This window comes from Enterococcus sp. DA9, from assembly GCF_008000875.1.
Classification (GTDB): Bacteria; Bacillota; Bacilli; order Lactobacillales; family Enterococcaceae; genus Enterococcus_B; species Enterococcus_B lactis.
Genome location: NZ_CP042839.1, coordinates 1,310,172 through 1,540,857, shown reverse-complemented (window position 1 = coordinate 1,540,857; position 230,686 = coordinate 1,310,172). Strand labels below are relative to the sequence as shown.

General features: G+C 38.3%; 195 protein-coding genes, 2 tRNA genes, 16 pseudogenes, 1 riboswitch and 5 other annotated features (2 of these 219 only partly in view). Of the genes and pseudogenes, 53 read left to right on the top strand and 160 right to left on the bottom strand.

The annotated features are described in order from the left end of the window. Both FTX43_RS08295 and rpoN read right to left on the bottom strand, forming a co-directional pair. Window positions 1-87, bottom strand: partial view of a sugar-binding transcriptional regulator gene (locus FTX43_RS08295; protein ID WP_002316430.1) — the beginning only. The gene continues 1,005 nt to the left of window position 1, outside the view; 87 of the gene's 1,092 nt are visible here — the first part of the coding sequence; its start codon is at window positions 85-87; the stop codon falls past the left edge of the window. Window positions 88-236: 149 nt separating this feature from the next. Further along, window positions 237-1,568: an RNA polymerase factor sigma-54 gene (gene rpoN / locus FTX43_RS08290; protein WP_147606982.1), complete on the bottom strand. Its 1,332-nt coding sequence runs from the start codon at window positions 1,566-1,568 to the stop codon at window positions 237-239. Between the two features lie 59 nt (window positions 1,569-1,627). Between rpoN and FTX43_RS08285 the strand changes: the two genes are divergently transcribed. The 3 genes and pseudogenes from FTX43_RS08285 (at window position 1,628) to FTX43_RS08270 (ending at window position 3,955) form a co-directional block, all read left to right on the top strand. Then, window positions 1,628-1,699: transfer RNA gene (locus FTX43_RS08285), tRNA-Arg, on the top strand. 711 nt (window positions 1,700-2,410) lie between these two features. Further along, window positions 2,411-3,337, top strand: a complete 927-nt coding sequence (locus tag FTX43_RS08275) for an ABC transporter ATP-binding protein (protein WP_002313483.1) — start codon at window positions 2,411-2,413, stop codon at window positions 3,335-3,337. Continuing rightward, window positions 3,327-3,955: pseudogene (locus tag FTX43_RS08270) on the top strand (ABC transporter permease). Before FTX43_RS08275 ends, FTX43_RS08270 begins: the two are co-directional and overlap by 11 nt. 258 nt (window positions 3,956-4,213) lie before the next feature. Here FTX43_RS08270 and FTX43_RS15195 read toward each other — a convergent pair. The 7 genes from FTX43_RS15195 to FTX43_RS08225 all read right to left on the bottom strand — a co-directional run bounded on the left by FTX43_RS15195 (window position 4,214) and on the right by FTX43_RS08225 (window position 10,193). Beyond that, window positions 4,214-4,813, bottom strand: a complete 600-nt coding sequence (locus tag FTX43_RS15195; RefSeq protein ID WP_260319857.1) for a sensor histidine kinase — start codon at window positions 4,811-4,813, stop codon at window positions 4,214-4,216. Window positions 4,814-5,499: 686 nt separating this feature from the next. Beyond that, window positions 5,500-6,210, bottom strand: a complete 711-nt coding sequence (locus tag FTX43_RS08250) for a LytTR family DNA-binding domain-containing protein (protein WP_123838885.1) — start codon at window positions 6,208-6,210, stop codon at window positions 5,500-5,502. Between the two features lie 188 nt (window positions 6,211-6,398). Continuing rightward, window positions 6,399-7,289 carry a polysaccharide deacetylase family protein gene (locus FTX43_RS08245; RefSeq protein WP_002313476.1) on the bottom strand — a complete coding sequence of 297 codons (891 nt, stop codon included), beginning with the start codon at window positions 7,287-7,289 and terminating at the stop codon, window positions 6,399-6,401. Between the two features lie 82 nt (window positions 7,290-7,371). Further along, complete coding sequence (locus tag FTX43_RS08240) at window positions 7,372-8,271, bottom strand: RsiV family protein (RefSeq protein WP_002308550.1); 900 nt, start codon at window positions 8,269-8,271, stop codon at window positions 7,372-7,374. 16 nt (window positions 8,272-8,287) lie between these two features. Further along, window positions 8,288-8,794 (bottom strand): RNA polymerase sigma factor, encoded by a 507-nt coding sequence (locus FTX43_RS08235; protein WP_002292824.1) that lies wholly within the window; start codon window positions 8,792-8,794, stop codon window positions 8,288-8,290. Between the two features lie 265 nt (window positions 8,795-9,059). Beyond that, entirely contained in the window at window positions 9,060-9,680 is a 621-nt protein-coding gene (gene rpoE, locus FTX43_RS08230) for a DNA-directed RNA polymerase subunit delta (protein ID WP_002292825.1), read from the bottom strand. A 75-nt stretch (window positions 9,681-9,755) separates the two neighbouring features. Then, on the bottom strand, window positions 9,756-10,193 hold the full coding sequence (locus FTX43_RS08225) for a DUF1934 domain-containing protein (RefSeq protein WP_002346076.1): 438 nt from the start codon (window positions 10,191-10,193) through the stop codon (window positions 9,756-9,758). A gap of 162 nt (window positions 10,194-10,355) precedes the next feature. On the opposite strand from FTX43_RS08225, the gene FTX43_RS08220 reads away from it, so the two are divergent. Genes FTX43_RS08220 through yidA form a run of 3 tightly spaced genes read left to right on the top strand, consistent with a single transcriptional unit; the run spans window position 10,356 to window position 13,365 of the window. Further along, window positions 10,356-11,186, top strand: a complete 831-nt coding sequence (locus FTX43_RS08220; RefSeq protein ID WP_002313475.1) for a lipoate--protein ligase family protein — start codon at window positions 10,356-10,358, stop codon at window positions 11,184-11,186. Then, window positions 11,170-12,537 (top strand): HD domain-containing protein, encoded by a 1,368-nt coding sequence (locus tag FTX43_RS08215; protein ID WP_002308544.1) that lies wholly within the window; start codon window positions 11,170-11,172, stop codon window positions 12,535-12,537. The genes FTX43_RS08220 and FTX43_RS08215 overlap by 17 nt, the downstream gene beginning before the upstream one ends. Window positions 12,538-12,555: 18 nt before the next feature. Beyond that, window positions 12,556-13,365: a sugar-phosphatase gene (gene yidA, locus FTX43_RS08210; RefSeq protein WP_002292832.1), complete on the top strand. Its 810-nt coding sequence runs from the start codon at window positions 12,556-12,558 to the stop codon at window positions 13,363-13,365. 41 nt (window positions 13,366-13,406) lie between these two features. Here yidA and FTX43_RS08205 read toward each other — a convergent pair whose 3' ends face one another. Continuing rightward, window positions 13,407-13,856, bottom strand: coding sequence for an NUDIX hydrolase (locus FTX43_RS08205; protein WP_147606979.1), 450 nt, complete (start codon window positions 13,854-13,856; stop codon window positions 13,407-13,409). A gap of 133 nt (window positions 13,857-13,989) precedes the next feature. On the opposite strand from FTX43_RS08205, the gene FTX43_RS08200 reads away from it, so the two are divergent. Then, a complete protein-coding gene (locus FTX43_RS08200) occupies window positions 13,990-14,361 on the top strand; it encodes a VOC family protein (RefSeq protein WP_047927411.1) in 372 nt (123 codons plus the stop codon). A gap of 167 nt (window positions 14,362-14,528) precedes the next feature. Here the strand turns inward: FTX43_RS08200 and FTX43_RS08195 are convergent, their stop codons facing one another. Next, entirely contained in the window at window positions 14,529-15,311 is a 783-nt protein-coding gene (locus tag FTX43_RS08195) for a PhzF family phenazine biosynthesis protein (RefSeq protein ID WP_065772910.1), read from the bottom strand. Continuing rightward, window positions 15,308-16,279 carry an ornithine cyclodeaminase family protein gene (locus FTX43_RS08190; RefSeq protein WP_147606977.1) on the bottom strand — a complete coding sequence of 324 codons (972 nt, stop codon included), beginning with the start codon at window positions 16,277-16,279 and terminating at the stop codon, window positions 15,308-15,310. Before FTX43_RS08190 ends, FTX43_RS08195 begins: the two co-directional genes overlap by 4 nt. A 91-nt stretch (window positions 16,280-16,370) precedes the next feature. Here FTX43_RS08190 and FTX43_RS08185 point away from each other — a divergent pair, with 91 nt between their 5' ends. Next, the gene (locus tag FTX43_RS08185) at window positions 16,371-17,765 is read left to right on the top strand and encodes a PLP-dependent aminotransferase family protein (RefSeq protein WP_065772908.1); all 1,395 of its coding nucleotides are present in this window, start codon (window positions 16,371-16,373) and stop codon (window positions 17,763-17,765) included. Between the two features lie 198 nt (window positions 17,766-17,963). Here the strand turns inward: FTX43_RS08185 and FTX43_RS08180 are convergent, their stop codons facing one another. From FTX43_RS08180 to FTX43_RS08135, 10 genes are read right to left on the bottom strand one after another with little or no spacing between them, the layout of a single operon-like run. Then, a complete protein-coding gene (locus tag FTX43_RS08180) occupies window positions 17,964-19,319 on the bottom strand; it encodes a TrkH family potassium uptake protein (protein WP_002292840.1) in 1,356 nt (451 codons plus the stop codon). 29 nt (window positions 19,320-19,348) lie between these two features. After that, window positions 19,349-19,984, bottom strand: a complete 636-nt coding sequence (locus tag FTX43_RS08175; RefSeq protein WP_002292841.1) for a V-type ATP synthase subunit D — start codon at window positions 19,982-19,984, stop codon at window positions 19,349-19,351. 6 nt (window positions 19,985-19,990) lie between these two features. Beyond that, window positions 19,991-21,367, bottom strand: coding sequence for a V-type ATP synthase subunit B (locus FTX43_RS08170; RefSeq protein ID WP_002292842.1), 1,377 nt, complete (start codon window positions 21,365-21,367; stop codon window positions 19,991-19,993). Continuing rightward, on the bottom strand, window positions 21,360-23,141 hold the full coding sequence (locus tag FTX43_RS08165) for a V-type ATP synthase subunit A (RefSeq protein WP_002292843.1): 1,782 nt from the start codon (window positions 23,139-23,141) through the stop codon (window positions 21,360-21,362). Before FTX43_RS08165 ends, FTX43_RS08170 begins: the two co-directional genes overlap by 8 nt. Before the next feature lie 21 nt (window positions 23,142-23,162). After that, on the bottom strand, window positions 23,163-23,474 hold the full coding sequence (locus tag FTX43_RS08160; RefSeq protein WP_002292844.1) for a V-type ATP synthase subunit F: 312 nt from the start codon (window positions 23,472-23,474) through the stop codon (window positions 23,163-23,165). Beyond that, window positions 23,464-24,450, bottom strand: coding sequence for a V-type ATPase subunit (locus FTX43_RS08155; RefSeq protein WP_002292845.1), 987 nt, complete (start codon window positions 24,448-24,450; stop codon window positions 23,464-23,466). Before FTX43_RS08155 ends, FTX43_RS08160 begins: the two co-directional genes overlap by 11 nt. 14 nt (window positions 24,451-24,464) lie before the next feature. Next, window positions 24,465-25,049, bottom strand: coding sequence for a V-type ATP synthase subunit E (locus FTX43_RS08150; protein ID WP_002292847.1), 585 nt, complete (start codon window positions 25,047-25,049; stop codon window positions 24,465-24,467). Window positions 25,050-25,069: 20 nt separating this feature from the next. After that, the gene (locus FTX43_RS08145) at window positions 25,070-25,540 is read right to left on the bottom strand and encodes a V-type ATP synthase subunit K (RefSeq protein ID WP_002292848.1); all 471 of its coding nucleotides are present in this window, start codon (window positions 25,538-25,540) and stop codon (window positions 25,070-25,072) included. Between the two features lie 18 nt (window positions 25,541-25,558). Beyond that, entirely contained in the window at window positions 25,559-27,562 is a 2,004-nt protein-coding gene (locus FTX43_RS08140; protein ID WP_002314651.1) for a V-type ATP synthase subunit I, read from the bottom strand. After that, window positions 27,549-27,881, bottom strand: coding sequence for a hypothetical protein (locus tag FTX43_RS08135; protein WP_002320976.1), 333 nt, complete (start codon window positions 27,879-27,881; stop codon window positions 27,549-27,551). The genes FTX43_RS08140 and FTX43_RS08135 overlap by 14 nt, the downstream gene beginning before the upstream one ends. A 99-nt stretch (window positions 27,882-27,980) precedes the next feature. Continuing rightward, window positions 27,981-28,028, bottom strand: a sequence feature (sodium ion sensor (DUF1646 type); this cis-regulatory element may regulate processes involved in with the transportation of sodium ions). 189 nt (window positions 28,029-28,217) lie between these two features. Here FTX43_RS08135 and FTX43_RS08130 point away from each other — a divergent pair. Beyond that, a complete protein-coding gene (locus FTX43_RS08130; RefSeq protein ID WP_002292852.1) occupies window positions 28,218-28,937 on the top strand; it encodes a gamma-glutamyl-gamma-aminobutyrate hydrolase family protein in 720 nt (239 codons plus the stop codon). Between the two features lie 543 nt (window positions 28,938-29,480). On the opposite strand, the gene FTX43_RS08125 is transcribed toward FTX43_RS08130, so the two are convergent. From FTX43_RS08125 to zapA, 8 genes are all read right to left on the bottom strand, one after another. Further along, window positions 29,481-31,379 carry a fructose-bisphosphatase class III gene (locus FTX43_RS08125; protein WP_002290807.1) on the bottom strand — a complete coding sequence of 633 codons (1,899 nt, stop codon included), beginning with the start codon at window positions 31,377-31,379 and terminating at the stop codon, window positions 29,481-29,483. A 160-nt stretch (window positions 31,380-31,539) separates the two neighbouring features. Next, complete coding sequence (locus tag FTX43_RS08120; RefSeq protein WP_002290806.1) at window positions 31,540-32,802, bottom strand: ABC transporter permease; 1,263 nt, start codon at window positions 32,800-32,802, stop codon at window positions 31,540-31,542. Then, a complete protein-coding gene (locus tag FTX43_RS08115) occupies window positions 32,795-33,694 on the bottom strand; it encodes an ABC transporter ATP-binding protein (protein ID WP_002290805.1) in 900 nt (299 codons plus the stop codon). Before FTX43_RS08115 ends, FTX43_RS08120 begins: the two co-directional genes overlap by 8 nt. A gap of 143 nt (window positions 33,695-33,837) precedes the next feature. Further along, on the bottom strand, window positions 33,838-35,616 hold the full coding sequence (gene uvrC, locus FTX43_RS08110; protein WP_002290804.1) for an excinuclease ABC subunit UvrC: 1,779 nt from the start codon (window positions 35,614-35,616) through the stop codon (window positions 33,838-33,840). A gap of 181 nt (window positions 35,617-35,797) precedes the next feature. Continuing rightward, a complete protein-coding gene (gene trxA, locus FTX43_RS08105; protein ID WP_002290803.1) occupies window positions 35,798-36,112 on the bottom strand; it encodes a thioredoxin in 315 nt (104 codons plus the stop codon). A gap of 86 nt (window positions 36,113-36,198) precedes the next feature. Continuing rightward, complete coding sequence (locus FTX43_RS08100) at window positions 36,199-38,559, bottom strand: endonuclease MutS2 (protein ID WP_002290802.1); 2,361 nt, start codon at window positions 38,557-38,559, stop codon at window positions 36,199-36,201. Between the two features lie 142 nt (window positions 38,560-38,701). Next, window positions 38,702-39,250, bottom strand: a complete 549-nt coding sequence (locus FTX43_RS08095) for a CvpA family protein (protein ID WP_002333754.1) — start codon at window positions 39,248-39,250, stop codon at window positions 38,702-38,704. A gap of 57 nt (window positions 39,251-39,307) precedes the next feature. Beyond that, window positions 39,308-39,745, bottom strand: coding sequence for a cell division protein ZapA (gene zapA / locus FTX43_RS08090; protein ID WP_002290800.1), 438 nt, complete (start codon window positions 39,743-39,745; stop codon window positions 39,308-39,310). Between the two features lie 201 nt (window positions 39,746-39,946). Between zapA and rnhC the strand changes: the two genes are divergently transcribed. Then, entirely contained in the window at window positions 39,947-40,864 is a 918-nt protein-coding gene (rnhC, locus tag FTX43_RS08085; protein ID WP_002329499.1) for a ribonuclease HIII, read from the top strand. A 417-nt stretch (window positions 40,865-41,281) separates the two neighbouring features. Here rnhC and FTX43_RS08080 read toward each other — a convergent pair whose 3' ends face one another. The 13 genes and pseudogenes from FTX43_RS08080 to FTX43_RS08020 all read right to left on the bottom strand — a co-directional run bounded on the left by FTX43_RS08080 (window position 41,282) and on the right by FTX43_RS08020 (window position 57,264). Beyond that, window positions 41,282-42,196 carry an N-acetylmuramoyl-L-alanine amidase gene (locus FTX43_RS08080; protein ID WP_002290913.1) on the bottom strand — a complete coding sequence of 305 codons (915 nt, stop codon included), beginning with the start codon at window positions 42,194-42,196 and terminating at the stop codon, window positions 41,282-41,284. Between the two features lie 122 nt (window positions 42,197-42,318). Next, window positions 42,319-44,610 (bottom strand): glycosyl hydrolase family 18 protein, encoded by a 2,292-nt coding sequence (locus FTX43_RS08075; RefSeq protein WP_002336008.1) that lies wholly within the window; start codon window positions 44,608-44,610, stop codon window positions 42,319-42,321. A gap of 432 nt (window positions 44,611-45,042) precedes the next feature. Next, window positions 45,043-45,620, bottom strand: a pseudogene (locus tag FTX43_RS08070) (TetR/AcrR family transcriptional regulator). A gap of 19 nt (window positions 45,621-45,639) precedes the next feature. Continuing rightward, window positions 45,640-46,308 carry an ABC transporter ATP-binding protein gene (locus tag FTX43_RS08065; RefSeq protein WP_002290906.1) on the bottom strand — a complete coding sequence of 223 codons (669 nt, stop codon included), beginning with the start codon at window positions 46,306-46,308 and terminating at the stop codon, window positions 45,640-45,642. 14 nt (window positions 46,309-46,322) lie between these two features. Continuing rightward, entirely contained in the window at window positions 46,323-47,393 is a 1,071-nt protein-coding gene (locus FTX43_RS08060) for an ABC transporter permease (RefSeq protein WP_147606975.1), read from the bottom strand. Window positions 47,394-47,590: 197 nt separating this feature from the next. Then, complete coding sequence (locus FTX43_RS08055; protein ID WP_147606973.1) at window positions 47,591-48,955, bottom strand: NAD(P)/FAD-dependent oxidoreductase; 1,365 nt, start codon at window positions 48,953-48,955, stop codon at window positions 47,591-47,593. Beyond that, window positions 48,952-50,511: pseudogene (locus FTX43_RS15190) on the bottom strand (helix-turn-helix domain-containing protein). Before FTX43_RS15190 ends, FTX43_RS08055 begins: the two are co-directional and overlap by 4 nt. A gap of 55 nt (window positions 50,512-50,566) precedes the next feature. Beyond that, window positions 50,567-53,047 carry a WxL domain-containing protein gene (locus FTX43_RS08045; protein ID WP_147606970.1) on the bottom strand — a complete coding sequence of 827 codons (2,481 nt, stop codon included), beginning with the start codon at window positions 53,045-53,047 and terminating at the stop codon, window positions 50,567-50,569. Next, window positions 53,031-53,366 (bottom strand): hypothetical protein, encoded by a 336-nt coding sequence (locus tag FTX43_RS08040; RefSeq protein WP_002290899.1) that lies wholly within the window; start codon window positions 53,364-53,366, stop codon window positions 53,031-53,033. The genes FTX43_RS08045 and FTX43_RS08040 overlap by 17 nt, the downstream gene beginning before the upstream one ends. Before the next feature lie 10 nt (window positions 53,367-53,376). Next, entirely contained in the window at window positions 53,377-54,414 is a 1,038-nt protein-coding gene (locus FTX43_RS08035; protein ID WP_002290898.1) for a DUF916 and DUF3324 domain-containing protein, read from the bottom strand. 90 nt (window positions 54,415-54,504) lie between these two features. After that, on the bottom strand, window positions 54,505-55,185 hold the full coding sequence (locus FTX43_RS08030; protein WP_147606969.1) for a WxL domain-containing protein: 681 nt from the start codon (window positions 55,183-55,185) through the stop codon (window positions 54,505-54,507). 283 nt (window positions 55,186-55,468) lie between these two features. Further along, on the bottom strand, window positions 55,469-56,572 hold the full coding sequence (locus FTX43_RS08025; RefSeq protein ID WP_002314634.1) for an alpha-hydroxy-acid oxidizing protein: 1,104 nt from the start codon (window positions 56,570-56,572) through the stop codon (window positions 55,469-55,471). A gap of 221 nt (window positions 56,573-56,793) precedes the next feature. Next, window positions 56,794-57,264, bottom strand: coding sequence for a DUF4809 family protein (locus FTX43_RS08020; RefSeq protein WP_002290894.1), 471 nt, complete (start codon window positions 57,262-57,264; stop codon window positions 56,794-56,796). A gap of 327 nt (window positions 57,265-57,591) precedes the next feature. On the opposite strand from FTX43_RS08020, the gene FTX43_RS08015 reads away from it, so the two are divergent. Then, complete coding sequence (locus FTX43_RS08015; RefSeq protein ID WP_147606967.1) at window positions 57,592-59,232, top strand: malolactic enzyme; 1,641 nt, start codon at window positions 57,592-57,594, stop codon at window positions 59,230-59,232. A 153-nt stretch (window positions 59,233-59,385) separates the two neighbouring features. Then, the gene (locus FTX43_RS08010; RefSeq protein WP_002308483.1) at window positions 59,386-60,708 is read left to right on the top strand and encodes a 2-hydroxycarboxylate transporter family protein; all 1,323 of its coding nucleotides are present in this window, start codon (window positions 59,386-59,388) and stop codon (window positions 60,706-60,708) included. 60 nt (window positions 60,709-60,768) lie between these two features. On the opposite strand, the gene FTX43_RS08005 is transcribed toward FTX43_RS08010, so the two are convergent. The 7 genes from FTX43_RS08005 to FTX43_RS07975 form a co-directional block, all read right to left on the bottom strand. Then, a complete protein-coding gene (locus FTX43_RS08005) occupies window positions 60,769-61,203 on the bottom strand; it encodes a GNAT family N-acetyltransferase (protein ID WP_086307021.1) in 435 nt (144 codons plus the stop codon). 63 nt (window positions 61,204-61,266) lie between these two features. Further along, window positions 61,267-62,103: a sulfite exporter TauE/SafE family protein gene (locus FTX43_RS08000; RefSeq protein ID WP_047929448.1), complete on the bottom strand. Its 837-nt coding sequence runs from the start codon at window positions 62,101-62,103 to the stop codon at window positions 61,267-61,269. Between the two features lie 189 nt (window positions 62,104-62,292). Continuing rightward, entirely contained in the window at window positions 62,293-62,598 is a 306-nt protein-coding gene (locus FTX43_RS07995) for a DUF1292 domain-containing protein (RefSeq protein WP_002308458.1), read from the bottom strand. Window positions 62,599-62,623: 25 nt separating this feature from the next. Next, window positions 62,624-63,055: a Holliday junction resolvase RuvX gene (ruvX, locus tag FTX43_RS07990; RefSeq protein WP_002320247.1), complete on the bottom strand. Its 432-nt coding sequence runs from the start codon at window positions 63,053-63,055 to the stop codon at window positions 62,624-62,626. Next, complete coding sequence (locus FTX43_RS07985; RefSeq protein WP_002290885.1) at window positions 63,052-63,318, bottom strand: IreB family regulatory phosphoprotein; 267 nt, start codon at window positions 63,316-63,318, stop codon at window positions 63,052-63,054. Before FTX43_RS07985 ends, ruvX begins: the two co-directional genes overlap by 4 nt. Before the next feature lie 253 nt (window positions 63,319-63,571). Then, complete coding sequence (locus tag FTX43_RS07980; RefSeq protein WP_002290883.1) at window positions 63,572-64,297, bottom strand: DNA/RNA non-specific endonuclease; 726 nt, start codon at window positions 64,295-64,297, stop codon at window positions 63,572-63,574. A 364-nt stretch (window positions 64,298-64,661) separates the two neighbouring features. Beyond that, window positions 64,662-64,732 (bottom strand) — tRNA-Gly (locus tag FTX43_RS07975). Window positions 64,733-64,848: 116 nt separating this feature from the next. On the opposite strand from FTX43_RS07975, the gene FTX43_RS07970 reads away from it, so the two are divergent. Both FTX43_RS07970 and FTX43_RS07965 read left to right on the top strand, forming a co-directional pair. Next, entirely contained in the window at window positions 64,849-65,601 is a 753-nt protein-coding gene (locus FTX43_RS07970; protein ID WP_002290882.1) for a threonine/serine exporter family protein, read from the top strand. A gap of 15 nt (window positions 65,602-65,616) precedes the next feature. After that, on the top strand, window positions 65,617-66,096 hold the full coding sequence (locus FTX43_RS07965; protein ID WP_002290881.1) for a threonine/serine exporter family protein: 480 nt from the start codon (window positions 65,617-65,619) through the stop codon (window positions 66,094-66,096). 261 nt (window positions 66,097-66,357) lie between these two features. Here FTX43_RS07965 and FTX43_RS15185 read toward each other — a convergent pair. From FTX43_RS15185 to FTX43_RS07950, 3 genes and pseudogenes are all read right to left on the bottom strand, one after another. After that, a pseudogene (locus FTX43_RS15185) lies at window positions 66,358-67,133 on the bottom strand (LytR/AlgR family response regulator transcription factor). Window positions 67,134-67,397: 264 nt separating this feature from the next. Continuing rightward, window positions 67,398-68,240 (bottom strand): TIGR03943 family putative permease subunit, encoded by an 843-nt coding sequence (locus FTX43_RS07955; RefSeq protein ID WP_086307013.1) that lies wholly within the window; start codon window positions 68,238-68,240, stop codon window positions 67,398-67,400. A gap of 10 nt (window positions 68,241-68,250) precedes the next feature. After that, window positions 68,251-69,180 (bottom strand): permease, encoded by a 930-nt coding sequence (locus tag FTX43_RS07950; protein ID WP_002290877.1) that lies wholly within the window; start codon window positions 69,178-69,180, stop codon window positions 68,251-68,253. A 192-nt stretch (window positions 69,181-69,372) separates the two neighbouring features. Here FTX43_RS07950 and FTX43_RS07945 point away from each other — a divergent pair, with 192 nt between their 5' ends. Beyond that, window positions 69,373-69,726, top strand: coding sequence for a thioredoxin family protein (locus FTX43_RS07945; RefSeq protein ID WP_002290876.1), 354 nt, complete (start codon window positions 69,373-69,375; stop codon window positions 69,724-69,726). A gap of 73 nt (window positions 69,727-69,799) precedes the next feature. Here the strand turns inward: FTX43_RS07945 and FTX43_RS07940 are convergent, their stop codons facing one another. Continuing rightward, window positions 69,800-70,456 carry a redox-sensing transcriptional repressor Rex gene (locus FTX43_RS07940; protein ID WP_002290875.1) on the bottom strand — a complete coding sequence of 219 codons (657 nt, stop codon included), beginning with the start codon at window positions 70,454-70,456 and terminating at the stop codon, window positions 69,800-69,802. A gap of 225 nt (window positions 70,457-70,681) precedes the next feature. Here FTX43_RS07940 and FTX43_RS07935 point away from each other — a divergent pair, with 225 nt between their 5' ends. Continuing rightward, the gene (locus tag FTX43_RS07935; RefSeq protein ID WP_002314624.1) at window positions 70,682-72,616 is read left to right on the top strand and encodes an ABC-F family ATP-binding cassette domain-containing protein; all 1,935 of its coding nucleotides are present in this window, start codon (window positions 70,682-70,684) and stop codon (window positions 72,614-72,616) included. Between the two features lie 194 nt (window positions 72,617-72,810). Beyond that, window positions 72,811-74,424 (top strand): FAD-dependent oxidoreductase, encoded by a 1,614-nt coding sequence (locus tag FTX43_RS07930; RefSeq protein ID WP_147606965.1) that lies wholly within the window; start codon window positions 72,811-72,813, stop codon window positions 74,422-74,424. Window positions 74,425-75,074: 650 nt separating this feature from the next. Here FTX43_RS07930 and FTX43_RS07925 read toward each other — a convergent pair. The 6 genes from FTX43_RS07925 to FTX43_RS07900 all read right to left on the bottom strand — a co-directional run bounded on the left by FTX43_RS07925 (window position 75,075) and on the right by FTX43_RS07900 (window position 81,124). Beyond that, window positions 75,075-76,205 (bottom strand): 5-methyltetrahydropteroyltriglutamate--homocysteine S-methyltransferase, encoded by a 1,131-nt coding sequence (locus FTX43_RS07925; protein ID WP_002293466.1) that lies wholly within the window; start codon window positions 76,203-76,205, stop codon window positions 75,075-75,077. A 59-nt stretch (window positions 76,206-76,264) separates the two neighbouring features. Next, window positions 76,265-76,492 (bottom strand) — a binding site (T-box leader). 271 nt (window positions 76,493-76,763) lie between these two features. Beyond that, window positions 76,764-77,837 (bottom strand): ABC transporter substrate-binding protein, encoded by a 1,074-nt coding sequence (locus FTX43_RS07920; RefSeq protein WP_002293464.1) that lies wholly within the window; start codon window positions 77,835-77,837, stop codon window positions 76,764-76,766. Continuing rightward, window positions 77,834-78,661 (bottom strand): ABC transporter permease, encoded by an 828-nt coding sequence (locus FTX43_RS07915; RefSeq protein ID WP_002287036.1) that lies wholly within the window; start codon window positions 78,659-78,661, stop codon window positions 77,834-77,836. The genes FTX43_RS07920 and FTX43_RS07915 overlap by 4 nt, the downstream gene beginning before the upstream one ends. Next, window positions 78,662-79,468, bottom strand: coding sequence for an ABC transporter permease (locus tag FTX43_RS07910; protein WP_002287038.1), 807 nt, complete (start codon window positions 79,466-79,468; stop codon window positions 78,662-78,664). 11 nt (window positions 79,469-79,479) lie between these two features. Beyond that, window positions 79,480-80,565, bottom strand: a complete 1,086-nt coding sequence (locus tag FTX43_RS07905; RefSeq protein WP_147606963.1) for an ABC transporter ATP-binding protein — start codon at window positions 80,563-80,565, stop codon at window positions 79,480-79,482. A gap of 16 nt (window positions 80,566-80,581) precedes the next feature. Further along, window positions 80,582-81,124: a helix-turn-helix domain-containing protein gene (locus FTX43_RS07900; protein ID WP_002287040.1), complete on the bottom strand. Its 543-nt coding sequence runs from the start codon at window positions 81,122-81,124 to the stop codon at window positions 80,582-80,584. 257 nt (window positions 81,125-81,381) lie between these two features. Between FTX43_RS07900 and FTX43_RS07895 the strand changes: the two genes are divergently transcribed. From FTX43_RS07895 to FTX43_RS07870, 6 genes are all read left to right on the top strand, one after another. Further along, window positions 81,382-82,371, top strand: coding sequence for an oxidoreductase (locus FTX43_RS07895; protein ID WP_002327722.1), 990 nt, complete (start codon window positions 81,382-81,384; stop codon window positions 82,369-82,371). After that, a complete protein-coding gene (locus FTX43_RS07890; protein WP_147606961.1) occupies window positions 82,368-83,105 on the top strand; it encodes a phosphopantothenate--cysteine ligase in 738 nt (245 codons plus the stop codon). The genes FTX43_RS07895 and FTX43_RS07890 overlap by 4 nt, the downstream gene beginning before the upstream one ends. Continuing rightward, window positions 83,102-83,653, top strand: a complete 552-nt coding sequence (coaC, locus tag FTX43_RS07885; protein WP_002327720.1) for a phosphopantothenoylcysteine decarboxylase — start codon at window positions 83,102-83,104, stop codon at window positions 83,651-83,653. Before FTX43_RS07890 ends, coaC begins: the two co-directional genes overlap by 4 nt. 15 nt (window positions 83,654-83,668) lie before the next feature. Beyond that, window positions 83,669-84,301, top strand: a complete 633-nt coding sequence (locus FTX43_RS07880) for an ECF transporter S component (RefSeq protein WP_147606959.1) — start codon at window positions 83,669-83,671, stop codon at window positions 84,299-84,301. 84 nt (window positions 84,302-84,385) lie between these two features. After that, complete coding sequence (locus tag FTX43_RS07875; RefSeq protein WP_002340207.1) at window positions 84,386-85,033, top strand: NAD(P)-binding oxidoreductase; 648 nt, start codon at window positions 84,386-84,388, stop codon at window positions 85,031-85,033. 4 nt (window positions 85,034-85,037) lie between these two features. Next, window positions 85,038-86,021 carry an NAD(P)H-quinone oxidoreductase gene (locus FTX43_RS07870; RefSeq protein ID WP_002340208.1) on the top strand — a complete coding sequence of 328 codons (984 nt, stop codon included), beginning with the start codon at window positions 85,038-85,040 and terminating at the stop codon, window positions 86,019-86,021. A gap of 459 nt (window positions 86,022-86,480) precedes the next feature. On the opposite strand, the gene FTX43_RS07865 is transcribed toward FTX43_RS07870, so the two are convergent. Continuing rightward, a complete protein-coding gene (locus FTX43_RS07865) occupies window positions 86,481-87,995 on the bottom strand; it encodes a flavocytochrome c (protein ID WP_002340209.1) in 1,515 nt (504 codons plus the stop codon). 137 nt (window positions 87,996-88,132) lie between these two features. On the opposite strand from FTX43_RS07865, the gene FTX43_RS07860 reads away from it, so the two are divergent. Then, window positions 88,133-88,939: a hypothetical protein gene (locus FTX43_RS07860; protein ID WP_002287053.1), complete on the top strand. Its 807-nt coding sequence runs from the start codon at window positions 88,133-88,135 to the stop codon at window positions 88,937-88,939. Window positions 88,940-89,113: 174 nt separating this feature from the next. On the opposite strand, the gene FTX43_RS07855 is transcribed toward FTX43_RS07860, so the two are convergent. The 5 genes and pseudogenes from FTX43_RS07855 to FTX43_RS07835 form a co-directional block, all read right to left on the bottom strand. Further along, on the bottom strand, window positions 89,114-89,683 hold the full coding sequence (locus tag FTX43_RS07855; protein WP_002327717.1) for a GNAT family N-acetyltransferase: 570 nt from the start codon (window positions 89,681-89,683) through the stop codon (window positions 89,114-89,116). Window positions 89,684-89,765: 82 nt separating this feature from the next. Continuing rightward, window positions 89,766-91,825 (bottom strand): annotated as a pseudogene (locus FTX43_RS07850) (bacterial Ig-like domain-containing protein). A 266-nt stretch (window positions 91,826-92,091) separates the two neighbouring features. Beyond that, window positions 92,092-93,569, bottom strand: a pseudogene (locus FTX43_RS07845) (helix-turn-helix domain-containing protein). A 297-nt stretch (window positions 93,570-93,866) separates the two neighbouring features. Further along, complete coding sequence (gene murB / locus FTX43_RS07840; protein WP_002287058.1) at window positions 93,867-94,802, bottom strand: UDP-N-acetylmuramate dehydrogenase; 936 nt, start codon at window positions 94,800-94,802, stop codon at window positions 93,867-93,869. A gap of 72 nt (window positions 94,803-94,874) precedes the next feature. Then, on the bottom strand, window positions 94,875-95,795 hold the full coding sequence (locus FTX43_RS07835) for a Gfo/Idh/MocA family protein (protein WP_147606957.1): 921 nt from the start codon (window positions 95,793-95,795) through the stop codon (window positions 94,875-94,877). Window positions 95,796-95,907: 112 nt separating this feature from the next. Here FTX43_RS07835 and FTX43_RS07830 point away from each other — a divergent pair, with 112 nt between their 5' ends. Both FTX43_RS07830 and FTX43_RS07825 read left to right on the top strand, forming a co-directional pair. Next, the gene (locus FTX43_RS07830) at window positions 95,908-96,660 is read left to right on the top strand and encodes an exodeoxyribonuclease III (RefSeq protein ID WP_147606956.1); all 753 of its coding nucleotides are present in this window, start codon (window positions 95,908-95,910) and stop codon (window positions 96,658-96,660) included. An 862-nt stretch (window positions 96,661-97,522) separates the two neighbouring features. Next, a complete protein-coding gene (locus FTX43_RS07825) occupies window positions 97,523-98,056 on the top strand; it encodes a 3'-5' exonuclease (RefSeq protein WP_002291442.1) in 534 nt (177 codons plus the stop codon). A gap of 488 nt (window positions 98,057-98,544) precedes the next feature. On the opposite strand, the gene FTX43_RS07820 is transcribed toward FTX43_RS07825, so the two are convergent. The 4 genes from FTX43_RS07820 to FTX43_RS07805 all read right to left on the bottom strand — a co-directional run bounded on the left by FTX43_RS07820 (window position 98,545) and on the right by FTX43_RS07805 (window position 101,471). After that, complete coding sequence (locus tag FTX43_RS07820) at window positions 98,545-99,069, bottom strand: GNAT family N-acetyltransferase (protein WP_002287063.1); 525 nt, start codon at window positions 99,067-99,069, stop codon at window positions 98,545-98,547. After that, entirely contained in the window at window positions 99,062-99,535 is a 474-nt protein-coding gene (gene tsaE / locus FTX43_RS07815; RefSeq protein WP_002287066.1) for a tRNA (adenosine(37)-N6)-threonylcarbamoyltransferase complex ATPase subunit type 1 TsaE, read from the bottom strand. Before tsaE ends, FTX43_RS07820 begins: the two co-directional genes overlap by 8 nt. Window positions 99,536-99,657: 122 nt before the next feature. Continuing rightward, on the bottom strand, window positions 99,658-100,638 hold the full coding sequence (gene pta, locus FTX43_RS07810; RefSeq protein ID WP_002287068.1) for a phosphate acetyltransferase: 981 nt from the start codon (window positions 100,636-100,638) through the stop codon (window positions 99,658-99,660). A 152-nt stretch (window positions 100,639-100,790) separates the two neighbouring features. Beyond that, the gene (locus FTX43_RS07805) at window positions 100,791-101,471 is read right to left on the bottom strand and encodes a uracil-DNA glycosylase (RefSeq protein WP_147606954.1); all 681 of its coding nucleotides are present in this window, start codon (window positions 101,469-101,471) and stop codon (window positions 100,791-100,793) included. Between the two features lie 125 nt (window positions 101,472-101,596). On the opposite strand from FTX43_RS07805, the gene FTX43_RS07800 reads away from it, so the two are divergent. Both FTX43_RS07800 and FTX43_RS07795 read left to right on the top strand, forming a co-directional pair. Continuing rightward, window positions 101,597-102,466 (top strand): Cof-type HAD-IIB family hydrolase, encoded by an 870-nt coding sequence (locus FTX43_RS07800; protein WP_002287072.1) that lies wholly within the window; start codon window positions 101,597-101,599, stop codon window positions 102,464-102,466. Window positions 102,467-102,491: 25 nt separating this feature from the next. Continuing rightward, window positions 102,492-103,007: an LURP-one-related/scramblase family protein gene (locus FTX43_RS07795; protein WP_002291449.1), complete on the top strand. Its 516-nt coding sequence runs from the start codon at window positions 102,492-102,494 to the stop codon at window positions 103,005-103,007. Window positions 103,008-103,278: 271 nt separating this feature from the next. Here FTX43_RS07795 and FTX43_RS07790 read toward each other — a convergent pair whose 3' ends face one another. Further along, window positions 103,279-103,572: a hypothetical protein gene (locus tag FTX43_RS07790; protein WP_002340933.1), complete on the bottom strand. Its 294-nt coding sequence runs from the start codon at window positions 103,570-103,572 to the stop codon at window positions 103,279-103,281. Continuing rightward, window positions 103,573-103,963, bottom strand: a pseudogene (locus tag FTX43_RS15415) (hypothetical protein). It abuts the gene before it with no gap. A 139-nt stretch (window positions 103,964-104,102) separates the two neighbouring features. On the opposite strand from FTX43_RS15415, the gene FTX43_RS07780 reads away from it, so the two are divergent. Next, window positions 104,103-104,597 carry a hypothetical protein gene (locus FTX43_RS07780; RefSeq protein WP_002319036.1) on the top strand — a complete coding sequence of 165 codons (495 nt, stop codon included), beginning with the start codon at window positions 104,103-104,105 and terminating at the stop codon, window positions 104,595-104,597. 356 nt (window positions 104,598-104,953) lie between these two features. Here FTX43_RS07780 and FTX43_RS07775 read toward each other — a convergent pair whose 3' ends face one another. The 4 genes from FTX43_RS07775 to FTX43_RS07760 form a co-directional block, all read right to left on the bottom strand. After that, on the bottom strand, window positions 104,954-105,520 hold the full coding sequence (locus FTX43_RS07775; protein ID WP_002319037.1) for an N-acetyltransferase: 567 nt from the start codon (window positions 105,518-105,520) through the stop codon (window positions 104,954-104,956). A gap of 54 nt (window positions 105,521-105,574) precedes the next feature. Further along, a complete protein-coding gene (locus FTX43_RS07770; RefSeq protein WP_002291570.1) occupies window positions 105,575-105,754 on the bottom strand; it encodes a hypothetical protein in 180 nt (59 codons plus the stop codon). 76 nt (window positions 105,755-105,830) lie between these two features. Further along, the gene (locus tag FTX43_RS07765; protein WP_147606952.1) at window positions 105,831-106,340 is read right to left on the bottom strand and encodes a hypothetical protein; all 510 of its coding nucleotides are present in this window, start codon (window positions 106,338-106,340) and stop codon (window positions 105,831-105,833) included. 95 nt (window positions 106,341-106,435) lie between these two features. Further along, a complete protein-coding gene (locus tag FTX43_RS07760; RefSeq protein WP_002319038.1) occupies window positions 106,436-106,816 on the bottom strand; it encodes a VOC family protein in 381 nt (126 codons plus the stop codon). A gap of 330 nt (window positions 106,817-107,146) precedes the next feature. Between FTX43_RS07760 and pnuC the strand changes: the two genes are divergently transcribed. After that, a complete protein-coding gene (gene pnuC, locus FTX43_RS07755) occupies window positions 107,147-107,896 on the top strand; it encodes a nicotinamide riboside transporter PnuC (protein WP_002287078.1) in 750 nt (249 codons plus the stop codon). A gap of 184 nt (window positions 107,897-108,080) precedes the next feature. Here the strand turns inward: pnuC and FTX43_RS07750 are convergent. Further along, window positions 108,081-108,809, bottom strand: a pseudogene (locus FTX43_RS07750) (hypothetical protein); the annotation flags it as partial. 94 nt (window positions 108,810-108,903) lie between these two features. Between FTX43_RS07750 and FTX43_RS07745 the strand changes: the two are divergent. Next, entirely contained in the window at window positions 108,904-109,863 is a 960-nt protein-coding gene (locus FTX43_RS07745; protein WP_002330482.1) for an IS30 family transposase, read from the top strand. On the opposite strand, the pseudogene FTX43_RS07740 reads toward FTX43_RS07745, so the two are convergent. The 4 genes and pseudogenes from FTX43_RS07740 to FTX43_RS07725 form a co-directional block, all read right to left on the bottom strand. Beyond that, window positions 109,851-110,423 (bottom strand): annotated as a pseudogene (locus FTX43_RS07740) (hypothetical protein); the annotation flags it as partial. The gene FTX43_RS07745 and the pseudogene FTX43_RS07740 sit on opposite strands and share 13 nt — an antisense overlap. A gap of 78 nt (window positions 110,424-110,501) precedes the next feature. Then, complete coding sequence (gene pcp, locus FTX43_RS07735; RefSeq protein WP_002287081.1) at window positions 110,502-111,146, bottom strand: pyroglutamyl-peptidase I; 645 nt, start codon at window positions 111,144-111,146, stop codon at window positions 110,502-110,504. 198 nt (window positions 111,147-111,344) lie between these two features. Further along, window positions 111,345-112,289 (bottom strand): DUF979 domain-containing protein, encoded by a 945-nt coding sequence (locus FTX43_RS07730; RefSeq protein ID WP_002287082.1) that lies wholly within the window; start codon window positions 112,287-112,289, stop codon window positions 111,345-111,347. 1 nt (window position 112,290) lies between these two features. Continuing rightward, the gene (locus FTX43_RS07725) at window positions 112,291-112,977 is read right to left on the bottom strand and encodes a DUF969 domain-containing protein (protein WP_002313427.1); all 687 of its coding nucleotides are present in this window, start codon (window positions 112,975-112,977) and stop codon (window positions 112,291-112,293) included. Window positions 112,978-113,449: 472 nt separating this feature from the next. Between FTX43_RS07725 and FTX43_RS07720 the strand changes: the two genes are divergently transcribed. The 3 genes from FTX43_RS07720 (at window position 113,450) to FTX43_RS07710 (ending at window position 115,599) form a co-directional block, all read left to right on the top strand. Then, window positions 113,450-113,770, top strand: a complete 321-nt coding sequence (locus FTX43_RS07720) for a multidrug efflux SMR transporter (RefSeq protein ID WP_002287086.1) — start codon at window positions 113,450-113,452, stop codon at window positions 113,768-113,770. Window positions 113,771-113,923: 153 nt separating this feature from the next. Continuing rightward, window positions 113,924-114,829: an ABC transporter ATP-binding protein gene (locus FTX43_RS07715; RefSeq protein ID WP_002299964.1), complete on the top strand. Its 906-nt coding sequence runs from the start codon at window positions 113,924-113,926 to the stop codon at window positions 114,827-114,829. Then, window positions 114,826-115,599 carry an ABC transporter permease subunit gene (locus FTX43_RS07710; RefSeq protein ID WP_104857553.1) on the top strand — a complete coding sequence of 258 codons (774 nt, stop codon included), beginning with the start codon at window positions 114,826-114,828 and terminating at the stop codon, window positions 115,597-115,599. Before FTX43_RS07715 ends, FTX43_RS07710 begins: the two co-directional genes overlap by 4 nt. Before the next feature lie 180 nt (window positions 115,600-115,779). On the opposite strand, the gene FTX43_RS07705 is transcribed toward FTX43_RS07710, so the two are convergent. Continuing rightward, window positions 115,780-117,204, bottom strand: a complete 1,425-nt coding sequence (locus FTX43_RS07705) for a basic amino acid/polyamine antiporter (RefSeq protein ID WP_002319041.1) — start codon at window positions 117,202-117,204, stop codon at window positions 115,780-115,782. 210 nt (window positions 117,205-117,414) lie between these two features. On the opposite strand from FTX43_RS07705, the gene nrdI reads away from it, so the two are divergent. Then, window positions 117,415-117,861, top strand: a complete 447-nt coding sequence (gene nrdI / locus FTX43_RS07700; RefSeq protein WP_002287091.1) for a class Ib ribonucleoside-diphosphate reductase assembly flavoprotein NrdI — start codon at window positions 117,415-117,417, stop codon at window positions 117,859-117,861. Window positions 117,862-117,925: 64 nt separating this feature from the next. Here the strand turns inward: nrdI and FTX43_RS07695 are convergent, their stop codons facing one another. From FTX43_RS07695 to FTX43_RS07670, 6 genes and pseudogenes are all read right to left on the bottom strand, one after another. Further along, a complete protein-coding gene (locus FTX43_RS07695; RefSeq protein WP_002319042.1) occupies window positions 117,926-119,908 on the bottom strand; it encodes a glucose PTS transporter subunit IIA in 1,983 nt (660 codons plus the stop codon). 13 nt (window positions 119,909-119,921) lie between these two features. Next, window positions 119,922-120,818 (bottom strand): N-acetylmuramic acid 6-phosphate etherase, encoded by an 897-nt coding sequence (gene murQ, locus FTX43_RS07690; protein WP_002287094.1) that lies wholly within the window; start codon window positions 120,816-120,818, stop codon window positions 119,922-119,924. A gap of 2 nt (window positions 120,819-120,820) precedes the next feature. Continuing rightward, window positions 120,821-121,882 carry a DUF871 domain-containing protein gene (locus FTX43_RS07685; protein WP_002299967.1) on the bottom strand — a complete coding sequence of 354 codons (1,062 nt, stop codon included), beginning with the start codon at window positions 121,880-121,882 and terminating at the stop codon, window positions 120,821-120,823. Between the two features lie 211 nt (window positions 121,883-122,093). Continuing rightward, the gene (locus tag FTX43_RS07680; protein ID WP_002296174.1) at window positions 122,094-122,621 is read right to left on the bottom strand and encodes a histidine phosphatase family protein; all 528 of its coding nucleotides are present in this window, start codon (window positions 122,619-122,621) and stop codon (window positions 122,094-122,096) included. Window positions 122,622-122,687: 66 nt separating this feature from the next. After that, a pseudogene (eat(A), locus tag FTX43_RS07675) lies at window positions 122,688-124,189 on the bottom strand (ABC-F type ribosomal protection-like protein Eat(A)). A 257-nt stretch (window positions 124,190-124,446) separates the two neighbouring features. Continuing rightward, the gene (locus tag FTX43_RS07670; protein WP_002291594.1) at window positions 124,447-125,568 is read right to left on the bottom strand and encodes a glycerate kinase; all 1,122 of its coding nucleotides are present in this window, start codon (window positions 125,566-125,568) and stop codon (window positions 124,447-124,449) included. A 124-nt stretch (window positions 125,569-125,692) separates the two neighbouring features. Here FTX43_RS07670 and FTX43_RS07665 point away from each other — a divergent pair, with 124 nt between their 5' ends. Continuing rightward, window positions 125,693-126,634: a 2-dehydropantoate 2-reductase gene (locus tag FTX43_RS07665; protein ID WP_002302095.1), complete on the top strand. Its 942-nt coding sequence runs from the start codon at window positions 125,693-125,695 to the stop codon at window positions 126,632-126,634. A gap of 149 nt (window positions 126,635-126,783) precedes the next feature. On the opposite strand, the gene FTX43_RS07660 is transcribed toward FTX43_RS07665, so the two are convergent. After that, window positions 126,784-127,680, bottom strand: coding sequence for a hypothetical protein (locus FTX43_RS07660; protein WP_002302096.1), 897 nt, complete (start codon window positions 127,678-127,680; stop codon window positions 126,784-126,786). Window positions 127,681-127,948: 268 nt separating this feature from the next. Between FTX43_RS07660 and FTX43_RS07655 the strand changes: the two genes are divergently transcribed. Next, the gene (locus tag FTX43_RS07655) at window positions 127,949-129,289 is read left to right on the top strand and encodes an amino acid permease (protein WP_002296179.1); all 1,341 of its coding nucleotides are present in this window, start codon (window positions 127,949-127,951) and stop codon (window positions 129,287-129,289) included. Window positions 129,290-129,506: 217 nt separating this feature from the next. Then, window positions 129,507-129,950 (top strand): DUF305 domain-containing protein, encoded by a 444-nt coding sequence (locus FTX43_RS07650; RefSeq protein WP_002299975.1) that lies wholly within the window; start codon window positions 129,507-129,509, stop codon window positions 129,948-129,950. Window positions 129,951-130,211: 261 nt separating this feature from the next. On the opposite strand, the gene nhaC is transcribed toward FTX43_RS07650, so the two are convergent. The 7 genes and pseudogenes from nhaC to mgtA all read right to left on the bottom strand — a co-directional run bounded on the left by nhaC (window position 130,212) and on the right by mgtA (window position 139,949). Further along, window positions 130,212-131,630, bottom strand: a complete 1,419-nt coding sequence (nhaC, locus tag FTX43_RS07645; protein WP_147606949.1) for a Na+/H+ antiporter NhaC — start codon at window positions 131,628-131,630, stop codon at window positions 130,212-130,214. A gap of 402 nt (window positions 131,631-132,032) precedes the next feature. After that, window positions 132,033-133,256 (bottom strand): M20 family metallopeptidase, encoded by a 1,224-nt coding sequence (locus tag FTX43_RS07640; RefSeq protein ID WP_002319046.1) that lies wholly within the window; start codon window positions 133,254-133,256, stop codon window positions 132,033-132,035. A gap of 30 nt (window positions 133,257-133,286) precedes the next feature. Then, complete coding sequence (locus FTX43_RS07635) at window positions 133,287-134,126, bottom strand: MetQ/NlpA family ABC transporter substrate-binding protein (RefSeq protein WP_104866980.1); 840 nt, start codon at window positions 134,124-134,126, stop codon at window positions 133,287-133,289. A 16-nt stretch (window positions 134,127-134,142) separates the two neighbouring features. After that, window positions 134,143-134,823, bottom strand: a complete 681-nt coding sequence (locus FTX43_RS07630) for a methionine ABC transporter permease (RefSeq protein WP_002293786.1) — start codon at window positions 134,821-134,823, stop codon at window positions 134,143-134,145. 1 nt (window position 134,824) lies between these two features. Beyond that, window positions 134,825-135,897 (bottom strand): annotated as a pseudogene (locus tag FTX43_RS07625) (methionine ABC transporter ATP-binding protein). A gap of 55 nt (window positions 135,898-135,952) precedes the next feature. Next, window positions 135,953-136,191, bottom strand: a binding site (T-box leader). Between the two features lie 41 nt (window positions 136,192-136,232). Further along, window positions 136,233-136,466 (bottom strand) — a binding site (T-box leader). Window positions 136,467-136,542: 76 nt separating this feature from the next. Next, the gene (locus FTX43_RS07620; RefSeq protein WP_002319050.1) at window positions 136,543-137,214 is read right to left on the bottom strand and encodes an HAD family phosphatase; all 672 of its coding nucleotides are present in this window, start codon (window positions 137,212-137,214) and stop codon (window positions 136,543-136,545) included. Window positions 137,215-137,300: 86 nt separating this feature from the next. Next, window positions 137,301-139,949 carry a magnesium-translocating P-type ATPase gene (gene mgtA, locus FTX43_RS07615; RefSeq protein ID WP_002319051.1) on the bottom strand — a complete coding sequence of 883 codons (2,649 nt, stop codon included), beginning with the start codon at window positions 139,947-139,949 and terminating at the stop codon, window positions 137,301-137,303. Window positions 139,950-140,290: 341 nt separating this feature from the next. Continuing rightward, window positions 140,291-140,465, bottom strand: a riboswitch (M-box (ykoK) riboswitch). Window positions 140,466-140,637: 172 nt separating this feature from the next. On the opposite strand from mgtA, the gene ndk reads away from it, so the two are divergent. Beyond that, a complete protein-coding gene (ndk, locus tag FTX43_RS07610) occupies window positions 140,638-141,075 on the top strand; it encodes a nucleoside-diphosphate kinase (RefSeq protein WP_002293327.1) in 438 nt (145 codons plus the stop codon). A gap of 21 nt (window positions 141,076-141,096) precedes the next feature. Here the strand turns inward: ndk and FTX43_RS07605 are convergent, their stop codons facing one another. From FTX43_RS07605 to FTX43_RS07585, 5 genes are all read right to left on the bottom strand, one after another. Beyond that, entirely contained in the window at window positions 141,097-141,963 is an 867-nt protein-coding gene (locus tag FTX43_RS07605; RefSeq protein ID WP_002319053.1) for an Rgg/GadR/MutR family transcriptional regulator, read from the bottom strand. Window positions 141,964-142,122: 159 nt separating this feature from the next. Next, on the bottom strand, window positions 142,123-144,216 hold the full coding sequence (locus tag FTX43_RS07600; RefSeq protein ID WP_147606947.1) for an LTA synthase family protein: 2,094 nt from the start codon (window positions 144,214-144,216) through the stop codon (window positions 142,123-142,125). Window positions 144,217-144,691: 475 nt separating this feature from the next. Beyond that, window positions 144,692-145,315, bottom strand: coding sequence for a hypothetical protein (locus FTX43_RS07595; RefSeq protein ID WP_002293828.1), 624 nt, complete (start codon window positions 145,313-145,315; stop codon window positions 144,692-144,694). A 158-nt stretch (window positions 145,316-145,473) separates the two neighbouring features. After that, window positions 145,474-146,871, bottom strand: coding sequence for a glycoside hydrolase family 1 protein (locus FTX43_RS07590; protein WP_002306082.1), 1,398 nt, complete (start codon window positions 146,869-146,871; stop codon window positions 145,474-145,476). Window positions 146,872-146,902: 31 nt separating this feature from the next. Continuing rightward, the gene (locus FTX43_RS07585; protein ID WP_002299983.1) at window positions 146,903-147,874 is read right to left on the bottom strand and encodes a LacI family DNA-binding transcriptional regulator; all 972 of its coding nucleotides are present in this window, start codon (window positions 147,872-147,874) and stop codon (window positions 146,903-146,905) included. A gap of 373 nt (window positions 147,875-148,247) precedes the next feature. On the opposite strand from FTX43_RS07585, the gene FTX43_RS07580 reads away from it, so the two are divergent. Beyond that, window positions 148,248-148,673 carry a hypothetical protein gene (locus FTX43_RS07580; protein WP_002299985.1) on the top strand — a complete coding sequence of 142 codons (426 nt, stop codon included), beginning with the start codon at window positions 148,248-148,250 and terminating at the stop codon, window positions 148,671-148,673. A gap of 487 nt (window positions 148,674-149,160) precedes the next feature. Here FTX43_RS07580 and FTX43_RS07570 read toward each other — a convergent pair whose 3' ends face one another. The 3 genes from FTX43_RS07570 to FTX43_RS07560 are packed head-to-tail and all read right to left on the bottom strand — an operon-like array spanning window position 149,161 to window position 150,893. Beyond that, window positions 149,161-149,862, bottom strand: coding sequence for a deoxynucleoside kinase (locus FTX43_RS07570; protein ID WP_147606945.1), 702 nt, complete (start codon window positions 149,860-149,862; stop codon window positions 149,161-149,163). Between the two features lie 15 nt (window positions 149,863-149,877). Then, the gene (locus FTX43_RS07565) at window positions 149,878-150,318 is read right to left on the bottom strand and encodes a nucleoside 2-deoxyribosyltransferase (RefSeq protein WP_002293607.1); all 441 of its coding nucleotides are present in this window, start codon (window positions 150,316-150,318) and stop codon (window positions 149,878-149,880) included. Next, a complete protein-coding gene (locus FTX43_RS07560; protein WP_002293608.1) occupies window positions 150,318-150,893 on the bottom strand; it encodes a TIGR00730 family Rossman fold protein in 576 nt (191 codons plus the stop codon). Before FTX43_RS07560 ends, FTX43_RS07565 begins: the two co-directional genes overlap by 1 nt. A 240-nt stretch (window positions 150,894-151,133) precedes the next feature. Between FTX43_RS07560 and FTX43_RS15410 the strand changes: the two genes are divergently transcribed. Further along, window positions 151,134-151,343, top strand: a complete 210-nt coding sequence (locus FTX43_RS15410; RefSeq protein WP_002296192.1) for a phenylalanyl-tRNA synthetase subunit beta — start codon at window positions 151,134-151,136, stop codon at window positions 151,341-151,343. A 396-nt stretch (window positions 151,344-151,739) separates the two neighbouring features. Here the strand turns inward: FTX43_RS15410 and FTX43_RS07545 are convergent. The 9 genes and pseudogenes from FTX43_RS07545 to FTX43_RS07500 form a co-directional block, all read right to left on the bottom strand. Next, window positions 151,740-152,216, bottom strand: a pseudogene (locus FTX43_RS07545) (PTS fructose transporter subunit IIC); the annotation flags it as partial. A 161-nt stretch (window positions 152,217-152,377) separates the two neighbouring features. Continuing rightward, a complete protein-coding gene (locus FTX43_RS07540; RefSeq protein WP_002293839.1) occupies window positions 152,378-153,079 on the bottom strand; it encodes a GntR family transcriptional regulator in 702 nt (233 codons plus the stop codon). 107 nt (window positions 153,080-153,186) lie between these two features. Continuing rightward, window positions 153,187-154,629 (bottom strand): glycoside hydrolase family 1 protein, encoded by a 1,443-nt coding sequence (locus FTX43_RS07535; RefSeq protein WP_002313403.1) that lies wholly within the window; start codon window positions 154,627-154,629, stop codon window positions 153,187-153,189. A gap of 13 nt (window positions 154,630-154,642) precedes the next feature. Beyond that, window positions 154,643-156,508, bottom strand: a complete 1,866-nt coding sequence (locus FTX43_RS07530) for a beta-glucoside-specific PTS transporter subunit IIABC (RefSeq protein ID WP_002314601.1) — start codon at window positions 156,506-156,508, stop codon at window positions 154,643-154,645. A gap of 120 nt (window positions 156,509-156,628) precedes the next feature. Further along, window positions 156,629-157,480 carry a BglG family transcription antiterminator LicT gene (gene licT / locus FTX43_RS07520; RefSeq protein WP_047937861.1) on the bottom strand — a complete coding sequence of 284 codons (852 nt, stop codon included), beginning with the start codon at window positions 157,478-157,480 and terminating at the stop codon, window positions 156,629-156,631. A gap of 309 nt (window positions 157,481-157,789) precedes the next feature. Next, window positions 157,790-158,503: a class A sortase gene (locus FTX43_RS07515; protein ID WP_002318718.1), complete on the bottom strand. Its 714-nt coding sequence runs from the start codon at window positions 158,501-158,503 to the stop codon at window positions 157,790-157,792. Between the two features lie 67 nt (window positions 158,504-158,570). After that, window positions 158,571-158,897 carry a nucleotide pyrophosphohydrolase gene (locus tag FTX43_RS07510; RefSeq protein ID WP_002313399.1) on the bottom strand — a complete coding sequence of 109 codons (327 nt, stop codon included), beginning with the start codon at window positions 158,895-158,897 and terminating at the stop codon, window positions 158,571-158,573. A gap of 120 nt (window positions 158,898-159,017) precedes the next feature. Beyond that, window positions 159,018-159,272: pseudogene (locus FTX43_RS07505) on the bottom strand (winged helix-turn-helix transcriptional regulator); the annotation flags it as partial. A 294-nt stretch (window positions 159,273-159,566) separates the two neighbouring features. Continuing rightward, window positions 159,567-160,820, bottom strand: a complete 1,254-nt coding sequence (locus tag FTX43_RS07500; RefSeq protein ID WP_147606943.1) for a GHKL domain-containing protein — start codon at window positions 160,818-160,820, stop codon at window positions 159,567-159,569. A gap of 60 nt (window positions 160,821-160,880) precedes the next feature. Between FTX43_RS07500 and FTX43_RS07495 the strand changes: the two genes are divergently transcribed. Then, entirely contained in the window at window positions 160,881-161,621 is a 741-nt protein-coding gene (locus FTX43_RS07495) for a LytTR family DNA-binding domain-containing protein (RefSeq protein ID WP_002306055.1), read from the top strand. 85 nt (window positions 161,622-161,706) lie between these two features. Here FTX43_RS07495 and FTX43_RS07490 read toward each other — a convergent pair whose 3' ends face one another. The 3 genes and pseudogenes from FTX43_RS07490 to FTX43_RS07480 all read right to left on the bottom strand — a co-directional run bounded on the left by FTX43_RS07490 (window position 161,707) and on the right by FTX43_RS07480 (window position 166,681). Next, entirely contained in the window at window positions 161,707-162,465 is a 759-nt protein-coding gene (locus FTX43_RS07490) for a WxL domain-containing protein (RefSeq protein WP_002330033.1), read from the bottom strand. After that, a complete protein-coding gene (locus FTX43_RS07485) occupies window positions 162,462-163,490 on the bottom strand; it encodes a DUF916 and DUF3324 domain-containing protein (protein ID WP_002321096.1) in 1,029 nt (342 codons plus the stop codon). The genes FTX43_RS07490 and FTX43_RS07485 overlap by 4 nt, the downstream gene beginning before the upstream one ends. 19 nt (window positions 163,491-163,509) lie before the next feature. Then, a pseudogene (locus tag FTX43_RS07480) lies at window positions 163,510-166,681 on the bottom strand (Ig-like domain-containing protein). Between the two features lie 389 nt (window positions 166,682-167,070). Between FTX43_RS07480 and FTX43_RS07465 the strand changes: the two are divergent. Next, window positions 167,071-168,288 (top strand): IS110 family transposase, encoded by a 1,218-nt coding sequence (locus FTX43_RS07465; RefSeq protein WP_073490895.1) that lies wholly within the window; start codon window positions 167,071-167,073, stop codon window positions 168,286-168,288. A gap of 225 nt (window positions 168,289-168,513) precedes the next feature. Here the strand turns inward: FTX43_RS07465 and FTX43_RS07460 are convergent, their stop codons facing one another. The 5 genes and pseudogenes from FTX43_RS07460 to FTX43_RS07440 all read right to left on the bottom strand — a co-directional run bounded on the left by FTX43_RS07460 (window position 168,514) and on the right by FTX43_RS07440 (window position 174,057). After that, window positions 168,514-169,398, bottom strand: a complete 885-nt coding sequence (locus FTX43_RS07460) for a diacylglycerol kinase family protein (protein ID WP_002328522.1) — start codon at window positions 169,396-169,398, stop codon at window positions 168,514-168,516. 94 nt (window positions 169,399-169,492) lie between these two features. Next, the gene (locus tag FTX43_RS07455; RefSeq protein WP_002316481.1) at window positions 169,493-169,930 is read right to left on the bottom strand and encodes a hypothetical protein; all 438 of its coding nucleotides are present in this window, start codon (window positions 169,928-169,930) and stop codon (window positions 169,493-169,495) included. Window positions 169,931-170,146: 216 nt separating this feature from the next. Beyond that, the gene (locus FTX43_RS07450; RefSeq protein WP_002316482.1) at window positions 170,147-171,058 is read right to left on the bottom strand and encodes a peptidylprolyl isomerase; all 912 of its coding nucleotides are present in this window, start codon (window positions 171,056-171,058) and stop codon (window positions 170,147-170,149) included. A 375-nt stretch (window positions 171,059-171,433) separates the two neighbouring features. Beyond that, window positions 171,434-172,071 (bottom strand): annotated as a pseudogene (locus FTX43_RS07445) (ABC transporter ATP-binding protein). A gap of 3 nt (window positions 172,072-172,074) precedes the next feature. Continuing rightward, on the bottom strand, window positions 172,075-174,057 hold the full coding sequence (locus FTX43_RS07440; protein WP_002320142.1) for a DUF1430 domain-containing protein: 1,983 nt from the start codon (window positions 174,055-174,057) through the stop codon (window positions 172,075-172,077). A gap of 179 nt (window positions 174,058-174,236) precedes the next feature. Here FTX43_RS07440 and FTX43_RS07435 point away from each other — a divergent pair, with 179 nt between their 5' ends. Next, entirely contained in the window at window positions 174,237-174,902 is a 666-nt protein-coding gene (locus FTX43_RS07435) for a helix-turn-helix domain-containing protein (protein WP_002326331.1), read from the top strand. Between the two features lie 1,386 nt (window positions 174,903-176,288). Here FTX43_RS07435 and sufB read toward each other — a convergent pair. From sufB to FTX43_RS07365, 12 genes are all read right to left on the bottom strand, one after another. Next, a complete protein-coding gene (gene sufB, locus FTX43_RS07425; RefSeq protein WP_002287686.1) occupies window positions 176,289-177,680 on the bottom strand; it encodes a Fe-S cluster assembly protein SufB in 1,392 nt (463 codons plus the stop codon). 4 nt (window positions 177,681-177,684) lie between these two features. Continuing rightward, window positions 177,685-178,155 (bottom strand): Fe-S cluster assembly sulfur transfer protein SufU, encoded by a 471-nt coding sequence (gene sufU, locus FTX43_RS07420; RefSeq protein ID WP_104867148.1) that lies wholly within the window; start codon window positions 178,153-178,155, stop codon window positions 177,685-177,687. Continuing rightward, window positions 178,142-179,377: a cysteine desulfurase gene (locus tag FTX43_RS07415; protein ID WP_104867147.1), complete on the bottom strand. Its 1,236-nt coding sequence runs from the start codon at window positions 179,375-179,377 to the stop codon at window positions 178,142-178,144. The genes sufU and FTX43_RS07415 overlap by 14 nt, the downstream gene beginning before the upstream one ends. After that, window positions 179,374-180,660 carry a Fe-S cluster assembly protein SufD gene (gene sufD / locus FTX43_RS07410; RefSeq protein WP_070770453.1) on the bottom strand — a complete coding sequence of 429 codons (1,287 nt, stop codon included), beginning with the start codon at window positions 180,658-180,660 and terminating at the stop codon, window positions 179,374-179,376. The genes FTX43_RS07415 and sufD overlap by 4 nt, the downstream gene beginning before the upstream one ends. A 12-nt stretch (window positions 180,661-180,672) precedes the next feature. Beyond that, complete coding sequence (gene sufC / locus FTX43_RS07405; protein WP_002287679.1) at window positions 180,673-181,446, bottom strand: Fe-S cluster assembly ATPase SufC; 774 nt, start codon at window positions 181,444-181,446, stop codon at window positions 180,673-180,675. Window positions 181,447-181,642: 196 nt separating this feature from the next. Continuing rightward, the gene (locus FTX43_RS07400) at window positions 181,643-182,491 is read right to left on the bottom strand and encodes a MetQ/NlpA family ABC transporter substrate-binding protein (protein ID WP_104867145.1); all 849 of its coding nucleotides are present in this window, start codon (window positions 182,489-182,491) and stop codon (window positions 181,643-181,645) included. 23 nt (window positions 182,492-182,514) lie between these two features. Further along, window positions 182,515-183,201 carry a methionine ABC transporter permease gene (locus tag FTX43_RS07395; RefSeq protein ID WP_002287674.1) on the bottom strand — a complete coding sequence of 229 codons (687 nt, stop codon included), beginning with the start codon at window positions 183,199-183,201 and terminating at the stop codon, window positions 182,515-182,517. Further along, window positions 183,194-184,228, bottom strand: coding sequence for a methionine ABC transporter ATP-binding protein (locus tag FTX43_RS07390; RefSeq protein WP_002304234.1), 1,035 nt, complete (start codon window positions 184,226-184,228; stop codon window positions 183,194-183,196). Before FTX43_RS07390 ends, FTX43_RS07395 begins: the two co-directional genes overlap by 8 nt. A gap of 62 nt (window positions 184,229-184,290) precedes the next feature. Continuing rightward, window positions 184,291-184,547 (bottom strand) — a binding site (T-box leader). Between the two features lie 75 nt (window positions 184,548-184,622). Next, the gene (locus FTX43_RS07385) at window positions 184,623-184,961 is read right to left on the bottom strand and encodes a glycine cleavage system protein H (protein WP_002291179.1); all 339 of its coding nucleotides are present in this window, start codon (window positions 184,959-184,961) and stop codon (window positions 184,623-184,625) included. A 1-nt stretch (window position 184,962) separates the two neighbouring features. After that, window positions 184,963-185,319, bottom strand: a complete 357-nt coding sequence (locus FTX43_RS07380) for an arsenate reductase family protein (protein ID WP_002308244.1) — start codon at window positions 185,317-185,319, stop codon at window positions 184,963-184,965. 5 nt (window positions 185,320-185,324) lie between these two features. Continuing rightward, on the bottom strand, window positions 185,325-186,512 hold the full coding sequence (locus FTX43_RS07375) for an FtsW/RodA/SpoVE family cell cycle protein (RefSeq protein WP_002312069.1): 1,188 nt from the start codon (window positions 186,510-186,512) through the stop codon (window positions 185,325-185,327). A 193-nt stretch (window positions 186,513-186,705) separates the two neighbouring features. Further along, window positions 186,706-187,548 (bottom strand): LysR family transcriptional regulator, encoded by an 843-nt coding sequence (locus FTX43_RS07365; RefSeq protein ID WP_002375016.1) that lies wholly within the window; start codon window positions 187,546-187,548, stop codon window positions 186,706-186,708. 232 nt (window positions 187,549-187,780) lie between these two features. On the opposite strand from FTX43_RS07365, the gene FTX43_RS07360 reads away from it, so the two are divergent. Continuing rightward, on the top strand, window positions 187,781-188,749 hold the full coding sequence (locus tag FTX43_RS07360; RefSeq protein WP_002344550.1) for a TDT family transporter: 969 nt from the start codon (window positions 187,781-187,783) through the stop codon (window positions 188,747-188,749). A gap of 374 nt (window positions 188,750-189,123) precedes the next feature. After that, complete coding sequence (locus FTX43_RS07355) at window positions 189,124-190,167, top strand: YeiH family protein (RefSeq protein ID WP_002340967.1); 1,044 nt, start codon at window positions 189,124-189,126, stop codon at window positions 190,165-190,167. Between the two features lie 62 nt (window positions 190,168-190,229). On the opposite strand, the gene FTX43_RS07350 is transcribed toward FTX43_RS07355, so the two are convergent. Continuing rightward, window positions 190,230-190,694, bottom strand: a complete 465-nt coding sequence (locus tag FTX43_RS07350) for a methylated-DNA--[protein]-cysteine S-methyltransferase (RefSeq protein ID WP_104867144.1) — start codon at window positions 190,692-190,694, stop codon at window positions 190,230-190,232. Between the two features lie 245 nt (window positions 190,695-190,939). On the opposite strand from FTX43_RS07350, the gene FTX43_RS07345 reads away from it, so the two are divergent. Then, window positions 190,940-191,887 carry a glycosyltransferase family 2 protein gene (locus FTX43_RS07345; RefSeq protein ID WP_002340968.1) on the top strand — a complete coding sequence of 316 codons (948 nt, stop codon included), beginning with the start codon at window positions 190,940-190,942 and terminating at the stop codon, window positions 191,885-191,887. A 337-nt stretch (window positions 191,888-192,224) separates the two neighbouring features. Here FTX43_RS07345 and FTX43_RS07340 read toward each other — a convergent pair whose 3' ends face one another. The 3 genes from FTX43_RS07340 to FTX43_RS07330 all read right to left on the bottom strand — a co-directional run bounded on the left by FTX43_RS07340 (window position 192,225) and on the right by FTX43_RS07330 (window position 195,296). Then, the gene (locus tag FTX43_RS07340; protein WP_104867142.1) at window positions 192,225-194,297 is read right to left on the bottom strand and encodes a DNA topoisomerase III; all 2,073 of its coding nucleotides are present in this window, start codon (window positions 194,295-194,297) and stop codon (window positions 192,225-192,227) included. Beyond that, window positions 194,230-194,607 (bottom strand): DUF1033 family protein, encoded by a 378-nt coding sequence (locus tag FTX43_RS07335; protein WP_002312065.1) that lies wholly within the window; start codon window positions 194,605-194,607, stop codon window positions 194,230-194,232. Before FTX43_RS07335 ends, FTX43_RS07340 begins: the two co-directional genes overlap by 68 nt. 128 nt (window positions 194,608-194,735) lie before the next feature. Further along, complete coding sequence (locus FTX43_RS07330) at window positions 194,736-195,296, bottom strand: TetR/AcrR family transcriptional regulator (RefSeq protein ID WP_002325115.1); 561 nt, start codon at window positions 195,294-195,296, stop codon at window positions 194,736-194,738. A gap of 149 nt (window positions 195,297-195,445) precedes the next feature. Between FTX43_RS07330 and FTX43_RS07325 the strand changes: the two genes are divergently transcribed. Beyond that, complete coding sequence (locus tag FTX43_RS07325) at window positions 195,446-196,738, top strand: multidrug efflux MFS transporter (protein ID WP_002329559.1); 1,293 nt, start codon at window positions 195,446-195,448, stop codon at window positions 196,736-196,738. A 59-nt stretch (window positions 196,739-196,797) separates the two neighbouring features. Here FTX43_RS07325 and FTX43_RS07320 read toward each other — a convergent pair whose 3' ends face one another. From FTX43_RS07320 to FTX43_RS07305, 4 genes are all read right to left on the bottom strand, one after another. Continuing rightward, window positions 196,798-197,916 carry an aminotransferase gene (locus FTX43_RS07320; RefSeq protein ID WP_002329560.1) on the bottom strand — a complete coding sequence of 373 codons (1,119 nt, stop codon included), beginning with the start codon at window positions 197,914-197,916 and terminating at the stop codon, window positions 196,798-196,800. 13 nt (window positions 197,917-197,929) lie between these two features. Continuing rightward, window positions 197,930-199,351 (bottom strand): arginine-ornithine antiporter, encoded by a 1,422-nt coding sequence (arcD, locus tag FTX43_RS07315; RefSeq protein WP_002329561.1) that lies wholly within the window; start codon window positions 199,349-199,351, stop codon window positions 197,930-197,932. Between the two features lie 244 nt (window positions 199,352-199,595). Next, entirely contained in the window at window positions 199,596-200,717 is a 1,122-nt protein-coding gene (mnmA, locus tag FTX43_RS07310) for a tRNA 2-thiouridine(34) synthase MnmA (protein WP_002313365.1), read from the bottom strand. Window positions 200,718-200,923: 206 nt separating this feature from the next. Further along, window positions 200,924-201,541, bottom strand: a complete 618-nt coding sequence (locus FTX43_RS07305; protein ID WP_104867141.1) for a hypothetical protein — start codon at window positions 201,539-201,541, stop codon at window positions 200,924-200,926. Window positions 201,542-202,676: 1,135 nt separating this feature from the next. On the opposite strand from FTX43_RS07305, the gene FTX43_RS07290 reads away from it, so the two are divergent. Then, window positions 202,677-204,506, top strand: a complete 1,830-nt coding sequence (locus tag FTX43_RS07290) for a hypothetical protein (RefSeq protein WP_261801519.1) — start codon at window positions 202,677-202,679, stop codon at window positions 204,504-204,506. Window positions 204,507-204,775: 269 nt separating this feature from the next. On the opposite strand, the gene FTX43_RS07285 is transcribed toward FTX43_RS07290, so the two are convergent. Together FTX43_RS07285 and FTX43_RS07280 are read right to left on the bottom strand one after the other, a co-directional pair. After that, a complete protein-coding gene (locus tag FTX43_RS07285) occupies window positions 204,776-205,363 on the bottom strand; it encodes a metallophosphoesterase family protein (protein ID WP_002329566.1) in 588 nt (195 codons plus the stop codon). Between the two features lie 129 nt (window positions 205,364-205,492). Then, a complete protein-coding gene (locus FTX43_RS07280) occupies window positions 205,493-206,770 on the bottom strand; it encodes an MFS transporter (RefSeq protein WP_002308213.1) in 1,278 nt (425 codons plus the stop codon). A 190-nt stretch (window positions 206,771-206,960) separates the two neighbouring features. On the opposite strand from FTX43_RS07280, the gene FTX43_RS07275 reads away from it, so the two are divergent. Next, window positions 206,961-207,743 carry a hypothetical protein gene (locus FTX43_RS07275; RefSeq protein WP_002329567.1) on the top strand — a complete coding sequence of 261 codons (783 nt, stop codon included), beginning with the start codon at window positions 206,961-206,963 and terminating at the stop codon, window positions 207,741-207,743. Between the two features lie 108 nt (window positions 207,744-207,851). On the opposite strand, the gene FTX43_RS07270 is transcribed toward FTX43_RS07275, so the two are convergent. The 4 genes from FTX43_RS07270 to FTX43_RS07255 all read right to left on the bottom strand — a co-directional run bounded on the left by FTX43_RS07270 (window position 207,852) and on the right by FTX43_RS07255 (window position 211,831). Beyond that, the gene (locus FTX43_RS07270; protein WP_002286736.1) at window positions 207,852-208,196 is read right to left on the bottom strand and encodes a DUF1831 domain-containing protein; all 345 of its coding nucleotides are present in this window, start codon (window positions 208,194-208,196) and stop codon (window positions 207,852-207,854) included. Between the two features lie 136 nt (window positions 208,197-208,332). Then, window positions 208,333-209,478 (bottom strand): cysteine desulfurase family protein, encoded by a 1,146-nt coding sequence (locus tag FTX43_RS07265; RefSeq protein WP_002344559.1) that lies wholly within the window; start codon window positions 209,476-209,478, stop codon window positions 208,333-208,335. Between the two features lie 423 nt (window positions 209,479-209,901). Next, window positions 209,902-210,876, bottom strand: coding sequence for a ribose-phosphate diphosphokinase (locus FTX43_RS07260; protein WP_002286741.1), 975 nt, complete (start codon window positions 210,874-210,876; stop codon window positions 209,902-209,904). 79 nt (window positions 210,877-210,955) lie between these two features. Next, the gene (locus tag FTX43_RS07255; protein ID WP_147606939.1) at window positions 210,956-211,831 is read right to left on the bottom strand and encodes a dihydrolipoamide dehydrogenase; all 876 of its coding nucleotides are present in this window, start codon (window positions 211,829-211,831) and stop codon (window positions 210,956-210,958) included. Window positions 211,832-211,962: 131 nt separating this feature from the next. Between FTX43_RS07255 and FTX43_RS07250 the strand changes: the two genes are divergently transcribed. Continuing rightward, window positions 211,963-213,870 carry a M13 family metallopeptidase gene (locus FTX43_RS07250; RefSeq protein WP_002329570.1) on the top strand — a complete coding sequence of 636 codons (1,908 nt, stop codon included), beginning with the start codon at window positions 211,963-211,965 and terminating at the stop codon, window positions 213,868-213,870. Between the two features lie 297 nt (window positions 213,871-214,167). Here FTX43_RS07250 and FTX43_RS07245 read toward each other — a convergent pair whose 3' ends face one another. The 5 genes from FTX43_RS07245 to FTX43_RS07225 all read right to left on the bottom strand — a co-directional run bounded on the left by FTX43_RS07245 (window position 214,168) and on the right by FTX43_RS07225 (window position 219,830). Next, a complete protein-coding gene (locus tag FTX43_RS07245; protein WP_080344846.1) occupies window positions 214,168-217,437 on the bottom strand; it encodes a right-handed parallel beta-helix repeat-containing protein in 3,270 nt (1,089 codons plus the stop codon). Window positions 217,438-217,701: 264 nt separating this feature from the next. Next, entirely contained in the window at window positions 217,702-218,247 is a 546-nt protein-coding gene (locus FTX43_RS07240; protein ID WP_002314540.1) for a cysteine hydrolase family protein, read from the bottom strand. Between the two features lie 11 nt (window positions 218,248-218,258). After that, entirely contained in the window at window positions 218,259-218,951 is a 693-nt protein-coding gene (locus FTX43_RS07235) for a 5'-methylthioadenosine/adenosylhomocysteine nucleosidase (protein WP_002308200.1), read from the bottom strand. An 18-nt stretch (window positions 218,952-218,969) separates the two neighbouring features. Further along, window positions 218,970-219,254 carry a cell wall synthase accessory phosphoprotein MacP gene (macP, locus tag FTX43_RS07230; RefSeq protein ID WP_002286760.1) on the bottom strand — a complete coding sequence of 95 codons (285 nt, stop codon included), beginning with the start codon at window positions 219,252-219,254 and terminating at the stop codon, window positions 218,970-218,972. Between the two features lie 12 nt (window positions 219,255-219,266). After that, the gene (locus tag FTX43_RS07225) at window positions 219,267-219,830 is read right to left on the bottom strand and encodes an NUDIX hydrolase (protein WP_002329574.1); all 564 of its coding nucleotides are present in this window, start codon (window positions 219,828-219,830) and stop codon (window positions 219,267-219,269) included. Window positions 219,831-220,057: 227 nt separating this feature from the next. On the opposite strand from FTX43_RS07225, the gene FTX43_RS07220 reads away from it, so the two are divergent. Together FTX43_RS07220 and FTX43_RS07210 are read left to right on the top strand one after the other, a co-directional pair. Next, entirely contained in the window at window positions 220,058-220,720 is a 663-nt protein-coding gene (locus FTX43_RS07220) for a 5-bromo-4-chloroindolyl phosphate hydrolysis family protein (RefSeq protein ID WP_002329575.1), read from the top strand. Between the two features lie 122 nt (window positions 220,721-220,842). Next, window positions 220,843-222,039 carry a toxic anion resistance protein gene (locus FTX43_RS07210; RefSeq protein WP_147606937.1) on the top strand — a complete coding sequence of 399 codons (1,197 nt, stop codon included), beginning with the start codon at window positions 220,843-220,845 and terminating at the stop codon, window positions 222,037-222,039. Between the two features lie 99 nt (window positions 222,040-222,138). Here FTX43_RS07210 and FTX43_RS07205 read toward each other — a convergent pair whose 3' ends face one another. The 8 genes and pseudogenes from FTX43_RS07205 to FTX43_RS07170 form a co-directional block, all read right to left on the bottom strand. Continuing rightward, on the bottom strand, window positions 222,139-223,515 hold the full coding sequence (locus FTX43_RS07205) for an amino acid permease (protein WP_002312044.1): 1,377 nt from the start codon (window positions 223,513-223,515) through the stop codon (window positions 222,139-222,141). Window positions 223,516-223,551: 36 nt separating this feature from the next. Next, window positions 223,552-224,418, bottom strand: coding sequence for a GRP family sugar transporter (locus tag FTX43_RS07200; RefSeq protein ID WP_002291228.1), 867 nt, complete (start codon window positions 224,416-224,418; stop codon window positions 223,552-223,554). 88 nt (window positions 224,419-224,506) lie between these two features. After that, on the bottom strand, window positions 224,507-225,532 hold the full coding sequence (gene sapS, locus FTX43_RS07195) for a two-component system sensor histidine kinase SapS (protein WP_147606935.1): 1,026 nt from the start codon (window positions 225,530-225,532) through the stop codon (window positions 224,507-224,509). A 17-nt stretch (window positions 225,533-225,549) separates the two neighbouring features. Beyond that, window positions 225,550-226,224: a two-component system response regulator SapR gene (gene sapR, locus FTX43_RS07190; RefSeq protein ID WP_104866672.1), complete on the bottom strand. Its 675-nt coding sequence runs from the start codon at window positions 226,222-226,224 to the stop codon at window positions 225,550-225,552. A 183-nt stretch (window positions 226,225-226,407) separates the two neighbouring features. Then, window positions 226,408-227,301: a class C sortase gene (locus tag FTX43_RS07185; RefSeq protein ID WP_002291235.1), complete on the bottom strand. Its 894-nt coding sequence runs from the start codon at window positions 227,299-227,301 to the stop codon at window positions 226,408-226,410. A gap of 74 nt (window positions 227,302-227,375) precedes the next feature. Further along, window positions 227,376-229,094: a SpaH/EbpB family LPXTG-anchored major pilin gene (locus FTX43_RS07180; protein WP_002336033.1), complete on the bottom strand. Its 1,719-nt coding sequence runs from the start codon at window positions 229,092-229,094 to the stop codon at window positions 227,376-227,378. Further along, a complete protein-coding gene (locus FTX43_RS07175) occupies window positions 229,087-230,400 on the bottom strand; it encodes a pilin N-terminal domain-containing protein (RefSeq protein ID WP_104866670.1) in 1,314 nt (437 codons plus the stop codon). The genes FTX43_RS07180 and FTX43_RS07175 overlap by 8 nt, the downstream gene beginning before the upstream one ends. Window positions 230,401-230,407: 7 nt before the next feature. Beyond that, window positions 230,408-230,686, bottom strand: a pseudogene (locus FTX43_RS07170) (SpaA isopeptide-forming pilin-related protein) (its annotated part continues 4,278 nt past the right edge of the window); the annotation flags it as partial.

Sequence of the window (230,686 nt, the reverse complement as noted above, 5' to 3'; positions counted from 1 at the left end):
AACAGATTCAATCATTTTTATTTCATCTAGCATAGCGATCTCCTTAGTTGGACACTTTGCGTCCAATGTAGACTTAAAACGACCCATATACGATAAAAAAAAGAAATTAACTTTTCGAATTTCACATCAATAAAGGGAAATCTCAACCTCACGACTGTTAGTCTAACAGTTTTGCTTTCGTTTTTCAACTAAAAAGATCAGAAAAAGTAAAATACTTTTTCTGATTTTTTGGATGATTAATTATCATAACGTTTTCTTTTTGATGAACTCGGGATTCCTAATAAATCACGGTATTTTGCTACTGTCCGTCTTGAGATCGCTATCTCATCTTTTTTCAGCAATTCAACCAATTTCTGGTCCGACAACGGCTTGCTTTTGTCTTCTTGATCAACTAATTCCTGCAACTTTTTCTTCGCAGTATCTGCCGAAAGATCTTCTGTCTGTTCTGCACCGTTAGTAGGGATTCTTGCAGTGAAAAATTTCTTTAACTCAAATACACCGAAATCTGTTTCCAAATATTTCCCGTTGACTGCTCGACTGACCGTAGATTCATGCACATTTATCTCGGTCGCAACTTCCTTTAACGTAAGAGGTTTGATGGGCCGCTCCTTGTCGATAAAGAAAGCTTTTTGCCGAGAAACAATGACTTGAGCAACCCGCAAAATTGTATCCCCGCGTTGGAGGATCGTTTTCTTCAACCATTCGAATTCCTGTTTCCGTTCTTTTAAATAATTTTCAGTTTCTTTATCTGCTTGTTGTGACATTTGCTTGAAGTAGGTCTCTTGAAATCGGATATTCGGTTGTTTTTTTCGGTTTGAGATGACTTGTACATTTCCATCGTCCACTAATACCCGGACATCAGGAATAATGTACAATTCGCTACTACGGTCGAAAATTCGTCCAGGACTTGGGCTCAACGTTTGCAAATAGTCGAATATTTGCTGAACAGCGTGTAAATCAACAGAAAAACGCTGCGCAATCTCTTTCCATTTTCGCTCCACCAATTGCTCAAAACATTCTTCTAGCACGATGTAGGCTAGTTCCGGCGCATAATCATCCCGTTCCGTTTGAAGCATGAGACATTCTTGCAAACTACGTGCACCTACTCCAGCTGGTTCTAATTGCTGGATCAGTGTCAACGCATCGAGCATTTGGATAGGCGTCGCTCCGATCTCTTTTCCAGCTTCCTCTAAACTAATCGTCAAAAATCCGTTCAAATCGATGTATTCTACAAGATAAAGAACGATTTTCCTTAAAAAAGTATCTCGGTAATTCAAGTGGGCTTGTTCGATCAATGAATCAAATAAAGACCCTTTTGTATCAGGAATCTGATTTAGGTAATTTGTCTCTTCTCCATCATAAGAAGATGAAGAAGCTTTTATGTAATCTGGCTGCCATTCCGGCTCAACAACTTCCACCAATGGGTTTTCCATTGCTTGGTTCTCAACGAATGCCAACAGCTCTTCACTGTTATATTGTAAAACTTGGATGGACTGCTGCAACTGTTGCGTCATGGCTAGTTTCTGTGTCTGCTGCTGTTTTTGTGAAAAATTTTGCTCAAATTTCATTTTTTTGTCCAATCCCCTTGTAATTTTTTATCTGTTTAGTTACAATTATCCCAGTGCTTGCGTCCTTAGTGTAGTGGATATCACGTAAGATTCCGGTTCTTGAGACGGGGGTTCGATTCCCTCAGGACGCGTTCTATTTTTTTATAGTAGGATTCACGACACTTTCTACCAGAGACGGAAAGTGTCTTTTTTTTTTTGCTTTTCCTAAAATTTGCCTACCCATTAATTCCTACCCTCAACGTTACGCAAGTCACTTTTATTTTTGAAATGCTGATGTTTGAATGTCTTCCATAACAACATGCTAAAGTAGATACGCACTTATTATACCTGTTCATCTAACCACTTATCAATCACATTTCGACTAAATCACCAGAATCTATTCACTCCAACATAAAATGTACATATAATTGACTTTTATCCCTTTTGTTTATGGACATATTCTAACACTTCTAATTTTTTGTTGATTCATCTCTTTTGTATGAATAACTTTATTTTCAAGTTAAATCATCTTGTTTATACACTAAAGTTTGAATAAGGTTAAATATTACAGCTACTTGGTTAATTGTATCATTTAGATTGTTGAACGTATTTTTGTTTTATTATTAATTTATCGAATTTGGTGATAAAACATTGATTCGACGATCTTAATGCTTGGCAATTTCGAGTCTACAGTATAACTGACATACGTATAACTTTAAACATGATTAGGGATGATCCTTTTTTGTTTGATAACAAGACTTGCCATTCGAAATTAATCCTTGCTCTAGGAATGGGTGCAGATATATTCATTCTTTTAGTGTGGTTAATACCAACAATCAACTACTTTAGGACGTGATTTTACTATGAACAATCATTTAAGTATCCATTCTCTTTCAAAAAAATATAAAAATAGTAGTAATTTTGCCAATAAAAATATAACTATCGTTTTTTCCCCTGGAGAAATTGTTGCTGTAACTGGACACAACGGTGCAGGAAAAACAACTTTCTTAAATCAAATCATAGGCGTAACAAAACCTACTTCCGGTAGTATTACTTTTCAAGGCCATTCTTTAGATAAAAACTGGAAAATGGCTAGGCAATTTGCAGCAATGATGCCCCAATTTCATGCACCATTAGATGGGGTTACCATGCAACAGTCTATTGAAGCTATTTTAAGGATACGAGGATTGAATAAATCTGATACCCAGACTCACGTTATAGAGATTATGCAAGAACTTAAAATTTCGAAATGGGCACATGTACAAGGGCAGAAACTATCAGGCGGATTGCGAAGGCTTACTTCATTTGCCATGTCTATTGTTGCCCCTCCACCAATCTTACTGCTTGATGAACCTACAAATGATGTTGATCCGATAAGAAGAAAAATCATTTGGAATTCCTTAAGAAAATTAGCTCAAAAAGGACACATTGTAATTGTGGTAACTCACAATTTACTCGAAGTAGATCAATATGCAGATAGATATCTACTCTTTGATAAGGGAACTTTGATTAAAGATGCGTATGTTCGCGAATCGTTAGAAAAAACGTTGATCCAAATGCACCTTGTACTATTCTCTGATAAGGAATTTGAAATGCAAGAATTACCTAGAAATATTGGCTGTATCTTACAAAAGGGTGAGTTACGTTACGATGTCACTTTGTCACAAGAACAAGTAGTTGATGCAATGATATGGATTAATGAAAAGATTTCATCAAGAGAAGTAACGAACTATAGCTTATCACCTCAAACATTAGAAAACACATACGGAGGATTAACGAATGAAAAATAAGCAAAGCTACGATTCCTATTCACGCCCTTCCGATAGTTGATTATTTCAATTATACGCTTTACTTAGATGGAGTCTAGTAAGATACAAGGTACTTTTGCCAGTCTTTACAGTGGCCCAACTGCTACTATCATTAGCAATTGTTTACGGACTCACTTTTTTAATTCCTACAATGGATGATACAACCGCTGTCTATTTATCCTCTGGTGCAATAGTACTTGGGATTATTGCTGTTGGGGGCGTCTTATCGGCACAGATAGTAAGCACTGCTAAGCAAAATGGGATCGTTTCTTATCAAAGAACACTGCCCGTTTCCCGATTCAATCTCCTATTGGCTGATTTTATTATCTGGGGATTCGCTTCTTTACCAGGAATCCTGATGTCTTTTCTTGCTTCATCCCTAAAATTTGGTCTAGCGATTCATTTTTCTGTCCTGTCTGTCGCTTTATTGATTTTAGCTCAAATGTCGATGATTTCTTACCTTTTGTCCCAACAGCCAATTTGATTCGTACTTCTTTTTTTGGCTCTGGATTTATTCAACTAAAAAATATCCTAACAGTTAGTATTTGGTTAATCATCACCGGCGCATTGTCATTAAGAGCACTATCACGGAGGAATTGAAGATTTTGAGAAGAATTGAAATAGCTGAATTATATAAAACCACCTCTATCACTGCTGTTATAAACATTATAGGTGTTTCAAATATTGTCGTTTTAGGTGTATTGAATTACACAATATTAACATTTATACTGTCAGTTTTTATCGCTCTGATTATTGGAATGACACTAATCACCTTTACACAACGCATAGAAAAAACAGAAATACTTTAAATTCCAATAATGGAAAACCAGACAGACTAACTTTTAAATTCTGTAGTCTCTATTCATAAACATCAAACAATACGATGCTTGCAAAGTATCTATCAGCTTCAGTCCAAGTATGATAGATTCCACCATTTTTCTCGACTAAAGATCTTATACTTTTTGTACCTATACCAGCACTCTGTCTTTCCTTTCTTGTATATCTCTCATTGACTAAATAAGCATTATTTATCTCTATGAAAAGATCACTTTTAAACTGCTTAATAATCACGGTGATATCTTTGCCTTTTCCGTTATTTCGAGTGCATGCTTCGATTGCATTATCCATTAGATTTCCCACAATGATTGCTATAATATCATAATCAATTTTTACATTTTCTGATATAAAAATCGATGTATTGACCTGAATTTCCGATTGTTCTGCTATAGTCAGTTTTTCATTTAAAATATAATTCAAGATAGGATCCGAAGTATAAAAGTCAGTAATCATTTCTTGTTGTTTCATCGTCTTCCTCAGATATTTCTTAGCTGAAGAAATATCTTCATTTTCTAACAGCCCCGATAGAACTAAAAAATGATTTCGCAAATCGTGTCTAATTTGTTTCAGATTCTCTTGGCTCTTTTTAATTTCCTCCACATATTTTATTTCTGATTTCAAGCGCCTTCTTCTCTAGAGAGATTTGATTGATATGTGCTTGATGAAAAGAAATACTGTGATAAAGGTATAAAACACAAATATTCATGATTACAATTCCCATCGTTATAAAAATATCTATTATCCTTCTATTGATGGCCATGTTTACTTCTGACATAAGAAACCCGAAAGGTATGATACTTGAAATAATCGGAATTGAACTCATTGTTAAGAGAGATATAGTATTAATTTGATTATGTAGCGTTTCTTTTCGTGAAAGGAATAGTCGCATGCCAAAGAAAAATAAAATTTCGATAAGTAACGTGAGACTAGTGCTAAATAGGATCGAATAATGAGTAATTGTATTTTCTACCTGATTCAAAATTATTAACTGAATCAACTTGACGGAAACCGATTCGCAGATGAAATTAACTGCTAGTAGAAACAACATCCAAAAGAAAATCTCACTATCTGATAAAAAATATTTCTTCGCAATACTCGCAATTACAAAAAGACTCAAGAAAATATTAATATAAGGTAAATATTCAAACGGTAAAAAAAGATTCGAAAGGAAATTGAATAAAATAATCGTACAAATAATTAAATTTATCAAGAAAGTCTTACTTTTTTTACTGCCACTCCAGAGAAAAAATAATCGAGCAAAAAAACGTACATTATTAGACTAATATTTCGAAGTAACTCATCTTCCATTAGAATAAATCTCTCTTTCGCATAAGTATCTTTGTTAGAGCGTCTGTTTTAAACTTTCTGCTTATAGGCAATTCAATGATATTTTCGCAATTGCTTAATCGAACATAGTTTTTTCCTATTTCTCTTATATGCTCCATATTTATAATAAATGAAGTATGTGTTTGAACAAATGTTGATGGCAACTTAGCAATGATCTCCGAAGTTGACATATTTGCTACATATTTGTTTTGAGATGTCATATTGATGAATACTTGACGTCTATTTTTTTCAAAAAACAAAATGTCATTTAACGCGATTCGATAATCCGTTTTTCTATAGGAAAACTCAAATTTATTATTTAAAACTCCTAAATATTTGATAGCCCTTTCAATTACTTGAAAAAAATAGTTCTGTTCCAACGGTTTCAGAATATAATCAAACGTATGTAATTTAAAGACTTCTTCCATATATTCTCGATAACTCGTTAAAAAAATAATCGGAACATTGAAATCATTTTGCCGAATAAAATCTGCTACCTCCATTCCATTCTTTCCTGGAAATTCAATATCTAAAATATACATATCAAAATTTAATTGATCCATTTGTTTGATCAACTTTGACGAATCATAATATACATAAGGTTCAAATAAATCTGGATCATAATTTTGCAACAAATTACCTACATAGTTAGCAATGCTAGGTTCATCATCGCAGATAGCAGCCTTCAACATAATATCACTCCTATTGTATGCTGACATACCTTGAATGTGTACAACTATTAGGGTTCGATTCCCTCAGGACGCGTTCTATTGCCATTTTAGCATAACTTCCGAATGTTTGCTTCTTTACTTTTCAAGTGAAAACTGTCCACCAAAAAAATTAGCGGACAGTTTTTTTATTATAGTATACTTGTTTTCACTTACTGGACTGGCCGATGATCGTTTCTGCCATAATAATTCTCGACAGTCGTTGGATGTCCTAATAAATCCCCCACTGTCGTGATGCGGTACCCTTGCTCTTGCAGATAATCGATCACTTGAGGAACGGCACGAATCGTTTCAGGATAAATATCATGGAATAAAATAATTGCACCATCGTATACTGTTGCTTGGATCTTCTGCAAAATCAAATCAGGATTTCTTGTCTTCCAATCTTCTGAATCGACCGACCATTCGATGATTGGCCGCTGGATAACACTTGCTCCTACACTTGTGATCGAACCATAAGGCGGACGAACGAAAGTGGGGGTTTTACCAGTGGCTTTTTTGATCTCAGTGTCTGTTTTTGCCACTTCTTCTGTGATCGACTGGGCAGAAAGCACCGCCAGATCCTGATGATCATACGTGTGATTGCCGATCTCGTGTCCTGCTTCAGCTGTCTGCTTCACAATTTCAGGATGTTGCGCCGTATTTTCTCCTAAAACAAAAAAAGTGGCGTGTACGTTTTTTTCTTTAAGTATTTGCAACAGCTGTGGTGTTGTCGCTGCTCCTGGTCCATCATCAAAACTGATGGCAATACTTTTGACAGTCGGATCTTGGACAGCTTCTGTACTTTCTTGTGTTGGTTCTGGTTCAGTTGATTGACTTTGTGTTGATTTCACTGATTCTTGAGTGGATTCATTGACGCTAGCTGTTTCAGTCGACTTGTTTTTATTCGTTGATTGTTCTGATTGTTTGAAAGATTGTGATGAGCGTTCCGATGAAGTTACTTTTCCTTTCTCTTCGCTGATCAATGATGCGACCGAAGTGACTTCGAAAAATAAAAGCACGGATAAAGCAATGATACTGATAACTAAGTAATTTCTTTTCACTATATTTCTTCTTTCTCTTCTTAATTACTTACTTGAAAATAACTGTAAAAATTTGAAACTGCTAGTCGCAACTACTTCTCGCCTAATGATCCAAATAATTTTCCGATGCCAAAATCGTTTTTGTCACGGACTTGGGAATGACGAATTCTGGTGTTCCCATATAACCAGGAGCAATTTCATATTGAGAAAAAGTCAGAACTAATTGATGCTCTTTATTCAAATAAAAACTTCGTGTTGGTGTAACAAGTGTTGGTTTTTCTATCGTTCCTTCTTGAATATCTTGTTCAGTCCAATAGTACTTAGACGGATCTTCCTTGACTTGTTCGGCCATTTGCCGCTTGACTTCTTTTGTCAAAACAGATAGATAGGTGTCATCTTTGAATAACAGCGGAAGTGAGAGCTGGACACTGTTTTTCTTGTCGATCGTGTCGTATCTTTTTTCAACGTGGCTATCCGCTGCTGTTTGGGTAATCTGTCTTTCGATCACAAGAAACCGGTCATCGTCTACGATTTTCTGATAATCACCCAGAACTTGGTAATGATCCGTTTCAAGATTTCCATATTCTTTTTCAGCTTTTTTAAAATCTGCTTGTCCTTCGTGAAAGTATTTTTGGTTTAATCCATGAATCGTTTTGTTTTCTTTCTCATTTTGAGTATGGATCTTCGGTACTTGAATATCTATTTTTTCAGATTGATCAGTAAAACGTTCACCTAAGATCAATTCAATGACTGATCCTAAAATTGGCAAGTCTTCTGCAAAGCTTCGAACTTGACTATTAAAAAGGAGACTACTTGTTGTAATCATCACGATAGCCAAAGATACTACGAACCCTTGGAGGCGTCTTTTTCTCCGTCTTGCTTTTATGAATGATTGCTCTTCGATAAGAAAACGCTGGCGGATCTCCTCTTGAAGCCCTCTTGGAATTTCTTGTTCTTTATAAGTTTTCTTTAGTTTTTTTAACTTTTCTTTTTGAGAATACATAGCGGTCTTCTCTCCTTCATTCTAGGATTTGACGTAAAACATTCAGTGAACGATACATTTTTGTTTTAACTGTGTTTTCGTTCATATCTAAGATAGTCGCAATTTCTTTCAAACGAAATCCTTCAAAAAAGTAAAGGATCAGAATCTCTTTTTCCGGACTGTCTATTTTATCTAAAATCATATGAAGTTCTGCAACGGAAGTTTCTAAAGGTAATTGCTGCGGGATATCTTGAATTTCAAATAAGTCAACAGGTGTCCTTTTTTGTCTGCGCCAACTATCTAATGCCGTGCGGATCAATATCCGGTAAAACCATGCACTAAAATGCTCGATTTCTTTTTCTTTTTCAAAATACTTCAGTGCTTTATGGAAACTATCTTGCATCACATCTAAGGCCTCTTCTTTATCATGTACGTAATTCATCGTGATACGGAACATTTTTTGATAATCAGTTTCGATGAGTCCATTCAGCAGGTGACGGTATTTTTCAATCTGCCGTTTTTTCTTATATCCAGTAAAAATCATTCTCCACTCCTTTCCGCCTCACTTAATATGACGTACAAGGTACGCTAAAAGTTTCAATTATTTTATTTTTTATGTATTTACTTTGAATTTTTATATACAAAAAAGAAGGTGTGACAAAAATCATGTCACACCTTCTTATTCTGATAGCTTCAACGTCTCTGTTGCAACCTCTGATACACGGTGTTCTAGAAGTAGCTTCTTCGGAAATAAGTGGAAATTTCTTGAAGTTGACCACTTCCGTCACAGCCTCTACAGTAAATGATGTTTATTCTTTTTCAGAGTCAGAAAATTCTTCCTCTTCATAGTCTTCATCATCATCGTCTTCGTCTATGATACTTAAATCTTCTTCGATATTCCCAGGCAAGTCTTCTTCATCATCTGTTGGGTCATCTGCTCCAATTTCTTGCAAGTCAGAATTATAAGCAGCGATTTCTTCATCTTCATCATCATCGTCATCAAACAGATCATCGTCGTCTTCTTCTGTCAGATCTGTATCTTCTGGGTCATCGTCATTGTAATCGATCGCGTCTTCATCATCATTGATAAAGGCGTTGACTTTCTTGCGTTTACGGCGACGCGGAGTATCTTCATCCTCTTCGTCCATTCCATGGTTTACTTCTTCATCGATCGAATCGATAGCATACCATGAACGCAAGCCCCAACGATTATCCCCTAATGAGATAAAGCTGCCGTCAATATTCAAGTCAGTATAAAATTGTGCGAGTGAATCACGAATTTCACTGTCTGATTTACCAAGATAGTTTTGGATTTGGTTGGCTAAATCAGAAAAATCCATGACATCGCCACGTTGTTCTAAGATCGCGTGTGCTACTTCGATCATTGATAATTCGCTTTTGTTTGCACCTTCAAATACACTAATTTCCAATCAGGACACGTCCTTTCACAGTCTACTCCTTATCATACAAAATCAGACACAAAAAATCAAACTTTTCTTTTATATTTACGCTGTAAAATCCAATGTCAAATAATATTCGCCGATTTTTTCTAGTCCCATGAACAAATCATAATCGATCCGAACCTTTCCTGCTGTGGGACGGTCTTTCAAACTTACATGCAGTTCTTTCGTAAAGGTAGCAATCTGAATCATACCGTATGGTGTTCGGTAGGCTGTTTCTAACCGTTCTTTATAACCAAATTTCAAACGCATTCGCATTTCTCCTGCACGAATCAGCTGTACATGACCATCTGGAACTAATTTGATCGTTACAGGGATTTCATCGCCTGTTTCCTCTTGCATCTCTTTATACCGTATGTACAGCGTATCGCCAATCGTCACCATTTGCCCTTTCAAATCAAAATAAAAATCTTGCATTTCCCCTTGTTGTTTCACTTTTGTACGCAATTTGATCGAAATCGGTGTTCCTTGTGATAATTCCATTCTTCATTCTCCTTTACTTCTCATAGCTACATTGTTCCTAGTTTCTTTTGTTTTGTCAACCAACTTGTCCATTTTTACAGAAAACCTTTTTTCCAAAACAACTCCTTGAATTTAGAGTATAATATTGTAGAAAATATGAATTTATAAAAAGGAGCCGGTTGAATGAACCCTGCGATTCGACTAGATCAGCACATTTATCAAAAAAACGACTTTTCCCCTTTCGCATTAACAGATATATTAACGGAATATTCCAAAGAACACCAGCAGATCTTTTTGCATTTCTGGCAATATGACTGCACCGTCATCTTAGGTATGAAAGATGTTCGGACACCTTTTCTTAGAGACGGGATCCAAACACTGAAAGATGCAGGTTATGCTCCGATAATCAGAAACTCAGGTGGATTAGGAATCGTATCAGACGAAGGGATTTTGAATATTTCTTTGATTTTCCCCCAGAATGACAAAAAAAAAATAACCATCGATGAAGCTTACGAGCAAATGCTTCGATTGACTAAATACGCCTTTCCTAAGGCACCGATTCAAGCATTCGAAATCACCCATTCTTATTGTCCTGGAACTTATGATTTAAGCATCCATGGCAAAAAATTTGCCGGCATCGCTCAGCGTCGCATCAAAAATGGGATTTCTGTTATGATGTACTTAAGTGTCAACGGTAATCAGGAAAAGCGCGGGCAAGTCATGAAACGATTTTATCAATCTGCTTTAAAAGAAGGCTTTGGTACAAATGGCTATCCTGCAGTTGATCCTGCCACAATGGCAACACTTGAAGAACTGCTTGACCATCCCCTTCTCGTAGAAGAAGTCAAAGAAGCATTTGCAAAAGCTTTTGAAAAGCTGTATTCTGCAAGTGATTTACTGGATTCTACCGACTGGCTAAAAAAAGAAATCCAGCTGGAGCAATGGAACAACCAAATCCAGAGAATGGAACAACGCAATAACATAAAGGAGCTACAATATGACAACCCCTTATAAATATCAAATGCTGCCTATGGAGAAAGTTTTTCGTGACCCAGTCCATAACTATATCCATGTCCAGCATCAAGTAATCTTAGATTTGATCAACTCGAAAGAAGTCCAACGTCTGCGACGAATCAAACAATTAGGCACTGCTTCTTTCACTTTTCACGGAGCAGAACATAGCCGTTTTACCCATTCATTAGGTGTTTATGAGATTTCAAGACGAATTTGCGATATCTTTTCTCGAAATTTTCCAAAAGAAAAGATAGGCAACGGAGGCTGGGATGATCAGGAACGGCTGGTAACTTTATGTGCGGCACTATTGCATGATGTCGGTCACGGTCCTTACTCTCATACATTCGAGCACATCTTCCATACGAATCACGAGGCTATCACTGTAGAGATCATCACTTCTCCAGAAACAGAGGTGTATCAGATCCTTAACCGAGTAGAAGAAGGTTTTCCTGAAAAAGTAGCGAGCGTGATCCAAAAAACCTACTCTAATCCGCAAGTTGTCCAAATGATTTCCAGCCAGATCGATGCAGATCGAATGGACTATTTGCTTCGGGATGCTTATTTCACCGGAACGGAGTATGGAACATTTGACCTTACCCGAATATTACGTGTGATTCGTCCATATGAAGGCGGGATCGCCTTTTCCATGAGCGGCATGCATGCAGTGGAAGATTATATCGTTAGCCGATATCAAATGTATGTGCAAGTGTACTTCCATCCTGTTTCCCGTGGTATGGAAGTGATCTTGGAGCATCTGCTTCATCGCGCGCACGAGTTGTATCAAGAAGATGCCAGCAGTTTTGAACTACACTCTCAACTACTCTTGCCATTTCTTGACGGAAGCTTTACTTTAGAAGAATACCTCAAACTTGATGATGGGGTCTTGGGTACTTACTTTACTCAATGGTCTGAATCTGCTGATCCTATTTTAAATGATTTAGCTAAACGTTTTTTGAATCGTAAACCACTGAAATCCGCCACTTTTTCTGGCAACCGGGATTCAAATTTGATTCAAAAACTCACTTTGTTAGTAGAAAAGGTCGGCTATAACCCTGTTTATTACACTGCTGTCAACTCTAGCTACGATCTGCCTTATGATTTTTATCGCCCAGAACAAGGCAGACATCGCACGCAAATCGAGATTTTGCGAAATGACGGAACTTTGATAGAATTATCACAGGTTAGTCAGCTTGTTGCCGCTTTAGCGGGACAAGAACAAGGAGATGAGCGATTTTTCTTTCCAAAAGAAATGGTTGACCCATCCTTGCGTGATCATTATGATTTATTTGATGAAACTTATCAAGAATTTGCCAGCCATATCCGTAATGGCGCATTGATTGAAATAAACTAAAATATATTGGAGGAAATTATGGCTATCAAACTAGTCGCTATCGACATCGATGGTACTTTATTAAATGAGAAAAGAGAAGTAACAAAAGAAGTAAAAGAAGCGATTGCCGCTGCTGTTGCAAAAGGGGTCTCAATCGTTTTATGTACTGGTCGCCCCTTACCAGGTGTCCAAGAACAGTTAAACGAGCTGGACCTTTTTCAAGATAATGATTACGTTATTACTTATAATGGGGCACTCGTACAACAAACAAAATCAGGTAAAATCATCGCCCGTCACGGTCTGACTCATGAAGATTTTCTAGAAATCGAAGTGATGGCACGCCGTGTTGGCAGTCATCTCCATTCGATTGATGACAAAGCAATCTACACACCTAATCGAGATATCAGCGCTTATACGATACACGAAGCAAGCTTAGTCAAGATGCCGCTAAAATATCGAACACCTGAAGAAATGACACCAGACATGAACATCGTCAAAATGATGATGATCGACGAACCAGAAATTTTAGACGCAGCAATTGCACGTTTACCGCAAACTTTCCGTGATAAATACACAACGGTCAAAAGTGCACCCTATTACTTCGAAGTACTAAATAAAGAAGCAAGTAAAGGTGCGGCAGTTGCGAATCTTGGACAACATCTTGGTATTGACCAAGATGAAATCATGGCTATAGGGGATAACGAGAACGACTTATCCATGATTGAATATGCTGGTCTAGGAGTAGCTATGGGAAATGCCGTTTCTCTTGTCAAAGAAGCAGCAAATGTCATCACTTCATCGAACGACGAACACGGTGTAGCTGAAGCAATCAAAAAATACGTTCTGTAATAAATAAAAAACTGAGAGAAAGCTGGTCTACTCGCTTTCTTTCAGTTTTTATTTATTATTTTTTCGATCCATCTCTCGACTGCCCATCGATGGCTGCCACGTTTCAATTTATCAAGTGCTTCTCGAGGACTGACCCACCAGATTTTATTGGTCTTTTCTGTGGGTTCTCCTATACGCTTCCAAGAATCAGCAGCAAAGAAATATCCTGGATTATAGTAATAAGTTGCACGATAATTCGAGTAAAAGTACTCATCTGCTTCTCCCAGATAGAAAGCAATTTCTGCCGCAATCCCCATTTCTTCTATTAGCTCACGAACGATTGCTTCTTCTTTCGTCTCATCTCCTTCAATTTCCCCGCCAGGAAGAAAAAAAGCACCATTTGGAGCCTCGATTACTGCAATCTGCTGATCTTTTTCTATGACGATATATGCTGCATAACGGGTTTGATAATCAGCAAATTGCTTTTTTTCACCAAAAATTGGTTTATCCATGAATAGTTTCCACCTTAACAGTTTTATTTTCTATCCATTTTACATGAGAAATTTCTCATGAACAAGCACAAATCAACTATTTCCTTACTTCTTTTTGTTATGATTAAATAAAAGGAAAGGGAGAGATGAATCTATGAAAATGGCTCACACATGTGTTCGAGTGAAAGATCTTGAAGCATCAATCGAATTTTATCAAAAGGCATTTGGTTTTGAAGAAAGCCGCCGCCGTGATTTTCCAGAAAACAAATTTACACTTGTTTATTTGACACTTCCTGGGGATGACTATGAATTAGAGTTGACTTATAACTACAATCATGGTGCCTATGATTTAGGAAATGGTTATGGTCATATAGCTATTGCAGCTGATGATTTAGAAAAATTACATGAACAGCATAAAGCTGCAGGTCTTGAAATTACTGACTTAAAAGGATTACCTGGCACTGCGCCTTCTTACTACTTTGTCATTGACCCTGATGGTTATAAAATCGAAGTCATCCGAGGATAGTTAGTAGGGGGCATTTTGCTATTGATTGAACAAAAAACAAACGCCAATAATTAAAATGAGACGCAAACTTTTTTTAAATTGAAAAAGTTTGCGTCTTTTTTTAACAACTATTGTAGCTATAAAGCTGCCACTCTCCACTTATTTATTTTTAGTTCATTTGAAAGAAATCAAATAAACGAGGTACCTTTAGAAAACAAAACTGCTTTTCCTCCTATTATCACACGATCTTCTTTTAATTCACACTCTAGATACCCGCCCCTTGATGACATTTGGTAAGCTGACAATTTTGTTTTACTCATTCTTTTTGCCCAATAAGGAATAAGATTAGAATGTGCTGATCCACATACTGGATCTTCATTGATTGTTAATTTTGGAAAGAAGGTTCTAGAAACAAAGTCTTCTTGTACACTTTCTGCTGTCACGATGACCCCTATTCCTAAATCAAAATTTTTGATACTTGTGAAATCTGGCTGCAATTTAGCCACCGTTTTTTCATCTTCTAATACGAAAAATAAATCACGTGCTAAGTAGGCTTCTTTAATCTTAGCCCCTATCGCTTCTTCATATTCAGACAATATTGGTACTTTTTTTGGCATAATACTAGGAAAATCCATGTAATAATAATCTTCAATTCTTGTCACAAATAGATTACCGCTTTGAGTAGAAAATTTAATCGTTTCATCAAGTATTTTGTAATAGTTAAATAAAACAAATGCTGTTGCTAATGTCGCGTGACCGCAAAGATTGATTTCTCGATCTGGCGTAAACCATCTAAGCTCAAATCCTTGATTTTTCTTCACTGTAAATGCTGTTTCAGATAAATTGTTTTCAATGGCAATTTTTTGCATCGTACCTTCTGGCAGCCATTCTTCTAGAACGTACACTGCTGCTGGATTTCCTTTGAACACCTCATCTGCAAATGCATCAACTACGTAATAATCTAAGTTCATTTTAAAGATCCTCTCTCTAATTTATTATAAATATATTCTGCACAGCAAAGATCTTCAACAGCTAGACCAACTGCGTCGAAAATCGTCGGACTCGATTCTCTTTTGTAAAGTGTTTTTTTCTCAGAAACTAATTCGCCTAATGTACCAACAATACAAGATTCCTCTAAATCTCCTTCTGACATGGCTATAAGTAGGTCTCCGCTTTCTGTTAAGGCAGCTGAGTAATCATCTACATAGATTTGAGAAGTTTCCATCAATGGTGTACTTATCTCTCTTGTATCAGGAGTAAACGTGCCCACAGCATTGATATGTGCGTCTTCCCTTACCCACTCTTTTTGAAGAAATGCCTCTTTACTAGGGGTCAACGTACAAATGATTTCCGCTGAGCGTACTGCATCTTCTACTGATATCGCATTTATAAACGTCATTTTAGGGTACTGATTTTTAGCATTAGCGATAAAAGCATTTCGTCTTTCTTCTAAAATATCGTAAACAAACACTGTAGTGATGCGACGAATGGTAGAAATCGCAGCCAAATGCGACAATGCTTGTTGACCAGCTCCAATTAAAGCAAGTGTTTTTGCATGCTGATCTGCTAAGTAATCTGTTGCTAGCGCAGATACAGCAGCTGTTCGAATCCAAGTGACTGCATTTGCGTTTATCAATGCTTTGGGTAGTCCGTTTTGAGCATCAAACAAGAAAATCTCTCCTAAATGAGAAGGTAAATGATACTGATGATTATCCGGGAAAGCGGTAATGACTTTTGTTCCAAAATATCTATTCTCTCCCAAATAGGCAGGCATCATCGCAAACACATTTTTGTCTTTTCCGTCCGGTAAAATTTCCACCAATCGAGGATTTTGGCTGATTTTACCACTTTCATAATCAAAGAAACATTTTTTCATTACTTGGATCGCTTCTTCAAAACTAAAAGAAGCTACTACTTCCTCAAAATTAATAATTTTCATAGACAATTCCCTCCTCACAAAAGATTAACTTCTAAAATCAATACAATCAATGTTAAAATTGTATGGTATACAATTTTAAGGAGTGGAGAAAATGCCTATTAATTCTTATGACAACTACCCGTTAACTTGGCGACCAGACAAACAAAAATTGAAGCGTCCTTATTATCGATCGTTGATTCAACAATTAGAACAAGATATTTTAAAGAATAAATTACAGAAAAACACTCAGTTACCCTCCCAAAGAGAGCTAGCTGATTATTTAGATTTAAATTTTACTACCGTTGGCAAGGCTTATAAATACGGAATTGAGAAAGGTTTGCTGTATACGAATATTGGAAGTGGCACTTTTATTTCTCCCAATGTCTTTGAATCCATTACCATCTCTACCAATGAAGTAACCGAACATATCATTGATTTTGGTCTGGTTAGTTCTTTTGAAGAATGTAATAAACTCGTTGTCCCGTTTATTCAATCAACTGGTAATAACCCAAATCTTGTTGGTTTGCTTAATTACCAAGATCCCAAAGGCACAAATTTTCAATTGACTACTGCAGCAAATTGGTTAAAAACTCAAGGAGTCATTCCGTCTTTAGAATCTCTGTCTATTGTTTCCGGTGTTCAAAATGGATTGGCTATCACACTTTCTGCACTTTTCTCTCCAGGTAATAGAATAGCAACAGACCGATATACGTACGCTAATTTCATTGAATTGGCTCAATTATATCATTTAGAGATCGTTCCAATTGATTTTGACGAGCAAGGAATGCGACCTGATATATTGATTCAGGAATGTAGAAAAAAGAAGATCCATGGTGTCTTTCTTATGCCTTCTTGCAATAATCCTATAGGGTTTCAAATCTCTCACCAAAGACGAGAGCAATTAGCCGAAGTAATTGAAAAAGAAGGCCTATGGGTTATCGAAGATGATATTCATTCTTTTTTAACAACTTATTATCAACATAAGATCATTCCTCCTTTCCAAAAATTGTTACCTAACCAAACAATCTACTTAGCTGGAATGACAAAATTTATTTGTTCTGGATTGCGAGTTGCTTATCTTGTAGCTCCAGTACATGTCCAAAGCAAGATAGAACAAGCAATTTTTAATATAAATGTGAAAACTTCTGGATTAGATGTGGAGGTCATCACTCAAATCCTCCATTCAAATGAAGCAAATAGAATCTTAGAAACTAAATTAAATCTTACGAAAAGAGCTAATCAGCTTTTTGATTCTCTTTTCAAAGTAGAAAAACCAACGAATCGTGTTCCTTATTATCGAATTCTTCCAGTTGATCCTGAGATTGATCCTAAGAGGATTGAGAATGACTTTCTGTCTAACGGCATCCGACTCTATCATTCCCGACGCTTTACTACGCGAGCGCAACCGGATGCATTCGTTCGTATTTCCCTATCTTCAAACAACCTTGAGATTTTAGCTTCTGGACTAAGTATCGTAAAAGAAAAAATAAAAAAATATGAATTATAATCTATTGATAAATAAAGGAATCATAGCTGATTGATTCCTTTCGATAAAAAAGAGGCACTACCCGAAGTTCAACAACGGATAGTGCCTCAAAAAGCAAATGAACATTTTGCACTTAAAGTAACCAAACAGCAAAAAAATTTGTCTTATATTTTATTTTCTTATTTTGCTAGATCACTAGATTTCTGTCAGAAGATGAAATTATCCAATCATGACACTTTCTTCTGGATATTTGTATTTTGATTGAGTTCTTTGTGCTTTTGTCATCAGAGAGAAGACCACAGTCAATACCCCAACTCGTCCAATGTACATAAGCGCTATAATGATCAATTTCCCTATTGCAGTCAAATCTGGCGTCAATCCCATCGTAAGTCCTACTGTTCCAAATGCAGAGAAGACCTCAAAAGCAATATATTCGATGCCAGAAGTTTTAGGTATCGTTTCAGTCACTGATAAAATCATGATGGCGACTACACACAGTGTCAACGTGATAAAAAACAACGTGAGTGCTCGCAACACTGCGCCTTGACGGATTGTACGGCCAAATGCTTCCGCTCTCGTACGTCCTTTCAACATCGAACGCATCTGGATCAGCAACACACCTAACGTAGTTGTTTTCAATCCGCCGGCAGTCGACCCAGATGTTCCGCCAATGTACATCAAAAACATCGTTAAGATCAGACCGGCATGACTCATATGGAGGTAATCAACTGAATAATATCCAGCCGTTCTAGGTGTTACACTCATAAAAAAAGTATTTGCCAATCGTTGAAACATATTCCCTTCCACTAGTGTTGCCCCATTGTGTTCTGTGAAAAAGAACACAACGAAACCGCCTAATAAAAGGGTACCTGTAACGGTTAATGCGATTTTTGAATGAATCGTCATCTTCTTTTTCTGATGATATTCCAATAAGTCACGCCAAACGATAAAGCCTAATCCGCCAGAAATGATCAAAGCTGATACCACCATGATCAAATAGACATTTTGCTGGTGATTGGCTAAACTGTCTCCTAACAAATCAAACCCTGCATTACAAAAACTAGAGATTGCGTGGAACAAACTGTACCAGATCCCTTTCAACCAGCCAAATTCAGGCACGAATACAAAAGATAAAGCAACCGTACCAATCAATTGGATCACAAAGGCCAATTTCAGGATGTAAAGCATGAGCTTCATCACACCTGATACTTCTTCTAGATTTAGCGCTTCTTTTAATATGATACGTGTGCTGAGACTGACTTTTTTCTTTATCAATGCAAAGCATAGAATCGGAACCATCATAAAACCAAGACCGCCAATCTCAATCAAAAGCATGATCAAAAACTGACCAGCACTGTTCCAATGTTCTGCTGTATTCAATGTCGTCAATCCCGTCACGCAGACGGCAGAAGTTGCAGTGAAAAGCGCATCGATAAAATTTGTCCCATGCCCACTATTACTAAAAAATGGCAGGGTAAGTAGACCACCGCCAACTAAAATCAGGAGAAAAAATCCTAATGCGAGAAGCTGAACGGCCGGCAAGCGTTTCTTTATTTGTTTGTTTTGTTTAATCATCGTTTTCCTCTTTTAAAAAAGGATACCACTTAGTCAGTGGTACCCATATTTTTTACTTTGATCAACCTTGTTACTTCTGCGCGCTCGTTTTCTTCTAGCTTCATACGAATATAATAGATTGTTTCTTCTAATTGAGGGATCGTCATATATTCTAATGCATTGACTCGCCGACGTGTCTTTTCGATCTCACTTGCCATTAGCTGACAAGTTTTTTCGATTTCTGTCAGTTCCAAAAGTTTTGGAAGCAAGGTAGTAAACCGATCGATTGACCGATCCAGTTCGGCACTGGAATTCAAATACCCGTATTCCAAAGGGGTGTCTGTCAGCTGTTCATCATATTCAAAATTCATCACAGGTACTTTTACACTCATGATATTTTTGTCTACGATAGATAAATCAACGTTTTCCGCCGGCAAAGCAAACAATTCTTCGATGAAAGGTTCCGTGATTGAAGCATTTGCCAATACAAAATCAGACATTGCTTCTGTCATGGACTCTTCCATTTCTTGACGCAGTTGGTTGTTCTTTCGAATCAACAGAATGAATTGACGCATCAGTTCATCTTGCTTATCTTTTAATAATTTATGCCCTCTTGTGGCAGTTGTCAACTGTTTTTTCAATCGGGTCAATTCCATGCGGGTCGGATTCACATTCAATCGTGCCATCAGAACTCACTTCCCTTCTGGCAGATATTTGTCCAGCATGTCGTCTTTGATTCGTTTTAATTCGGTTCTTGGCAACATCGATAGCAGTTCCCACCCTAGATCAAGTGTTTCAGTAATCGAACGGTTCGTGTAGAATCCTTGATTGACATATTCTTTTTCAAACCGCTCAGCAAACTTCGCATAAATCTTGTCTACATCAGATAAAGCAGATTCTCCTAAAACTACGGCTAATTCTTTTGCCTGTTTTCCTTGTGCATAGGCTGCAAAAAGCTGATTCATCGTAGCCGCATGGTCTTCTCTTGTCTTTCCGGGTCCAGTTCCTTTATCTTTTAACCGCGAAAGAGACGGAAGTACATCAATTGGTGGTTGTATCCCACTCTTGTAAAGCTCTCTAGTCAAGATGATCTGGCCTTCTGTAATATAACCAGTCAAGTCAGGGATCGGATGAGTCTTATCGTCTTCTGGCATTGTTAAAATCGGAATTTGAGTAACTGATCCTTTTAGTCCGCGGATCCTTCCTGCTCGTTCGAACAAAGTAGCTAAGTTCGTGTAAAGATACCCAGGATAGCCTCTTCTTCCTGGAACTTCTCGCCGTGCTGCAGAAATCTCTCGCAATGCCTCTGCATAGTTGGTCATGTCTGTCATGATAACCAATACATGCATTCCTTTTTCATAAGCAAGATATTCTGCAGCAGTCAAAGCCATACGAGGAGTAGCAATACGTTCGATTGCAGGGTCGTTTGCTAAATTCATGAACATGACAGAACGGTCGATTGCACCAGTTTGTCGAAAATCTTCCATGAAAAATTCTGCTTCTTCAAAAGTGATCCCAATAGCAGCAAAGACTACGGCGAAATCATCTGATGAATCAAGTACCGTTGCTTGTCGCGCGATCTGAGCAGCTAATTCTTTGTGAGGAAGACCAGAACCAGAAAATACTGGTAATTTTTGTCCACGAACTAATGTGTTCAAATGATCGATTGCAGAGATACCTGTTTGGATAAACTCATCTGGGTAATCCCGAGCTACTGGATTGATTACTTCTCCGTTAATATCCAAATGCTTTTCAGGCAGGATTTCTGGTCCATTATCTTTTGGACGTCCCAAGCCATCGAATACTCGACCGATCATGTCTTCCGATACACCTAGTTCTAAAGGATGTCCTAAAAATCGTACAGAAGAGTCACGTAAATTGATACCACTTGTTCCTTCAAATATTTGGACCATTGCTTTATCTTCTTGGACTTCCAATACTTGTCCACGACGAATCTCCCCATTTTGCATACGGACTTCGATTAATTCTTCATATTTGACACCAGCAACTTTTTCAACCGCCATCAATGGACCGACGACTTCACCGATCGTACGATATTCTTTAATCATTGCTCATGCCTCCTTCTGAAACGATTGTTTGCATCGTTTGCTTGATTTCACCGATAATTTGATCTAGTTTTTCTAATTCTGTTTCCGGGATATATTTGCTTCGTCCGATTCTTTCACGAATCGATACGGTACCGTCCATGATCTCACTTAAATAAGCACCTAACGACAACGCACGGCGTCCTTCTTCACCAAAGGTCAAGATCATCTTCAACATTTTGAATTGTTTCTCTCTTGAAGTGAATGTATCGACATCATCAAAAGCATTTTGCTGCAAATAATCTTCACGAATGGATTTTGCCACCTCTAATGTCAGACGATCATTATCTGAAAGGGAATCAATCCCTACCAAACGCACGATTTCATTCAGCTGCTGTTCTTCCTGCAAAATACGCATGCCCTCAGTGACCATGGATGCCCAGTCAGCTTGAAGGATATGATCCATGTACTTCCCTACTTCTGTTGAATAAAGAGAATAACTTTGGATCCAATCGATCGAAGGAAAATGTCTTTTTTGGGCTAAAGTCGAATCAAGTCCCCAGAATACTTTTACGACCCGCAATGTATTTTGTGTGACTGGTTCCGAAATATCTCCTCCAGAAGGCGATACAGCACTGATTGCGGTTATACTTCCTTCGCGACCTTCTGATCCTAAAGCAATGACTCTTCCAGATCGTTCATAGTATTCCGCAAGACGGGAACCAAGATAAGCTGGATAACCTTCATCACCAGGCATTTCTTCCAAACGTCCGCTCATCTCACGAAGTGCTTCTGCCCATCGCGAAGTGGAGTCTGCCATGATAGCAACGTCATAACCCATATCACGGAAATATTCCGCAATCGTGATTCCCGTATAGATAGAAGCTTCTCGAGCCGCTACCGGCATGTTAGATGTATTGGCAATCAATACCGTACGTTCCATCAATGATTCTCCTGTATTAGGGTCAATCAATTCAGGAAATTCATTTAAAACATCCGTCATCTCATTTCCGCGTTCACCGCATCCCACATAAACGACCATGTCCACATCGGCCCATTTTGCGATTTGATGCTGAACGACTGTTTTTCCTGCACCAAATGGACCAGGAACAGCTGCTGCTCCCCCCTTTGTCACTGGGAAGAACGTATCGATCACTCGCTGTCCGGTGATCATCGGTGCATCAGGGTTTAATTTTTCTTTGATTGGCCGACTACGTCTGACTGGCCATTTTTGGAGCATCGTCAAGTTTTTGTCACCATTTTCAGTTTCAACGACACATACGGTTTCATCAATAGTGAACGATCCTTTTTCGATTGTTTTGATCGTACCTTTTATCCCATTTGGCACCATGATTTTGTGTTTGATAACTTTTGTTTCTTCTACGATTCCAATCACATCGCCAGCACTAACCGTTTCTCCGGCTTCTAATGTGGGTTCGAACCACCATTTTTTCTCATGATCCAATGCAGGCAATTGGACTCCCCGTCCTAAGAAATTACTTTGTGTGATTTCCATAAAGGTATCTAATGGCCGTTGGATTCCGTCAAACATTTGTGAAATGATCCCTGGTCCTAATTCAACAGATAAAGCTTCACCAGTAGAACGAACCGGTTCGCCTGGACCAATTCCTGAGGTCTCTTCATATACTTGAATGGACGCCACATCGCCACGCATCTCGATAATTTCTCCGATAACTCCTAGATCTCCCACTAAACACATGTCCTGGATACTGGCATCAGACATGTTCTCAGCCATTACAAGAGGTCCGGAGACTTTTATGATTTTTCCAATTTGCAAAATTTCTATCTCCTTTTCATACTATAAGATATTTTGACCTACTGCTTTTTCTACGTTTTTTTGAATTTCTTCCAGCCCAATCCCTAATGATCCTTGATGGTTGGGAATCAATACGATAGCAGGTATCATTTGTTCTTTGTAACGTTCGATCGTTTCTGGGCTCAGTGCTGCACATTGCTCCGTGACATAAATCACGCCATACTCATTCTTTGCCATTTCTTCAATTGCCTGACGAACGGTCTGCTTGGTTGTACCATAACGAACATCAAAGCCAAACAATTTGAATGGCAAAACAGAATCTTTGTCGCCAACTACACCGATCTTATGCGTCATAGACTTGTCTCACCCGCTTTCTGATTGTTTCTGGTTCAAAATGGCTTCTTTTGCCGATAACCAGTAAACGAAGGTTTTTGCTTTCTACCTCTTTTGCGTTCAAAAAGGCTAGTAGTGGCAGTGGTCCGAAAGCCTGGGTTTGTGCTTCTTGATACAATGAACTTAGATAATCATCTTTCAACTGTTCAAGCTTTACGAGATCAAGATTTCCCTCACGGATGACAGGACGCAGAAACTCAGCATAATCTGTCTCTAATAGAAAGTTCGTGTAAGCTTCCATATCTTTATCTACAAAGTTCAAAAATACTTCTTTTTCGATACTTCCCGAACTGGAAAGCACCGTCGTCATGAACCCATATGTTCTTTTCTGCAATATTCCTCGAGCCATCGTTGTGATATTGGTCAAGTCAATAAAAGCAATGACTTCTTTCAGCAATTCTTGATATCCTAGCTTATCGGCAAGCCGTCGCTGCTCTGTCAAAAACTGCCGATCATAGATCACATCGATTCCCTGAAGAATGGTAGACTCTTCAAAATAATCGCGGACTTCTCGTATACTGTCCATAATGCTTTCAGGGAGTTCATTTGAAACTTGCGTATGAACGGCATCCTTCAAGGTTTCTAATGAATAAAACCCATCGTCGATATACAAATAGTCCAGATTTTGATTTGTCATCTCGGCCTTTGTTAAAACTTTCAGATTATGGAAAGTATAGCGCATCGTGTAGATCCAAACGATTTCAGGCTCCGGTGCTGATTCCTTTAACCAGCGAAATAGACGGCTCTGCTCCTTTAAAAGATTCTGTTCGAAGTCATATTCATATCCGTCATAGATATATGGACTGTAAATCGTGGATTTCAATATTTCACCAAGTGCTTCGACAGAATTGGTTTGAATCATCCGTTCAAATGTCTCATTGGACAAAAGTTCAAGCTCTCTTCCGCGAATCAAGGGATTTAGTTCGTGGTATTCCATACACTGATCCCTCCTTATTCGAATAATTGATTGGCAATCTCAAAACTCATCGTTCCTTGGATATCTTGTACAAGGCTGCTGAAAAGAAAATTATACTGAACTCCTTGATCGTTTATCAGAAAACCAGCTTGACCAGCAACAGATTCATCGCTTAAAACCATCGTAAAGGGAAGTTCATTGTTCCATTCATCCAGCAATGTCTGAGAAAGATAAGCTGCTGATTTTTCTCCAGCAATGAATGCTACTTTGCCTGTCAAAGGTAATGAATACAATGAATTTTTGATAAACTGGATTTGTTCAGATTCATCCCAATTCTCCATTTCAGCTATTGCATCTGCAAACAATCGTCGTAAAAATTCCTGCTTCGCATTCAAATTTTCTTGTCGTACTTCTACTTGTTGGCGATTCCTAAGCTGACGGTATTTTTTTTCAAGTAATTCGATTTGTTTTTCTTTTTGTTTTTGATGTTCTGTTTCGATTTGCGTACGTTTTTGTTCAAAGTTTTGATCGATCTTCATTCGCTCTTCTTGCTCTAACGCCGCTCTTTCTTGCTCTGCTGCTTCATTCATCTGAGAGATGATTTTTTCAATGGCGTTCATCTGCTTTTCCTCCTTTATGCTTAGGCATTCAATACTAATAGGAAGGAAATAACGAAACCTAAAATCGCATATGTTTCAACCATCGCAGCAAAAATGATTCCTTTTGTAGCATGTTCAGGTTTTTTCGCTAAAATTTGAATACCTGCTGCTGCAACTTTCCCTTGGGCGATACCTGAAAACAAGCCTGTAAAAGCAATCGGCAGAGAAGCGCCTAAAAAGTTCAATCCTTGTACAACTGACATATCATTTCCTAAATTGATAAAAATCAAAAAGGCGATAACGAATCCATACAACCCTTGCGTACCTGGAAGCAATTGCAGAATCAGAGCCTGTCCGAATTTTTCGGGTTGACTTGTTGTTAACGCTGCTGCTGCCTCACCTGTCATTCCAACACCTTTAGCTGAACCGATCCCTGAAAAAATCGTCGCTGTTGCCATCGCTAATACTGCAAATACCATTCCACCATTTTGACTAATTAAGTAATCCATCATTGTATAAAAATCCTCCAATTATTTATTGTTTTTTTTCTTATGATTGATGTTGACGTATTTTTCCGCCGTTTTCAGCGGGTCAAAGGCACGTCCGCCTCCTGTATAAAATTTCCCAAAAAATTCGACATACTGCAATCGTGCGCCATGGACATAGGCACTCAACAGTGTCAAAAACATATTCAGTGCGTGTAAAGCGATGATCAAAAGGATCCCTACACTGAATCGAGCGGCTGGCGGCATGAAAGCAACCAGCATATTGAATGCCGCGCCAATACTTCCGCCTGAAATACCTAATGCCATCAAACGTGTATAACTGACTAAATCACCGATATAACCCGTCAATCCGTAAAGATTATACGCTCCTTTGGCAGCACCCTTGACTTTAGACGGCGATTGGATAATCGGCACGATTAAGATACATAAAGCAGCAATGATCGATAGCCCCGCGCCAAGATAAACAAATGCTGTATTTTTTATCAACATGGCACCAATCAATGCAATAACGATCCCAATCAGGATCCCTTGCCAGGCAAATCCATCACTGACAGCACTCAAGTAATCTTTTCTCCTGATATTTTCCTTTGCTGCCACAAATAATCCAACCAAGATCTGTATCAGACCGAAAATCACGGATAAAATCAAAATCGTATTGACGTCATCCGTTGTAGATAGGATTGGGAAAGGCAAGCGGATGCCAAATAGTTCTTTTGGTAATGCCTGTCCGAAAAATGAACTGTAGATCAATCCCCAGATGATCGATGGTACCGAGAGAATCTCAAAAAATTTTACGAAACGTTTCATCCCACGTGGTAAAACAAGTAGTTTTTGAGCTAGTATTGTCCCAATGAGCATCAGCAATCCGTAACCAACGTCTGCGACCATCATCCCGAAGAAGACAAGATAAAATGGTGTCATCCAAGGCGTTGGATCTACTTCTTCATATTTTGGCAGACTGTACATTTCAGTCAGCAATTCAAAAGGTTCGATAAGCGGATGGTTTTTCAATTTAGTAGGGACTTCCTGCTGAATCTCTTCTGAGTTTGGTGTTTCGAAACTAATATATATATCTTCTTCTGATACAGTTTCGGTTAACACATGCATCAAATTCTGTTTTTCTTCTGCATCTACCCAACCTTGCAAAACGATCAGATAAGTCGCATGGATAAACCGTTCTTTTACTTTTTCCCGTTCTGCAACGGCAAGTGTGACTTCTTCTACCCATTCAAATTCTTGGATATAGCCGCTGCACTGACCTAACGCTGTCGTTATCTTCTTTTGGTGCTCGTGAACAACGGACAATTGCTGTTTGGTTTCTTGCAGTTTTTCTTTAGGATTTTGTTCATAAGGATACGTTTCTTTATTGAACCCGTATTTCCCAGCAATTTCTTCTATAGCAGCAGCTGATTTTTTTAAAGCAACATACGAAAGATAAACTTGTTTTGGCGTATAATCTATTTCTTCCATATAAACGTCATCAAGCTTACTTAGTTCTTCCTTGAAACTTTCAAAATTTGCTGCACTCACAGTCCCCATCTCAAAAATGGTCGTCTTACTTGCATACATACTTGGAGCAATATCCAGCTGTTGCCAATGAAGAAGCCATTCTTCCTCTTCTTCTAAACGATCACGTTTTTCAGTTAGCTGTTCCCACTTTTCTTTTAAATCAAGGACTTCTTCTAATTTATTCATGAAATTTTCTTCGGAATAATTTGCTTCCAAGTCTTGTAAGGAAAGTTCTTGACGTTTCAAATGGAGTTTCTTTTGACGGCTATCGCCGTGGTGTTGTATGAATTGGATAGCTTCTTGGATGTCTTTCAGCCGATTGCCTAAAGCGCTTAATTTTGCTTCTTTATCAATAATCGTGGTATCTGGAAAATATTTTTCTACCCACTGGTTGTTTGTTCTATTTTGATACAGATCCCGGATTTCAACATTTTGGATTCCTTGTACTGCTTGTAAAATCCTCTCCTGATTTCTTTTATCTGAAATGAGGGTCACTTTTTCCATCTTAGTGACGGCCATAAGTTTCTTTCACCCTTTCAATGATTGCACCGATTGCTTGACTCTGATGCTTTTGATATTGGTCTTTCAAAGTTGCTTGCACCTTGTCTGCTTCTGCTTTCAATTTCATTTTTTCTTTTTCTAATTCTTGCTTTTCGAATTGTTCTTTTTCTTCTACCAACTGTTTCAGCTGTTGCCGACTGTTCGTTTGGATTATCTCCAATTCTTGCTCTTTTTCTTCTGCATAGGTCTTCAACTGCTGCCGTAGGGTTCGAGCACGCTTCTCATTTTCTTCTTCTGCTTTTCGGATTTGTTCCAAAGCTTCTAACACTTGCTTCACTTCCTTTCGATTTAAAAAAGAGGTACATGCTTTCTTTTTTCATTGAAAGTATGTACCTCTAAAGATAACTTAGTATAGGCAGGCCCCTTCAATAAAATGTCCTTCTCACCCCTTGAAGAACTAGATCCTTGAAGCTTACGCCCAACCTTTTTATTTCTGCTTACTTTTTATTATAACAAATTAAGCAATATTTTCAACTATCGTCATGAATTTCACACGAAAATTCTCTTTACAGATAGTAACACAGCAAGAACAGATAAGTATAGGGGCAAGTCTTACATAGTTTAAATTTTTTTAAATCCTTGTTACAATTAGTCTACTTTAGGGGGAATAAAAATGAAACCAATCATCGGCATTGCCGGGAATCAACTGATTCGAGCGACAGATACTTTCCAAGGAAATCAAGTAAGCTATACACCGCAGGGATTTGTGGATGCAGTTTTAGATGCTCAAGGATTGCCTCTTATTCTGCCAGTCATGTCTCCAGATTCAGCGCCTCAACTAATTGAGAAAATCGACAAACTCATTCTTGCAGGCGGTCAGGATGTTAGTCCGCAACTTTACATGGAAGACCCTCATCCAAAACTGACGGAAACAAATATTCAACGAGACCAATTCGAACAGGCATTGATCTTGGAAGCATTGAAACAAAGAAAACCGATTTTTGCAGTCTGCCGAGGACTTCAACTATTGAATGTCGTGTTGGAGGGAACACTTTATCAAGATCTTTCATTATATCCAAAATGGTCCGTAAAACACGAACAACAGCCCACTGCCCCGCAGTTTGCGACTCACGAAGTCAAAATCGTTTCGGACAGTTTATTAAGTGACCTTCTCCCTGATTCATACTTTGTGAATTCCTATCATCATCAGGCAGTCAAAGATCTTTCTCCTTTGTTAAAAGCCATCGCCTTTTCCAACGATGGACTCATTGAAGCAGTCCAAAGTAAAGATAATATGCACAAAATTCTTGGTGTCCAATGGCATCCGGAACTTTCTCATCGTGTAGATTCATCTGAACAGCGTTTATTCGATTTCTTTGTGAATGAATTTTAATCGTTTTTCTGATTAGGTCGTGAGCCTGCCGTTTAACTCTGAGTCACAAGGAGCAATTTCAAAAAACAGCTTCTCATGTTTGTTGGATATTGTGACTTGTGACCGAGGAGTTGGCAGGAGAACACCGTTTAAGGAAAGAGGTTGTGAAAAAGCTGTCCTGCATCAAGTAATAAGAACAGTCAAACAAAAATAGCTTCTCATATTTTTCGTTTGGCTGGGCTTATTACCGCAGATGCAAGCTTTTGAACACCGTGAATCAGAGGTTGTGAAAAAGCTGTTTAGTTTCGAGTATTAAGAAAAATTTTGTGAAAATGGCTTTCCACATTTTTAAATAAATTTGGCTTAATACCGAGAAACTGGCTTTTGAACACCGTTTACCAAGAGGTCGTGAAATCAGCGCCCTGACCTGAGTATTAGAGAAATAAACGGAAAAATAGCTCCTCATATTTTTCCGTTTTTTGAGCTAATTCCGAAGGAGACTGCGACACGCCTTTTGTTGCAGTCGCTTTTTAGTCTATTGAGCAATGTTGGCTAGCATTTTTCTCAATCGTCCTTTCGATAGTCCAACAGCCTTTGGAGCTGAGTAATCTGTTGCTGTAATTCCATTCCTTTTGTCGTATCCCGATTAAGTTTGCGTGGGAGCTGCTGCTCGATTACTTTTTTTACATTCGTTTGATCAGATTTTTTTGCAAATTGCTGTTCAATAGGCAAGAACGGATAATGTGTCACGATTTGGAAACCGTAAGAATTGCATAATAGTGAGTAGCCAGCAATCCCGGTTGTTTTTTGATAAGCTTTGGATAGACCTCCGTCAATAACAAATGCTTTTCCGTTTGCTTTGATCGGTGACTCTCCTTTTTTTACTTTTACTGGCGTGTGCCCATTGATGATTGCTGAACCTTCTTCTTTTGCATCGAATTCTGCCAAAATTTTTTCACTGAACCACTCTTCATCTCGCAAGTGATAATAGGGATTGCTTTTTTCGACGTGCGTATGAGGCTCTGTGAGAAAATAGCGCTCAAAAGTGGCCATTTTACTCTTGCCGAATAAAGGCGAAAATGGCCCGCTCCACGCATACCAAATCAAATCGGTCGCCAAATCTTCTTTTGCAGTCAAATCTTTTGCGCTTTCAGTTATCTGTTTTTCAAAAAATCCCAGTAATTCTTTTCCGCGATAAGATTGGTCTAATTCAAATGCTAAGAGCTGCCCCTTTTCATCTACAGGTATACAGCCATGAAACAGTACATGCTGATTATTCGTGAGATACATTCCCCCTTTTTCGATCAAAAACGTCATGTGTTTTTGCATTCTTAACGAGTGCTGGAATGAATACATCAAACTATCGATCACTTTTTGTTCCTCTTCCAAGAACTTTTTAGGATCATCTGGCTGGATCGTTTGAAAACAAGTCCCTTTCAACTCATAGAGCTGACCTTCTAAATCGATTGTTGATTCTTCATAGTTGATTTTTTCCAACAATTTACGATCGTCCATTTTAAATTCAGGTCGTCGATCCAACAACTGATGTTCTGATTTGAATTGGAGGATAGAAAGTGCTTGATGGATCTTTTCTAATTCTTCTTGTTCTCTTTCAGATAGATCTTTCCTGTTTTTAGGGGTAAATACAGGATTCTTCTGGTAGGTTTGATGGGCAAAAGAAAATAATGGACGTAAATTTAATCCATATTCTTTCTCTAATTCAAATAAATAGTTGTAGCGTGCGGCAATCCGTAAAAGCGTCAATAAACATGCCTCAGAGCCGCAATACGCACCAATCCACAAAATATCATGATTCCCCCACTGGATATCTACAGAGGAAAAATCCATGATTCGATCCATTACTTTGGCTGCTTGAGTTCCCCGATCAAAAATATCACCCACGATATGCAAATGATCGATGACAGATTTTTGGATCGTCTGCGCAAGTTTTGTTAAAAATTTTTCTTCTTCCTTCATCAAGACAAGTTGTTCAATGATTTTTTTTACATAGTCTTTTTTCCCGTTGATACGATCATCGATATACAAGAGTTCCTCAATGATATAGCTATATTCTTTCGGCAATCCTTTTCGAACTTTTGATCGAGTGTATTTGACTGTCGTAAACCGTAAAAGATCGATCAAACGATGGATCAGCTGGGATTTATCTTGTTTTTTGTACCAATCAGTCGTCAATACATATTCTGGATAAGCCGTAAAAATAGTGAATTGGCTGATCTCCGTTTCCGTCATTTGTTCAGAGAAAAGGTCTTTGATCTTTTCTTTAAGATTTCCTGAACCGATACGCAGAATATGATCAAAAGCAGGAAATTCGCCATGTATATCGCTCAAAAATAACTCTGTTCCTTTTGGAAGCTGCAAAATTGCTTCGAGATTGATGATTTCCGTGATGACATCTTCCGTTGTAGGGAACTTCTCTGAAAGTAAATCTAAATAGCGGTCCATTAAAACGCCTCCAAAAATTGGTATACTCAACATTATAAAGTTGTTATACGCTATTTTCAATGAATATATATCCAATATAATAAAAAATAGAAATAGGTCTATACAAAAAAGAAGCTGGGAACAATAAATGTCCAGCTTCCTTCTATATTTTTTCTATATTTTATGCTTTTTTTCGTTCATTTCTCATAATTGAAATCGATTGTTTCAATGAACTCCATAATCCGCCTTCGCTATACACGAGTACATTCGATTTGTACATGTTTGCAGACAAGATCATCAATAAGAATGTCACGGCTACAAGTACCAACAAGGAAATCAATGCTCCACCCATACCGACTGTCTCATTTGCCAAGCGAACCGGCATAATATAAGAAGATAAAAATGGAATATACGAAGTGATCCGAATAACGATATTATTTGGATCTGACGCACCTAATATCAACCCAAGCATGTATCCGCCTAAAGATAAATAAGTCACTGGCAAGATTGCTTTTGCTGTATCTTCTGCTTTGTTGACCAAAGAGCCACATAAAGCTGCCAAAACAGAAAAAATCAAAATGCCAAAGATCATAAATAGAAGAGAATACCACAAGAATGGTCCAATCAAATTATCTAATGAGATACCGTCCAATATATTCTTGACCATTTCCATATCTTTGAATTGATTGTATCCTACACCAAAAATAATGCCGTATAATGCCATTTGCGTTAATGCAACAAGCAAAACACCAGTTAGTTTCCCGTAAAAATGCTTTTGTGCAGTCGTACTGGACAGGATCACTTCCATGATCCGCGTGCCTTTTTCAGAAGCAATCTCTTGTGCAATGATTTGTGCATAAGTCAGAATGATAATGAACAAGACAATCGTCGCCACATAGCTGACAACATATTGGACTGTCGAATTATCTTCTCCTACCGACATTTTTCCTTTTGAATCAAAGTTGACTTTTTGCCGAGTCAAACTTGCCTGTTGGCTCAAACTTGCCACTTCTTCTGGAGAAATACCTAATTCGCTTGCTCGAAGCATCGATTGCAAGCCAGTCAATTGTTGTTGTATCAGCAGTTGTGTACTTTGTCCCAATGAATTTTCGCTATAAAGCGTCCCATTTACTTTATCTTTATCAGTTGAGACTACTAAATAAGCATCAATTTTTTCTTTCGAAAGGTCTTTTTGTGCGTTTTCTTCAGAATCCACTGCTTTGAACTCAAAATCATCTGTTTTGACTTGGCTCAATTGCTGACTGATTTGCTCATTATCAGCCAATACGCCGATTTTATTGACATCACTATTTTGCTGGGCAAAGTTTCCTGCTACATAAATAATACCTAGCATGATGAAAGGGACTAATATCATAATCAAGAAAGAAATCGACTTGACATTTTTTAAATAGACATCTTTGGTAATAATCCAAAACTTACGCATCGATTTCACCTGCTTTCAATTTGAAAATCTCTTCCAAAGTTGGCGGCTGCTGGTTGAACATAGGGATATAGCCGAATTGTGTCGCACGAGTAAAGATTTCTTTCCCAGCTTCAGGATCTTCTAATGTGATCTCTAATGTATTATCCTCACGAAGGATCACTTTTTTCACGCCTTCGATTTCTTCTACTTCCTGTTGACTTAACCCAGATTCCAAGAATAACTTCGTACGGCCAAATGATTCACGGATCTCATGGACTTTTCCATTCAAAACCATTTTTCCGTTTCGCAGCATGATCAAATGATCACAGATTTTTTCTACATTATCCATATTATGGCTAGAAAAAATGACACACGAACCGTGTTTTTTCAATTCCAATATTCCATCTTTCAGTAATTCCGCGTTTACCGGATCTAACCCGCTAAATGGTTCATCCAAAATGATCAATTTAGGTTCATGGATCAATGTGGCGATAAGCTGGACTTTTTGCTGATTCCCTTTAGACAAAGATTTTACTTTATCCGTCTTTTTCCCTTTTACCTGAAATTTTTCCATCCAAAAATCGATTTTTGGTTCAATTTCTTTTCTTGATTTCCCTCTAAGTTCTGCAAAATAAAGCAGTTGGTCTTGAATCGTTACTTTTGGATAAAGTCCTCGTTCTTCTGGAAGATAGCCGATGATATCATAATCTTTCTCCCCAAGATGATGACCATTCCATAACACTTCTCCCTGGTCTTGTGTCAAAAAATCCAAGATCAAACGAAAAGTCGTTGTCTTCCCAGCACCGTTTTGACCAATCAGCCCCATGATTTTTCCGTCTGGGATTTGGAAAGAGACATGATCGACAGCTGTGTAGTTCCCAAAAGTTTTAACAAGATTCTTGACTTCTAACATTTCTTCACTCCTTCTTCAATAAATCCATATATCCTAAGACACCAGATGTAAGCGATTTATTATTTACCAACAAAACGTATACTCTCTTGTTGTTGTAATTAAAATGATAGGACACTTTACTTTCTTTGTAAAGTGCCCTTTTCTCATTCCTGATGTAATTTATCAAATACGTTTTGTGCGACATTTTTCGGTAGTCCGATTTCTTGTAATTCTTCTATCGTAGCTGCTGTGATATTTTTCAATGATTTGAACTCTTTAAGCAACATTTTTTTTCGTTTCGGTCCTAGCCCTTCAATTTCGTCTAATCGGGAAGCAAAACTGTTTTTACTACGCAGCTGCCGATGGAAAGTGATTGCGAATCGATGGACTTCATCTTGGACCCGCTGGAGCAGGAAAAACTCAGGTGAATTTCGTTCAAGTGGTACTACAGCCAAATCTGTACCGAATAGCAACTCATTTGTTTTATGTTTATCGTTTTTTGCCATACCAGCAATAGGAATATCGATTCCTAATTGATTTTCTAAGACATCTTTTGCTACATCGACTTGTCCTTTTCCTCCATCAATCAAGATCAAATCAGGTAAAGGCAACCCTTCACGAATCACTCGTGAATATCTGCGATAGATGACTTCTCTCATCGATGCATAATCATCCGGTCCGTTGACTGTTTTTATTTTATATTTCCGATATTCTTTTTTTGCTGGTTTTCCATCAATGAATACGACCATCGCAGCCACAGGATTCGTCCCCATGATATTAGAGTTATCAAATGATTCAATGCGTATTGGGGTCGGGATATTCATTGCGTTTCCTAAACGTTCCACTGCTCCGATCGTCCGTTCCTGCTTTCTAGCAATCAGATCAAATCGTTCATTCAAAGCAACTGAGGCATTCTTATTCGCCAATTCCACTAATTTTTTCTTTTCGCCTCGTTTCGGTTGTAGAACTTTCGTATCCAACAAAGCTTCTACACTTGGCTTGTCGATCGTATCAGGAATCAAGACTTCTTTAGGAATGAAATGTTCATTTTCCTGATAAAACTGACCAATATAAGTCAAAAAATCTTCTTCTGCTTCGTTATAGAAAGGAAACATTGAAACATCTCGTTCAATTAACTTTCCTTGTCTTACAAAAAACACTTGGACACACATCCAGCCTTTATCAATCGCATAACCAAATACATCTCGATCCAGTAAATCAGTATTTGTCATTTTTTGGCGAGTCATGATTGTTTCGATAGCACGGATCTGGTCTCGGTATTCTGCAGCTTTTTCAAATTCCATGTTTTCAGCAGCTTTTTCCATTTTCTGATGGATCTCTGACTCGATTTTTTCGTGTCCTCCGTTTAAAAAGTTTTTCACTTCATCAACGATTTTCGTATAGACTTTCGGATCTACGTCGAAATAATAAGGACACAGACATTGCCCCAAATGATAGTAAAGACAAGGCTCCTTCGTCTGACTAGGTTTGCATTTTCTCAGAGGAAATAATCGGTCGAGAATCTTCTTTGTCTCATTCGCCGCACCGACATCTGGATATGGTCCAAAATACAGTGCTTTGTCTTTTAGTACTTTGCGAGTAATCACCAAACGGGGATATTTTTCATTCGTTATCTTAAGGAAAGGATAGGTTTTATCATCCTTTAACATAATATTGTATTTAGGATCATTTTTCTTTATCAGATTGATTTCTAAGAGCAAAGCTTCTATATTCGATTCTGTAACGATGTATTCAAAGTCTTCAATTTCACTAACAAGCCGTTCCGTTTTCGTATTATGGCTGCCAGTAAAGTATGAGCGGACGCGATTTTTCAATATTTTGGCTTTTCCGACATAAATGATCGTTCCATTTTTATCTTTCATCAAGTAACAGCCGGGCTGATCAGGAAGTAAAGCTAGTTTGTTTTTGATTCGTTCGTTCATCTGGTACTCCCCTTCATATTCAATTAAAGTTATTATAGCATGTCTGTCAAAAAAACAATCCAGCCTGACAACGTAATTATACTCAAAAAATGTTAATTTGAATAACCTTAACTCAACCGCAAAAAAACCGAGGACGGAACTGAATTCAGTCCCATCCTCAGCTTATTTTTGCTTTAAGCTTTTATAAATATTGATCGATCATTTGACGTAGTTGTTCTTTTGAATGAACACCAACAGCTTTTTCTACTACTTGACCATCTTTTTTCAACATTAATGTTGGAATACTCATGATTCCGAATTGTTGAGGAGTTTCTGGATTTTCATCCACATCCATTTTAGCAATTCTGAATTCTTCTTCATCATATTCTTGTTCCAATTGATCCAAAATCGGTGCCTGCATACGACATGGGCCACACCAAGTTGCCCAAAAATCAATTAATACAAGTCCTTTGTCTGTTTCTTCATTAAATGTCTTATCTGTAATTACTTGTGACATATCAAAGACCTCCATTTTTAAAATCTATGACCAGTATAGCATTTCTATCCTTGGATAGCGAACCATCTGCTTACCTTTAGTAAGTTTTACTTAAATTTAACAATTGTTGCACCATTTCCGCCTTGATTTGCCGGTGCAAACTCAAAGCTTTTGACGCTCCGATGGTTTTTAAGATAATCAGTAATTCCCTTGCGAAGTGCGCCTGTCCCCTTTCCGTGGACAATAGTCACTTGAGGATAACCTGCTAGGATGGCAGAATCCAAATACTGATCTACTTCACTTAGCGCTTCCTCATATCGTTTTCCTCGAAGGTCCAATTGATTCGGCACATGACTGCTAGATTCAGAGCGTACAGCATGGACAACTCGTTGTGTCGGCTCTTTTTGAGGAGCAACAGGCGTCAGTTCGTCTTCGGACACATTCATTTTTAGTATACCGATTTCTACTTGCCACTGATTCCCGTTTTTACGTAAAAGCGTCCCTCTTTGGCCGTAAGTCGTAACCAACACTTCGTCTCCCGGTTTTAATGTTTTTTGTTCTTTCGCCTTCTTCAATACTTTATTTTTCTTCAATGTTTCTTCTTGATGTAGATTTGCTAATTGGGTCTTTGCATCGATCAACTGATGCTCTTTCACATTTCCTTGCCCGATCTGCTGTTGCATTTTACGAATATCAGCAATGATTTTTTCTGCTTTTTTTTCCGCCTCTGACACGACTTCATTTGCTTTTTTCTTTGCTTTCTCTATTTCTTTTTCACGTTCTTCAAAGAAATAGCTGTAAGCTTCTTTCAAATCATGATGAAGTTCTTGTGCCTCAGAAACAAAATGACGCATTTCCAGATATTCGGTCTCTGCCATTTTCCGGCGATTCTCTAAATCTGTGATCATTTCATTTAAATCTTGGCTCTCATCATTCATCAACTGCTTTGCTTCATTAATAACATCTGTATCAAGACCTAATCGGCTGGAGATTTCAAACGCATTGCTCCGACCAGGCACACCGATCAGTAAACGATACGTTGGACTTAGTGTATCCACATCGAACTCCATACTAGCATTAATCGTATTTGCCCGATTGTATCCATAAACTTTCAATTCAGGATAGTGTGTTGTTGCCATCACATAAGCAGACTTTTTACCAAGATCATCTAAGATCGCGATTGCTAGAGCAGCACCTTCTTGCGGATCTGTTCCTGCACCAAGCTCGTCAAATAGTACCAGACTTTTTTCATTGACTTTTGATAAAATATCTACAGTGTTCGTCATATGAGAAGAAAAGGTCGATAGACTTTGCTCAATCGACTGTTCGTCTCCTATATCCGCAAATACTTCTTCAAAAATACCGATTTGGCTTTCTTCTCCTGCAGGAATCGGCAACCCTGCTTGCCCCATCAGCTGTAACAGACCTAAAGTCTTCAACGTGATCGTTTTCCCACCTGTATTAGGTCCTGTAATGACGATGGCTTGATAGTCTTTTCCAATTGCGATATCATTAGGAACTACTTTTTCCTGATCGATCAGCGGATGTCTTGCTTGTTTCAAGACGACATGATTGTCTTCACTGATTCCCGGCACGATGGCTTTTAGTTCTTTACCAAATCGTGCTTTTGCATTCATCAGATCCATTTTACCAATCACATAAGCATTGTGGATGATTTCTTGACGATGTGGAACAAGTTCTGCAGAAAGTTCACTTAAAATACGTTGAATCTCATTTCGTTCAGCGATTTGATATTGACGCAAACGATTATTCAAATCCACCACTTGTTTTGGTTCAATAAATAAAGTCTGTCCTGAAGCACTTTGATCGTGGACTACACCGCCAAATACACCGCGGTATTCTTGTTTGACTGGGATAACGTAGCGGTCATTTCGCATGGTGATGATTGCATCGCTCAAATATTTTGCGTTCTTCCCGCGGACGATTCCGTCTAACTGTTCACGAACAGCTTGTTCACTGCGACGAATGTTCTGTCTTATGATTTTTAGCTCAGGAGAAGCATCGTCGGTCACGCGTCCGTCTTCATCGATTGCTTCCTTTAAACGGCGACTTAAAACAGGAATCGTGACTAGCTGATCTGCCCACATATACAAACGCGCAAATTCAATTTCACTGTCAGAAAGATCATCAATGAACCGATGCAATTCACTTGTCGTAGATAACACTCTGGAAACTTGTGCAAGCTCCACTCCATTCAAATCTGCCCCGATTTCGATCCGTTTCATATGAGGGCGGATATTTTCAAGTTTTGGTATAGGAATCCCGCCTCGCAGACGTTGTACTTTCAACCCATCCTCAGTTTCTTGAAGCCATTCTGTGATCGTTTGTTTCTCGCTCACTGGTACCAATTCTGCCAGTTCTTCTTTTCCTTGTGCAGTCACTACAAATTGTTTGACCATCTGTTTGACTTTTTCAAATTCCAATGTTTCAAGGATTCGGTTATTCATTTTATCACCTTATCTTTCACTATGAAAAAAGGGCTGTGCCGGACATACGTTGCGCAGCCTTCTTAAATAAACTACTGTGTACAAAAAACAAAACATTCTTGTAAAAGTTTTTCTAAAAAAATATTTTCTAGCCCTATTTTCCTTAATTCAAAATATTCGTTACCCAAAGCTCATACATCTTGTTGGTAAGAAAGGGCGTTCTCTCAACGATAAAACGAGCGAAACTATGCTCGCCGAATTGATTTTGGACCACATCTAATGGAACAAAGGCAAGTAACTGCAAAATCAAAAATATAGTAACGTAAGCCATGATTAGTGACAGGATACCTCCTGCAATCCAGTCTACCTGTCTCAAGATCGGCACATATGTCAATCCATGGACAAAGACCCCCACAAATCGGGTGATCAGCCAGCCAATCAGCAAAATGATCAGAAAAGCCGTTCCTGCATAAAAAGCTTCATCTAGGTGAAAGGCAAATACTTGATCAAAAAATGCTAACTTTGATGTCGGGGTGACAGCTGGGTATGGAATGTATAATTCCAAATGACTTGCTAATGGTTTGTAAAAATGCTGGGCAGCAATAAATGACAACACATATCCGATTGCGAATATGACTTGTAAAGCAAACCCGCGACGTGCTCCAGAAAAAAACGCAATTAGCAATAAAAATAAAATCAGCAAACTCAGCATGCTACGTTCCTTTCTCTTCTAACTTTTTTAAATTTTTCTTATTTTGATAAAAGGATCTTAATTAGAAGATTTTTGTTTGATTTGTCCTTTTCGTTTTTCATTTAAAATCTGCTGTGCTTCCACATGATTTTTAATAGTATAATCTGCTTGACCATTTTCTTTCAGTACTTCTCGAGCTTCATTCTCGATTGCTTCCATGCGTTTTACGCGATTTTCAAGCTCTGTAAATTTGATCATTTTTTTCTTTAATTCTGCTGTTTCTTCTTCTAGCTCCAAGATTCTTTCTTGTTTCTTCAATTGATCCGAAAGCGCATTGACAGCCATCAAGATCGCTGCTTGTTCATTATCCATTTGTGGTGATAATTGTTTCAATTCTGCTAACTGCTCATTGATCAGCTTCGTTACGATATCCATATGATGCTTGGTTTCCCGTCCGATAATAGTATATGTTTGGTTGGCAATCACTGCTTTGTAGCGTGTTTTTTCGTGCGCCATACGAATCATTTCCTCCTATTTGATGAAAGTTTTATTTAGTGTACCATGAAGTTGGTTCTTTCACCGTTCTCCACAAATATTTTTCACATACTTAACTATTATATGATAAACTTTAAAAAAATGCTATGTCTCGCAACCTCTTAGAAAACGAAAAGTCAGGAGTTGCGGTATAGATTTATGTATAAAAACGAGGAGAATTTTATGAGCAACGTCATTATCAAAGCAACGAACGACCAACTTAGTCAAATGAAAGCACACTATCGCTCTTATTTGTTAAATAAACAGATTCCTTATACTATCTTTGCTGCTAAAAAAGACGGGACGACCATCACTGCTTACACATCAGGAAAAGTGATGTTCCAAGGGGCAAACGCAGAAACGGAAGCTCAGCGCTGGGGACAGGCACAGGATAAGCAGGCCAAACCAGCAAGAACGGTCTCTTCTTTGCCAAAAAATATCAGTCAATTATCCGTTTTAGGTAGCGATGAAGTCGGAAATGGCAGCTATTTCGGTCCACTAACAGTATGTGCTGCTTATGTGAAACGTGATCAGCTTGCAGAATTACGTAAACTTGGTGTTCGAGATTCAAAAGAGTTAAAAGATAGCCAAATCATCCAACTTGCTGATGTCTTAAAAGAAACTATCCCTTACAAACTACTTGTCTTGCCCCCAGAAAAATACAATGAGATCCAGCCAAAATACAATGCTGTTCGGATGAAAGTCGCTTTGCATAATCAAGCAATCCATTTGCTGCTAAAAAAGATCGCACCAGAAAAACCAGAAGCGATTTTGATTGATCAGTTTACGCCAGAAGCAAATTTTAAAAAATATGCGCGTTTAGAAAAAAATCACTTGCAAGAAAAACTGTACTTCGTTACTAAAGGAGAACAATATCATTTAGCTGTTGCTGCTGCTTCTATCATCAGTCGTGCCAGCTTTTTAGAAGAGTTAGACAAAGCATCAGCTGAAGCTGGAATCACCCTTCCCTCAGGAGCTGGAACGAAATCTGATCAAATAGCGGCAAAACTATTAGAAAAAGGCGGCATGCCTATGCTTGAAAAATATGCCAAACTTCACTTTGCCAATACAGAAAAAGCGTTGAAGCTAATAAAAAAATAAAAAAACTGTGACATAAGTCGTGTCACAGTCCCTTATTCCGAATAAACGGTGTTCAATTAGCTGACCCTCGATATTAGCTCAACAAACGGCAAAATATGAGGAGCTATTTTTCCGTTTGTTTCTCTAATACTCAGATCAGAACGCTGATTTCACAACCTCTTCCTTAAACGGTGTTCAAAAGCTTGTATCTGCGATAATAAGTCCAACCAAACGAAAAATAGGAGAAGCTGTTTTTTGAAATTGCTCCTTGTGACTCGGAGCTGAACGGCAGGCTCACGACCTCTTTCTTAAACGGTGTTCCAGAAGTAGCTTCTTCGAAAAATAAGCCGAAATTTCACAAAAATTTGAGAAGCAATTTTCGTAAATTCCTTCTTATTTCTTGAAGCTGACCACTTCTGTCACAACCTCTTTCCTTATTTATTGCTGAAAATAGGTGGTCAATGCTTGTGTCAAACTTGCAGCGATCTGCTGCTGATAACTGTCTGTTACTAATTCCTCTAAATCACCATCATTATTCATATAACCCATCTCGATTAAAATAGAAGGTTGAAGATTTTCTCGAAGAACTTGATAGTTCCCAGTGGAGATTCCTCTTGAATCCAGAGGCAGATCAGTGAAGGAATCAGCGATTGTTTGTGCTAATGTTTCCTCTTGTCCATAGTAATAATATGTCGTGATCCCAGTTGCTTCATTCGCATATTCCGTAGAGTCTGCATGTAAGCTGATAAAGACATCTGCCTTTTTTTCTTCACTGTAGTCGCATATATCTCCAAGCTGTACTAATTCATCTGTAGTGTGGGTCAAATAAACCGTTGCTCCAGCATCCTCTAGCGCCTTTTTTACTTTTATGGCTGTACTTAATGTTATATCCTTTTCTTCTGTTTGTTCATCATTGCTTAATGCCCCAGTATCATTTCCGCCATGCCCAGGATCTAATACAATCACTGCATCAGATAACTCTTTCGGTTTTGTTTGTATATTCTTTGTGACTTTGGTTCCATCTTCGAGGGCTAAATATCCAGTATAGCCATCATTTGTCTTGATCTGATAAGCATTTTTTGTTTCGGAAAGAAACTCCGTCAGTTCTCCGCCGTTTATAGTTGCTAATGGGGTCGTTAGCGAGTCATCTGTATATAGTGTACGGTCATTTTTTCCGATTTTGACTAATGTCTCTTGTTTTGTGTCATCAGATGATTCCTTTGTCTTTGTAACCGTACTGTTCGTACTGCTGACTGTTTGCCCAACTATCTTTTTTTGACCAAAAACATCTATTTGAAAACAGATAATAATGATAATGATTGCACATACAAAAGCTCCAATTATTTTTTTCATGCTTGACTCTCACCTCGTAGATCCAGACTAAGGGTCAAAACTTAAAATCAGCTTAAGTACGCAAAAAAGGAGCTGCGACAAACGTTTTGTCACAGCCCCGTGTTTTCAAATAAACAGCAAATTTAACCAATCAGTTCCCATGCGCCCCACTCATTAGAACCTGGTTCTTCCCCTTGATTCCACCACTTTGCCTGATAAACTTTCCCTTTATAAGTGACGATGTCTCCCTTGACATAAGCTTTTTCTGGGTTCCATTCTTCGTATCCTGGAGCAGGGTCTTCGCTTTTCGTTGTGATCGTTATCGGCAAGCTTTTCTCAGATACATTTCCAGAAGCGTCAAATGCACTGACTGTATAAGTGTACGGTGTATTTGTCTCCAAACCTGTATCTGTATATCGAGTATGAGCTGTTTGTGCTACACGCTGACCATCACGATAGATGTAATAACCTGCCACCTGATTATTGTCTGTTGATTCTTCCCAACTCAAAGTAACTTGTGTTCCTTGAATATCTGAAACAGCTAGATTTTCGGGTACAGATGGGGGTTGCGTATCGGATGGATCCGGTATCAGTTCTTTTCCATAGATGACTTGCCGATTGATTTCCGCTCCTTCATCTCCGATTCTTTGGACTAACGCAATATGGCCAATTCGATCGACTGTTGGATTTTCATCACTTGATCTTAATCTAAATTCATAAGAAGCATCTGGCTCGATATGTTTACCGTCATATACAGAAGCTAAATCAATCACGACATACCCATTTTCTATCGTTACTGTTCCAGCTTTGTAATCTCCGGCACTTAGGCTTTCAGCTGAATGGATTGGAATATATAGTTTAGGGAATTTGATTGTTTCTTGGGCTAATTCCACTGCACTCAATACACTAGAAGTTTCGTTAAGCTGCTCGTTGTTCTTGATAGTGATGTTATAACCATTCGCACCATATTCACTATAAGTAGAAATATCCACATCAATCGCTAACGGGGAGGAAACTATTTCTTGTTCTGACAGTTTTTCGTCACCGAATAATCCTTGTTTGATCGCATTAGTCAGCTCGTCTCTCTTACTACTGTTGGTTTCCTTATCTTGTGATTGCATCCAGGAGATTACTCCACCTAATTCATTTTCTTTTACATATTCTGCTTTGTAGCTGACAGATTTGACATTGTCATAAGTAAAGAATTCTCCTGTTGTTTTACTGTACATATAAGGTGCTTTCGCTACATCATCCCAATATTCTTTTAAGTCTGCTGTTTGATCAATCAAATCAGCGATATTCCGATAAGGCCAGACGCCGCCAGCTCTACCACCATTTCCTGAAACGAGATCGTTTTTGTTTTTGGCACCGTAAGAAGGTGTTTGATCGGCATCTTGGTTGCTTGCTTTTGCTGATTGGAACAAACCAGGTAGCTCTTTGTTATCCCCGCTTTCTACCTCATGCCAGCCGCGTGTATAAAAAGCTGCACCAATCACGATTTTGTCGGAAGGAGCTCCTTCTTTTTGTAAAAATTTGACTGTCTGATCGACAGAAAGACCTTCTTCATAATTAGGATCAGCTGGATTGCCATATAGTGCCGTATGGTGAGCACTGTTGGGACTCCATGCCCCATTCAAATCATAGGTCATGATATTGGCAAAATCGACCACAGAGAATAATTTAGGAATGTCAATCCCATCATTTAATTTTTCTCTGGAAGAAGGAAGCGCTACAGATAATTCATATGTTTTCCCTAACTTTTCTCCTTGTTGATCAATTGACTCGCGAATCTCTTTTAAAAGCGTGATGTAATTCTCTTTGTCTTCCGGTTTGGCATGTGGTGTTCCTTCATCGTTTACATTATCTACTAGATCTGGCTGACGGACATCAGCTGGATATTCCCAATCGACATCGACAAAATCCATATTGGTATACTTAATAAATTTCGTGATATTTTCTACTAGATTTTTACGTTTTACTGGATCAGCTGCCACTTCTGAAAAGTCTCCTGATTTTGACCATCCGCCTAAAGATACGCCTATTTTTAGATTTTTATTTTTGCCGCGTAAATCTTGGATTGCATTCAAAATCCCAGAACTTGGTGTGTTCCATCCTACGCCAGGTTGTTCTAAAGATGCACCTACAGCAGCATCTGCATCTGTAAATGTCAGATTCCCCTCGCTATCAAAATCTAAAAAGGCAAAGTTCAAATGTGTTAGCTGATCCGCTGGAATATCTTGAGGAAGAAATTTCCCTTCACCATCCCAGATGGACCAATCTCCATAATACATGACATTCCGGTATTCTTTTGCTGGAACAACTTGAGCTGTTTCTTCGGCATAGACAGAGTCTTTTTGTCCTAATAACGGAGATGTGACAGACATCACCGAAGAAAATAACATTACGGCTAAACTGATTTTTTTCATTTTTGACATATTTTGAAACCTCCTTTTGTCTATTCGTTATGATTCATCCACCAAATAAATAGTTTCTTTCATTCTACAAATAATTAATTATTTGTGTTATTAAATAAAAACACCTCCTAGATCGCCGACAGAACAAACGCACCAGAAACATTGACTTTATAATTACAACTAAATAGTAACATTCTGTAATTCTGTTTGCAAACGTTTTCTTTTATATTGTTTACGTTATTTATAAGTAAACAAAAACTACTTTTTGGTTAAATCCCTTTTGATAACGATTCAATTAGAATGAAATAATAAATAAAATATCCCATGATAATTATGAGAGAATAACAAAATTTTATGCATGAAAAACTAGCCGTATAAAAAAGAAACAAGATACAACGATTTTCGTCATATCTTGTTTCTTTACCTAACTGTTTTTCTCCACATATAACAGCTTTACGTTTGTCCTAATACACCATTCAAATATAAATCGATCAATTGTGCCACATTTAGCGGTTCTTCTACAGGTCTTTTTGATCGAGTGATGTACGGTGCCAACACTAAGAAAAAATGCCTTGCTGCGATTTCTTTGGTAATCCCGTTTCTTAACACGGATTGGTTTGTTGAAAAAATTTCTTCAAATGGTTCACGATAATTTTTCTTCCATAGAAAGAAAAGATGATCTCTCGTTTCATTGGAAAGATTGCTTTCAAGGTCGTGAAGCATCAGAAATAAATCAACAAGATGCGTCTCAATCAAAAATTGAGCCATTTTTGTCAACGTCACTTGAAATCTCGTTTCGCTTGTTTGGACGATTTCTCTCAACGCTTTCCCAACATCTTCTAAGTGCTTTTCTAATACTGCTGTATATAACTTTTCTTTATCACTAAAATAGTGATAAAGATTGGGCTGGGTGATCCCAACTTTTTGTGCGATCTCTCTTGTTGAAGTACCAAGATAGCCCTTGGACATGAACAAGTCAGCCGCTTCTTTTAAAATTTTTGTTGCGTGTCTTTATTGTATCGATGGACCATTTTTCCACCTACTTTTTGGTTATTCTTTTTCTTTCAATACACCATCTTCCATCATAAATATTCTATCGCATTTGTCAATCAACCGTGTGTCGTGCGTCACCATGATCGTTGCTTTATTTTTTTCTTTTGATTCTTTTGCCAAAATATCGACTACTTCTCTTGCCTTTTCTGAATCCAAACTGGCAGTTGGTTCATCTGCTAGAATAATAGACGGATCATTGTACAATGCACGAGCAATTGCCACCCTTTGTCTTTCACCACCAGATAGTTCTTCTGGATACTTGTTGATCAGCTTATCCACGCCAAGCTGCTCAAATAATTCTTTTGCTTCTTTTTGCCGATGTTCATGTTTGATTTTATCTACTAATAACAACTGCTTTTTTACTGTCAGAAAAGGAACCAGATTTGATGCTTGCAAAATAAAACCAATTTCCTTGAAACGGAGTTTAACGCGTTCGCTTTCTTTTTGATTACTGAATTCCTGATCATTGATAAATACAGAGCCGCTGCTAGGTGTCTGCAATCCGCCTGCTAAAGTCAAAAAGGTACTTTTTCCTGATCCCGAAGGACCGATGATCGCAACAAATTCCCCTTTATCGATACTCATTGTTGTTTCTTTCAATGCTTTTACTACTTGGTCGCCATCTTGGAAACTTTTTTCTACTTCTTTAAATTCTATTGCTTTCATGTTCTTCCTCCTTCTTATCCAATGGCCTTCAGCGGATCGATTTTCACGATCGTCCGAACAGAAAATAGTGCGCCTAACACAGCCACTACCAACATCAACAAGCTAATGACGCCAAAAAATAGCCAATTGCTTTGGAATGGAACCGCATCAGGTAGAACAAGAGATGTTCCCGCTGTTCCCACTAGACCAAGAAGAATACCAACAAAGGATAAAATGAATGTTTGTGCCACTACAGAGCGTGCAATAAATCCTCCCGTGATTCCTTGGGCTTTCATTACACCAAAGATATTGATTTTTTGCATCGTCAGTACATAAATAAAAATCCCGATCACGATAGCCGCAATAACAATCAAAAAGCCAATCATAAACCCAAAAGTCAATACTTGTGCATTGTATCCAGGTAATTCATTGATGAATTTAGAAATTTTGATCTGTTCCAAGTCTTCAGGTAAATCGTTGATTTTTCCTCTGACAACTATTGCATTGATCCGTGCATTCTCACTTGTGTCTTCTTTTTCGAAACGGATTTGTTGGTAAGCATTGATGGTCGTATAAAGAACCGGTGAAACATTAAACTTGGCATGATCCGTAAAACCAGTTAGTTTAAACGTCTTATCACTACCAGATAACTTGACCGTATCTCCTACGGCTAGACCATATTCTTCCTTCAGGCTACTATCGCCTATTGCCTCATCATCGTTATTAAAAGCTTTTCCTTCAACAAGATTCGGCATGATGAACTGATCTTTATCGATACCAAAGAAGCTAACATTGATTTTTCCTTCATCTGTACTGTCTTTACTAGTCACGACTCCTGGAGTTTGGGCAAGATAGGCCACTTTTCCACCTTCGACTTCTTCTGCGGTCTTCTTAGTAATCATGGACATCCCTAGATTTGAATTTGCATCTTTCGAAAGAACGATCGAATCTGCCTCCCACTTGTCAACCGCCGTTCGATTGTCTTGAGCTAAGCCATAAGCTAACCCGGTCAAAAAAAATACCAAGTAGGCGATTAAAAACATCACCCCTGCAACTAATGCGTAACGTAACTTTGAATGCATAATTTCATTTAATGCTAAAAACATTTAATTCCTCCTCTTGAAATAATTATTTTATACAATAATTTTATCACTTGATAAATTTTTGGCGAATATTATGCTCAAAATACATTTTCGCTTTTTTATTATCTCTTCTTATGATGTCTAAACGCTTTTTAGTTAGTAGTTTTCAGTTTTTTTATTATAAAAATAGCATTTCACATAATAAAAGACCGTGATGTTTCTCACGGTCTTTTTTCTACTCTATTGCGATTTGCTCTCTTAGCTAGTACTTTAAAAGCTAACTCATTGAGATAGTGAAAACGTGGGGTATATTCAGCCAAAAATCCAAAGTTTTCAACTGCTAACTGTGGAATCGTGGTTTTTTGTTTCACGATATCAGCAAGCAAGTTCAAATCTGATAATAAAAATTCTTGGCTTATCAGCTGTCCGCCAATGATTTCTAATGTATCTGGATGATAGATCAGCTTTGCATTTACTGTTTTATTTTCTTCATAGTATTGTGGAAATAGGTCAAACTCTCCTGAACAAGAACAGGCACTTTGTTCCAAAAATGGTGCTTCGTCTTCTGTCAACCCAACAGTTCCTAAAAAGTGGTCGGTAATGACCGTTGCTGTTATCTTTTGTTTGAGATCATAAGCAGTCGGCTGCTCGCACAAAGTCAACGCTACCGCTCTCGCCATATGTACAGCTCGAGTAACTAAGGGCAAAAAGAGATGCCGTTCTTTTTTGTCAAAACTGACTGGAACGATATCGCCAATCGCATAGATATCCGAATCACTTGTCTGCAGGTATTCATTGACCATCACAGTGTCGTCCTCATACAATGCCACTTTGTCTTTTAACAATGACGTATTTGGACAAGTTTGAGCAGAAAAAATGACGATATCTGCCTTCAGTGTTTGAGACAAAAGTTGTACGGATACTACTTCTTCTCCTGATTTTTTCCAATCAATCAAAAATTCATTTGGATGAAAGTTGATTTGCTTGTTTTTCAGCTGATTTTGAAAACTGCCAATCATATCTTTATCGAAATATCTTGATAAAACATTCGGCATGTAATCAACTAAATGAATCATATGTCCCTTATTTCTCAAAGCATCTGCTAATTCTAACCCAATATAACCAGCACCAAAAATCACTACTTCTTTTGCTTCTTTCAAAGCGGCAAGTACTTGTTTAGATTGCACTAGATTTTTATAGGTGTAGACATTTTCAGCTTCAGTTTGTTTATATAAAGTAGCAGGAGATGAACCTGTTGCCACGATTAGTTTATCATAGGTTAGGGTTTCTTTTTTTCCTTCCTCAGAAGTGAGGATGAGCTGATGCTTGTCTGGATCAAGTTCAGTTACTCTCCATTCGGTGATCAGTTTTGCACCACTTGCTTGAAGAGTCCGCTCGTTGTTTGCAGCTTCAGCTAAACTATGTATCTTTCCTTTTAAATAAAGATTGATCCCATTTGAAACATAGCCTAATCCATCTTTGTGATTTTCATCGATCAACAGAACTTCTGCCTCCGGTTGAAGTTTGCGTAGATTTAGGGCAGCGGTGATGCCTGCATGGGAAGCACCAATGATCACGATTTTCATGTTTTATTCATCCTTAAATTCAATTTTTCTAAATAGCATTCTTTTAAAAATTGGTTCAAATAGGGAAAATCATAGTTAAATTCATTACTCGTAAATACAAAAACTTTAGCGGACTTCTGTGACGGGTATTCTTTCAATTGGCTAGTCAAAATAACATCATATTGCTTGTCTTTCTCGTATTCCACTAAATCATATTTGATCGTATTCAACAACTGTTCTTGAATGATTTCTTTCACGATATCCGCCATTAGCCTTTCGTACGGAAGATCATAAGCAATTTGCAAACGCAATTCCAATTGCTTGATTAGCGTTCGTAAAATAGATGCATAGCGAGCAAATAATTCAAAACGGGCATTTTCCTCGTCTGCTTCAGTAAAATCCACAATAGCAAATGTTTGTCTGACCAGCCTTTCACATAAAACAAGGAATTGTTTATCTTCTACTTCAGTTAACCGTTGTTTCAATCCTTCTTGACCAAAAATATTCATCCATCCTCTAAAATAGGCAAAATGAGCGTGATTTTGCATCACTGTTAACGCAATCTTTTGCGAAATCTCTTCTGGAAAAGCATAGAAAGAAAAATATTCTTCTATCGATTGTTTAAACGTTCGATTCAATTGAGCCACTACGTCATCTTAGTATTTTTCGCTTATCAAAAATTCCTGAACATGTGAATTATGTGTATCTAATGTAAAGTTACTGATCATGAAAAGATAAAAAACCAACGTTTCGTTTTGATCCCAAGGAAAGGCATATTGAAAGAAATAACGGGTCAAAAATGTATGAAGCTCCAATAAAAATTGTGTCGTTTGAAACAATCCAACAGGAAGATTACTATAATCTGGTTTGGCTTTTTTCGTACAGCGCATCCGTTTCTTCATAATGGAAAGCCATATTTCAAATTTCAGTCGCCCTTCTTCTGTAATGGCAAAACTGAACTCTTTTTGTAGCAGATCTAAAAAAGTGTTTCCTGATAAATCGCTGTATTCTTTTTTATTTTCAAGGTAGGGGCGACCAAACCAAAATAATTGAAAATAGAAATAGCGGATTTGATTTTCTGGGCCAGTCAAACGCCCGCTTTTTATTTTCAAATGAAACTCTTTTAAAGAATCATTTAATTCCTTCACTCTACGCGACAAAGTAGCCGAACTGATATTAAGTTCCATAACAAGTTTCTGCCGATCAAATGAGCCATATTCTAACAGATAAAGAAGGATTTGATATTTTGTAGAATAGCGCAAATAGCAATGATAATAAACATCGATAGCTGCTATATTGCCATGTCTGATCAATAAAATGTATCCTTCTTGGATAACGATTTCCAGTTGTTCGATGTTTTCCAAACTAGCTTGTAAATAAAATAAATCTTCTTTCAAGGTAGACCGATCGATTGATAAGCGGGCTAGTACGTTATTAACAGAGATCTCTCCTTTTTCCTCTAATAAAAGTTGAAAAAGTTTGATTTGCCGTTGTTCATTTTTTTCAAGCAAACTGAAAAGTTCCAAGTCCACTCCTCCAAGCATTTCTGATTTTAACAGCAGAAGTTTCCTTCTCATCCTTGAAAAAGAGGATCTGCGACAGTTGTCACAGATCCATACAAATTCTGATCACTTAGCTGATTGGCCCAGCTGACAGTTCCCATGTGATCGTGCCTTGATACCTTACGCCAGGTTGAGCGTTCGTACTGCTATTTACCTCTAAGAGTAAACCATCGGTATCGGGAAAGTCAACGAGAACCTCTCCTTTAGCTGTGCCATCACTTTGATAAATCATCGTGTTTTGTCCTTGTTGGATCAATTGCTTTGATCCAGCATGATTAAAGTACAATTTTGTTCCGCTTAATTCTTGACCTTGATCATTCTTAAATGAAGAAGTCAATGTACCTGTCAGTTGCCAAGGAGACGTGCTTGGAAGCCGAGTATCCCGTACATCAAAAGAAAAATCGCCTTTTGCTTCATAATAACTTGTCTTCAACGGTTTGGGGAGATCGTTGCCAAATGTAAAATCATCTGGTACATCAACTAATGTCAATTCTTGTTTGGGGACAAGAATTGTTTTGGAAGATGTTTGGACAACTGGATTAGGAAGCTTAACACCATCTGCTAATGTAATATTGCTAGAAAGTACAGCTGCCTTTGTCGGTATGCTGACAGATTGCACAGAAGTATCTACAGTATTTAATTGATAGTTGTAAGTAAGATGAATAGTATCGCCGACTTTGCTCAATAAATCTGCTGGGACAGATACTCCTTGTTGAACGCCGGTATCTGCGACAGTTGTACCATTTAATTTTAAGGTACCATTGATATAAGTAGTATTTTCTGGAAGTGAGATCGTGATTTTTTTGTCGGTGATCGCATCCCCAGATTTTGTCAACGTGAATGTCACATTTTTTTGTATCGTATCCCCTGATAGTGCAGATAATGGGGTTCCTTCATCCGGTTGTCTGCTAAGATTTTTTAGCTGGCTGTCTGCACTCACTGATGGAAAATTAGCCACTGTTATTTGGGGAAGAGTGGTGATTCCCGCTTGTTCAGACTGCCATTTGTACGCAAAAGAAGGATACAGGTTAGTAAGTACATCGTCCACCAAGCGATAATCAAAATAATATTGCCCTGAAGCCAATGCAGGTAGTGTAGAAGTAGCTGTAGTTGTGCCGCCATTATTTGATGAGATCGTTTGGAAAAGTTGATCTGTCCATCCTGCCGCTAATTTTTGGGTTCCTTTCGAATAAAGCCTGTAATGGATCGACCCCGTTTTTAATTCAGTTGCTGACCAATTGGCCATGACTTGGTACGGCGCAGGAGAAAGGAGCTTTCCCCACTGACTATCAGCTGTTAAATTTGTTGGTAAAACCGTACCGTCTAGCTTATACTGCTCCAATACCTTTAAAGCAACGGGAGAAAGCAATCCACCTTGCGCATCTTTCCCGCTATATACAATATTGGTTGACTGATTCAATCCACTTGTGCTTGCTGGAGTATGAGTCAGCGCTGCTCCTTGTGTGACGTTTTTTCCTGTAAAATAATTGACTACACGATCAAAGCGAGTAGACGGTAATTGATCAAAACGTCCTTCAGTCAACCCCATCGTTAGTGTTCGATTATTGGTTGAGCCTGGAAGGTTCTGGTTATTCCCATCCACGTATTCTGTAGTATCAGCAAATGTATTATATTTTCCTGTTGAATCACTTGGTGAAATGTAACTATTCCACGTATTTATCTCTGCACTTGCAGAAAATGCATACGCTCCTGGATTCAATTTTCCACCAGTTAATTTAGGATAAAATCTACCTGCAGCTGGAGCTAAGATCGAATTGAACATACGATCTTGGATAATATTATTCGAGTCATAAAAATCAACAGAAAAAATAGCTTTTTTAGATATAGAAGGTTGTAATTTACCTTTGGTCAAAATTTTGTTTGGACTCGTATCATATTTATCTCCGTTTTCTGTCATCTTCGCGACATTAGCTGTAATATCAAATTGAAGCGGGACATCGTCAACATTGAACTCGCCTCGCGTAATAATAGCGATGATATCTGGCAGGAGAGTATTTGTATCCCACGAACCCATCCCAAAACGTAAAGTATGGCTTCCTGCTGATAATAAACTTCCGCTAGTAACCTTGATGGGGGCACCGGCAATATACAAGTAGGCGTTGTTCCAGTCAATTGCTTTTAATACATCACTGCTTGATACATGTTCCGGTAAATTAATGATTGCAACGAAGGCAAAACCTTGTGCAGTGATATTCACCAAATCAAGTACATTTGTTAGTTTCACATGACTTTCCCAATGAAAACGGACCGTGCCACCTTTCCAAGGATCATTTGAACCATCGTTTAAATAAGTAGCAGTCAATTTAGGCAACTGGTTAGCCCCAGTTAGTTGGACAAGCTTCCCGCCATTCACTGCACTACGTCCACCATTTGGAGGTACGATATTTTCGTATGTGTACGGATCATAAGAAATGGTAGGAGGCGTTGCTCCAACAGCTTCTGCCGAAGGTGAAAAGATAAATATACTTAAAACAAAAAGCGAAGTAAAAAAGAAGGAGCGAAAAAATGTAAATTTATTTTGTAGCAACATGTTCATCCTCCTTTTCCTTTCTTCTCCATAACAACAACCACACAAGAAGCCATAATTCTATACCAATGATCAAATAAAGAAAACGGATCCTTTGTTCATTCGTCTCCGGAAATACGCCATGTTGATTAGCCTCTTTATAAATCGATGGCTGTGTCTGCTGTTTTGATGTGCCATTGACTGAACCACTTGGATGCGGAACTGGACTTAGATCATAAAATGTAATCGTGCCTGAACTTTTGGTATCTGCTTGGACTGGCTCTTGCCAGCTGAAGAACAGCAAACTTGCAATAATACCTCCTAATAAGATTGATGCTTTCAACGAAATCACCTCATCGTGTTGTTTCTCCTTTTTTCTTTTTCTTGTGGATCCACAAAAACAGCAAAATCAACAGTAATACAAGAACTGCAGCAACCAATCCTGCATAAAGCCATGGGAAAGATTGTTCTTGTACTGCAAAAACGGAATTTTCATTTACTTTCTGTGCTTTTTCTTTTTTGATCGTAAAGTTTTGTGTAAATCGCCATTCATTACTGTCACCTGATTTTGCTATGATTTCTGCGCGGTAATCGCCGGCTTTTGCTTTATCACCAGCTAAATCAAGATTCAAGTGAAAATTCGAATTTGGTGCAACTAAAAATGCATTAGACGTATTTTCAATATAAAGCTGATTTTCATAATAGATCTTGCTCGTAAATATCAAATTGCTGATAATCGTAGGCTGAGGATTTTGGAAACGAAGCTGGACAGTGGGCTTTGCATTGACCTCGTTCAAATCTCCTGATAAAAGTTTCAGATCCGGTTCTATCGTCTCTTGACTTTCTTGTAAAACGACTGCGAGATTATAAGCAATACGATTTTTTATTTGTGCACCTTCTGTAGCATTTTCTGTTTCAGCTTCTTCTTTAGGTGAAACATGAATACCCGCTAATACACGTCCCTTAAAGCTTTTAGCTGGGATTTTTACTTCTACAGGTACAGTTGTTTCAGCATGCGCTGGTACATTGACTTCCTTTATGGCAACGGTCAAAACGTCACGGACATCAAACGGCAAGGTCCCATCTAGCGTTGGATTTTTTTGACTATAATCGATCGTTCCACCATCACTCGTTACCGCCGGATTAACAGAGACCTCAAATGTTCGTTCTTGATCTAAAGAATTGCTGATAATTACTTCCAGTGTCTGATTTTGTTCCGGTGCCACTAATAAATCAAAATAACCGATTGCTTTATCTATTTGATTCTCTGGAAATACCGGTTTGATCCCAAAGTCTCCTGCTGAATCCTCTGCTTGACTGATTGACGGAAAAATGAAAAATAGACTTAAAATAGAAAAAAACGAAACAAACAGTCGTTTACTTTGATTCATTGTCCACCACATCCTTTCAACAACAACTGCGGTAAAAAGATTCTTCACCCATAGTATTTTCACCGCAGTTTGTTGAATTCATTTCATATTCTATGCTACTGGGCCAGCCACGAGGTTCCAAGTCAAATCAGCCGTGAATGTTCCAGCTGCTGCTTTAGGTACTTTCAGCGTGATATTTGCTGGATCATAAACAGAAAGCCATGTTCCTAGACCTTGGTCTTTTGCTGCTGTAAATATTGGTGTCGCTGCACTTGCTTTACTCAATCCAGTCACAGCTTGACTAGTTGGTGCAGTGGCTTCGTTATCTGAGGTACTTTTCACAGTGGATGTCCCAAAATCCAATTCAGCCCCTTGCAAAACTTGTGAACCGTTTACAAAATCTGAAACCGAAACTGTCACGTTCCATCCTTGCGCTTGCCCGTCTGCACCTACACCTCGACGATCTGATACTTGAAGATAAGGTGTATCATTTTTTGAAGCGTCTATTTGATATGTTTTTGTTCCGCTTTCAATCTCGTGTGTACCAAACGGCAATTCGGGCACTACATCCAGTGTTAAAGGACCTGTCTGGCCAGTTCCTGGATTTTCCGGATCTGCCGGCTCTACTGGTTTAGAAGGATCAGCAGGATCAAGGGGTACGACAGTATTTGTTGGCTCAGTAAAGGTAATATCTCCTTTTGAAGTTGCTTGACCTTCAGCAAAAGCTGGGGTTGCCAAGCCGCCTAGAAGAAGTATTGAAAGTAATAATGTCCCAATCATGTTCTTTTTCATAATAAATCACTCCTTTTTCTTAGTGACCTAGGTATAGTAGAGACAGCATGCAAAAAATCCTCATGAATTCATCCGCTTACTTGAAATTCTGACCCTTTTTGTATAAAAGAGAAAAAAGCAATAAAATCGTTTACATGAATATTCTTATTTTTTTATTAAGTATGAAAAAACATTTCAATTTTCTTTTTTTCATTTCAACTTATTCTATTAATGCTTCTCTGACCCATACAAATAGGAGTACGGCATCAACTGCCGCACTCCTATTGTTTTCGTCATTTGTATCTTAAATAAAACGATTCTCACGCAATTTTATTTTTTTGATATCTTCTACTGTTTGTGTTCCAGCTAATTGCATGACCATTTCCAATTCTGTTTTAAAGAAATCAAACACTTGACGGACTCCTGTGCTTCCTCCTAAAGACAATCCATAAATAACGGGTCTGCCAATAGCAACAAGATCTGCACCTGATGCGATTGCTTTGAAAACATGCTGTCCGCGTCGTACACCGCTGTCAAACACGATTGGTACACGTTTATCTACTGCTTCTGCCACATATTGCAACGAATCAAACGCTGCTGGACCACCATCTAGTTGACGGCCGCCATGATTAGATACCCAGATTCCGCCAGCACCAGATTCTAATGAACGATAGACATCTTCTTCTGACTGGACACCTTTCACATAGACTGGCAAATCAGAATGAGCAGCAATAAATTCTACATCTTTTGGACTAAGCTTCTGTTTGGAAGATTTGTACACAGCATCCATCGTTTGGCCTACTCCTGATTGATAAGCCTGAACGATCGGCATTGGCAGTGGGAAGGTAAACCCATTTCTGCGGTCTGTTTCACGGTTTCCGCCAACTGTTGCATCCGCTGTCAATACGATTGCTTTTGCTCCATTACGCTTGGCCACTTCAAGAATATCCAAATTGATCCCATCATCTTTGCTCATATAAAATTGAAACCATTGCGGTGCTTTCTCCCCGCCTGCTTCTCTTATCTCTTCTAATGTACAAGAAGCGTAAGAACTTGCTGTATAGATCGTCCCAAAATCTGCTACACCTTTTGCAGAAGCTTTCTCCGCCTTCACATGAGCTAAGCCATGAGCAGCAACTGGTGCCATGATGATTGGTGCAGTCAGCGTTTCTTCGTCAAAATGTGTAGTTGTATCGGGTAATTCTACATCTCTTAATACATGAGGAATAATCAGCTGATGATTGAATGCCCGTTCATTTTCTTGATAAGTAAATAAGTCGCCAGCACCACTGCTGATGTAACCATAACCACCAGCTGGAATCACTTGTGAAGCGGCTATTTCTAAATCTTCCATATTGATAAAATCCACTATTCCTTCATTTGTACCTGCTTGATACGTTTTTTCCATTTCAATGCCTTCCCTCTATAAAAAATTGAATGAATAATATGATAGCGTTTACACATTTTATATTACTCTTCCGTATTGATACAGGCAAATAATCTGTTTACATTTCAGTCATTCCAGTTGTTACTACTCTGAAAGAAATGTTTAGAACACAAATAGATAAAAAACGATGGGACTTTGACAAAAGTCGTGTCAAAGTCCCTTTTACGAAATACTGTGGATGCCTATTGAAATAAGTGCGGGTTGTTTCTTTGTGTTTCAATCGTTTCTTGCCATTCTTCGTTTAATTTTGGATTACCGTTTTCTTCCTTGAACGCATAAGGTCCCAATCCAAAAAGCTCAGTTAGTATTTGATTCACGATTCCATATAGCTCGGTGTGATCGGACACATGATTATTGAAGATCATCTCATTATCACCACGTTTGAATCTCACATTCGGGCTCTCATGATGAACCTCTATGCAGTTTTCCCCTTTTTTTAACTGACGGATTTCTGAAAACATCTCATAAATATCTTCTCCAATAAAACCTTCAGCAAGCGCCAGACTGTCCACAAGACCGCCTACTGTCAACTCAGAGATTATCGCTTTGTTGGCACCAAGCTTTAATGTATAGCTTGTTGCTTCTACTACGCCGCATGCATTGCAACCACCTTCTGATAGTTCGCTTTTTCTGATCAATTGAACTTCTTTCATTTTCTGATCCTCCTCTTAGTTTTCTACTTATGTATTTTTTATCACCTGACGTAAGTGAACTTTATCGTCACGATCACGTGATTTATTCTTCAGAGATTCTATTTATTAACATATCTTTTATTCTTCTACTTTTCTTTCTTTAGCATATAAGAGATACGCATAGTAATCAAGCAAGGATTGTTGATATAAAAAGAACAAATACCGCTATTTTGATTTCTTTTGACTCTATTACTCATATAAATAAAATTTATTATACCTGCTCTTTTTGACTATATCCTCATCTGACTCCTATACTTCGTTTGTATTAAAACTTAGGAGGAATCATTCATGCTTACAGGGCTAAACTTATTAAATAATCCTTTTCTAAATAAAGGAACAGCTTTTACAAAAGAAGAACGGGCAAAATACGGAATCACTGGTATGCTTCCAAGTACTGTCCAAACATTGGAACAACAATCTGTCCAAGCTTACGGTCAATACTTAAGCAAACAGACCGATTTGGAAAAACGTATCTTCTTAATGAATCTATTCAATACGAACCGGACATTGTTTTATAAATTGATGGGCGAACATTTAGTTGAATTCATGCCTGTCGTTTATGATCCTGTCGTTGCGGATTCAATCGAACAATACAACGAAATTTTCTTGAAACCACAAGATGCTGCATTTCTTTCAATCGACGAACCAGAAAATATCAAAGCAAGTTTGAAAAACGCAGCAGATGGACGCGACATTCGTTTGATCGTTGTGACAGATGCAGAAGGAATCTTAGGTATGGGTGACTGGGGTGTGAACGGTGTTGACATCGCTATCGGTAAATTGATGGTCTACACTGCTGCGGCTGGTATCAATCCTGCACAAGTCTTGCCTGTATCGATTGACGCTGGTACTAATAACGAAGAATTATTGAATAATCCATTATACTTAGGGAATCGTCATGCTCGTGTAGAAGGCGAAACTTACTACGAATTCATTGATCAATTCGTTCAATCAGCTACTGAATTATTCCCAGAATTGTTATTACATTGGGAAGATTTTGGACGAGGAAATGCTGCAACGATTTTAGAAAAATACGAAGATAAAATCACTACTTTCAATGATGATATCCAAGGCACAGGAATCGTTGTACTAGCTGGTGTATTAGGTGGATTGAATATATCAGGTGAGCAATTGAAAGATCAAACGATCTTGACATTTGGTGCTGGTACTGCTGGTGTAGGTATCGCAAACATCCTTTTAGATGAAATGATCCGTCAAGGTGTACCTGAAGAAGAAGCACGCCAACATTTCTATCAAGTAGATAAACAGGGTTTATTGTTTGAAGATACAAAAGGGTTGACTCCTGGTCAAATCCCATTCGCTCGTAAACGCTCAGAATTCACTAATGCTGATGAATTGACAAACTTAGAAGCAGTTGTAAAAGCAATCCATCCAACGATCATGATCGGTACTTCTACCCAACCTGGAGCATTCACTGAAGAAATCGTGAAAGAAATGGCGGCTCATACCCCACGTCCAATCATCATGCCTTTGTCTAATCCAACAAAATTGGCAGAAGCAAAAGCAAAAGATTTGATTGAATGGACGGACGGAAAAGCTTTAGTTGGAACAGGTATCCCTGCTGCTGATGTGGAATATAACGGTGTAACTTACCAAATCGGTCAAGCAAATAATGCGTTGATGTACCCAGGTTTAGGGCTTGGTTTGATTGCTTCAACAGCTACACGAGTAAATGCTGAAATCATTTCTCAAGCTAGTCGAGCATTAGGCGGAATCATTGATGTAACAAAACCAGGAGCAGCTATCTTGCCTCCAGTAGCAAAAATCACTGAATTCTCTCAAACGATTGCTGAAACTGTCGCAAAATCAGTTGTTGCACAAAAATTGAATCGTGAAGAAATCACGGATATCAAAGAAGCTGTTGAATCTGCTAAATGGGTTCCTGAATATAAATCTTTAGAAGATTAAGATTGTTATAGTAAAAGAACATACAGAAACTTTGTATGACGTCTAAAAAGAAAAAAGCGACTGCGGCAAAACAGCAGCCAGCCAACTACTGCTCTTTTGCCGCTTCTCTTTGGCTTTTTTCATACGATACAGAATAAGAAAGGATCTGTAAAAATGGCACAAAAAACAACAACTGCAACTGCAGTTGAGGAAAAGAAAAAAGAAGGGTTTTGGTCAACAAAAATTACCGGCGTAAGTTTGCCCCTTTATTTGATCATGGTCCTTGTCCTGATCATTGCAATGGCTTTAGGAAAATTACCGACGAATATGATTGGCCCAATCGCTGTTTTGGTCATTTTCGGTAATTTATTTCATTTTATCGGAACAAAAATCCCTATCGTCAAAAGTTATTTAGGTGGTGGCTCCGTTTTTGCGATCTTTGCCTCTGCCGCGATTGCTACATTTGGGATCTTACCTGAGTATGTAGTAAAATCCACAGAAAACTTTGTCAGCAATATGGGCTTTTTAGACTTTTATATTGCTGCCTTGATTACTGGTAGCATCCTTGGTATGAACCGTAATCTATTGATGAAAGCTTCTGTTCGTTTTATTCCCGTTGCACTTATTTCAATGGTCGTCTCCTTTTTTGCCGTAGGACTCGTAGGTATGCTTATCGGAAATGGTTTTGCAAATTCCGTTTTATATATCTCATTGCCCGCAATGGCTGGTGGTGTTGGAGCCGGAGCTGTACCTTTATCGACGATTTATGCAAATGTTTTAGGTACGGACGCTTCTTCTATCATTTCCCGCCTGATTCCTGCGACAGCAATGACAAATGTCCTAGCTATCATTGGTGCAGCGTTAGTTGCTCGTGCGGGACAATCAATGCCAAAATTCAACGGTAATGGTAAATTAATGGAAAAAGGCGACCTTGGCGATGGAAAACCTAGAAATGTAAAACCTTCCATTCCACAATTAGGTGTCGGTTTGATGGTATCATTGACTTTCTTCATCTTAGGACAAATCGGTAACTATTTTGTTCCTAAAGTCCATGCTTACGCATTCATGATCATTATCGTTGTTATCTGTAAAATCGCAAACCTATTACCAGAATATTACGAAGATGCAGCTATCATGTTCAACAACTTGATTGTCAAAAACTTGACAGCAGCTGTTCTTGCCGGTATCGGTATTGCGTTATTGAATCTGAATGTATTGGCTTCTGCTTTGACATGGCAATTTGTTGTCTTATGTTTGACAAGTGTTATCGCGATTTCAGTAGTTTCAGGATTTGTCGGTCGTTTGTTTGGTTTATATCCAATCGAATCAACTATTACTGCTGGCTTATGCAACAACTCGATGGGTGGTACAGGAAATGTAGCTGTCTTATCTGCAGCTAATCGGATGGAACTTATTGCTTTTGCTCAAATGGGCAATCGGCTTGGTGGTGCCATCGTTTTGATCATCTCAGGTTTCTTGATGCAATTACTTTCTTAGTCAAAAAAATACCTGATCATCAAGTAGCGGCTTGATGACCAGGTATTTTTTGATAAAAATTTACAGGATTTTCAAAAATCTTTTTTGCATTTTATCGGAATGATAACCGATGCGTTCATAAAATCGGTGTGCTTCTACTCTGTATTCTGCAGAATTAAGTCTTATCGCTGATATTCCTCGTCTTTTCGCTTCTTCTTCTACGCCAGTCATCAAGGCCTTTCCGATTCCTTTTTTTTCAGCATGTTTAGACACAGCAAGTGCCATAATATTGAACATCGGATCGCTGAAAATCGATTCATAGGACTCCGCTTGTACATAGCCAGCTGCTTTTTTAGAAGTAGGATCTTCATAAACCAAGAAAAAATTTTTTTCTGGCTCCTTCAACAGTTTCTTCATTTGTCTCACCGTAACGGTTAATGGTACATCATACCCTAATTGTTCCGCATTGATTTCTCGTAGTGCTTCTGCATCTCCTAAACGCATTTCCCGCAACATCCAAATCACCAGCCAATTTCTATTTTTTTAAATGAATTTTTTTATCATAGTATACTCCTTTTTTCATTTAAAAAAAGACTTTTCAGTGATTTTGACTTGCTTGAATCCAGATCCTTCTAATGTTTGCAAGATGACGAAAGCATTGTAAAGATTGATCAAAAGAACCACGATGACAATCGCTTGAAAAATAAAGGTCACTTTTTTTGGAGACAAAATCCTGCTAAATCTTGCTCCCCACAAACCTCCAATGATAGCAGCGGGGATAACATAAAACAACATAGATAAATCAAAGCGCATAAAGCTACTTGTTAAAGCAATCGTTACCAATTTTGCCAGTTGAGAAAAGAAAATCGTAGATAGAGAATATAGTGTTGCTTCTTTTATTGGCAATGCAAACATCAGCATCAACAAAGAAACATTGACTGGTCCACCACCAATACCTAAAAAACTAGCTAAAAAGCCCAGAACCACCCCACATATAAGGTACCAAGTCCATGACGTCAAATGAAATTTTGGCTGATGATGCTTGGTGTAGAAGAACGCAAAAACCAAGGTCAATATCGTCAAAAAAATTTGGATCAGTTGCACATGCTTCTCGTTTTCAAATAACTGTAAAAAAACTTCGAATACAATGTTGCCGACTACTCCTCCAACAACAGCTCCACTAGATACCCAACCGACAATCTGCCAATTCAGTGATTTCCCGCTTGATACTTGTCGCACAGTCGAAACAATGGACATCGTGAATACCGCAACTGTTGAGTAAAAAGAAATCCCTGCAACAGAATGGGCACCGATAAGATCAAGAATCGGTTTGATCAACACGCCTCCACCCATCCCGGAAATAGCGCCAACTGTGTTCGCCAGAAAGATCACCACAAAATAAATCAGACCAATCATCTTGTATTTCCTTTCTCTTGTTTATATCTTTTAGCGATTTTTACTCTTTTCTTTTGTTATACACTAAAAGAAACAAACGAGGCTTCAAAAGCTTTTCTACTTTTTAAGGAAAGGTAGTGCTAAACGAAAAAACCGGGCTCTACTTTTCAGAGAGTCCAGCTTTTCTTACACCTTATCGATTCTTTTGTTCTATTCTTCTTCTTCCGCCATGAATGTATTGAATACTTCTTCGATCATATCCCATTCTGCGTCTGTTTCGATTTGTTCTAACTCGCCTTCTGTTCCATCTTCGTTTTCGATGTATGCATAAGCTTGTAATTCTACATCTTCATCTTCTGAAACACCAGCTGGATATAAAAGAACATAGTTACGTCCAAATTCTTCTTGTCCGTCAACTGTTAGCAAGATTTCGTATAATGTTTCATTTCCTTGGTCATCCACCAATGTGATGTGTTCGTGTCCTTCGTGTTCGTGGGAATGGTTATGTTCTGTCATAAGATTACCTCTTTTCTTTTTATTATTAAAATAATTGCTTACCTGAGCCGTCTAAATAATTTTGTAAAATCATCACAGCTGCTAATTTATCGATGACTTTTTTTCGTTTCGCTCTTGAAGTATTTGCCTGCTCTACTAGCATACGTTCTGCCTGAACAGTGGTTAGTCGTTCATCTTGATAATCAACCGGCAAGGAGAATAGTTCTTTGATCTTCTCTCCATATAACATGGAAGCTTCTGCCCTTGGTCCGATGGAATTGTTCATATTCTTAGGTAATCCAACTACAAAACGGTCTACTTCGTACTGCGCCACTAATTCCTTCAACCGATCAAAGCCAAACTCTTCTTCTGCTTCATTGATTCGAATGATTTCTACTCCTTGAGCTGTCCAGCCAAAGGGGTCGCTCACAGCAACGCCTACTGTCTTAGAACCGACATCCAAGCCCATTACTCTCATAAATTCACTCCATGATTTGAGAGGTAGTCTTTGACAATTACTTCCATGATTTCATCGCGTTCGTGACGGCGAATCAAATTTCGTGCATCACGATAACGAGGAATGTAGGCCGGGTCTCCAGAAAGCAAGTAGCCGACAATCTGATTAATTGGATTGTAGCCTTTTTCTTCCAAAGCCCGATAAACAATCGCTAATGTTTCGCTCACTTCTTTTTTGCGACTATCGTCAAAACCAAAACGTACGGTTTCATCTGTAAAACCCATGATTCTACACCTCTTTCCCGCAAGGTAATTCCAGCTTACCTTCTACACCCTTATTTTACTCGAAGAAAGGGAAAACTACAAACAAATATTCCAAACTTCTGAATAAATTAAGAAACACGATTTGTCTGATTTTTCCTTTTTTCTGTGGCTTTTTCAAAAGCCCTCTTTCCATAAAGTATACGCTATATTTCTTTGAAAGTATGTTTTTACACAATTTTTTCATAAAGTTCATAAAAAATTCGAATTGCTGCTACTAATTTTTCGTTTTCGTTGCTTGCCCTGTCTCATAATTGATGGTGTAGCCATCTTGGACATTGTAGATAAAGACATTGAATTCAATTTTTTTGTCTTCAATGCTTTCTGCTTCCAACTGCACACCTCTTGCTACCAGTTCATTTCCCTCGAAATGAGGAGTGACACGATAGCGTACATGATGATTTGTTTCCTTGATATATGCCGCAATATCATTTTCGTGGGCAAGCATGTACGGAGCATTCAACGAACGTGTCCCTGTCATTAAGTTTTTAATGTTATTATTTTGACCAGTCAACTGGAAACCAATCAAATGGCTGCGGTTGTATAACCATTGTCCGTCACTTAATTTCTTTTGTTTCCAACCTGTCGGATCAATATACAAAGGTTCTCTCTTTTCAGTAGGAAACAAGTCTTTTCCCAACATCGCATTGGCTTGTCCTACTCTGTTCAATTTGTCTATATTTGAATAGCTTTCCCATGTCCCTTTGGAAAGACTAAGATCCTCTTTTGTAAACTCCGGCTGATTCCCATTGATTTCTATTTCTTGATGTTTTCCATCATATTCTGGCACATCCGCTACTTGAGAAGCTTGCGGTGTGGAATCAAAAATGGTTGTAATTTGTTGGAAGATATCTGAATCTTTTTGTGTGGTGGAAATACCGAGTGCCCCTGCAATCACAGCAGCGACGATCCCCACGATCGCCTTGGTTGTTTTTTTGCTCATTTCTTTACTCCTTTACTAACAGCTCCCTAAATCTTAACATATGTTCCCCTATAAATAAATACTGGAAAGAAATAGAAACAGTAAAAAAATAAAACCAGTTTTTAGACGGCTTAAGAATACAAAAAAGAGACGGATTCATCGTCTCTACTCAATCACAAAACACTATTTACAAGGTATTTATTATCATTCAAAAAATTTTTCTTAATACTCAAAACTAAACGGCTTCTGTACGACCTCTTGGTAAACAGTGTTCAAAAGCTTGCATCTGCGGTAATAAGTCCAACCAAGTCAAAAACATAAGAAGCTTTTTTGCTTGACTATTCTTATTACTTGATGCAGGGCAGCTTTTTCACAGCCTCTTTTAAGCGGGTGACGGGAATCGAACCCGCGACATCAGCTTGGGAAGCTGGGATTTTACCACTAAACTACACCCGCGATACAAAAACAGTATACGCCTCTTTCACTCCTTCCTCAAGTTTTTTTATTCTTTACGCTTCCGATATGTTTTGTAGTAAAATAAAACTAATCAATCAATTATTGGAGAAGATGCTATGACGGGAAAAGAATTAGATCTGCTGCTAGACACTTGTCTACTCGCTGGGAAAATCATGATGGAAAGCAATGCAGAGATGTATCGGGTAGAAGATACGATGAGTCGAATTGCTTTAGCTTCTGGAAATTTCCGTTTGGTCAGCTATGTCACGCAGACTGGTCTCTTTATTGGTCTTGATCGTACCTCGACCATTCGAATGGAACAAATCACCAACCGTTCGATCAATTTAGAAAAAGTAGTAAAAGTGAATGATCTTTCACGTAAGTATGTTGCTTCAGAACTAACATTAGAAGAACTTTACAGTGAATTGCAGGCAATCGACCGAGACCGTTCGTTCTTTCCTGTCTGGTTGCAGATCGTTAGTGCGGCAGTTATCAGTGGAACGATCATGGTGTTATTCGGCGGAAAGATGACCGATTTGCCTGTGACTTTAATTATTGGTGGATGGGGATACGCAGTTTATCTGTATAGTTTGAAATTTTTTAGAATCAAATTTTTATCGGAATTTTTATCTTCTTTATTGATTGGCATAGCTGCTATCTACAGTGTTCGTTTTGGCTTAGGAAGCAATCAGGATTTAATTATTATCGGATGTGTGATGCCTTTGGTTCCTGGGGTTCAAATTACGAATGCTATCCGTGATTTGCTAGCTGGTCATTATGTGTCAGGGGTTTCTCGCGGAACAGAAGCGATGATGACTGCTACGATGATTGGTTTTGCGATTGCTTTTATTTTCCAGCTTTTTTATTAAGAAAGGAGCACGAGTATGGGCACGATATTTATTCAATTTTCTTTTAGTTTTTTAGCGACTGCGGCATTTGCCATTGTTACAAATGTCCCTAGGCGTTCATTGATTTGTTGTGGTCTTTCTGGTGCTTTCGGCTGGATGATCTACTGGATCTGTGTTCAAATGGGCGGATCTGCTGCTTTCGGTTCATTGCTTGGCTCTTTAGGAGTTGCATTCATCAGTGATCTTTTCTCTAAGCGTTTGAGAATGCCTGTAACGATTTTCAATATTCCTGGGATGGTTCCTTTAGTTCCGGGTGGTTTGGCTTATCAAGCGGTTCGGAATCTCGTTACTGAATCCTATCAAGAAGCAGCTCACTATGCGGTCCAAGCAATCATGATAGCTGGAGCAATTGCTTTAGGTCTCGTATTATCGGAAGTCTTTAACCATAACATCCGCAACTTCAAAGTAAAGCGTGATGCCATCATGTTGAAACGAAAAAAACGGCTTTTTAAATAAACGAAGTGTAAAAAAGAAAAGGTTGTGACAGAAGTGATTAGCTTCACGAAATAAGACAGGATTCACGAAAATGGTTTCTTAAATTTTTGTGAATCCTATCTTATTTTTCGAAGAAACTACTTCTGGAACACTGTTTAGTAGAAGGGGTGAGATCAGCATCTTGGTCCGAGTATTAGAGAAACAAAATGGAAGAAGGAACTTGCATGATTAACTTAAGTCTGTTTACTAAAAAGTGAGATATGATCCTTTATTTTTAATTTTTTAAAATGATTCATTCCTTATCTTTTCTTGAATAAATTTCTTTAGTTTATCAATACTTCTCTTACCCATCTCTAGTTGTTCTCCATTCGTAAACGTTACTACTTCATTTACTCGGCTAATAGATGCAATGTTTTCAGTATTAATGATGTAGGCTTTTAAATCTTTACATAAATACTCATATTCCAGTGTTTTTTTATATTTTTTTATTGTGCCGTTTATGAGTGTCTCTTCGTCTTTCAATACCAAGCCTATCTTATTTTTATAGCCTGGCATGCTCATTAGATAAAGAATCTCATCGTAATGGATATAATGATCGCTATTGCCATAACGAACAGACGTCCACTTTTTTTTGTTCGCTTGTTGAACAGGCTCGTTCTCTTTTTCTTTCAATAAGTAACTTTGGATGTTTTTTTATTTTTTTCATAAGTGAATTCTTTTATCAAATACCCGCTAGGCGTAATATTTCGGTTAATAACAGCTATTGCTTTATTCGGATGAGAGGTCAAATAAACAATTTTACACTTCGCGTTCTTTTCTCTAAGCATTTCTCCTAGTTCAATCCCGCTGTGATAAGCGTTCAAATCGATATCAAGAAAAAAAATATCCGATGAACGAATGTCATTGTTTTTGACAAATTCAACAAACTGCATGACGTTCAATCCCTTGATTATCTCGAAATTCCAAGGAATCAGTAAATTTCTGGATTCTTCCAAAATATCTTCTATCATTTTTTCAAAAACCAAACTGTCATCCAAAATAAATATACGTGTTATCATACAAATTACCTCCACTCGATATTTTACTATCAAAATCATTTCATACAACTTTTCAACATACATGTTAGGAATAAATTGTAATTCTCTTCACAATCTTTTCCAACACCTTTGAAACCGCTATTAACTACATTCAGCATGCAACTTCTAAAATAAATATCATTTTACAAAACATATCAAATAGCCAAATATCTCATACAAAAAAAGCCAGACAACCGACGTACTTACACGTCAACTGTCTGAGCTATGTTCATTTATTTTTTTCTTTTAAAAAGAACGATACACATACTGATTTTTCGGAGCAGCGACTTTCTCTGCGTTTGTCACAACTACAGATGGAATTTCACGCTTGAATGGTTGATAATAGTCCGATTGGATGGTTCCTTCTATTTTATACCACTCATCATTTTTAACCGTTACTCCTTCAGGCATATGTGTTAACAAGCCAAAGACTCCTGAATCTGCCACACAATGGATAATACCGAAGCGGAACAAGAAGACATCTGCATTGCTATCGTTCGGTGTTTGGTAAACAAATCCTTCATAGCTGATTTTTTTGCCAATGAATTCGCTAGGGTAATTATAGATCAGCTCCATGACTTCTAAATAATTTTCATCTGTGATCTCGATAGTCTGCTTATCCCCATACTTCTCTTTCAGTTCATTCATTTGGTCTAAGTAGTCTGATTTGTTGAAATAAATACTTGTATCTGGCTTTAGGTATTGCGTCTGCATCTCCGGGTCCCCTACTGATTCTTTGCTTACCGGAAAATTAAATCCTTTGGCTTCTACGATCGTAGTATCCAGACTAACTGTTGGAAACAATGTACCAACGATCACTGGCAAAGCTAGCAGTACATAAGCGATCCCACGTTGATAAGGTTTCGATAACCCATGGTCGTGATCATGATCATGCTTGTGCGTCTCTTCCTCTGCTTTTCCGTTTTTGACCCACAAATACAGCTGAACTAAAGCCAAAAGAGCGGATAAAATCATCGAAAGAATAGCTAAATAACGATAGTGGACATTGATATATTGATCAAGTTTGCCAGAGACTTGCAAATACATCATCAATTCGAAATAGCCAGATAAAATCAAAAACCGCAGCATATTTTTCCTCCTAAATAAATAATGTGAATCCAACAACGCTAAGGGCAATCAGTCCGATCAGCGATAGAATAAAACGTCCTGTAAAATATCGTTTCATCATCAATAGATTTTTGATATCGACCATTGGACCAAAGACCAAAAAGGCAGCTACAGGTGCTGTGCCGAACAGACTTAACAATGAAGACCCGATAAACGCATCTGCTTCTGAACAAAGAGACATCGTAAAAGCTAATAACAGCATGATAATGATGGCTAAAATCTTTGTTGAGCCGAGCGTTAGCATCATTCTAGTTGGTAAATAAGTCTGCATCGCAGCTGCGATTAACCCACCAATAATCAAATAACGACCTGTATCAAAAAATTCATCGATTGAATGTGTCAACACATGCCCCGTTTGATGGAACAGCCGATTTTTTGGCTCATTCTTATCACTGTGTTCTTCTTCATGGGCATGATGATGGTGATCTTCGGCTACTTTAGAGGAGATTTTTTCTTTCAATACAGCGTCTTTTTGAAAATAGGCAAGCCAGACACCAATCACAAGTGCAACAAAAAAGCTGCCTATCACTCGCCAGCTTGCCATCTGCCAAGAATTGCCAAATGCGATAAACGTGGAAAAAATCACGATGGGATTAATGATTGGCGCTGTCAGCATAAAAGCAAATGCTGTGTGAACCGGCACGCCTTTTTTTACAAACTGATGAACGATAGGTACGATGCCGCATTCACATGAAGGAAAGAAAAATCCTAAGATCGAACCAGTAAAAATAGAGAATATACGATTTTCAGGAAGCCATCGCTTCACACGTTCTGGGGTCAAAAATACTTGTAAGGCGCCTGAGATAAGACAACCTAATAGTACAAAGGGCAATGCTTCGATAACGATCGATAAGAAAATCGTACTCATCTGCAAAACCGAATTGGGAATAAAAGAAAACATGAGTTTCCTCCTTTTCATTTCTAGTTCATTCGCTTTGCAAATATACGCTTTTATTCAAAAAAAAACAAGTTGCTCTGTCAATTTTTACACAACTCTTATTTTTTATCGAAGCACTTCAATTGACTTTTTCTATTATTCCCATTAAATTAAGGTCTCGTACATATCACTTCTATCACAAAAGGGAGAATGAAAATGAAACAAACCACTAATTTGTCTGAAGTTCAAGACATACTGCAACAATCATCCGTTGCCATCGTTTATCTTTCGATGCCTAATTGCAGTGTTTGTCACGCTGTTCGTCCACGATTGGAGGAGCTGCTCACCCATTATGATATTCCGGCACTTCATTTGGATGCATTCGAAACGCCAGAAGTAGCTAGCAGATTTGAAGTATTGACTGCGCCAGTTGTTCTGGTTTTTCATCATGGAAAAGAGATCTCTCGGCAAGCGCGGTTCATCGACTTTAAAAAAATCCGGCATTTACTAGATGAACTGACAGCAGAAGATGATTCTCTTTCTTATGAAGAACTCTTTCGAACAGAATAAACATTATCCAAACAGAAAAAAGCGATTGAACAAGTGAAAGTTTTGCCTTCATTTGTTCAATCGCTTTTTATTTTTATTCTGCTGTATTTTCGGAATGCGCATTTGCGTCAGAATGCAAGAAATAGATCAAGGTTTGCAATTCATTCGTCAAATCAACATTTTGGATCAATACATCTGACGGAGCATTCAATCGAGCAGCGGTAAAGTTCAAGATTCCTTTGATTCCTGCTTCCGTTAACTGATTGACTACTTCTTGTGCTCTTTCAGCGGGAATCGTTAAAATCGCTACTTCGATTTGCTGGATCTTGATTTGTTCCGACATATCTTCCATTGGATAAACGGGGATACCGTCTACGATGCGTCCAACGATTTCTTCATTCACATCAAAAGCACAACTGATACGTATGCTATTACTTTGATGGAATTTATATTTTAGTAAAGCACTTCCCAAGTTCCCTACACCAATCAGCGCAACATTTGTCAATTGATCTTCATTTAATGTCTTCGCAAAAAAGTGCATAAGATCTTCTACATCATACCCATACCCACGTTTTCCTAATTCGCCAAAATAAGAAAAATCTCGACGGATCGTTGCACTATCTACTTGAACGGCTTCACTTAATTCAGTTGAAGACACTTTTTTCTTTCCAGCATTATTTAAAATCCTTAAATAACGATAATACAAAGGCAGTCTTTTAGCTGTCGCCTTTGGAATAATATGATCTTTCACGAAATGACCTCCACGTATTGTCTAATTACATCTTTGATTTCTCCATCATAGCAGTATTTATAGGAAAAAATCAATTTCATTGCTCAGATATTGTGAAATTTTATTCTTTATTCATTTATTTATCATTTCTGCAAATCTCGCAGTATGATGGAATTTATGGTAGACTACTAATTGAAAAATAGTTTTTTATTTGAGGAGAATTCACAAAGTAGAAAAGAGGATTCCATGATATTATTACAAGCCAATCAGATTGCTCGCCATTTTGGTGCAGAAGTCTTATTTGAAAACATACATTTAGAAATCAGTACAGGCGCTCGTGTCGCTTTAGTTGGCAGAAATGGCGCTGGAAAATCGACTTTATTGAAGATCATTGCTGGAATTGAAGCACCAGATGATGGAAAGATTGCTAAAAATAAAACAGCGACTCTCGGATACCTCGCTCAGGACACAGGACTTGATTCCAATGAAACAGTGTGGAACGAGATGCTGAAAGCTTTTGAACAAGTTAGACAAATGGAACAGCGGATGCGTGAACTAGAGATTTTCATTAGCGAAGGTACGCCAGATACACCCGCTTATACTTCTTATTTAAAAGAATATGATCGGCTGCAACACGATTTTTCGGATCGAAACGGCTATGGTTATGAAAATGAAATTCGTTCCGTATTGCATGGTTTTAAATTCGATTCTTCCTTTTATGACCAGAAAATCGATACTTTATCAGGTGGACAGCGTACACGTTTAGCTTTAGCTCGCATGCTTTTGCAACACCCTGACATTTTGATTCTAGACGAACCCACGAACCATTTAGATATCGAGACGCTTTCCTGGCTTGAAAATTATCTGCAAAGCTATACCGGTGCATTACTGATTGTTTCACATGACCGTTATTTCTTAGACAAAGTAGTCAATGAAGTTTATGAACTAAGCAGAAGAAAAATGCGCCATTACAAAGGCAACTACTCGAAGTATCTAGACTTGAAAGCAGAACAGCTGACAAGTGAATGGAAGGCTTATGAAAAGCAGCAGACAGAGATCCACAAATTAGAAGACTTCGTTGCTCGGAATCTTGTTCGTGCCTCTACCACTAAACGGGCGCAAAGTCGCAGAAAGACATTAGAAAAAATGGAACGTCTGGATCGTCCTCAAGGGGATGAGAAACAAGCAAACTTTCTTTTCAGTATAGAAAAACCTTCTGGAAATGTTGTCTTGCAAATCGAAGATGCCGCTATCGGATATGATGATGTCACCTTATCTGAACCAATCAATTTGGATATCCGCCGACAAGAAGCGATTGCTCTAGTAGGTCCGAATGGTATCGGAAAATCGACGTTGCTGAAATCGATCATCCACCAGATCCCTTTTATCCGTGGCAAAGAAACGCTAGGGACAAATGTCACCATCGGCTATTATGATCAAGGGCAAGCTGATCTGCATACAAACAAGACGATTCTAGCAGAATTGTGGGATGAGCATCCTACCACTCCTGAAAAAGACATTCGAAGTGCTTTAGGTGCTTTCTTATTTTCTGGCGAAGATGTAGAAAAACCAATCCCTCTGTTAAGCGGCGGTGAAAAAGCACGGGTTGCTTTAGCCAAGCTAGCGATGAACAAAGAAAATTTTTTGATCTTGGACGAACCAACAAACCATTTAGATATTGACAACAAAGAAGTATTAGAAAATGCATTGATCGATTACGATGGCACACTGCTTTTTGTTTCCCATGACCGATATTTCATCAATCGGATCGCGACAAAAGTCGTCGAACTCTCTGAAAATGGCAGTAAAGTCTATCTTGGAGACTATGATTATTATTTAGAGAAAAAACAAGAAGAAGAAGAAATCGCCGAATTATTGGCACAAGATGAGCCAGAATCCGCTCCTGCTCCTACGAATAAATCCGATTATTACCAGAGCAAAGAACAGCAAAAGCTTATCCGTAGCCTTCAACGAAAAATCACTCAGGTTGAAGAAGAAATGACGCGGATCGATGAATGGATCGATCGGTTGGAACAAGAAATGGTCGCACCAGAAAATCTGGAAGATCACGTAAAACTCAATGAGCTGAACCAAGCTTTAGAATCAGCTAGACAAGATCAAGAAACAAAATTGTCGGAATGGGAAGAACTAAGCTTGGAATTAGAAGAATACGAGAATTAAAAGCCAATGGAAAGAGGTTGTGACAGCCCTGTTGTCATAGCCTCTTTCTTTTTTATGCAGAAACATAGCGAAACCGTTCTCTTTTTTCTTACTATTTTTCTCTACTGACAAAATAAACAATAATTTTCCGGCACAATTATTTGCTGTTTTTTGCCATAACATAGTACGATCAACATAGAAAAGGAGATGTTTTTATGAAAGTTGTTGTCATTGACGGTGTAGCTGGCGGTCCTTCATTTGCCACTCGTTTCCGTCGATTGAATGAAGCACATGAAATCATTATCTATGAACGCGGAGAGAATATTTCTTACGCAAGTTGTGCTTTGCCTTATTATTTAGGTGGTGTGATCACGGACCGTGACTCGCTGATCGAACGTACACCAGAAATATTGAAAACAAAAAACAACATCGATGTCTTTACTAAACACGAAGTAACAGCAATCGATCCTTCTACTAAGCAATTAACAGTTAAAGACCTATCCACAAATGAAGAAATAAAAACAGATTACGATAAGTTGATCATCTCTTCTGGTGCTAGACCAGATTATCCGGATATTCCCGGAGTTTTTGAAGCAGAAAACGGCTTTGTCCTCCGTAGTGTGACGGATGCGGATCGAATCAAATCGTTCCTTGAAGAAAAAAATCCACAACATGTCGTCATTCTTGGTGCAGGTGTTATGGGTCTGGAATTAGCTGAGAATTTCAAGCATCGCGGCTTAGACGTGACTTTAATCGATCAATTGCCACAAGTCGCTTTCCCTTATGATCCAGAAATTGCTGATTTAGTTTATGACAAATTGCTGAAAGAAGGATTAGCCGTTCATTTAGAAACAAGAGTTACTGAGATCCGTGATAAAGGTCGAGAAATAGTATTATCAGATGGCTCCGTCCTTTCTGCTGATATGCTAATCTTTGCTGTTGGTGTTTCTCCGAATAATGAAGTGGTGAAAGCAGCCGGCATACAATTATCAGATACAGGCCAGATCATTGTTGATGACCAGTTACAAACTAATCTGCCGGACATCTATGCGATTGGCGATATTATCGAAACGACTAGTGTAGTGACTGGTCAGCCGATCCAAAGTATGCTTTCCAGTGCGGCCAATCGTCAAGGACATATGTTGGCAGATATTTTAAATGGTACGCCTATGCGCTATCGCGGATATATTGGTGCAGGTGTCGCAAAAATCTTTGATCATACAGCAAGTTATACGGGAATGACAGAACATGCATTAAAAGCATCAGGCATAACAAATTATAAAACTGTTTTTATCACTCCTTTTGACCATGCCTATTTCTATCCAGAAGCTACAAGATTAAATCTAAAGCTGATTTTTGATGCAGATAGCGGTCGTATTTTAGGTGGACAAGCATTTGGAGAAAAAGGTGTCGATAAACGGATGGGAGAACTTTCTATAGCGATCACCGGAAACTTGACAGTCTTTGATTTGCCTGATTTGGAGTTGCCTTACTCTCCACCGTATTCTACTACCCGTGACCCGTTGAATATAGCTGGTTATGTCGCAATCAATCAAATGACGAATATCGTAGAAACGATCAAAGCAAGTGATATACCCGAAAACGATTTGAAAGAAGCGTTCTTTTTAGATATACGTGAACCTAATAAAGCACCTTCTGGCAGTATCTCGGCAACAAAAAATATTCCAATGAATGAGTTACGAGATCGAATCAATGAAATCCCAAAAGATAAAAAAGTTTACATTACTTTCAGAAGAGGATTGAATACTTATACTTCTGCCCGAATCTTGGCAGGTTTGGGTATCAAAGCGATTTTGATTGAAGAATAAAAAAACGACCGCGGTGGGTAGCCGCGGTCTAGGAGTTATTTTTACTTGAGGAGTAAAAATGAAAAAGTATATAGGGTTGTTGGTTGGTATGTACATAGAATAGAAGATAAATGTGAAGAAATTGTGCATTATTTCTTCACATTTATTAGGTTATAGTTTAAGAAAGTTTAAACATTGCGCAATTTAATTATTTTAGCTGTTTCTTTTCATAAAAAAACATGTTGTGACTCTGAGACAAATCATAGTCCATAGTGATGTCTCTAGAGTAACTACGCCTAATATTACGAGGCATCATATTAATTCATCAGCACTAGTACCTAAACTAGCATCCCTTTCGAATATTTTTTCTTATATAATAAAGTTTGCTTTCACTCCTCTAATCTCACCAAATCGACTGGCTTGCGTTGTGTGATACTAGGAACTGATTTGTTTAGAACGACTTTTCTATTGTAATCATATTTTTCGCCATCCTCGTTGTCTTCTGATCCTTCAATGAATGATCCCTAATGTGTGTATTAAGTAATTTAATTTTTTTGTTCCTATTTATTTAACAAATAAATAATATAAAAGGTAAATAAAAAAGAGTGGATTTCTCCACTCCATGAAAAGCCGACTTTTTGGGACGCTTTTTTTTGCCAAGCCTCACATTTTTATAGCCAAACTTCTTTTGCGACTTGCTGCAATAATTGGATTTTCTTCCATTGTTCTTCTTCTGTTAAATGGTTTCCTTCTTCTGTTGAAGCAAACCCACATTGAGGACTGATACTTAGATTTTCCAATGGTACAAATTGTTGTACTTCTTTTATTCGTTCTTTTATTTTCTCCGTATCTTCCAAATCTGGAAACTTAGAAGTAACTAATCCTAAAACAACTTTACTTTCTTTGTTACTCCAATGTCTTAAAGGAGTAAAATCTCCTGCTCGGTCAGAATCGTATTCCAAAAAGAAACCATCATAATTTGTTGAAAACAACTCTTCTGCAATGGGTTCATATCCACCGGAAAACAGCCAAGAAGAAGCGTGATTCCCGCGGCAGATATGTGTTGTGATCGTCAAATCTTCTGGTTTGTCTTCCAGTGCGTTATTGATAATCTCTCTACAAATATGGGCCATTTCTTTCGGATCAATTCCTTTTTGAAGAAGTGCTTCTCTTTTAGTTTGATCAGCTAGAAACGCCCAATTTGTATCATCGAATTGCAGGTAACGGCAACCTTTTTCATAAAAAGCATGAATCGCTGCTTTGTAAGTAGAGGACAAGTCCTCATAAAAATCAGATAGATCAGGATAAATCTCCTTGATTTTTGAAGAACCATCATTAGATAGGATCTCTTGTCGTAAAATCATCGTGGGACTAGGGATCGTTGCTTTTGCAACAAAAGTATCATCTGTTTCCACTACTTCTTTCAGAAAAGCAAAATCTTTTAAAAATGGGTGATTTGGATTGAAAGATAATTTATCTACTACCCGAATATTATAAGCTGGTGCTGCTTTTCCGTGGAATGTTTGATTATATCCAGTTTCTGGAACATAGCCTTCGATACCATTTAGTTCTTCTAAAAAATCAAGATGCCAAAATCCACGCCGAAATTCACCATCTGTAATTCCTTTGATGCCGACTGCTTTTTGGTCTTCCACTAATTTTTTTATTTCCTGGTCTTCGATTGCACGAAGTTCTTCTTTTGAAAGTAAGCCTTCTTGAACTTTTTTTCTTGCTTCTTTGATCGATTGCGGGCGTAAGAAACTTCCGACATGATCTACTGTAAATGGTCTATTTTTGCTCATTTCACTCACTCTTTTCTTTGTTTTTTGTAAAAAAAAATCCTTTTACTAGCAAATACTAGTAAAAGGACGATTATACTCGTGGTACCACCTTTTTTCAGAAAAAACATTCTTTCTCTCAGCCTGACAATAAAATCAGTGGTCTTGGTAACGAAAGACTGTTCGTTTTTGCCTACCTTTCGACAAAAAATCCTCTAAGGCCATTTTCGACAGTCAACTTCTAGCTTTTTACACCAACCAAAGCCTCTCTTGAACCATTTTCTGTCTACTTTCCTTCTCATCGGATACTATTAGAATAAAATTAGAATAGCATGTTTGAAAGAAAAGTCAATAGGGAATAAGAACAAACAAAAACTAATTTGTTATTCTTAGTAATTTGTTTGTGGAATACAATAAAGCTTTTCTAATATGATAATTATTCAGTCGTCCTTTCATCTTAGATCACTTCCTTAAAATGATCATACCCGTTTCAACCACATAAAAAAGGACTTAATTTTGAAAAATTTCCCATCAAAACTAAGTCCTTTTTATTATAGTTATGCAAATTTGCTTATTTTCTCGCTATTTCCGATACATCTTGAATTCTAAGAATAGGTCATTATAGATGCCTAGGTATTTCGATCCTAGATCTTCGTAGACTTCAAGATGGGAGATCGTGTCATCAGATGGATAGAATTGTTCGTCCGACGAAATGTCTTTTGGCAATAACGCTTTTGCTTTTTCATTTGGTGTAGAATAACCAATATACTCTGCATTTTGTGCCGCATTTTCCGGTTCTAGCATAAAGTTGATGAAATCATAGGCACCTTCTTTATTTTTCACGGTTTTTGGCATAACGATATTATCAAACCAAAGATTGGAACCTTCTGGTGGGATCACATAATGTAAATGTTCATTTTCCCACATCATATCGGCAGCTTCGCCAGAAAATGTCACTGCCACGGAGGCTTCTTCATTGATCATATACATTTTGATCTCATCTGCCACGATTGCTTTGACATTTGGCGTTAAATGATTCAATTTATTTGCTGCTTCTGTCAGCTGTGCCATATTCTTACTATTCAAAGAATAGCCTAAACTATTCAAAGAAAGCCCCATAACTTCTCGTGCACCGTCAATCAGCATCAAACTGTCTTTTAATTCCGGCTTCCACAAATCATCCCAATGCTTAATTTGATCTGCATCAAAGAATTTATCGTTATATACGATCCCTAAAGTTCCCCAAAAATATGGAATCGAATACTGATTATCTGGATCAAAATCCAAGTCTAAAAATCGTGGATCAATATTATTTAATCCTTTGATCTTCGAATGATCTAATGGAAGTACTAGTTTTTCTTTGATCATTTTTTGGATCATATATTCACTTGGTATAGCGATGTCGTAGTTTGTCCCACCTTGCTGGATTTTTGTGAACATCGCTTCATTAGAATCAAATGTTTCATAATTCACTTTGTATCCATATTCTTTTTCAAATTTCGTGATCAAACTAGGATCGATATAATCTCCCCAGTTATAGATGGTAAGTACCTTTGCTCCACTCATGCCACTTGTTTTTTCAAGTTGACGAACACCAAGCAGCAGCACCGCAATAATGATGAGAATACCTAAAAACAGAGATTGTAATTTTTTCATCGCAGCCGTGCCACCCCCTCGCGTACTCTTCTGTTTTTCTTCAGCCGTTTTGGACGGTTTTCTTTACTAATGAAGTAGTATCCAATGACCAATATCATGGAGAACAAGAAAACTAACGCACTTAGCGCATTGATTTCTAAACTGATTCCTTGTCTTGCACGAGAATAAATCTCTACTGAGAGCGTCGTAAAGCCATTTCCTGTGACGAAAAACGTAACCGCAAAATCATCAAGAGAATAGGTAAATGCCATAAAATATCCAGCTATGATTCCTGGAGAAAGATAAGGCAAAATGATATTTTTGACTACTTGGAAATTATTAGCACCAAGGTCTCTAGCCGCATCGACCATTGAATCGTTCATTTCCTGCAATTTTGGCAAGACCATCAAGACGACGATTGGAATGCTGAAAGCAATATGGGAAAGCAATACACTCTGAAAACCTAATCCGAATCCTAGTAGTGTAAAGAAAATCAAGAAACTAGCACCGATAATAACATCAGGAGAGACTAATAAGATGTTATTCATGCTCAACAACGCTGTCCGTGCACGTCGTTTTTTCGTATAATAGATCCCCATAGCCCCAAATGTCCCGATGATCGTGGCGATCAATGCAGATAAGAAAGCCAGCATGAACGTATTCAATACGATAATGATCAAACGTGTATCTTCAAAAACAGCTTCATAATTTTCCCAAGTAAATCCTGTAAAGCTGTTCATCGTTCCTCCTTCATTGAAGGAATAAAAAATCAGATAGAAGATCGGTGCATATAAGAATAAAAAAACGATCCCTAAATAAAGATACGACCATTTAAATTTTTTCATTTATGAGCGACCTCCTTTTTTCTTCTCGCCTGTCAGGAGCATCACGATAAACATAGCAATGATTAAAATCACACCGATTGTAGAACCCATCCCCCAGTTTTGTGTAACCAAGAAATGCTGTTCGATAGCCGTTCCTAAAGTGATCACCCGATTTCCGCCAATCAGACGAGTCAGCATGAATAAAGAAAGAGAAGGAATAAATACTGCTTGAACACCACTTTTCACACCATTTAATGATAACGGAAAAATCACTCGTCGGAAGGTCTCAAAGCTATTCGCGCCTAAATCTCTGCTAGCACTGATCAAAGAAGGATTCATCTCTTCCAATGCATTGAAAATTGGCATAATCATGAATGGAATCTCGATATACGTTGCCACGAACAGAAAACTGAAGTCTGTGAATAATATCTGTTTCGGCCCGATCCCGATAAAATCAAAGAAATGATTCACGCTGCCGTGCACACTGAAAATCCCAATAAATGCGTAAGCTTTAAGCAGCAGATTCACCCATGTAGGCAAAATAATCAGCATCAGCCATAATTGCTTGTGCTTCAGTTTTGTTAAAAAATAAGCAGTCGGGTAACTGATGATCAGCGTGAAAAACGTGATCAAAAATGCATACCATACAGAATTGATCGTCATAGAAAGCGATGTCCCCGACGTAAAATAAGATAGATAATTATTCAGCGTGAATTGCCCATTCATATCAAAAAAAGATTGATAAATGATCATTAATACAGGCGCGATCACGAATAAACCGAGCCACAAAATATAAGGGACGGAATAGATCCTGCGCATTGTTTTCATTCTTGTCCCCCCTATTCTTCGTAGCTGTCAAGACGTGCATCGAATTCTTCTTCAGACTCGTTGAAACGCATGACATGGATATCTTCTGGCTCAAAGGCCAATCCTACTTTGCTTCCTTCTTTAGCTTTTTTCGTTGAATGGACCATCCATTCATTTTGCTGTTCATCATAACAGATGATTTCATAATGGACACCACGAAACAGCTGAGTATCGACCGTTACGACTAGTTTTCCTTTATCTGGTGTCGTGATCGTCAAATCCTCTGGGCGTAAAACAACTTCAACTGGTTCATTTAGACGCATCCCGCCATCGACACATTCAAATTGCTTACCAACAAACTCAACTAGATTATCTTCGATCATTACACCGTCCACGATATTGCTCTCCCCAACAAAATCAGCAACGAAATGATTGATTGGCTCATCATAAATATCTACGGGTGTACCACTTTGGACGATTTTCCCTTTATTCATGACAAAAATCTCATCACTCATTGCCAACGCTTCTTCTTGGTCATGAGTAACAAAAATAAACGTGATTCCTAATCGTTGTTGCAGATCCCGCAGTTCATACTGCATATCTGTACGTAGTTTCAAATCAAGCGCCGATAACGGTTCATCTAGTAGCAATACTTTCGGTTCATTTACAATTGCTCGTGCAATCGCTACACGCTGTCTTTGACCACCAGACATTTCACTGATCTCCCGTTTTTCGTATCCAGGAAGCTGGACCATACGCAAAGCATCTTTTACCTTCTTTTCGATATCTGATTTGGACATTTTCTTGATCTTCAATCCAAAAGCAACGTTATCAAAAACATTCATATGAGGAAAAAGTGCATAATCTTGGAAGACTGTATTTACTTGTCGCTTATTAGCTGGCAAATCATTCAACCGTTTCCCTTCAAAATAGATGTCCCCTTCTGTAGCTTCGGTGAATCCAGCTATAATACGTAGGATCGTTGTTTTGCCACAGCCGGAAGGACCAAGCAGTGTATAAAATTTTCCTTGTTCGATCTCAAAACTTACTTTTTTTAATACTGTTTCATCATCATAGCGTTTCCCTACTTGATCAAATGAAATGATTGGTTTCCCCACGTTTTTACCCCCTATATTACAAATATGATTGCGTTGCAACAATCAATACTTTTGTTCGTTTTTTGAGATGATTCCTTAATTGATGTTGTTTTGTCGCTTGATAATAGATCGACTGTCCTGCTTTTGCCACATAGACCGTCTCTCCTAAGCTTAACTCTAATTCCCCTTCTAATACAAAAATAAACGTTTCAGATAATGAAGGTTCAAACGTCTTATATTCTCCTGCACCTTCAAAAGTCAGCAAGACAGGCTCCATTTCTTTTTCATTCGAATCAGCCACGAGCCATTCCAATTCATACCCGTTTTCTTCATCGAAATAAACCGTATGATCTTCTTTTGAATAAACAACTTGCAGATTCGCTGCTTCTTGATGAAAAAATTCTTCTGGAGTCACACCTAAGACTTCAAGAATAGAAAAGAATGTTTCCATTGATGGTGAACTTAAATCTCGTTCCAACTGGGAAATATACCCTTTTGACAAATCTGTGCGTTCGCCTAGTTCTTCTTGTGTCAAATTCTTTTGGATGCGCAAATTTCTTAACTTCTCACCAATTTCCATAATTTCCTCCGAATCGAAGTTTTCTAATAGTAAACTTCCTGTTTACTACCACTCGTATTAGTATACGAAATTTATTGAAAAAGGCAACCCTTTGTAAAATTTTTTTTGCTGAATATTTCTTTATCTTTTGGAATAAATTCTAGTTGTTTGATTCTTTATTTTTCACCTAATTTTTGTCTAAATTTACGGAAGAACAAGAATAAAAGAGTAGGCTTTATGGTATGATAAAAGAAAATTTTAAAAGGAGTGTCTCACGAATGAACGCTTTTCGATCTTTTCAGGTAATAAAGGAACCTGTTTTCCATACAGCAATCAGTGATCTGACATTTACTGAGTTGGCTGAAAATGAAGTCTTGGTAAAAATTGCCTATTCTGATGTCAATTACAAAGATGCATTGGCAATGAGCGAGTCTGGTCAGGTGATACGAACATATCCGATGACTCCAGGGATTGATTTATCCGGAATTGTCGTCCAAAGTAACAATCCACGTTTTTCAAAAGAAGATCTTGTACTTGCTACTGGTTTTGGGCTTGGTGTCACCTATCCAGGCGGTTACAGCCAATACCAAAAAGTACCAGGAGACTGGTTAGTCCCTCTACCGAAAAATATGACACTGCGTCAAGCGATGATTTTTGGTACAGCAGGGTTTACTGCTATGTTGTGTGTGAACGCTTTAATCCGTCAAGGTATGACCTCCGATAAAAAAGTTGTCGTTACTGGTGCTTCTGGCGGTGTAGGCAGTACAGCGATAGCCCTGTTACATAAACTAGGATTCCAGTCAATCATTGCCTTTTCCAGAAAAGAAGAGTCTGTCACATGGCTAAAAAGTCTAGGTGCTTCTCAAGTCGTACGACCTGATGAATTTCTGCCAGAGACAACAAAAGCTTTAGGAAAACAGCAAATCGACTATGTCATCGACACAGTAGGTGGCGAGCAGCTAAGTAGTCTTCTTCCATTGATCTCTTATAACGGTGCAGTAGCTTTATGTGGCAATGCTGGGGGAATCAAACTAAACGCGACTGTCTTGCCTTTTATTCTGCGAAACATCCAGTTGATTGGAATTGATTCTGTCAATGTACCAATAGATCAACGTCTTTTTTTATGGCAACAGATGGCGGATTTGCAGATTGCAGATGAACTGGTCGTCCAAGAGATTACTCTGGATCAATTGCCTGAAACAGCATCTAAACTACTTGCTGGAACACACCAAGGAAGAACACTAGTAAATGTAGGTGACCATAAATGAAGATTCTAATCACAGCTGGAGGAACGACTGAAAAAATCGATCAAGTACGTGCTATTACAAATCATTCGACAGGACGATTAGGGCAAGCATTAGCTGATTATTTAGCTGCCAATCCGGATACCACAATCGATTACGTGACTACGAAACAAGCACTGAAACCGAAAAGACACTCCAATATAACGATTTATACGATCGAATCTGCACTGGACTTATTTTTACAATTAGAAGCACTAACGAAAAAAGAACACTACGATGCGATTATCCACAGTATGGCAGTCAGTGATTTTACTCCTGCTTTTAGTTTTTCAGAAGAACAGCTGGCAAAAAACCTACCCACTTCTTCAACGCAAGAAGAACTGGACAATTGGTTTGAGGAAAATGAACAGACAGATACCACTGTTTCAAAGATCTCTTCTGACACCGAGCATCTTGTGCTCGTTTTGAAGAAAACACCAAAAATAATTTCTTATCTACGTGAATGGCAGCCAAAAGCAAAAATCATTGGTTTCAAACTATTAGTAGATGTACCAAAGAAATCTCTTCTGGCAGTCGCAAAAAATAGTCTGATAAATAACAAAACTGATTTTATTTTCGCAAATGATTTGACGGAAATCCATAGCGAGACACACCACGGCTATCTCTTATCTAAAGATGGAACAGTGGAAGAAGCTCAAAGTAAATCTGAGATTGCTGCATTGATTACTGAGAAAATTAGACTGGAGGAATCAAAATGAAAAAGATCTTACTAGGCGTTACTGGAAGTATTTCTGCTTACAAAAGCGCTGATCTTACAAGTCAATTCGTCAAATTAGGTGCCCAGGTAGATGTGATTATGTCTAAAAGCAGCACACATTTTATCACGCCATTAACCTTGCAATCTCTGTCGAAGCGCGCAGTCCATACAGACGTCATGCAAGAATCAAATCCGCAGGTAATCAATCATATCGAACTAGCAAAACAAGCTGACTTGTTTCTCATCGCGCCTGCTACAGCAAACATTATCGGCAAGCTAGCAAATGGCATTGCAGACGATCTTCTTTCAACAGTCGCAATGGCGCTTCCAGTGGGAACACCAAAATTGATTGCCCCTGCCATGAACACGAATATGTATCAAAACCCGATCACTCAGCGTAATCTGGAAACATTGAGATCTGTCGGCTATCAGGAAATTGAACCAAGAGAATCTCTTTTAGCTTGTGGAGATTTTGGAAAAGGTGCCTTAGCTTATATTCAGACGATCATCGAACAGGTCATGCTGACTCTTAATGAAAGAAATGCTTAGAAAAAAGGAGTACTTATGAAAAATACAAAAAACTTTACATTAACTGCGATGTTTTTAGCTATTTTGATTTTATTAGCTGTTACGCCTTTAGGTTTTATCCCTATCGGTCCAATCAATGCAACAACCATGCATATTCCTGTAATCATTGCTTCGATCGTTTTAGGACCAAGACTAGGTGCTTTTCTTGGCGGTATATTTGGACTGATCAGCATGATCCGTAGCACAGTTATCCAAACACCTTTGTCTTTTGTCTTTTCTCCGTTTATCCCAGTCATCGGAACAGAACATGGAAGCTGGAAAGCCTTGCTGATCGCGTTTATTCCTCGTATCTTGATTGGGGTGGTTCCTTATTTCGTTTATAAAGGTCTGCGCAAACTAATGAAACAAAAAGCAGATTCCGTTTCTTTATTCTTAGCTGGACTTTCCGGTTCATTGACCAATACGATTTTAGTGATGAATATGATCTACTTTTTATTCCAGCAAGATTATGCCAAAGTCATCGGAACAAATTTAAATGCTGTTTATTCAGCTATTCTAGCGGTTATTTTTACAAGTGGTATACCTGAAGGAATCGTCGCAGGTCTTGCGACTGCAGCAGTATGCAATGTCTTGTTAAGATACTTCAAGTACCCTTCTCTTACTAACTGATAGTCATCGTAGCCGATCTCTGATTTTTTTCTCTTTTGGTGTTACTATTGAATGGAAAGATTTGACGTCGAAAGGATGATCCAAATGAAAATTTTTGTTGTAGGTGCAAACGGACAAATTGGCCGACACCTGATAAAAGATTTAGCTTCAAGTTCCCATGAAATTTTTGCAGGGGTGAGAGATGTCGCTTCCCAAACATTAGTAAAAAAAGAGAATGTTTCGTATGTCTCTTTTGATTTAACTTGGTCCGTGGAAAAAATGACCGAAGCATTCAAAGGCATCGATGTATTGATTTTTGCTGCCGGCTCTCAAGGAAAGAATCTTCTGCAAGTAGACTTGGATGGCGCAATCAAAACAGTGATCGCAGCTGAAAATGCGCATGTCTCTCGCTATCTGATGGTCAGTGCTGTTTATGCAGATGAACCAGCAAAATGGCCTGAGTCCATGACAGATTATTATATTACTAAACATTATGCAGATGAATGGCTGAAACGAACTAACTTAGATTTTGTCATTCTTCAACCAGTCACATTGACTAACGATGAAGAAGTTACTTCCATTCAATTAACTAAGCCTAATGAGAAGGCATCAAAAAAGATCACTCGCTCTACAGTTGCTGCTGTACTTGCCGCTCTAGTGGAAGAAACGGATATTTCCCGTACTACTCTTGTACTTTCCAAAGGCAGCAAAGAATTGGATGCAGCATTCCAAGAATGGGCAAAGGAGGAATAGATCCATGCGTGCCATTTCAATCAAGCATCCTGGTTCTGTAGATGTATTAGAACAAATTGAAGTGCCTGTTCCTAAACCAAAAGAAGGCGAATTACTGATCAAAGTCCATACAGCAGCTGTCAATCGAACAGATATTATGAAAAGAGAATCAGTCTCTTTGAAACCTCCCTACCCTATTTTGGGAGTCGAAGTAGCTGGAGAGGTAGTTGAGAATAAAAGTGATATCTCCACTTTTATTCCTGGGACAAAAGTATACGGATTAGTCAATCTAGGTGGTTATGCCGAATATGCTGTGATGCCTGCCGATCGTGCAATCCTTCTCCCTGATACGCTAGACTATGTTTCTGCTGCTGGAATCTCAGAAGTTTTTTTGACTGCTTATCAAACACTTTACTGGCTTGGAAAATTACAAGAAGGCGAAACTGTCTTGATCCATGCAGGAGCAAGTGGTGTGGGAACAGCAGCGATCCAATTAGCTAGACAGCTTTCTCACGCGAAAATCATCGTTACTGCAGGATCAGAAGAAAAACTCGCCTTTTGTAAAGAACTTGGTGCAGATGAATTGATCAACTATAAAAAACAAGACTTTCAAGAAGAGGTACGAAAAATCACTGAAGGTCGGGGAGTCGATGTTATTTTGGATTTCATCGGCGCTTCTTACTGGGAAAAGAATTTAGCTTCTATAGCCGTTGATGGACGTTGGGTCTTGATTGGTATGCTAGGTGGGACCATCGTGCCTGAGATAGACCTTGGTGTATTGATTGGGAAACGTGTCCAACTGCTTGGTACATTATTGACACCTAGAAGTGATCAGTATAAAGCAGAGCTCGCACAAACTTTTATGCAAAAAGCTGGGCCTTTTCTAGAAAATGGCAAGATTCGGCCAATCATTGACCGTACATTCCAATTCAGCGCAGTCAAACAAGCGCATGAATATATGGAAGCAAACAAAAACATCGGAAAAATCATTTTGAAGATAACTGAATAAAATCATGCTGATCAAAAAAGAGGCTGGGACAGAAGCGTTTAACTCCAAGAAATAAGAAGAAATTCACGAAAATTGCTTTTCAAATTTTTGTGAATTTCAGCTTATTTCCGAAGGAGTTGCTTCTGCTTCCGCCGTTTATACGTGTTTAGAGCGTGAGACAAAAGTGTTCTTTACTTTTGTCCCACGCTCTTTTTCCGAATAAACGGTGTTCAAAAGCTTGCATCTGCGGTAATAAGTCCAACCAAGTTAAAAACATAAGAAGCTGTTTTTACTTGGATGTTCTTATTACTTGATGCAGGGCAGCTTTTTCACAACCTCTTCACTAAACGGTATTCAATCAGCTGACCCTCGGTATTAGCTCAAAAAACGGCAAAATATGAGGAACTATTTTGCCGTTTGTTTCTCTAATACTCAGGTCAAAACGCTGATTTCACAACCTCTTTTTATTTACGTTCTATTTCATTCATTTTCCGAAGCAAATCGAGCTGCTTGTATGCCCGCTTGTCGCCCAAAAATAATGATCTCCGCAACTGAATTTCCACCGATCCGGTTGTTTCCATGTAAGCCACCTGTGACTTCACCAGCAGCATATACCCCCCTAATTGGCTGGTTTTCTTTATCTAATACTTCAGTGTTCGTATTGATTTTCACACCGCCCATCGTGTAATGGATTCCTGGTGCGATTTTGATCGCATAATAATTCGGAGACGATAAGTCATGTTCCATGGCTGTGGCACGGTTGAATTGAGCATCTTTTTTCTCCGCAACATCCGTATTCCATCCATCAACTGTTTTTGCTAGTGTTTCTTTTGGTAAATCGATTTTTTCTGCTAATTCTTCCATTGTCTTTCCAGTTGTGACATATCCTTTTTGGTCATAAAATTCAATAGCTGTGGCACGATCACGCACGCCTTGGTCAAAAATCAAATAAGCTGATTTTTCAGGCAATGCTGTAATTGCTGCAGATACTTTATCCCTTGTATCCATTTCATTGACAAATCTTTTCCCCTCTTGATCGACCAAGATTGCTCCTTCTCCGCGAACAACCTCACCAATCAAGACCCCCTCATCCTGCTGCACAGTTGGATGAATTTGTATTTTATCCATATCAACGGTTTGTCCACCTAATTTTTCAATCATGGTGATACCATCTCCAGTTGATCCTTCTTGATTTGTCGTAATATAATCAGCTAAATCGGGACGATATTTTTCAATAAATTCTTTGCTGGCACCAAAACCGCCTGTGGTAACTACGATTGCTTTTCCGGTGACCTCTTTTGGTTCTTCTCCTTGAACATGTACAGTCACTTCATTGACCGTTTCCCCATTTTTCTTAATGTCTGTCACATCTGCGTTGACAAAAATAGGAATTTCCCGCTCATGGACGTTATTCAATAACCCCTCCACTAAGTATCCACCAATAGCCGAGCCATCAGACGGACGATGTGTCCTCTTTTCACTCATCCCTCCAGTGATCGTTAAGTTGTCCAGTTTGATACCGTTTTGATCTAGCCAATCGACCGCATCAGCAGAGTGATCGACAAAGTATCGAAGCATTTCTTTATCATTCGTTCCTCCACCACCTTTTAGCGTTTCTTCATAGAAGGCATCATTCGAGTCTTTGATTCCTTCTTCTTTTTGAAATTTTGTTTCTGAAGCATTCATACCGCTTGATGATTTAGATGTGTTTCCTCCGGCAACAGGCATCTTTTCCAAAATTACTGGATTCAACCCAGCATCTTTTGCTTCGATAGCTGCTGCCATCCCTGCACCACCAGCTCCAATAATCACGACATCATAAGATTCTTTCATTTCTTTTGGATCTGTATATACTTGTTCAGAAGCGCCTGATGATACTTCGGCAGATTCCTTCGTACTAGAACTTGTCTGCGCTGTATTTTTCTGATCTGCGCCGCATGCGCTCATAGCAAGAAGTGCAACGGCTGTTAATAAACCAGCAACTAATTTTTTCATTTGTATCCCCCTTTTCTTCTTATACTATATTAAGTGATTTTTTTCACAATATCAACTCTGTTTTTCTTTAAGTCACATAGCTTTGGTAAACACACGCTTCTTAGTATAATTAAGGATATACATGAAGGAGTTATTTTATGAATCATTTGAAAACCTTTTTTACGAACAGTACAAAAACTGCAGGTAGAATCACAAACGGAATCTATATTTTATTACGTATCATCGTCGTTATTATGCTAGTGGATCAGGTCTGGAACCAACACTGGGGAAATACAATGCTTTTATTACTGACACTAATTTTATTTGAAATCCCTTATTTTCTGGAAAAGATATTAAAGATACAGATTCCAAATATGCTAGAAATCATTTTGTTATCTTTTATTTTTAGTTCAACAGTTTTAGGTGAGTTAAGTGATTTTTATGGCTATTTTTCAATGTGGGATACTTTTCTACATGCATTCAGCGGATTTTTAGCTGGGGGTGTCGGCTTTTCCCTTGTTTATTTGCTCAATAAAAATACAAAAACCATGAACTTAACTCCTTTATTACTAGCAGTCGTTTCCTTCTGTTTTTCGATGACAGTTGGTGTTATGTGGGAGTTTGTGGAATTTTCAGCAGATAAATTACTGCAATTCGATATGCAAAAAGATACGATCATCCAGCAAATCAATAGTGTGGAGTTAAGTAAAGATGGAAACACTGTCTATCATGTTCCAGATATCACTCGGACAATCATTGAAAGTCAAAATGCAGATGGTAAAACAGATAAAACAATCATCCAAAATGGTTACTTAGACGTGGGAATCATGGATACTATGAAGGATTTATTTGTTAATTTTATTGGAGCAGTTGTTTTCAGTGTATTTGGTTACCTCTATAGTCGAAACGATTACCAAAAATTTACGTTCATCAAGAATTTTATTCCTAAAAAAATCAAACGATAAAACATGCTAAAAAACAAGAGAAGGGGCAGTGACAATACTTTTGTCACTGCCCCTTCTTTTTTGAATGTATGGCATGCCATTAGTTATCCGATAGTATTAACTCAAAAAAGTAAGATATGAGGAATGACTATTTCGTTTTTTATCCCAATACTGAGGACTTATTTCACCATTTCGTTATTTATCTAATTTACTTAAAACCTGCATAACTTTTTCATAATCTGGATTAGGTGCGCCGTCTAGATTTTCAGCAATAAAAGTAAAACCCATTTTTTTATAAAGAGCAATCGCCTGATGGCTCCATGTCTGTGTGTGAAGATAGATTGGTCCGTCCGTATGGAGGGTAGGAAATTCTTGCAAGACTCTGGCAGTCAATGCTTTTGCGAGCCCTTTTCCTTGGTAATCTGGTTTCACTGCTAACCAATGAAAAACCGGATACACTTGCTCTCTTGATTTTTTTCGCCAAGCGGTACAGGTTGCTACTTTTTCTCCTTTTTTTGTCTCTACAAAAAACATCCTTCTTTCAAGTTCTTCAGGATAAGGAGCAAAGTTTTGTTGAAAATACTCAAGTGCTTCATCTGTCGTTTGAAATTCCCCAACGGAAGTTTCAATCTCCGCCCAAGCAGATTCATCTTCTTTTTGATAAAATCGAAATTCAAAACCTTCCGCTAAAGGCGTGATTGGAACATTTTGTTGAAGTGGTCTTGTCATCCAGATTTCTGCGTAAGGTAACGTTTTATCTAACATTTTTCTATCCCTCCTCGTCTCCATTATGCCAAATAACATATGACTCAGCTACTTATTTGACTATAACAGATAGAGATATAAATCAGAACCAGTCATCTGCGTCAAATTCATTTCGATTAGCGTATACCCATGTTCCTGCCATACCTCGCATGAAATCTCCTAAAGCAGAAGAAGGAATACCTCCACCAGGTGCGGGTGTTCCCGGACTAGGAAGTGGTACTTGCGGCTGTGGATGTTCATCGGTAGAATCAATAGTTGACAAGCGTTTTTTCTTCGTTTCCTTCTGGTCATCTGATTCCTTCTGATCTTCCGACTGTTTAGCAACAAATTCTTTTTCTGATTGTTGTTTTATTTTAGGCTCTAAAATTTCATTTTCCAATCCAGAAACTTGTGGGGCCAAATGAGCTTCTTGCCTTATCGTTTTATTAGATTCTGAGATTTTTCTAGATATTCTTGCTAACTCTAGGCTTCTTGTTTGTTTTACTTTCCCTGTTGGAGAAACTGCATGAGCCATTTGTTGTTTTTTTCTGACAAGCTTTCTTCTTGTCTTTTTTGTTCTTTTTGATCTATCTGTTTGTTTAATGGTAAAACATGTAATAGTGACTGAGCATGGAGTTCTTGGAGTGAATACGGGTCATGATAACTATACATAATCGTAAAATCACCTGTTTGTTTGGTCAAATAACCATCCTTCAATGGTACTTCATTGATTGTAACCTATACATCCTTTAACGGTACGGGTTTATCTAAGGAATTTGTTGCTGATTGGATCAACTCTTCTTTGTTTATTTTTTCGTTTGGATGAACAATAAGATTATGGCCTTCTAATGAACGATTGTCTGGTATATAAACATAAGTAAAGGTAATTTCCCCTCCTGATTGCTTCCTGTTATTTATCAGTTCTGAGTGAAGTACTTCAAGGATCTCCGACCAGTGACTTTTTCTGTCTAATCCGTTTGCTTGCATCCAATCAGAAATAGAAGTGACTTTTCCGTCTTGTTCATAAGTCGATAAATCTATATTTGGCACTCGATCAGAAAATTCAGCAGGTAGGCGCAAATCAGGAATACGATTTACACTACTCATATGTGTTTCTGCTTGAAGTTCTTTATTTGTTTGACTATCTATAAAATGAGTGATGACAGTCGATGAAGCAGCAGATGCTTCTACATAAACTGCAGCTGTTGTTTCTGCCACATTTGATGTTTTCGAGTCTATATAAGTTAATACAACGGGATATTCTCCCGGAGTTGTAGTATCTACTGTCCCGTTCATTTTGATTTCTTCTTTATTTCCTGAAGTTCCATCGCTTTTTGTTACATATTCAACAAGATCTTTAGTGGCGTAACTCTCTCCTGTTCTTAAGTGAAGATCTTTTCCTTTGATAGCTGTTTGATCAGCACGAACATGGATCACAGCAGATGCAGTCTTTGTTTTTAAAGCAATTGGATCAAAATAGGACAAGGAAATAGTAGATGTTCCTGTATTAGTCGTATCCACGATATTCCCATTGTTTGAAATTACTTTGGACATATCTCCTTGTGTTCCATCTGCGTTCTTCAGCCTTTCTACCAGATCAGATATCGAAACTTTTGTCCCTGCCAGAACATCGATTTTCTTTCCTTCAAACTGTGAATAATCTTTTTCATATACATAAGAAACTTGTGCGCTTCCACCGTCCTTTATATCTGTCAAAGCATGATTCAAAATATCAGTGATCTGTTTTAACTGATCACCTTTTGTAGGATCAGTCATATCGGAAAAGATAGAAAGCGGCACACTGCTTCCGGTTTCCGATGTCCATAATGTTTTGTTAGGAATTAACCAGTAGTGGTTTATCGTTGGAGGATAACTGACTTTATTATAGGAAGTCAATGCAGGAAGTAGCTGTTTTCCATTTGCATCAGTGAAAGTATGAGTAATAGTGATAGGGGAATCAGTGGTCTCAGAAACAGAGGTACGTACGACCTTGATGGTTTGTGCCGTTGCCTGAACGGGTACATGCATATAGACACCTACAGATAAACTGATCAGCATCGTGCGCATCATAAACTTAACGTAGTGTTTTTCAGAACACGACCGTTCCTTATCTAAACGACAAGCGTGTTTATTTAGTTGTTTTGAACGTCTTTTTGAACACATTTATTCTTAGTCCTCCCTACTCTTGTCTAAACATGAAGTAGTAATTTTCATAAGATGATTTCATTATATAAATAAAATCAAAAGAAGATGGACTATTAGGAGAGTATTTTTTTTGATTTTTTATTGTTTCAAGAAAATCGGAATAATAACTTATGTACTTTTTAATTTTGTTAAGTAATATATCTAGTTATATCTAGTTACCTTTTCTTTGAAAAAAACATAAATCATCTAATAAATATGTGAGACAAAGCTGCCATCCATAAATACTAGCTGATTTTTTCAGTTAAATGTCTATTTTTTTCTCTGATGATGATATTTCCAAAATATTCCCAGTCATCTGGAGTCGGTGGATTTTTCCAAATTATCTGTTCTTTATTAAATTTTTCAAGTAAACAATCAGATAAATAAATATTCGTACGAGAAGTGATTCGACTCTCAATCACAATATTGTAATTTTTAAATCCTTTCACTTGAGAAATAATGTAATCGGTATAAGCAGATCCTTGCGAAAAATCAATACAGACATGAATCGGTGCTTCAAAATATGATACCGGACAAATACCGACCAATAAAAAGAGATAATCATAAAATAAGCGAATCATGAAACGTTCATCTTTTCCCAAGAAATAGCGTTTATTCTCTTGTATGACCTTTTGGATTGCTGTACTGAATATTGGATACGTCTCGAAGAAAAACTGTAGCTGCTTTTTAGACGTAAAGCTAGTCATCTCAAAGTCGAATATCCAATTTTTTCGATTGACATGCATCATACCCATACGAAGTTCTTTTCGTATATATAGTCTTTCTTCTTCAGAGATTTCAATCGAAAATGGTAATTGATCAATCAATTCCACTGACATTTTTTGACTAATCATGTGGATATCATGAAAATGAGCTTCCGCAAGTCCAAATGCGCCATCTAATTCAAATTCTTCTTCCGTGATCAAAAACAACATGATATAAGAAATCTCATCAATGATCTGCTCTTTAGGGATATGAAGAAAAGAAATATGTGATAAATCCTTGATGATCTTCATTCCTTCTGAGCTCTTAAAGTATTCATCTGAAAAGAAACGTTTTCCGATTGGTTGATTCCCATAGGCCCTCAACAAACTAATAGTGGTTAGCAAATTGAATTTGATTCGTTTTGTTGCAGACAGTTTTAAATTGAACAGATATTCAAAATATTGCACGATACTCTTTGCTTCATTCATGACGCTTTCTCTAAATGGCATAGAAAAACCATTAAAGACCCCGAAATATACCCCAAATAATACGTTCCGTATGTTTATTTCTTTCCCAACTAATATGTTTTTCTTTAACTTTATTTGATGCTGTTCAAGAAAAGAGACTAATTCTCTTCTTTTTACATAGGCTCTTGATATGCTTAAAAATGATTCTCTGCAAATTTTTCGATCGTTACTTTTGAATCCACGATCTCCGTTAACAGTCGAGCAATTTTTGATCGTTGAAAGTAGATTCTTCTTAAATTTTTGATATCCGTCAAATTCAGACGTTCGACATGGATCTCTGCTTCTTCTGAAATTTGGATCTCTGGCTTTGTTTTGAATTCAGTAAATTCTTTATTTAATTCTATGATATAATTTCTTGTTTTAAATTTAGACAAACCTAATGTTTCATATAACTTAGGTAGCACTACATAATTCTTTTTCTCAAATTCTAAATATCTAGCTAGCAGCAGTTTTTCTCTATCTTCCTCTTCTATAAGGTAATCCAACTTCATATCCTACACCTCAAAAAATGCCTCATACCAATTACTTGATATGCAGATGAAAGTTCATCTCTTCACCTATACTGATTTTATGATGGATTACGCTTGTTTTTTCATCAGTTATTCTCATTTTTTATCTTTTTTTTGAGAATATTTCAAAAAATGGAAAAATTTATGAGGAAATATTTTATATTTTTTGTTTTATTGTGTTAAAATGTACAAGATTTGCGCCATTTGCGTAAACAACCACAAAAAAGAGCAGGGCGGCCACCGTCCTGCTCTTTTACTTATTTTAAGTTCCATTACTTATTAATTGGCTAAACTTCTGCTTGTTTCTGATATTGCTTGTTTTTCTCCAATGATCCGCACTTCTGTTTCTAAAGACACATCAAATTTTTCTTTGATTACTTCTTGGATGTGCGCAATCAATTCAATATAATCTGTCGCTGTCGCATGATCGATATTGACGATGAATCCAGCATGTTTTTCAGAGACTTGTGCACCGCCCCATTTCAGGCCTTGCAATCCTGCTTGTTGGATCAGCTGACCCGTATAGTGTCCAACTGGGCGCTTAAAGACACTTCCGCATGAAGGGTATTCTAATGGCTGTTTTGATTGACGCAATTCGGTCAACTCATCCATTCTTGCTTTGATTGCTTCATAATCCCCTGTTTGCAAACTGAATCGAGCTTCCAATACGATAGCACGTAATTCTTGGACTTTACTGTGACGATAAGAAAATACCATTTCGTCTTTTGTCAAAGTTTTCAATGTTCCATCTTCAAGCAAAAGATCCACTTCAGCAAAAACATCTTTGATCTCTCCGCCATACGCACCTGCATTCATATAAACCGCTCCACCGACACTTCCCGGGATGCCGCAAGCAAATTCAAATCCAGTCAATGATTCTGCCAAAGCTGCATAAGTCGTATCAATCAGTGAGGCACCTGCTTCCGCAATGACCATCGTTCCTTTGACATGAATCTGTTTCATTTCAGTCAGCATGATGACTACACCGCGAATCCCGCCATCTTGAACGATCAGATTGCTTGCATTTCCTAATACCATCCAAGGTATATCATGGATTCGGCAATAATCGATGATTTGCTTTACTTCTTCTTGCTTTTTCGGGAATGCAAGGACATCAGCTGGTCCACCTGTTTTCGTAAACGTATAGTTCATCAATGGTTCATCAAACAATATAGTAATCGTGGCTAAGCTTTCAACTATTTCTTCTTTATTCACTGAGGATTTTCCTTTCTTTTCTCAAACGTCCTCATTATTCTATCACGCTTAATACAATCTTGCCAGTCTTGTTCAAAGTTGATGACGGTAGTGATCTTTAAGCACTTCCTCACATAATTCATGACTTCTTACAACTTCTTTTTGTTTAAGCAATTCTGTTTCCGATTTACCTAAACGGATCTGAGAAAAGAAGGACTCTACCATTGGCTCAAACCCGCGTTTGACTAGCGTGTTTGTCCAGTCGCCAAATTCTTTCACTTTTTTTCCATCAGCATCTTGAATGACAAGCTGGGTCAGATCGTTTACTTCATAAGTACCATTTTTACTTGTTACTTGATATTTTTCTATATTAGCGCCACTTGCTAAATCCATCGTTAAAATAGCCGTTTGATTTTGTGTTTCTAATTGTAAAATGGCATATTCCAAAAATTCCTTTGTTTCTCTTATCTGGTATTTTGTTCTCAAAATGGGTTCATCTAATAAATACACAGCTGTATCAATAAGATGTAAAAACAAATCATAAAGGACGAATTCTGTCGTTTCTTTTGCCGCTATTCGATTTTTTTGCAGGTGGATCAACCGCTTATCTGGGATACATTTCAATTCTTCTACCATAGGAGCAAAGCGTCGGTTGAAACCGATCATCAAAATTATTTGGTTCTTATCAGCTAATTCTTGCAATTCACGAACTTCATTTAGATGGACACTCAGTGGTTTGTCAATATAAACATGGATACCATTTTCTAGACATTTTTTGGCTAATTCATAATGTACTTTTGTTGCTGCGTGGATCATACATGCTTCGATTTTTTCTTCTAAAAGCTCATCGATCGTTTCATATAGATGTTGGAACCCGTACTCTTTTTGAATTCTTTCTTTTGTTTCTTTATTTCTTGTTGCAAAATAAAAATCAAGTGTTCCTTGTTTTTTCGCATAAGTTGGTAAATATGCTTTTTCTGCGATATTCCCTACACCGATTACACCAATCTTCATCGACTTTCCTCCTGGATCATTTAGTTACTTTCATCTTACACCATTTTTTACTAAAATGAGGTACAATAGTATCGCAAAGGTAAGGAAATTAATTCGAAGGAGTGTGCTTTTATTGAAATTTATCTCTTGGAACGTAAACGGGCTTCGTGCCATCGTAAATAAAAATTTTTTAGAAGTTTTTCATGAGTTAGACGCCGATTTTTTCTTTCTGCAGGAAACAAAACTCCAAGCAGGACAAATTGATTTAGATCTTCCAGGTTATTATCAATATTGGAATTACGCAGAACGAAAAGGCTATTCCGGCACAGCGATTTTTGCTAAAAAACCAGCATTGAATGCCACTTACGGAATGGGTATCGATATCCATGATACAGAAGGCCGTCTGATTACTTTGGAATATTCCGATTTCTTTCTTGTAACCTGTTACACGCCAAATTCTCAAAGCGAATTAAAACGTTTAGATTACCGATTAGAATGGGAAGAAGCCTTTTATAATTATTTGGAAAATCTAAAAAAACAAAAACCAGTCATCGTGTGTGGGGATCTAAATGTCGCTCATCAAAAGATTGATTTGAAAAACTGGAAAACGAATCAAAAAAATGCTGGATTCACTCCAGAAGAAAGAGCGGCTCTTTCTCGACTGTTGGATAACGGGTTTATCGATACATTCCGTTATTTTTATCCAACCCAGGAAGGTGTCTACTCTTGGTGGAACTACCGATTCAATTCAAGAAAAAACAATGCTGGTTGGCGGATCGATTACTTTTTGACGAGCAAAGATTTAGAGCCAAGACTAGCTGATGCAAAGATCCATACGGATATTATGGGCAGTGATCATTGTCCAGTAGAATTAGATTTGAAATAAAGAGGATGTGAAAAAGTCGTTTAGTTTCGAGTATTAAGAAAAATTTTGTGAAAATGGCTTTCCACATTTTGCATAAATTTGGCTTAATACCGAGAAACTGGCTTTTGAACACCGTTTATCGAGAGGTTGTGAAAAAGCTGTCCTGCATCAAGTAATAAGAACAGCCAAACAAAAATAGCTCTTCATATTTTTCGTTTGGTTAGGCTTATTACCGCAGATGCAAGCTTTTGAACACCGTTTATTAAGAGGTTGTGAAAAAGCTGCACTGCATCAAGTAATAAGAACAGCCAAACAAAAATAGTTCCTCATATTTTTCGTTTGGTTGGACTTATTACCGCAGATGCAAGCTTTTGAACACCGTTTATTGAGAAGTTGTGAAATCAGCGTCCTGACCTGAGTATTAGAGAAACAAATGGAAAAATAGTTCCTCATATTTTGCCATTTTTTGAGCTAATACCGAGGGTCAGCTGATTGAACACCGTTTAGTGGAGAGGTTGTAAAATCAGCGTCCTGACCTGAGTATTAGAGAAACAAATGGAAAAATAGTTCCTCATATTTTGCCGTTTTTTGAGCTAATACCGAGAGTCAGCTGATTGAACACCGTTTAGTGGAGAGGTTGCGAAAAAGTCGCCTACTTTCGAGTCGTAAGAAATTTTTTTGAAAATGGTTCCTCACAACTTTGCATAAATTTGACTTAATACCGAGAAGTCATGATCCCTATCTAACTCCAAATCACAAGGAATAAGTTCAAAAACTAGCTTTTTTCAACAAATATTACATAAAAAATTCTATGTTTTTTGTTAAATTTATTTGCTTTTTTCAAAAGTATGTTACAGTAATTTCCCAAGGAGGTTTTACAGAAATGAATTTTGTTGCCATGGATTTTGAAACTGCCAATCATCAGCCTTATAGTGCTTGTTCTCTTGCGCTAGTCATGGTAAAAAACAGCCAGATCGTTGATGAATTCTATACATTGATACAGCCTGAGACTCCTTTTTTCTGGCGAAATGTCCAAATTCACGGAATCCATCAAGAAGACGTACGCAATGCGCCGAAATTCCCAGAAGTCTGGCAAACTATCCAACCATATTTTCAAAAAAATCGTTTAGTCGTTGCACATAATGCTGCTTTTGATACAAAGGTCTTAGCGGGATGCTTAGATTATTATCATCTTGAACAGCCTAATTATCTTTCTTTATGTACAGTGAAAAGTAGCCGTCGCTTGTTTCCTGAATTTCCAAATCATCGATTGAACACTGTGTGCGAAAATTTGAACATCCAATTAGATCATCACCATGATGCATTGGAAGATAGTCGTGCATGTGCGGAAATCCTGCTTTATCAAGAAAAAAAATTCGGGACAGATCCATTGAAAAAACTTGTGACTATAAAGTAAAAGAATACTTATGAAACACACAAAGAGGTCGTGAGCCTGCCGTTTCACTCCGAGTCACAAGGAGAAATTTCAAAAAATAGCTCCTCATGTTTATTAAATATTGTGACTGGTGACCGAGGAGCTGGCAGGAGAACACCGTATAAGGAAGAGGTTGTGAAAAAGCTGTTCTGCATCAAGTAATAAGAACAGCCAAACAAAAATAGCTTCTGATATTTTTCATTTGGTTGGACTTATTACCGCAGATGCAAGCTTTTGAACACCGTTTACCAAGAGGTTGTGAAATCAGCGTTTTGATCTGAGTATTAGAGAAACAAACGGCAAAATAGTTCCTCATATTTTGCTGTTTTTTGAGCTAATACCGAAGGTTAGCTGATTGAACACCGTTTATTCAGAAAAAGGGACTGTGACACGTATTTTGTCATAGTCCCTTCGTGTGTTTTTCTGCCTTCTCAAAAGGATGACAGTTTCTCACTCTTTTCCTATTTCTTCTATTCAATCAAATAACTCATTTTATATACATCTAAAAATTCGCCTAGATCTGTTCTTGCCCCTCTAGGCATGACCGCTTCGATTTGGAAGCCCATTTTTCGGTAAAGGTGTACGGCTCTTTCATTACGAACTTGAACGTCAAGCTCCAATCGAAAAAGTACACCCATTTCCTTCGCCCAACTGATGATTTCTTCTAGCATAAGAGTGCCTAGTCCCATTCCCCAATATTCCTGCAGAATACTGATACCGACTTCTCCCACGTGAGACAAACGAAATTGACTGTCTGCCTTGACAGATGCTGTTCCAATAATCGTCCCTTCATAGATTGCAAGCAGCAATAAATTATTATTGCTTTCGTATATATAATCCAACTCTTCTTCTAAGGTTTCTGGTGGTAACAGGAGTTCTGCTTCATCCAAAACTAAAAATTCTGTCTCCTTATTGACTTGTCCCATCATCAAAAGAATGTCTTTTGCATCTCCTGGCACTGCTTCCCGCAAGATGATCCCAACTTCTTCACTCATGATTTTCAGCCCATTTTTCTAGAATTCGCTGTTTGAAGGTTTCACTTTGCTCCCCGTATGAGATTAGTTTCACATACCGTTTTTCTAAATCTGTATCACTTTTTTCTAAAATCAGTTCCAAATAATCCTCCGGCAGTGCTTCTTCTAATAGATTTCCCCATTCGACAACGGAAAGCCCATCACCTTCAAAATATTCATCTAACCCTAAATCTGCTCCGCTAGCTGCTACCCGATAAATATCCATATGATACAACGGAATCCGTCCTTGACTATATTCTCTAATAATCGTGTATGTCGGACTTTTGATCATTTGCGTTATCCCTAATCCTTGGGCAATTCCTTTCGTCAACGTTGTTTTACCCGCACCTAGATCACCAGTCAATATCAGATTGTCACCTGGCATTGCGGAATGACCAATTGCCTCTGCGAATTGTTCTGTCATTGTTAATCCTGATAGTTCGATCATTTTTCATCTTCTCCCGCTCTTCTTTCTTTTTGCCAGTATATCGCGTAATGAAGTTTTTTTAAAGAAAAAATGAACTAGCCAAAAACAGCAGCTGCTGTTTTTGGCTAGTTCGCGTGTATTTGTTAATCAATCAATGTTTGTGCTGCTGTGATAATCGATAATTTATATACATCTTCTTCATTTGCTCCACGAGACAAATCAGAAACCGGTTTGTTCAAGCCTTGTAGAATTGGTCCGATTGCTTCAAAGTTACCGAAACGCTGAGCAATTTTATAGCCGATATTTCCTGACTGCAATTCTGGAAATACAAAGACTGTTGCTTGACCAGCTACTTCTGAATCTGGCGCTTTCAGTTGTGCAACTGAAGGAACATAAGAAGCATCAAATTGCAATTCGCCGTCGATCATGTATTGTGGCGCTAGTTTTTTAGCGATTTTAGTTGCTTCAACTACTTTGTCTACTTCTGGCGATTTCGCTGAGCCTTTTGTCGAGAAGCTCATCATTGCTACTTTTGGTTCGATATCGAACAATTCTGCTGTTTTTGCAGAATCTACGGCGATTTCAGCCAATTCTTGCGCAGTTGGATTCACGTTGATCGCACAATCCGAAAAGACATATTTTTCTTGATCTCTTCCACGTACCATGATCATCGCTCCGCTTGTCCGACTGATGCCAGGCTTTGTTTTGATGATCTGAAGTGCTGGGCGAACAGTGTCGCCAGTCGAATGGATCGCTCCAGAGACCATTCCGTCTGCAATCCCCATATACGTAAGCATCGTACCAAAGTAATTCACATCTTTTAAAATCTTTTCTGCTTGTTCTTTGGATGCCTTTCCATTTCTGCGTTCAACAAAAGTATCCACCATTTCATCCCACTTATCGTAATTATCAGGGCTGATGATCGTAAAGCTAGATGTTTTGATTCCTCTGGCATGCGCTGCATTTCTTATTTCTTCTTCGTTCCCTACTAAAATGGGTTCCACAAGTTCTTCTGCTTTCAACCGGGCAGCTGCGCCTAAAATACGAGCATCAGTAGCTTCCGGGAAAACGATTTTGATCCCACGGCGAACAATCTTAAATCTTAAACTATCAAACAATTCCACAAGATGACCTCCAGACGTTTTTATATGTATTATCATACACTATTCCAGAAAAAAAGAACAGTTTATTTTATCTGTATCAGTCAAAAATGCTGGAAAAATTAAGTTTTTCACATACAAAACGAACTGCACTATAACAGGAAAGCGCTGTTTTATTACACTGTTTCAGGCAGTTGCCAATCAATCGGTTCTTCTCCTAACGCAAGGAGCGCATCATTCGTTTTCGAGAAGGGTTTGGAACCAAAAAAGCCACGACTTGCAGATAACGGACTGGGATGTGGAGATGTTATGATGATATGGCGACTCTTATCGATCATTTTGATTTTTTCTTGTGCCGGTTTCCCCCACAAGATAAACACGATTGGTTTTTCCCGTTCATTTAATTTTTCAATGATCGTGTCTGTTAATCTTTCCCAACCTTTCCCGCGATGAGAATACGCTTGCCCTTCCCGAACGGTAAGAACGGTGTTGAGTAAAAGGACTCCCTGTTTAGCCCATGACACTAGATTTCCATGTTGAACAGGTGCGATTCCAAGATCATCATAAAGCTCTTTATAGATATTTCTTAACGATGGCGGGATCTTTACGCCAGGTTGCACAGAAAAAGATAAGCCATGAGCTTGATTTTCTCTATGATAAGGATCTTGTCCTAAAATCACCACTTTAACTTCTTCATAAGGAGTCAATTCCAATGCTTCATAGATATGATACATATCTGGATGGATCTTTTGGGACGCATATTCTTTTTTTAAAAATTCTCTTAGATGCAGATAATAATCTTTTGAAAATTCTGAGGACAAAACTTCTTGCCAACTGTTATGAATGATTTCTTTCAAAAACTCCACCTCCTAATAAAAAGAATAACTCACATTTTCTTCAATCACAAGGGACAATCTTCACCCTCAGCACTTGATTAATATGGTAAACTAGGAACAAGAAGCAGAAAGGAACGATAATCATTATGATCAAATTAATTGCATCAGATATGGACGGCACATTATTAGATGCCCATATGAGTGTTTCTCCTGAAAATGCCGAGGCGATACGTTTTGCAAATGATGCCGGTGTTGAGTTCATGGTCGCTACTGGTCGAAACTATCAAGAAGCTCGCGCAGCTTTAGATGAGGTAGGAATCGATTGTGCGATGATCACTTTGAACGGGGCACAGGTATTTGATAAAGAAGGAAATTCATTGTTTACCGTGTCGATTCCAAATAATCAAGCAATCTCTGTTTTAGATATTCTAGATGCTAACGGTATTTACTATGAAGTAGCAACCAACGATGGTCTTTATTCTGAAAATCAAGCGAAACGAATTGAAAGTTTTGCTTCCATGGTGGCTACCCATTTACCTCACCTTACGTATAAAATGGCGATTGCCATGGCCTCAGCTAAGCTGGAGTTATTGCACATCACATACGTGGACAGTATTCGTGCTATTTTGGAAGAAAAGAATCTGGAAGTTTTAAAAATTATTTGTTTTCATACAGAAGGGCCAGCTGTATTAGGTCCAGTTGGAAAGCAGATTTCTCTTTTAGGCGATCTAGCCGTTACTTCCTCTGGTCAAAACAATATCGAAGTGAACCATAAAAACGCTCAAAAAGGAATTGCTGTTGCCCATGTCGCTCACGAGCGTGGGATTTCTTTAGAAGAAGTCATGACGATTGGCGATAACTTCAATGATGTCAGCATGCTGCAAGTAGCAGGAGTCAGTTTCGCAATGGGAAATGCAGAAATCGAAGTAAAAGATTATGCCAAATATACAACGGACACCAACCTTGAATCTGGCGTAGGAAAAGCCATATTGCGCGCGATTGCAGAAGACTTGTAGTTTTATCTAGAAAAGAGGGATATAGATGTCAGAATTTTTCATTCAGGAAAAGCAGCTTGGACGTGCAACTCGGACAATTGTCAAAAACGAAAAAGGACATTCCCTGTTTTTGATGGTTGGTCGCTGGGGAACAAAGGGCGATGCATTGTCTCTTTATGCCATGAATGGCGATCTCGTTGCTCACATCAAGCAGATAAGCCTGACATTCGGTACGCGTTTTGAGCTGTATAAAGAGTTCGAAAAGGTGGGAACCATGCAGAAAATATTCAATTGGCCCGGTGACTTTTATTATATTCGTAGACTTCACTGGACAGTCCAAGGTGATATCTATAATCATCAATATCAAATCCATCATTTCAATCAGCAAATCATGAAAATGGATAAAGCAACACTTTTTTCAGGAGATTACTATGTATTGGATGTCTCAAATGATGAAGATGCTCCAGTTTGTATTTGTATTGCTGCGGTTTTAGATTACTGGCTCTACCGTAAAGACAAAAGCAAAGAAAAGCCTTTATCCTATCGATTTGATGTGAACTAGAAAAAATGAAAGCAAGCTAACAATAAACAATCTCCAACTCTAAGTCAAAATTAAGAATCTACGATATTGGGAGTCGTTACTTGATCGAGTAACGACTCCCAATATTTCTTATCAAAAATAGGAAATATCAAAATTCCCTTCGAGACGGAGGTATTCAAACACTCTTGATGATGAACTAAAAAAGTGCTGTTTTATCCTTCTATATTCTCATAACACATATTAAGACTTTAATCGTCCGATAGGACATCCTCCATTCGATCTGACTGTTCCTCTATATAATCCCTACATACCAAAATCTTCCTGTAGCAAAATCTTTGTCGTAAGACCAAGTTTGTAAATATAATTGCCCACAATAAATACCATCATTATATATAATTGTATTTGTTAGACCGCTTAAAGTAGCCGATCGTCTTGTGTGGTAGATAACTTTACTACCTCTGCTATTGATAGTACTCATTACTTGCTCAGCATTTAAATCATTTGTATCAGCATGGATTTTTTGTGAAAAAGCGGTTAATCCCCATATAGCCATTATTAAAATAAATAAGTTCTTAAATTTTTTCACTTATATTATCTCCTTCCTGATATTTATTTTTGAAGGAATCGGTAAAGGTAAGGAATGGTGATAAAAATATCCCTCATAATAACCTCGAGTTCCATTTGAAAGGGGCATTTCCCTATATTTTCCAAGCCAACCTCGATAGGCTCCAGATTGGAAGAATGCAACAGCTGGGGCAGGATTTCCAGTCGTTGTCCATCCGCTTGTCCAATAACGAGTCAATATAGCTTGTGGGGAAATAGTGATAAACTTCATTTGATCAAAATCAAAAATAGTAGTTTCTACAATGTGAGAAGGAGCATCCTCACCATAGCTAAAATCTTTTTCTTCAGCATGGACACAGTTATTACTTAATAAAACAGCAAAAAACAGCTAGATAAAAAACATTTTTAATCATAAAAAACCTCCATTTATATTTTTACACTTTCATTATACATTGAATTTTTATGCATACCAAACAAAACTCCAATTATATTACTATTTTTTCGCAAATATGGTAAAATATCAGAAAAAAAGAAGGTAAAGGAGAGGGGCATATGAAAAAAAAGTTATTAAAAAGAACTATTTATACATCGCATTTGTTATTATTATTCATAATCAGCGGTTGCAATTCGAATTACAATAAAATAACTCATGTCACAATAGAACAAATTACAGCTAATGGAACCTTACAAACTAGAGGAACTTATATTTTAGATAATGGGTATTTAGAAATCAGTAAAGAATTTAAACAAAATATAAATTTAAATACCTCTCCAACAAAATTGTTAAGCGAAACCGATCGACTGTTACTGGCTGAAATGATTAAAGAAGACTTTCCTTCCGAAACTATTTCTACTGAAAATCCAGAGTTACTGCAAAGTTTCAACAGGAAAGTCAAAAATGGAAGAGTGGAAATCGATTCTGATAATAAAAAAACTTATCTAATCGGAAAAGATTACAAAAAGGAATTTACATGGGCAGCTGATAACCAAACAAGATTGAAAGATTCATTCGGAGTCGAATATAGTTTTACAACGGATAGCAAATAGGACTGTGACAAAAATCGTGTCACAGTCCTTTATTTCGAATAAACGGTGTTCAAAAGCCAGTTTCTCGGTATTAAGCCAAATTTATGCAAAAATGTAGAAAGCCATTTTCACAAAATTTTTCTTAATACTCGAAACTAAGCGACTTTTTCACAACCTCTGATTCACGGTGTTCCATAAGTAGCTTCTTCGGAAATAAGCCGAAATTTTACAAAAATTTGAGAAGCAATTTTCGTAAATTCCTTCTTATTTCTTGAAGCTGACCACTTCTGTCACAACCTTATTAAAACCTATTCAATTTTTAGTAACGTTCATTCTTCTTTACACCATTATTATTTTTCACTATTTGACAATTTAAATCAATTTAATTTCTTTTGCATATGATCATAAAGATGACCACTGATCATCCGCTGACCGACAACTTTGAAGTCATGGCGTTCGTATAATTTTTTAGCCTTTGGATTTTTTTCATCCACACTTAGACCGATGACGGAGCGATTAGCTTTCTTCGCCAATTTAGGTAATGCTTCTAATAATCGCGAACCGATGCCTTGTCCTCTAAAATCTTCTGATACACTGATAGAGTCCAAATACCATTCGTTGGGAAACGTTTCTTTATCAATGAACAAACGTGTAGACGCATCTAGCTGATATTTCTCTAAGATAGGTACCAGTGGCTGATCGATGATTGATTCTTCTTCATCTGTATAACCGTAAGCAACTCCTGCAACTTTACCGTCTATTTCTTCTACGATACCTCGTGAATAACTGTAACGATAATTTGGATCAGTGATTGCTTCTTCTAAAATCTCTAAAGTCTTTTGTTCCCCTGTCTGCTTCAAAAATGGCAGTTCCATATCTTTTAGAATCACTAAGATCAATGGGGCGATTTCTGGAGCATCTTCTTTTCTCGCAAAACGAATCATAGTTTCTTCTCCTTTTCTCCATTCTAACATGCAGAAAAAGAAATCGCAAAATCGTTATTTTAAAAAATCTTCAATCTTTTCAGTGATGAAATAACCATGAGTAACGATTCTTGCCGCTTCAGTTCGGCAATAAGGGCAGACGACTGGCATTTCTTTATCATTATGTTCGACTACATTATTGACTTCTTCGTATGCAAATTTTTTTCCGCAATTAGGGCATTTCATTTTTTCCATGTTATCTCAACTTCCTTTCATCTTTACTCTCTTAGCTTACTCTTATATTGTAAAAAAGAGAAGCAATATCCTTCTTCTATGCAGATATCCATACCTGACGGTCCTGTTCTCCATCTATTAATCGGACTTTATAATAAGGACGTTCATCTTTGACTAGAAGTGTCCACTCTTTCACTTTTGCTTTTTCCCCGTAGTAGCTGACTGCTTCCTTCATCGCTGCTTGCGGTTGTTTGAACTCTTCCGTTTTTTCTATATCAAAAAGATGTTCTGCGGCCTTTTCCGTGTCATTTCGTACGGTTGTTTTCCCAGTGGATGGATTGACTGCTATGACTTGTCCTTCACAAAAAAACTGGTATTCATATGTTGCATTCGTAGGATTCTCCAAATCTTTTTCAACTGTAAAATGAATAGCAGATATGTTATGTTCTTTTGTTTCGTTTTTTACGATTGCTGCTGCTTTTTTCAATGAGATCCGATATTCCTGGTCACTAATATCATCCATGTGAAAAGCGGCATTGAGCAGTCCCGTCATACCGGTAATCCCTATTACGATGAGGGCAGCAACACCAAACATCATTTTTTTCATTCTTCATTCTCCTGTTTCTTTTTTTTAAAGAATATCAAGAAATGAACGAATGAAAAATCGAATGAAACGAAAAAAAAGTGACAATTTTGTTATCTTTATTCGTGCAGTTCTAATGGCAATCCGTCTGGATCAAAGAAAAACGTCATTTTTTTTCCTGTAAAGGTATCTTCTCTAATCGGTTCTGATTCGATCCCAAAGGACTGCAATTCTGCAATTGTTTCTTCAATATCGTCTACTTTGAAAGCAAGATGACGCAAGCCACAAGCTTCTGGATAGTTTGGTCGTTGTGGCGCATTAGCAATTCCAAAAATCTCCAATTCAGCACTTCCTAGTTTCAGATCTAATTTATAGTCATCTCGTTCTTTGCGGTAATTTTCTCTGATTACTTCAAATCCTAATTTATTAACATAAAAATCACGTGATTTCTGATAATCTGAAACAATGATGGCTACATGATGGATCGTTGTAAAGTTCATATGAGCACTCCTATTCTTCGTTTAAGCTCGGATCTATATTAATCTCCAGTTCCATTGTAAATGTGTCAGATTGAAAAAAATAGCTGTTTTTTCTTTTTATAAGAAAAAAGGCAAAAAAAAACAGAAAGTAGGTCCTCCAAGACACTCTTCCTGTTCCCAATATAATAAATGAAAGTAAGAAATTATATTTTCAAGAAAACAAACAGAAAATTATCATAACACAAATTATTTATAATTGAAAGACTAGTTTTTTTTCAAGAAAAGCATACAATAGATTGTGTTAGTAAATACAGAACACACTACATTTAGTGTCTTAAGGAGTCCTCATACATGAAGTCATATTTTCAGTTTTTAGCTCATCAGCTAAAAGGCTGGCCGCAACAAAATTATTATCTTTTCTTTTTCAGTCTTGGCTGCCAGGTCATGACTCTTGTCAATAGTCCCATCACTTGGCTGTCCGTTATTACATTTATCGGTACCACGCTTGGTGTATTGTGTATTTTATCCATCAATGCGGCAAAATCAGTCAACGGTATTTTAGGTATTTTGTCTGCGATTTGTTTTATTATCGTTGGATTTTCAGCAAAGAACTATTTAAGTATCGGTGAACAGATTGCTTATATGATCACATTGGATATCCCCGTATTGTTAAGTAAAGAATGGAATCATAATATGGCTTCAAAAATCCGAAAATTCACTGGAAAAAGCTGGTTTATCGCAATCATCAGTACTTTCCTTGTCTATCTTGTTTCAGGATTCCTGATTGGTCGTTATACAGATGATCCTCGGCCGTGGGTAGATGCCATTGCTTTTTCTATTAGCTTGACTGCTGGTATCATCAGTTTCTTGCGTTACAACAACCAATATTACTGGTGGTTAGCTTCAGGGCTTGCTCAAATGGTCCTTTGGTATATTTCATTTACGCATGGATCTGCAAGTTTGGCGATGTTCGTGAACAGCTCTGTTTACTTGCTGAATGATGTCCTTGCATTTACCGTTTCACCTTGGTATAACCAAAAAGAACGTGAACGTATGCAAAAAATGGAAGAAGAATACTACAACGCACAACAACACGCATAAAAAAACTGAGCGTGGGACAAAAGTAAAGAACACTTTTGTCTCACGCTCTAAACACGTATAAACGGCGGAAGAAGAAGCAAATCCTTCGTAAATAAGCTGAAATTCACAAAAATTTGAAAAGCAATTTTCGTGAATTCCTTCTTATTTCTTGGAGTTAAACGCTTCTGTCCCAGCCTCTATTTTTTTATAGTAATTCCTTCAGATACTTTCTTGCCTCATCATTGAAACGCAGTGATTCTTCTAACTTCTGATAATATTCCAACGCTTGTTTCTGAGCTTCAGTAAAACGATAATGTTTTCCTTTCCATTTGTCGATTGTCTCTTGCACATTTCCAGATTGGATATCTTTCACTACTAGTTGCCATTTTTCTTTTGAGACTGTACGGTCTTTCTTATCAGCAGATTGTATAGTTTCTCGTTCTTTACGCAATACTTTTAAAAAACCATTTCTGACTATCCGAGGAATGCTGTCGAAGAACCCTTCTGTAAAACCATAGCGACAATATTGCTTCCAAATAAATAGATAGATTTTTGGTTGGATGAATCGTTGGTTTTTCGCAAAATATTCCATCTGAGCAGTGACTTCTGGTGTTCGTTGACGTTTTGTCTTTCTCAACACGGAAATAAATGTTTCAAAATAAGCATTAGGATGTACTGGCACTTCTTCATATACGATGGATTGCCAATCTTTACGTAAAAATGCGCGATAGTTGATCAAGAATTCTTCTACATCCTTTACTAATTCTTCTGCAAAGTCGTCAAATAGTTCTTTTTTTATCTGTCGCTTTTTTGGCTGCCCATTGATGTGTTCACTTATTTTCTTGATTTCATTTTCCAATGCTTGATAATCCGCTATGTAAATCGGCATTTCTACTTGGCGAAATTCTGCGAGTCGCTGAGCTAATTTTATATCCCGCCGATTGTAAAATTAAGCTAGACAACTAAAAAAGCCATTTGTGCTACACTCAAAATAGTTCTGACCAAAGAATTATAAGGAGTGAGTACAAATGACCTATACCCATCTTACAACGGATGAACTTGTAATGATAGAGTCTTATTTCAAAATAAATCAATCTGTTGCGAAAACTGCGCATTGCTTGAATCGTTCAAGACAAACGATCCATAAAGTATACCTATTCTTCAAGCAAGGAAAATCAGCCTTAGAATACTATCAACAGTATAAGAAAAACAAATCAAACTGTGGTAGACGCCCGCTTGTTTTACCCGAGGAACAATCAGAATATATTCAAAGAAAGGTTGTTCAAGGATGGACACCCGATGTGATTGTTGGTCGTGCAGCGTTTCCTATTCGTTGTTCTGCTCGTACCATTTATCGTATGTTCAAAAAGGGGCTATTTAATCCTTCTGACTTACCGATGAAAGGCAAGCGTAAACCGAATGGACATCAAGAAAGGCGTGGAAAACAAGCTTTCCGCCGCTCTATTCATGAACGTGAAAAAGATTATAGCCAATTCTCAAATGAGTTTGGTCACCTTGAAGGTGACACTATCGTAGGTCTGAAACATAAAAGTGCTGTAATTACCTTAGTTGAACGATTATCAAAAGTTATCATTACATTGAAACCGTGTGGTAGACAAGCGATTGATATTGAAAAAAAATTAAATCATTGGTTTGAATCTGTACCGAAAAATCTATTCAAATCCATCACTTTTGATTGTGGAAAGGAATTTTCAAATTGGAAACAAATCAGTAATGCCAATGATATTGCCATTTATTTCGCTGATCCAGGAACACCGTCTCAAAGAGGCCTAAACGAGAATTCTAACGGATTGTTACGTAGAGATGGTTTATTGAAATCTATGGATTTCAATTCAGTAGATGAATCTTTTATTCAATCTGTCACATCTAAACGAAATAATATTCCTAGAAAATCACTGGATTATCGAACACCTTTGGAAGTATTTTTGAGTTACGTAAGTATTGATGATTTGTCTAACTTAATTTGACAATTAAGATCCGGTAAATATGGCTGTTTCATCCGACGATTTTGGTACAAGACAAAACAGTATTTTTGCCATAGTCCTTCAGGAAAATCGATATTCTTCTGCTTAAGCCATAATAATTCGTCTAAGGCCAGATCAACTTTTGTCATTCCCTGATGGATCGAAGCTGCCACTGTCGGAGAGACATGCAGGTGATCGGCAAAGTGGTTGATGCCTAGTTTTAGGATCTTTCCGGTTTTTGGCGATTTAACGATGTATTGCACTTTTAATTCTCTACCACACTCACAATACAATTTTTGCTGGCTTCGTTTTGTTCGAAAAAACGGATTGATCTTGAAGTCAGAAAACACCCAATCTGTTGCAACTAAATAATGTTCTTCCATAAAACGAGAGCTGATTAGATATCGGCGGTGCTTATCGACTAGTTCCCGCTGTTTTTTCGTTAATTTTGCATAGATCTCCCAACGTTGACTGCTTGTGTATTGTTTAGAAATTTTGATGGGATAGCTTTTGCTGATTTCTTTTGGAAACCATTCTTCAAAGACGGATTGCCATTCTTCCACGGCTGTTTCTTTCCTTTCTAATTACAAAAAGCTGGCTACTAACATAACGTTAGCAACCAGCCAGTGTTTCTTGCTAAACTAGTGAGTTGTTCCGGCATTTCCGGAAATATCTTCTTTATTTTCTACTGCTGCTTCAACTGCATAAGTCAAAGAAGAAGCAATGTCTTCTAAAGACATAGAAGGTGTACCCACTGGACGATCGATCACTTGATCGGGTGAGAATGGCACGTGGATGAACCCACCTCGAATTGCCGGGAATTGTGTTTCGATCAAATGAAGCAAACGATACATGATATCGTTGCAGACAAATGTTCCTGCTGTATAAGAGATGTACGCTGGTAGACCATGATCTTGTACATTTTTTGTCATTGCTTTGATTGGCAATGAGGTAAAGTAAGCGGCTGGACCGTTTTCTTCTAAAGCCGTATCGAATGGCTGATTTCCTTCATTATCAGGGATTCTTGCTTCTGCTAGATTAATTGCGACACGTTCGAACGAGACTGCTGACCGTCCACCTGCTTGTCCGACACAGATCACGACATCTGGCTGGTGCTGTTGGATGGCTTCTTTGACTACTTGACTGCTTTTTTCGAATACGGTCGGTACTTCCACTTTGATGATTTCAGCACCGCTGATTTCATCTGGCATTTTTTTTACTGCTTCATAGGCTGGATTCACTTTGTCCCCACCAAATGGATCAAAACCTGTTACTAGTACTTTCATCTGTTGTTCCTCCGTCCGATTGATTTAACATATGGTTATCTTTTATCATACCATTTTCCTTGCACAGCGTAAATAAAGGAAACAATAGTTTAAATAACATAACAGATCAAACTTAATATATTCTTATAAAAAAATAGTGTTCCACTACAATGTTAGAAGAGGTTGCGACAATTATTCTGTCACAACCCCTCTCTTCTATTATTTAAATAGAATCATATAAGCAATTTGGAAAACTAGCATAAATAACGCAATAAACAACTGGTTTTTGATCACTCCGTATTTGTCTTTCATCTCCAGCATCGCTACAGGCACGATATTGAAGTTAGCAGCCATCGGTGTCAGCAGGGTCCCACAAAAACCGCAAGTCAATGCAACCATTCCTATTAACGCTGGATTCGCTCCATGACTAAATACGAATGGTGCACCGATCCCAACCGTCATCACGGTGATGGCCGCAAATGCATTCCCCATGATTACCGTAAATATCACCATGCCAAGAGCGTAAATGATGATGCCGATGTTCACATTTCCTTCTGGAACGATCGTACCTACTGCATTGGAAATCACTGTCCCAACTCCAGCGCTTGTAAATACCGCACCTAGAGAAGCTAAAAGCATTGGCAACATGCTTAACGGCCCTACTGTGCCCAGCATATCTGCTGCATCATCTAAAAATGTACTTGGTCGATTATCTCGAGAAAAGAACATCAAGATTAGCATGGCTGCAAAAACACCGACGCCCACGCCGACTAAAGCACCTAAATTGGTAAATAGAGCAAACAAGATCGCAAAGACACCGATACTCAAAGCCGGAATAAAGATTTTCATTCCTAGTTTGTCTGACATTTTTTCCATATATTCTTTTGATGGAAGCCGGCTTTCTCCTTTGCTGACTTTCTTAGCAATTGCTGGTATGGTCATCGCAAAGATCAAGCCACCGTTCACGATTGCCGGAAGCCATCTTCCTCCTGCAATAACTACCCCTAAGACCGTCCAGAAAAAGGCTGACCCATAACGATGAGGATTGGTTTTATCTGTTAAATTTCTTACTCCAGTGTAAATCAATACGAGTCCCATCACGATATAAAGGATCTCCAGTAATTTATCGCCTAATAAAATATCAGGATTTGTAAAAAAGTCCATCTTATTGCCCCTTTCCTAGATAATATTTCTTCGCTAATTTCTTTTCTTTAAGATAGAAGTAGACACTTGCCACAACTAAAGCCGTGATAGCCACTGGAACTTCCACTAAAGCAAGCTGTCCCAATGTTACGTCATATCCTAGATCTTTCAGTGTTGATTGGACTAGCAACGCCCCTGCTCCTCCGATGAATAGTACTTGGCCAAAGAACCAGCAGACATTTTCCATAGCCGAAGCCATACCTTTTAGTTCTTCTTCATGCTTAGGATGGACTTCTAATCCTTTTGATTCGATGGTCCCCAATGCCATCGGTAAAATGATTGGACGAACAAATCCAGCAACTCCACCAAAACTCACGTTAAAAGCCGCAAAGATCATTCGAAAGATCCCATAAATATCTACAATCATACCAGCAGATACTTTCTTGAATCGCTTGATCAAGGAAGCCGCTGATTCTTTCAGACCATTTCTTTCAAGCGTTCCTGTTGCCAACATAATGATGATAAAAATCGCCATCCCGCGATTGTTTACAAAACTTGTACCTAAAAGTTCTAACATTCCTTGAATGCCAAGACCGCCAGTCAAAGCTGTAACAACTAAAGCAACCATTACGATCAATATCGAGTCTAATTTAAATGCAAACCCGAGAATAACAATCAAGACGCCTAAAAGGCTAAGATAATTTTCCATATATTTTCCTCCATAAAATGACAATATTTTTTTAATTATAAAGCAAAACACATAAAAAATATAGTTGTTTTCTCACGAAATAGACACTATTTTTAAATATTTTTCGTTATTTTTTTATCACAAAAATTATCTTACTTATTGTAAGGTAAAACTTTTTTTAATTTATTGCCTGCTAATATATAAAAATAAGGTCTAGTTACTGTTTTTTTAAATGATTAATAAATAACAACTCCTTTCTATGAAATTGCAAAGCATTCATCTTCTTTTCTGCTAACGATATATCCGTCAATGCTTGTTACACTTTACTAAAAAGTATGAGATTGCCGATATCTGGATAGGAGTGCTATACTACAGAAAAAGATATACGATCTGCCACCGGGTAGTAAAAAAGAGGATGATCATTCCATTAGGTCTTTGAAGGGATGATTCTCCTCTTTTTGTGTATTTTTTATATTGAAGGAGGAACGTATGTATGGCATGGATGGAATTAATCATAGCAGGAATTTTGGAAGTATTCTGGTCAACGATGATGAAATGGAGTGATGGTTTTTCTAAAATCAATTATTCTTTTTACACAGTGATTGGAATGATTGCTAGTTTTTACTTTTTATCAAAGGCAATCAAAAGTTTGCCGATGAGTCTCTCTTATCCTATCTGGACAGGGATTGGCGCAGTTGGTTCGGTCATAATTGGTGTGGTCTTGTTTCATGATAAGCTGAATCTTTCCACTTGGTTCTTTGTGGGGATGCTACTCATCAGTATCATTGGCATCAAGATTACTAGCGGCCACTAGACACTTGGAATAAGTACTGATCAGAAAAAATAAGCCTTTTTATTTAATATTCAATTTTTTTATGAAAAAATAAGAAATAAGTCCAATGACCTAGCGACTTCTCCACTCATCTGGTGTATGCTTTTACTATCTATAGAAAAGGAGTGAATATTTTTGAAAAGTCTTTCGGTCCAAGAATTATCCAAGAACTTTGGTCACAAACAAGCCCTCAGCGATGTCAGTTTTAGCTTATCCCCTGGCAAAATCGTTGGATTAGTAGGTCCTAATGGCGCTGGAAAAACAACGATCATGAAAGCTATTTTAGGACTGATCCATTACTCAGATGGAACAATCCGTATTGGGGAAAATGAGATTTCTCCCTCTAGTCATAAAGGGTTGGAACAAGTAGGAGCATTGATCGAATATCCGGGTATCTACCCATTCTTAACAGGCTATGATCATCTGAAGTTATTCTCTGAAACAAACGATGTATCTGCTATCGATACTATCGTGAATCAGCTCAAGATGGAAAAGTACATTCACAAAAAAGCGAAATCTTACTCGTTGGGAATGAAACAAAAGCTAGGAATTGCTCTTGCCTTACTGAACCATCCTTCTATCGTTATTTTAGATGAACCGATGAACGGGTTGGATCCACAAGCAACAAGAGATGTGCGAAAAATCATTACCGACTTAGCTACTCAAGGCACCTCTTTCTTGATCTCCAGTCACTTACTCAGTGAGCTTGAAAAAATGGTGGATGAGCTGATCCTGATCAATCAAGGAAAGATCATCAAGCAATGTACAATGGCTGAATTGAACCAAGCAGCGCAAGATTTCATCATTATCTCTACAACGAATGATCTAGCTGCTCGAACGATCTTGACAGAAGCTGGATATACTTTGGAAGATTCTGATAAAATCAAGCTTTTAAAAGAAAACGAAGAATTATTAGGAACCGTGATCCAGTTATTGTCTGCACAAAATATCCATGTGACAGACGTCCAGCATCTGACGAATGATTTGGAATCTTCTCTATTGGAAATTCTGGATTCAGTAAAGGGGGAAGAAGAAAAATGACATTGCTTGTAAAACAAGAATTATTTAAATTGATCAAGAAAAAGTCAACTGCTGTTTTATCTGTTCTATTAGTTGTTTTGCTCATAGGAACAGCACTTCTAGCCAAAAAATACACGACGATCATTGATCCAGTTGAAATGACTGCTCAGCTTTTTAGTGCCACATCTTGGATTGTCTTTATCATGATTGCAGCTGCAAGCACGATCATTTCGATAGAAGCACAATATGGTACATTGAAAAATCTCCTTTATAGAAAGTATTCTCGAGGAGAAATATTAGTAAGCAAATGGATCACATTAGTTATTTATTCTGTTTATTTATACCTTTTAGCTATTATTGTCACTGTGTTGATGAAACTGATTCTTTTCCCTTCGATTTCCTTCACGGAGAAGGTTTCTACTGGTCAAACACTGATCCAAAGCTTGTTCACTTATACTTTGGGTAGTTATATCGGTTTATGGCTGATTTTAAGTTTAGTGTTGATGATTGCTTGCTTTATCAATAGTTCCGGTGCATCCATCTCAGCAGGAATCGTCTTTTATTTTGCTTCGTCAATCATATCTGGTATCCTTATCGCACTCATCCAAAAATGGGAGTGGATCAAATGGAATCCGATCAGTATGTTGAATCTGCAAAACCAAATTGGAAACGAAGAGATCATGAAGCAATTGACTCATCTTTCTACTAATCAAATGCTGTTCGGTAATTTAGCTTACATCGTTTTGTTCTTAGCATTAGGATATCTCGTATTTAAGCGAAAAAATGTATGATGAGTCATCAAAAAAGAGGTTGTGAAAGAGACGTTCAGCCTTATTGCCGATTGGCTGTCTCTTAAACACCGTTTATTCTGAAAAAGGAGCTGTGACAACATTTGTGTCACAGCTCCTTTCCTAGTATGTTTTTGAATAAACGACAGGCTCACAACCTCTCCTTATACTTCTTTTATACTTCTATACGTGAAGCATCCCAGTGGCAAATAAAACCATTGCAATCACTCCGACCATCGTCACACCTATAAGTAAAATCTTATCTAAGTGGATATGTTGTACAGGCTCGTTTTGCTCCTTACGTGCTTTGAGATAAAAATAAATGCCTGGCAAGAAAAGAACAAGAACAAGCATTACTTCATTAAAGGCTACGACTAGCATAGCCCATACTTGAAAGGCACTTGCTAAAAGCCCTACTAAAAATTGGACCCATTCTTTCCGCTGATAAGAAAGTTTCATTTGGTACAATCCTAAGAAAAGCCACGTGAAGAAAATAGCTGCTGTACCAAGTGTGTAAGCAAAGTTATAAGCACTGTCAGTGAATAATAATGAAAGTAAAAAGACATTCGTACATAACGTCGTCAATACGATAGCATAAGTTGGTGCCCCATTTTTGTTGAGTTTTCCCCATGCTTTAGGCAAAAGTCCGTCTTCAGCCATGTTTCCCATTGTTTCAATCGGTAAGATCGTCCATGAGAGCCAAACACCAACTAAAGAAATGATCAAACCGCCGTTGATCACGACTGCTCCCCATTTACCAACCATCATTTCAAACACATAGCCCATAGCAGGCTGCGCCTTGATCGTTTGCAGCTGATTCATCGTCATTGTCCCATATGGAAGCATGGAAACCAAGACGTAAATAATAATCAAGCCGAATATCCCTAGAATCGTTGCTTTCCCAACATCTGATTGTTTTTTTGCTCGTGAACCTACGACAGAGGCTCCTTCAATACCAACAAATATCCAAAGCATCACCATGATGCAACTCAATACTTGACTGGAAAACGGGATCGGCTGTCCATTCGCATTCAATATAATGTCGCTAGAAAAGTTATCAATGAATTGTTGGATCGAAAACGTGCTGATAGCTACTACAATAAATAAAAATAATGGCACTAATTTACAGAATGTGACGATAGCATTGACGAAACTAGCATTTTCGACTCCCCGATTCACTAGCCATGCATATCCCCATAAGAAGACTGTACTCATCACGATCGATGCCAAATTTTGCCCACCTTCAAATACTGGGAAGAAATATCCTAATGCGCTCATCAACAATGTTGCAAAAGCTACGTTGCCTAACCAGCATGTGAGCCAGTAACCCCAACCGCTGATAAAACCAGCGAAACGGCCAAAACCTTCTTCTGCGTAACTAAAGATCCCGCCTTTTAAATCTGGACGTTTTTTATTGATATTATTGATCGATAAGGAGAGCATCAACATTGCTGTTCCTACGAGTACCCAACTGAAAATAGCTGGGCCGCCAGCCGATCCGGAGATGTCCGTCATAATACCAAATACGCCACCTCCAATCGCTGAACCAATTACTAAGGCAGCAAGTGGAATTAAACCAATTCCTTTTTTCTGTTGCTCTGTATCCATGTAAGCATCCTCCAAAATAAAACCGCTTTTATCAAAAAGTATAACAAACCTTTTTTATTTTTACTTAATTAATAAAAACTTTAATAGAAATATAATTCTACCGGCTTTTTTCTCATTATACAAGCAAAGCGCCTAGTCCCTTTCCAAATTACACCACCAAAAAACTAAAAAAAGATGCTATACTAAAAGGAAAGAATTGGGGGATGATCCATGAACATTTTATATATATCGATTTCAGGAAATACGCGTGCCTTTGCCAAACATCTAGCAGAATATGCTGAAAAAATGCATGCAGAAGATCCTGTCAATCCTGAAGTTACTTTAAAAGAAATCCATGAAAATAGTGATTTTACGAAAGAAACAGAACCATTTTTTACTTTCGTTCCTACTTATTTAGACGGCGGAAATGGTTTAGATAACGGTGATACAGAAATCTTGACCGAAACGATGCGTGAATATCTGGAACATGAAGACAATCATAAACTTTGTCTTGGTGTAGTCGGTAGCGGGAATAAAAACTTCAATAATCAGTATTGTCTAACAGCCAAACAATATGCACAAACATTTGGCTTTCCTTTCTTGGCAGATTATGAATTACGGGGAACACCATCTGATGTGACACGAATTTATCAGATTTTAGCAGAAAACAATAAATAATAAAAAAGAAGAAGCTGAAAAATAGATTTCAGCTTCTTCTTTCGTTTCTATTGTTTCTATCATATTAAGCTTTGACATCCATCACAGGTGCTTTTGCTTTTGCTTTACCTGTTTTTTCCAAGACAAAGTTTTTTACACGATCCATATTGGTTACCAAGACGATCATGGATGTTTCTTTGCCTGCTGCTTTGATCGCTTCTAAGTCAGCTTCTGCTACAAGCGTATCAGGTGTCACTTGCTGCCCTTCTGTTACTTTCACATCAAATGGCGTACCGCCTAAGTCAACTGTGTTGATTCCCATATGAAGCAAGATTTCTAAACCATTTGGCGTTGTGATCCCAATAGCGTGTTTCGTTGGGAAGACAGAACTGACTACCCCAGTAACTGGAGAATGGATATGTCCGTTTTCTGGTTCTACAAAGTAGCCTTCACCCATCATCTTTTGTGCAAAAACTGGATCACTTGCTTTATCTAAAGAAACAACTGTTCCGTCAGCAACTGATGAGAGGATAGTCACACTTTCAGCTGAAGTTTGAGGTACTGCTTTTTCAGGCACTTCATTTACTGTGGCTGTTTCAGTCGCTAATTCTTCTTTTTCTAAACGGTCTTTAGGAATACCGAAGAAGAATGTAGCAACGAAGCCACCAGCATAAGCTGCCAATAATCCAAGGATGTAGCCTAACCATTTACCGTCAGAGATCAATGGGATCAAAGCGGCTCCTGAAGGTCCAATAGCGATAGCCCCGACATTTCCGATCATTCCGATCACTGCCCCGCCGATACCTCCACCGATACAAGCAGTAATAAATGGGCGTCCTAGAGGTAATGTTACTCCGTAAATCAATGGTTCGCCGATTCCTAGGATCCCGACTGGTAAAGCTCCTTTGATCATTTCTGTTAATTCTTTATCTTTTTTGCAGCGAATCCATAATGCCAATGCTGCACCCACTTGTCCTGCACCAGCCATCGCAAGAATTGGAAGCAATAGCGTACGACCAGTTTCATCAATCATTTGCACATGGATTGGAGTCAAAATTTGATGCAGTCCGAACATAACCATCGGCAAGAATAATGTGCCTAGAACGAAGCCGGCAAATGCTCCACCAACGCCAAGTACCCAGTTGATCCCACCGACCATGCCATCAGAAATGAAACCTGCTAAAGGCATGATGAAGAAAATTTCAATCAGACCGATGGTAATCAATGAAAGAGTTGGTGTAACGATGATATCTACCGCATCAGGTACTACTTTATGCAGTTTTTTCTCAACGATTGACAATAGCCAAACAGCGAAGATGACACCTAAGATCCCACCTTGTCCAGCTGCAAGAGCTTCACCAGTAAATAAGTTTTTCAGTGGTGCTTCCGGATTCATCCCTGTCAGCATCACAACGGCCCCGATAACTCCACCAAGAGTTGGTGTTGCACCAAAAACTTGTGCAGCATTGATACCTGTATAGATAACTAGGTAGCTAAACATCCCGTTTTTCAAGATGTTCATCACATCGATATATTGTTGCCATGTTGCTGCATCAAGTGTTCCGGCTGTGACTAAGTTTGCTAAAACTGCGGCAATCCCTGCCACGATCCCAGTACCGACAAATGCAGGAATCATTGGCACAAAGATATTAGAAATGTCTTTTAATACCGATTTGATTTTAGATGGTTTTTGTTTCGATTTTTGTGCCGCTTTCATTTCTTGTGCCCGTTCGTTTACACGGTCTTTTCCAGACGCTGATGAATTTGCTGTAGCTGCACTTACAGAAGGAAGTTTTTCTCCTAATTTCACGCCTGCCAAATCAACCATTTGCTGTGCTACTTTGTTCACTTTCCCAGGTCCGATGATGACTTGAAGCTGTTCATCTTCTACTACACCAAGCACTCCTGGAATCGCTTTTAATTCAGAGACATTTACAAGATCATCATTGATGATCTTCATACGCACACGAGTCATGCAGTGGACAATGCTTTCTACATTGCCCATGCCGCCTGCCCCTTTATAAATTTGTTTTGCCAGTTCTTCCAAAGTCAGTTCGTTTTTTGCCATGGTCTTTTCCCCCTCATAAGGTCCCTTTTACAAATCCGTTTGCTTCAGCTAATTTTGCTTGAGCTTCCTCTTTATCACTATTTGTCAAAATCATGACGATAGCCAGCTTAACATTTTGATCTGCTTCTTCAAAGTACTTTTCAGCTGTTTCGTAATCAGCTTCTGTCGCTTGCATGATGATTCGTTTTGAGCGTTCGATTAGTTTTTCATTTGTTGGTTTGACATCGACCATCAAGTTATTGAATACTTTACCTATACCAATCATACTGATAGTAGAAATCATATTCAAGATCAGTTTTTGTGCTGTTCCTGACTTCAATCGAGTAGAGCCTGTCAAAAATTCTGGACCTGCATCGACTTCGATTGGGAAATCCGCGTGTTTACTGATTTCGGCTTGTTTATTGCAAGAAATCGTTCCTGTGACAGCACCGATCGATTTTGCGTAATCTAATCCACCGATCACATATGGTGTACGACCGCTAGCTGCGATACCAATAACTATATCATTTTTTGTCAAATTCAGCTTGATTAGATCTTCTTGCCCTAGCTCATAAGAATCTTCGGCCCCTTCGACAGCTACAGTCATTGCTTCTTCTCCACCAGCAATTAGACCTATGACCATTTCCGGTTCTACACCGAATGTCGGTACGCATTCAGCAGCATCTAACACACCTAGTCTTCCACTTGTTCCGGCTCCCATATAAATCAGGCGTCCACCTTTTTTAAAGGATTCAATCGTGTTAGCAATCACTGGTTCGATACTTGTCAGTTCTTTTTCAACCGCAGCGGCCACTTTCTGATCTTCTTTGTTCATTAGTTGAACGGCTTGAGAAATACTCATCTCATCTAATCCAAAAGTTTCTTGGTTTCTGCGTTCCGTTGTTAGGTTCTCTAAATTGATTTTGCTCATTTTTATCTTCCTTCTTTTCTTATAAATTGATAGTTCATACCAGCTTTGATTTGGTTGATCAATGGTAGCTCTTCTTTGATAACTTTGGCTACTACATTCACTTTTTCATCCGCTGGCAAATCATATTTAGTTAATTGGATCTCACCCATATAGCGCAAATACTTTTCGTTATCTAAAGTAATAGACCCTTTCATACGCGTAGCTGTATTTCTTGCTGGGATAGACGGAATCTCTCGAAAACGTGCATCTGCGCTTCGTATGACATCTCTTGCATCGTCTTGCCGATTCGTATGCTTCCCTAATATATATTCGTAAAATTCTTCATCTACAGGTTCCGTATGGAGCAAGACTGTCTGTTCTTTTTGGAAAGAAGCAAATTGCTCCTGAACGTTTTCTGACAGACCTGCATCTCCGATGTAAACAATATCCGTGTTACTTGCTAATAGATCTAGAGCGCCTGCAAGAGGATGGACCCCGCGATGTTCTTCCAAAGTCGGCAATCCTTGATATAGTGGGCCTCTCAACTCTGTATCTCCTGGTACAAAACCTTGGACAAGGAGACCTTGAATTTTGAGCCATTGATTTTTTTTCTGATACCATTCTTTGTCCAGCCCTGTTTCGGGACGTGGATAATAATTATGCCAAGCTTCAATCTGTGAGAAATCAGCTTCTGCTTCTTTCAATTCATCGATATCTTTAGGCGTGATCGTGCTAGCATTCAAACTGATTTTCAATTGATGTGACCAGTCGGCAATCTGCTGATTGGAAATATGATAATCCATTCTTAAACCTGTTACACCAATTGCTTTCAAAGGCGTGAGATCTTCTAATGAAAAACCAGCTCGTTCCAATGCCTCTCCTGAAATATCGACCATCAATTCTAGTTTATTCTTTTTCGCTTCGCTTCCTAGTTCGATCAATCGCTTTTGATATGCCGAAACATCATCTTCTGGTATATGCATGGAAGTGAAAATACCGACAAAGCCATTGGATGCCATTTGGCGGATATACTGTTTCTTCTCTTCTGACAAAGAATCGTTCATAAATATTGAAAAGCCAAACATATTATCCCTCTTTTTCTGTATCCGTCTTCATTTCTATGACTAGAGTATATATCTAAAGAAATAAAATTTCAACACTTTTATTAAAATAATTAATTTTCATTTCTAAAGGTTGAGTTTATATTACCAAAAGAATTGTCATAACCTAAAAAAAGGCACTGCTAAGCAAAAGCAGTGCCTTGAAATATTTTATTTAAATAACACAAACACATAATTACTCATAAGAAACCAATTCTGTATTATCTACCATGAATGTAAAGAACCCCTCATTAGGCATCGGATGAAAATAAGCATTGATCACTCTTATCAAGGCATTATGGCAAACTAACAGATAGACATTTTCTTCGTCTTCAATGCATTCTTTCAATAAAGGAACGATCCGTGCATACACATCTAAGACTGACTCCCCATTTGGGAATCGTACAGCGAATGCTAAACGTGCTTTTTGAAAGTTCTCATCTTTGCTTGGCAATCCATCATAATCCCCAAAATCCATTTCTACCAATCGTTCATCAACGGTCAGCGGCAAGCTGAGACGATCAGCAACTGCTTGTGCTGTATCTCTTGCTCGTTGAAGAGGGGAATGGATGATTTTCGTGATTGGAACAGGCAAATCTACTACCTTTTCTGCTAGTTTCTGTGCCTGCATCTGTCCTTTTTCAGTCAGCGGCACATCTGCCCGTCCGCAAACTAATCCTTGTGCGTTCCAAGTTGTTTCTCCGTGTCTCGTTACATAAAGCATGTGATTTTCTCCTTCGTTGGCAAAGTTCCCCTTAACCATACCTTGTTGTTCTTGAGATTACAAGGGTTAGATTTTCTCAAGAGAAATAATCTCAGTAGATACTTTATCCAGGAAGGTTTGATCATGTTCCACCAGTAACATGGCAGGTTTCACGTTCAAGATCAGTTGTTCTAATTGTTCTTGATTGAAGACATCCAAATAATTCAATGGTTCATCCCATATATATAGTTCAGCTGGCTGTGATAAAGATTTAGCCAATTCCACTTTTTTCCGTTGGCCCATACTCATCTGCTCAATCTTGTTATGAAAAACATCTCTTTCCATCCCAAGCTTTCGGAGGTTGTTCAAAAATGCTTGGTAGTCTACTTGGTTTTTCTCTGCAAATTCCGCCAACGTTCCTCGATTGTCTTCATAATTTTGGCGTACATAACTAATGCTCAGATGTTTTGGCTGGGATTTTTCTCCTATAACCTTGCCGTTGAATGCCCCCAGAAGATAATGGATAATGGATGACTTTCCTGCACCGTTAGGACCTGAAATCGCCACCCGCTGATGAGGCTCGATTGTAAAATGAATTGGCTCGAATAACAGATTTTCATACCCTAATTGAAGATCTTCTACGCTTAAAAGTCGCTTATGGTGAGACGCTTGGCTATTCATCGTCAAAGAATCGATATATTCGATATCTTTTAATAGTTTTTCTTTCTCGCTGATCTGGGTCTCCATCCGATTCACGATTGCTTTGGATCGTTTCATCGCCCGTGCAGCATCAGCACCCACTGCTCCTTTATTCACTCGTCTAGATTCAGTATCGATGAATCCGACTTGTTTCTTTGTTTTATCTCCTTCTCGGGAACGAGACCATTCGGCTTTTTCAGCTGCTGTTTTCTTTAGCCTACTGACTTCTTTTTTCAATTTTTCATTTTGAGCCATTTCAAATTCATCACGAAGTTTTTTCTGTTCTTCATAGATAGAGAAATTCCCTTGATAAAGTTCCAGTTGACTTTTTTCGATTGCTAAAACATGGTCCACTACTTCATCGATAAATCCCCGGTCATGGCTGACCACGATGAAGCCTTGTTTTTTCTTTTTCAAATAAGCCGCTACTTGTTTTCTACCAGAGATATCCAAATGATTCGTTGGTTCATCGATTAACGGGAAATGAGTGTCATCCACAAATAAAAGTGCCAATAGGACTTTTGTCTTCTCTCCCCCGATAGTGTGCTGAATTCTCTCCATAAGATTTCAGGATCTGTTTGCATAAATTGGAGCTCTCTTTCGATTTCCCATATCTCAAAATCCGTAATATCATTTAACACGTAATAGGTTAAACGTTCTTTATCTTTTGTCTGTTGCGGGAAATAGACAAATTCTTGCTGATGGATTACTTGCCCTTGATAAGGTAGTTTGTTTTGTAGAATATTCAGTAAAGTTGTCTTTCCTCGACCGTTTCGTCCGATAAGTCCTAGTTTCCATTGTGTGTCAAAATTTAGATTTGCTTGTTCAAATAATAATGTGCCTTGGCTGTCGTAGCCGAATGTCAGATTTTTTATTTCGATTTTAGACATTTTCCATCACCTCGTAAAAAAAGACCAGTCCTATTTTCAGAACTGGCTAAAGAGGATGCAAGGGATGGGTACACACAAAAAGACCCATACATCGAAAAAACCAAGCCAATCCCGAAAATCTGCACACTGCTCCCTTGTCTCCACAAGGTACAGTCTGAATGCAGCTTTCATCAATCGACTTAATTTTTCAATGCACGGATCCCTCACTTTGTCCTATATTTGAAATTACGATAGCATAAAGAAAATGATTTTGTCAACTACTTCGGGAGGATGGTGAAAAATCTGCTAAGTGTCTGTCCTAAGATTTTTGTTTTTTCTAATGTTTGCCTGTGTTCCATTGCTTCTTCTAAACCTATTGGACCCAAATGAATACTTAAGACAATTGGGAGAAAATCAGAAAGTCCTTCTAGCTCTTGGTCTCTACTTCCGCAAATAGCGATGATTGGTTTTCGATATTTTTTTGCAAGCACTGCTACACCGTATGGAACTTTTCCGTGGATCGTTTGCTGATCGATCCGCCCTTCTCCTGTAATGATGACATCTGCTTGTTCGATCTTTTTTTCCAATCCAGTGATTTGGCTGACTAAATCGAAACCAGAAACCATCTTCGCTCCCAACAAAAAAAGGGCTCCACCAATACCGCCTGCTGCTCCACTTCCTGGAATATCATCTAAATCCACCTCCCAGAAATCTTTTATTTGCTGAGCAATCTTTCCTGCTTGTTTATCTAAGAAAGCTAGCGTCGTATCTATTCCTCCTTTTTGTCTTCCAAATTGCCAAGCAGCTCCTTGTTGACCTGTATATGGATTGGTAACATCTGCAGCGATAATCAATTTTACTTTAGAAACAAGAACGTTTCTTCGATCAAAATGAAGTTTTTTAGTAGATAATAAAGGATTTCCTTCTGTGTACCCTTCTAAAGAAGCACCCAAGGATTGGAGTAATCCTAGACCACCATCGCTACACCCGCTTCCTCCTAAAGTGACAATAATTTGTTCTACTTCTTGAAGCAGTGCATCTTTGATAAGTTCTCCTAAGGCATAACTGGAAGCAAGTCGGATAGTTTGATCCGTTGGTTTATCAAGTAGATCTAACCCCAATGCTTGTGCAGATTCGATGACTGCGGTATTTTTTCCTTGCCAAGTTGTCAATAAATAGCTGATTTTTCGCTGACGGAATAAGAGATCCATCCCATCAATGGTACGCCATGTTCCCCCGAGCGCGTAATAGATTGCTTCTGCAGTATTTTCTCCGCCATCTGCAATCGGCACATTGATTTTTCTTCCTTTACGATCTTCCCAGCCATTTAGAACTGCCTGATTTAGTTCAAATGAAGAAGCACTTCCTTTAAATGAATCAATTGCCGCCAAAATATCCATCTGTATCCCTCACTTTCTTCTTAAGTAAGACACTTTTTTTCATTTTTTTCAAACAAAACAATGCTATTTTCTTCCATTTTTCTATATACTAAAAGGGAACTCATTGATAAAGGAGAGAAAAAACATGAAAATCGCAATAGCTGGAGCCGGAGCAATGGGCAGCCGAATCGGATTGATGCTACATCAAAGCGGAAATGAGGTCCTCTTGATCGATCGTTGGCCTGCACACATTGAAGCCATTCGTACAAATGGGTTGATTGCTGACTTTAACGGTAAAGAAGTGGTCGCAAAACTGCCAATCTATTCACCAGAAGAAATCATCGAAAGCAACGAACACGTGGACTTGATCGTAGCATTAACAAAAGCAAATCAATTAGATGATATGTTTCGTTCGATCCAATCCATTATTACTGACAATACTTATGTTTTGTGTTTACTAAATGGATTAGGTCATGAAGATGTACTGGAAAAATATGTGCCAAAGAAAAATATCTTATTTGGGATCACGATGTGGACAGCTGGTCTAGCTGGTCCCGGAAAAGTCACATTGTTAGGTGATGGAGAAATCGAACTAGAGAACTTGGAACCAGAAGGCGAAGCATTTACAAAAAAAGTTGTAGAAGTCTTTCAAGAAGCAAAATTAAATCCGATCTATAGCCATAATGTTCGTTATTCCATTTGGCGAAAAGCTTGTGTAAATGGAACATTGAATGGTTTATGCACGATTTTGGATTGTAATATTGCTGAACTAGGCGCGCAAAAAACGGCAGAGAGCATGGTTCGAACAATCGTATCTGAATTTGCTTCTATCGCAGCAAAAGAAGGAATCATATTAGATCAAGAAGAAGTGTACCAACATATTGCTTCTACTTATGATCCTGACAACATCGGGTTGCATTACCCATCTATGTACCAAGACCTGATCAAAAACCATCGTTTGACTGAAATCGACTACATCAATGGTGCCGTTTGGCGAAAAGGACAAAAATATGATATTGCTACACCATATTGTGCCTTTTTGACCCAATTAGTCCATGCAAAAGAAGGAATCCTTGGCGCAGAATAAAAGGCTCTCTGATGAGAATCAGCTGAATCAGCAGCTGGTTCTCTTTTTTTAAGCCCAATGAAAGATCAAAAAGAAAACACAACTCTCATGATGCCATAAGAATTGTGCTTGTTTGTTTCGGTACATAATCTCTTCAAAATGTAGGTTTTTTATTTATTTTCAACAGAGGAGAGGTCATATTCGTATTGCTCATAAATAGTGGAATCGTTAGTGATAAATCGTTTTGCCCAATTTTCTGCATCATAAAATTCCAATAGCTCTGATGGGATTGGCTTAAAAGGTGTATGCAGAAATTCCGGTAATTCATCTAAATCACGTTCTCGAAGCAAAAAAATATTTTCAGGACGATAAAAATGATAATGAGCAATCGCTTGATTATCCGTCACTAGTTTCTTTTGAAAATACATAGATTCAAATGTCCGCAAAGTCACTCCTTGCTGACCCTCCCGCAACAGTTCCAGAATCCCGCGCGATTCCCCTGTTTTTTTCAGGTACTCTTCATAAGCAAGATATCCAGGTTGTTCATTCCCTCGATGTGGAAGAATGAAATAGTTGGTCGTAACATCTCTTTTTATAAATTCCTGCTTATAGCTTTCTGCTCGTTCTTTTCTCCCATTATTCGTTGCACCAAAAAATAGATCCGTCTTTGGTTCGCTAGAAGAAAAATCCATATGTTTCGAATAAAATGAACTATTATGTTTCAGCCCAAGTTCTTTTGCTTCCAAAAAATCAAAATGATAAATCTCATCGATTGCCGGTTCATCTTGTGCCTGCTTCAGCATCGCCTCGTGTTCTGCTTTGAAGTGATTCCAAAAAAATAACACAATTTTTGCATTGGTAAATGGGCGCACGCGTCGAGCCATCTCCATATTAAATCCATAATCTAAAAAAACGATCAGCTGATAATTTGCCAACTGTTGTCTAGCTGATTTAATGAATTCCGACTGTAGTAAATCTTTTCCGGACCAAACATCTAAAGAGCGGATGGAAGGCAAAAAATAAAGTGATTTATTTTTTGCAACTAGCAGTACGTCATTTTTGTTCATCTTTTCCGCCTCACTTTCTCTGTCACTTTTTCCTATGATAGCCTGTTTAAATAGTAAAAAGCCAGTAAAACGCTTCCTATATTTGTATGAAAATTTAACATTTGTATGAAAATATGATGAAATAAATCATTCTTCTATTAAAATTCGCCTAAAAGTTTTCTGAATAGTTGTAATTGTCTGAAAATTTGTTATCATTAGTCATTGTTAAATATTGCTATTTATTCTTAATATAAATTTTGATTGTGAATTTAAAAGAAAGAGGTCATTTATGGAAGATAAAAAATTGAAAAAACAACTTAGCTCCAGACATATCACCATGTTAGCTTTAGGTGGAGCAATCGGTGCAGGTCTATTTAAAGGAAGTGGCGAAGCGATTGGGATCGCCGGCCCTTCTGTATTGATTGCTTTTTTGATTGGCGGGCTGATTTTATATATCGTGATGAAAGGTCTGGGAAAAATCGTTTTAAGCGGTGGCGACACGCATCACGGATTATCTGGTTTGATACGCCCTTATCTAGGTGCTCATTCTGCTGATTTTACTGATTGGGTCTACTGGTCTATGTGGATTATCAATATCATCGCTGAAGCTGTTGCAGCTGCTTCCTTTTTGCAGTTGTGGTTCCCGCACATTCCAGCCTGGGTATTTGTTTTTATGTTGGCTGTTTTAACTACGATCATCAATCTTTATTCGGTACGGTTATTCGCAGAAACAGAATATTGGCTGGCTTTTGCTAAAATCAGTGTCATTATCTTACTAATCATTTTTGCTACTTATCTTGTCGGTCAGCAAATGTTGGGCACAGGCGTTTTCCCTACCCTTCAGCAATTGACTGACCATGGTGGGTTTACTCCTCATGGTATGAAGGGAATCATCAGTTCTTTGCTTGTAGTTATCTATTCTTACGGCGGTTCTGAACTGATTGCTATCACGGTAAGCGAAGCAGATGATCCTAAACGTGCGATTCCTAAAGCCATCAAAGGTGTCATGGGAAGAATCATTTCCTTTTACATCATTCCTTTGTTTTTGCTTTTGATTCTTTTTCCTTGGAATACTTTAGCAGGCACGAATGTCAGTCCTTTTGTGATGGTATTTGAAAAAATGAATATCCCATTTGCAGCGGATATCGTCAATTTTGTTATTGTCCTTGCTTTGTTCTCATCTATCAATTCGGGTGTGTATGCATCTTCAAGAATTTTGTTCTTCCGTTTGAAGGATCGAAAAGGTTCCTCTAGAAAACTAGCTGTTTTAAACAAGCATCAAGTACCGCAACGTGCTGTTTTATTTTGTACCAGTGTTCTTTATCTTGGTGTAGCTCTTTCTTATTTTGTCGGTGACAAATTATTTGGCTATCTGGCAGGTTCCCTTTCGTATACAGTATTATTGATCTGGATCATTATCAGTGCGGCATCCTTTGTACTGGCACTAAGAAAAGGAACATTATGGGATAAAGGAATCAGCTTTTTTGCATTAGCTGTCTTAGGATTGATTTTCCTTGGTATCCTGTTCACGAACTCCATTGGGGTAACTGTATTGACTGGCCTGCTTTACCTGTTCATTTATTTCAGTTATCAAAAAAAGAATGATGCGTTCGTATTGACGAATGAATGAAATCGATAGAAAATTTTATTTTATTTATGTGGAATAGATGGAACTATTGAAGAAAGGAGTTGTGACAAAAGTCTTGTTGCAACTCCTTTTTCCGAATAAACAGTCTCATGACCTCTTGGTAAACGGTGTTCAAAAACCCTCTGTGCAAAATAATTGATTGTTCTCCATGCTCATGACATGATAGAAGAAAGGAATGAAAAAAAGGAGTTTGTTTTAAATGAAAAAGTATTGGAAGTTTTTGTTGATGATCGGTGTTTCAACGGTAGTTATGTTTGGTATGATGTACTTGAATGTCTATGCGCTCGATCATATCTTCTTCAGTCGTACACGAGTATTCATGGCGTTGATGATGGGTGCAGTCATGGCAGTCATCATGCTGTTGTTCATGTGGAAAATGTATGAAAACAAAAAGATAAATGTTATGATCTTAGCCGCTAGTCTTCTTGTTTTTGCCGGTTCCTTGTTTATGGTACGAAGCCAAACTACTGTCAACGACACAGCTTGGATGAAGGCCATGATTCCTCATCATTCTATCGCTATCCTGACAAGTAAACGAGCTGATTTAAAAGATCCTGAAGTAAAAAAATTAGCGGAAGAAATCATCCAGGCACAAGAAGAAGAGATCGACAAAATGAAAAAAATGATCAAAGAAATGGAATGACCATTATCCGTCCAAATAAAAAAAGAGGATGTTCCAGAAGTGATCAGCTTCAAGAAATAAGAAGAAGCTACTTCTGGAACACCGTGAATAAGGGGTTGTGAAAAAGCTGCCCTGCATCAAGTAATAAGAACAGCCAAACAAAAATAGCTTCTCCTATTTTTCGTTTGGTTAGGCTTATTACCGCAGATGCAAGCTTTTGAACACCGTTTATTCGTAAAAGGGATTGTGACAAAAGTCTTGTCACAATCCCTTTTTATGTTTTTATTGTTCTAATTGCGCTGTCTTGCTTACTGCTTCTTGCGGTTTCACAAATTTTTTTGAGATTCCCCAACCTGTGAAGGCACTGACCATCGAAAACGCAGGAGAAAGCAAACTGAAAAATACGAATGGCAAGTAAGTGAGTGTAGGAATACCAAATGTACTTGCTACGAAACTTCCGGCAATTCCCCAAGGCACTAAGTAGTTGATTACTGTTCCACCATCTTCTAGCGTTCTACCTAATACAGTTGGATCAAATCCTGCTTTTTCATAAGTTTCTTTAAATGCATTACCAGGCAGAATAACAGATAGGAATTGTTCACCAATAAAAATATTTACTCCGATACTTGTCATCAATGTTGTAAAAATCAATTTTGGTGTGTTCGTCATCTTTCTTGATACTCGTTCCATCACGGTTGAGATCAAGCCAAATTCGATCAACAATCCACCTAATGACAAAGTTAGAATAATCAATGACACAGTAGGCATCATACTTTCGATTCCTCCGCGACTAAGCAGTGAATCGATTTGTTGGTTTCCAGTATTTGAAACAAACCCTGATTCGATGACCCCAGCCAACTTCGTTAAGGAAGTTTGTGGGTTTTGAATAAAAATCATTCCTACTGCTACAGCGATATTCAACAAAATCGTCAAAATTGCCGGCACCTTTTTCCATGCACACAGTAACATTAAAAATAAAGGAATCAGTGACCAGATTGAAATAGTAAAGTTTGCTTCTAGAACATCAGTCACTTCACGAATAGATGAAAGACTTGCGGCTTTACTTGTGTGTCCTAAAATCATGAATAAAAAGAAAGAAACAACAAATGCCGGAACAGTTGACCACATCATATGCTTGATGTGTTTGAACAAATCGGCATCAACAATAGCTGCTGCTAGATTTGTTGATTCGGATAATGGAGACATCTTATCTCCAAAAACGGCACCTGAAACAATAGCTCCAACAACCAGCGCTGGATTTAGGCCTAGTGTTGTCCCAATACCGAAAAATGCAATCCCAATCGTTGACATAACAGTAAAGGCACTCCCTACAGCGCTACCTACGATTGCACACACAACAAATACAGAAGGGACAAACCACTGGACACTGATCAATTTGAACCCAATGACCATTAGAGTTGGAATGATCCCTGCTTGTATCCATACAGCAATCAATGAACCTACTAAAATAAAAATAAAGATTGGGATGATTCCTGGTTTGATGCCATTGATGATTCCTTCGTGCAGCCAATCTGTCGGGTATCTTTTTATCACTGCATACAACATGACCATTCCGATCGCTGCTAAGATCGTGATATTAGGTGAGACCTTTAATCCGACAACGCCAATCGCAATGCCTAAAACAATAACCATTAATACAAGTGTTGCTTCTAAAAAACTTGGTGTTCCTTTTTTTCCCATGATAATCTCTCCTTTTTTAGTTGTTCTTATGTTCTAAAAAAGTTAAGATATCGGATTACTCCGCCGCAATTCATCCGCTATTCCTCCTTTATAAAAATAAAAAGACCTGTTTTAAACTAAGGACGAATGACTCCGCGGTACCACCTTAATTAAAAACAGATCTGTTTTTCACTTTCAAACTTTTATTCAAATGTATGGACTTTCCATGTAATTCGTCAATTAGGCTTGATCGGTTCACAGCGACCACCGACTTTCTGAACAAAACACCTAACCGCTACTGCGTGAAAAGTTGACTTGTATGAAGTTTACCTTCCATAAGATCATTTGTCAATGAAAAAGAAAATATTTTTTCATTTTTCTGAAAATTATTTTTATAACTTTCACACACAAGTTTATTTTTTACTAGAAAGTAGCACCCTCTTGTTTTTTTCTTGCTACTATTTCTTGATGTTCTTGCTTGATTCTTTCTAATAGCTTTGGCTCTTTCAACAGATCAAGAGCTGTATTGGCGAGTAGTTCTGCTGCAATCGCAATAGAAGCAAGGCCTTTGTCACTTTTAGCAGCAGCTTTGAATTCTTCTGTGTGTCCGGCAATATATGTCTCAGAGATTGCTACCGTAGGCTGGATTGTTGGTATGACTTGGCTGACATTTCCTACATCAGAAGAACCGAGACTTGTTCTTTGTTCCGTTTCTATTTCTTCATCTGGAACACCTGCTTCTTTTGCATGCTGGAAGAATAAGTCATCAAAAGAAGGAGTAACGATGACATCATCAACTGCATTTTGGAACAATCCAAACTCAAAAGTCGTGCCCGTACTTATCGCAGCACCTCGTACGATATTTTCCACTTTTTCATATACTTTATCTAATGTTTGCCGATTTCCTGCACGTAAATAGAAACGTCCAGCAGCGTAATCTGGAATGACGTTGGCAGCTACTCCTCCGTCTGTAATGATCCCATGGATATTGACATCTTTTGGCAATTGCAAGCGTAGAGCGTTGATTCCATTAAACACTTGGATCAATGCTTCCAAAGCATTTACTCCTTTTTCAGGTGCTGCTGCTGCATGGGAAGCGACACCGTAAAATTTGATGTCGACTGGATCATTCGCTAAAGATTCTGTCGTTTTCCCATAACGAAAAGCTGGATGGACGCATAACGCTACATCGACATCCTCAAAAAAACCTTCTCGAACAAAGCTGCCTTTAGCTGATCCGTTCTCGCCCCCTTCTTCCCCTGGGGTGCCATATACACGGATTTCTCCACCAGTTTCATCAATAAATTGCTCCACTATGCTGGCGGCTAATACGGAGTAAGTACCAAACAAATTATGCCCGCATGCATGACCAATACCTGGTAAAGCATCGAATTCTGCCAAAAAGGCAATTGTGGGTCCGGGTTTATTGGAAATATAACGTGCATCAAAGGCTGTTCGGTGTCCAGCTACTTCTTTTTCTACCCAAAACCCTTCTTTTTCTAATTGTTTAATCAACGCTGCTGAGGAATAAAACTCATAGTTACTTACTTCAGGATGTTCGTGGATATCTAGAGCAAGTGCTTGATATTCTGGTAAACGATATTGGATTAGATCCTTCAATTGGTTTGTTGAGATTGTTGTTGTCATAAAAAATTCCTCCTATGCTAGTCATTTTTCTTATTTTCTCCCGAATGTTTCCCATGCAGGCACGCTTGATCCTTTTGATGTTTTCTCGATTACTTTGACTGTGTCTTCTGTTTGATAAGCGTCTACTATTTTTTGATACGTTTTATTTTTTTCATCTTCTTTTCTTGCAACGATGATATTCACATAAGGACGTGCATGGTCATCCACTGGTTCTAAGAAGATGGCATCAGAAGCAGGATTAAATCCAGCATCTACAGCTACACCGCTATTGATCACTGAAATGTCTACATCTGACAAAGCACGTGCTGTTTGGGAAGCATCTAATTCAGAAATGTCTAGATTTTTTCTATTCTCGGTAATATCAGAAACAGTGGGCGCTTGTCCTTTTGCCTTATCCACTTTGATCAATCCAGCAGTTTGCAATAACAGAAGAGCTCTGCCGCCATTTGTAACATCATTAGGGATTGCTACTTTTGCTCCGTCTTTGATATCAGCTACATCCTTCAAAGTGTTAGAATAAATTCCCAGCGGTGCATTGACAGTATTTCCGATCGATACTAAATCAGTTCCGTGTTCTTTATTGTAATTGTCTAAAAAGAATTGATGTTGGAAAGAATTCAAATCAATCGATCCATCTGCTAAAGCCGCATTTGGTTGATTGTAATCTGTAAATTTCACGTATTCCAAATTAATGTTCTCCTTTTTCAAACGGTCTTTCACGTTGTCCCATACATCTGTATCTTCTCCAATAATTCCTAGTTTTACGGTAGTTTCTTTTTTGTCAGTTGTATCTGCTTTTCCTTGGCTACACCCTGCCAACAAAATAATTGCTACAAATGTAATGACTACAAAACGAATAATTTTTTTCATTTTTTCTCCTCCACTTTCAATGTGTAATTTTTTTAATCAGTTGATTACTGATAAATTGACTTAAAAAAACTAAGATTAGAATCAATAATGTAGCCACAATCGTTACATCTGTTTGGAATCGATTATACCCTCTCGATATAGCAAGATTCCCTAATCCGCCTGCACCTACTGCTCCAGCCATGGTAGTCAGTCCGATCACGTTGATGATAGTCAACGCCGAGACCCGAATGATACCAGGCAAACCTTCTAACAAATACACACGTAAAATAATACCGATTGGACTGGTTCCCATCGCTTCTGCCGCTTCGATCACCCCAGGATCAACTTCTAGCAGTGCGTTCTCGATTTGACGAGCAAAAAACGGAACAACTCCAAAAATCAATGGCACTAAAGCTGCTTTCGCACCAATCGTCGTTCCAACTAAGAAACGAGTAGTCAATGCTAAAAGAGAAAGCAAGATAATGAAAGGGATGGAACGAATGATATTGATCAGCTTATCAAGTATTTCAAATAGCAGACGGTTAGCTAGTAATCCATTAGGGCGTGTCACTACTAACGTCACACCTAAGATGATTCCGATCATCCCGCCAATGAATGCTGTCCAAAAAGACATATATAGTGTTTGCTTCGTCGCTTCGACAAATTCATCCGGAATCAAATAAACATTGGGCAAATATGTTTTAAAGAAATCAGTCATTTTATCTTCCTCCTTCGATCACTTTGATACGACTATCTAATTCGTTTTTTTGTAAAATATTTATTTTTACACCAGATTTGATCAAATAATCCAATGCTTTTTGCCGCTGTTTGGTTTCTCCAGCTAAAGTAACGATCAAACTCCCTAACGGCGTTTCTTGTAATAACTCTACATTGCCATATAAAATATTCGCTGTTACTTGATATTTGCTGTATAGATGAGCGATTAGAGGTTCGTTCGTCTGATTTCCAATATAACTTAATTCCACCAGCCATTTATTGGCGATCTGATCGGCAAAAGCAGAATGGGCAATGATCGTTTCTAATGCTTGGTCAAGATGAGTAGCTGTTCGAATAAAATCTTTGGTCAATTCTTCTTCAGGATTGCTGAAGATCTGGATGCTACTACCTTTTTCAATGATTCTTCCATCTTCCATAACCGCTACCTTGTTGCAGATTTCTTTGACAACTTGCATCTCATGAGTGATCAGGACGATTGTTAAACCTAACTGGCGATTCAATTTTTTTAACAATGCAAGGATCTGAAGGGTCGTTTTCGGATCAAGTGCACTGGTTGCTTCATCACATAATAATACCTTAGGTTCATTCGCCAAAGCTCGTGCGATTGCTACTCGTTGTTTTTGTCCCCCGACAGTTGTTTAGGATAAGCAGATGCTTTTTCTTCCAAACCGACAAGTTCCAGTAGTTCATTCACTTTTTGACGACGTTCCTGTTTCGATTTTCCAGAATACTTTAAAGAAAAATCAACGTTGTCAAAAATAGTTCGGCTTTCCATTAGATTGAAATGCTGAAAGATCATACCGATGGCCTTTCTTTCTTTTCGCAATTCTTTGGGAGAGAGCTGACTCAAATTCGTCTGATTGACAATGACTTCTCCTGCTGTTGGTTTCTGCAGCAAATTCATCACACGAACTAACGTACTTTTCCCTGCACCTGAGTAACCGACGATTCCATAAACATCGCCTTTATCAATCGTTAAATCTACAGAATCTACTGCCTGGATCTCTTTTTCTTTTTGTTTGAAACATACAGAAACATCTCGCAATTCAATCATTAAAATTCCTCCTTATCTAAAAAAAGCGTCCTCAAGAAAATGAAAATGTCATTTTCTTGAGGACGCTTTTTTGCGTGTTACCACCTCATGTTCAAGCTGTGTTCACACACAACTCCTCTTCAAGTACGATCATACTCTAGCAAGATATCGGTCGCAGCCGTCATCGCCTTACATCTATGCTCGGGATGAATTGCTCGATGGCCATTTTCCAATAGTCGTTCCTTGCTTCTTCTCAGCTACCGAAGCTCTCTGTCAAAGGTTCTTCTATCGTACTTACCATTTCAATGCAAATAATATTCAAAAAAAAGTCCTTTTACTAACATAAACTATGTCAGTAAAAGGACGACGTATCGCGGTACCACCTTTTTTCGGAAGTTTCCTTCCCTCAAGCCCAACATCTCAAAAAGAGAGATTGGCGTTCGTTTTAACGGTCGAACAGTTCCGAATTTGCCTACTTATCGACAAATTATTCTCCAAGGCCATTTTCAGCTTTTCTTACTTGACTCTTCTCACCAGCCAGAGCCTCTCTGCAAAGTTTCCAAACTTACTTTCCTTTTCAACGAAATCGATATTTTGTTGTTGGGATTAATCTACATGAGGAAAACTAAAAAGTCAAGCACGAAATTCAAATTATTTTTTCTATATTTATTTTTCTGTTTTTTTATCTAACATTTCAATAACAGTTCGAAGATCTTTTCCTTCCGCAAGAAGTTTCAATTTTTCCTTTTCTTCGACGGTATAATTTCGGACAAAACTGGAATCAGGTATCAAAACAACGCCTAATCCTGCTCGTGAAGCAGCTGTTGCTCCTACTAAAGAATCTTCCACTGCAAAGGCTGAACTAGCTTCTAATCCTGTTCGTTCCAAAGCTGTCAGATAAGGAATCGGTGAAGGCTTGTTCTCTGACACTTCGTCTCCGAATGTAAACGTGTCAAAGTAATCAGCTATTTTAAAGTGATCCAAGATATCTGTTGCTCTTTTCGTAACAGTGGTCGTAGCAATGCCTAGTTTCATATTACGTTCTTTTAAGTCTGCCAATATTTCTTTTGCATATGGTTTTAAGTGGATGGCTCCGCTTGTCAGCTGTTGATAAAAATATTCTTCACGCTTCGCTCGGACTTCCTGTACTTTTTCAGGGCTACCTGCTGCTTTCACTAAAATATCAAAACTTTGTTTCCAGTTTTTTCCGCCCCAAGCGTCAACGATTTCTTTTGGGATATGGATATCAAATTGCTGAAATCCCCAAAGCCAGCCATCACGATACGTTTTTTCTGTGTCAACTAACAAACCATCTAAATCAAATATTGCACCTTTCATCTATACATTAATCCTTTCCAAAACAATACACATAGTTTAGCACGACTGGTCCAAAAAGAACAGAAGCAAAGAACCAGCCTTCTCGTTTATAAGAGTTCTTGGAATCGATGGATATAGATTTTCTTCACAGCTGTCACAAGCGCCAGATAAGCGATGACTGTAGCAAATAACCATAACCAGTAATTGCCAGGAAGTGGCATCAAGCCTAATTCAGCACCAAAACTTGTAAAAGGAAGGACAGAACCGACAATAATTCCTAATGTAGTGATAACAAACATGGCAAATGTTGCGTTGCTTTGGATAAATGGTACTTTCGGTGTACGCAGTGCATGGAGCACTAAGGTTTGTGTCCATAGTGATTCGACAAACCATCCTGCATGGAATAATGCGATGAAAATCACTTGCTGTGAACTATCCAATGTATGGAAACTTCCGCCAACTACAGCAGGACAAATAACAAAATACATCAACAAGTAAGTAGTAATATCAAATATCGAACTTGTTGGGCCAAAGTAAACCATGAATTTTCCAATACTAGATGCATTCCATTTTTTTGGCTCGTCCAAATATTCTTTATCCATCCGATCCCATGGCAAGGAAATGCAGGAAACATCATAGATTAGATTCAAAAACAGAAGTTGTAAAGGCAGCATTGGTAAAAATGGCAGGAACATACTTGCAATCAGCACGGAAAACATATTGCCAAAATTAGAACTTGCTGTAGCCTTGATATATTTCATGATATTCCCAAAAGTTTCTCGTCCAGAAAGAAGGCCTCTTTCCAAAATCGTCAAATCTTTTTCTAAAAGGATCACGTCTGCAGATTCTTTCGCAATATCCACAGCTGTATCTACAGAAATACCGATATCAGCCACTTTCATTGCAGGAGCGTCATTGATACCATCTCCTAAAAATCCGACAGTATGACCATTTTTACGTAAAGCTGTCGTCAAACGTGCTTTTTGCTGAGGATTCAATTTTACGAATACTTCATGGTCTTCAGCTACTTGTGCTAATTCATGATCACTCATTTCCGAGATTTTCTCACCGGTAACCAATTCATTGATCTCTAGACCTACTTGACGGCACACTGAACGTGTAACTAATTCGTTGTCCCCAGTCAGAACTTTTACAGCTACACCATGTTCTTTCAGAGCTTTCAACGCTTGTTTCGTTGTTTCTTTTGGTGGATCAAGGAAAGTAAGATAACCAATCAAAACCATGTCTGACTCATCTTTGACTGAAAATTCTCCAACGACGCTTGGATTGGTCTTTTGTGCGACACCAATCACTCGTAAGCCATCTTCATTAAGTGACTGTACTTTTGCAAGTACGGCTTCTTTTCGTTCTTTTGTTAATGGTGTAACAGTACCGCCAAGATCAATAAATTTAGAAATGTTCAGCATTTCTTCAATCGCGCCTTTTGTGATCATTTGTGTTTTACCAGCTGGATCAGCAACCACAACACTCATACGACGACGTTCAAAATCAAAAGGAATTTCATCCACTTTTTGATAATTGATCTTATCTGTATCTAAAGTTTCTGTTGCTTCATCAATGATAGCCACATCTAACAAATTTTTCAGCCCTGTTTGATAGTAGCTATTTAGATACGCATGGCGCAAAACACGATCATCTTCATTTCCTTCACAATCCATATGATATTCAAGAATGATTTTATCTTGTGTCAATGTCCCCGTTTTATCCGTGCATAACACATCGATTGCACCAAAGTTTTGGATGGCATTCAAATTTTTGATCACTGTTCCTTTTTTGGCCATCACACTTGCTCCTTTGACCAAATTCGTCGTAACGATCATTGGAAGCATTTCAGGTGTTAGACCAACTGCTACAGATAGTCCAAAAAGAAAAGCTTCTAGCCAATCCCCTTTTGTAAGCCCATTGATGACGATAACTGCTGGAGCCATCAATGACATAAATTTGATCAGTAGCATGGATGTTTTATGGATGCCTAATTCAAAGCTTGATTGAATTGGTTTTTCAGATAGCGTTTCTGCTACATGACCAAATAGTGTTTCATTTCCAACAGAAACAATGATTCCTTCCGCACTTCCACTTATGACATTACTTCCCATAAAGACAAGATTTTCGTAACTTGTTTCGCTTTGCTGATCGTCTTCACATACTTTCGCATGCTTTTCTACTGGATAGCTTTCCCCTGTCAATGCTGCTTGGGAAATGAATAAATCCTTTGCGGACAATAAACGCATATCCGCTGGTATCATATCCCCTGCTGAAAGCCGAACAAGATCTCCACAGACGATTTCTTCCATAGGAATCTCTGTGTACTTTCCATTACGTTTTACAGCTGCCGTTACTTTCACAAGTGATTTCAGTTTTTCAGCCGCTTGATTGGAACGTACGGACTGAATCAACGTCATTGTCCCGCTGACGATAACCATAGTGAAGATAATGGCTACACCGAAAAGATCTTTATCTCCAGGAGCTGCTAATACATATTCCGTGATGAATGAAATAATTCCTAATGCGATCAACACTAATGTAAATGGCGTGATGTATGCTTTCAATATTTCTACGATGAATGGTGTTTTTTTGCCATATGAAATCGCATTTTCACCGTAATTTTCTCTTGAACGTTCGATTTGTTCTTCTGTCAATCCATTTGCTGATGCATGGAATAGTTCAAATAATTCTTGTTTCGTTTTTCCAGCAAAAGCTGCATAGATTTTTTGTGTATCTTTCTTTTTTTCCATCTCAATCTCTCCTTTGTGTCCAAAAGACAGCTGTTCTCGCTGCTTTTGGTCTTTAGCTATTCATCGGATCGATAGAGAAAAAACTGAAAGGGGCTGAGAACAGATAGATAATAGCCTTGGCCTTTCCTCTAGATCCTTGTTTTTCGAATGACTGTCATCCATTTGTTCTCATCTCCTTTACTAAGTAATTTTAATTCATGACTTCCAATCATTTTTCGAATAGTTATTTTCCCAATTAGACCACCTCCTTTTTATTTTTCACCGATGGGGATTTGCGGCAACAAAAAAACCTCTCGCCAAATACTCAGCGAAAGGTTTGAAAAAGCATATTAAAAAAAGCTTCTCAGATCTCATCGTTGAGTTTTGACACTGTACAACGTAAAAAGCAGATACCTGCTTTTAGCTACCTTATGAAAAGCCTTATCTCGACAATTCCTGTTCTACCCATTGGCGTCTCTCGACGTTTTTGGGCAGTAGCCTATGTTTGTATAGGAGCCTCACCTAACAAATCTTATTCGGTTTTCCTTCGTTAATATAACAACTAAAAAAGAGGATGTCAAATCAATTTTCCATGTTTTTCATACTTTTTTTAAAATACACACGTTATATTCCTGTCTCACGCGGTTTTATTTGTCTCATTTTCCACCTCCCGCTATAATAGAAATATAGTAGGAAACGAGGTGCTGTTATGGAAAGAACACTTGTTATTATCAAGCCAGACGGCGTGAGACGCCATTTAGTCGGAAGCATCATTCAACGTTTTGAAGCAAAGGGACTGGCCATTGCTGAAATGAAGTTTGAAACTATGACTCCTGAATTAGCAAAAGAACATTATCAGCACTTGACTGAGCGCAGTTTTTTTGATGAACTGATCGATTACATGACTTCCGGTCCTGTCGTTTATCTTGTGCTGGTCGGCGAGGAAGTGATCGATATCGTCCGTAAGATGGTTGGGGCAACAAAAGCTGCCGATGCTGTTCCAGGTACGATCCGAGGAGACTACGCGCTGCCGGGGACTGAAAACATCATTCACGCTTCTGATTCCCGTGATGCTGCGGTAAAAGAGATCGCCCGCTTTTTCCCGCCATTCGATATAAACAAACCGTCTGAAAAAGCGGCGAAGTGATACAAATTCTAAACTGCTGGTCTAGTTGCTGGGTTCAGCAATGGCCAGCAGTTTTTTCTCTAAGGACCTCCGTTGATTCTTTCCTAACATATATTCGAGCACTGTGAAGAATTCTTGGTAGTCTTTCGTCTTTTTTTCCCCTAAAGCAGCAGAAATCAATCTTTGATAATAATCTGCCATCAATGTTTCATAGATCACTGTACTTCTTTCTTTATGTGCTAAGCTCCGTTTCATATCTTCATTCACACTACGTGCCTTTTTCAACCGACCATTTTCTATATAAAACGAAGTCAGGTTCATTAAAAAAGTAAAGAGATACTGCTCATGATTGTTCAACTGTGCTAATCGTCGCATTCTTTTTTTGATTTTCAAATAATTGTTCTCAATGAACCGATCACTGAATATCCAAGGAAAATCAGCTAGAATAGATAGTTCAAATTGACCATAGTCTGGTATCTGCATCAAGTATCCTTCAATGATTCGGCATTCATAACGTAAAAATTCAAATTCTGTCTCAGATACTTCTGTTTTTTCGACCATGTGAAGATTCAAAACCAAATAATACAGATCTTCTGTTTTCTTAAAATGCCTACGGTTATTGCTGATCTCTTTATAAGGATCAAAGCTGTCTTCTTGTACCCGATCTAGCATTCGTCTTTTTTTCTTTAACTTTATTGGTTCATCCAGCTGGTTTCGCATCCATTCATATTCTGCAAGTGTCATGTTCATTCGCTCTAAAAATGATCTCAATGTTACAAATGACATTTTTTTCACTGAATTTGTCTCAATCCCGACTAGAGAAGTCTTAGAACAGATTCCTTCCGCTAATTGGGACTGTGTCAACTTCTTGTTGACTCGAAGTTTCTTGATCAATTCACCATCATACATAATAGTTCTCCTTTTTAATTTAAATTTTTCCACATTCAATAAATAGATACGTTAAAAAGGAAAAATACACGAAAAAAATAAAAAAATGTTTTTTTCATAAAAAATACCAACCTTCAAGCATTAGAATGTTGTCTAACTACTGAAGGTTGGTTTGATTGTTTATTGATTATCTTTTTGCTGTTCAACGTCTGTTCTTGTTACTGGATATAAGTTGGTTGTTGTTTTATTGCCATTTTTTGAAAAGACACTTGTCGAATGTTCGCCTTTTTGCTTTTCGATGGCTATGTTACGTTCTGCTTCATTTTTATAGTCATATTTTTTCGGATCGATCGTTTCAAATCCGTTTGGCACATAAAAACGCAAGAGATTTTCTTGATTCAGCTTATCTGAAAGACTTAAAGCAGACTTGACTTTTTCCTGATCTTTGGAAATTTCCTCGTCGATTCCTGCTGCTTTCGTATCGATGATTTCTCCTGTTTGGTTATTGTAAGCTTTTCCTCCTAAGATGGTGTATTTGGGTGCCACGAAGTTCCCATTTCGAAAAGCCACTACTTGATCATGCTGAGGAGATAATAAATCCGTACCAAAATGGAGATAGTCTTTATCATCGATTCCCAAGAGATGAAGTAATGTCGGCAAAACATCGATTTCTCCACCGTATTCGTGATTGACTGACCCTTTAGTATAACCAGGCATATGAATCATTAATGGCACACGCTGCATTTGTGCGTTGTCAAATTCATTCCATGTATCTGGGTCTTTTCCAAGAGCACTTGCTAAGTCTTTATTATCTGTATTTGAGATGCCAAAATGATCCCCATAAATCACAAAGATCGAATTTTGGTAAATAGCGGATTTTTTCAGGTACGTAAAAAATTGTTCCAATGACTGATCCAAATAATGTGCCGTTCGAACATAGTTATCTACTGTGCTATTTCCAGTGTTCAAAGATGGAAAATCGAAATTCTTATCATCCGTATAATAAGGCGTGTGATTGGTTACGGAAAGGAATTTCGTGTAGAACGGCTGTTGTAGATGTTCAAGATATTGGGCAGATTCACTGAATAAATCTTTATCTAATATTCCATAACCTAGCGTTTCATCTGATTCATCAAAATAAGATCGATCAAAGAAATTGTCATAACCTAAGTTTTTATATACATGATCTCTATTCCAAAAACTAGCTACATTCCCATGGAAAACAGCGCTTGTATAGCCTTGCTTTTGTCCAAGGATCGCTGGTGCGGCTTGAAAGACATTATCTGACCCAAGTTCTGTGAATAATGAGCCTTGAGGTAAACCAAATGTGCCAGTTTCCAACATATTTTCAGCATCACTTGTCTTTCCCTGTCCTACTTCATGAAAAAAATTATCAAAGCTGATCGTTGCTTGATTCTGGAAAATACTATTTAAAAACGGTGTGACTTCTTGTCCGTCTACCTTCATATTAATCAAAAACTGCTGGAAACTTTCTAAATGGAGAACGATCACATTTTTCCCTTTAGCGATCCCAAATGTTTCGGGATTTGGCTCTGCATAATGTTTCTTTGTATAATCTAAAACTTCATCAATCCCATTACTGCTTGCATGCGCGCGAACACTGCTAGTCATTCCTGTTTTGATTCCATCATAAATAGTATACGCATCGATTCCTAGATATTTGACAATATATGAACGGTCAAATGTTCGCTGCAGCAATTGTGGACGGTTGGCTTCGCTCAGCGCTAGATTTCCTGAAAAAATAAGCCCTGAAAGACAGGTCACAGCGATAGCCATCGGTTTGCTGACAGGTTGACTTTTGATAGGTATTTTCTTGATCGTCAACCAAACCAGTATCCCAATGAACGTAGCAATATCCAGCCAGTAGAGGACATCATGGGGTTTCATCAAAGAAAAGGAGCTTCCTGATAACCCTTGCGACACTTTCGAAAATCCCAATACAGATTTGACTGTAATGAAATCTGTGAATTCCCGATAAAAAATAATGTTCAAGTACAACAAAAGCGTGTTTAAAATATCAATGATCAAAAGAATGGCTAATGCTGGCTTTGGCTTTTTAATATACAAAGAAAGGCCAAAAAACAATAAGGTAGTTGCAATCGGGTTGATCCACAAGATAAAGTACTGGATCGTACCTTCCACACCTAACGAAAAATCTGCATAGTAAGCAATAATCGTCTTCATCCAGAAAAAGAAAACAGCTGTCAAAACGATTGCTAAACGATTTTGGCACAATTTTTTAAGTTGTGTCACGTATATCACTTCTCTCTATTCACATTTTTCCTTATTTTGCTTCTGAAAAATGAAAATTCCCTAAAAAAGTTGTTATCTTAAGATTTTTTTATTCTTTCTAAAGATTATTCCGTGCACTTTTCACAGCATAAAACCGCTGTGATATAAGCGATTGAAACAGTAAGGTGATAAAAGTCTTGTCGCAGCTCCTGTTTAGTTGATGCAGGACAGCTTTTTCACAACTTCTTCTTTAAACGGTGTTCTCCTGCCAACTCCTCGGCCACAAGTCACAATATTTATAAAACATGAGAAGCTGTTTTTTGAAATTGTTCCTTGTGGCTCAGAGTTAAACGGCAAGCTCAAGACCTCTTGATACACGGTGTTCAATCAGCTGACCTTCGGTATTAGCTCAAAAAACGGCAAAATATGAGGAACTATTTTGCCGTTTGTTTCTCTAATACTCAGGTCAAAACGCTGATTTCACAACCTCTGTTTTTCATTGTCCATAGGATTGATATTGTCCTTGTGATGACTCATTCGTAATAATTGAGGCTTGATTTTCTTCACTTCCCGTTATCGTTTGTCCACTGCCAGAATCTGAAGGACTTGTTCCTGTCGACTCGTTTTTTTGAGAAGAGACAGTTGTTTTCTTGACTTGTTCATTTGTCTTTTTCCATTCCGCTAAACGATCGGCGACCACTTTTTTGTCTACTTTTTCAGAATAAGCGGTGATCACTTTTCCATTTTTCAAACGGGCTACTTTGTCGCCATCATGAGTCAAAAGCAAAACGGTCAAATGCTTGTCTTTAAATTGATATTGTCTGAGAGAAATCGCACTAAGTACGTCATCGATATTAATAAATTGATTTTCTTCTTTTCCTTTTGGCAAATAGATGTCCAATTCGCCTTTTTCGTAATTGGCAGTTATTTTATACTCCGCCCACCAATAAGTTGAGAATTCTTTTTTGAAATTATCTACTGATTCTTTGCTTGCTACGATTTTTTCTGTTTCTTTCTGAGCAAGATCTGCTGTCATTTTTCCTGAAAATGCTGCGGATAAAATAAGCAGTAAGAAAAAACCGAATAACCAAAAGAGAAGAAACGGTCTTTTTTTCCTCATGCTTTCCTCCACTCCTATTTAATTTTGACTATTCTATTATATACAAAAAATGAAATAGAAAGACAAAAAAGTTGAAAAAGATCGTAAATAATTGAACTTCTTTTTCACAAAATGGTAAGAATGGAGAATTTCACGCATTTGCTCTCAACTATTCTTTCTTAAGCCTCAAATCCGTTTTTATCTGATACGTCTTTGAACCAGTGACCCGATTTTTTGATTGTTCTTTTTCCATCTTGTGCTAAGTCTACTGAAATAAAGCCATATCGATTCTTATATGCATTGGTCCATGACCAGTTATCCATACATGTCCACATATGATAGCCTAAACAATTGGCACCTTCTTGAATTGCTTGATGGACATATTTCAGATGAGATTGGACAAATTCGATCCGATAATCATCGTGGATCATGCCATCTTCTTTGATAAATCGTGCTTCGTTTTCTACACCCATACCGTTTTCAGAAATAAAGCAGTCGATATTTCCATAATGATCTCGTACATTGATCAAAATATCATAGATTCCTTGTTCATAGATCTCCCATCCGCGATAAGGATTCATTTTACGACCAGGCATTTCATAATTGTCGAAATAATCCTCAGGCATTGGACCGTTTTTAGTATCGATTGGTGTTTCTTTTGCTTTTACCCGGCGTGGCTGGTAATAATTGATACCTAAAAGATCTACTGTATTTTCTTTGATGACCGTCAAATCCTCTGGATGGATCACAGGCATGAGATCAAGTTCTTTTACTATCTCAATCAATTCACTTGGAAACTCGCCTTTTACAGCTGGATCAAGGAATGAACGATTGAAGAACGCATCTGCTATTTGCGCTGCTTTAACATCTTCAGGGTTTGATTCGTCTCTTGGATAGCTTGGTGTCAGATTCAAGATGATACCAATAACACCACCTTGCTCCATTTCATGGTAAGATTTGATGGCTAACGCTGAGGCCAACGCTTCATGATAGCCAACTTGGATCGCTTTTTTCATATCTGACTCTTCTGGATAATGCCATCGATATAAATAACCTGCTTCGACTGGAACGATTGGTTCATTATGAGTAAACCATTTTTTTACTTTCGAACCGAACAATTCAAAACAACTTTTGGCATATTTTTCATAGGCTTCAACCGTTTCTCGGTTCAACCATCCGCCTTTTTCTTGCAGATACATCGGCATATCGAAATGATACAGATTCACAAAGGGTTCGATACCGTTTTCAATCAACTCATCAAAATAACGATGATAGAAACGAACGGCTTCTTCGTTGATTGTTCCAGATTCATCAGGTATCAAGCGGCTCCATTGGATAGATGTTCGAAATGAATTATGCCCAGTCTGTTTCATCAACTGTACATCCTCTTGATACTTCGTATAAACTTGTGAAGTTTTTTCAGGTCCTACTTGGTCAAAGAACTTTTGCGGTTCTTTTTTGTACCAATAATCAAAAATGTTCTCTCCTTTTCCATCACCTGAAATCCTTCCTTCTGTTTGTGGGCCACTTGCTGCAGAACCCCACCAAAAATTTGCTGGAAATTGATATTTTTTCATCAAAGCACCTCTTTTCCTTTTTTAGTTCGTTTTAGTTGATTCCATGTATGATATTTTCCATCACAATTACTTTTTCATTTTCTTCCTCTTCTTTTTTGATTCGTTTCAACAGCTGTTCTGCGGCTTGTTCCCCGATTTTATCTGTTGGTGGTGTAATCGTGATTTTCGGAAGGATGCTCAAATCGTTTTTATCCAAATAATCATAATGACTAAACGCAATATCCTTCCCGATTCTGATACCTTCTTGATTGAAACATTCGATAGCACCGATCGACATATTATAATTGCTGACAAAAATCGCTGTTACTCCTTTTTCTAATAATTCTTTTGCCCCATAATAGCCACTTTTTCTAGAATAGTCTCCTGTAAAGACCTCTAATTGGATCGATGGATCATTTTGTACCGCTTCTTTTGCTCCTGCTAAACGTTCTCTTGCTACGTAGTCTGTTTGAGTGGCAGCAATAAATCCGATTTTTTTATGTCCTTGTTCACCATGATGAGCGATCACTTTTGCTACACTTTCTCGATCATTCACTAATATTGTATCAATACCTGCTGGTCCTTCTGGGCAATTCAATGCGATAACTGGAATACTCATTTTTGTGAGCATTTCAAATCCAGACCACTCTTCTTCGGATAAGAAGACAATCAGCCCATCGATCACATGCTTCATCAGGTATTCAATTTTTTGTTCAATTTTTTCTGGCTGATCGGCAAACCCGCTTAATAATAAGCTATACCCATTTTCTTCAGCTACTCTTTCGATCCCTGAGACAACTTCCGACCCAAAACGGCTGGAAATCCCGTTTATCAAAAGTCCAATAGAGAAGCTTCGATTATTCTTCAACCCTTTAGCAATGATGTTTTCTTTATAGTCCAACGCTGAAATCGCTTCTGCTATTTTTTTCATGTTCTTTTCCTTCAGTTGCTGACCATTCAAGTAACGGGAAACTGTTCCCACTGAAACACCAGCCATCTTAGCCACGTCACGGATCGATGCCATACATTCTCACTCCTGCCAGTTACATTTGATTTCTCTTTCTTGTTGTTCGATTATGATGACCGCTTTCTTTGCATAGTGTTGCTTGTCATCAATATCCATATAACTAAAGTCTTCAGTAGAGCAACTTCCTCTCACTATTAATTATACTTAAACAAGTATTTGAACCGGTTCATTTTTAATATAGCATTTTTTTAAAAGATTGCAACACTTTTTTAAAACGCTTTCCGAAAATGGCGAATTTTTTGCCTTTTTAAAATTTTATTCTAAAATTTACTCTATTTGTGGGTGTTTTGTGCGTTTTTCTCTTCCATCCGTTTGAAGTTTTACTTTCCAATGGTATAATTTCTTTATCCTATCAAATGGGGGAAGTATTTTGAAGAAATTAATCGTACTATTTATTTTGTCTGCGGGACTTTTGACATTGACTGGCTGTAATTTGTTTGGCGGCTCTGACCAATCCTCGGATGAAACAACCGATTCTTCTGTCTTAAAAGCGGAAAAAGCAGATATCACTAACAGTGTATATACGCTAAAAGTACGTAAAGATATGGATTTATCCGCGGGACAGTTGACATTTACAGATAAAAAAATGGAATGGACACGCACGTATCAGACACAAGAAACTGATTCTTCTGAATCATCTGAAGAAAAAACAGTGCTGACAGACATCAAGATTACTACCAAAGATGACGAATATATTATTTCAGGAAAAGAAAATAAAAAAGAAGCAACCATCACATTTACCAAAATCGGTAATTACCGTTTGAAGGATGAGGATGGCAACATCTACAGTCTATAGTGCCGTCTGTTGGATCTTCTTTTGTTTCTCCCCTTCTTTTCTGCTATAGTAAAGAAGCAAGATGATTGTAAATGAGACGAAATGGATGATCGATAGTCCTGATTATTGTACATGTAATAACAACAAAAATATCCATACAGAATTTAATGACCAAGGAAGCTTGAGCATATGCGACAACTGTCACAAACTAGTCAAAGATTCATTTAAAACATTTGAATCTTATCCTGTTCAAAATTATGTAAAAAGTAGAAGAAGATAAACAAATCCAAGCAAAACTCACTATGGCTGATTTTTATGAACTTCAAACTCAGCTTCTTCCTTTGATCAAGCTTCATCAGTAAAACAAACAGTGGATCATTTCAGTTTACAAATCAAAGAGTAAAGATTTATTTATTTCAAATATTTGAATATAAAATAACCAAACGATAGAAAGGCTTATTCTACATCACGTAGTAATTTTTCTTTCCCGTCGTTTGGTTTTTTATTTTTAGCCTAATTCTTGACCTTTTGCATGCTGGTTATCCGTAAAATATTTTCCAGCAGGCTTTCCTTCCAATTCAGCTAGTTTTTCTTGGATCTGATGGATCACCTTTTTTGCATCTTCTGGATTTTCTACAAAATCGAATTTATCCCCATCCACTTGTATTTTAGGACATACATCAAAATCTTCATACCATTGATTATAGCGGGTGTTCAACGTTTCATAATAGGCATATAACGTCTCATCGCTTTCTAGCTGTTCATAGTCACGCCCACGTTTTTTGATACGTTCTAGCATCGTGTCCAAAGAAACTTTGATATGGACCATCAAATCAGGCCGTTTTTTTGGAGCAACATCATCTAACTCGTTTAGCATCGTATCTAATAAGCTATCGTACTGCTGTACTTCGATATCCGTTACCCGACCTAAATCAGCGTTTAGATGGAACAACAGGCTATCTTCATAGATGGATCGGTCTAGCACATTGTCATCGTTCACTAAAGCATTTTTCATTGCTAAAAATCGCTTGTTCAAAAAGAAGATTTGCAATAAAAAAGCGTACTGCTCAGGATTTGAATAAAAGAGCGGCAATACTTCGTTATCTTCGACATTTTCATAAAATGGTTTAGAATCAATCTCTTTTGCAAGCATATCCGTCAAACTGCTCTTACCTGCACCAATCGTTCCTGAAATCAAAATCACTGACATACAACCCTTCCTCTTCTATAAGTACTCGCCTACGTAAGTTTCAACAGGCAATGTTTCAAAATCATATTCACGTACAGCTTGGTCTGATTTTAAATACGTATGGAGACTTTGTGTAATCATCAAGTTCGTAGGTACCGTCTCTTCTTGTACAATGATCATCGGTTTTTTCAACATAGTTGCCACACCTAATTCGTAAGCCGTTCCTGGATCGATTGTTTGATGCTCAAAGTCAAGGATAGCAACAACAAATTCTGCATTTGTCAGTTCTTCCATATCTTTTTCGTATACTTCCTGCGCCCATCCAGCGCTGAATAGTTCATAATTGCTTTCTTGGTGATGACGTGGAGAGTAGAAACTTGTGACTGTTTTGTTTTCCTCCAACGCTTTTTCGATACGACTTACTCGATCGATTTGCTCCTCTGAAAAAAATGGTCCTGCTAAATATATTTGACTCATTATTTTGCCTCCTTCAATAATAACTGATTTTTAATAGATACTGCTCGTAATTCATTGACCAGTTCCAATGGATTGTTGGAAAAGATTACTTGATCCAACCATTTTTTATCCATAAAATCCTCTTTTGCAAAAGTTTCTAATAATTGTTGCAAGCCGCTGTAATAACCGCCAATATTCAATATTCCGATTGGCTTGTCAGGCGTCAGACCGATTGCTATCCAAGAAAGAAGTTGTGAGAATTCCTCCAATGTACCTAGACCTCCAGGGAAAACGAGGACAGCATCTCCCTTTTCAAATAATAATACCTTTCTTTCATCGATCGTTTCTGTAGGAATAAATGTAGTAACATCTTTTCCAGGCAATTCAGTTTCAAAAAGCCCATTCGGATAGATACCTGTGACTTTTCCGTTATTTTCCAGTACTGTTTTACTAATCACTCCCATAATCCCGGAGTATGAACCACCGTAAACCAGTTCGATTTCTTCTTGTGCCATGTATTTTCCTAACGTTTGCGCAATAAATTTGTAACTTTCTTTATTACCAAAACGGGAACCGCAAAAAACAGTAAGTTTCATAAAAAAACACTCCCTAACTCAAAAGTCTATCTTCATTCTACACGTGTTTTTTTAAAATAAAAGACTAGATTTTGTAGTTTTTTAGTGGTATATAGGATAGACACCACTATATATAGTATTTAGAAAAAAATCACTTTTCAGCTATTTTATAGATAAAACAAAAATAAATAACGTGTTTTCATCGATATGAAATGACTTACTTATAGAAGATACTGGGATTTCGTCCTATATGCCAATAACGTGTATTATTTTAAACAACAAATACTTGTTTCTTTTATTAACGAAAAAATCATTTTGTTCTCGTGTTATGTTTCACTGATAAATGATGTTTCTCTAAATAAAAAAGCCGACGAACTAAACGATCAAAATTTGATCATTTTTGTTCATCAGCTTCTCCTAAAAATCTTTTTGTTAACGATAAATAGCTGGATTTGTAAAAATATCACTTGAATCGTCACTGCTGGAAGAAAATTCAGTGATAACCGCACCTGTTGCGCCTGCCTGGAACTAGTGTTTGATATTGGGCTCGAACGTGTACTGATCTCTAGCATGAAGAATAATTTCTTTTTTTACTGTATAATAACTTTCTTTCCTTTTTGGAATAGTACAGGAAAGTTTTTTGTTTCCTTTCCTTCGACATAAGGTATACCAGACCTTTTCGACAACGAAAGGTTCTCATTTTTCCTTCATCGTCATTTCAAGGAGGTTGCCGATGCTCTGGACAGTTTCGATCGCTCCTAAACCAAAATCTGTATATTCGATTCTTTCTAACTCTGATTCTTTCATACCATTCCTGCCTCAAGGTACATCTATTGTACTTTTTTCTTGTAATCCATTCTGCCTCTCCTAACTAATTGTCAAATCATCCCAAGATATGTCTTCTTCCTCTTTTTCTTCTTGGATGATTTCTGCATTCGGATCTACTGGTTTTTTCAATAATAAAATGGTTATTCCTGTGACAAAAGAACCAGCTAACAATGCACCAATGAATGCCCATGGTCTGGTCATCGTAGCGACTGCAAACATTCCCGATGCCGGAATACGGCTATCTGCGCCCCAAAACATGCTTAATCCGCCACCTACTGCCCCACCGACTCCCGTTGCTATGACATTGCGTGCCAAGTCGTTCAATACGATAGGGAAACATCCCTCTGTGATCTGACAGATCCCCATAGGAAAAGCGGTCTTCAATGTATCGATTTCTTGACGATTGAATATATTTTTACGAATGATTTTCCCTAAGAAATAAGCGATCGTCAAGCCGAATGGGGTTACCATCGAAGCTAAAATCAATACAGTGATTGGTTCATAGATTCCTTCTGAAAATCGTGCCACACCCCCTTATCCAGAATAAATGGTAATCCAGAAACAGCCGTGTATCTGCGGTAATAAGCCTAACCAAACGAAAAATATGAGAAGCTATTTTTGTTTGGCTGTTCTTATTACTTGATGCAGGGCAGCTTTTTCACAACCTCTTTTTTTATTTATGTTTCATAATCAATATGGTAAGGATGCAGCTCCGTATGGTAGACCGCCTCCGAATATTCAATCATTTCCCCAATTTGCGTAGACGATTTCCGTATCCGTTTGATGCCGATCTGTGCGTCTGTTTTCAGAATTCCTTGTTCTTCTTCTGTTAAAAATACTGCCGAGAAATCATCAGAAAATGAGTCAATAGTATATCCTTTTTTCGTCAGCAAACGATACAAAGATTCTTTGCCAAATTCTTCTCTGCTGAATTGCATCATTTCTTGTGGAAGATAATGAACAAAATAAATATAAGGCTGATTGTTCAAATAATATAAGCGCTTAAAACAAACAGCTTGCTCACCGAAAAAGGAAAACAAAGGATCTTCCTTCTTTATATGGACCAATTGCAAATCCAGCGTTTCTTTCCGGACTTCATATCGGGAGTTCTCCAAGATTTGCGTAAAGCTTGCCGCTTTGGATAATCGATTGTAAGGACGATTGCTTAGAACCGTCGTCCCACGACCACTTTTCTTTGCGACATATTCATCTGATGCCAGCAGTTCGATTGCCTTTCGGACAGTGATTTTGCTGACTTGAAACAGTTCTTCTAATTCACTTTCTGTCGGTAACATCGAACCGACTGGATATTTTCCTGAGAAAATATCTTCTTTAATTTTATCTGCGACTTCCAAGTATAGTACACGTGTCCTTTTCATAACGTCACCCTTTGCTTTACTATTACTAAAAGAATAGCACATAAAAAATAAAAAAAGAACACAAATCACATGTGAGAAGTGTGTTCTTTTTCATTCAGCTGCTTTAATTACAAGTTTACGCCATTTGAGGCAATTACTTCTTTATACCAATCAAAAGATTTTTTCTTTGATCGATTCAGTGTCCCATTTCCTTCATCGTCTAGATCCACATAGATAAAGCCGTAACGTTTACTCATTTCTCCTGTTGATGCACTGACAAGATCCATACATCCCCAAGGCGTATAGCCCATCAAATCTACACCGTCTGCTACTGCATTAGCCATCGCTTCGATATGACGACGTAAATAATCGATCCGATAATCATCAATAATCGTGCCATCCTCTTCCATATGATCAATGGCTCCAAGACCGTTTTCAACAATGAATAATGGTTTCTGGTAACGATTGTATAATTCATTCAATGCGATTCTCAGCCCTTCTGGATCGATCTGCCAGCCCCATTCACTTGCCTCAAGAAACGGATTTTTTACTCCTCCCAGCAAGTTCCCTTCTGAAGTTGCTGCTTGTGGATCAGTCTCATTGATTGCCGTAGACATATAATAACTAAATCCGATGTAGTCCACTGGATATTCTTTTAGCAACTGGAAGTCTTTTTCCGTTTGCTCTAATTTTTCCGGATCGACTCCATATTTTTTATGGGTACGCGCTGTGTATGCAGGGTATTCTCCACGTACTTGGACATCCGTGCAGAAAAAATTGAATTCTTGGTTTTGGATCATTGTTGCTGCCTGATTGACTGGATTGGCATCGATGCTGTAAGTTGTTGCATAGATAATCATGCAGCCGATTTGGATATCCGAACGCAATTCGTGGCCGATTTTTACGGCTTTGCTACTTGCAACGAATTGATTATGCCATGCTTGGAAAATATTTTGGTACTCTCCTGCTCCATTGCTTTTTACTAATCCTTGACTTAAAGCTGGAAAGTGAAAGGCCGAATTGATTTCATTGAAAGTCATCCAATATTTGACTTTACTGCTGTATCTCTCTAATACTGTCTGAGCAAATCGTTCATAGAAGTCGATCAGTTTTCGATTTTTCCAGCCACCGTATTCTTTTGCCAAATGAAGAGGCATTTCGTAATGAGAAATCGTGATCACAGGTTCAATATCATATTTTAAGCACTCATCAATCAGCTGATCATAAAATTCTAATCCCGCTTCGTTAGGAGTACCTTCGTCTCCATTTGGAAAAATTCGTGTCCAGGCAATCGAAAAACGATAACATTTGAATCCCATTTCCGCAAACAAGGCAAGATCTTCTTTGAAACGATCGTAATGATCGATTCCTCGATGATTCGGGTAAATATATTTTTCTTGATCAATCGTCCAGTCAAATTCTTCACTGCCGATAATCGCAAAGCGCTGCTTACCTCCAGGCATAGCATCTGCAACGGATAGCCCTTTTCCGTCTCGATCATAAGCCCCTTCTAATTGATTGGCAGCAGTTGCTCCACCCCATAAAAATTTTTCTGAAAAACGTGATTGCATCCTGATTTCCTCCTTATTTTACAATTGCCAGAACATCTTCGTTTGCAATAATCTCTTTTTGGTCTAATTCAAGTATATCGGCAAATGCATCAGTATTCGTAATGACAACTGGAGTGATTACGCTATAGCCAGCTGCTCTAATTGCTTCGATGTCAAAACGAATCAATAAATCTCCTGCTTGGACGAGATCCCCTTGTTTGACTAAGATCTCAAAGCCATTCCCATTTAATTCTACTGTATCCATCCCGATATGAATCAAAATCTCCGCTCCGTCAGTCGTTGTGATCCCTACAGCATGTCCAGTTGGAAAAATAGTCGTGATCTCTCCGTCTGCAGGTGCAACTAGTTCTCCTACTTCTGGATCAATAGCGATACCTTTTCCCATCACGCCAGAAGAAAAAACTTGGTCTGGTACTTCACTCAATGGCAGTACTTTACCCGTTAAAGGACTTTTTAAGGTATGCCGTGCTGAAGTAATCGGTTCTCCTGCATTCGCATGTTTGTTTTCTAATTGATTGTCTTGTGTTTGTTCGTCAAATCCTAAAATCAATGTACCTACGAATGCAAGAACAAAAGCAATTCCTGTAGCTATTACTGCTACTGTCACATTTGACTCTACACCATCCACCGTACTAATGAAAGTCGGAATCGTCAATAAGCTGACCAAACTGCTGGAGAAAGCTTTTACTCCGGAAAATCCGATAATAGCTCCACCAATACCTCCAGAAATACAAGCGGCAATGAATGGTTTCTTCAAAGGTAATGTCACACCATACACAGTTGGTTCAGTGATTCCAAATAACGAAGTCACTGTAGAAGAAATCCCTAATGCTCGAAGTTTCGTATCTTTTGTTCGCAATGCTACAGCTAAAGCAGCCCCACCTTGTGCCAAGATGGCTGGAAGAAGCATTGGCATCAATACATCAAACCCATATTGTTCGATATTCAAAAACATGATCGGTACGAATCCCCAATGCATGCCGAACATCACGAATACTTGCCATAAACTTCCCATGATTAGACCTGCTACGATTGGACTAAATCCATAAATCGAGTTGAAGAGACCGCCTAAAGCATTACCGGCAACCGTCCCGATTGGTCCTAAAGCAAGAAATGTTAATGGAACCATCACTACTAAAACGACAAGCGGAACTAAAATCATTTGCAGAAATTGCGGAATCACTTTTTTTACGAATGGCTCTAATTTACTTTGAACCCATACGGCTAGAATGATTGGTATGACAGAAGAAGTATAACCAGATGGTGAAAGAATCACTGGGATCCCAAAGAAACTGATAGCTTCTCCCGCACCAGCAACTGCTGTGATAGCTGGATACACAAGTGCCATAGCAATTGCTACTGCTAAAAACTGGTTGGCTTTGAACTTTTTAGCTGCTGTAAAAGCAAGCATGACAGGTAAGAAGGTAAAGACACCATCTGCTGCAGCAAACAATATTTGATAAGTACCGCTATCAGCTGTCAGCCAGCCCATCACCGTTGCCAATGATAAGAATCCTTTCAATACCCCGGCAGCTGCCATCGCCCCTAGAAAAGGTGTAAATATACTAGAGATAATATCGATCAGACGATTCAAAATATTTTTGGACTCTTCTTTTCCATCCTCCGAAACTGCAAGACCTTCCTCATCCACGATCGATTGATAAACATCTGCTACATTACTGCCAATCACTACTTGATACTGACCGCCACTTTGTACGACTTGGATCACGTCCGGGTCTTCTTTTAACTTTTGCGTATCTGCTAAAGATTCATCTTTTAATCTGAATCGCAACCGGGTAGCACAATGTACTAAACTTTTGACATTCTTTTGTCCTCCTACCGCTTCCCATACACGACGACCAACTGCTTGATTATCCATTGTTTTTTCCTTCTTTCTTTTTTATTTAAAAAATAAAAACCCAGATTGAAAAAAACAGTCACAAACATTCGTGAACCTATTTTTTCAATCCAGGTTTTGCCTGCCATACAGTAACAATCCTTATGATTGGATGCTTTTTTTCTCACTTACTACTCTTTGAATATGAATCGTTAAATAAATCTGCTCTGCGATCCTCATTTCCTGTTTTTGCGTTTGTCGAAGATACTCATTGATCCGTTCGACACAATGAAACGCTTTTGGATACTTTCCTTGAACTAATGCGTAGAGAAATTCATCTTGCTCGTCAGATCCTTCCCCTTTGAGATAACGCTGGGCAAAAAACTGCAGATGAGTAATGATACGCTGATAATTCAAAGATTCTTCATCGAACACGATGCCGAAGAATTTACTGATGATACTCAGTATATCTCTTACCATTGTGGTAGCGGTCATCGTCACTTGCATGTCTTCGTTTCCTTGTTGGCTATTCACAAAATGAAAGGCAATAAAACCGGCTTCATCCTCAGAAAGTTCCACACCCGTCTTTTGTTTCACGAACAAAAGAGCCTCTTTCGCTGCTTGATATTCTTTCGGATAAAATTTTTTTGTTTCAAATAATAATGGATTAGGCAGTTGGATATTTTCTTTTGCTCGTGTGATCGCATAATGAAGATGATCGGTCAATGTCAGATAAATATTAGGCGAAAATTCAACTTTTAGTTTATCTTCAGCCAGTTCGACTACTTGTTTGACCCATTCGATCTCCTCTGCCGGAATATCAGCCATCAGCTGCTGGAATTGGTTTTTAGCAAAAGAATCTCTTAAAACAAATTCTTTTTGGACCGCTTCTGGCGAAATCTCGTCCCCAATCTTTTTTTGAAAAGCTAGTCCTTTTCCCATACAAACGACTTCTTCCCCGAATCCATTTTTCGAAATGACGACATTGTTATTCAAAATTTTATCAATTTTCATTTTGCTTCGCCCTCTCAAGAAAAATAAAAAAACCTAGAATTCGCCTACTGTTTCTTAGCTGAATTCTGGTTTTGCCTGCCGTACAGTAACAATCCATTTCTTATTCAAAATCATCATACCATCGAATTTTTATTTATGCAAGCCTTTTCATATAAAAAATAAAAAAACTGGAACACAAGTCTATCTAGAAAACAACCAAATCAGAGATGCACCTCTTTGCGTTCCTCTTTTTTTCAGCAAATTGGTTTTTCCTTATCGATTCATATCCTTTGGCTGTTTTTAATCTGTAACGACTTATGTCCCAGTATCCTAAAATGTTTTTGTCTCTAGATTGAAAGCAGATCTCATATCATCTGTCGCATCTTTTATCGGTGTAACACTTTCCAGTTCTCCTTGTACAACTAGTCGCGTGACGGCGTCCATGTCGCCACAAGTAATTAGTGTGACAATTTCTTTTCCCTCGACTTCATTCAGTAATTGGGTATCTGTAGGAGCAACTTTTTCTTTAAAAAATGTTTTGTATGTATACACATTTTCTAAATCTGTCAAATAGATCTTGGCACCCATCTCTAAATTTTCTAGCGGTGTAAACAGCAATTCAGGGTTCGTTGCACGATGGCTTGCTAAGGCATAATTTCCTTTTCCCATTTCTTGATCTGGAGATAATGTTCCTGCTCCGTAAAGTAGTGACGTATTATCCAAGCCTTTGAAAATCGGTAAATTGATTGAAACTGAAGGGACTGCGATACTAGCAATCACTGGTAGATCTGTTCCTCTCATCTGCGACCTCATGACCCCTTCTGTCGTCATTGGTTCTACCGCATCAAAGTCAAAACTGACATCTTTATCGTTATTCTTTTTCAGATCTTCTTTTGTTACATTCGCTATAGCATATTTATCTCCTGTCTCTCTGACAAGATAATCCTTGATCTGTTCATTGAAAATCAAAGCTAGTCCTACTAATAACAAGAGGAACAAGAGGATATTGACTAGCCATCTTTTTGCTTTTCCTTTTTTTTTCATTTTCTCTCCCTCCAGACTCATTTTACTGTTTTTCTTTTGCTCTTTCCAACAGCCGAATGACACATTTCTACAACTCTGTGTATTTTTTTCGTACACCTGCGCTTTTTTCTACAGGATATTTCAAATTATTTTTGATCAATTTTTCTTCAATGATCTCATCTAGATCCATCTGAAGGTTGTCTGCCATCATGTATGAATAGATCAATACATCTGCCAGTTCTTCTTTGATTCGTTCTAATTGTGTTTCTTTTACTTCTTCCGGCGTTTTCCATTGAAAAAGTTCTAACAATTCAGATGCTTCCAAAGAAATAGAAATAGCCAAATCTTTTTCGTTATGAAATTGTCGCCAATTACGTTCATCTCTAAACTGGTTAACTTTTTCCATGCTATTCATTTGCTTGCCTTCTTCCAATCATTTCTTACTTGATTAATCATACCATTTTTTTACATAAAAATAGATGATGCTTTTAAAAAAACTCCTGTTTTCTTTTATTTAAAATAAATGTCATAGAAATCAGTAATTTAGGTAGCCACCATGTGTATGCAGTAATGTGACTTCTTCCCCTGAGGCTTTTTGTTTTTCGATACGTTCTTCTCCCCAAACAGACATCGCTATTAGAATCTCTCTTAATGATTTTCCTTCTTCGGTGAGCGAGTACTCTACTTTAGGCGGGACTTGGTTATAGACTTTTCGATGGACAATGCCATCTTGTTCTAACTCTCTTAACTGCTGGGTCAGCATTTTTTGTGTGATCGTAGGGATTTTCTTGCTTCTCCACGCCTAAAATAAGCGATATTGCTCTTCCCTTTATCTGGTGTAAGCAAAGCAGTTAGCATTTTGACGATCGTGGGTTCCGCTTTTCACTTCTTATCTACTTAGTATCATGAAGTATACTTTCGTACTAATACTAAGTAGCGGAAGTGTCAACTACTTTGTTTAACTACATAGCAAAAGAAACAGAAGGGTGACAACGGTCATCACGCTTCTGTTTCTTTTGAATATGCTGTGTTGTTGTCTCTATCTCCGTGTAGACTTTCCTCAAGCTTATCCTTTGACAGTAAGTCAGTAGGCTGATTTGCTCTTTCTAGATGCCAGATACATTTCTACAAAAAAATAGTGATTCTGTTTTGAAAATTCGATTTTTAGTTCTGTATTTTCGTAAACATCCAACATTTTTTTCGCACTGTATAGACCTAACCCGCCATTTTTTTTAGAGGTTTTTCCTCTTTTGACCATCTCCGATAGCGTCAAATTCGTCGGATTTGCCTTGTTCGCTATACTAAAACGTAATCCCTCTTTTTCTTCCAGCAGATTGATCGTAATCGGACTCTGATCGGCTACACGATGATCGAATGCGTTAGAAATAAAAATAGATAAACAGCGAATAAAAACAACCAGATCAATCGGGATTGTTTTCACTTCGACAGGAATAACTACTTGGATCGGGATTTTCTCCGATTCTGCTTTTTCTAGAAATTTTAAAAAGACACCCCTGACAGCTGGGGATACAATATTTGTTAGCTGTTGTATTTGCGGTTTTTCAAAAATAGCTGCAGAATGATCTTCTAAGATTTCTAAAAATTCCAACGTTTCTTTTTTATTTTCCTGAAGAGTAATTTTTAATGAAAACAGTAGACTTTTATAATCATGTTTGAATTCCTCTAGATGATGGTAATATTCTTCATTTATTTGATACAGTTGAAGCGATTCCTGATGTTGTCTTTCTTTTACTTGGAAACTGATCAACATAATGGAAAAAAACAAAGAAAAAAAACTGATGACTATCGACAAAAGAGATAGAAGCAGATAATTAGATGAGCGGAAGTGAACACTTCCCAATACCAAGTAAATCACGCCCCAGCTTAATAAAATACAAATACCTCCAAAATAGTGTTCAGTTGGATAAGTAAAAAGCAAGTTGAGAAATCTCGTCTGTTTGTCTATACTTTTTACTAATAGATAGAAAATAAATGCGTTAAGTAGTGCAAAAAAACTTGCTGTTCCAAGATGTCTCTTTCCTAAATAATCCATCAGATCAAAAACCAGAAAAAAGCTGAGTCCAGTGATAGCAAAAAAAAGATTACTGATCAAACAGCTGATAAACAGGTTTTTCGTAGTAAAATAAAAAAGAAACATCAATAATAAGCCAACTAGGTAAGGAAAGCTCACTTTAGGGATAGGAAATAAAAGTGTCACCACCATCAAAGCTATACAACCAAAGCTGTTTTTTACTAGCAGTTGTTTCGAAAAGAATAAATAGATACCTAAATCTAAAATCAAAGTAAAGGTCAAATAAAGTGTCACTGTTGCGACCATCTTATTCCTCCTTTGTTTTGTTTCAAAATGTACACATATTTTTTTAATAGGAGCCTGCATATGAAAAAGTATTTTATCATAGAAGATAACCAGTTTCACAGCGAATGGATCATCAAAGAATTGGTCAATCATCATATCGAGAATATCGTGCAGCTCACTTCTATCTCTCAAATCAATCAGTTGATCCAGTTGGGCACTATTGATAATCACGATGTTTTCTTTATCGATATCGACTTGAAGCAATCACTCACAGGTATTGATGTCGCCGAACAAATACGTAAAAAAAATGCACATAGTAATATTGTTTTTTTCACCGCTTATACGAATTTTGCAGTAGAGATCATCAATCGGAAAATCCTTCCGATTGGATATATCAGAAAAGACAGGAATTTATCTGAACAAATTCGTCAAGTGCTAGAACAGATCAATTGGAAAGAACAGCAAATCGTAAATGTCGATAAAATCTTTATTGATCAAAAAGGTGGAAGTCTCGTCCTGTATCCTCGGGAAATTTTATATATTGAAAGTATCAAAGGTTTGAAAAACCAAGTTATGGTCAAAACAACTACAGAAGATAAATTAGTGAATACTTCTTTAAAACAATTGAAGACAGAGTTGGAAAAGTATGCTTACTTTTTACTATTAAAATCTTACTGTATCAACTTATCGCAATTGCAGAAAATTGATTCTGCTCATTATGTGTTAGAATTTTTCAATGGTGACTCCTTACTCGTTGGTCGAAAGATCTTTGAAAAGACAAAGGAACGTTTCCATGACTTCCAAAAAACTGCTTCGAGTTGATGAATAAGAGCTGAGACGTAAGCATAGCAGATTTCAGGGAGTTGGCCTTGAATCGGCTCCACTCCCTGAAGTCATTGATTTGATTTTACGCTTTCCCTTCTGTAGGAGCATCTGTTAACGACCATGTGAATGTTGAAACGTAGTTGTCTACGGCATAATTGGATACAGGAACAAATAATTCCACTGATTGTCTCCCTTGTTCCACATTCTCTCCTAATGAATAAATCCATGTGCCAATCCCTTCATTTGCTCCTGCAGTTACTAGATCTACTGCCTGATCTGCTGGGATCTCAATTCCTTCAGCGCCAGTACCAGAAATAGTAGATGGCGTTCCACTGCTATTAGTTGCGCTATTTCGAATCACGGCGTTTTTGAATTTCACCTTTGAACCAGTTAGTTTATTCGTATCAGATGTTGTACCAATAAATTCTGTTCGTTTGACTGATAGTTTCCAACCGGCATAAATTCCGCTTTTATCCGTTACTTGTACGAAATTCTGTACTTGTGTTGCTGTCCCTGTACTGTCCGTTCCGTTTTGTAATGCAGCATATACTGTTTTTGCTGTACCTAACTTGATTGTTCCAAAATCAAGATCTGGAGCTTGGTCAATCGTCAGTAATCCGGATGTTCCCTGATTTGGTTCGTCAGGTGTAAACGGCGTATCGGGATCATTTGGATCAACAGGAGGAACTGGAACAACGTCTTCAGGATTTGCGGCATCTGGTTTTGTTACAGAAATCGTTCCTTCTGTAGTGGCTGAGCTCTTATTCTCAGCAAAAACACTTTGTGTACATAATAATAGACTTCCAGCTAGAACGGTACTTAATGCAATTGTTTTTTTCATTTCTTTTTCCTTCTTTCTTTTAAAATAAATAATCCAGCAAATAAGCCAATAAGAATGACTCCAACAAGTATCAGCCATCGCCAGTCAAATGTTTCTGGCTGATTTTTTAAATCAATATCCTTTTCATTCAATTGGTCCGCTGCATCATCAGTTATTTCAAAATCGGTATGGAGATTCCAGCGTTTTTCTTTCCAAGCACCCTTCACAACCGCTTGATAATGTCCCGGAGCTAATTTTTTTCCTTCTAATGGGACAAGTAAATCAAAATTTGTATTGGGTGCTACATCTATTTTTTCTTTTTTTATTGAAAGATAAGGCTCTTTTGTTTCTTTTTTGTAGATTTCAACCGATGTAGTCAAGCCGAACATATAAGAAGCATTTGGATTTTGAAGATTCGCCTTAATCACATTTCTTCCATCGCTTTGATCCGCATAAGCTTTTTTTAATTTCAAATTTGGGGAAGACTCTTTTTCGCTATTTCGAATCAAGATTGCTTTCACTTGAGAAAACTGATTGACGACACCAACTGTACTTTTGTTAGAAACGTTCTCTTTTTTTTCTTGAAACGTGATTCCTCCTGCGACCACACCAGCCAGCTCTTTTTCTGGAGCTTTCAGTGAAAGTGTCTCAGTGACCGCACTTTGAGGAGGAACAGTTATTTCTCCTACTGTTTTTGCTAAGTTTTTCATATCATAACTTAATGTTTCATCAAATTTACTTTTTGATTCTCCATATTCGATCACACCGTTTGAATTCGTCGTAGCGGAGTGGATCAATGTCTCAACTGTTACTGATTTATCTGTTCGGTTAAAGACCGTGTAGGGGATTTCCTGTGTTTTCCCAGGCTCCATCCTTACATTTATATATGTTTTGTTCTTATCAATCTGATTAGCCGGTAATTCAAAATCTACCGCAAAATTGAATTCGGAGGCATGGACAGGTGTCTGCCAAAGGATGAATCCAAGGAGAAGGATCAGAAGTAAAGAGCAGTTGTTTCGATGACTTTTATTCCATATTCGATTCATCAATCATCCTCCTTGATCTTTATTCTGTCGGCGCATCTGCTAATGTCCATGTCATCTCTGCTGAGTAATTACCAGCTATCTGATTTTCTTTGGTTAAGACAAGTTTAAACGCCCGACCATTATTTAAATATTCTGAATAATCTGTTTGCACATTCGTTGAATTTTGTCCTCTGACAATTTCCAGTTCTTCTTCATTCACTAATTGATACTCCTCAGCTTTCTTGAAATATAGGACATCCTGCATAGAAAATCCTGCATCGGTTGTGAAAGGCTGAGATAATTTTATCGTTAAGATCCATGGACTTTTTGTTTCTCACTGATCATAAATCCATAATTTTTCCTGTATATCCATTTGGCCAAATGCTTCTTGCGTCAACCCAGTTGCTTTGATCTGACCACAATCGAGTTTGGAAGGGGCAAGAAATGAGAGACCACCTTCTACTACAATCTTCGTAGCAGGTGCAAAAGGCGGGGCATCATGATAAACAACTGGCGTATCACTTGGATTGTGATTCCCAATTTCATCGTTGGTACTTGGCTTGTTCTGCACACCCTTAGCAGCAGCTTCTCCTGCTTGGTCGTTTAATACAATTTCTAATACATCTCCTGCAAAAAGTTGATTTTCTGGGATAGAAAGAACAAATTTCCCTGTATCATCAATAGTTGTTTCGGACAAAACAGCTTGATTTTTTTTCAATGAAACCAAAGCTCCTGCTTCGCCTGTACCTGTGATTGAGCGAGAAGCTGCATTGATCAATGTGGTACTTAATTTAGCAGGCTCAGGAGGAATCACATCGACTGTCGTTTTGGCAGAGTCCAGTTCTGTCACTTCTTGGCCGCCTCTTACTTTTTTAGCAGCAACTATTTGCACTTGATCCCCCGTTGTTAGTCTTTCTTCGTTGGGTACTTGAACCTCAAACAAACCGCCTTGTTCGCCTTCTCCCCACGGATTATATCCTGCCCCTTCATTTTCATCTGTTTGTCCTTGTGTGAGAGCAGTAATTTCTACAGGTGATTTCGTCGTATCTGCATAAGTAATACGTAAAGTCACTTCTACTTCGCCTGTCCAAGCATCTCTTGGCTTTGCCTCGACACCTTCGGGAACAACGACATGCCCATAGATTTTTTTATCTGCATTCGTTGGTACTCTTAAGGATTCAATCATCGGAAGCTGGTTATTGGCACTGATTCGATTATAATTTTTCATTCCGGCACCTGTCTGAGCAAATTCATTTGTTAAACCTGCACTAGGGCTTGATACAAAATTACCTAAGTCGGTTCCATTGATCGATAAGTCTGTCATATCAGAAAAATAATCCGGATCTTTTTCAAAGTTATCGAACGTTGCTCCTGCCTTTCGCCATAAAGCAATTTCTGAATGAGCGATCTTCAAAGAAGAATCGCCATTTCCTTGAAATACCCAGCCACCTATGCCATTAGTCTCGCTTCCGATCCGTTTGTTTTGGAAATCGAAATAGGTAGGAGATTCTAAGTCTACATTCAACACATCCCCACTGATGATGCCAGTCTTATCTTCCCCAGTTTTCCCGACCATGACTAAATAAGTTTTTTCGCCAGCCATAAAGTTCAAATCAATATCTCCAGTTGTATCTACGGTAGCTCCGGAATCTGCGCGTATATCGATATTTGATTTTTCTCCAGTAACCGTAAAATCAGCTGACCCTGGACTTTCTAGAAAACCAGAAGCGTCATAAAATTGGATCGCTTGGTTTCCTTGATTGAGTCTGTTCACATAAGATTTGCCATCCCCTGCATTTCTTACCTTCAATGAGCCTCCATTAGTTACTGTTAGTTTTTGCGTACCGTTCTCAAAACGAACTGCGCTAGAACGACCACTTTGCTTATCAATATCGATGACTGATCCGGCTCCTTCTACGATCAAAGAAAGTCCTTTCCCTACAAAACGCATCCCATTGTTTCCAGGTTGGTCGCCATCTCCAGCCATTTTGACCGAGATTTGTCCACCACTTGATACATGGATTTGACTAGAATCTCCTTGCAAGCGAAATCCGCCAGTAGTTGCTGTATTGATTGTGATTTTCCCATCATTCGACACAGCGACTCTTGATCCTGAGCCTCTCATTTGGATAATTCCGCGATTGTTGTCGTTGGTAATATTGATCTTTGTATTTACCGAAAATTCACTTCCTGAGCCACTGACTTTAAATGTGACATTCCCGGGTAGCGTATCGACAGCCTCTCCTTCATCGCTGACGCCATCTGCCCGATCATAGTCAAGAGAGACCTTTGAACCACTCAAGATATGGAGTCCTGGTGCTGTTTTTCCACTGCCCGTCTCATCACCTGAATCTAGAAAACCATAGAATTTTCCTAGATATGGTCCATAAAGCTGACTACCATTGATTACATTTAGCTGATAGCTTCTACAAAAATAAGCTTTACCCGGAGCGGCATTCATCCCTTCTTTCACTGGTTGGACATCCAATACACCGGAAACACCATCTAATGTGACAGTTGCACGAGGGGCGTAAATCAGGCCTAATTTAGAACCATCATATAAGTCAAGTGTCCCGGTAAATTTTATTTCTCCCGTAAAATGATATCTGTTTCCCCAAAAATCGGACATATAAGCAATGATAATGGCATTTCCATCGATATTTGGTATCAACCCACCTGGATGAGCTGCCGTTCCTTTAAAATTCTGAAACTCGATCGACTGAGGTGTCTCATTGATATAGATGTGATGTGTGCCGAAATTATGAGCAAGTCCGCCAAAATCGATAACGATATCTCGCTTGATCTCCAATTCCCTGTCTAAAGTCAAAGGCTGAGTTAAACGAATCTTAGCTACTGATTCGTCTGCGAGAAGCTGCGTCAGTTCTTCTGTTGTGGCAGCTTCGCTGTACCCATCCGCTGAAACAACTCTAACCTGTACCTCTTCACTGCTTATCAGACGTTTGTTCAGCTACTTCTGAGGTCTCACTTGTCTTATTTTCTTCTTGCCTTGTATTAGAAGTAGGCGCCTCACTTTGGGATTCTGTAGTTTCAGAAGTAATTGATTCTTCTGAAAAAGTAGTCTTGTCAAAACTTTGATTCTCTGATTGCGTTGATTCGCTTGTTTTCTCTACATCGGCAAAAACGGATGTCACCATCAAGAGAGGGAAGACAAACAAAATCGACGCAATCAGCTTTTTTACATATTGATTCATTCTCCACCATCCTCTCTGACGTTTTGACAATTTTATTTTAACGTTTTAATTTATTTGTAATTGTACTTTCATATTTAAATATGTATTTTTATGGAAAATTTTTCTGTTAGGTGAAAATTTCTTTTTTGTACAAAAACATACTAAGATTAGAGGGGAACATCATTGACGAATGATGTTCCCCTCTATTTTCTATTTTTAGATTATAGTGAAGAGTGAAAGAAAGTTCGAACAAAGCCTTGAGGACTACGAGTCCCTATCAAAAACCGAACTTCTTTACTGTCATTTTAGAATCAGGTTTACGTATGTTGGGGCCATGAGCCCGTGTATAGGAAATTGGAATCGAAATGAAGCAGTAAAGTTCTTTCAAAACTTAAAAAGGAGGAAAACAAATGCCTTACATTCTTGCATTAGATGTTTCAATGGGACACAGCTACAGTGTCCTATACAAAGACGACACCTGCTTATTTGAAGACGAGATTGAACACACTCAAAGAGGATTTCATGCATTACTCGAAGAGATCCAGCACTTGCCTGAACGTCCATTGATTGTTTTTGAAGCAACGGGGATTTATTCCAGACCAGTCGAAAAGTTCTTTCAAGATCATCACTTTTCTTACTGTTTGTTAAACCCGTTAGAAGCGAAAAAACAGATGGAAGAAAGCACCTTACGCAGTTGGAAAACAGATAAATCGGATGCCCATCGGCTCGCACAGACTCATCTTAAAAGTCAACGTCAGCCAAAAGAAGTACAAAGCAATTTTTACTTAGAGATGCGCGATTTAGCCCGTTTTTATCAAGAAATTGAGAAGAAAATCACTCGTCTGCGCATGGATTTACACAACTGTCTTCAGTTGACTTTTCCAGAGCTTGAACAGTTCTTTTCAAACAGGCTGACCCCTTACGCATTGACATTGATCCGTCTTTTTCCCCATCCAGATTTTGTATTGGCATCTACTCGGACAAAAATAAAAAATAAACTGATCAACGAAACACGGAAAAAAATCTCCGCGAATCGTGCCGAGCAAAAGGCAGATCAAATCATCCACTATGCACAGTGTGCCTATCCAGCTGTTGAAAAAGACAGTATCCAATGTCAAAAAACAATCTATTACGCCGAACTTCTCCAAGATTTACTCGAACAAAAAGAAGCACTGGCGACACAAATGATCAAAAAAGCCGAAGGCTCTCCTTGCTTTTTGTTGTACCAAACGTTCCCTGGGATTGGCGCACTCACAGCCGCTTTATTGCTCGGTGAATTAGGAGATATCACACGATTTAAAACCCATAAACAATTGAATGCTTTTGTCGGAATCGACATCCGACGGTATCAATCAGGTAAGTATACTGGCCAAGACCGCATCAATAAGCGTGGTAATCCCAAAGCACGGAAAATTATTTTCTTCACCATTCGAAATATGATTCGCCAGCAACGCGCAGCTCCTAATCATATTGTCGATTATTACTACAAATTAAAAAAGCAACCTATCCCTAAGAAAGAGAAGGTTGCCACAGTTGCTTGTATGAACAAGCTTCTGAAATGTATGCACGCTATGGTTAGGGCACATACAGAGTACGACTATGCGTACGCGGTCTCAGTGGACCATTAACTAAACCACTTACAGTATACCACTTCTTTGCCCAGATCGAAAATTTTTTACGAACGGGGCTTTATTTGGTGTGCCTTGATTTTGTCGCTTTCGTTTACGAGCTATTTTTCTTGCACCTTTTACTTGACTAATCGTAGGAAAAAGGCTGTGACAAAAGTCTTGTCACAGTCCCTTATCCCGAACAAGCGGTGTTCTCCTGACAACTCTTCGGCCACAACCTCCATTTTAACAATAAACCTGTAAATGTGAGGGTAACACTTTGATTATCACAGGTAATTTATCCCCTTCATCCCCATCAACATTCGTCGTCAATTCTTCCTCATCAGCTAATGACACAACTAATTGCTCACAAGTAAGATAGGCTAGATTTTTCGTAGATTCATCTACTCCTTTTAATAGGTCTGGCAATGTTTTAAGCGTATCGATCAAAGAAGAATCTTTTAAATAAACCAAATGGAGCTTACCATCATCCACTTTTGCATTTGGAAGTAATGTTTCAAAACCGCCGACTGAGTTAGTTAGTCCTATCAGCAAGGTACTGCTCTCAATTTCTTTCTTCTTTCCATCAACTTCTACGTGAAACGAGTAGGATTGTGTGGAAGCTAACTGTTTGATTCCTGACATGAAATAAGCTAGTTTTCCAAATTTCGTCTTCTTCTCCGCATCTACATCATTGATTGCTTCAGGGATAGAGCCAATTGCGACGACATTCATAAAATAGTCGTCATTTATTTTTCCAATATCCAATGGCTTGACTGATTCAATCGAAAAATGATTGATCGCTTCCTCAGGTTCTAGCGGTATCCCTAATGCTCGAGCCAAGTCATTCACCGTACCCAATGGGAAAAATCCGAAATTTGGCCGATGTTCTTGTTCAGCGATTCCACTGATTCCTTCGTTGACTGTTCCATCTCCGCCCATGACAAACATACTATGATACCCTTCCGTAGCCGCTTCGCGAGTAAAGTTTTTTGCATCCCCTGCTTTTTTTGTATGCAAGACGACCACTTCATCAAACACCGATTCCAATTTTGCTATCGCTAATTGCTCAAATTCCTTTGCTTGTTCACCGCCTGAACTGGGGTTTACCACTAATAAAACTTTTTTCATCACTTTCTTTCCCTTCTGATTGATTTCTTTAATATAACGATAGCATAAAGAAAAAAATTAGGCTGTGATGAAGTACTGTTCATGAAACATTCATTTATTTTTTGACAAGATAAAACACCCATAATATGAAACTGAGGAAAATTAAAACAATGATATAGGAAATAAAAGAAAATGATAGGCATTGTATACCTAATAAAATAAAAATCTTAGGTGGCAGATAAAAACACAAAAATAGCAAGAGAATGTAATAGCGTTTCTTCCACTTTTTGTTATCAGACCTTATAGCGATCAGAGGAATACCAAATGCATAACTGAAAAACTCTTGATGTACTGTTAATATGTCACGACCTTGAATAATAAATGCGACAATCCCCGCTATAATTAGTGTGCCTAACACCAAAACGGAAAATTGATGAATATATTTTATATACAAATGATCCATTGTACTTCCTGCCTTTTTATTTGTGAGAAAAACAAATCCGTATACGTGAATAACTTCTAGAAATAAAAGAAATTTGCAAAACCACTCCATTTATCTACTTCTACGTGCATTTTTTGATATTGTTTTCTTTATTTAAGATTATACAGAAAAATATCTAGGGTCGCTGGATTCTAAGTAAAAAAAATTTTTAAAATAAAAAGAACTAAATCAAGTAGTAATTAAACTACTGTTGATTTAGTTCTAATAAAAAGATTTAGATGAACAGTTTTATTGATTTAAATAGTTCATATTTTTTATTTATACCGCTTATTTACTACTTGCTGTACTAGAATCTGAAGTGAATGTACTCAAAACATTTTCAAAGTCTTTGTCTTTAATTTTTACATTAGCGTCTTTCAATACTTCGCCAATTACTTTATTCTGGAAGGTACTGTCACTTAATTTTGTGTCTGTTGCAATTTCTTTCAATTCTTTTTTGTATTTATCCATGTCGTTGCCTTTGTTTTGGTTTTTCACCATTTTAACCACATAATATTCCGTATTATAAGTTGAAGCATTGGTAGAAGTGATCACATCAGAAACTTGACCATCTTTCAACTTAAAGGCTGCTTCTTTGACTTCTGCCGGAACCGTTGTAGTAGTGGAATCAAATTTCACTTTTCCGCCATCTTCTTTTGTCGTAGTATCAGTTGACTTGTCTTTGGCTAATTTAGAGAAATCGTCTCCCTTATCAGCAGCTTTCTTCACATCTTTTGCATCATCTTCACTTGCTACTTGGATAATTTGAGCTTCCACTTCTGGATGGAAAGATTCCCAAGCCGTTTTTAAATCTTCATCGGTCAATTTGATATGTTTCTTTAGACCTTCTTGAAAGGCTAGACTTTGTTTGATACTGTCTTTGAATGTTTGTTCTGTGTAACCTGCAGATTTCAATTGTGAATCAAATGAATCACCCAATTGTTTCTTTGTTTGATCATATTGGGAATCGATTTCTTTGGTTGATACGTCATCTCCATATTTATCTTCAAATACTTGATAAACGATCAACTGTTGCACAGCGGAATCTGCTCCTTGCATTTTTTTCAAGCTATCCATTACTTCTTGTTCGCTGATTGTACCGCCTTTATAACTAACGGCTGTTTTTTCACCGGCATTCGTACAGCCTGACAATAAGCCAGTGCCTAGTACGATGGCAAGTGCTAAAAATCTTTTTTTCATTTATCAATTCTCCTACTTTTCGTTTTTTGCGAATTGCTAAAAACAAAGGTGTTCAAGATGAAAATCATCAAGAACACCTTTACTAATCTGCTCGATACGTCCTGAATAGATATAAGGCTACACAATCCAGAAAGTTCGCTCAGCAGAATAAATGTCAAGTAGCACATCACACCTTAATATACTACTTCTTTTGTTACCGTTTTTCAAGTCTATCTTGCGTTCCGTATTTAACGTAACTAATTCTTAGAACAAATGTTATCGATTTTGTTTTTCTTCTTCCGCTGCTGGGATATTCAAATCAGACACTTTTATGTTCGATTTTCCAGACATTTTTTTGTTGTTTTTATTGAAAAAAATTGATTTTTCATTTGTTTTCTAAAGCATGATCTTCTTGTTTCCTATTTGGTCAGATATGGATCATGCATGACCACGATAACTAACGTACCTTGGGAAGCCTGTTGCGATAAGATTTCAACGACTTGCTCCTTATTTCGTTTATCTAATGATCCAGTTGGTTCATCGGCTAAAATGATTTTGCTATTCTTCAATAAGACTCTCGCACAGGCGATTCTTTGCTTCTCACCACCAGATAATGTGTAGATAGGCGTACTTAGTTTCTTGTTTATATTTACTTTTTTCAATGCCTCATACTTTGCTGTTCGCTTATCTGAAACATTTAAATTCGAAAACTTCAATCCAATATCTAAATTAAAATCGATTGTTTCATATTCAATCAACCCAAAATCTTGAAAAAGAAAAGATATGGTATTTCTTTTTATCAAGCGCTTCTCTCTTCCAGTTAATTGTTTCATCTCTTGATCGAACAAATAGAATTGTCCTGAACTGAACTGATCATTCAATCCTAATATATTCAATAACGTACTTTTACCTGCTCCACTTTCTCCAACAACAGTCACAAGATCCCCAGCATCCGCAGTGAAACGATCCAAATGAAGAATCGTTTTGTTTCGAATGATTTTTTTCTCACCTTTTATCACTATCAACGGCTCCAATTGTTAACCTCCATTCATCAGCAATAACTGACTTTTCTTTTCTGTAGACAAAATAAAAACAACTGAAAGAATAAAATCAATGAAGCTAAAGAAAAAAATATTAAAAAGATATTTAGGCTCTCTTTCTATAAGAAAAAGGAAGATTACACTTGTCGTTCCCCATTTGATGAGGTTCATCATGAAGAAATCTTTATACGTTTCAAAGAGCGAATAACCACTTGAACGAAAGATAGCGATTTTCCGACAATTGTAGACAAAATATATGCATAACATGACATAGCTCAACAAGAAGAAAGAAAAGAAAGTGAGTAAAAATATCTGTATCAAGTAATGAAATGATCTGCTTAACACTTTGACAGCTATCTCTTCAGTCTGAGTATACGGAAATGATAACTGCAAGTTATCACGTAACTGACTTTCTTCAATCAGCTCAAATAACCTTTCTTTCGACAAAGAGCCTATCTTGATCTTTAACAGTGGATAGATTTCTCCGCTGAGAATATTTCTTTCCCAATACGTACTGTTTTTCAATGTCAGTATTTCAACAACCGGATAATGTTCGATCCAGGGGATAGAAGGAATAAATGTATAAATGGGTTGATTGTTTTTTATAAATAGAAATTTTGGTTCTTTTTCACTGATTTCTTGATAATATTCTGTTATTTGCGCCAGGTCATTTTTTAAATCTGTATGTCTATATCGTTCAGGGATCAATATAACAGGGTGCGTTTCTTCTTCGGTTATTTGGATCAACCTTCCAGAGACATCAATCAAAGGAAATTTCTTAAGATAATTCAGATTTATTTTTATCCCTCTGCCAAACTGTTCGTTTTCTTCATTCAAGTAATCTGATACATTGACTAATATACTTCCGTTTTTATTCAAAGTTTCATATAATTCCTGATCTGCTGCTGATGCAAAACGATTGGAATAAATAAAATCCACGTGGTTTTTCCCGATGGTTACTGGATAAAATACATGATAGTCCTCACCAGCGATTTCTTTTGGTGGTTCATGGGAAACAGCTAACTGTGAAGAAGAAAAAACGATAGTTGCTAATTCGACATTGGCAACGGTCAAAAGAAGAGAAAATAACAATCCAAATGTAAAAAGAATGTATTGGATATAGTTGAACGCTTCTCTTAACGAAGCGATTTTTTCAACTAATAAAAGAGAAATCAAAGAGATACCATATATTCCGCTGAACAAGAAAACGTACATCTGGAACAAATAAAGAAATTGCTCCTTATAATACATAAAAATAAAACCACCAATGATTCCTGCAATTATGAATGTAATAATGATTTTCTTTTTCCCCAATAAACACCACAATACTTGATGTAATGAAAAGCCATTATTCAACAATAAACTGATTTCTTTATTCATCAATAAGAAAAAGGATGATAACAAAAGGAATAAAAGAATCAATCCAATAGTTAAATACACTCGATAATTATATACGTCTGTACTTGAAATAACCGAATACGAATAGCTATTTTCAAAGTCTTCAAAAATATTAGTGGCATAATCAGTGTGAAATGCTTGATTGTATCGTTCCACAAATAGTAAAATGAACCGTTCATAGGCTTCTTTTTCTCTCGTCATCAAGAAAAATTCACCTTCAAAATCTTTTATTTTGATCGATTCTTCAATGGACGTTACGCGAAAGGAGGTATTAGAATAGGGTACCTTCTCGTGAGAAGATTTGACATCCCCTTGATAATACAATGTCATTTCAAGCTTTGGCTGTATCTTGAAGTTCCAAGATGTATCTACTTCATCGGATTCATTTACTGTTTTTTTCATATAAGAAAGCTCAGTTTCTGATGAGACATTTTCAAATACCATGATTAGCTGCTCATATTCTTCTTGCCCAATAAAATGTTGTGGCAATCGAATCGGAGTATAAGTATCTGTTTGATGGAAAAATTCATTTGTCCGATAGAGTACCTGTTTATTTATACTAACCAAGGCAAAACCACTCATGATACCGGTCACTATGATTGTGAGTAAAACTGTGAACTTTTTTTTGATTATCACCACTCTCCCTTACTTAAATGATTCTTTGATAAAATCATACCGTTTTTCATCAAAAAAACGTATCTATCAAGTGTATAGGTCATGTAGAATAAATCTATATACTGTAGAATCGAAAGGAGAAGAAGATGAACATCGGAGAAAAAATACGAACTTACCGCAGAAATTGTAACCTTACGCAAAAAGAATTAGGCGAAAAAATTGGTGTTTCCGATAAAACGATTTCTAGTTGGGAAAATTCTCGTACAATGCCAGATCTTGAAATGCTGTCACTTTTACATCAGACTTTAGGTCTGCCGATTGATTTTCCTTCTATTGAATCAGCTACCGAATCAATAGAACCAACATTGCCAGACGAACCTCTTGTTAACAAGAAATCTTATTCATCAAAACCACCATTATCACTCAAAAAGGCACTATCTTTCTTTCTTCTCGTCTTTTTTTTGGTCTATCTTTTTCTTATCAATTATCAATACAAAAATGAAACGGTTGATCGATTCAATCCTTTTTTGAAACCACAAATCGGCTATACCACACTCCCTGTAGGATACGTGGAAAATTCCATCGAACATTGGGTATGTAATGATATCTTTGGTCATGGTACATGGCTCTCTTTTCACGCTGGAGAGGTAGAAAAAGGTAAGAATCATGCTGTAATCAAACACAAAGGAAAACACGTCATGAACGTTCGCCTGCTCTCTTGGGAAGCCATTCCCTCAGATTACCAAGAAATCCTCAGCCAAGACTATGACGACGCCTTAAAAAGAAGCCCTCAGGAGCCAGATAGGCATTAAGTAGGAGATGAACGTAGAGATAGAACAATGCACATGATCTTATCAAAAAAAACAGGGGTACAAATTAATTGAAAAAGCTTTGAGATGAAAGTTCCTAAATAAAAAAGTTCAGAATGATAGGTAAAAAAAATGACTAACTATTCTAGTATTAGGCTATTTGTATTATTCTTCTGTTATTTTTCTATCAAAAAATCCAGAAATAACTAAATATAGGTATTTCTGGCTTATAGTATAATATTTACGCCACAGCCTCCCAATGATTCTTTTTGGAATCATAATCAAGGACGAACATACACAAAAATATTTTGCCCATTCGATCCGAATAGATTAACGACTAATCTAGTAAGTAATATAGATTGGTACGTGGTCAAACCAGCAAATGGAAAAGTTATTTAAGCAATTAATTTTTTCTGTTTAAACTATGAAGTTAAGTTCATTGATTAATTTTCTGAAGATATTAGCTTAATAAAAAGTTGTCTATTCTACCCCAAGGGCTTTAAAGACAGCATCTTCCGGCGTTTGATAAAAAATCAAATTAAAGGTACCCATTAATTCTGGGAGTACAGTTCCAAATCCAAATAGTGATACCTGACGCAATGGTGTGAAGAAATAGCAGCAACCAAGGCTAGAAAACTTTGGAAAAATACGGAAAAATTAACCAAAAAATTATAAAGAGGATATGTTGAAAAATTCTTTATCTCCAAATAAGAAGAAAAAAGCCAACTGAAATTGGCTGACAGATAATTTTGAGTTTAGAATTTCCGCAGAGAAAATTCATTTATTACTACTTGTTGATTATCACGATATTGCTATCATTAGTTAGTCCATTAAATTCAAGCTTAATGCAGGATCAGTAAATAATATGTTAAGTGCTAGACTCGCTACCCGCCAAGTCAAAGTGAATCCAATCGTTTATTCTAATCGTGATACTCATTACCGACGGCCCAATTAGTTCGAACAAATGGAAGAAGTGAATTTATCTCGCTCCATTTCTAAAAAGGTTACTCACTAGCAAGCTCAGCCTTCGCAAGTTTGTTTGGCATCATAATCAACGAATAGGATTATATTGAGTGCTCAGTCCTCTCTAATAACGGAAAAGAATGTATTTAGTAAAAAGGGAAGAAAATTATCCCCATTCCCTTTCATACATTTTATTATTGTCGTTCGCACTCAAAGTAGTGACTAAAAAATGTTGCTTGAGCTACTACTAGGATTTGAACAATCTAGTAGTAAACATTCAAGTCTTTAGATTCATCAGACAAATGGATAATATTAGCTGTTCAGTTCATTATTTCTGGACGGTCGTTTGTTTTAAGTTAATATACTGATAAATAAAAAAATGATCGAAACGCTTTAATATAAACGTTTCGATCAATTAATTAGTTGTTATCCAACAGACCCTTCCATCTCATAACTGATCAATCGGTTGAGTTCGACTGCATATTCCATTGGAAGTTCTTTGGTGAATGGTTCAACAAAGCCCATGACGATCATTTCAGTTGCTTCAGATTCGGTCAGGCCTCGGCTCATCAGATAGTAGAGTTGTTCTTCTGAGATTTTTGAGACTTTGGCTTCGTGTTCTAAAGAGACTTGGCTGTTGTGGATCTCATTGAATGGGATCGTATCGGATTTCGACCATTCGTCCATGATGATCGTGTCACATTCGATATGAGAGATCGAACCCGCACTGTTTTTGGCAAAGGTTACTTGTCCTCGATAGTTTACTTCGCCGCCGTCTTTTGAAATTGATTTAGAGACGATAGAACTAGAAGTGTTTGGTGCGTTGTGGATCATTTTTGCACCCGTATCTTGGATTTGGTTTGCTCCTGCAAAGGCGATAGAGAGCATGGTGCCTCGTGCACCTTTTCCATCTAAGTAAACACTTGGGTATTTCATCGTTGTTTTTGCACCTAGGTTTCCGTCGATCCATTCAACGGTTGCGCCTTCGTATGCTTTTGCTCGTTTGGTTACTAAGTTGTACACATTGTCTGACCAGTTTTGGATCGTGGTGTAACGGCAATACGCATCTTTTCTTGTAAAGATTTCTACGATGGCGGCATGCAAACTATTACTTGAATAAGTAGGTGCCGTACAGCCTTCGACATAGTGGATGCTTGCTCCTTCGTCAACGATGATCAGCGTACGTTCGAATTGCCCCGTGTTTTCCGCATTGATCCGGAAGTACGTTTGTAATGGGACATCGACTTTGACGCCTTTTGGCACGTAAATAAAGGTCCCGCCTGACCATACGGCTGAATTCAGCGCCGCTAATTTGTTGTCGGTTGGCGGTACAAGTTTTGAAAAGTACTCTTTGAATAATTCAGGGTATTCTTTCAAAGCAGAGTCAGTGTCAGTAAAGACGATTCCTAATTTTTCGAATTCATCTTTCATATTATGGTACACGACTTCTGATTCATATTGTGCGGAAGCACCGGCTAGATAAGCTCGTTCTGCTTCTGGGATACCGATCTTCTCAAATGTATCTTTGATTTTTTCTGGTACGTCTTCCCAGTCACGAGCGGGTTTGTCACTTGGTTTTTGGTAATATTTGATGGCATCGAAATCGATGTCTGAAAGGTCGGGTCCCCATGTTTGCATTGGCATTTTATTGAATGTTTCTAGAGATTTCAGACGGAATTCAAGCATCCATTCTGGTTCGCCTTTGATTCTTGACATCTCACGGATCACTTCTTCTGTCAAGCCTTCTCCTGTACTGAAAACCGGTTCGACATCATCGTGAAACCCGAATTTATATTCTTCTAATTCTGGTACGCCCATGTTCTCACTCCTCTTTCTTGTGGTAATGATGGAAAGCTGCGGTACCATCGTTTTCCATTGCTTTTCCTAGTGCTTTCCAAGCAAGTGTCGCACATTTGATCCGAGCGGGAAATTTAGCTACACCACCAAGCATAGCAGCATCGCCTAATTGGTCGGGATCTTGGACTTCTTTTCCTTGGACAAGCTGTAGAAAGTCTACAGTTAAATGTTCTGCTTCTTCTATTGATTTTCCAATGACGGCATCTGTCATCATCGAGGCACTTGCCGTACTGATGGAGCAGCCGCTGCCGTCAAAGGCGATATTTTTGATGATTCCGTCTTTTACATCGACTTGCAATTCGATCACATCTCCACATGTGGGGTTGTTCAATTCGATCTTGCTTGTCGAGTCGTTCAAGCTTCCACGATGATGCGGATGGGAAGAATGATCCAAGATCACTTGACGGTATAAATTGTCTAATTTAGATAGTCCCATGTTGGAAAAACTCCTTTGTTGCCATGATTGCTTCAACTAAACGGTCGGCATCGTGCGTCGTGTTGTAGAAATAAAAGCTGGCGCGAGCAGTCGCTGATACTTCAAGGTACTTCAATAGCGGTTGCGCACAATGATGACCTGCTCTAACGGCTACCCCTTCCATGTCTAAAGCTGTCGCGACATCATGTGGATGTAACCCATCCAAATTGAACGCAACGACTCCTGTCCGAAAATTCGGGTCTTGCGGACCATAAACAGTCAATCCATCGATTGCTTGTAATTTTGGCAACGCATAAGCGGCTAGTTCTTCTTCATATCGATGGATATTGTCCATGCCGAGTTCTTGCAAATAATCGATTGCATGGCCGAATGCGATAGCGCCAGCGATATTTGGTGTCCCTGCTTCGAATTTCCAAGGTAGTTCTTTCCATGTACTGTCGTATAATTCGACAAAATCGATCATTTCGCCACCAAATTCAACAGGTTCCATTTCTTCTAACCATTTTCGTTTACCATATAAAACACCGATACCTGTTGGTCCGCACATTTTGTGTCCGCTGAAAGCAAAGAAATCACAGTCTAGTGCTTGAACATCAATGGTCATGTGCGGGGCAGACTGTGCACCATCTACTACGATGACCCCGCCGTTTTCATGGACAAGTTCAGCTAATTCTTGAACAGGATTGATGACACCTAAGACATTGGATACATGAGCAATGGAGACGATTTTGGTTTTGTTCGTGATCTTTTTTGCTGCATCCTCCATATCCAGGAAGCCTTCTTCTGTTAGATCGATATATTTCAGGACGGCACCTGTTCGTTTTGCCAACTGCTGCCATGGGATAATATTAGAATGATGTTCCATGTAAGAGATCACTATCTCGTCTCCTGCTTTGATATAGCGGTCGCCGAAGCTTCTGGCTACCCAATTCAAGCTTGTCGTCGTACCACGAGTAAATAGAACTTCTGCTGTTTCTTCTGCATGGATGAACGCTCGTACTTTTTCTCTTGCTTGTTCATACTCATGGGTCGCGCGTTCTGCTAACGTATGGACACCGCGATGAACATTGGCGTTATCGTGTTCGTAATAGTGCGCTAATGACTGGAGCACTTGTTTTGGCTTTTGGGTCGTCGCTGCATTATCCAGATAAACGAAAGGTTCATCATTGACGTCTTGAAATAAAATAGGAAAATCATTGCGTAGCTTTTTAGCATCGATCATCCATTCAACTTCCCTTCGATTACTTCGACTAATTCTTTCCGAACTTGTTCTACAGGGATTGCTGTTAAGACAGAACCGAGGAATCCTCGAATCACTAAGCGCTCTGCTTCTTCTTTATGCAATCCTCGACTCATCAGATAGTACATTTCTTCTGGATCAACTCGTCCTACACTGGCAGCATGCCCAGCAGTTACTTCGTTTTCATCGATCAAAAGAATAGGATTCGCGTCACCGCGTGCTTTGTCAGAAAGCATCAAGACACGGCTTTCTTGTTGGGCATCTGCACCTTTTGCCCCTTTCAGGATGTGGCCGATACCGTTAAAGGTCAATGTTCCTTTTTCTCGGATCACTCCGTGTTGCAAAATATGCCCGATCGTATGAGGGGCTTTATTGGTTACTCGTGTATCGATTCCTTGGATTTGTCTGCCCGAGCTGATTGCCACGATTTTGACTTCTGCGTGTGCACCTTCTCCTGCTAAATCTGAATCAAAGTCAGCGATCACATGACCGTCATTCATGACACCAATTGCCCAGTCGACAGAAGCATCTCGTAAAATGTGCCCACGGCGATTCATATAAGAAGTAATATTCTCTCCTAATTGATCTACAGCTGAATATTTGATTTTTGAACCAGCTTTAGCGATGACTTCCACGATGATATTACCTGATGATTTTGCTATTTGTTCTTTGGTTGTCTGGAAACGTTCCAGATAAGAAAATTCACTATGTTCATCTGCCACGATCAACACATGCTTGAAGAAGTGCTCATCAGATGCGCCATCTTGAATGAATAAGGACTCTAGTGGTTCATCGATCACGACATTTTTAGGCACATACAGGAAAATACCGCTGTTCATAAAAGCTGCATGGAGTGCAGTCAATTGGTCTTCGTCCATGTTTACTGCTTTTTTCATATAATATTCTTGGACTAGTTCTGGGTATTCGATCATTGCAGTGAACAAATCGGTAAAAATGACTCCCTTTTCTGCTAATTCCACAGGCAGTTGTTCAAAAATCGTCCATGAACCTTGTTGGACAAGTACAGGATTATCTTTCATTGCATCAAATGCCGGAATCGTGCCTGTTTCACTGATAGTTTGTGTTTCTTTCACATCGAATAACGACCAGCGATGGAATTTCACCCGATCGATATGCGGCAATGGCAGTTCATCTGCTTTCGCTAGTGCGTCTTGACGGAAGGTTCTCATCCAATCAGGTTCGCCTTTACTTAAAGAAAAATCATTTACCGCGTTAAGATAATCGAGCCAGTTTTTTTCTTTCATTCTTGCTCCCCCTTACGCTTCTTCTTCTTTATAGTCGATTCCTAATTCTTTACTGATTCCAGCGTAGCCTTCTGCTTCCAGGCGTTTAGCTAAGTCAGCATTTCCTGTCATGACTACTCGACCTTCCATCATGATGTGGACGACGTCAGGCGTGATATAGTTCAATAATCGTTGATAGTGGGTGATGATCAATGCACCGAAATTGTCTCCGCGCATTTCATTTACTCCTTTAGCAACGACTTTCAAAGCATCGATATCCAGACCCGAGTCGATTTCGTCTAAAATCGCAAATGTTGGTTCTAACATCAACAATTGTAGGATCTCATTCCGTTTCTTTTCCCCGCCAGAAAAACCTTCGTTCAGATAACGTTCAGCCATTTCTTCTGGCATATTCAATAAAGCCATTTTTTCATCTAACTTTTTCAAAAATGCCATAACAGAGATCTTGTCGTTTTCATCACGTTTCGCATTGATTGCTGCACGCATGAATTCCGCATTCGTGATACCTGGTATCTCACTTGGATATTGCATAGCTAAAAACAAGCCAAGTCGTGCACGTTCATCTACTTCCAAGTCTAAAACATTTTTTCCGTCAAACAAGATTTCGCCTTCTGTTACTTCATAGTTTGGATTGCCCATGATAGCGGCAGATAAGGTTGATTTTCCTGTGCCGTTAGGTCCCATGATGGCGTGAATTTCTCCGGTTTTCATTGTTAGGTTTACGCCTTTAAGGATTTCTTTTTCCTCGATCGACACATGTAGATTTTTTATTTCTAAGACAGACATGCATTATACCCCCAAATTCTCTTTCGTTCTCACTCATTTTAGACTAATTGAGAATGAAGCGCAATGATCTTCCTTACTAAAATCAAATATCTTTTATTGATTATTAAACAATTTTGATTTCTAAATTAGAATAGGTATAAAAAAGATGAGGAATAAGCCGTTACAGACTTATTTCTCATCTTTTTTGTTTCATTCCTTATTTTGCATCAGCCTTTACTGGTTTAACAGAGCCGCCCCATTTGTCTGTGATCCATTCTTGGACTTCTTTACGGTGAAGCACTTCAATCAGTTTTTTGATTTTGTCACTGTCTTCATCACCTTTGCGAGTCGCAATGATATTCACGTAAGGAGAGTTGTCTTTTTCAAGTAATACGGCATCTTCTAATGGATTCAATCCTGCGCCATAAGCGAAGTTTGCATTGATTGCGACTAGGTCACCTTCATCATTTTGGTACGTAGAAGCTAAAAGTGATGGGTCGATCGTATGGTTGAACTTCAAGTTCTTAGGGTTTTCTGCAATATCATCGAATGTTGCTGTTTCCAGATCTACTCCATCTTTGACTTTGACTAGCCCAGCATCTTGTAAAATCGTGATGATGCGTCCCCAGTCTGATTCAGAATTCGAAGTGATGATCGTTGCACCATCTTTTAGTTCAGAAACATCTTTGACTTTTTTAGAGTACAAGCCCATTGGTTCGATGTGGACAGCACCGGCATTGACAAAGTCATACCCTTTTTCTTTGATTTCTTTGTTCAAATAAGGAATATGCTGGAAGTAATTGGCATCGATGTCGCCTTCTTCCAAAGATTGGTTCGGTAAAACGTAGTCATCGAATTTGACGATTTCAAGATCGATTCCTTCATCTTTCAATAATGGTTTCACATGTTCCAAAATCTCTGCGTGCGGTGTCGGTGAAGCGCCGACTTTCAATGTCGTGTCGTCTGCTTTATTTGCTGAATCTTTGCTGTCTCTGTTGTTACCGCATGCTGCTAATCCTACAGTCAGCAAAAGCGCTGCTGCAAATCCCAAAATCTTCTTTTTCATATCCTATATCCCCCTATGTCCTATTATCTTTTGTCTGTTTTCTTAGTTAAGAAATCACCGATTCCTTGAACGATAAATACGATTAATAAAATAATTAAAGTCGCAACAAATGTCACTGTCAGATTACCACGCTGGTAGCCTTCCTGCCAAGCAAGACCTCCAAGTCCACCTGCGCCGATCGCACCGGCCATTGCAGTAAATCCGATCATCGAGATCGTTGTAACTGTTAATCCAGAAATCAACGCGGGAATACTTTCAGGTATCAAGACCTTCCAGATGATTTCCCAGTAACTTGCCCCCATTGCATCTGCTGCTTCCAGTACGCCAGGGCTGACTTCACGAAAAGCAATCTCTACTAGACGGGCATAAAATGGTGCCGCGGATAAAACAAGAGCTGGAATGGCTGCTTGCGCACCTAGCATAGTGCCTACGATTGCTTTAGTAAATGGAATAATCAAAACCATCAGGATCATAAATGGTGTTGATCGGAAAATATTACTAATGATTGATACGATCCCGTAAATGATTCGAGCATACGGTTTGTTTTTGCGCCCAATAGAGTAAAGGATCAATCCCAAGACTAATCCGATGATCGTCACTAAGACCATTGAGATCAATGTCATATATAGTGTATCAAGGATAGCCTGATTCATCGTTTCCGGATTGATTTGTTTAAAATCTAGATATGTTTCTGAAAAGCTTTTATCCACGATGGATCACCTCAATTCCTACTCCTTGTTCTTTAATGAACACTTCTGCTTGATCTAATTCTTTGGTTTCACCTGTCATCAAGACAGTCAATGAACCAAAGGAACCTTCTTTTACTTGTTTGATTTTCCCGTATACGACGTTGACATCAATGTTATAGCGTCGAATCGCTTGGGAAATAACTGGTTCGTTGGCATTTCTTTCGCTAAAGGTCAAAGTTGCCAAACGGCCGCTTGGATTTTCTTTGATGAGTTCAGCTAATAGTTCTGTCGAATCAGCTTCTGGTTCGATGTCTTGTTGTACAAAACGTTTGGTTACTTCTTTTTTCGGTTGTCTGAAGACAGTCAATACGTCTCCTTCTTCTACGACTTTCCCCAACTCCATCACAGCGACTTTGTTGCAGATTTTGCGGATCACATTCATTTCATGTGTGATCAAGACGATGGTCAAATTCAATTTCTTATTGATTGCTAACAATAAGTCTAATACTTCTTCTGTTGTTTGCGGGTCCAATGCACTCGTAGCCTCATCACAAAGCAAGATCTCAGGATCATTTGCCAATGCTCGTGCGATACCGACACGTTGTTTCTGTCCGCCGGAAAGTTGTGAAGGATACGCTTGTCCGCGTCCTTCTAACCCGACTAAACGCAACAATTCTTCTGCTCGTTCTTTGCGTTTGCTCTTTGGTACACCAGCTAATTCTAACGGCAACTGGATATTTTCAAGTACAGTTCTTGACCATAACAGGTTGAAATGTTGGAAGATCATACCGATTTTCTTTCGGAATGTACGTAATTCTTTGTTTTTTAATTTTGTGATATCTTGATCGTTTACGATCACTTCGCCGCTCGTGGGAAGCTCAAGTCCATTCAGGAGTCGAACTAATGTACTTTTTCCTGCGCCAGAATAACCGACGATTCCATAAATATCCCCTTTTTCAACGTTTAGTGAAACGTCATTGACGGCTTGGATGTTTCCGTTTTTCCCATTGAATGTCTTTTTGACATTCGTTAGTTGGATTAATGACATGCCATTCACATCTTTCTCTTATGATTTTTCAAACAAAAAAGCCTTCGCCCTCTTGCCTTAAGCAAAAGGACGAAAGCTTGAACTTCCGTGTTACCACCTTGATTTACTGTTACTTCGCAATAACAGCCTCTTCCAGTACTTGGACTTAGCTTCTTTCCGTATACTGTCGCGCTGTAACGGGCACTCCCGTAGTAAGTTTGCTTACGCTCGCTTACTCTGCTCTAAGACCATCTTCCATCTCATTTTCGTTACCCATTTTCAGCAAACAGGGCTCTCTTCAAACGTCCGTGACATGTACTCTTCTTTTCAAAGCTTTCTCATTTCATATAGGATTGTTTATGATTATAGCAACTGGAAGAATCAGTGTCAACTTTTTTCAAGTGATTTTCTGATTTTATAATTCGTCAAATTCTTTTGGATCAACATCTTTGAAACTTAAGATCCACGCATTCATTTCATCTGAATCATTCAAGATATTGATATCTTCACCGATTTTATCATTCACAGAAGAAACTGTACCCGTTAGCGGGCTGGCAAATTCATTGACCGCTTTTTCCGCTTCGACTTCGATCAGAGGTTCATCTTTCTTTAGCGATTGTCCTGCTTTTGGCAGATTGGCAAACGTGATGTCTCCGAGTTCTTCTTGCGCTTCATTTGTCAAACCAACACAGTATTCTTTTCCATTAAATAAGATCCAAAGGTTGTCCTTTTTCTTCAAATGTTTGCCTGCCATTTTATATCAGTTCTCCTTCATAAATTTTTTCATTGAATCCAATTGCAACAAGCTGGTCCTCTTGCACGATCAGCGGACGCTTGATCAGCATGCCATCTGTCGATAAGACTTGGCTTGCTTTTGAAGCCGTAAACTCGCCTACTTGATCTTTCAGTCCAAGTTCCCGATATTTCATCCCGCTTGTGTTGAACAGGCGACGGATCGGTACTTGACTCGTTTCTAGCCAAGTCTCAATCGTTGAGGCCTTCGGTACTTCTTTGATCATATCAACAGTTTGATAACTAACGCCATGCTGGTCTAACCACGCTTTGGCTTTTTTGCATGTTGAACATTTCGGGTACCAGTAAAAGGTGTACAATTTTCTTACCTCCTTGAAGATCTTGCAGGTGCTTCATTTTGGTATCTCATCGATAATATCAACCCGATACCGATCATGTTCCCTAAAATCGAAGATCCTCCTTGGCTAATGAAAGGCAATGGGATCCCTGTTAAAGGAAGTAATCCGATGTTTGCTCCAATGTTCTCAAAGACATGGAACAGCAGCATCATGATCAAACCGCTTGCGATATAGGCGTAAAATTCATTATTCGTATCGAAACACACCCGAATCATACGATAAATCAAAATAAAATACAAGAAAATGACGAATGCACCACCGATAAAGCCGAAGTTTTCACCGATAACGGTAAAAATCATATCGGACTCACGAACAGGCACATAAATATTGCTTACATTGAATCCTTTACCAAACAAGCCACCGGTGCCGATTGCCAAAAGTCCTTGTGCCGGCTGATAACTCATCCCAGACGTATCATGGAAAGGATCCAGCCATGAATCAATACGTGCAAATTGATAAGATTTGAAACCAACTTTGTAAAGCAAGTCTCTTCCGCCTTCAGTCGTCACTAAGAAAATCGTTCCTGCACCAACGACTACTGCCAAGATCACTACAGGGGCGATGATGCGCCAAGAGATCCCAGACATCAAGAATATCCCGCCGAAGATGGCAAGGAAGACGAGCATCGTTCCAAAGTCATCTTGAGCCATGATCAACGCTAAAACCGGTATCGTCACGATCAAGAGCTTCCCAATCAGCCAAAAGTCCGATTTCATCGTCCGCTCTTTTACTTGCGTATTATGTTTGGTCACGATCAGCGCCATCATCAAGATATACGCGATCTTCATTAGCTCTGCTGGCTGGAAAGTGAACGCACCGAATCGGAACCAGTTTTTAGAACCTGTAGAATCGGCTAAATTCTTGTCATAGAATTCAAGTAAGAGTCCCATTACTACTAACCCCAAGCCATAAAGGTAAGGAGTCAGTTTCCAAATCCATTTGGAATTCAAATGCATGATGACGACGATTGCTGCCGCCCCAACTAAATACCAGACAACTTGCATCCCTACGCCTTTCAAGACTGCTGGATTGTTCGGATCATGGCTAAGTGCTACATATAATGAGAGCAGACCAATCAAACATAACAGAAAGACTGGTAAAATCACGCCATAATCAATACGATTATCGTTCGAAGCTTTTAATTTTTTTTCCATGTTTCATCCCTTTTCTTAAAAACCATACTGCTGATTATTATAGCGGTCCAGTTAGATAATGGAAAGTCTTTCCACAGACATTTGGGAAAAATTAACTTTCCGTTTGTGCAGCTGCTTGAGCAAACGAAAGGCAAAAGCCTACTGCTTATCTTTAGTGTATCATAGAACTTTTTTTGATACATGCAATTATCTTTCAGCTGAGATTCTCCTCGCTGTGAGAAGTTTCTGTGCTTTCATTGTATCGAAGGATCTCTTCAGCAATCTCTAACAGCTGATCAGAAACTAGATTGGTTCGTTGGATGAAATAAAAATACCGATGGAAATTCAACGGAATCATTGGCACGTCTTCTGGCACAGAGCGCTTAGATAAAATCGAGCGTCCGATGCCTTCCTTCAGCAACGCAACGATCACATCATTGCTTTTCACGATCATTTTCTTATCTTGGATGTTCATTTCTTCAAAATAACGTTGTGTGTAATGAAAAACGCCAGAATTTGCTTCTCTTACAAGCCACAATTTACTTTTTGGGTCCCCAGCAATGACTAGCTGGTCTTCCATCAAAGAGTACCTTTGTACGCCGGAAGTCTCTAATGGCTTTTCGATAAAACCAAAATCGGATTCATGTTTCGCTACTTGTTCTAATGATTCATGTGAATTCGCGATCTCGATCTCAAAATGCACTTTAGGAAACCTTTTGATCAGATGTTTCATCAACTGAGGCAAAAGATAGACAGCAAATGTGTGGGAAGCAACGATCCGACATACTTCTTCTTCATTTTGTTCATTGAGCAATTTTTGCTGGGTCTCTTCCCATTCTTCTAATAAAACCAGCGTCCGCTCGTATAATAAATCGGCTTGCTTAGTTGGAAGCATCTCTTTTCTGCCATTACGCTGAAAAAGATCAATATTCAACTCCCGCTCTAATTGTTTGATTTGATTCGAGACGGCTGGCTGAGATAAAAACAGTACTTCTGCTGCTCTAGAAAAATTTCTTGTTTCATATACTGCTCGAAAAGTCGTTAATAACTTAAACATGGCACCACTTCCATAACTTTTTATGATAATTACTATAAAAACTATTTGATTTAAATATACAAAAAACCATCTATAATAGAAATGTACAACAAAACAGTTGCTGATCCAACTAGTAACTCAGACAAGATAATCAGCTGTCTGCTTTGCTCGTAATCATACAGACCTATTCATTTTACAATGTATTCGTTCATCTTGGTACTAAAATCTATTAAATAAAAAGGAGAATATATATATGAAGAACTTTTTGAAAATTATTCCGATCCCGATCTGCGGGTTGATCCTTGGGTTAGCTTCCCTTGGAAATCTGTTTAAAGACTATCACCATGTCGCTTTAGGCAATCTAACTGGCGGTATCTCAATGATTCTTATGATATTCATTTTTGTTAAATTGTTTATCTTATTTGAGCATACGAAACAAACGTTGCATGATCCGATCATCGCCTCCGTTTCACCAACTTTTACGATGTCACTCATGGTTATTTGTACTTATTTTGTTTCATATGAAAGTATTGCACCGATTGTCAAATTCATTTGGTTGTGCGCAGTTATTTTCCAAGTGATACTTGTCTTTTATTTCAATTATCACCATGTCATCAAAGCTGATCTTTCTATTGAAGCAATTTATCCAAGCTGGTTTATCATTTATGTTGGGTTTGGGGTCATCACTGTAACTGCTGGGAACTTCTTCCCACTTATTGGAAAAATCTTCTTTTGGATTTCATTGGTCTGCTATGCGTTCTTATTGCCAATCATCATCAAACGCGTCTTTTTCGTAAGAAATATGGCTCATCCGACACGTCCGCTGATTACGATCGTTGCAGCACCTGGTTCTCTTTGCCTGACAGGTTACCTGAAAAACTTTGCAGAACCTAACTTTTATCTTGTCGTAGCGTTGTTCGTTTTATCTCAAGTATTGTATTTCGTTGTGCTGTCTATGCTGCCACGCTTGTTCAAGCTTCGTTTTTATCCAAGCTACGCAGCCTTTACATTCCCACTTGTTATCTCTGCAACAGCTCTATTTACCACTGTTCATTACTTCAACAGTTTAGGTATTTATAGTAGCGTATTAGATTTCTTAAAAATTGCGGAATGTCTGTTTGCAAGTGTAGTTGTCTTCTACGTGCTTGCTCATTACGTACGTTTCTTAACTAAAGAACATAGCAAACATGGAAAATTTGTTTCTAAAAAAATCCCTTCATAATTGATTCGATTGGCTGTGACAGAAGTGTTCAGCTTCAAGAAATAAGAAGGAATTTACGAAAATTGCTTCTCAAATTTTTGTAACATTTCGGCTTATTTCCGAAGAAGCTACTTCTGGAACACCGTTTATCAAGAGGTCGTGAAAAAGCCGCCTAGTTTCGAGTAGTAAGAAAAATTTTGTGAAAATGGCTTTCCACATTTTTGCATAAATTTAGCTTAATACCGAGAAACTGGCTTTGGAACACCGTTTATTCGAAACAAGAGGTTGTGACAAGACTTTTTTTCACGGCCTCTTATTCTTTTGTCAAAATACTGGTTTAGTGCTACTATGTTCGAGTATGCTTTTAGTATTTATTGACGAAAGGAACCAATCAAATGAAATCATTGTCACATCCAATAAAATCTGTAAAGGATTCAGCGGTCCGCGAGATTTTGCCCGGGTTACTGCTTTCTTTTGCCATCGCTGCCGTCAGCCGGCTTCTTGCTATTTATCTGCCACAGTTAGGTGGAGCGACTATTGCTATTTTATTGGGTATTTTATTAGGAAATACTTTTTTTAAACAGCCTGTTCTAGCAATCGGCACAAAATTCGCTGAAAGCAAACTATTGGAATTCTCTGTTTTTTTACTAGGTGCAACTGTCACCGCTCAAACGATTGCTCAAATTGGTGTAAAAGGAATTGTTTTTGTGTTACTACAGATGTCAATCACTATCATCGGTGCTTACTTGATTGGTAAGAAACTGCAATTCAGCGATACTTCTTCTTTGATGATGGCTGGAGGAAACGCTGTTTGTGGTTCTTCTGCTATTGCTTCGATCGCCCCTTCCATCCATGCAAAAGAGGAAGAAAAAGGACAGATCATCACACTGGTCAATCTACTAGGTACTGTGATGATGTTGACCCTCCCTTTTCTTGGATTACAGCTATTCGGCGGAAATCTCATTGAAAAAAGCGCACTTTTGGGTGGTACACTCCAATCTGTGGGTCAAGTAGTCGCTGGTGCAAGTTTGCTTGACAGTTCTGTTGTCGAATTTGCCATGTTGTTTAAGATTCTACGTATCATGATGCTTGTTGTTGTTGTCTATTTGTTTGAAAAATTCATGCACAAGAAACAACCAGCTCTGTTTGAAACACCGACTGATACGCAGAAAAAACGAAAATTACCGCTTCCTTGGTATGTATTAGGGTTTGTGATCTTTTGTTTGGTCAACAGCTTGTTTTCTTTACCTGTAGTTATTGACCAATCGGCACATTTTATCAGTAGCTGGTTTGAGATCACTGCTTTAGCGGCAATTGGGCTGCGTTTAGACTTTGCAAAATTCATGAAAGAAGGTACACGTTTCTTATCTTACGGATTGGCTGTCGGGCTTCTCCAAACAGTGATGGCTTTACTATTTATTTGGCTGATCAACCTTTAGAATAAACACGAAAAAACAGTTGTGATTCTCGCATGGAACAATGTTCAAATCACAACTGTTTTTTAATTTTGCAGATACCCTTCTAATAGCAGCAATTGGCGTTTGATTTCGACTCCATCTGTTGCGTTTCCCATATATCCTGTCAGTTTTCCATTTTGCCCGATCACTCGATGACAAGGAATAACGATTGGCAATGGATTGGTTCGATTTGCCTGTCCAATCGCTCGCACAGCTTTCGGACTATCGACAGCAACGGCTACTTCTTTATACGTTCGGATTTCTCCATAAGGAATGGTCGACAAAGCTTTCCAGACATTTTGCTGAAAAGGCGTACCTCTCTTTATAGATAAAGGAACTTCAAATTCTTTTCTTTTTCCCGCAAAATATTCTTCAAACTGTTCTTGTGTGCGCGTTAAAATTTGCTGATTCGCTGATTTGCTTTCCAAAATTGGCTGAAAAGATACGGCAGTCAACCCGGATTCATCTGCATCTAACCATAGAAAGCCGATAGGTGTGTGTATTTTCATTTTGTTTGCTCCTGGCCAACAGACTGGAGCTTCCTCCTTTTTCTCTGTCCGAAACTACTTGCCAACTACTAAAAATTGTTCTTAAAAGTTTGATAAACCGAGGAAACATGGTAAACTAAATACGGTAGTTTACCAAAAGAATACCTGTTCTTTTACGTAAAATCAAATTTAAAAGGTGTTATTTAAGGTTTATTAAATTTTGAATGTAAACCATATATAAACATACGATTGAAAGGATAGAAACGATGAAAGTATCAATTGTTGTCCCATGTTTCAATGAAGAAAAAACGGTTCCTCTTTTTTTTGATGAGGTTGAAAAATTCAAAGGTGCCCATGAGTTCGAATATTTATTTATTGACGATGGATCAAAAGACGGTACGTTAGCAGCAATCAAGAAGCTAGCTGCAGCTTATCCTTATGTCCGCTTTGTCTCATTTTCCAGAAATTTCGGGAAAGAAGCGGCTCTATACGCAGGATTACAAGCTTCTACAGGAGATTTAGTGACTGTTATGGATGTTGACTTGCAAGATCCGCCTGAACTGCTTCCTGAGATGATTGAACGAATCACTACTTCTGATATCGATTGTGTCGGCACCCGGCGTTCGACTCGTGAAGGTGAGCCTGCAATCCGCAGTTTCTTTGCGAAAAAATTCTACCAGTTGATCAATAAAATCAGCGATACAGAAATGGTCGATGGCGCTCGTGATTTCCGTTTGATGACCCGACAAATGGTGGATGCTGTCCTAGAACTAACAGAATACAACCGGTTTTCAAAAGGATTATTCAGTTGGGTCGGATTCAAAACAGAATATATTTCTTATGAAAACCGCGAACGTGTAGCTGGTGAAACATCTTGGTCCTTCTGGAAATTGTTCAACTACTCGATTGATGGTATCGTGAACTTCTCCGATGCGCCATTGACGATTGCTTCATTTATCGGCGCTTTGTCTTGTGTCGGTTCTGGTATTGCGATCTTGTTCATTATTTTGCGGGCATTGCTGTTTGGTGATCCTACATCAGGATGGCCTTCCATGGTCTCGATCTTCCTATTCATCGGAGGAATCCAACTGTTATGTCTTGGAATCATCGGGAAATATATCGGAAAAATCTTCTTAGAAACGAAACAACGTCCTGTTTATATTATTAGAGAAACAGAAAAAGTGAAGCCAAATGAATTGAAGCCTCACCAATAATATACGTCAAATGAAGTAAACATTTTTTTAATGAAGAGGGACTGTGACAAAAATCTTGTCACAGTCCCTCTTTCCGAACAAACGGTGTTCAAAAGCTTGCATCTGCGGTAATAAATCCAGCCAATTCAAAAACATGATAAGCTGTTTTTGCTTGGCTGTTCTTATTACTTGATGCAGGATGATGCAGAACAGCTTTTTCACAATCTCTGATATACGGTGTTCCAGAAGTAGCTTCTTCGAAAAATAAGCCGAAATGTTACAAAAATTTGAAAAGCAATTTTCGTGAATTCCTTCTTATTTCTTGAAGCTGACCACTTCTGTCACAACCTCCATCTTCTTACTTCTTCATTGCCGCTTTTAGTGCTGCTGCTAATGGGCTTTCTTCTGGTTCTTCTGCCTGTGCATATTTTTTCAGCAAGCGACGTTCTTCATGTTTGGTCATTTTCTTCTTCTGCTCTTTTTTATCAAGCATTTTTTCTGTCGTTCCGTCGTATTTACAACGGAAATAAGCACCATTTTTGCCTTCGATGATTTCCATTTTCCGGTGACATTGTGGGCAGCGATGGTTGGAGACTTTAGGATCTTTTCTTCTGCGGTAGCTGCAATCTGAATTGGTGCAGACATAAATTTTGCCGTCTCGTGTGTTTTTCTCACGCAGATTGGCCCCACATTCTGGACATTTCTTTTGGGTGATCGAGAAATCTTGATATTCTTGTTTGCTTGATTTGATTTCATTCACCAAGCGTTTTGTTTCTTTTTCGATCCCATTCAAGAAGGTTCCTGCTTGTTTCTTTCCTGCAGCAATCGCTTCAAGGTCTTTTTCCCAGCTCTCTGTCAGATCCGGTGTCACTAAAGATGGGTTGACTAATACTAATAATTGTTTACCTTTAGGGGATACTTGCAGTCCTTGAGGGGTACGTTCCATCAACTCTGATTTGATCAGTTTCTCAATGATCTCTGCACGAGTAGCCGGGGTTCCCAGACTGTATTTTTCCATTTGTCCAAGCAAGCTTGCTTCTGTCAATGGTTTAGGCGGTACAGATAATTCTTTTTTGATGGTGAAATCAGGATTGATCCGCATTCCTTTTTCCCATTTGACTGTTTCCGTTTCAGATTCCGTTTCGCCTTTCCACCCTGCTTGGACGACACGATTTTGTCGGAAAATGAATTGTTCTTTACCAAATTCAACCGTGACTTTTGTCTGACTGACTTTGTGTGGTTGAGCAAATAAGCCTAAGAAACGAGAGACGATCATCTGATAGATTTTTTGCTCTTCATTACTTAGTTTTTCATAACGTGCTCGGTTTTCAGTTGGCAAAAGCGCATGGTGATCGGTCACTTTATTGTCTTGGAATACTTTTGTCTGTTGGACGATGGCTCCGTTTTTCAAATACTGCTTGACCTCAGGAGCAAAGTCGCTGACTGCTTGCAGTCGTTCGTTCATCGTACTTTTCATGTCGTTTGTCAGATATTTGCTGTCTGTACGCGGATAAGTAACGATTTTATGGGTCTCATATAAACTTTGTACAAGACTTAATGTTTTCTTTGCAGAATAGCCATAGCGTTGATTGGCTTCTCTTTGGATCTCTGTTAAATCATAAGGCAGCGGCGCAGATTCCGTTTTTAATTTTTCTTGGACTTCTGTGACAGTTCCTTTGCTTGTACTGATCAATTGAACAAGTTTTTGTGCTTCTTCTTGTGTTTTTAAAGCAAATTGATTTTTTTGAACCATTTTGGCTTGTTCTTTTCCAGCGTGCAACGTGATCGTGAAATACGTTTGTGGACGGAACTGTTCGATTTTCTTTTCTTGATCTCTCACTAATGCTAGTGTCGGTGTCTGCACACGGCCTGCTGATAAATTGTCCGCATACTTCACAGTTAAGGCTCTGGTCACATTCAATCCTACCAGCCAGTCCGCTTTTGCCCGGGCAAGAGCAGATTCATACAATGCATCATATTCTTTTGCAGGTCTTAGTTGCTTGAATCCTGTTTTGATTGCTTTATCTGTTTGAGAAGAGATCCATAACCGCTTCACTGGTTTATTGAAATGCACATACTCTAAGATCCAGCGAGCAACAAGTTCTCCTTCCCTTCCGGCATCTGTCGCAATGACTGCTTCTGAGACATCTTTTCGTTGAGCCAGCTGCTTGATTGCTTTTAATTGATGTCCTGTTTTAGGAAGTGGTTTGATTCCTAGTTTTTTAGGGATCATCGGCAACGTGTCCATTTGCCAGCTCTGCCATTCCTTATTCAGATCTTCCGGCATTTTCAATCCTAATAAATGACCAAGGGCCCAAGTAACGATCACCTTGGGTCCTTCATAATAATTTTTGTGCTTTTGATTAGCACCAAGCACCTTGCTTAGGTCTTTCGCAACGCTTGGTTTTTCCGCTAGAATTAGTTGTTTCATAAAATTCCTTTCTGCTTTCTACTGTGATGGGCTGATGATTTTTCAACAACGCAAGTCCCTTGTATTGCTGTAAATCATCGTCACACTCTTCACACCAGCGCTCATCTCCGTCATTCCAAAAGGCGCTGAGAAAGTTGCTTTTTGCATTGATATATTCATAATTTTGATGGATCGCGATCCATTGTTTTTCGTACGCTTGTCGTGCTTCTTCAAAAGACTCGAATGTTTCTTCTGCTTCAATATCTTCTTCCCAGTCTTCAAAAAACCACCAAGGCTCATTGTCCCCGAACATGGTAATTACTTGATACATACTCGTGCTCCTTCTTTCAGCTTTTCTAGACTCATCTTAGTCACTTTTCAAGAAAGTTGCAAGAATTTTCTCTTATAAAAGGATCATTTAATGAACATCTTGAAAATGGTACCAATGAATCTGATTGTTTAAGGCAAAGTAGCGATAAAGTCATTGATCATCCAAAAATAGCTGTCCTCTGGATCGATTGTCGGTTCTTTTGTAAAGTATCCTAAAAAACGCAAGGAAAGATAGCCGTGGATCATACTACGTAATTCTCTGCTTCGGTGGACTTTTTCTTCTTTCGTTAATTGAAAAGCCTCAAAGATCTGCAAAATGATCTGGTTCGTTTCATGGATTCCCTCTAATAAAACTGCTTCATTGGTGTGGGGCACACTGATCAGCAACTCATACACTGCTTGATTTGAAAAAGCAAAGGATCGATAAGTTTCTGCATAGATCTGCAGTGCTTCCTGACCACTTTTTCCCACAAGAGCCCGACGCAGCTGGTCATTAAGTTCCTGCAGAAGTTTTGCTGTTAACGCTGTTTTGACATCACGAATATTTTTGAAATGGTTATACAGCGAGGGAGCCTTGATATCCAAGCGTTTTGCTAAATGCTGAAAGGTTATTTGCTGAACATCCATCTCTTCTGCTAGTTCTCGAAAGCAGTCGATGATTTTCTCTTGAGACAGATTTCTTTTTTTCATTTCCATGTTTCCTCTCATAAAATAAATCCTTCACTCTTTCAGTTTACCACGAAAAAGAACGAGAAAAAAGAGACTTTCATTGATAAACTACATATTGTAGTTTATAATAAAGAGTCGTAGATGAAAATTTTCAGAAAGAAGGAGTCTAATTGGCTGCAAGAATAAAGGAAAAATTATTTAGGAAAAGAGAAACTTGGGAACAAAACTTGTTTGTCTTATGGTTTGGAACATTTATGGCTGGTATCGGATTTAGTTTAGTCATGCCTTTTATGTCACTTTACATAGATACGTTAGGTAATTATAGTACGGCACAATTGAACTTTTGGAGCGGATTGACTTTTTCATCTACTTTCTTGGTGACTACGCTGATCTCTCCTTGGTGGGGGAAATTAGCCGACCAAAAAGGAAGAAAATTGATGCTGCTGCGTGCTTCATTAGGAATGGCAATCGTCATTTCTTTGATGGGCTGCGTGACTAGTGTGTATCAATTAGTCGCATTGCGTCTGCTTCAAGGGATTTTTTCTGGTTATATCAGTAATGCCACTGCCCTTGTCGCAACTGGGACGCCAAAAGAAAAAAGTGGTCAAGTTCTTGGAACCTTAGCAACTGGTTCTGTTACAGGAACATTACTTGGACCGCTTCTTGGCGGGATCTCTGCTTCAGCGTTTGGCTATCGCCCTACCTTTTTCATTACAGGGATCATCTTATTTTTCGTCTTCTTGTTGAGTCTGTTTTTCGTCCATGAAAAATTTGTCCCAGTGAAAAAAGAAAACATGGTTTCTGCCAAACAGATTTTCAAAGACTTGAAATATCCACACGTCGTCATCGGTATGTTCGTCACAACGATGATCATTCAAGCATCCAACAATTCCATCAGTCCGATCATCAGTCTGTACATTCGTCAATTGCTGCATGGACATGGGAATGTTACGTTGATCAGCGGAATCATCGCTTCGATACCTGGAATTGCTACTTTGATAGCCGCTCCAAGATTTGGTCGCTTAGGTGACAAGATTGGGAGTGAAAGAATACTTGCGATTGGTTTGGGTTTTGCGATTTTGGTTTATATCCCAATGGCATTCGTCACGAATGTTTGGCAATTAGCTGCCTTACGTTTTTTGATTGGTATCTCTGATGCTTGTCTGCTCCCTGCTGTCCAAGCATTGATCACAAAATATTCGCCTCATCAAGCTGCTGGACGGATCTTCAGTTATAACCAATCTTTCCAAGCAACTGGTAACGTAGTAGGACCTATGATCGGCTCCAGTGTTTCCAGTGCATTTGGTTATCGTGGCGTCTTTCTTTCGACTTCTCTTCTTGTTTTAGTCAACTTCTTGCTTGTACGACACAATACACAAGAAATCCATCAGCAAGAAACTGCAGAAGAAAAAGCTTCAGGAGTCTCCATATCTTCAGAGCACTCTCCTTCTCATAGACAATAAGCGTAAATGAAAAACACTGCTTGAACAGTTGTCACAGACTGTCCTTGCAGTGTTTTTGTTTAGGCCTGTTTTTTCAAGAACTCAGATAAGAGGGATAATCCCTTTTCCAAGGTTTCTTTTTTACAACAGTAACCTAGTCGGGCATGCTTCGGCAAATCAAAGGCACTTCCTGGTACTAATAGTACTCCTGTTTCTTCTAATAAATTGATACAAAATGTCTGGTCATCTTCTTCGATGGCTAATTTGATGAAAGAAGTAGAGACGTAATTGGGAGCGACAAGTTCAACTTTCGGTTCATTTGCTACCCATTGTTTTAAAATCGCAAGGTTCTCTGTAATGATCTTTTTGTTTCGCTCCAAGATTTTTTCTTTGTTCTTCAATGCATGTACAGCAAGATCATCTGACAGGACTCCGCCGCAAATCATCGTGTAGTCTCGATATTTTCGAAAAACCTCTGCCAACTCAGGTCCAGTAGCTGTCCAGCCAATACGGATACCTGGAATGGAGTAGGTTTTGGATAGGGAATTGGTTGCTATACCTTTCTCATAGACATCTACGATCGACAAGAATTCACCATTATCTGTTAAAGGCGCATATACTTCATCTATCAATACATATGCATCTACTGTACGAGCAATTTCTGCGATTTTTTCTAAAATTTTCCGATCTAGCAATGTGCCTGTAGGATTGTTTGCACTATTCAAACAGATGATCTTTGTTTCAGGTTTGACTAAGTCTTCCAGCTGTTCTAAATCAAACTGCCAATCTTCTTCTTCCTTCAAATGAACAAAGTCAACAGTGGCACCTAAAGATTTGGGGATGTCATATAATTGCTGATAAGTGGGAAGCATCGAAACAACATGGTCTCCTGCTTCCACTAACGCGTATAGAGCTAAAAGATTAGCACCAGTCGCTCCGTTCGTTTGTAAGATGTTTTCTGGATCGACGGTTTGATAAAGAGAAGCGACTTCTTCTTTGAACGCATCTGATCCTTCGATCCAGCCATAGTCCAATGGTTCATTTTTGCGGTTTTCGAAAAATTCACTTACGCTAGTCCCGTCTAAGCCAACGAGTTCGTCTAATGTCAATGCTTCGATCGAACTTTGTGCAATATCATATACCGCTTTCTTCTCCCATTTATTTAGCCATTCTTCTACACCGAAATTTGCGATTTCCATGTTTCTTTCCCCCTTATATCTTGATCCAGCCTACAGCAAGCAACCCGATTGAAAGCAGTGCGGCCACACAAATCAGCCCAATCATTACTTTTTCTTTTCCCGTGATTTGATGGTTGGTTTCCCGACAAGCGATCCAGTAGAAGCAAAAACCAGGAAGATAAGCAATACTACATAAAAGGACATAAGAAAATCCTGCTAAAATGATTCCCATCAATTCAAAAACTACAGCAATCCCACCGATCACTACTTGTTTTTTGATTCCTTCTTTTAAAGAAAACTGGACTTGATAGATCCCGACAAGCAGATAACAAATCAAGATTGCCGCTGTACATAAAGAATAGGCAAATTGATAGGCATAATCAGTAACTAAGAAAGTCAATAAGAATAGATTAGTCAAGATGGCAGTAACAACTAACGAATAAGTTGGGGCATTTTTTTTATTCGTTTTTCCCCAAGCTTTCGGCAACAGACCGTCTCGAGCCATCAACATCGTTGTTTCTGCTGGGAGCATCGTCCAAGACAGCCAAGAACCGATGATCGAAATGATCAAGCCGATATTGATCAGTGCCGCTCCCCAATTTCCCACGATTCCTTTTAAAATATTTGCCATAGCAGGTTGTGAAATAGTTGCTAACTCTTCTTGAGATAAGACACCGTATGGCAAGATCGAAGCAAGGATATAGATAAACAATAAACAAAGCAGCCCAATGATTGAGGCTTGCTGGGCTTCTGAACGTTTCTTCGCGCGGTTAGCTAAAACACTTGCACCTTCGATCCCTACAAAGACCCACATCATGACCATCAAACAACCTTTGATCTGCAACCAGATCGTTCCTTGCTGTCCTGATCCATTCACTAGATTAACAGATACGTTGCCCCAAAAATCAGTAGTGAATATATTCACTTTAAATGCGATAAATACAAATATTAAAAATAGGAATAATGGCACTAATTTACAGATCGTCACGATCGTATTGATCACGCTCGCTCCTTCAATCCCATTGTTTACTAATAAAGTCAGACCCCAAATAAAAAGACTTGCAAATAAAATAGAAGGAACATTTTGTCCCCCTTTGAATATCGGAAAAAATTCTCCCATGGCACTCATTAGCATCGTCGCAAAAGCAACATTTCCTAGCCACGCAGACAACCAATAGCCCCAGCCACTAATGAAGCCACCTAACTTCCCAAATGAAGCTTCTGCATACCCAAAAATCCCGCCATCCAGATCTGGGCGTTTTTCTCCTAAATGATTCAGCGATAATACCAAAGCTAAAATACCAATCCCGACGATTATCCATGAAAGGATTGCTGGCCCAGGGGCGGCAGAACTAGCCAGATCACTCGTGATTCCAAACACACCGCTTCCGATTGACGAACTGACAACGAGAGCAACCAGTCCCCACTTACTAATACCTGTCGATTTCTTTTCCATTTCCATCACCTTCACTTATAAAATTGAACAAACCACCTGCAAAATATTTCCTTTATTTTGCAACTGCTCTTGCTTACCAAAAAGCAACTTTATTCATATTATTGGATATTATGGACTGTTTCCGCTGAAATTACAAGTACAAAATGAATAAAAATTAATTTTATTGCAAAAAAACAGCTATGCTGTCCAAAAGAAAAGGTGTTTCTTTTGTTAGCCATAGCTGTTTTGATTCATTTCATATTGCTTAAACGTATTGTAAAACTTTTGTTTCTTGGTATGCATGGTCGATCAAACCGCCACCTAGACATTCCATTCCGTCATAAAATACAACTGCTTGTCCAGGAGTGATGGCACGTACAGGTTCGTCGAATACGACTTCTGCACGGTTATCATCCAATAAGCGAACTGTCACAGGAACATCTTGTTGACGGTAGCGGAATTTCGCTGTGCACTTGAATTCTTTTGGCATTGGTTCATTCGTCGTAAAGTGGATTTCACTTGCATCCAAGCTTGTGGCGTACAGTGCAGGATGGTGGAACCCTTGACCCACGTATAATGTGTTCGTCGCTAAATCTTTCCCTACGACAAACCAAGGTTCTTGCGAATCTCCTCCGCCACCGATTCCTAGGCCTTGACGTTGACCGATCGTATAGTACATCAAGCCAGCATGTTGCCCTTTAACTTCACCGTCAAGAGTGACCATATTGCCTTTTTTCGCTGGTAGGTAGTTGCTCAAAAATTGTTTGAAGTTCTTTTCACCAATAAAGCAGATTCCTGTTGAATCTTTTTTCTTAGCAGTCGCAAGGCCTGCGCGTTCAGCAATTGCCCGCACTTCTGATTTTTCCATACCGCCTAGAGGGAACATCGTTTTTGAAAGCTGTTCTTGTGATAATTGACTAAGGAAGTAAGTTTGATCTTTATTGTTGTCTACTCCGCGAAGCATATGGACCACACCGTTTTCATCGCGAGTGACTTGCGCATAATGTCCCGTAGCTACATAATCAGCACCAAGATCCATTGCATAGTCCAAGAATGCTTTGAATTTGATTTCTTTGTTACACATCACATCTGGGTTAGGTGTACGTCCTGCGCGGTATTCGGCTAGGAAATATTCAAATACACGGTCCCAATATTCTTTTTCGAAATTCACAGAATAATAAGGAATCCCGATTTGAGCAGCTACTTTCGCTACATCCTTATAATCTTCCGTGGCCGTACATACGCCGTTTTCGTCCGTATCATCCCAATTTTTCATGAAGATTCCGATCACGTCATATCCTTGTTCCTTTAATAAAAGTGCTGTTACAGATGAGTCGACACCGCCGCTCATCCCTACGACAACGCGTGTTTGGCTGTTGTCTGTCATGATATCACCATCATTTCAATTAGATTCTGAAACATCTACGAGTTGAAGGTCGCAACTTTTCAGTATTTTACATTATACGTCATATTTCTGAAAATTTCATCCCTTAATTATCAGCGTTCGAATACATAACCTATCATAGGGAAAAAACAGCGCTATCTTCATACTCCAGTGATTCTCATGATCAAAAGAGGAACGGCAGTTTCGATTCATAAGAAAAACAAAAGAACAATATTGTAATAAGTAGCAAATAAGTAATTCATCCCTAATAGCAGCCACTTCATTCGATTATCTTCAAGTTTTGTAGAGAAATAGAGACCAATCAAGCCGGAAATCATCATGAAAAGCAACAAAGGGATAACAAGCCAAGATTTAATAGTATTTGAATGGAAAGCCAACAAGTAATGGATCCCAATAAGCGAACTGATCGATATCAGCATCGGTAGACCTAGACCGAACAGGTAGAATGTTTTTTTCTTTTTTTGATAGTCTAATGTTACGACTGCTCCAAAATACAACACACATACTAACAACAACTCCCACCTAGGTAAACTTATCCACCCGATGATCCACCCAATGATGTAAATAAGCCCTACTCCGTAAGTCAAAAGAAAATGGAGAGCAATCACTAGCCATTTTACTTTTATGGAATCCATTCTTCTTGTAAAAGCTAGACTGATACCACTTAAAATCCAGCATGAATACTGGACAATTAGAAACCCTGTCACTTCATGACGAATATATAGATGACTGCTGAGCAAAATCATACAGAAGACTAACAGAACCACCGATACCCGCTTACTTTTCTTACTTTCTATTGATAACATTCAACTCGCTCCTTTTTAATTGTTTGCTTCGTTGCTGACTTCAAAAAGTTTGAAACAAAATAAATAGAAATTGGAGAACATTAAAATATGTAGCAAATAGATAATTGATAACTAACAACAGCCATTTTAACTTCGCAGATTTGATCTTTGTCGAAAAATAAAGACCTGCTAAGCCGGGGAAAAGCATTAGAATCATTAATACTACACCATGGGACCATCCATAATATAAATGACCCACAATCAGAAACCATACCGACACTAACATAGATACACATAAACCGATTAAATTGACATTTAGTTTCATTTATTTTCCCTCATTTTCGTTTTTTATTGAAACAACAAACTAAAACAGAACAGTTTATCTAGCAAAAATCAGCCAACCATAAATACCAATCAAATCAAGCAGAATGACTAGCATTTTTAATATTTGAGAATTGATTTTTGTCGAAAAAACCAAACTCAAACCGCCAGTACTCCAACAACAAAATGTTATGAACACTAAGAACTGAAAATTATTTTCTATAGAAGGATGAAAATAAAAACTAGCTGAAATGAAACAAATTGACAACAAAATTATTGAAATGATCGTACACGTCTTACTTTTTAGTGGTAACATTTACACATCTCCTTTCTAATTGATTGATACTTGTCTATCTTCAAAAAAACTCTAAACAAAAAATCTCACAATTTGTTATTTAAAAATAAACAAATAAAAAATATAATAACGCAGTAAAATAAATAGATATACAAATCAACACGCCTATTCAATACTCATCCCTACCAAGAAATTGTATCTTCTGTAGACTATCTAACCCCAAATAAAATATAACACCTTTGATTTCATTCGTAAAAAACCTAAGTTAAACGCTAATTATTCCATTAAAGATAACAGTTCTCAATTATTGATATAGCTGATTTTACTCTTTGGTGTTATGTGCAATATACGCCTATATTAAATAACTGATATATTTTATTTTTAAGCTATCATCACGCCAATTCATATGTTATTATTCTAGCATAAAACAAGGAGGGATTACATTGAAATCAAAAATTAAATTGTTTCTGACTACCTGTTTACTCGCCATTTGCCATCCCAATCACTACTGTACATGCTGATACAGATACCCAGCAGATATTGGAGGAGTATTATGAAGAATTCAAAAATGAATACGCTTCCTTCTATCAGGCATTTGAAGAGTTCACCTCGAATTATTACAACCAACCATTCAATTCCGCGATTTCCGAAGAAGACCACTTGCGTGATTACCTAAACACCGTCAATGAGCACTATATTCGTAAAGAAGCCGAACAATTATCCAAAGACCCGCCTCTCTGGTCATTCAATATCGGAAATGCTTTGGAGAATATCACTTTTGAAAAAGTACCGACTTATCATAAATATGATCTGATGAATATCGTTCAACCAGGAGAGATCATTTTCGAACGGAAAAGGGCTGGAATCACTCCAGTATTTCTTCATCATGTGATGATCGTAGAAGGTATCTATGAAGAAACTCATCTCATCAATGGAAAACCAGAGACCTTCACATATATCCGAACTATCGAAGCAACTGATTATAGTCCTATACTTGAGGCAAAAGCTGGAGGCGTTGTTTACGGTGTCTTGGATGATGAGCGTTTCGATTATACTCAATCAACTATCTTAAGAGTTCCAGAAGCGACAGCGACACAAAGAAAAGCAGCTATCTCATTTATGCATGGGCAATTAGGAAAGGGATATAAAGTAAGAGATTTATTCGTAGAACCTGATCGGACTTCAGCTAGAATAGATTGGTATTACTCTCTTCTTGTGTGGGCAGCTTATATGAACGCAACACCTGATGGTAGAATCGATGAATTAACTGATAAAAACGATCCTGATTTCCTAGGAATTAATTTAGAGGTAGAAAATTGGCTTACTGAACCAGGAATCACACCTAATGATATTTTTCGTTCTCAAAAAGTCGAGAAAATCAATCCCTTTTTTGCAAACTACAAAGACTATCTGGAGAATATTCAATGGTCAAACGCTGGGACAATCATCAACGACGAAGATTTCATTTTTAGCCGCGGTTCCAACTCATACACCTTAAGGAATGATTATCATTTCATCGCCACGAACAAAAATAACGGGAGACCTTATGCAAGTACACGTCTTACTTTCGGGCGCAATCATTCTGGAACAATCATCGTAGAATTCGATATGTTCACCCGTTTTCTTTTAACAGACGAAGCAAGAGCCAAATTTTCTGACAGGAATATCCCGCTTATTCCAGAGACGATTGAAGATCATGATGTTCCGAACCATGTGCTGAACTGGATCAATACCTATACCCAATGTTCGTTGGAGATCGTTTATTCTAACAATATCTCTACTGACAACAATCACTTAAGATATAATCCTTCTTTTACAAAAATCACGAAGAAAAAACATCCAGTCAATCCTTATCAGATCAACCAAGTCGTCCATACACCGCCTGCCTTCACTCAGCAAAGATTTGACTATACAGAGAACCTCAGTATCTATGACAAATATGAAATGACGCGACCGAATCCTTTCAATGCAGATGTTTCTTATAATCGAGCTACACCAAGCTGGTATTATTTTTACAATAATTATCATGCGTTGATAAAATTAGAGAATGGTACCTATCGCCACGCCTCTTATCTAAGGATCCATGGTTCATTCACAACTGCTGCTTCTGTCAGGAATGGTTATGGCTTCAATCATGATTTCACGATGACGGACGAAGCAAAAGCGATTTATGGGAATTATTTCTATCATATCGGCGTGAATCAGTCAGTGGATTATGCGATTGACTGGCTAAACCGATACACAAAAGAAAACACCCTGATCGTCTATTCCAATAATATAGATAATGATGTTAGGAAATTGAATGATGGTACTGCCACGGTCAGAAAAGCAGTTAATGATCAAGGGAAATTCGTGTACTGTATTTTGTAGTTCCTCCTTACAACATATGACTGTATTACTAAAAAATAGGATAAAAAGTCGCGCCAAAAAGGGACGACTTTTTATCCTATTTTTGAAAATCAGGTACTTCAATTCTTTTATAACATGCAGCGAACTGCTTTTCCATTTTGTTCCTTGTGACACAGAATTGGGCAGCAGGCTCAAAAGCTTGCATTTGTGGGGACAAGTCCTGCCAAATCAAAAACACGAGAAGCTGTTTTTGGTTGCCTGTTCTTATCACTTGATGCAAGTCAGCTTTTTCACGACCTCTTTGCTTCATATATTTCTTTGATTTGCTGTTCGGATAATGGCGTACCGAATGGCAGTTTTTCTTTTAGAAGGTCTCTTTCTGGTGCGTCTACGCCTACATTGACGACGTTTTCGATGGGTACACTATAATGATGGATATGCCCGTGAAGGTTTCGAATGGTGTCGTTAGGTCCGAGTAACATTGGATAATGCGTCAAGTAATATTGCTGATGGTCGAACTTCACGATAGCACCTACGTCATAAAAATAAAATTTGGGACTGCCATCAGAAAGTCCAGGATCGTTTTTTTCTAAATAACGGAAGAACGCACGACTGTCATGATTCCCTTTGATCAAGTGGATCGTTCCTTGCAGTTGACTGACTAATTCTAAAATTTCTGCATTTGCTTTTTCATATTGCGGATGCATGGCAAGATCACCTAGATGATAGACGTGATCCGTTTCTTTTACTACTGCATTCCAGCTAGTGATCAACTGTTGGTTCATCTCATCTACATTTGCAAAGAGTCGCGGAGCAAAGTCATTTTCTCCTAGTAAACGCTCATGAAAAAAGTGCATATCACTCGTAAAATAATTCATGTTTCTCCTGCCTCCCTTTTCCTTAGAGTAAACAAAATTGCTGATCGGAGCAACTCATAACATCTAAAAAAGCTGTGAAAAAACCACTTGATTTCAAGTAGGAAGAAAATTTTTATCACCGCTCCTTTTCTATTCGTTTTCTTGTTCACGGTGTTCTTTCACCAGTTTTTTCTGTAATTCTTTATCATAATTTCGAGCAACGGGTGTCAAAAATAAAACGATCCCGCATAAAAGCGTACCAATTCCCGCAATCAGAAACATCTTTTCTACACCAATCTTATCTGTCAAGGGGCCCGCAAATATTAAGCCAATCGGCCCTGGCAAAGTCATTAATGAGTTGAATACACCTAAGACTCGTCCTAAAACGTTCGGTTCATAACTCTGTTGGATGATCGCCATCAGTAAGGTATTGAAATAAGGTGTGGCAAAACCTGCCCCGGCATTCAGTAAAAGAAAATAAAAGAATCCCTGTGTTGTCCCCGGCAACAATCCACTAGCACCAATCGTGGTACCTACGACTACATAAGCCATGAAAATCGGCTTCATCCGGTCTTTCCATTTTCCAAAAAAGCCAATCACCGCCCCACCTGCAAGCATCCCTACTGAATAGACTACTTCGACAAGACCCGCCTGTCCTACATTTTGACCAAAATAGCCCATCGTCATCAACGGATACAGACTGGCAGCCGGCATAAACAATAACGTGAACACAGCACCGTTGAGCATGATATGCCAAAGACCTTTATTCTCGTACAATTTTTTCACACCAAATTTTGTATCTGTCAACAAATGAATGGTTTCGCCTTGCGAAATAACCTTAGGGATCGTCACAAAAACAAGTAATCCCACACCAAATACCGCGCCTAGCACATCAAGCAAAATCAGCCAGTTGATAGGTATCACTGTAAATAAAAACGCACCTATTGCAGGCGCAATGATAAAATTCGCTGACTGGACCATGCCTAGCTGTCCATTGATACGTGTCAGCTCTTCTTCTGGGACCATCGTAGGAAGGATCGATTGGATCGTCGGCATCTGGAAAGTTTGAGCAATTGCACGAATGAACAACGATACAAACACTAGCCACAACGGAAATGTGTCAGAAATCGTGCCGACTACTACCAAGACCATCGCAAATAATGCGACAATGATATCTGTCAAAATCAACAATCGCTTTTTGTCCCAACGATCCACCAACGGACCAGCAAACGGACTCAGCAAAACCATCGGGATCATACCTAATAACGTAGCAAAGCTCAAGATCGTTGCTGAACCTGTCTCTTTCGTCAGATACCAAATGATTGCATATTGCACGATCATACTCGTGATTCCAGATAAAAATTGACCTGTCAAAAACAAGTTGATATTTTTACGCCAATGTAAAACCGGCTCCTTTTCTTCTCCCATATCCTTTCCCCACTTCCTCTAAGACTTATCGTCCTTACGTAGCTAGAATTATACTTGATTATTTCCTTGAAACCTAGCTGTTTGTTCAAATACCATCGTTATATATTTTCAGTTTTGTTAAAAAAGTAAAATTAGCAGAAAAAAATCAGCAAGCATGCTAAACTAAGAAAAAACTAGGAGGGCATCAGTCATGAAAATCAACTTTCAGACCACTCTTACCCCTGAAGAAATCAAAATCGTACTTGAACAGGCACAGGGTACAATCTGGATCAGCCGCAAGCTGCCTAAGCTTCCAGAAAATGCTTTTTATCTCTTTTATCATCAAAAGGTGTGTACAGCAATTGGGAAAACAGTCCAACCAGAAACAATCGATACCGTCATCATGATCCAGCTTCCTTGGGATATAGAAGCCGATTATATGATCTACATGCTCACCGAACAAGCAGAAAAAGCTGGTCTTACAATAGCCAAAGAATCGTTTCCTTCGATTCCTGAAACGGCTAGAAAGAAAATGGCAGAACACCAAGAGAAGATTGCTGCTATACTAAGTACATTTGGTTATCCAATCGATTCTTCCGTGCCATCTGCCGCTGAAGATACGAAGAAAAAACCAGCAAAAGCTCGTCATCGCTGGTCAAAAGAAGTCAGCGAGATTCCTTTTACCGTCGATTTCAGGGGAAGTCAAGCAACGCTTTACTGGATCAAACGAAATGAATTGCTGATCAAAGCAGGCGCGACGCTCGTCAAAGATCCTCCTTTAAATAAAGACGGCTCATTAGGTTATGCTGCAAAATATGGGCAAAAGCTACGAGATGATTATAAAGACAAGATTTCAGGCACAACCACGATCGAAGATATCATCGTAAAAAGTGTGAATGAGGCAAGCTTGCTGTTGTACTTTGCCGGAACAAATAGTTGGTTGGAAATAGTGGATGAACATGGAAAATCAATTGATGAGTGGACGAGAGTCTGATTTACAGCAGAAAAAATAAAAAAGACAACTATTTTGTGTCGTCCTTTCAAAGTTAGAGATCTAACGATTAGGCCGTTTCAAAACTAGTTGTCTTTTTATATCCACAGGTTATTCGACTTTTTCGAATAATCCTCGGCTGATCATCCCATCCATCAAAAAATAGAATTTATCTTGACTCATTTTCTGTTTCGGATCTTTGAAAATATTGACTGCTTTCAGTCCGTTTGCTGTAGTAATCGACATTTTCAATGTTTGGATATCTTTTGATACAGTGATTTTCAGTTTGAAGCCTTCTTTGCTTTGCGGCGTTGCATCTAATGGTCGGATCAATTGATAATTGCCTCCGTTTGTTTCTGTAAACCCATTATCGCGCAATGTATATCTTTTTGCATCAGGATGCAAACGATAGCTGATCGGTGCGCCAAGTACAGTTGCTGTTGTTTCAAATGCCATGATTTTCACCTCGATAAAATTAGTTTCTCTTTATTATAAAAGTTTATCCTGATTTTTACTAGGTTTTTCAGTTAAGTTCCCTAAAAAATGAAGGCGTTCTCTCAGACATCTGTCCACATCAGAATGACTTTATTAGTTATTTTTTGACAGCACGAACTAATTGATCAAGGAAATAATGGATGTCTTCTTCAGTATTTCCCAATCCAAAGCTGATACGAATGGATTCTTTTAGTATCGGCGTATCTTCTCCATACATCGCTTCTAATACGTGAGAAGGTTCGATGTTCCCTGCTGTACAAGCCGAACCAGTAGAAATAGCGATTCCGTTCAGATCAAGCTTCATCAGTAGCAAATCATTTGCTTCGCCAATCAAGCGAAGATTCAACACATGAGGGAGTTTATTCGTTAAATCACCATTTACTTGATAAGGGATGTCGTTTGCTTCTAATGTATCAAGAATCAATTGTTGGAATCCTTGATATTTGTTGTTACGTGCTTCACGTTCTTCAGGTGACAGCAGTTCAACTGCTTTTGCCATTCCCCAGATTCCTGCCAAGTTTTCTGTACCTGCACGCCGCTTTTCTTCCTGCTCGCCACCTAAAAGCAAGGCAGGGATATTTACTCCGTCTCGTTTATATAAGAAACCGACGCCTTTTGGTCCATTGATTTTATGAGCAGAGATACTTAATAAATCGATTCCTAATTCTTCTGGATGGATCGTTTGGTTTCCATAAGCTTGTACCGCATCTGTATGGAAATAAGCTGGATGATCTGCTAAAAGTTCACCGATTTCTTTGATTGGCATCAAATTTCCGATTTCATTGTTCCCGTACATCACAGAGACCAAGATCGTATCTTCTCGTAACGCTTTTTTGACCTCTTCGATCGACAGATTCCCTTTTTCATCTACAGGCAGATATGTAACGTCAAACCCCTTTGTCTCTAAATATTTCATGGTATTAAGAACAGCAGGATGTTCGATAGCTGTAGTGATTAGATGTCTGCCTTCTTTTTGACGCGAGAACGCTGTTTCTAAGATAGCTGTATTATCCCCTTCTGTTCCCCCACTATTAAAGATGATCTCATGAGGTTTTGCTTGCAGACTATCTGCAATGATTTGTCTTGCTGTTTCCAATTTTTCATGCGCGTGGCGGCCAAACCCATGTATGCTTGAAGGATTACCAAACGTTTCTTGCATGATCGCCGTCATCGCTTCAATTACTTGCGGATGCATGGGGGTAGTTGCCGCATGATCCAAATAAATAGTTTTCACTTCATTCATCCCTTCCAATTTATCGCTAGGCACATTCTAGCATAAAACAGCGAACATACCAAAGAAGAGATTACTTTTACCTAAAAGGCACTTAGTGTAGCGAAAAAGAGGTTTTGAAAAAGCTGTCCTGCATCAAGTAATAAGAACAGCCAAACAAAAATAGCTTCTCATATTTTTCGTTTGGTTGGACTTATTACCGCAGATGCAAGCTTTTGAACACCGTTTACCAAGAGGTCGTGCGCCTGCCGTTTAACTTTGAGTCACAAGGAGCAATTTCAAAAAACAGCTTCTCATGTTTGTTGAATATTGTGACTTGTGACCGAGGAGTTGGCAGGAGAACACCGTTTATTCGGAAAAAGGGACTGTGACACAACTTTTGTCACAGTCCCTCTTCTCATTGCTAATTGATCTTCTCGTTTTTTGTCTTTTTTCTTATTCGAATTCTTTTTCTTCCAGACGGAATAACGGACTCATCGGTGTATTTTCATGGATGCGTTTGACCGCTTCACCCATTAATTCTGAGCATGTAACGATCGTTAAGTTTTCCGGATGACGATTTTCTTCTGTGAAAACAGAATCAGTGATACAAATATCTTTGATTGGTGCATTGTCTAAAATGCTTTTCGCATGATCGGACAATAACCCATGTGACGCACAGGCATATACTTCTTTTGCGCCGTTTTCTTTTAATACATTTGCTGCTCGTGCAAGCGTTGCTCCGGTGTTCAAGATATCATCTACCATGATACATGTCTTTCCTTGAACATCACCAATCACATAACCACCCTCCGTTGAAGCATCATCTGCATGGTCTACGATGGCTAATGTACTGTTCAAATATTCTGAAAGACTACGTGCACGCTGAACGCCGCTGTTTTTTGGCGACACAACTACGATGTCATCTCCCGTCAGACCTAATTGACGGTAATAATGAGCAAACAATGGCATCGTAAATAAATTATCTACAGGAATATCAAAGAATCCTTGTACTTGAACCGTGTGCAAATCTAAAGTCAGTACTCGAGTTGCTCCTGCTTCTTCGATTAAGTTAGCAATCAATTTCGCAGTGATCGGTTCATGAGGTTTCGCCGTGCGGTCTTGTCTAGCATACCCATAGTAAGGCAATACGACATTGATCGTTTTCGCACTTGCTCGCTTCATTGCATCAATCATAATCAGCAGTTCCATGTAGTAGTCATTGACAGGTGCATTCGTTGATTGAACGATGTACACATGATCCCCACGGATACTTTCTTCAATATTGATGGAAATCTCCCCATCACTAAATTGCTTCACGACGCTTTTACCTAATTCTGTTCCAAACACTTTCGCGATTTTTTCAGCTAATGGACGATTCCCATTCAAACTAAAAATCTTCAACGTGTCATCCTGATACTTATTACTCATGTAGTCCTCCCCAAAACTTCTCTATTCTTCGATAGTTTAACATATTTTTCCAAGATTTTCTGTTAATTTCAGCAAATTCTTAAGGAAGTGAAACTGTTCCGTTACTCCAACTGGCAGGAATAACTTTATGATAGTCCCCCCAGTTGTCGTGTACTTTGTAATAACGTTCTCCTGTTTCAGTTTCAAAATAAGCATACGCCGTCACCCAATGATTGCCGTAAGTACTACCAAGTACTTTCAAGATTCCAATCATCACAGGCTTGCCTTCACGTATACGTTTTGTGGCTCGCTGCCATGAACCTAGAAGAGTTGCTCGTGCACGCTCGTGATTGCCATTCTTCTTTAAAAAACTAGAAATCCCTGTACTGACTTGAAAAGGAATCGTAGGAAGGCCTAGTGGTTGGATTTGGCTACGCAACGCCTTTGTCAATGCCATCGAGTTAGACGTGTTTTTCTTGCGGATCTCTAGGGGAAGCATCCACTCTTCACGATAGTCTTGATAGTAGGCAAGTAAAACCGCCGCCGCATAAGTCCCGCAAAGATAACCTGAAGGAGTAGCCCATTTCTTATACCTTAAAAAACGTTCTTCTGGCAATCCCACCCAACAATTTGTGAGTTCTTTTCCTGACCTTTTTTCTTCGATCAAAACAGGCACCTCTTCTTTTCTGTGGATCCATTGAGAGAACTCGATTGGTGCTTCATTGATCAGTCTCCATTGGCTACGAGAAATACCCTCTTGATAGGTATATTCTGCTGGAGAGTATTCTATCGGATGTCCTGATTGATCGATGATCACATAACTTTGATCTTCAAAAATCAGTGCTAAAAAAAGCCGTTCGCTTTTTTTTGATTGTAGTTGCTGGGTGCTGGCTAATTTTTTGATTTTTTTATCTATTCTAAAATAGAAAGGTTTATCCACTACTTGTTTCAGTTGGGATCGCCTCCTTTTTTTCATTATAAGTGAACGATTGAAAAAAACAAATCAGTTTGATTGTCCGAATTTTCAAATTTTTTTATGTTCTATTTGTTAATTCCTTCATTTTGTAAGATAATGGGCACACGAAACAAAAAAGGAGCGATCGATGAATGAACAAAGAACGATTGAAACAAGATTTCTATGAAGCAGTCAATGAAGAATGGCAAAAAACAGCAAAAATCCCTGCAGATAAACCAGCTACAGGCGGTTTCCAAGACTTAGTTGACGGGATCGACCAACTTTTGATGGGAGAAACAGACGATCTGCTTGCCCATCCAGAAAAAGTATCTTCAGAAAAAATGAAACATTTCCTTGCTTATTATCAACTGGCAAACGATTATGACCGAAGAAATGAGTTGCATGCTCAACCACTTCAGCCTGTAATCGAGAAAGTTGAATCATTGCAGTCTTTCGACGAATTGAATGAGCAATTCCCGGAATGGTTGTTGGATACACTACCATTGCCATTTAATCTAGATGTAGATGCTGATATGAAGAATGCACAGACGAATGCTTTCTTTGCTTATCCGCCTTCTTTATTTCTTCCAGATAAGACGTATTATGCACCAGAACATCCTAACGGTGCACAACTAATGGGCGTTTTCTTTGATATGGCGGTTCAATTATTGGAGCTTGCTGGCAAAGAAAAAAGTCAGGCAGAAGCAATCACAGAACAAGCAGTGCAATTTGATAAATTGATTGCTCCTCATGTAAAAAGTGCAGAAGAAAACGCAGATTACAGCAAAATGTATAATCCGCAATCTTTTGACACATTTATTCAATACACAGATAAACTTGACTTGAAAAAACTTGTCACTGGTTTGATTGGGACAACCCCAGATAAAGTGATCGTCACTGATCCAGTGTACTTTGATCATTTGAATGACATCCTGACAGAAGCTCATTTCCCCTTATTCAAAAGCTGGATGATCATTAAAACAGTACGTTCTCTTAGTGGGTATCTATCAGAAGAATTCCGCCAAGTCAGCGGAATCTATTCTCGCGTATTGTCTGGAACAGACGAAGCAATGCCTCAGAAAAAAGCAGCGTATTATCTTGCCTCTGGTCAATTTGATCAAGTCGTTGGTGATTACTACGGGAAAAAATATTTCGGCGAAGCTGCTAAAAAAGATGTAGAGCAAATGGTGAAAAAAATGATTGCCGTTTATAAAAAACGGCTAGAAGAAAATGACTGGCTTGGGGATGCAACAAAAGAAAAAGCCGTCATAAAATTAAATAACTTAGGTATCCAAGTCGGTTACCCCGATAAGATCCCAGCACTATTCGACCAATTCAAAACAGTGCCTGCAGATCAAGGTGGTACTTTGCTTTCAAACACTCTTGCTTTCAGCAAACTCACATTAAAAGATCGTTTCAGCAAATGGAACAAACCGGTAGATCGTTCAGAATGGGAAATGAGCGCTGATACAGTCAATGCTTATTATCATCCATTCCGGAATGTGATCGTCTTTCCGGCAGCCATCCTTCAAGCGCCGTTTTACAGTCTAGAACAATCAAGCTCTGCTAATTACGGGGGAATCGGAGCTGTTATCGCTCATGAGATTTCCCATGCATTTGACAATAACGGCGCTTTGTTTGATGAATATGGCAACTTGAACAATTGGTGGACAGAAGAAGATCTTGCACAATTCCAAAACAAAGCACAAGCAATGATCGAAGAATTCGATGGTCTGCCTTTTGCTGACGGAAAAGTAAACGGAAAATTAACTGTTTCAGAAAACATTGCGGATGCAGGCGGTCTAAGCTGTGCATTGGAAGCAGCAAAAACAGAATCAGATCTTTCTATCGAAGAATTCTTTGTCAATTGGGCAACGATTTGGCGTACAAAAGCAAAAAAAGAATACCAACAACTTTTACTGCAAATCGATGTTCATGCCCCTGCTAAACTTCGAGCAAATGTGCAACCAAAAAACCTTGACGAATTCTATGAAACATTTGGTATCACGGAACAAGATGCTATGTATCTAGCGCCAGAAAAAAGAGTGCGAATCTGGTAAAAGGTTGTGAAAAAGCTGTCCTGCATCAAGTAATAAGAACAGCCAAACAAAAATAGCTCCTCCTATTTTTCGTTTGGTTGGGCTTATTACCGCAGATGCAAGCTTTTGAACACCGTATATCAGAGGTTGTGAAAAAGCTGTCCTACTTCAAGAAATAAGAACAGCCAAACAAACACAGCAAGTGGGATCTCATCTATAAAAATGATAGAAGGAAGCGGGACGAATTGACGTCTCACTTCCTTCTTTTTTTACTTTCCTCAACTAATTGTTCTACCTTATCAAAAGGATACCGTGCGTTTATTTTTTTCGCTGTTTCATGACATAAGCAGCTACACCGATCAACAAAATTCCTCCAGCTACTGCTAACAACGGGCTATTAGACTCTCCTGTTTGTGGAAGTCCTTGAGCGCCATCTTTTTCCCTTTCTTTTGCTGTCCCATCTGGATCAGAAGGTTTTTCATTTGGCGATCCATTCCCTGGATTTTCCCCTTCTGGTTCATCAGTTCCCGGCGGCACACTGACAGCTTCTCGCACTGTGATCGCTTTTTGCTGGGTAACAGGTTCTGTATGAGCAACCCATTTTTCACCATCAAATGTTTCCGAACGATAAGTGACTTCTAGCGTATATTCTCCTTTTGAGGGTGCTGAAAAAATAGCGGTATGATTAGAAAATTGAGCACTTGACTGTGTTTCAACGATTTGGATCTTTTCTGGGAAATAACGCATATCTTCAAAGACAGGCGTTCCTTGATTTGGTGTGAATGCTGACACAGATACTGTAAAAGGCTTCAGTTCGATGATATTTCCTTCTGCATTCTCCGTCACACCATTTGCCTCTTGGATAATGATTGGATTATTTTGTTCGTTTGGTTTTGTCTGATTTGGTTCTTGTACGATTGCATATTCTGGATACTCCGAAGACGGTGAGGTTTCTCCGTCAAAAGTAGCACCTACAGATAGTGGAAGACCATCTACTCTTCCCTTTTTTGTTTGACGATTCTCCGGTTTGATTTGCATCAATCCATGGACATGGATGCTTCCATTCGCATAGCGCGTAACAGGCTGCTGCCCTTCTTGCGAATGTGTATTTAGAGATTCGATCCAATCTTTTGATACGGTATGTCCAAGAGTATTTTCTGATTGTTTCTCTCGTTCATTCCAATAGTAGTTCAACGAGTGATAGATTTGATCTTCGTTTTGATTCAATGGGCGGATCTGCTCTCTCATCTCAAGATTTTCTGTTCGGAAAGATAAGATACCAGAAGCATGGAAGTCTGTGTTTCCTGCCGAAGAGGTATAAAGAGCCACATTATAGGAACCATTGTTGAAGCTTGTACTGCTATTGACGATAATATCTGTTCCGCTATTGGAATCGATTCCTTTCGCAAGATTTTCGAAAGACAAACTATTGATCAATTCATGAGGGCCCGATAAAGAGGAACCACCCATTTTGAATCCATTACCGTTCCCTTCTCCTTCAACTCCCGGTACCCAACCGTTTCGATAAGCAACTGAGTTTTTGATGACTACTTTCCCGATCGAACCTGTTTCATTTTTAGCAAAAAGATCCCAACCATCATCTGCATTATGATAAGCGATACAACCGTCAAATACATTCCCTTCTCCTATTGTCAGTTTGGCCGCAAATCCATCGGCATCTTCAAATCCCGGGTCGGCATTTTCAAAAGATGTACAGTTCTTGACTAAGTTATGCGCTGGCCATGCTTCGAAAGGATCATTTGAGCTACCACTGATTTGGATTCCTGTATTTCCATTCCGATAAGCATGGATCTCTTCAATCAAATTATGGTTTCCAGAAATCTGCAATCCTTTTTGCATAGCAGCACTATTTGTAACGTCAAACCCACGTAAAACCCAGTAGTGACTAAACAGTGTCATCCCATTTCCAGTTCCTTTAAAATCAAGTACAGGTCGCTTGTTTTCTGGATTTTTCTCTGCAATCAATTGAATCGGGTTTTCTCTTGTCCCGTTAACTCCTTTTGGAATCGTCAATCCTCTTTCAAAGGAATAAGTTCCAGGAGCCAGGACGATTGTCTGCCCAGCATATGCGTATCTCAATGCTTGCGTCAGAGATAACGGATTTTGTCTGCTTCCGTTTCCTGTATCTGACCCTTCCGGTGTTACATAAACTGTCGAGTATTTAGGTTTACGGTAATCAACTGTATGCAGGATCTCTTTTGTTTCATAACTAGCCATCTCTACGTATTCTTCTGGCGGATAGTTTTTATCTGGTGTAAAACTGAAAGTAAATTCGTTCGTTCCTTCCATCAATTTTGTCTGATAATCAAATTCCCGATTTGCAGTGATTGCCAAGTCTTTCGCATTCTCAAGTACCTCTCCTGTTGCTTGATTTTTGATTGTTAATAATCCGTCAGCATTTGCTCTAAAGGACATAGTATGGTCTTGGTTTCCTGAATGATTACTAGAGGTCACAGTGTAAATCGGATCAATCAAGCGAATGGGCCTTTCTTGTCCAGGAGGATCTGTCGCAGGATCTGAGTAAGCCACTTCGATTCCTTCTACCTTGATCGTCATATTCCTTGCTGCAGCAAATCCTGCATAGATAACCGATTCATCGGAAGCATATAGCTTTTCCCAGTCATACATGATGTCAGAAGCTAGCTCTTCCCCTGTTTCAGGATCGTAATAATATGCCTCTAAACCAGTGTTCGTTTTTTTCATCTCTACATCTAGTTTAGTAATCGAATCCGTAGCCGGAAACAGATTCCCATGACCGTTTCCGAATATATTATAAGAACCTGCTTCTTTTTCTAAGAGCCCTGCTGAAGTCTCTAAAGGCGTTGTTTCCACTGAGACACTCCCAGGAGCAGGCGCGGCTTGAGGATCTTCAGATGATATTCCTGTGATTGCCCGTGTCCCCAATCCAAGTCGCATCGTATATTTGCTGCCGTTCGTGCTGACCACTTCTTGTCTATCCGAGTCCCAGACATATTCGATCCGACTGCCCAGTATGGCAAATGAATTCGAATAAAATGCTTGCCCAAACAAATGATCTTTTGGTACTGTGTCTCTCACCATCAATGCAAATCCTTCTTGAGCATTCGTATAGGTCCAAGATTCTATTTCAATCGTCGCCCGCATCCTAAAATTGGTATCTTTCGGAATGGCTTGATAATAATAGGTCATTCCATCTGATCCGCTTGACTGGAATTTCCCGCCGTTATTCGTGGAAGAGAGCCGCACGCCGTCTTCTAATGGTTCAATCGCATATCTGCTGGCACTTGTGCTTTCTCCGAAAACTACCCCTTTCCACTCTTCAGGAACTTCATCAGATTGCTTTTCTGTCTTTTCATTTTCTGATTCTTTTATCATAGGATCATTTCCTTCTTCCACATCCTTCTCTTCACTAGCCGTTGATTCTTCCTCCAATATTGACGTTTCTTCGCTGTTCACGTGTGCATTTTCTTCGTTCACAGTCTGTTCGTTAGCAGCAACTTCAACGACAGAAGTCAAAATCGGAGTACTGAGCATGAGGAGATTCATCATTAGTGCACTGTATTTTATTCGTTTTTTTATCAAGTCCATCCCTCCTGAAACAAATTAGAAAGCGTTTACTTAAAGTATTACCTAATTTATTTTTGCTGTCAATAAAAAACAAAATTATAACAAGTGATATTTTATAAAAAGAAAAATATAACTTTAGTTGTTAATAATAAAGGGATTTATTAGAGTGTAAATGATATGTTTGATAAAAAATAACAAATAAAAGAAGAGCACAAAACAATGTGATTCGTTTTACGCTCTTCTTTTATTATTTTTTGATTTTTATTTTAAAAAAGTTTTGTTTTTTTATAGAATCTCTGCACCTAACGTGGATTTAAAATGTCTCAATGCCCATTCGTGTCCGACAGGATCAAAACTTGCCACGGCATCTTTGAAAATATGGAGTTTGTATCCTAGATTATACGCATCGACTGCTGTATGCAACACACAAATATCTGTACACACGCCGGTCAAATAAACATCTGTAATCTGACGTTCTCGCAAACGAATGTCTAGATCTGTTCCACTAAAAGCGGAATAATGCCGTTTGTCTATCCAATAAACATTTTCCTGCTGCTCATGCTCTTGGTACAAATTTTTTAAAGAGCCGTACAATTCCCGTCCACTCGTTCCTATCACATTATGCGGAGGAAATAAGCGGTTCTCTGGATGGAAAGAATCTTTTGGATCATGTGCATCAATGGCAAAAACGACAAAATCCTTTTGCTCCATAAACTTTTTTGTGTGGGCAGTCAGCTTTTTTTCAATTGCTTGTCCTGCTGCACCAGTCGTCAGCTTTCCATCCTCTGCAACAAAATCATAGGTATAGTCAATCGAAATCAATGCGTTCATCTTAGTCCTCCTTATACGAGATGTTTGACAAATTCGATCACCATTTCTGCTGATCGCTTGCCTGCGTCTTCGATAAATTCGTCAAAGCTTTGTGTCGCCGAGTGATCCGCTGTGTCACTCATTGCACGTACGATCAAAAATGGGATATTGAACTGACGGGCCGTTTGTCCAACAGCGGCTCCTTCCATTTCACAAGCTAAAGCTTCAGGGAAATTCGTTAAGATTTCTTTGATTTTATCTGGAGAATCGACAAATGTATCGCCTGTAACGATCAATCCTTCTTTTGCATTCAAATCCGTTGCTTTTGCTGCTTTAGCCATTTCACTGCGCAAATATGTGCTTGCTTCATAATATAGAGGCATACCTGGTAATTGACCTGGTTTGTAGCCAAATCCTGTTGCATCTGCATCAAAGTAAGCTACTTTATCTGATATAACAATGTCGCCTACTTGTAAGCCTTCACCGATCCCGCCAGCTGAACCTGTATTGATCACCATGTTCACGCCGTATTGTTGGATCAACAGACTTGTGGTAATAGATGCTAAGACTTTTCCTATACCGGAACGTACGACAATCACTTCGTGGTTACCTAATGAACCTGAAATAAATAAAGCGCCTGCGCGTTCCCATGATAATGGTTCGCTTAGGTTCTCTCTCAAAATTTTTACTTCTTCTTCCATTGCGCCGATAATACCGATTTTCATCTTTTTAATTCCTTCTTTCTATATAAATGCGATTGCTAAAAAAACCACACATAACATTAGGATAACAATAATAAGAGATTTCATCAAAAAAGAGTTCCATTTGGTCGTCTTTTCTCGTTCACTGATCCTTGTTTTCGTGATTGGTTTATTCTTTTTGCTTTCTTTACGATAAAAGCTGGCAATCTTTTTTTCTTCTTGCTGATAAGCTGTTTCTGCTTTTCGCTGTTTTTTTAATGACTCGCTTGCTTGTGCTTGTTGTCGCTTGCGAAGTTCGCTTCGCGTAATAAGCGGTCCTTTGGCCATAAGCCGATCCCTCTACTTTCCTTTGGTCAATAATTCCCAGTATTGAATCGCATAAATCGTCTTTGCATCACAAATCAACTGATCTTTCATCGCTTGTTGTGCCTCTTCAAGAGTTAGATGATACAGCTCCAGTACTTCGTCTTCATCTTGAGCTAAAGGATTCTCGACCTTCTCTACTCCTTGTGCATGATAAATATGAAGGACTTCATTTGCAAAACCTGGTGAAAGATACATCGAAGTAAGATGGCTCAGCGACTTCGCACGATAGCCGGTTTCTTCTTCTAATTCTCTGGCTGCAGTCATTTCAGGATTTTTTCCTTCTCCTGGATCGATTTTTCCAGCTGGAATCTCCAAGATCACTTTTTCTAAAGGCTTTCGAAACTGTTTGACAAGGAGCAGGCGGTCATGTTCATCAAAAGCAATGATCCCAACACCGCCAGGATGAAATACCAGTTCCCTCTTCGAAGTTCCTCCGTCTGGTAAACGAACTTCATCTACAGCAACATCGATAATTTTCCCGCTATAGATTTCTTTGCGACTGATTGTTTTTTCTTCAAATTGCTCATTGTTCAGCATATCTTCTCCTGCTTTCTTTGTAATCATAACTGCTTTTTTTTCATTTTTCAATTTTTCTCGAAAACTCCCTATTAGTTTACCATAGATAAACCTTAGATTTTCTCTAAATATAGAAAATCCTTCTTTAGTCCGATACTCTTTCTAGTAGTCAGTATGCTAAAATAAGAATGTAATCGAATAACGGAAAGAATTCAATACTCAACGATAAATGACTTGGAGGGCTTATTATGATAAAACGAAATTGGCCGTGGCTTCTAGCACTGGTCTTGCTGTTTCTCTTTGTCCGAAACAATGGTTTTTCTTTTGTTCTAGGACTTTTATTGATAGGCGTGGTTTTAGTTTTGTGGGGGCTCTTCGGTTCGCGCAGGAAAAAAGGCAAACAAGAAGAAATCCCTGCACTGACTGACGAACTTGAGACTCACTATGAAAAAAGCGGTATGACAGCGAATGAAATCTCATTTTTCCGACAAACGATGAATCAAACAAAAAATGAGATCAATCAGTTGCAAGTGAACATGCAGCAGACAGCCAAACTTAAAGCAATCGATCTCCGTCATGACCCAGTCAAAGCGGCAAAAGCTTTATTCAAAGAATTAGTGAAGGAACCAAATCGACTGCATGAAGCAAGTCAATTTCTTTATACGCATCTGCCGAATCTAGTTGATTTGACAAATAAGTATAATGAGATCAATGACCATGAGATCAAAAACAAGCAAACCTATGAAAAACTAGAAGAAAGCGCGCAAATCATCGATCAGCTATCCGCTTTGATCGCACAAGATTATCAAAAATTCGTCGCTGATGACCTAGACGACATCGACGTAGAGATATCTGTTGCGAAACAAAGCTTAAAGCGTGATAATAAACATGAACCAGAACAAAAAGAGTAACTCTTTTGTTCATAAAAAAGACTCGGAACATTCAGATGATGTCTGGTTGTTTCGAGTACTTTTTCTAAAGTAGAGACATTCATGTAAGAATCGAGAACAGATACGACAAGGAGGAATTTTTTATGGATCATAAACCGACTGAAACAAAAGATATCACACCAGTTAACGATACACTTGAAGACTTATTGAACAACCCGTTTTCAACCCCAACAGACACGCTGACCACTTCACAACAAGCGGAGATTGATCAGCTCCAAGAGCAACAGACAGCTGCTCGCTTAATTGACAAACTACCGGCGGAACGCCAAGAACAAGCAAAACAGCTGGCAGCAAAAATCGATGCCAATGATGCACAGTCTGTCATCAGCTATGGCTCAGCTGCTCAAGCGAAATTAAGTGAGTTCTCACAATCAATGTTGAATCACGTACAAGCTCAAGATATTGGCCCAGTCGGAGATTCGTTGACTGAACTGATGTACCGTCTCCAAGAAGCCAACCCTGATGAACTGCGTGCCGGAGAAGGAAATATCTTCCAACGTGTCTTCGGTAAGGTCAAACAATCGATTTATGAAGTGACAGCAAAATATCAAAAAATTGGTGCACAAATCGACAAGATCTCAGTGAAATTAGATAAAGAAAAAGACGGACTATTAAAAGATAATCTGATGTTAGAACAGCTTTACCAAAAAAACAAAGACTACTTTGATGCATTGAATATTTATATTGCTGCTGGAGAATTGAAAATGGAAGAACTTCAAACAACGATCATTCCAGAAGCAATGAAAAGAGCAGAAGAAACTGGTGATCAGATGGATGTCCAAATCGCCAACGATTATACACAATTCCTAGATCGTCTGGATAAACGTACACATGACCTTCGCTTAGCTAGACAGATCACGATTCAGCAAGCCCCACAAATCCGCTTGATTCAAAATACAAATCAGGCCTTAGCTGAAAAGATCCAAGCATCTATCGCTACAGCCATTCCGCTGTGGAAAAACCAAGTCGTGATCGCATTGACCTTGCTTCGTCAAAAAGATGCAGTGACCGCTCAACGCCAAGTCTCTGAAACAACAAACGACTTATTGAAGAAAAATTCAGAAATGCTGAAAATCTCAGCCATCGAAACAGCGAAAGAAAACGAACGCGGAATCGTGGATATTGAGACCCTGCAAACTACACAAAACGATTTGATCGAAACGATCCAAGAAACTTTGCGTATCCAAAAAGAAGGAAAAGAAAAACGTCGTCATGCAGAAGTAGAACTTGGACACATGGAAGAAGATCTGAAACAAAAACTTTTGGATTTAACCCAATAGACCATTTTTTGCTTGTTACTAAAACAAACGCCCATCAACAGTTCAATAAACTGTTGACGGGCGTTTTTCTTATCTTTCTTCTAACTTCTCCATTGGAATCTATTTCTCGTTCATCTTGCTGTGTCCATAGCCATAGCCAAAATAAATAATCAGTCCAATAACCATTACGATACCGAACACGATCCAAGTCACCGTCTGCAGACGAAGCATCAAGACGATACAAGTCAAGATCGAGACGATTGGCAAGATCGGAACGAATGGCACTTTGAATTCTCCTGCTTTTGGTTTGCCAAACATTTTTCTTAACTTCAGTAAGCCTAGACTAACTAGCATCAAATAGGCAAGCGCCATGATATTCGTTAGTTCCGCTAATACATTCAATGGGAAAAATCCGGCAAAGAATATGGCTGCCACACCAGCGGCATAAGTCGCTTTTTTCGGTGTACGATGCTTTTGATCGATTTCTGTCATAAATTTAGGCAGCAAACCATCCTTGCTGACAGCAAACAACAAACGAGCGAGTGAATACATCATCGAGATCGTCACCGTCAGCAACGTCAAGATTGCCCCTACAGCGATCACTGCACCAACTGTCCCATGTCCTACATACCTCATGGCAAAGGCCACTGGATCATTAACGCCTAGTTCAGTATAAGGAACGATTCCTGTCAAGATCAACGTCACGATGATATAAAGGACCGTAGCGATTAGTATCGAACCAATGATCCCTCTTGGTACATCTTTTTGTGGGTTTTTGACTTCCTCAGCTGCCATTGCAACAGCATCAAATCCCAAGAAAGCAAAAAAAACAAGAGCTGCACCATCTAGCACACCGGAAAAACCAAAAGGCATGAATGGCTGCCAATTATCAGGCTTAACGAAAAATATCCCTACAATGATAAACAACGCGATGATACCAAATTTGACATATACCATGACATTATTCAAACGTAATGCTTTCTTGGCTTCAAGCGACACGATGTAAGTGACGAATATCACTACGAGCACCGCAATCAAGTCAATGTATGTACCATTTTCCGGATTGTACCCGCCAGTTAATGCTTGTGGAAGTTCGGCCCCTAAGCTTTTCAAGAAACCTTGCATATAGCCAGACCAGCCGGAAGCCACAGAGGAAACTGCTAGCAAAAATTCCCCGATCAACAACCACCCTGTCAACCAGGCAGCAAATTCACCAAAGACAACATACAGATAGGCATATGGCCCACCGATCACTGGCACTCGCGAAGCAAACTCTGCGAAACTCAGTCCAGACAAAATGACAACGATTGCAGCTAAAACAAATGAAAGTGACAGTGCTGGACCAGCATTTTGATTGGCCGCAACCCCTGTCACCACAAATATTCCCGTACCGATGATCGCGCCAATTCCAAGCATGATCAAATCAGACGTTTTTAGTTCTTTTTTCATCTCACTCGTATGATTGAGATTGATCTCTTTCTTACGAAACAAATCCATTGAAGTTCCTCCCCATTTTAGGTTGGAAAACAGTGATTAAACTGTTTTCATGTACCCTAAAAGGATACCACCTAAAATGACTAAAAGGCAACCAACAATAACATAAATGAGCTCTTTTTTCGTTTTTCTTTCGCCAAGGATGAAAATCCCGCCTAAAGTAGAGATAATGATCCCCATTTGTGAAAGTGAGAATCCAACAGCTAAACCAAGGGATTTGACTGTAAGAAGCATACAGATATTACCTAAGCCCCATAATAATCCACAGATCATGTTTTTCCATACAAATTGATCTACTTTAACTTTACGGAAAGCAAAGAAGCTTGCACCTAAGATCATTCCGATACTTTGAGGTAAGATAATTGACATCGCATCCAAATTCGCCCAGTTGACAATGATCGTATATACGCCATAACCAATCGTAGAGAAGATCAATGCTCTAAAACCCTTACCAAAATCAAGCATTTTATTATCTGTATCTATTTTTCCTTCGTCATCTTGTCGTGCCGTCAAATACGCACCGCTTACAAGAAGAGCTAAAGCAATAATACCGTATACATAATCTTTCGTTTGTGTCCATTCTTGGAAGAAAACGGCTCCCGCAATCGTATTCAAAATTAATTGAAAACCAGTAGACAATGGTAACCCTACAGAAACACCCATGTACTTCATTCCATGGAATTGTCCATTTTGTCCAACACTCCAAGCTAAGCCAGATAAAAATCCGATCAAGAAAATCCAAGGGGTGATTACAGGACTAACAACGAAAAAGACAACTAAAGAAAACAGAAATGCACCAATCGTCATTCCTAGTGTTTGTTGATTGGCATCGCCACCAATTTTACCACTTACTAAACCAATACTACCCCATGCCAACATAGGGACTAATGCTATTAAAATTTCCATAACCAATCTCCTTTTATTTCACATGATAAGAAACTTATCAGCGAAAACGTTAACAACACAAGCGTTTTTTTTCGTTTCTAACGATTTTCTAACGTTTTTCATTATAAAAATTTAAGATTGGGAAAAATAAAGTCATTGTCGTCCCTTTTCCTTCAGTTGATTCAGCCGTCAATTGGATACTTAATTTTTCTGCCAGATTTTTTGCCAAATACAGGCCTAATCCTGTTGAATGCGTTTTGCTAAGTCGTCCATTTCTTCCAGTAAATCCCTTATCAAAGATTCGTTTCAAATCTTCCTCCGGAATACCGATTCCTGAATCTTTAACAGAAAGACTGACTCCTTGCGCTTCCTTTTTTATGCTCACCATGATATTTCCGTGGTCCGGCGTATATTTGATGGCATTGCTAAGCAGTTGGTTGAAGATAAAAGCGACCCATTTAGCATCAGTCAAAACAGTATGATCCTCACCAATGATTTCGTAGCGAAGATTTTTTTGGATAAAATAATTGGCCTGACTGCGTATCACAGGCTGGATGATTCCTTTCAATCCATACTCTTGGATGAGATAGTCCCGCGAGAAACTGTCGAGTCTTGCATAATACAAGACTTGCTCTACGTATTCGTCGATTTTTGATAATTCATTTTCGAGTAAGGTATACTTTTGATCGTCAATATCGAACTCGATCGAACGAACCAGTAACTTGGAAGCGGAAAGTGGTACTTTGATCTCATGGACCCATGAGTCAATATAATCTTTTTGGTCTTGTTGATTGCTGATTGCTGATTGCATCACTTCTTGATGTTCGCGGATCAGCTGATTGATATATTCTTCTACCAGTTTTTCTTCTTCTGTCCGCCCGCCACTCAAATAATTTTGCAAAGGAGATGTTTTTTGTATGTCAGCTAACTTCCCCCACCATCTTCTTTTGCTCAAGTAGCCGCCTAGCAGATAAAAAATCAGAAAGACGCCCTCGATCAAAGCTAAATAAGCAATCGTGCTCAAATCCACTTTGATATTTGGGGCTAGCCACATCACAAAGATCGTTAAGGCAATAAAAAACAGCCATCCCAAGATCAATGTCCACTGATCTTTCAAATATTTAAAGAAATTCATCTTAACCGCTCATCCTTTCAGGGAACGATATATCCCTGTCCTACTTTTGTTTCGATATATCCTTGGATACCTGCCTGTTCGATTTTTCGGCGTAACCGATTGATATTCACTGTCAATGTATTGTCATCTACAAACCGCTCGTCATCCCAAAGTGCTCGCAGCAATTTTTCACGGCTTAAGATCTTTCCGTTGTGTTTCATCAAAATAAATAGCAGGCGGTATTCATTTTTGCTCAAATCAATGATCTCTCCATTGATCTCCATACTTCCGTTGTCGACATTCAACGTAATACCATTATGGCTCATCATCTCACTGGATAATTCTTTGTAATTATAAGAACGGCGAAGCAACGCATTGATTTTGGCAATCAGTACATCGATTTGGAAAGGCTTTGTCACAAAATCATCTGCTCCCATGTTCATGGCCATGATCATATCCATATTCGTATTCCTGCTGGAGATAAAAATAATTGGTACTTTCGATACTTCACGTATTTTTTGACACCAATAATACCCATCCAAAACAGGAAGATTGATGTCTAGCAATACAAGCTGTGGTTCTTCTCTTTCAAAGTCTGAAAATACTTGGTTGAAATCGGTCGTTCCAAAGGTTTCGAATTGCCATTTCTCAAGTTCTTCCATAATCAATTGTCGAATGATTTCTTCATCCTCGACTACCATGATTTTTGCCATAAAAAATCCCTCCATCTTTCTTCTTGCTTCTACAATATCAAAGAAGCCTTTGTGAAACAAGTTGGCTTACCTGTAAAATGTCATTTTAGAAAACGTTCAAAAAAACTGGAAATAGGCGATTTAATCGCTTTTGTCTCTTCCAAGCAGCTTAAATTTATTATGTTATTCTTAATAATTGGTCTATCATCTGTTATTTTTCTTTGGTTGTTTTTGTCTTTTAAATTTTCGATAACCCCAATAACCGAAAAGAGTAAGTATTAGCAATACACCTAATAAGAGCGCAAGTAATCGATAAAGATGGTATCTTTTTGTCTTTTCCATCTTCGAAGAGGCTTCTTCTGTAAAGGGGACTCGCTTTCCTGTCACTAGTAACCTGTGGGTGTTCACAGTATAAGGTGTGCAAGTAATAAGTGTGACCAGATCCTGTTTTTCTCTGATTGCTAATGTATCTGTTTTTGTTGGAAGGACAACGATTTTCTCAACGACTTCATAAGCGAGCATCTGACCATATACTTCAAGATAGAAACGGTCATTTTTCTCCATTTTTTCAAGATCTGTAAACAATTTTTTCTCAGCAACACCGCTATGGGCGGTAATGACGGAATGTGTATTTTCTCCTCCAATTGGAAAAGAGGTACCTTGTAGAACTGTCGCTCCTCTATCTAATAAAAGATCATTTGTTTCATCGAATAAAGGCAAGCTAACATTGATTTTCGGAATATAGATTGCTCCGATCATATGTTGTTCGTAGTATTCTTTTCCTGGATTTCGGACATCTCTAACCGCTTGTTCAAAAGGATCTTTGACTTGACCCATTCCTGGGATGGCTGCCGTACGAGCAAGCGCCTGATTTTTCTTTTCTTGTACTGCTAATCGTTGCTCATGTTTTTCTTCTTTCTCTCGTGCAAGCTGTTTTTGATAATTCTCGATCCTTCTTTGGTCCAAATAATTGCTGAGAGCATCAGCTAAAAATGGATATGTAAAAACTGCAGCTCCTGTAAGAAACATCACTGCCATGAATAATTGTAATAACATACTGATTTTTGTTTGAGGTCTTTTCTCTGTTTTCTTTTTCATTTTCTTCACCTTCTTATTTAAAAAAACTGCAGCAACCTTTATAAAAACCGATTGCTGCAGCTTATTTTTGTTGCTTATACTTCAGACTTCATTTTAGATTTACGGTACCAGCTGTAAGCCCCAATCATCAAACTTAGACCGATCAGCAAGAATGCTAAGATCCCGTTTCCTCCAGTAGAAGGAAGAAATCCTTGTCTTACGTTTGGTACGCGTGCTGCTCCTGGATACTCATAGTCCACAATCACAAGTTCATCATCATAGCTACCATATTCTACATTGAACTCTGTGAAAGCTGCTTCACCTGTTGGTAAAACATATCCTTCTGGTGCTACTGTTTCTTTCATGAAGTATGTTCCGTAATCTAATCCAACAACTTCGAAGTATCCTTGGTCATTTGAGACAAATTCTGTTGCCTCTACACTATTATCACTTACCCAATCGATTGTGATTTCTTCTGCATCAGCACCTGACTCATAAACAGATAGACGTACGCCATCTTTATAGAAAACAGCATAAGCAGTTTTCTCTTCGTTCCACAATTCAAATCTTGCACCGTCTAGTAAAGCATTGCTTGAAGCATCAAACTTTTCAAATCTTCTCCCGCCAGTCGTTACTTCTTCTGGTGGCACGCGACGTTCGTTGTAGTCATACTCGTCACCTCTACCGATTTCGATCAATGCTGTATTGTTATGGAATTCATCTGCATTGATGATTGCGTTGACTTGCAAGTCATAGGTAACAGTTAATTCCCCGCCACGATGATTCCCTAATTTTTCAAGCGTTGCTGTGTTCGGTATACCTCCTGTTTCAAGAATGATCTCCACGGCAAAACCGTTACCCGCTTTTGTTACTGTATAATCAGTATCTTTTATCAGTGTTGTATCTCCTGCTTGTACAAGGAGTTCCTGATCAAAATAACTCAAACCTTCTGTTGGCGTATCTGTGATCGCGAAATGCGTGATGACTGTTGTATTGTCCTCATTGATTTCATCAATAAAGTAAGGAATCGGTGCAGTTATTGTATAAGAAACTGTTTTTCCTTTTTCCAAGTCAACATATCGGATCGTTTCTTCTTCACCATTTTCATTGCGAATCGTCACAGTTCTAACGTCTGCTTCATCTACATTCATTTCTTTGGAAGAATCTTGGATTTCATTTTTAGGATATAAGTGTACATCGGTGTTGTACGTATCTTTCCAAGAGGTTCCATCCCATACACCGCCAATAATATCTGGCATCATAACTGGCATCATGACAACCATTGGAGACGCGATTCTTGAAATATGAGCTGGTGAATATGTTTCTAAGAAGAGATAGACTTTATCTCTCGAAGAAGGTGCCTCTTCCGTCACTTGGACATTTTTGAAAACAGATTCACCATTTTCGCCAGTCGTCTGCTTATCTATACTTTCGATACCATAAGATACAAACCATGCTGCTGTGTGATCTGATTGGATCAAAGCAATCGCAGCGGCAGGTTCTAACCCATCATCATCTATGTCAGTTGTTCTAGGGTCATCTTTCAGCAAATTATAATAGACATCTGTAACATCAAACATTTCAAAATCGACGCCTGGAAGATTCTCATTACCAAAATCATCTGATATCAACCCGCTATTCGGTCGTTCTTCAGGCACAGTCGTGAATGCTTTTTTGTGTAATGTGATCGTCACTTCACTTGGTTTTTCCGTGACTTCTTCAGCGTGAACTAATTTTCCATTTCCAAAACTTCCTAATCCTACAGCTGCGAGCAACAGTGCACTCATCCCCATGGTCATCATTTTTTTATTCATTTTTTTCTCCCCGTTCTTTTTTTATTAATAAAACAGCACCTAACAACAAAAGGATTCCTAACAAAGAAATCAATGTTCTTGCTTCATTGGTTTGTGGAAATACGGACCCTTTCACAGGTTGATTTGGATTGCTTGGTCCACTTGGTTCTTTCGGTTTGTCCGTTGTTTCTTTTATGGTCTCGTTATACACGCGTGGTGTTGCTGATTCATAGGCAGAGGCTGGAACTTTTCCGGATTCCAATTCAGCCATCTTCTGCCCATTGACCATTACATATTGCGGCTGTCCTTCTGCATCCACCCAAGATTCAGGGACAATGACCTCGATTTGCTTACTTGCTTTGTCCATTTCGTACCCTTCTACACTTTTCAATTCCTCAAAATAATAGGTACCAGAGGGCAAAAATCGTTGACCTGTCGTGACTAGACCGTCTTTATCTGAAATGAATTTGCTTACATTTTTATCATTCAAAGGATCGTTGTTTGCTGGTTTGATCCATTGATTTTTCAAGTCATTCGCAGGAGCCATGTCTAAATAATATTTTTCTCCTTCTATCATCTGATACAGAGCAAAAACAGCACCTTCTAATGGGCGTCCTTTTTCGGTTGTTCCTCTTTGTCGTCCATACTTGAAAAAGTATGGATCTCTTAAATAACCGACATTTTTAGGATAGATATGGATCTCTTGCAGTTCCTCGGTTGGTTCTGTTGGATGATAGATTGGCAAAACAGCAGCAATCGGGATTGCTGTTTGATCAATATCCACATTCAACCCGATTTCCGGATCAATTGATTCTTCAAAAATCAAATAAACTGCATCTCGATCTTGGTTTTTCTTAGGTACTTGGATGCGTGCAATCCCATCTCCTAATCCACCAACCGTATCTTTTCCAGTCGTTACCGACTCCCCAACCTGGGCAAGTCTTTCTTCTGTGATCAACTGACGGATATTGTTTCTGCTCGTTTCAGCGATTTGCTGGACGAATTCTCTAGAGGTCATGTTCTCAGCAGCTTTTTTGTCATGATAATAATCGGTCATATCGTAAACGGCGAATGTCGCTCCATTTAGCGGGACCGTCTGCGAAATGATATCTGCTGTTTTTCCCGCTTCCTCAGAGATAGCCAGACCGTCATTTTCATGGAATTCAAATTGGTCGTTATAATCGATATCTCGAATCATCCGTTTATGCAATACAAATTCCACAACGTCTTCCCCTAATTCTTCTGCCGACATCGTTTGAGGAAGAAGGACTGCTACAAATGGCAGTAAAACAAGTAATTGAAGCATCAAACACAACAGCTTTTTCATTACCTTGCCCCTCCTTTTTAGATTGTCTGACATGCAAACCATAGGCTGCACCGGCAAGTGCCACGAAGAATGCAGCAAGCAGGATATAGAACAATCGTCCGGATCCCCCTGTAGCAGGCAATGGATTTTCAGAATCGTTCCCGACACTAAGCTGTAGCCTGATTCGGTTCGTATCCAAAAGTTCATACTCTAATTCTTGCTGCAGATCAGGAGTCTCTGCTTCTTCGTTTGGATAATAAGAAACCTCAACTTTTAGTGTCCCGGCTTCTTTTCCTGGAACGACCCG

Coding starts and splice junctions, on each gene's coding strand:
- rpoN (WP_147606982.1), bottom strand. CDS start 1,568: ATGAAATTTGAGCAAAATTTTTCACAAAAACAGCAGCAGACACAGAAA.
- FTX43_RS08275 (WP_002313483.1), top strand. CDS start 2,411: ATGAACAATCATTTAAGTATCCATTCTCTTTCAAAAAAATATAAAAAT.
- FTX43_RS08250 (WP_123838885.1), bottom strand. CDS start 6,210: ATGTTGAAGGCTGCTATCTGCGATGATGAACCTAGCATTGCTAACTAT.
- FTX43_RS08240 (WP_002308550.1), bottom strand. CDS start 8,271: ATGTATTCTCAAAAAGAAAAGTTAAAAAAACTAAAGAAAACTTATAAA.
- FTX43_RS08235 (WP_002292824.1), bottom strand. CDS start 8,794: ATGATTTTTACTGGATATAAGAAAAAACGGCAGATTGAAAAATACCGT.
- FTX43_RS08225 (WP_002346076.1), bottom strand. CDS start 10,193: ATGGAATTATCACAAGGAACACCGATTTCGATCAAATTGCGTACAAAA.
- FTX43_RS08220 (WP_002313475.1), top strand. CDS start 10,356: ATGAACCCTGCGATTCGACTAGATCAGCACATTTATCAAAAAAACGAC.
- FTX43_RS08215 (WP_002308544.1), top strand. CDS start 11,170: ATGACAACCCCTTATAAATATCAAATGCTGCCTATGGAGAAAGTTTTT.
- yidA (WP_002292832.1), top strand. CDS start 12,556: ATGGCTATCAAACTAGTCGCTATCGACATCGATGGTACTTTATTAAAT.
- FTX43_RS08205 (WP_147606979.1), bottom strand. CDS start 13,856: ATGGATAAACCAATTTTTGGTGAAAAAAAGCAATTTGCTGATTATCAA.
- FTX43_RS08200 (WP_047927411.1), top strand. CDS start 13,990: ATGAAAATGGCTCACACATGTGTTCGAGTGAAAGATCTTGAAGCATCA.
- FTX43_RS08195 (WP_065772910.1), bottom strand. CDS start 15,311: ATGAACTTAGATTATTACGTAGTTGATGCATTTGCAGATGAGGTGTTC.
- FTX43_RS08190 (WP_147606977.1), bottom strand. CDS start 16,279: ATGAAAATTATTAATTTTGAGGAAGTAGTAGCTTCTTTTAGTTTTGAA.
- FTX43_RS08185 (WP_065772908.1), top strand. CDS start 16,371: ATGCCTATTAATTCTTATGACAACTACCCGTTAACTTGGCGACCAGAC.
- FTX43_RS08180 (WP_002292840.1), bottom strand. CDS start 19,319: ATGATTAAACAAAACAAACAAATAAAGAAACGCTTGCCGGCCGTTCAG.
- FTX43_RS08175 (WP_002292841.1), bottom strand. CDS start 19,984: ATGGCACGATTGAATGTGAATCCGACCCGCATGGAATTGACCCGATTG.
- FTX43_RS08170 (WP_002292842.1), bottom strand. CDS start 21,367: ATGATTAAAGAATATCGTACGATCGGTGAAGTCGTCGGTCCATTGATG.
- FTX43_RS08160 (WP_002292844.1), bottom strand. CDS start 23,474: ATGACGCATAAGATCGGTGTAGTTGGCGACAAAGATTCTGTTTTGCCA.
- FTX43_RS08155 (WP_002292845.1), bottom strand. CDS start 24,450: ATGGAATACCACGAACTAAATCCCTTGATTCGCGGAAGAGAGCTTGAA.
- FTX43_RS08150 (WP_002292847.1), bottom strand. CDS start 25,049: ATGAACGCCATTGAAAAAATCATCTCTCAGATGAATGAAGCAGCAGAG.
- FTX43_RS08145 (WP_002292848.1), bottom strand. CDS start 25,540: ATGATGGATTACTTAATTAGTCAAAATGGTGGAATGGTATTTGCAGTA.
- FTX43_RS08140 (WP_002314651.1), bottom strand. CDS start 27,562: ATGGCCGTCACTAAGATGGAAAAAGTGACCCTCATTTCAGATAAAAGA.
- FTX43_RS08130 (WP_002292852.1), top strand. CDS start 28,218: ATGAAACCAATCATCGGCATTGCCGGGAATCAACTGATTCGAGCGACA.
- FTX43_RS08125 (WP_002290807.1), bottom strand. CDS start 31,379: ATGGACCGCTATTTAGATTTACTTTCAGAGAAGTTCCCTACAACGGAA.
- FTX43_RS08120 (WP_002290806.1), bottom strand. CDS start 32,802: ATGCGTAAGTTTTGGATTATTACCAAAGATGTCTATTTAAAAAATGTC.
- FTX43_RS08115 (WP_002290805.1), bottom strand. CDS start 33,694: ATGTTAGAAGTCAAGAATCTTGTTAAAACTTTTGGGAACTACACAGCT.
- uvrC (WP_002290804.1), bottom strand. CDS start 35,616: ATGAACGAACGAATCAAAAACAAACTAGCTTTACTTCCTGATCAGCCC.
- trxA (WP_002290803.1), bottom strand. CDS start 36,112: ATGTCACAAGTAATTACAGATAAGACATTTAATGAAGAAACAGACAAA.
- FTX43_RS08100 (WP_002290802.1), bottom strand. CDS start 38,559: ATGAATAACCGAATCCTTGAAACATTGGAATTTGAAAAAGTCAAACAG.
- FTX43_RS08095 (WP_002333754.1), bottom strand. CDS start 39,250: ATGCTGAGTTTGCTGATTTTATTTTTATTGCTAATTGCGTTTTTTTCT.
- zapA (WP_002290800.1), bottom strand. CDS start 39,745: ATGGCGCACGAAAAAACACGCTACAAAGCAGTGATTGCCAACCAAACA.
- rnhC (WP_002329499.1), top strand. CDS start 39,947: ATGAGCAACGTCATTATCAAAGCAACGAACGACCAACTTAGTCAAATG.
- FTX43_RS08080 (WP_002290913.1), bottom strand. CDS start 42,196: ATGAAAAAAATAATTGGAGCTTTTGTATGTGCAATCATTATCATTATT.
- FTX43_RS08075 (WP_002336008.1), bottom strand. CDS start 44,610: ATGTCAAAAATGAAAAAAATCAGTTTAGCCGTAATGTTATTTTCTTCG.
- FTX43_RS08065 (WP_002290906.1), bottom strand. CDS start 46,308: ATGAAAGCAATAGAATTTAAAGAAGTAGAAAAAAGTTTCCAAGATGGC.
- FTX43_RS08060 (WP_147606975.1), bottom strand. CDS start 47,393: ATGTTTTTAGCATTAAATGAAATTATGCATTCAAAGTTACGTTACGCA.
- FTX43_RS08055 (WP_147606973.1), bottom strand. CDS start 48,955: ATGAAAATCGTGATCATTGGTGCTTCCCATGCAGGCATCACCGCTGCC.
- FTX43_RS08045 (WP_147606970.1), bottom strand. CDS start 53,047: ATGTTGCTACAAAATAAATTTACATTTTTTCGCTCCTTCTTTTTTACT.
- FTX43_RS08035 (WP_002290898.1), bottom strand. CDS start 54,414: ATGAATCAAAGTAAACGACTGTTTGTTTCGTTTTTTTCTATTTTAAGT.
- FTX43_RS08030 (WP_147606969.1), bottom strand. CDS start 55,185: ATGAAAAAGAACATGATTGGGACATTATTACTTTCAATACTTCTTCTA.
- FTX43_RS08025 (WP_002314634.1), bottom strand. CDS start 56,572: ATGGAAAAAACGTATCAAGCAGGTACAAATGAAGGAATAGTGGATTTT.
- FTX43_RS08020 (WP_002290894.1), bottom strand. CDS start 57,264: ATGAAAGAAGTTCAATTGATCAGAAAAAGCGAACTATCAGAAGGTGGT.
- FTX43_RS08015 (WP_147606967.1), top strand. CDS start 57,592: ATGCTTACAGGGCTAAACTTATTAAATAATCCTTTTCTAAATAAAGGA.
- FTX43_RS08010 (WP_002308483.1), top strand. CDS start 59,386: ATGGCACAAAAAACAACAACTGCAACTGCAGTTGAGGAAAAGAAAAAA.
- FTX43_RS08005 (WP_086307021.1), bottom strand. CDS start 61,203: ATGTTGCGGGAAATGCGTTTAGGAGATGCAGAAGCACTACGAGAAATC.
- FTX43_RS08000 (WP_047929448.1), bottom strand. CDS start 62,103: ATGATTGGTCTGATTTATTTTGTGGTGATCTTTCTGGCGAACACAGTT.
- FTX43_RS07995 (WP_002308458.1), bottom strand. CDS start 62,598: ATGACAGAACATAACCATTCCCACGAACACGAAGGACACGAACACATC.
- ruvX (WP_002320247.1), bottom strand. CDS start 63,055: ATGAGAGTAATGGGCTTGGATGTCGGTTCTAAGACAGTAGGCGTTGCT.
- FTX43_RS07985 (WP_002290885.1), bottom strand. CDS start 63,318: ATGGGTTTTACAGATGAAACCGTACGTTTTGGTTTTGACGATAGTCGC.
- FTX43_RS07980 (WP_002290883.1), bottom strand. CDS start 64,297: ATGAGCAAAAAAACAACCAAGGCGATCGTGGGGATCGTCGCTGCTGTG.
- FTX43_RS07970 (WP_002290882.1), top strand. CDS start 64,849: ATGACGGGAAAAGAATTAGATCTGCTGCTAGACACTTGTCTACTCGCT.
- FTX43_RS07965 (WP_002290881.1), top strand. CDS start 65,617: ATGGGCACGATATTTATTCAATTTTCTTTTAGTTTTTTAGCGACTGCG.
- FTX43_RS07955 (WP_086307013.1), bottom strand. CDS start 68,240: ATGCTGCGGTTTTTGATTTTATCTGGCTATTTCGAATTGATGATGTAT.
- FTX43_RS07950 (WP_002290877.1), bottom strand. CDS start 69,180: ATGTTTTCTTTTATTCCCAATTCGGTTTTGCAGATGAGTACGATTTTC.
- FTX43_RS07945 (WP_002290876.1), top strand. CDS start 69,373: ATGAAACAAACCACTAATTTGTCTGAAGTTCAAGACATACTGCAACAA.
- FTX43_RS07935 (WP_002314624.1), top strand. CDS start 70,682: ATGATATTATTACAAGCCAATCAGATTGCTCGCCATTTTGGTGCAGAA.
- FTX43_RS07930 (WP_147606965.1), top strand. CDS start 72,811: ATGAAAGTTGTTGTCATTGACGGTGTAGCTGGCGGTCCTTCATTTGCC.
- FTX43_RS07925 (WP_002293466.1), bottom strand. CDS start 76,205: ATGAGCAAAAATAGACCATTTACAGTAGATCATGTCGGAAGTTTCTTA.
- FTX43_RS07920 (WP_002293464.1), bottom strand. CDS start 77,837: ATGAAAAAATTACAATCTCTGTTTTTAGGTATTCTCATCATTATTGCG.
- FTX43_RS07915 (WP_002287036.1), bottom strand. CDS start 78,661: ATGAAAAAATTTAAATGGTCGTATCTTTATTTAGGGATCGTTTTTTTA.
- FTX43_RS07910 (WP_002287038.1), bottom strand. CDS start 79,468: ATGAAAACAATGCGCAGGATCTATTCCGTCCCTTATATTTTGTGGCTC.
- FTX43_RS07900 (WP_002287040.1), bottom strand. CDS start 81,124: ATGGAAATTGGTGAGAAGTTAAGAAATTTGCGCATCCAAAAGAATTTG.
- FTX43_RS07895 (WP_002327722.1), top strand. CDS start 81,382: ATGAACGCTTTTCGATCTTTTCAGGTAATAAAGGAACCTGTTTTCCAT.
- FTX43_RS07890 (WP_147606961.1), top strand. CDS start 82,368: ATGAAGATTCTAATCACAGCTGGAGGAACGACTGAAAAAATCGATCAA.
- coaC (WP_002327720.1), top strand. CDS start 83,102: ATGAAAAAGATCTTACTAGGCGTTACTGGAAGTATTTCTGCTTACAAA.
- FTX43_RS07880 (WP_147606959.1), top strand. CDS start 83,669: ATGAAAAATACAAAAAACTTTACATTAACTGCGATGTTTTTAGCTATT.
- FTX43_RS07875 (WP_002340207.1), top strand. CDS start 84,386: ATGAAAATTTTTGTTGTAGGTGCAAACGGACAAATTGGCCGACACCTG.
- FTX43_RS07870 (WP_002340208.1), top strand. CDS start 85,038: ATGCGTGCCATTTCAATCAAGCATCCTGGTTCTGTAGATGTATTAGAA.
- FTX43_RS07865 (WP_002340209.1), bottom strand. CDS start 87,995: ATGAAAAAATTAGTTGCTGGTTTATTAACAGCCGTTGCACTTCTTGCT.
- FTX43_RS07860 (WP_002287053.1), top strand. CDS start 88,133: ATGAATCATTTGAAAACCTTTTTTACGAACAGTACAAAAACTGCAGGT.
- FTX43_RS07855 (WP_002327717.1), bottom strand. CDS start 89,683: ATGTTAGATAAAACGTTACCTTACGCAGAAATCTGGATGACAAGACCA.
- FTX43_RS07835 (WP_147606957.1), bottom strand. CDS start 95,795: ATGAAGATTGGTGTAATCGGTGTAGGGAATATCGCAGAAAAAGCATAT.
- FTX43_RS07825 (WP_002291442.1), top strand. CDS start 97,523: ATGAATTTTGTTGCCATGGATTTTGAAACTGCCAATCATCAGCCTTAT.
- FTX43_RS07820 (WP_002287063.1), bottom strand. CDS start 99,069: ATGAGTGAAGAAGTTGGGATCATCTTGCGGGAAGCAGTGCCAGGAGAT.
- tsaE (WP_002287066.1), bottom strand. CDS start 99,535: ATGATCGAACTATCAGGATTAACAATGACAGAACAATTCGCAGAGGCA.
- FTX43_RS07800 (WP_002287072.1), top strand. CDS start 101,597: ATGATCAAATTAATTGCATCAGATATGGACGGCACATTATTAGATGCC.
- FTX43_RS07795 (WP_002291449.1), top strand. CDS start 102,492: ATGTCAGAATTTTTCATTCAGGAAAAGCAGCTTGGACGTGCAACTCGG.
- FTX43_RS07780 (WP_002319036.1), top strand. CDS start 104,103: ATGAAAAAAAAGTTATTAAAAAGAACTATTTATACATCGCATTTGTTA.
- FTX43_RS07775 (WP_002319037.1), bottom strand. CDS start 105,520: ATGATTCGTTTTGCGAGAAAAGAAGATGCTCCAGAAATCGCCCCATTG.
- FTX43_RS07770 (WP_002291570.1), bottom strand. CDS start 105,754: ATGGAAAAAATGAAATGCCCTAATTGCGGAAAAAAATTTGCATACGAA.
- FTX43_RS07765 (WP_147606952.1), bottom strand. CDS start 106,340: ATGAAAAAAATGATGTTTGGTGTTGCTGCCCTCATCGTAATAGGGATT.
- FTX43_RS07760 (WP_002319038.1), bottom strand. CDS start 106,816: ATGAACTTTACAACGATCCATCATGTAGCCATCATTGTTTCAGATTAT.
- pnuC (WP_002287078.1), top strand. CDS start 107,147: ATGAAGTCATATTTTCAGTTTTTAGCTCATCAGCTAAAAGGCTGGCCG.
- FTX43_RS07745 (WP_002330482.1), top strand. CDS start 108,904: ATGACCTATACCCATCTTACAACGGATGAACTTGTAATGATAGAGTCT.
- pcp (WP_002287081.1), bottom strand. CDS start 111,146: ATGAAAGTACTAGTAACAGGTTTTGATCCATTTGGTGGGGACAAAGTG.
- FTX43_RS07730 (WP_002287082.1), bottom strand. CDS start 112,289: ATGGACTTTTTTACAAATCCTGATATTTTATTAGGCGATAAATTACTG.
- FTX43_RS07725 (WP_002313427.1), bottom strand. CDS start 112,977: ATGGAAAATTATCTTAGCCTTTTAGGCGTCTTGATTGTTATTCTCGGG.
- FTX43_RS07720 (WP_002287086.1), top strand. CDS start 113,450: ATGGCATGGATGGAATTAATCATAGCAGGAATTTTGGAAGTATTCTGG.
- FTX43_RS07710 (WP_104857553.1), top strand. CDS start 114,826: ATGACATTGCTTGTAAAACAAGAATTATTTAAATTGATCAAGAAAAAG.
- FTX43_RS07705 (WP_002319041.1), bottom strand. CDS start 117,204: ATGGATACAGAGCAACAGAAAAAAGGAATTGGTTTAATTCCACTTGCT.
- nrdI (WP_002287091.1), top strand. CDS start 117,415: ATGAACATTTTATATATATCGATTTCAGGAAATACGCGTGCCTTTGCC.
- FTX43_RS07695 (WP_002319042.1), bottom strand. CDS start 119,908: ATGGCAAAAAACGAACTGACTTTGGAAGAACTGGCAAAACAAATTTAT.
- murQ (WP_002287094.1), bottom strand. CDS start 120,818: ATGAGCAAAATCAATTTAGAGAACCTAACAACGGAACGCAGAAACCAA.
- FTX43_RS07685 (WP_002299967.1), bottom strand. CDS start 121,882: ATGTTTGGCTTTTCAATATTTATGAACGATTCTTTGTCAGAAGAGAAG.
- FTX43_RS07680 (WP_002296174.1), bottom strand. CDS start 122,621: ATGCTTTATGTAACGAGACACGGAGAAACAACTTGGAACGCACAAGGA.
- FTX43_RS07670 (WP_002291594.1), bottom strand. CDS start 125,568: ATGGATATTTTGGCGGCAATTGATTCATTTAAAGGAAGTGCTTCTTCA.
- FTX43_RS07665 (WP_002302095.1), top strand. CDS start 125,693: ATGAAAATCGCAATAGCTGGAGCCGGAGCAATGGGCAGCCGAATCGGA.
- FTX43_RS07660 (WP_002302096.1), bottom strand. CDS start 127,680: ATGAACAAAAATGACGTACTGCTAGTTGCAAAAAATAAATCACTTTAT.
- FTX43_RS07655 (WP_002296179.1), top strand. CDS start 127,949: ATGGAAGATAAAAAATTGAAAAAACAACTTAGCTCCAGACATATCACC.
- FTX43_RS07650 (WP_002299975.1), top strand. CDS start 129,507: ATGAAAAAGTATTGGAAGTTTTTGTTGATGATCGGTGTTTCAACGGTA.
- nhaC (WP_147606949.1), bottom strand. CDS start 131,630: ATGGGAAAAAAAGGAACACCAAGTTTTTTAGAAGCAACACTTGTATTA.
- FTX43_RS07640 (WP_002319046.1), bottom strand. CDS start 133,256: ATGACAACAACAATCTCAACAAACCAATTGAAGGATCTAATCCAATAT.
- FTX43_RS07635 (WP_104866980.1), bottom strand. CDS start 134,126: ATGAAAAAAATTATTCGTTTTGTAGTCATTACATTTGTAGCAATTATT.
- FTX43_RS07630 (WP_002293786.1), bottom strand. CDS start 134,823: ATGACTGATTTCTTTAAAACATATTTGCCCAATGTTTATTTGATTCCG.
- FTX43_RS07620 (WP_002319050.1), bottom strand. CDS start 137,214: ATGAAAGGTGCAATATTTGATTTAGATGGTTTGTTAGTTGACACAGAA.
- mgtA (WP_002319051.1), bottom strand. CDS start 139,949: ATGGAAAAAAAGAAAGATACACAAAAAATCTATGCAGCTTTTGCTGGA.
- ndk (WP_002293327.1), top strand. CDS start 140,638: ATGGAAAGAACACTTGTTATTATCAAGCCAGACGGCGTGAGACGCCAT.
- FTX43_RS07605 (WP_002319053.1), bottom strand. CDS start 141,963: ATGTATGATGGTGAATTGATCAAGAAACTTCGAGTCAACAAGAAGTTG.
- FTX43_RS07595 (WP_002293828.1), bottom strand. CDS start 145,315: ATGAGGAAAAAAAGACCGTTTCTTCTCTTTTGGTTATTCGGTTTTTTC.
- FTX43_RS07590 (WP_002306082.1), bottom strand. CDS start 146,871: ATGAAAAAATATCAATTTCCAGCAAATTTTTGGTGGGGTTCTGCAGCA.
- FTX43_RS07585 (WP_002299983.1), bottom strand. CDS start 147,874: ATGGCATCGATCCGTGACGTGGCTAAGATGGCTGGTGTTTCAGTGGGA.
- FTX43_RS07570 (WP_147606945.1), bottom strand. CDS start 149,862: ATGTCAGTGATTTTGATTTCAGGAACGATTGGTGCAGGTAAGAGCAGT.
- FTX43_RS07565 (WP_002293607.1), bottom strand. CDS start 150,318: ATGAGTCAAATATATTTAGCAGGACCATTTTTTTCAGAGGAGCAAATC.
- FTX43_RS07560 (WP_002293608.1), bottom strand. CDS start 150,893: ATGAAACTTACTGTTTTTTGCGGTTCCCGTTTTGGTAATAAAGAAAGT.
- FTX43_RS07540 (WP_002293839.1), bottom strand. CDS start 153,079: ATGAAAAGGACACGTGTACTATACTTGGAAGTCGCAGATAAAATTAAA.
- FTX43_RS07535 (WP_002313403.1), bottom strand. CDS start 154,629: ATGCAATCACGTTTTTCAGAAAAATTTTTATGGGGTGGAGCAACTGCT.
- FTX43_RS07530 (WP_002314601.1), bottom strand. CDS start 156,508: ATGGATAATCAAGCAGTTGGTCGTCGTGTATGGGAAGCGGTAGGAGGA.
- licT (WP_047937861.1), bottom strand. CDS start 157,480: ATGAAAATTGATAAAATTTTGAATAACAATGTCGTCATTTCGAAAAAT.
- FTX43_RS07515 (WP_002318718.1), bottom strand. CDS start 158,503: ATGAAAAAAAAAGGAAAAGCAAAAAGATGGCTAGTCAATATCCTCTTG.
- FTX43_RS07510 (WP_002313399.1), bottom strand. CDS start 158,897: ATGAATAGCATGGAAAAAGTTAACCAGTTTAGAGATGAACGTAATTGG.
- FTX43_RS07500 (WP_147606943.1), bottom strand. CDS start 160,820: ATGGTCGCAACAGTGACACTTTATTTGACCTTTACTTTGATTTTAGAT.
- FTX43_RS07495 (WP_002306055.1), top strand. CDS start 160,881: ATGAAAAAGTATTTTATCATAGAAGATAACCAGTTTCACAGCGAATGG.
- FTX43_RS07490 (WP_002330033.1), bottom strand. CDS start 162,465: ATGAAAAAAACAATTGCATTAAGTACCGTTCTAGCTGGAAGTCTATTA.
- FTX43_RS07485 (WP_002321096.1), bottom strand. CDS start 163,490: ATGAATCGAATATGGAATAAAAGTCATCGAAACAACTGCTCTTTACTT.
- FTX43_RS07465 (WP_073490895.1), top strand. CDS start 167,071: ATGCCTTACATTCTTGCATTAGATGTTTCAATGGGACACAGCTACAGT.
- FTX43_RS07460 (WP_002328522.1), bottom strand. CDS start 169,398: ATGAAAAAAGTTTTATTAGTGGTAAACCCCAGTTCAGGCGGTGAACAA.
- FTX43_RS07455 (WP_002316481.1), bottom strand. CDS start 169,930: ATGGAGTGGTTTTGCAAATTTCTTTTATTTCTAGAAGTTATTCACGTA.
- FTX43_RS07450 (WP_002316482.1), bottom strand. CDS start 171,058: ATGAAAAAAAGATTTTTAGCACTTGCCATCGTACTAGGCACTGGCTTA.
- FTX43_RS07440 (WP_002320142.1), bottom strand. CDS start 174,057: ATGAGTGGTTTTGCCTTGGTTAGTATAAATAAACAGGTACTCTATCGG.
- FTX43_RS07435 (WP_002326331.1), top strand. CDS start 174,237: ATGAACATCGGAGAAAAAATACGAACTTACCGCAGAAATTGTAACCTT.
- sufB (WP_002287686.1), bottom strand. CDS start 177,680: ATGGGCGTACCAGAATTAGAAGAATATAAATTCGGGTTTCACGATGAT.
- sufU (WP_104867148.1), bottom strand. CDS start 178,155: ATGGGACTATCTAAATTAGACAATTTATACCGTCAAGTGATCTTGGAT.
- FTX43_RS07415 (WP_104867147.1), bottom strand. CDS start 179,377: ATGATCGATGCTAAAAAGCTACGCAATGATTTTCCTATTTTATTTCAA.
- sufD (WP_070770453.1), bottom strand. CDS start 180,660: ATGAAAGAAAAAAACTGGCTCGATTATCTTAACGCGGTAAATGATTTT.
- sufC (WP_002287679.1), bottom strand. CDS start 181,446: ATGTCTGTCTTAGAAATAAAAAATCTACATGTGTCGATCGAGGAAAAA.
- FTX43_RS07400 (WP_104867145.1), bottom strand. CDS start 182,491: ATGAAAAAGAAGATTTTGGGATTTGCAGCAGCGCTTTTGCTGACTGTA.
- FTX43_RS07390 (WP_002304234.1), bottom strand. CDS start 184,228: ATGTCATTAATCCAACTAACGAATGTCAAAAAGACATTCAATGGGAAA.
- FTX43_RS07385 (WP_002291179.1), bottom strand. CDS start 184,961: ATGGCAGGCAAACATTTGAAGAAAAAGGACAACCTTTGGATCTTATTT.
- FTX43_RS07375 (WP_002312069.1), bottom strand. CDS start 186,512: ATGGAAAAAAAATTAAAAGCTTCGAACGATAATCGTATTGATTATGGC.
- FTX43_RS07365 (WP_002375016.1), bottom strand. CDS start 187,548: ATGTTTAAGTTATTAACGACTTTTCGAGCAGTATATGAAACAAGAAAT.
- FTX43_RS07360 (WP_002344550.1), top strand. CDS start 187,781: ATGAAGAACTTTTTGAAAATTATTCCGATCCCGATCTGCGGGTTGATC.
- FTX43_RS07355 (WP_002340967.1), top strand. CDS start 189,124: ATGAAATCATTGTCACATCCAATAAAATCTGTAAAGGATTCAGCGGTC.
- FTX43_RS07350 (WP_104867144.1), bottom strand. CDS start 190,694: ATGAAAATACACACACCTATCGGCTTTCTATGGTTAGATGCAGATGAA.
- FTX43_RS07345 (WP_002340968.1), top strand. CDS start 190,940: ATGAAAGTATCAATTGTTGTCCCATGTTTCAATGAAGAAAAAACGGTT.
- FTX43_RS07340 (WP_104867142.1), bottom strand. CDS start 194,297: ATGAAACAACTAATTCTAGCGGAAAAACCAAGCGTTGCGAAAGACCTA.
- FTX43_RS07335 (WP_002312065.1), bottom strand. CDS start 194,607: ATGTATCAAGTAATTACCATGTTCGGGGACAATGAGCCTTGGTGGTTT.
- FTX43_RS07330 (WP_002325115.1), bottom strand. CDS start 195,296: ATGAAAAAAAGAAATCTGTCTCAAGAGAAAATCATCGACTGCTTTCGA.
- FTX43_RS07320 (WP_002329560.1), bottom strand. CDS start 197,916: ATGGAAATCGCAAATTTCGGTGTAGAAGAATGGCTAAATAAATGGGAG.
- arcD (WP_002329561.1), bottom strand. CDS start 199,351: ATGGAAAAGAAATCGACAGGTATTAGTAAGTGGGGACTGGTTGCTCTC.
- mnmA (WP_002313365.1), bottom strand. CDS start 200,717: ATGACAGACAACAGCCAAACACGCGTTGTCGTAGGGATGAGCGGCGGT.
- FTX43_RS07305 (WP_104867141.1), bottom strand. CDS start 201,541: ATGTTATCAATAGAAAGTAAGAAAAGTAAGCGGGTATCGGTGGTTCTG.
- FTX43_RS07285 (WP_002329566.1), bottom strand. CDS start 205,363: ATGAATTATTTTACGAGTGATATGCACTTTTTTCATGAGCGTTTACTA.
- FTX43_RS07280 (WP_002308213.1), bottom strand. CDS start 206,770: ATGGGAGAAGAAAAGGAGCCGGTTTTACATTGGCGTAAAAATATCAAC.
- FTX43_RS07275 (WP_002329567.1), top strand. CDS start 206,961: ATGAAAATCAACTTTCAGACCACTCTTACCCCTGAAGAAATCAAAATC.
- FTX43_RS07270 (WP_002286736.1), bottom strand. CDS start 208,196: ATGGCATTTGAAACAACAGCAACTGTACTTGGCGCACCGATCAGCTAT.
- FTX43_RS07265 (WP_002344559.1), bottom strand. CDS start 209,478: ATGAATGAAGTGAAAACTATTTATTTGGATCATGCGGCAACTACCCCC.
- FTX43_RS07260 (WP_002286741.1), bottom strand. CDS start 210,876: ATGAGTAATAAGTATCAGGATGACACGTTGAAGATTTTTAGTTTGAAT.
- FTX43_RS07255 (WP_147606939.1), bottom strand. CDS start 211,831: ATGAAAAAAAGGAGGCGATCCCAACTGAAACAAGTAGTGGATAAACCT.
- FTX43_RS07250 (WP_002329570.1), top strand. CDS start 211,963: ATGAACAAAGAACGATTGAAACAAGATTTCTATGAAGCAGTCAATGAA.
- FTX43_RS07245 (WP_080344846.1), bottom strand. CDS start 217,437: ATGGACTTGATAAAAAAACGAATAAAATACAGTGCACTAATGATGAAT.
- FTX43_RS07240 (WP_002314540.1), bottom strand. CDS start 218,247: ATGAACGCATTGATTTCGATTGACTATACCTATGATTTTGTTGCAGAG.
- FTX43_RS07235 (WP_002308200.1), bottom strand. CDS start 218,951: ATGAAAATCGGTATTATCGGCGCAATGGAAGAAGAAGTAAAAATTTTG.
- macP (WP_002286760.1), bottom strand. CDS start 219,254: ATGGCCAAAGGACCGCTTATTACGCGAAGCGAACTTCGCAAGCGACAA.
- FTX43_RS07225 (WP_002329574.1), bottom strand. CDS start 219,830: ATGCTGAACAATGAGCAATTTGAAGAAAAAACAATCAGTCGCAAAGAA.
- FTX43_RS07220 (WP_002329575.1), top strand. CDS start 220,058: ATGATAAAACGAAATTGGCCGTGGCTTCTAGCACTGGTCTTGCTGTTT.
- FTX43_RS07210 (WP_147606937.1), top strand. CDS start 220,843: ATGGATCATAAACCGACTGAAACAAAAGATATCACACCAGTTAACGAT.
- FTX43_RS07205 (WP_002312044.1), bottom strand. CDS start 223,515: ATGGATTTGTTTCGTAAGAAAGAGATCAATCTCAATCATACGAGTGAG.
- FTX43_RS07200 (WP_002291228.1), bottom strand. CDS start 224,418: ATGGAAATTTTAATAGCATTAGTCCCTATGTTGGCATGGGGTAGTATT.
- sapS (WP_147606935.1), bottom strand. CDS start 225,532: ATGAATTTCTTTAAATATTTGAAAGATCAGTGGACATTGATCTTGGGA.
- sapR (WP_104866672.1), bottom strand. CDS start 226,224: ATGGCAAAAATCATGGTAGTCGAGGATGAAGAAATCATTCGACAATTG.
- FTX43_RS07185 (WP_002291235.1), bottom strand. CDS start 227,301: ATGAAAAAGAAAACAGAGAAAAGACCTCAAACAAAAATCAGTATGTTA.
- FTX43_RS07180 (WP_002336033.1), bottom strand. CDS start 229,094: ATGAATAAAAAAATGATGACCATGGGGATGAGTGCACTGTTGCTCGCA.
- FTX43_RS07175 (WP_104866670.1), bottom strand. CDS start 230,400: ATGAAAAAGCTGTTGTGTTTGATGCTTCAATTACTTGTTTTACTGCCA.